181 protein-coding genes, 1 other RNA gene and 4 pseudogenes (1 of these 186 only partly in view) are annotated in these 196,740 nt (G+C 64.6%); 113 read left to right on the top strand and 73 right to left on the bottom strand.

What is annotated here, in order from left to right; all coding sequences use genetic code 11:
* Positions 1-21: 21 nt before the first annotated feature.
* The 5 genes from F3J44_RS04970 to F3J44_RS04950 all read left to right on the top strand — a co-directional run bounded on the left by F3J44_RS04970 (position 22) and on the right by F3J44_RS04950 (position 5,322).
* Entirely contained in the window at positions 22-1,386 is a 1,365-nt protein-coding gene (locus F3J44_RS04970) for an HlyD family type I secretion periplasmic adaptor subunit (protein WP_205299698.1), read from the top strand.
* A gap of 251 nt (positions 1,387-1,637) precedes the next feature.
* Positions 1,638-2,537, top strand: coding sequence for a TauD/TfdA family dioxygenase (locus tag F3J44_RS04965; RefSeq protein WP_167066633.1), 900 nt, complete (start codon positions 1,638-1,640; stop codon positions 2,535-2,537).
* A 17-nt stretch (positions 2,538-2,554) separates the two neighbouring features.
* Complete coding sequence (locus F3J44_RS04960) at positions 2,555-3,574, top strand: ABC transporter substrate-binding protein (protein ID WP_167066636.1); 1,020 nt, start codon at positions 2,555-2,557, stop codon at positions 3,572-3,574.
* 6 nt (positions 3,575-3,580) lie between these two features.
* Entirely contained in the window at positions 3,581-4,444 is an 864-nt protein-coding gene (locus F3J44_RS04955; protein ID WP_167270896.1) for an ABC transporter ATP-binding protein, read from the top strand.
* 14 nt (positions 4,445-4,458) lie between these two features.
* The gene (locus F3J44_RS04950; RefSeq protein WP_167066642.1) at positions 4,459-5,322 is read left to right on the top strand and encodes an ABC transporter permease; all 864 of its coding nucleotides are present in this window, start codon (positions 4,459-4,461) and stop codon (positions 5,320-5,322) included.
* Positions 5,323-5,476: 154 nt separating this feature from the next.
* Here the strand turns inward: F3J44_RS04950 and F3J44_RS04945 are convergent, their stop codons facing one another.
* The gene (locus F3J44_RS04945) at positions 5,477-6,034 is read right to left on the bottom strand and encodes a WYL domain-containing protein (protein ID WP_167270894.1); all 558 of its coding nucleotides are present in this window, start codon (positions 6,032-6,034) and stop codon (positions 5,477-5,479) included.
* Between the two features lie 206 nt (positions 6,035-6,240).
* Here F3J44_RS04945 and F3J44_RS04940 point away from each other — a divergent pair, with 206 nt between their 5' ends.
* The 9 genes from F3J44_RS04940 to F3J44_RS04900 all read left to right on the top strand — a co-directional run bounded on the left by F3J44_RS04940 (position 6,241) and on the right by F3J44_RS04900 (position 15,811).
* Complete coding sequence (locus F3J44_RS04940) at positions 6,241-7,035, top strand: tetratricopeptide repeat protein (protein ID WP_167270892.1); 795 nt, start codon at positions 6,241-6,243, stop codon at positions 7,033-7,035.
* A gap of 167 nt (positions 7,036-7,202) precedes the next feature.
* The gene (locus F3J44_RS04935; RefSeq protein WP_167270890.1) at positions 7,203-7,655 is read left to right on the top strand and encodes a MarR family winged helix-turn-helix transcriptional regulator; all 453 of its coding nucleotides are present in this window, start codon (positions 7,203-7,205) and stop codon (positions 7,653-7,655) included.
* Entirely contained in the window at positions 7,652-9,739 is a 2,088-nt protein-coding gene (locus tag F3J44_RS04930; protein WP_167066654.1) for an FUSC family protein, read from the top strand. The genes F3J44_RS04935 and F3J44_RS04930 overlap by 4 nt, the downstream gene beginning before the upstream one ends.
* On the top strand, positions 9,736-9,948 hold the full coding sequence (locus tag F3J44_RS04925) for a DUF1656 domain-containing protein (RefSeq protein WP_016392395.1): 213 nt from the start codon (positions 9,736-9,738) through the stop codon (positions 9,946-9,948). Before F3J44_RS04930 ends, F3J44_RS04925 begins: the two co-directional genes overlap by 4 nt.
* Complete coding sequence (locus F3J44_RS04920; RefSeq protein ID WP_167066657.1) at positions 9,945-10,820, top strand: HlyD family secretion protein; 876 nt, start codon at positions 9,945-9,947, stop codon at positions 10,818-10,820. The genes F3J44_RS04925 and F3J44_RS04920 overlap by 4 nt, the downstream gene beginning before the upstream one ends.
* A complete protein-coding gene (locus tag F3J44_RS04915; RefSeq protein ID WP_167270888.1) occupies positions 10,817-12,235 on the top strand; it encodes an efflux transporter outer membrane subunit in 1,419 nt (472 codons plus the stop codon). Before F3J44_RS04920 ends, F3J44_RS04915 begins: the two co-directional genes overlap by 4 nt.
* A 108-nt stretch (positions 12,236-12,343) precedes the next feature.
* Positions 12,344-13,201, top strand: coding sequence for an RHS repeat-associated core domain-containing protein (locus F3J44_RS30310; protein WP_167270886.1), 858 nt, complete (start codon positions 12,344-12,346; stop codon positions 13,199-13,201).
* A gap of 129 nt (positions 13,202-13,330) precedes the next feature.
* On the top strand, positions 13,331-15,238 hold the full coding sequence (locus tag F3J44_RS04905) for an FTR1 family protein (RefSeq protein WP_205299676.1): 1,908 nt from the start codon (positions 13,331-13,333) through the stop codon (positions 15,236-15,238).
* A 120-nt stretch (positions 15,239-15,358) separates the two neighbouring features.
* Complete coding sequence (locus F3J44_RS04900) at positions 15,359-15,811, top strand: YaiI/YqxD family protein (protein ID WP_103446197.1); 453 nt, start codon at positions 15,359-15,361, stop codon at positions 15,809-15,811.
* On the opposite strand, the gene elbB is transcribed toward F3J44_RS04900, so the two are convergent.
* Positions 15,812-16,477, bottom strand: a complete 666-nt coding sequence (gene elbB / locus F3J44_RS04895; RefSeq protein ID WP_167066669.1) for an isoprenoid biosynthesis glyoxalase ElbB — start codon at positions 16,475-16,477, stop codon at positions 15,812-15,814. It abuts the gene before it with no gap.
* 113 nt (positions 16,478-16,590) lie between these two features.
* Between elbB and F3J44_RS30205 the strand changes: the two are divergent.
* Positions 16,591-17,217, top strand: a pseudogene (locus F3J44_RS30205) (sterol desaturase family protein); the annotation flags it as partial.
* A 501-nt stretch (positions 17,218-17,718) separates the two neighbouring features.
* Here the strand turns inward: F3J44_RS30205 and F3J44_RS30200 are convergent.
* Positions 17,719-18,363, bottom strand: coding sequence for a DedA family protein (locus tag F3J44_RS30200; protein ID WP_205299675.1), 645 nt, complete (start codon positions 18,361-18,363; stop codon positions 17,719-17,721).
* A gap of 213 nt (positions 18,364-18,576) precedes the next feature.
* Here F3J44_RS30200 and ppk1 point away from each other — a divergent pair, with 213 nt between their 5' ends.
* Entirely contained in the window at positions 18,577-20,808 is a 2,232-nt protein-coding gene (ppk1, locus tag F3J44_RS04880) for a polyphosphate kinase 1 (protein WP_167066675.1), read from the top strand.
* Here ppk1 and ppx read toward each other — a convergent pair.
* A complete protein-coding gene (gene ppx, locus F3J44_RS04875) occupies positions 20,795-22,297 on the bottom strand; it encodes an exopolyphosphatase (protein ID WP_167066678.1) in 1,503 nt (500 codons plus the stop codon). The two genes, ppk1 and ppx, sit on opposite strands and share 14 nt — an antisense overlap.
* Positions 22,298-22,539: 242 nt before the next feature.
* Here ppx and trxA point away from each other — a divergent pair, with 242 nt between their 5' ends.
* From trxA to F3J44_RS04850, 5 genes are all read left to right on the top strand, one after another.
* Complete coding sequence (trxA, locus tag F3J44_RS04870; RefSeq protein ID WP_167066681.1) at positions 22,540-22,869, top strand: thioredoxin TrxA; 330 nt, start codon at positions 22,540-22,542, stop codon at positions 22,867-22,869.
* A 254-nt stretch (positions 22,870-23,123) separates the two neighbouring features.
* Positions 23,124-24,383 carry a transcription termination factor Rho gene (gene rho, locus F3J44_RS04865; RefSeq protein WP_003253661.1) on the top strand — a complete coding sequence of 420 codons (1,260 nt, stop codon included), beginning with the start codon at positions 23,124-23,126 and terminating at the stop codon, positions 24,381-24,383.
* Between the two features lie 203 nt (positions 24,384-24,586).
* Entirely contained in the window at positions 24,587-26,053 is a 1,467-nt protein-coding gene (ubiD, locus tag F3J44_RS04860) for a 4-hydroxy-3-polyprenylbenzoate decarboxylase (RefSeq protein ID WP_085676409.1), read from the top strand.
* The gene (locus tag F3J44_RS04855) at positions 26,053-27,021 is read left to right on the top strand and encodes a CDP-6-deoxy-delta-3,4-glucoseen reductase (RefSeq protein ID WP_167066684.1); all 969 of its coding nucleotides are present in this window, start codon (positions 26,053-26,055) and stop codon (positions 27,019-27,021) included. The genes ubiD and F3J44_RS04855 overlap by 1 nt, the downstream gene beginning before the upstream one ends.
* 246 nt (positions 27,022-27,267) lie before the next feature.
* Positions 27,268-27,906, top strand: a complete 639-nt coding sequence (locus tag F3J44_RS04850) for a gamma-glutamylcyclotransferase (RefSeq protein WP_167066687.1) — start codon at positions 27,268-27,270, stop codon at positions 27,904-27,906.
* A 162-nt stretch (positions 27,907-28,068) separates the two neighbouring features.
* Here the strand turns inward: F3J44_RS04850 and F3J44_RS04845 are convergent, their stop codons facing one another.
* Positions 28,069-29,046: an NADPH:quinone oxidoreductase family protein gene (locus F3J44_RS04845; protein WP_167270880.1), complete on the bottom strand. Its 978-nt coding sequence runs from the start codon at positions 29,044-29,046 to the stop codon at positions 28,069-28,071.
* Between the two features lie 169 nt (positions 29,047-29,215).
* Here F3J44_RS04845 and F3J44_RS04840 point away from each other — a divergent pair, with 169 nt between their 5' ends.
* A complete protein-coding gene (locus tag F3J44_RS04840) occupies positions 29,216-29,623 on the top strand; it encodes a flagellar basal body-associated protein FliL (RefSeq protein WP_167066693.1) in 408 nt (135 codons plus the stop codon).
* Between the two features lie 131 nt (positions 29,624-29,754).
* Entirely contained in the window at positions 29,755-30,195 is a 441-nt protein-coding gene (locus F3J44_RS30305) for a type II toxin-antitoxin system PemK/MazF family toxin (RefSeq protein WP_167066902.1), read from the top strand.
* 148 nt (positions 30,196-30,343) lie between these two features.
* Here the strand turns inward: F3J44_RS30305 and F3J44_RS04830 are convergent, their stop codons facing one another.
* The gene (locus tag F3J44_RS04830) at positions 30,344-30,796 is read right to left on the bottom strand and encodes an EVE domain-containing protein (RefSeq protein WP_167066696.1); all 453 of its coding nucleotides are present in this window, start codon (positions 30,794-30,796) and stop codon (positions 30,344-30,346) included.
* A 178-nt stretch (positions 30,797-30,974) separates the two neighbouring features.
* On the opposite strand from F3J44_RS04830, the gene F3J44_RS04825 reads away from it, so the two are divergent.
* Complete coding sequence (locus tag F3J44_RS04825; protein ID WP_167066699.1) at positions 30,975-31,124, top strand: hypothetical protein; 150 nt, start codon at positions 30,975-30,977, stop codon at positions 31,122-31,124.
* 20 nt (positions 31,125-31,144) lie between these two features.
* Here F3J44_RS04825 and F3J44_RS04820 read toward each other — a convergent pair whose 3' ends face one another.
* From F3J44_RS04820 to F3J44_RS04805, 4 genes are all read right to left on the bottom strand, one after another.
* Positions 31,145-31,753, bottom strand: a complete 609-nt coding sequence (locus tag F3J44_RS04820) for a 5-formyltetrahydrofolate cyclo-ligase (protein ID WP_167066702.1) — start codon at positions 31,751-31,753, stop codon at positions 31,145-31,147.
* A gap of 58 nt (positions 31,754-31,811) precedes the next feature.
* A non-coding RNA gene (ssrS, locus tag F3J44_RS04815) (6S RNA) lies at positions 31,812-31,991 on the bottom strand.
* Positions 31,992-32,008: 17 nt separating this feature from the next.
* Positions 32,009-32,329, bottom strand: a complete 321-nt coding sequence (locus F3J44_RS04810) for a cell division protein ZapA (protein WP_079230148.1) — start codon at positions 32,327-32,329, stop codon at positions 32,009-32,011.
* A complete protein-coding gene (locus F3J44_RS04805; RefSeq protein WP_031322377.1) occupies positions 32,326-32,508 on the bottom strand; it encodes a TIGR02449 family protein in 183 nt (60 codons plus the stop codon). The genes F3J44_RS04810 and F3J44_RS04805 overlap by 4 nt, the downstream gene beginning before the upstream one ends.
* Before the next feature lie 182 nt (positions 32,509-32,690).
* Here F3J44_RS04805 and F3J44_RS04800 point away from each other — a divergent pair, with 182 nt between their 5' ends.
* From F3J44_RS04800 to gcvP, 10 genes are all read left to right on the top strand, one after another.
* On the top strand, positions 32,691-33,245 hold the full coding sequence (locus F3J44_RS04800) for a YecA family protein (protein ID WP_167066704.1): 555 nt from the start codon (positions 32,691-32,693) through the stop codon (positions 33,243-33,245).
* Between the two features lie 22 nt (positions 33,246-33,267).
* A complete protein-coding gene (gene pepP / locus F3J44_RS04795) occupies positions 33,268-34,602 on the top strand; it encodes a Xaa-Pro aminopeptidase (protein WP_167066707.1) in 1,335 nt (444 codons plus the stop codon).
* Positions 34,599-35,798, top strand: a complete 1,200-nt coding sequence (gene ubiH, locus F3J44_RS04790) for a 2-octaprenyl-6-methoxyphenyl hydroxylase (protein ID WP_167270878.1) — start codon at positions 34,599-34,601, stop codon at positions 35,796-35,798. Before pepP ends, ubiH begins: the two co-directional genes overlap by 4 nt.
* The gene (locus F3J44_RS04785; RefSeq protein ID WP_167066713.1) at positions 35,795-36,277 is read left to right on the top strand and encodes a DUF4442 domain-containing protein; all 483 of its coding nucleotides are present in this window, start codon (positions 35,795-35,797) and stop codon (positions 36,275-36,277) included. Before ubiH ends, F3J44_RS04785 begins: the two co-directional genes overlap by 4 nt.
* 9 nt (positions 36,278-36,286) lie before the next feature.
* Positions 36,287-37,504, top strand: a complete 1,218-nt coding sequence (locus F3J44_RS04780; RefSeq protein WP_205299673.1) for a 2-octaprenyl-3-methyl-6-methoxy-1,4-benzoquinol hydroxylase — start codon at positions 36,287-36,289, stop codon at positions 37,502-37,504.
* A 216-nt stretch (positions 37,505-37,720) separates the two neighbouring features.
* Positions 37,721-38,722 carry an extracellular solute-binding protein gene (locus F3J44_RS04775; protein ID WP_167066719.1) on the top strand — a complete coding sequence of 334 codons (1,002 nt, stop codon included), beginning with the start codon at positions 37,721-37,723 and terminating at the stop codon, positions 38,720-38,722.
* A 115-nt stretch (positions 38,723-38,837) separates the two neighbouring features.
* Positions 38,838-40,460: an iron ABC transporter permease gene (locus F3J44_RS04770; RefSeq protein WP_167066722.1), complete on the top strand. Its 1,623-nt coding sequence runs from the start codon at positions 38,838-38,840 to the stop codon at positions 40,458-40,460.
* A gap of 123 nt (positions 40,461-40,583) precedes the next feature.
* A complete protein-coding gene (gene gcvT, locus F3J44_RS04765; protein WP_167270874.1) occupies positions 40,584-41,666 on the top strand; it encodes a glycine cleavage system aminomethyltransferase GcvT in 1,083 nt (360 codons plus the stop codon).
* A gap of 48 nt (positions 41,667-41,714) precedes the next feature.
* Positions 41,715-42,098 carry a glycine cleavage system protein GcvH gene (gene gcvH / locus F3J44_RS04760; protein ID WP_167066728.1) on the top strand — a complete coding sequence of 128 codons (384 nt, stop codon included), beginning with the start codon at positions 41,715-41,717 and terminating at the stop codon, positions 42,096-42,098.
* Between the two features lie 172 nt (positions 42,099-42,270).
* Positions 42,271-45,144 carry an aminomethyl-transferring glycine dehydrogenase gene (gene gcvP / locus F3J44_RS04755; RefSeq protein ID WP_167270872.1) on the top strand — a complete coding sequence of 958 codons (2,874 nt, stop codon included), beginning with the start codon at positions 42,271-42,273 and terminating at the stop codon, positions 45,142-45,144.
* Between the two features lie 59 nt (positions 45,145-45,203).
* Here gcvP and F3J44_RS04750 read toward each other — a convergent pair whose 3' ends face one another.
* From F3J44_RS04750 to F3J44_RS04740, 3 genes are all read right to left on the bottom strand, one after another.
* Positions 45,204-45,518, bottom strand: a complete 315-nt coding sequence (locus tag F3J44_RS04750) for a DUF2388 domain-containing protein (RefSeq protein ID WP_167270870.1) — start codon at positions 45,516-45,518, stop codon at positions 45,204-45,206.
* A 123-nt stretch (positions 45,519-45,641) separates the two neighbouring features.
* Positions 45,642-45,956, bottom strand: coding sequence for a DUF2388 domain-containing protein (locus F3J44_RS04745; RefSeq protein WP_167066737.1), 315 nt, complete (start codon positions 45,954-45,956; stop codon positions 45,642-45,644).
* A gap of 88 nt (positions 45,957-46,044) precedes the next feature.
* The gene (locus F3J44_RS04740) at positions 46,045-47,727 is read right to left on the bottom strand and encodes a GspE/PulE family protein (protein ID WP_167270868.1); all 1,683 of its coding nucleotides are present in this window, start codon (positions 47,725-47,727) and stop codon (positions 46,045-46,047) included.
* A 197-nt stretch (positions 47,728-47,924) separates the two neighbouring features.
* Here F3J44_RS04740 and F3J44_RS04735 point away from each other — a divergent pair, with 197 nt between their 5' ends.
* Positions 47,925-48,395, top strand: a complete 471-nt coding sequence (locus F3J44_RS04735; protein ID WP_167066743.1) for an Lrp/AsnC family transcriptional regulator — start codon at positions 47,925-47,927, stop codon at positions 48,393-48,395.
* Between the two features lie 83 nt (positions 48,396-48,478).
* Here the strand turns inward: F3J44_RS04735 and F3J44_RS04730 are convergent, their stop codons facing one another.
* Positions 48,479-49,846 carry an inorganic triphosphatase gene (locus tag F3J44_RS04730; RefSeq protein ID WP_167270866.1) on the bottom strand — a complete coding sequence of 456 codons (1,368 nt, stop codon included), beginning with the start codon at positions 49,844-49,846 and terminating at the stop codon, positions 48,479-48,481.
* 113 nt (positions 49,847-49,959) lie between these two features.
* On the opposite strand from F3J44_RS04730, the gene argE reads away from it, so the two are divergent.
* Together argE and argA are read left to right on the top strand one after the other, a co-directional pair.
* Positions 49,960-51,102 carry an acetylornithine deacetylase gene (gene argE, locus F3J44_RS04725; protein ID WP_167066749.1) on the top strand — a complete coding sequence of 381 codons (1,143 nt, stop codon included), beginning with the start codon at positions 49,960-49,962 and terminating at the stop codon, positions 51,100-51,102.
* 124 nt (positions 51,103-51,226) lie between these two features.
* Complete coding sequence (gene argA, locus F3J44_RS04720; protein ID WP_167066753.1) at positions 51,227-52,525, top strand: amino-acid N-acetyltransferase; 1,299 nt, start codon at positions 51,227-51,229, stop codon at positions 52,523-52,525.
* A 186-nt stretch (positions 52,526-52,711) separates the two neighbouring features.
* Here the strand turns inward: argA and F3J44_RS04715 are convergent, their stop codons facing one another.
* Entirely contained in the window at positions 52,712-53,980 is a 1,269-nt protein-coding gene (locus F3J44_RS04715; protein ID WP_370526431.1) for a glutamine synthetase family protein, read from the bottom strand.
* A gap of 682 nt (positions 53,981-54,662) precedes the next feature.
* Here F3J44_RS04715 and F3J44_RS04710 point away from each other — a divergent pair.
* The 26 genes and pseudogenes from F3J44_RS04710 to F3J44_RS04590 all read left to right on the top strand — a co-directional run bounded on the left by F3J44_RS04710 (position 54,663) and on the right by F3J44_RS04590 (position 80,814).
* A complete protein-coding gene (locus F3J44_RS04710; protein ID WP_167270864.1) occupies positions 54,663-56,021 on the top strand; it encodes a glutamine synthetase family protein in 1,359 nt (452 codons plus the stop codon).
* 46 nt (positions 56,022-56,067) lie between these two features.
* Positions 56,068-57,429: an aspartate aminotransferase family protein gene (locus F3J44_RS04705; RefSeq protein ID WP_167066762.1), complete on the top strand. Its 1,362-nt coding sequence runs from the start codon at positions 56,068-56,070 to the stop codon at positions 57,427-57,429.
* Positions 57,430-57,598: 169 nt separating this feature from the next.
* Positions 57,599-58,696, top strand: a complete 1,098-nt coding sequence (locus tag F3J44_RS04700) for a polyamine ABC transporter substrate-binding protein (protein WP_167066765.1) — start codon at positions 57,599-57,601, stop codon at positions 58,694-58,696.
* A 200-nt stretch (positions 58,697-58,896) separates the two neighbouring features.
* A complete protein-coding gene (locus tag F3J44_RS04695; RefSeq protein ID WP_205299696.1) occupies positions 58,897-59,964 on the top strand; it encodes a polyamine ABC transporter substrate-binding protein in 1,068 nt (355 codons plus the stop codon).
* Between the two features lie 71 nt (positions 59,965-60,035).
* Positions 60,036-61,178, top strand: a complete 1,143-nt coding sequence (gene potA / locus F3J44_RS04690) for a polyamine ABC transporter ATP-binding protein (RefSeq protein ID WP_167066771.1) — start codon at positions 60,036-60,038, stop codon at positions 61,176-61,178.
* A complete protein-coding gene (locus F3J44_RS04685) occupies positions 61,175-62,095 on the top strand; it encodes an ABC transporter permease subunit (protein WP_167066774.1) in 921 nt (306 codons plus the stop codon). Before potA ends, F3J44_RS04685 begins: the two co-directional genes overlap by 4 nt.
* Positions 62,092-62,836, top strand: a pseudogene (locus tag F3J44_RS04680) (ABC transporter permease subunit); the annotation flags it as partial. The gene F3J44_RS04685 and the pseudogene F3J44_RS04680, both read left to right, overlap by 4 nt.
* A 365-nt stretch (positions 62,837-63,201) precedes the next feature.
* The gene (locus F3J44_RS04675; protein ID WP_167270860.1) at positions 63,202-64,290 is read left to right on the top strand and encodes an efflux RND transporter periplasmic adaptor subunit; all 1,089 of its coding nucleotides are present in this window, start codon (positions 63,202-63,204) and stop codon (positions 64,288-64,290) included.
* A complete protein-coding gene (locus tag F3J44_RS04670; protein WP_167270858.1) occupies positions 64,287-65,354 on the top strand; it encodes an efflux RND transporter periplasmic adaptor subunit in 1,068 nt (355 codons plus the stop codon). Before F3J44_RS04675 ends, F3J44_RS04670 begins: the two co-directional genes overlap by 4 nt.
* A complete protein-coding gene (locus tag F3J44_RS04665) occupies positions 65,351-68,398 on the top strand; it encodes an efflux RND transporter permease subunit (RefSeq protein ID WP_167270856.1) in 3,048 nt (1,015 codons plus the stop codon). Before F3J44_RS04670 ends, F3J44_RS04665 begins: the two co-directional genes overlap by 4 nt.
* A gap of 259 nt (positions 68,399-68,657) precedes the next feature.
* Positions 68,658-68,840, top strand: coding sequence for a sulfur starvation response protein OscA (gene oscA, locus F3J44_RS04660; protein ID WP_003248957.1), 183 nt, complete (start codon positions 68,658-68,660; stop codon positions 68,838-68,840).
* A 56-nt stretch (positions 68,841-68,896) separates the two neighbouring features.
* Positions 68,897-69,898 carry a sulfate ABC transporter substrate-binding protein gene (locus F3J44_RS04655; protein WP_370526433.1) on the top strand — a complete coding sequence of 334 codons (1,002 nt, stop codon included), beginning with the start codon at positions 68,897-68,899 and terminating at the stop codon, positions 69,896-69,898.
* Between the two features lie 98 nt (positions 69,899-69,996).
* The gene (gene cysT, locus F3J44_RS04650) at positions 69,997-70,815 is read left to right on the top strand and encodes a sulfate ABC transporter permease subunit CysT (protein WP_167270854.1); all 819 of its coding nucleotides are present in this window, start codon (positions 69,997-69,999) and stop codon (positions 70,813-70,815) included.
* A gap of 10 nt (positions 70,816-70,825) precedes the next feature.
* Complete coding sequence (gene cysW, locus F3J44_RS04645; RefSeq protein ID WP_167270852.1) at positions 70,826-71,698, top strand: sulfate ABC transporter permease subunit CysW; 873 nt, start codon at positions 70,826-70,828, stop codon at positions 71,696-71,698.
* Positions 71,699-71,701: 3 nt separating this feature from the next.
* Positions 71,702-72,433 (top strand): annotated as a pseudogene (locus F3J44_RS04640) (sulfate/molybdate ABC transporter ATP-binding protein); the annotation flags it as partial.
* On the top strand, positions 72,434-72,691 hold the full coding sequence (locus tag F3J44_RS30300) for a TOBE-like domain-containing protein (RefSeq protein WP_370526701.1): 258 nt from the start codon (positions 72,434-72,436) through the stop codon (positions 72,689-72,691). It begins immediately after the preceding pseudogene.
* 334 nt (positions 72,692-73,025) lie between these two features.
* A complete protein-coding gene (locus F3J44_RS04635; RefSeq protein ID WP_167270848.1) occupies positions 73,026-73,820 on the top strand; it encodes an energy transducer TonB in 795 nt (264 codons plus the stop codon).
* 30 nt (positions 73,821-73,850) lie between these two features.
* The gene (locus F3J44_RS04630) at positions 73,851-74,570 is read left to right on the top strand and encodes a MotA/TolQ/ExbB proton channel family protein (RefSeq protein ID WP_167066806.1); all 720 of its coding nucleotides are present in this window, start codon (positions 73,851-73,853) and stop codon (positions 74,568-74,570) included.
* 1 nt (position 74,571) lies between these two features.
* Complete coding sequence (locus tag F3J44_RS04625; protein ID WP_167066809.1) at positions 74,572-74,973, top strand: biopolymer transporter ExbD; 402 nt, start codon at positions 74,572-74,574, stop codon at positions 74,971-74,973.
* A gap of 238 nt (positions 74,974-75,211) precedes the next feature.
* Entirely contained in the window at positions 75,212-75,793 is a 582-nt protein-coding gene (locus F3J44_RS04620) for an alpha/beta hydrolase (protein ID WP_167270846.1), read from the top strand.
* Positions 75,794-75,857: 64 nt separating this feature from the next.
* Positions 75,858-76,688 (top strand): sigma 54-interacting transcriptional regulator, encoded by an 831-nt coding sequence (locus F3J44_RS04615; protein ID WP_167066815.1) that lies wholly within the window; start codon positions 75,858-75,860, stop codon positions 76,686-76,688.
* Between the two features lie 176 nt (positions 76,689-76,864).
* Positions 76,865-77,650, top strand: a complete 786-nt coding sequence (locus tag F3J44_RS04610; RefSeq protein ID WP_167066817.1) for a MetQ/NlpA family ABC transporter substrate-binding protein — start codon at positions 76,865-76,867, stop codon at positions 77,648-77,650.
* A 219-nt stretch (positions 77,651-77,869) separates the two neighbouring features.
* Positions 77,870-78,535: an amino acid ABC transporter permease gene (locus F3J44_RS04605; protein WP_167066820.1), complete on the top strand. Its 666-nt coding sequence runs from the start codon at positions 77,870-77,872 to the stop codon at positions 78,533-78,535.
* A complete protein-coding gene (locus F3J44_RS04600) occupies positions 78,516-79,175 on the top strand; it encodes an amino acid ABC transporter permease (protein WP_167066823.1) in 660 nt (219 codons plus the stop codon). Before F3J44_RS04605 ends, F3J44_RS04600 begins: the two co-directional genes overlap by 20 nt.
* Complete coding sequence (locus F3J44_RS04595; protein ID WP_167066826.1) at positions 79,172-79,945, top strand: amino acid ABC transporter ATP-binding protein; 774 nt, start codon at positions 79,172-79,174, stop codon at positions 79,943-79,945. Before F3J44_RS04600 ends, F3J44_RS04595 begins: the two co-directional genes overlap by 4 nt.
* Complete coding sequence (locus F3J44_RS04590) at positions 79,942-80,814, top strand: transporter substrate-binding domain-containing protein (RefSeq protein WP_167066829.1); 873 nt, start codon at positions 79,942-79,944, stop codon at positions 80,812-80,814. Before F3J44_RS04595 ends, F3J44_RS04590 begins: the two co-directional genes overlap by 4 nt.
* Positions 80,815-80,921: 107 nt before the next feature.
* On the opposite strand, the gene F3J44_RS04585 is transcribed toward F3J44_RS04590, so the two are convergent.
* The 3 genes from F3J44_RS04585 to F3J44_RS04575 all read right to left on the bottom strand — a co-directional run bounded on the left by F3J44_RS04585 (position 80,922) and on the right by F3J44_RS04575 (position 84,888).
* A complete protein-coding gene (locus F3J44_RS04585) occupies positions 80,922-81,740 on the bottom strand; it encodes an alpha/beta fold hydrolase (protein ID WP_167066832.1) in 819 nt (272 codons plus the stop codon).
* Between the two features lie 90 nt (positions 81,741-81,830).
* The gene (locus F3J44_RS04580) at positions 81,831-84,194 is read right to left on the bottom strand and encodes a penicillin acylase family protein (protein ID WP_167270844.1); all 2,364 of its coding nucleotides are present in this window, start codon (positions 84,192-84,194) and stop codon (positions 81,831-81,833) included.
* 115 nt (positions 84,195-84,309) lie between these two features.
* Positions 84,310-84,888: a DUF6436 domain-containing protein gene (locus F3J44_RS04575; RefSeq protein WP_167270842.1), complete on the bottom strand. Its 579-nt coding sequence runs from the start codon at positions 84,886-84,888 to the stop codon at positions 84,310-84,312.
* A 104-nt stretch (positions 84,889-84,992) separates the two neighbouring features.
* Between F3J44_RS04575 and F3J44_RS04570 the strand changes: the two genes are divergently transcribed.
* Positions 84,993-85,919, top strand: coding sequence for an alpha/beta hydrolase (locus tag F3J44_RS04570; RefSeq protein WP_167270840.1), 927 nt, complete (start codon positions 84,993-84,995; stop codon positions 85,917-85,919).
* Here the strand turns inward: F3J44_RS04570 and F3J44_RS04565 are convergent, their stop codons facing one another.
* Positions 85,920-86,672, bottom strand: coding sequence for a DUF2059 domain-containing protein (locus F3J44_RS04565; RefSeq protein WP_167066844.1), 753 nt, complete (start codon positions 86,670-86,672; stop codon positions 85,920-85,922).
* Between the two features lie 122 nt (positions 86,673-86,794).
* Here F3J44_RS04565 and F3J44_RS04560 point away from each other — a divergent pair, with 122 nt between their 5' ends.
* Positions 86,795-87,418 (top strand): 2OG-Fe(II) oxygenase, encoded by a 624-nt coding sequence (locus tag F3J44_RS04560; protein WP_205299672.1) that lies wholly within the window; start codon positions 86,795-86,797, stop codon positions 87,416-87,418.
* Complete coding sequence (locus tag F3J44_RS04555; RefSeq protein WP_167270838.1) at positions 87,405-87,908, top strand: DUF523 domain-containing protein; 504 nt, start codon at positions 87,405-87,407, stop codon at positions 87,906-87,908. Before F3J44_RS04560 ends, F3J44_RS04555 begins: the two co-directional genes overlap by 14 nt.
* A 118-nt stretch (positions 87,909-88,026) precedes the next feature.
* On the opposite strand, the gene F3J44_RS04550 is transcribed toward F3J44_RS04555, so the two are convergent.
* The gene (locus F3J44_RS04550) at positions 88,027-88,515 is read right to left on the bottom strand and encodes a transporter substrate-binding domain-containing protein (RefSeq protein WP_167270836.1); all 489 of its coding nucleotides are present in this window, start codon (positions 88,513-88,515) and stop codon (positions 88,027-88,029) included.
* A 226-nt stretch (positions 88,516-88,741) separates the two neighbouring features.
* Between F3J44_RS04550 and F3J44_RS04545 the strand changes: the two genes are divergently transcribed.
* Positions 88,742-89,218 carry a DUF4399 domain-containing protein gene (locus tag F3J44_RS04545; RefSeq protein ID WP_167066853.1) on the top strand — a complete coding sequence of 159 codons (477 nt, stop codon included), beginning with the start codon at positions 88,742-88,744 and terminating at the stop codon, positions 89,216-89,218.
* A gap of 133 nt (positions 89,219-89,351) precedes the next feature.
* Here F3J44_RS04545 and serA read toward each other — a convergent pair whose 3' ends face one another.
* The gene (gene serA / locus F3J44_RS04540; RefSeq protein ID WP_167066856.1) at positions 89,352-90,581 is read right to left on the bottom strand and encodes a phosphoglycerate dehydrogenase; all 1,230 of its coding nucleotides are present in this window, start codon (positions 90,579-90,581) and stop codon (positions 89,352-89,354) included.
* A 172-nt stretch (positions 90,582-90,753) separates the two neighbouring features.
* Here serA and F3J44_RS04535 point away from each other — a divergent pair, with 172 nt between their 5' ends.
* The 4 genes from F3J44_RS04535 to F3J44_RS04520 all read left to right on the top strand — a co-directional run bounded on the left by F3J44_RS04535 (position 90,754) and on the right by F3J44_RS04520 (position 94,855).
* Positions 90,754-92,151, top strand: a complete 1,398-nt coding sequence (locus F3J44_RS04535; RefSeq protein WP_167270834.1) for an FAD-binding oxidoreductase — start codon at positions 90,754-90,756, stop codon at positions 92,149-92,151.
* Between the two features lie 25 nt (positions 92,152-92,176).
* Entirely contained in the window at positions 92,177-92,842 is a 666-nt protein-coding gene (locus F3J44_RS04530) for a fumarylacetoacetate hydrolase family protein (protein WP_167066862.1), read from the top strand.
* 121 nt (positions 92,843-92,963) lie between these two features.
* Positions 92,964-93,878: an SdiA-regulated domain-containing protein gene (locus F3J44_RS04525; RefSeq protein WP_167066865.1), complete on the top strand. Its 915-nt coding sequence runs from the start codon at positions 92,964-92,966 to the stop codon at positions 93,876-93,878.
* An 80-nt stretch (positions 93,879-93,958) separates the two neighbouring features.
* A complete protein-coding gene (locus F3J44_RS04520) occupies positions 93,959-94,855 on the top strand; it encodes an SdiA-regulated domain-containing protein (protein WP_167270832.1) in 897 nt (298 codons plus the stop codon).
* A gap of 87 nt (positions 94,856-94,942) precedes the next feature.
* Here F3J44_RS04520 and rpiA read toward each other — a convergent pair whose 3' ends face one another.
* Positions 94,943-95,617 carry a ribose-5-phosphate isomerase RpiA gene (rpiA, locus tag F3J44_RS04515; protein ID WP_167066871.1) on the bottom strand — a complete coding sequence of 225 codons (675 nt, stop codon included), beginning with the start codon at positions 95,615-95,617 and terminating at the stop codon, positions 94,943-94,945.
* A gap of 133 nt (positions 95,618-95,750) precedes the next feature.
* On the opposite strand from rpiA, the gene ilvA reads away from it, so the two are divergent.
* Together ilvA and F3J44_RS04505 are read left to right on the top strand one after the other, a co-directional pair.
* Entirely contained in the window at positions 95,751-97,265 is a 1,515-nt protein-coding gene (gene ilvA / locus F3J44_RS04510) for a threonine ammonia-lyase, biosynthetic (protein WP_167270830.1), read from the top strand.
* Between the two features lie 106 nt (positions 97,266-97,371).
* Positions 97,372-97,797: a DUF2269 domain-containing protein gene (locus F3J44_RS04505; RefSeq protein ID WP_167270828.1), complete on the top strand. Its 426-nt coding sequence runs from the start codon at positions 97,372-97,374 to the stop codon at positions 97,795-97,797.
* A 52-nt stretch (positions 97,798-97,849) separates the two neighbouring features.
* Here F3J44_RS04505 and F3J44_RS04500 read toward each other — a convergent pair whose 3' ends face one another.
* On the bottom strand, positions 97,850-98,506 hold the full coding sequence (locus tag F3J44_RS04500) for an HAD family phosphatase (RefSeq protein ID WP_167066880.1): 657 nt from the start codon (positions 98,504-98,506) through the stop codon (positions 97,850-97,852).
* Between the two features lie 140 nt (positions 98,507-98,646).
* Here F3J44_RS04500 and F3J44_RS04495 point away from each other — a divergent pair, with 140 nt between their 5' ends.
* Both F3J44_RS04495 and ptsP read left to right on the top strand, forming a co-directional pair.
* Positions 98,647-99,126: an RNA pyrophosphohydrolase gene (locus F3J44_RS04495; RefSeq protein ID WP_003249017.1), complete on the top strand. Its 480-nt coding sequence runs from the start codon at positions 98,647-98,649 to the stop codon at positions 99,124-99,126.
* Positions 99,127-99,148: 22 nt separating this feature from the next.
* Positions 99,149-101,428, top strand: a complete 2,280-nt coding sequence (gene ptsP / locus F3J44_RS04490) for a phosphoenolpyruvate--protein phosphotransferase (protein ID WP_167066883.1) — start codon at positions 99,149-99,151, stop codon at positions 101,426-101,428.
* Positions 101,429-101,608: 180 nt separating this feature from the next.
* Here ptsP and F3J44_RS04485 read toward each other — a convergent pair whose 3' ends face one another.
* Positions 101,609-102,355, bottom strand: a complete 747-nt coding sequence (locus tag F3J44_RS04485) for an NRDE family protein (RefSeq protein ID WP_167270826.1) — start codon at positions 102,353-102,355, stop codon at positions 101,609-101,611.
* Between the two features lie 129 nt (positions 102,356-102,484).
* Between F3J44_RS04485 and F3J44_RS04480 the strand changes: the two genes are divergently transcribed.
* Genes F3J44_RS04480 through F3J44_RS04470 form a run of 3 tightly spaced genes read left to right on the top strand, consistent with a single transcriptional unit; the run spans position 102,485 to position 105,113 of the window.
* Positions 102,485-103,267 carry a sulfite exporter TauE/SafE family protein gene (locus F3J44_RS04480; RefSeq protein ID WP_167066890.1) on the top strand — a complete coding sequence of 261 codons (783 nt, stop codon included), beginning with the start codon at positions 102,485-102,487 and terminating at the stop codon, positions 103,265-103,267.
* Between the two features lie 16 nt (positions 103,268-103,283).
* The gene (gene lgt / locus F3J44_RS04475; RefSeq protein WP_167066893.1) at positions 103,284-104,090 is read left to right on the top strand and encodes a prolipoprotein diacylglyceryl transferase; all 807 of its coding nucleotides are present in this window, start codon (positions 103,284-103,286) and stop codon (positions 104,088-104,090) included.
* 51 nt (positions 104,091-104,141) lie between these two features.
* Positions 104,142-105,113, top strand: a complete 972-nt coding sequence (locus tag F3J44_RS04470; RefSeq protein WP_167066896.1) for a thymidylate synthase — start codon at positions 104,142-104,144, stop codon at positions 105,111-105,113.
* A gap of 109 nt (positions 105,114-105,222) precedes the next feature.
* Here F3J44_RS04470 and cadR read toward each other — a convergent pair whose 3' ends face one another.
* A complete protein-coding gene (gene cadR, locus F3J44_RS04465; RefSeq protein ID WP_167064839.1) occupies positions 105,223-105,666 on the bottom strand; it encodes a cadmium resistance transcriptional regulator CadR in 444 nt (147 codons plus the stop codon).
* An 84-nt stretch (positions 105,667-105,750) separates the two neighbouring features.
* Between cadR and F3J44_RS04460 the strand changes: the two genes are divergently transcribed.
* The 6 genes from F3J44_RS04460 to F3J44_RS04435 all read left to right on the top strand — a co-directional run bounded on the left by F3J44_RS04460 (position 105,751) and on the right by F3J44_RS04435 (position 113,510).
* Positions 105,751-107,964: a heavy metal translocating P-type ATPase gene (locus tag F3J44_RS04460; protein WP_167270824.1), complete on the top strand. Its 2,214-nt coding sequence runs from the start codon at positions 105,751-105,753 to the stop codon at positions 107,962-107,964.
* Between the two features lie 9 nt (positions 107,965-107,973).
* Positions 107,974-108,837 (top strand): LysR family transcriptional regulator, encoded by an 864-nt coding sequence (locus F3J44_RS04455; RefSeq protein WP_167064833.1) that lies wholly within the window; start codon positions 107,974-107,976, stop codon positions 108,835-108,837.
* A 156-nt stretch (positions 108,838-108,993) separates the two neighbouring features.
* Positions 108,994-110,052, top strand: a complete 1,059-nt coding sequence (locus F3J44_RS04450; RefSeq protein ID WP_167064830.1) for a putative 2-aminoethylphosphonate ABC transporter ATP-binding protein — start codon at positions 108,994-108,996, stop codon at positions 110,050-110,052.
* Between the two features lie 13 nt (positions 110,053-110,065).
* On the top strand, positions 110,066-111,778 hold the full coding sequence (locus F3J44_RS04445) for a putative 2-aminoethylphosphonate ABC transporter permease subunit (RefSeq protein WP_205299671.1): 1,713 nt from the start codon (positions 110,066-110,068) through the stop codon (positions 111,776-111,778).
* Positions 111,779-111,808: 30 nt separating this feature from the next.
* Positions 111,809-112,834, top strand: a complete 1,026-nt coding sequence (locus F3J44_RS04440; protein WP_167270820.1) for a putative 2-aminoethylphosphonate ABC transporter substrate-binding protein — start codon at positions 111,809-111,811, stop codon at positions 112,832-112,834.
* 127 nt (positions 112,835-112,961) lie between these two features.
* Positions 112,962-113,510 (top strand): phosphonate degradation HD-domain oxygenase, encoded by a 549-nt coding sequence (locus F3J44_RS04435; protein ID WP_167270818.1) that lies wholly within the window; start codon positions 112,962-112,964, stop codon positions 113,508-113,510.
* Between the two features lie 80 nt (positions 113,511-113,590).
* Here F3J44_RS04435 and F3J44_RS04430 read toward each other — a convergent pair whose 3' ends face one another.
* Positions 113,591-114,955 carry a GTPase/DUF3482 domain-containing protein gene (locus tag F3J44_RS04430; protein WP_167064817.1) on the bottom strand — a complete coding sequence of 455 codons (1,365 nt, stop codon included), beginning with the start codon at positions 114,953-114,955 and terminating at the stop codon, positions 113,591-113,593.
* Positions 114,948-116,327, bottom strand: coding sequence for a DUF2868 domain-containing protein (locus F3J44_RS04425; RefSeq protein ID WP_205299670.1), 1,380 nt, complete (start codon positions 116,325-116,327; stop codon positions 114,948-114,950). Before F3J44_RS04425 ends, F3J44_RS04430 begins: the two co-directional genes overlap by 8 nt.
* A gap of 65 nt (positions 116,328-116,392) precedes the next feature.
* Here F3J44_RS04425 and F3J44_RS04420 point away from each other — a divergent pair, with 65 nt between their 5' ends.
* Positions 116,393-116,908, top strand: a complete 516-nt coding sequence (locus F3J44_RS04420) for a dihydrofolate reductase (protein ID WP_167270814.1) — start codon at positions 116,393-116,395, stop codon at positions 116,906-116,908.
* Between the two features lie 122 nt (positions 116,909-117,030).
* Here F3J44_RS04420 and F3J44_RS04415 read toward each other — a convergent pair whose 3' ends face one another.
* From F3J44_RS04415 to F3J44_RS04405, 3 genes are all read right to left on the bottom strand, one after another.
* Positions 117,031-118,422 (bottom strand): L-cystine transporter, encoded by a 1,392-nt coding sequence (locus tag F3J44_RS04415; RefSeq protein WP_167270812.1) that lies wholly within the window; start codon positions 118,420-118,422, stop codon positions 117,031-117,033.
* A gap of 308 nt (positions 118,423-118,730) precedes the next feature.
* Positions 118,731-120,572, bottom strand: a complete 1,842-nt coding sequence (ilvD, locus tag F3J44_RS04410) for a dihydroxy-acid dehydratase (protein WP_167064803.1) — start codon at positions 120,570-120,572, stop codon at positions 118,731-118,733.
* Between the two features lie 271 nt (positions 120,573-120,843).
* Entirely contained in the window at positions 120,844-122,040 is a 1,197-nt protein-coding gene (locus F3J44_RS04405) for a class I SAM-dependent rRNA methyltransferase (RefSeq protein WP_167270810.1), read from the bottom strand.
* A 172-nt stretch (positions 122,041-122,212) separates the two neighbouring features.
* Here F3J44_RS04405 and F3J44_RS04400 point away from each other — a divergent pair, with 172 nt between their 5' ends.
* Positions 122,213-123,085, top strand: a complete 873-nt coding sequence (locus F3J44_RS04400) for an HDOD domain-containing protein (protein ID WP_167064798.1) — start codon at positions 122,213-122,215, stop codon at positions 123,083-123,085.
* A gap of 3 nt (positions 123,086-123,088) precedes the next feature.
* Complete coding sequence (gene mutM, locus F3J44_RS04395; RefSeq protein WP_167270808.1) at positions 123,089-123,901, top strand: bifunctional DNA-formamidopyrimidine glycosylase/DNA-(apurinic or apyrimidinic site) lyase; 813 nt, start codon at positions 123,089-123,091, stop codon at positions 123,899-123,901.
* A 135-nt stretch (positions 123,902-124,036) separates the two neighbouring features.
* Here mutM and F3J44_RS04390 read toward each other — a convergent pair whose 3' ends face one another.
* The 5 genes from F3J44_RS04390 to F3J44_RS04370 form a co-directional block, all read right to left on the bottom strand.
* Positions 124,037-124,288 carry a YfhL family 4Fe-4S dicluster ferredoxin gene (locus tag F3J44_RS04390; RefSeq protein ID WP_008095804.1) on the bottom strand — a complete coding sequence of 84 codons (252 nt, stop codon included), beginning with the start codon at positions 124,286-124,288 and terminating at the stop codon, positions 124,037-124,039.
* 108 nt (positions 124,289-124,396) lie between these two features.
* Entirely contained in the window at positions 124,397-124,876 is a 480-nt protein-coding gene (gene coaD / locus F3J44_RS04385; protein ID WP_167064789.1) for a pantetheine-phosphate adenylyltransferase, read from the bottom strand.
* Between the two features lie 112 nt (positions 124,877-124,988).
* Positions 124,989-126,587, bottom strand: coding sequence for a GMC family oxidoreductase (locus F3J44_RS04380; protein WP_167270806.1), 1,599 nt, complete (start codon positions 126,585-126,587; stop codon positions 124,989-124,991).
* Positions 126,588-126,607: 20 nt separating this feature from the next.
* Positions 126,608-127,093, bottom strand: a complete 486-nt coding sequence (locus F3J44_RS04375) for a twin-arginine translocation pathway signal protein (protein ID WP_167270804.1) — start codon at positions 127,091-127,093, stop codon at positions 126,608-126,610.
* On the bottom strand, positions 127,093-128,523 hold the full coding sequence (locus tag F3J44_RS04370; RefSeq protein WP_167270803.1) for a coniferyl aldehyde dehydrogenase: 1,431 nt from the start codon (positions 128,521-128,523) through the stop codon (positions 127,093-127,095). Before F3J44_RS04370 ends, F3J44_RS04375 begins: the two co-directional genes overlap by 1 nt.
* Positions 128,524-128,686: 163 nt before the next feature.
* Between F3J44_RS04370 and F3J44_RS04365 the strand changes: the two genes are divergently transcribed.
* Both F3J44_RS04365 and F3J44_RS04360 read left to right on the top strand, forming a co-directional pair.
* Entirely contained in the window at positions 128,687-129,340 is a 654-nt protein-coding gene (locus tag F3J44_RS04365) for a TetR/AcrR family transcriptional regulator (RefSeq protein ID WP_205299669.1), read from the top strand.
* Between the two features lie 35 nt (positions 129,341-129,375).
* Positions 129,376-130,230: a sulfurtransferase gene (locus tag F3J44_RS04360; protein WP_167270799.1), complete on the top strand. Its 855-nt coding sequence runs from the start codon at positions 129,376-129,378 to the stop codon at positions 130,228-130,230.
* 157 nt (positions 130,231-130,387) lie between these two features.
* Here the strand turns inward: F3J44_RS04360 and F3J44_RS04355 are convergent, their stop codons facing one another.
* The 6 genes from F3J44_RS04355 to F3J44_RS04330 form a co-directional block, all read right to left on the bottom strand.
* Positions 130,388-131,413: a hydrolase gene (locus F3J44_RS04355; RefSeq protein WP_167270797.1), complete on the bottom strand. Its 1,026-nt coding sequence runs from the start codon at positions 131,411-131,413 to the stop codon at positions 130,388-130,390.
* Positions 131,414-131,473: 60 nt separating this feature from the next.
* Positions 131,474-132,856, bottom strand: a complete 1,383-nt coding sequence (locus tag F3J44_RS04350) for a pitrilysin family protein (protein ID WP_167270795.1) — start codon at positions 132,854-132,856, stop codon at positions 131,474-131,476.
* Positions 132,849-134,150: a pitrilysin family protein gene (locus F3J44_RS04345; protein WP_167270793.1), complete on the bottom strand. Its 1,302-nt coding sequence runs from the start codon at positions 134,148-134,150 to the stop codon at positions 132,849-132,851. Before F3J44_RS04345 ends, F3J44_RS04350 begins: the two co-directional genes overlap by 8 nt.
* 104 nt (positions 134,151-134,254) lie before the next feature.
* Complete coding sequence (rsmD, locus tag F3J44_RS04340) at positions 134,255-134,857, bottom strand: 16S rRNA (guanine(966)-N(2))-methyltransferase RsmD (protein WP_167064767.1); 603 nt, start codon at positions 134,855-134,857, stop codon at positions 134,255-134,257.
* Positions 134,857-136,338, bottom strand: coding sequence for a pitrilysin family protein (locus F3J44_RS04335; RefSeq protein ID WP_167270790.1), 1,482 nt, complete (start codon positions 136,336-136,338; stop codon positions 134,857-134,859). Before F3J44_RS04335 ends, rsmD begins: the two co-directional genes overlap by 1 nt.
* Complete coding sequence (locus F3J44_RS04330) at positions 136,331-137,686, bottom strand: pitrilysin family protein (protein WP_167064761.1); 1,356 nt, start codon at positions 137,684-137,686, stop codon at positions 136,331-136,333. The genes F3J44_RS04335 and F3J44_RS04330 overlap by 8 nt, the downstream gene beginning before the upstream one ends.
* Before the next feature lie 231 nt (positions 137,687-137,917).
* On the opposite strand from F3J44_RS04330, the gene ftsY reads away from it, so the two are divergent.
* From ftsY to rpoH, 4 genes are all read left to right on the top strand, one after another.
* Positions 137,918-139,507, top strand: coding sequence for a signal recognition particle-docking protein FtsY (gene ftsY / locus F3J44_RS04325; RefSeq protein ID WP_167270788.1), 1,590 nt, complete (start codon positions 137,918-137,920; stop codon positions 139,505-139,507).
* A 2-nt stretch (positions 139,508-139,509) separates the two neighbouring features.
* Positions 139,510-140,181, top strand: a complete 672-nt coding sequence (ftsE, locus tag F3J44_RS04320; RefSeq protein WP_167270786.1) for a cell division ATP-binding protein FtsE — start codon at positions 139,510-139,512, stop codon at positions 140,179-140,181.
* A complete protein-coding gene (ftsX, locus tag F3J44_RS04315) occupies positions 140,178-141,206 on the top strand; it encodes a permease-like cell division protein FtsX (protein WP_167064751.1) in 1,029 nt (342 codons plus the stop codon). Before ftsE ends, ftsX begins: the two co-directional genes overlap by 4 nt.
* Positions 141,207-141,317: 111 nt before the next feature.
* Positions 141,318-142,172 carry an RNA polymerase sigma factor RpoH gene (gene rpoH / locus F3J44_RS04310; RefSeq protein WP_167064748.1) on the top strand — a complete coding sequence of 285 codons (855 nt, stop codon included), beginning with the start codon at positions 141,318-141,320 and terminating at the stop codon, positions 142,170-142,172.
* 139 nt (positions 142,173-142,311) lie between these two features.
* On the opposite strand, the gene mtgA is transcribed toward rpoH, so the two are convergent.
* A complete protein-coding gene (mtgA, locus tag F3J44_RS04305) occupies positions 142,312-143,022 on the bottom strand; it encodes a monofunctional biosynthetic peptidoglycan transglycosylase (RefSeq protein ID WP_167064746.1) in 711 nt (236 codons plus the stop codon).
* Positions 143,023-143,086: 64 nt separating this feature from the next.
* Between mtgA and F3J44_RS04300 the strand changes: the two genes are divergently transcribed.
* From F3J44_RS04300 to trmB, 4 genes are all read left to right on the top strand, one after another.
* Positions 143,087-143,458 (top strand): DUF423 domain-containing protein, encoded by a 372-nt coding sequence (locus tag F3J44_RS04300; RefSeq protein ID WP_167270784.1) that lies wholly within the window; start codon positions 143,087-143,089, stop codon positions 143,456-143,458.
* Between the two features lie 103 nt (positions 143,459-143,561).
* The gene (thiS, locus tag F3J44_RS04295) at positions 143,562-143,762 is read left to right on the top strand and encodes a sulfur carrier protein ThiS (protein ID WP_167064739.1); all 201 of its coding nucleotides are present in this window, start codon (positions 143,562-143,564) and stop codon (positions 143,760-143,762) included.
* Between the two features lie 68 nt (positions 143,763-143,830).
* Positions 143,831-144,643, top strand: coding sequence for a thiazole synthase (locus tag F3J44_RS04290; protein ID WP_167064736.1), 813 nt, complete (start codon positions 143,831-143,833; stop codon positions 144,641-144,643).
* Positions 144,644-144,652: 9 nt separating this feature from the next.
* Positions 144,653-145,375, top strand: a complete 723-nt coding sequence (gene trmB / locus F3J44_RS04285; protein WP_167064731.1) for a tRNA (guanosine(46)-N7)-methyltransferase TrmB — start codon at positions 144,653-144,655, stop codon at positions 145,373-145,375.
* Positions 145,376-146,005: 630 nt separating this feature from the next.
* Here trmB and F3J44_RS04280 read toward each other — a convergent pair.
* From F3J44_RS04280 to F3J44_RS04240, 9 genes are all read right to left on the bottom strand, one after another.
* Positions 146,006-146,332, bottom strand: a complete 327-nt coding sequence (locus F3J44_RS04280; protein WP_027920975.1) for a DUF3392 family protein — start codon at positions 146,330-146,332, stop codon at positions 146,006-146,008.
* 9 nt (positions 146,333-146,341) lie between these two features.
* Positions 146,342-147,481: a radical SAM family heme chaperone HemW gene (gene hemW / locus F3J44_RS04275; protein WP_240158248.1), complete on the bottom strand. Its 1,140-nt coding sequence runs from the start codon at positions 147,479-147,481 to the stop codon at positions 146,342-146,344.
* 32 nt (positions 147,482-147,513) lie between these two features.
* Positions 147,514-148,107 (bottom strand): RdgB/HAM1 family non-canonical purine NTP pyrophosphatase, encoded by a 594-nt coding sequence (gene rdgB, locus F3J44_RS04270; protein WP_205299667.1) that lies wholly within the window; start codon positions 148,105-148,107, stop codon positions 147,514-147,516.
* Positions 148,107-148,541 (bottom strand): DUF4426 domain-containing protein, encoded by a 435-nt coding sequence (locus F3J44_RS04265; protein ID WP_167270782.1) that lies wholly within the window; start codon positions 148,539-148,541, stop codon positions 148,107-148,109. The genes rdgB and F3J44_RS04265 overlap by 1 nt, the downstream gene beginning before the upstream one ends.
* 22 nt (positions 148,542-148,563) lie before the next feature.
* Positions 148,564-149,184 carry a methionine biosynthesis protein MetW gene (metW, locus tag F3J44_RS04260; RefSeq protein WP_027920979.1) on the bottom strand — a complete coding sequence of 207 codons (621 nt, stop codon included), beginning with the start codon at positions 149,182-149,184 and terminating at the stop codon, positions 148,564-148,566.
* Between the two features lie 7 nt (positions 149,185-149,191).
* Positions 149,192-150,331, bottom strand: a complete 1,140-nt coding sequence (locus tag F3J44_RS04255; protein WP_167064707.1) for a homoserine O-acetyltransferase — start codon at positions 150,329-150,331, stop codon at positions 149,192-149,194.
* 87 nt (positions 150,332-150,418) lie between these two features.
* The gene (locus tag F3J44_RS04250; RefSeq protein WP_167064704.1) at positions 150,419-151,009 is read right to left on the bottom strand and encodes a YggT family protein; all 591 of its coding nucleotides are present in this window, start codon (positions 151,007-151,009) and stop codon (positions 150,419-150,421) included.
* A gap of 10 nt (positions 151,010-151,019) precedes the next feature.
* Positions 151,020-151,838 carry a pyrroline-5-carboxylate reductase gene (proC, locus tag F3J44_RS04245; RefSeq protein WP_167064701.1) on the bottom strand — a complete coding sequence of 273 codons (819 nt, stop codon included), beginning with the start codon at positions 151,836-151,838 and terminating at the stop codon, positions 151,020-151,022.
* A 38-nt stretch (positions 151,839-151,876) separates the two neighbouring features.
* On the bottom strand, positions 151,877-152,563 hold the full coding sequence (locus F3J44_RS04240) for a YggS family pyridoxal phosphate-dependent enzyme (protein WP_167270780.1): 687 nt from the start codon (positions 152,561-152,563) through the stop codon (positions 151,877-151,879).
* Between the two features lie 66 nt (positions 152,564-152,629).
* Between F3J44_RS04240 and F3J44_RS04235 the strand changes: the two genes are divergently transcribed.
* On the top strand, positions 152,630-153,628 hold the full coding sequence (locus F3J44_RS04235) for a type IV pilus twitching motility protein PilT (protein ID WP_167270778.1): 999 nt from the start codon (positions 152,630-152,632) through the stop codon (positions 153,626-153,628).
* An 86-nt stretch (positions 153,629-153,714) separates the two neighbouring features.
* Here the strand turns inward: F3J44_RS04235 and F3J44_RS04230 are convergent, their stop codons facing one another.
* Positions 153,715-154,344 (bottom strand): C40 family peptidase, encoded by a 630-nt coding sequence (locus tag F3J44_RS04230; RefSeq protein ID WP_167270776.1) that lies wholly within the window; start codon positions 154,342-154,344, stop codon positions 153,715-153,717.
* A gap of 168 nt (positions 154,345-154,512) precedes the next feature.
* Here F3J44_RS04230 and F3J44_RS04225 point away from each other — a divergent pair, with 168 nt between their 5' ends.
* Positions 154,513-154,932, top strand: a complete 420-nt coding sequence (locus tag F3J44_RS04225) for a TM2 domain-containing protein (protein WP_167270774.1) — start codon at positions 154,513-154,515, stop codon at positions 154,930-154,932.
* 119 nt (positions 154,933-155,051) lie between these two features.
* On the opposite strand, the gene F3J44_RS04220 is transcribed toward F3J44_RS04225, so the two are convergent.
* The 3 genes from F3J44_RS04220 to F3J44_RS04210 all read right to left on the bottom strand — a co-directional run bounded on the left by F3J44_RS04220 (position 155,052) and on the right by F3J44_RS04210 (position 159,878).
* Positions 155,052-155,756 carry an SPOR domain-containing protein gene (locus tag F3J44_RS04220; RefSeq protein ID WP_167064685.1) on the bottom strand — a complete coding sequence of 235 codons (705 nt, stop codon included), beginning with the start codon at positions 155,754-155,756 and terminating at the stop codon, positions 155,052-155,054.
* A gap of 1 nt (position 155,757) precedes the next feature.
* Positions 155,758-157,494 carry an arginine--tRNA ligase gene (argS, locus tag F3J44_RS04215; RefSeq protein ID WP_167064682.1) on the bottom strand — a complete coding sequence of 579 codons (1,737 nt, stop codon included), beginning with the start codon at positions 157,492-157,494 and terminating at the stop codon, positions 155,758-155,760.
* 164 nt (positions 157,495-157,658) lie between these two features.
* On the bottom strand, positions 157,659-159,878 hold the full coding sequence (locus F3J44_RS04210) for a primosomal protein N' (protein ID WP_167064679.1): 2,220 nt from the start codon (positions 159,876-159,878) through the stop codon (positions 157,659-157,661).
* Positions 159,879-160,045: 167 nt separating this feature from the next.
* On the opposite strand from F3J44_RS04210, the gene rpmE reads away from it, so the two are divergent.
* The 3 genes and pseudogenes from rpmE to F3J44_RS04195 all read left to right on the top strand — a co-directional run.
* Positions 160,046-160,261, top strand: coding sequence for a 50S ribosomal protein L31 (gene rpmE / locus F3J44_RS04205; protein WP_027920990.1), 216 nt, complete (start codon positions 160,046-160,048; stop codon positions 160,259-160,261).
* Positions 160,262-160,263: 2 nt separating this feature from the next.
* Positions 160,264-161,085 carry a thermonuclease family protein gene (locus tag F3J44_RS04200; protein WP_167270772.1) on the top strand — a complete coding sequence of 274 codons (822 nt, stop codon included), beginning with the start codon at positions 160,264-160,266 and terminating at the stop codon, positions 161,083-161,085.
* A 179-nt stretch (positions 161,086-161,264) separates the two neighbouring features.
* A pseudogene (locus F3J44_RS04195) lies at positions 161,265-162,482 on the top strand (malic enzyme-like NAD(P)-binding protein); the annotation flags it as partial.
* Between the two features lie 235 nt (positions 162,483-162,717).
* Here the strand turns inward: F3J44_RS04195 and F3J44_RS04190 are convergent.
* Positions 162,718-165,039, bottom strand: a complete 2,322-nt coding sequence (locus F3J44_RS04190; protein WP_205299666.1) for a penicillin-binding protein 1A — start codon at positions 165,037-165,039, stop codon at positions 162,718-162,720.
* Between the two features lie 308 nt (positions 165,040-165,347).
* Between F3J44_RS04190 and pilM the strand changes: the two genes are divergently transcribed.
* The 10 genes from pilM to hemE all read left to right on the top strand — a co-directional run bounded on the left by pilM (position 165,348) and on the right by hemE (position 179,908).
* Positions 165,348-166,208 carry a type IV pilus biogenesis protein PilM gene (gene pilM, locus F3J44_RS04185; RefSeq protein ID WP_167270770.1) on the top strand — a complete coding sequence of 287 codons (861 nt, stop codon included), beginning with the start codon at positions 165,348-165,350 and terminating at the stop codon, positions 166,206-166,208.
* Positions 166,208-166,744, top strand: coding sequence for a PilN domain-containing protein (locus F3J44_RS04180; protein ID WP_167270768.1), 537 nt, complete (start codon positions 166,208-166,210; stop codon positions 166,742-166,744). Before pilM ends, F3J44_RS04180 begins: the two co-directional genes overlap by 1 nt.
* Before the next feature lie 68 nt (positions 166,745-166,812).
* Positions 166,813-167,754 carry a pilus assembly protein PilP gene (locus F3J44_RS04175; RefSeq protein ID WP_205299665.1) on the top strand — a complete coding sequence of 314 codons (942 nt, stop codon included), beginning with the start codon at positions 166,813-166,815 and terminating at the stop codon, positions 167,752-167,754.
* Positions 167,675-168,946, top strand: a complete 1,272-nt coding sequence (locus tag F3J44_RS04170; RefSeq protein ID WP_205299664.1) for a type IV pilus secretin PilQ — start codon at positions 167,675-167,677, stop codon at positions 168,944-168,946. Before F3J44_RS04175 ends, F3J44_RS04170 begins: the two co-directional genes overlap by 80 nt.
* Positions 168,947-168,962: 16 nt before the next feature.
* A complete protein-coding gene (gene aroK / locus F3J44_RS04165) occupies positions 168,963-169,469 on the top strand; it encodes a shikimate kinase AroK (protein WP_370526393.1) in 507 nt (168 codons plus the stop codon).
* A 94-nt stretch (positions 169,470-169,563) separates the two neighbouring features.
* The gene (gene aroB / locus F3J44_RS04160; protein WP_167064659.1) at positions 169,564-170,661 is read left to right on the top strand and encodes a 3-dehydroquinate synthase; all 1,098 of its coding nucleotides are present in this window, start codon (positions 169,564-169,566) and stop codon (positions 170,659-170,661) included.
* Between the two features lie 15 nt (positions 170,662-170,676).
* Positions 170,677-172,296, top strand: coding sequence for an AAA family ATPase (locus F3J44_RS30195; RefSeq protein ID WP_167064656.1), 1,620 nt, complete (start codon positions 170,677-170,679; stop codon positions 172,294-172,296).
* Between the two features lie 376 nt (positions 172,297-172,672).
* Positions 172,673-177,118, top strand: a complete 4,446-nt coding sequence (gene gltB, locus F3J44_RS04150; RefSeq protein ID WP_167270764.1) for a glutamate synthase large subunit — start codon at positions 172,673-172,675, stop codon at positions 177,116-177,118.
* Between the two features lie 106 nt (positions 177,119-177,224).
* Entirely contained in the window at positions 177,225-178,643 is a 1,419-nt protein-coding gene (locus tag F3J44_RS04145; RefSeq protein ID WP_167270762.1) for an FAD-dependent oxidoreductase, read from the top strand.
* A gap of 194 nt (positions 178,644-178,837) precedes the next feature.
* Positions 178,838-179,908 carry a uroporphyrinogen decarboxylase gene (hemE, locus tag F3J44_RS04140; protein WP_167270760.1) on the top strand — a complete coding sequence of 357 codons (1,071 nt, stop codon included), beginning with the start codon at positions 178,838-178,840 and terminating at the stop codon, positions 179,906-179,908.
* Positions 179,909-179,945: 37 nt separating this feature from the next.
* Here the strand turns inward: hemE and F3J44_RS04135 are convergent, their stop codons facing one another.
* Complete coding sequence (locus F3J44_RS04135; protein WP_167270758.1) at positions 179,946-181,190, bottom strand: MFS transporter; 1,245 nt, start codon at positions 181,188-181,190, stop codon at positions 179,946-179,948.
* A gap of 107 nt (positions 181,191-181,297) precedes the next feature.
* Here F3J44_RS04135 and F3J44_RS04130 point away from each other — a divergent pair, with 107 nt between their 5' ends.
* A complete protein-coding gene (locus tag F3J44_RS04130) occupies positions 181,298-182,191 on the top strand; it encodes a LysR family transcriptional regulator (protein ID WP_167270756.1) in 894 nt (297 codons plus the stop codon).
* A 144-nt stretch (positions 182,192-182,335) separates the two neighbouring features.
* Here the strand turns inward: F3J44_RS04130 and F3J44_RS04125 are convergent, their stop codons facing one another.
* The 16 genes from F3J44_RS04125 to F3J44_RS04050 form a co-directional block, all read right to left on the bottom strand.
* Entirely contained in the window at positions 182,336-182,782 is a 447-nt protein-coding gene (locus F3J44_RS04125; protein ID WP_167064643.1) for an excinuclease, read from the bottom strand.
* A 51-nt stretch (positions 182,783-182,833) separates the two neighbouring features.
* Entirely contained in the window at positions 182,834-184,060 is a 1,227-nt protein-coding gene (locus F3J44_RS04120; protein ID WP_167270754.1) for a beta-ketoacyl-ACP synthase, read from the bottom strand.
* Complete coding sequence (gene fabG, locus F3J44_RS04115; protein WP_167270752.1) at positions 184,060-184,788, bottom strand: 3-oxoacyl-ACP reductase FabG; 729 nt, start codon at positions 184,786-184,788, stop codon at positions 184,060-184,062. The genes F3J44_RS04120 and fabG overlap by 1 nt, the downstream gene beginning before the upstream one ends.
* Positions 184,781-185,251, bottom strand: coding sequence for a hotdog family protein (locus tag F3J44_RS04110; protein ID WP_167064635.1), 471 nt, complete (start codon positions 185,249-185,251; stop codon positions 184,781-184,783). Before F3J44_RS04110 ends, fabG begins: the two co-directional genes overlap by 8 nt.
* Complete coding sequence (locus tag F3J44_RS04105; protein ID WP_167270750.1) at positions 185,248-186,441, bottom strand: beta-ketoacyl-[acyl-carrier-protein] synthase family protein; 1,194 nt, start codon at positions 186,439-186,441, stop codon at positions 185,248-185,250. Before F3J44_RS04105 ends, F3J44_RS04110 begins: the two co-directional genes overlap by 4 nt.
* Complete coding sequence (locus F3J44_RS04100; RefSeq protein ID WP_167270748.1) at positions 186,438-186,923, bottom strand: hypothetical protein; 486 nt, start codon at positions 186,921-186,923, stop codon at positions 186,438-186,440. Before F3J44_RS04100 ends, F3J44_RS04105 begins: the two co-directional genes overlap by 4 nt.
* Positions 186,920-187,651 (bottom strand): class I SAM-dependent methyltransferase, encoded by a 732-nt coding sequence (locus F3J44_RS04095; RefSeq protein WP_167270746.1) that lies wholly within the window; start codon positions 187,649-187,651, stop codon positions 186,920-186,922. The genes F3J44_RS04100 and F3J44_RS04095 overlap by 4 nt, the downstream gene beginning before the upstream one ends.
* Complete coding sequence (locus F3J44_RS04090; RefSeq protein WP_167270744.1) at positions 187,648-188,895, bottom strand: NAD(P)/FAD-dependent oxidoreductase; 1,248 nt, start codon at positions 188,893-188,895, stop codon at positions 187,648-187,650. Before F3J44_RS04090 ends, F3J44_RS04095 begins: the two co-directional genes overlap by 4 nt.
* Entirely contained in the window at positions 188,882-190,039 is a 1,158-nt protein-coding gene (locus F3J44_RS04085) for a sodium:proton antiporter (RefSeq protein ID WP_167270742.1), read from the bottom strand. The genes F3J44_RS04090 and F3J44_RS04085 overlap by 14 nt, the downstream gene beginning before the upstream one ends.
* A complete protein-coding gene (locus F3J44_RS04080; RefSeq protein ID WP_205299661.1) occupies positions 190,036-192,363 on the bottom strand; it encodes an MMPL family transporter in 2,328 nt (775 codons plus the stop codon). The genes F3J44_RS04085 and F3J44_RS04080 overlap by 4 nt, the downstream gene beginning before the upstream one ends.
* Positions 192,347-192,919 (bottom strand): outer membrane lipoprotein carrier protein LolA, encoded by a 573-nt coding sequence (locus F3J44_RS04075; protein ID WP_167270740.1) that lies wholly within the window; start codon positions 192,917-192,919, stop codon positions 192,347-192,349. The genes F3J44_RS04080 and F3J44_RS04075 overlap by 17 nt, the downstream gene beginning before the upstream one ends.
* A gap of 161 nt (positions 192,920-193,080) precedes the next feature.
* Positions 193,081-193,506, bottom strand: a complete 426-nt coding sequence (locus F3J44_RS04070; protein ID WP_167270738.1) for a thioesterase family protein — start codon at positions 193,504-193,506, stop codon at positions 193,081-193,083.
* Complete coding sequence (hutH, locus tag F3J44_RS04065) at positions 193,499-195,043, bottom strand: histidine ammonia-lyase (protein WP_167270736.1); 1,545 nt, start codon at positions 195,041-195,043, stop codon at positions 193,499-193,501. The genes F3J44_RS04070 and hutH overlap by 8 nt, the downstream gene beginning before the upstream one ends.
* Positions 195,024-195,962: a glycosyl transferase gene (locus F3J44_RS04060; protein WP_167064613.1), complete on the bottom strand. Its 939-nt coding sequence runs from the start codon at positions 195,960-195,962 to the stop codon at positions 195,024-195,026. Before F3J44_RS04060 ends, hutH begins: the two co-directional genes overlap by 20 nt.
* Positions 195,959-196,693, bottom strand: coding sequence for a glycosyltransferase family 2 protein (locus tag F3J44_RS04055; RefSeq protein ID WP_167270734.1), 735 nt, complete (start codon positions 196,691-196,693; stop codon positions 195,959-195,961). The genes F3J44_RS04060 and F3J44_RS04055 overlap by 4 nt, the downstream gene beginning before the upstream one ends.
* Positions 196,686-196,740: the final stretch of an AMP-binding protein gene (locus F3J44_RS04050; RefSeq protein WP_167270732.1), read on the bottom strand. Its footprint extends 1,625 nt past the window's final position; 55 of the gene's 1,680 nt are visible here — the last part of the coding sequence; its start codon lies beyond the right edge, outside the window; its stop codon occupies positions 196,686-196,688. The genes F3J44_RS04055 and F3J44_RS04050 overlap by 8 nt, the downstream gene beginning before the upstream one ends.

Genomic DNA, 196,740 nt, shown 5'->3' with positions numbered 1-196,740 from the left:
GGCAGATCAGTGTTGCATAAGCTGGATATCGGTCGGTTCAAGGACGGCCTTCGTCGCTATTTCAAAGGCTCCGAATCGCTCAACGGGCAGCCGCTGCCCGAGGTCAACAAGGCGCTGATCGAGGACGGCCCGCGTGTGGCTCGCCTGACTATCTGGGGCGTGATCGCGTTCTTCCTGTTCCTGATCCTCTGGGCCAGTTTCGCACCTATCGACGAAGTCACCCGTGGCGAGGGTAAGGCCATTCCGTCGTCCAAAGTGCAGAAAATCCAGAACCTTGAAGGCGGCATCGTCGCCGAGATCTACGCCAAGGAAGGGCAGGTAGTCGAAGTTGGCCAGCAACTGCTGCGCCTGGACGAAACCCGTTTTGCGTCGAACGTCGGTGAAACCGAGGCCGATCGCCTGGCCATGGCCCTGCGCGTGGAGCGCCTGAGCGCCGAAGTCGAAGACCGCCCGCTGAAAATCGACGAAGAACTGCGCAAGGCAGCCCCCAGCCAGGCCGCGGATGAGCAGTCGCTATACCAAAGCCGGCGTCAGCAATTGCAGGATGAAATCGGCGGGTTGCAGCAGCAGCTGGTGCAAAAGCAGCAGGAGCTGCGTGAGTTCACCTCCAAGCGCGCCCAGTATGCCAACAGCCTGCAATTGCTGCGTCAGGAAATCGGTATGTCCGAGCCGCTGGTAGCCCAGGGCGCGATCTCCCAGGTAGAGGTGCTGCGCCTGCGCCGTGCCGAAGTGGAAACCCGTGGCCAGATGGACTCCACGGCACTGGCCATCCCGCGTGCGGAGGCGGCCATCAAGGAAGTGCAGAGCAAGATCGAGGAAACCCGTGGCAAGTTCCGCAGCGAGGCCCTGACCAAGCTCAACGAAGCCCGCACCGAACTGAACAAAGCCACCGCCACCGGCAAGGCGCTGGACGACCGGGTCAGCCGTACCCTGGTGACCTCGCCGGTGCGTGGCATCGTCAAGCAGCTGTTGGTCAACACCATTGGCGGGGTGATCCAGCCCGGCAGCGACATCATCGAAATCGTGCCGTTGGACGACACCCTGGTGGTGGAGGCGAAGATCCTGCCCAAGGACATCGCCTTCCTCCACCCAGGGCAGGAAGCAACCATCAAGTTCAGCGCCTACGACTACACCATCTATGGTGGGCTGAAAGCCAAGCTGGAGCAGATCGGTGCCGACACCATCACCGATGAAGACAAGAAAACCACTTACTACCTGATCAAGCTGCGTACCGAGAAGAGCCACCTGGGGACCGACGCCAAGCCCCTGTTGATCATTCCGGGGATGGTCGCCACGGTAGACATCATGACAGGCAAGAAAACCATCATGAGCTACCTGCTCAAGCCGATCATGAAGGCCCGCGACGAGGCGCTGCGCGAGCGTTAAGCAGGTGCTTCGTGGCTGTGGCCTGGCGGCGCGAAAGTGCCGCAAGGCCGCCCCATGCTCGGGCACGGGCACCTTTCATATCCTTATTCTTTAAAGATATTTAAATTATTCTTCTTATGCATTTATAGTCACACCCACTGCGTACCCGTCGACCAATCGATGCGCCGCACGACTTGAACCCACACGGGAAATCCCCGTGCGTTTCTGATCGTTGCGCGCCATTGAAGTCGCGCACTGCGTGGGAGTGAACAATGCCAGCCGCCTCGAACGCCTTGTCGTCCATCGACAGCGCCCAGCCGCAAACTTTTGAAATCCGCCCGTTCTCCGGTGCCGTGGGCGCCGAGATCATCGGCCTGGACCTCGCCAAACCGGTCAACACCGAGGATTTCACCCGTATCCATCGCGCCCACCTCGACCACCACGTGCTGGTGTTCCGTGACCAGCGCATCAGCCCCCAGCAGCAGATCGACTTCAGCCGCCGTTTCGGCGAACTGCAGATCCACGTGCTCAAGCAGTTCCTGCTCGCCGGCCACCCCGAGATCCTGATCGTTTCCAACATTGTCGAGAACGGCCAGAACGTTGGCCTGGGCGATGCCGGCAAGTTCTGGCATTCGGACCTGTCGTACAAGGAACTGCCAAGCCTGGGTTCCATGCTGCATGCCCAGGAGCTGCCCAGCGAAGGCGGCGATACCCTGTTCGCCGACATGCACAAAGCCTGGGACGCCGTGCCCGAGGCCCTGCGCCGGGTGGTCGAAGGCCGCAGCGCCGCCCACTCCTACACGGCCCGTTACGCCGAGACCAAGTTCGAGGGCAACTGGCGCCCAACCCTTACCGCCGAGCAACTGGCCCAGGTGAAGGAAGTTATCCACCCGGTGGTGCGCACCCACCCGGAAAACGGCCGCAAGGCACTGTTCGTCAGCGAAGGCTTCACCACCCGCATCGTCGGCCTGCCCGAGGACGAAAGCCGAGACGTGCTGCAACAGCTGTATGCCCTGAGCGTGCTGGAGCAGAACATCTACCGCCACCAATGGCAGCCACACGACATGGTGTTCTGGGACAACCGTTCGTTGATTCACCTGGCCGCTGGCTGCCCCGCGCACCTGCGCCGAAAACTGTTCCGTACCACCATCCAGGGCGATGCCCCGTTCTGACGACTGAGGAATCCATCATGCGCAAATCCATCAGCCGCCTGGCGGCAAGTATCGGCCTGGGCGCCAGCCTGGTTGTCGGCAGCCTGGCGGCCCCCGCCGTGGCGCAAGCCGAAGGCAAGATTCGCATCGCCGAGCAGTTCGGCATCGTCTACCTGCTGCTCAACGTGGTGCGTGACCAGCAGCTGATCGAAAAACATGGCAAGGCAGAAGGCATCGACATCGAAGTCGACTGGGCCCAGCTGTCGGGCGGTGCGGCAATCAACGATGCGCTGCTGTCCGGCTCGGTGGACATCGCCGGTGCTGGCGTCGGCCCGCTGCTCACCGTGTGGGACAGAACCTACGGCCGGCAGAACGTCAAGGCCGTGGCTTCGCTGGGCAACTTCCCGTACTACCTGGTCAGCAGCAACCCCAATGTGAAGACCATCGCCGACATTTCCGACAAGGACCGCATCGCGGTACCGGCCGTGGGCGTTTCCGTGCAGTCGCGCTTCCTGCAATACGCCGCCGCGCAGCAGTGGGGCGACAAGGCGTACAACCGCCTCGACAAGTACACCCTGGCCGTGCCGCACCCGGACGCCACCGCGGCCTTGCTGGCCGGTGGCACCGAACTGAACGGGCACTTCTCCAACCCGCCGTTCCAGGACCAGGCGCTGGCCAACAAGGACGTGCACGTGGTGCTCAACAGCTACGACCTGCTCGGCCCCAACTCGCCGACCCTGCTGTTCGCCACCGAGAAATTCCGCAAGGACAACCCGAAAACCTACAAGGCCTTCATCGATGCCCTGGCCGAAGCGGCGGACTTTGCCCAGAAGGACAAAGCCGCAGCGGCAGATACCTACATCCGGGTGACCAAGGCCAAGATCGACCGCGAGGCGCTGATCAAGCTGATCGACAACCCGCAGTACGAGTTCACCGTCACGCCGAAGAACACCTACAAACTGGCCGACTTCCTGTACCGGGTAGGCGCCATCAAGCACAAGCCGGAATCGTGGAAGGACTACTTCTTCCAGGATGAACGCCCGCTGCAGGGGAGCTGACCGACCATGACCGCCCCATTGCCAGGCCACACGGCCAGCAACTTGAGCCGTGTCGCGACACCGCCCTTGCTCCAGGTGAACGACCTGAGCCTTGAATACCGCACCGCGCAGCGCGTGGTGCGGGCCACCCACCAGGTCAGCTTCGAAGTCGACCGCGCTGACCGTTTCGTGCTGCTGGGCCCCTCGGGCTGTGGCAAGTCCACCCTGCTCAAGGCCGTGGCTGGGTTCATCACTCCGCAGGAAGGGCAGATTCTGCTGCAGGGCGAACCGGTAAAGGGCCCAGGCCCCGACCGCATCGTGGTGTTCCAGGAATTTGACCAGCTGCCGCCGTGGAAAACGGTGAAAGAGAACGTGATGTTCCCGCTGCTGGTGTCTGGCCAGCTCAAGCGTGCCGAGGCCCAGGAGCGGGCCTTGCATTACCTTGAAAAGGTTGGCCTGGCGGCCTTTGCCGATGCCTATCCGCACACCCTTTCCGGTGGCATGAAGGCGCGGGTGGCGATTGCCCGGGCGCTGGCCACGCAACCGAAGATCCTGTTGATGGACGAGCCGTTCGCGGCGCTCGATGCGCTGACCCGGCGCAAGATGCAGGAAGAGCTGTTGCTGCTGTGGGAAGAGGTGCGCTTCACCTTGCTGTTCGTCACCCACTCCATCGAGGAGGCGCTGGTGGTGGGCAACCGTATCCTGTTGCTGTCGCCGCACCCAGGGCGGGTGAGGGCAGAGGTGCACAGCCACCAGTACGACCTCGGCAGCCTCGGCGCCGCGGACTTCCAGGCCAGCGCCCGGCGTATCCACCGGCTGCTGTTCGACGAGGCCGAACCCGCCGAGCCAAGCGTCGACCTGGGTTTCAACGACATCCGCATCGCCTACTGACAGGAGCTACAGCCATGACCCCTACACCTGTACGCCAGGAATACGAGGTGCAGCTGGAGCCCCTGCTCAGTGTGCCTCTTGAACGCAACCTGCCCCTGGCCCAGCGCCTGTGGCAGCACGGCTGGCTGCGCAAGGCGGTGATCCTGGTGGTGATCGCCGTGCTCTGGGAAGCCATCGCCCGTTACCAGGGCAACGACCTGCTGTTGCCAACCTTCCTGCAGACGGCGGCGGCGCTGTGGGACGGGTTGATCAGCGGTGAGTTGCCGGCCAAGGTTGGCGTATCGCTGGTGATCCTGCTCAAAGGCTACCTGCTGGGTATTGTGCTGGCCTTCGGCCTGACCAGCCTGGCGGTTTCGACCCAACTGGGGCGCGATCTGCTGGGCACGCTGACCTCGATGTTCAACCCGTTGCCGGCCATTGCCCTGCTGCCGCTGGCCCTGCTGTGGTTTGGCCTGGGCGACAACAGCCTGATCTTCGTGTTGGTGCATTCGGTGCTGTGGGCATTGGCGCTGAATACCTATGCCGGGTTTCTCGGGGTGTCGGAAACCCTGCGCATGGCCGGGCGCAACTATGGCCTGAAAGGGTTGCGGCTGGTGCTGCATATCCTGGTGCCGGCGGCACTACCATCGATTCTGTCGGGGCTGAAGATCGGCTGGGCGTTCGCCTGGCGCACGCTGATCGCTGCCGAGCTGGTGTTTGGCGCCAGCAGCGGCAAGGGCGGGTTGGGCTGGTACATCTTCCAGAACCGCAACGAGCTGTACACCGACAAGGTGTTTGCCGGGCTGGCCGTGGTGATCTTGATTGGTCTGCTGGTCGAGGGGCTGGTGTTCAATACCCTGGAGCGGCTGACCGTACGGCGCTGGGGCATGCAGCGGTAAGCCGCCGCTGACGGTGGGCCTGGTAGGAGCGAGCACAGCTCGCGATGGGCTGCGAAGCGGCCCCAACATCCTGTGCCGCGAGGCTGAAAACCTTGGGGCCGCTGCGCGCCCCATCGCGAGCTGTGCTCGCTCCTACCAGGCCAGCGTAAGCCCCCTATACTTGATATTGCGCCGCCGCATTGCTCAATGTCCGGGCAATCTCATCGCGCAAGCCAAGGGGCTGCTCGACCACCACCCCATCCCCCTGGCTGAGCACCCACCAGCGCAAGGCCCAGCCATCCTCCACCGTTGCCCGCAACCGGTGCCCCTGTTCCAGGGCCGTGAGCTGCATATCGGCGCTCAACGGTGTCTGGCGCAACTGCCGCGCCAGTGAATCACTGACCCACGCCTGCATTTCCATTCCCTCACCCGGCACCGGCTGCAGCGATTCGCCGCGCAAATAGCCCTGCAGGTCGAAATTCCCGCGCAACTCGCCCAGGGCATTGGCCGACCAGTGCCAGCCAAACGGAATGCTCTTGTCGTTGCGCTCCAGGGCAAAGATCAGCGACAGCTCGTTGAGGTCGCGCTCGACCGTGCGCTTGCTGACATTGAAGCCGACATCACGCAGGCGCCACACCAGCTCGGCACTGGTAACGCCCGGGGAGCGGCTGGGAAGCTGGCGCAGCAGCGCCCACTGACGGCTGAGGGTGGCGCGGGTCGTGGCGAACGGCAAAAGGTAACGTCCTTGTCTAGGCTTGCCGCATCAGCATGGCGGCTGGATCGGGTCATGGCAATTAGCCATAGGCCGTTCAGATCAAGTAATCCGCATTTGGTTGCCATGGGTTGAATCGTTCGCGACAGGTTTTGACGTGACGTCGCGCAGAATCACGCCTCATCACAGCCGCGGTCGGGCCTGTGGGTCGTTCAATGAGGATGAACATGTCTGCTGCCAGCAATATCCATTCGCTGCTCGCCCGCCTTCTGCCCGAGCAGGTCATTTGCCCACCGACACCTGCCGGCAGGCGGCAGCGGCTGTTCGCTGGGGTTGGCCTGCCCAGCCAGCGCACGCTGCTGGTCAACCGCCTGGACGAAGCCTCCGACCTGCAGGCGGTGTATGCCGACCTGCGCCAGCAGGCTCTGGCAGGCAGCGTGGCAGCGCTCAACGACCTGGGCTGGGTGTGGCTCAATGGCAAGTATTGGCGGGCCGATACCGTGCTGGCCGGGCACCTGTTGCGCATGGCCGCGCTGCAGGGCAGTGCGCCGGCCTGGTTCAACCTGGGGCAGCAGCATTATTTTGGCAAGGGCGTGGACACCTCCTACGTGCAGGCGGCGGAGTGCTACCGCCAGGCCTTCGAGCGCGGCATGCTGCATGCGGCGGCGGCGCTGGGCGACCTGTACGAGGAAGAGGTGTGCGATGCCGAGCTTCAATGGCAGGTGGACCTGGCCAAGGCCTACGACTGGTTCGTGCGGGGCGCGGAACGTGGCGAGGCGCGTTGCCGGTTCGAGGTGGGCTACCGGCTGTTGCACGGCCTGAGCGTGGAGGCCAACACCAAGGCGGGCCTGTACTGGCTTGAACTGGCTGCCGCGACTGGCGTGCTGCAGGCGGCCGAAGAGCTGACCGTGCATTTCAGCCAGCGCGACAGGGCACGCTACCACGACTGGCGGGACCGGGCGGTGGAGATGGGCAGCGCCCTGGCCTTGGCCATGAAGCTGGAAGACCAAGTCCAGCCCTGACACCCAAGCCTGTTACGCGCCCCTGTAGGAGCGGGCTCGCCCCGCGAAGCGGCCAGCAAAAGCAAACAAAATTTCATCAAACCACTCGGCCACCTGCAGTTGACGCAGGGGGTAGGCACAGGCGTATATTGATAGTTAGCAAACTATGAATATCCTTGGTTCCCCTCATGTCCATTGACTCCCTGCGCCTGCAAGTCAGCAGCGGCATGGTGGTTGCCGCCCGCCATTGGCGGCGCATCTGCCACAACGCCCTGACCGGCTACGGTATTTCCGAAGCCTGCGCCGCACCGCTGCTGATGATCGTGCGCCTGGGCGATGGCGTGCACCAGGTGGCCGTGGCCCAGGCCGCCGGCCTGGAAAGCCCGTCACTGGTGCGCCTGCTCGACCAGTTGTGCAAGGCTGGCCTGGTGTGCCGCAGCGAAGACCCACTGGACCGCCGCGCCAAGGCCCTGAGCTTGACCGTCGAAGGCCGTCGCCTGGCCGAAGCCATCGAAATCGAGCTGGTACGGGTGCGCCACGAGGTGCTGCAAGGCATCGCCGAGGCCGACCTGGAAGCCGCCGTGCGCGTGCTTCGGGCCTTCGAAGCCGCCGGCCTTGGCAATGCAGGCGGGGCGGCATGAACGGCTTCTTCAGCTCCGTGCCCCCGGCCCGTGACTGGTTCTACGGCGTGCGCACCTTCGGCGCGTCGATGATCGCCTTGTACATCGCCCTGTTGCTGCAACTGCCGCGCCCCTACTGGGCCATGGCCACGGTGTACATCGTTTCCAGCCCGTTCGTCGCCCCCACCAGCTCCAAGGCGCTGTACCGCGCGCTGGGCACTCTGCTGGGCGCTGCCGGGGCCATCTTCCTGGTGCCGCCGCTGGTGCAATCGCCGCTGCTGCTGAGCATCGCCATCGCGCTGTGGACCGGCACCTTGCTGTTCCTTTCGCTGAACCTGCGCACCGCCAACAACTACGTGCTGATGCTGGCCGGCTACACCCTGCCGATGATCGCCTTGGCCGTGGTCGACAACCCCACGGCGGTGTTCGATGTGGCCTCGTCCCGGGCCCAGGAAATCTGCCTGGGCATCGTCTGCGCGGCGGTGGTCGGGGCGATTTTCTGGCCGCGCCGGCTGGCCCCGGTGGTGGTGGGGGCCACGGGTAGCTGGTTCACCGAGGCGATCCGCTACAGCGACACCTACCTGGCCCGCGACGCCAGCACCGACAAGGTTGGCGGCATGCGCGGGGCGATGGTCGCCACCTTCAACTCGCTGGAGCTGATGATCGGCCAGCTCGGCCATGAAGGTGCAGGCCCGCATACCCTGAAGAACGCCCGCGAACTGCGTGGCCGCATGATCCACCTGTTGCCGGTGATCGATGCCCTGGACGACGCCCTGATCGCCTTGCAAGGCCGGGCCCCAGCCCAGTTCGCCCAACTGCAACCGGTGCTGGAGGCCGCCCGTGAATGGCTCAAGGGCACCGCCGACAGCGCCTCGGTGGCTCGCTGGGCGGCCCTGCACGAGCAGATCGACCGCTTGCAACCCGGCGCCGCGGCCCTCGACCAGCGCGCCGAGCTGCTGTTGTCCAACGCGCTCTACCGGCTGACCGAATGGGCCGACCTGTGGCAGGACTGCTGCGCCCTGCAGCATGCCCTGCGCACTGACGACGCCACGCCCTGGCGTGCGGTGTACCGCCACTGGCGCCTGGGCCGCCTGACCGCGTTCTTCGACCGCGGCCTGATGCTCTACTCGGTGGTATCCACCGTACTGGCGATCGTTGTTGCCTGCGGCCTGTGGATTGGCCTGGGCTGGAACGACGGCGCCAGTGCAGTGATTCTCGCCGCCGTGTCGTGCAGCTTCTTCGCGGCAATGGACGACCCGGCGCCGCAGATCTACCGGTTCTTCTTCTGGACCTTGATGTCGGTGATCTTCTCCAGCCTGTACCTGTTCTTGGTACTGCCCAACCTGCATGACTTCCCCATGCTGGTGCTGGCCTTTGCGGTGCCGTTCATCTGCGTCGGCACCCTGACCGTGCAGCCGCGCTTTTACCTGGGCACCTTGCTGACCATCGTCAACACCTCGACCTTCATCAGCATCCAGGGTGCCTACGACGCCGACTTCTTCGCCTTCCTCAACTCCAACCTGGCCGGCCCCGTGGGTCTGCTGTTCGCCTTCATCTGGACCTTGGTGATGCGCCCGTTCGGCGTAGAGCTTGCGGCCAAGCGCATGACCCGCTTCGCCTGGCGCGACATTGTCGAGATGACCGAGCCGGCGACCCTGGCCGAGCACCGCCAGGTGGGCGTGCAGATGCTCGACCGGCTGATGCAGCACCTGCCGCGGCTATCGCAAACCGGCCAGGACAGCGGTGTGGCGCTGCGCGACCTGCGCGTGGGGCTGAACCTGCTGGACCTGCTGGCCTACCTGCCGCGTGCCGGCCAGCAGGCCCGCGAACGCCTGGGCACGGTGATCGAGGAAGTGGGCGCCCACTACGCCGCCTGCCTGCGCGCCGGCGAGCGCCTGCACGCCCCGCCGGCGCTGCTGCGCAACATGGAGCGCGCACGCCTGGCGCTGAACCTGGATGAATTGTACGAACGCGGCGACGCCCGCACCCACCTGCTGCATGCCCTGAGCGGCCTGCGCCTGGCGCTGTTGCCGGGGGTGGAGGTGATGCTTGAGCCTGCCGAACAACCGCAACTGCCCCCTGGCCTCGACGGAGCGCCCCTGTGATCGGTGAACTGGATATCAGCGGGGTGTTCCTGCCCACGCTGCTGGTGATGATGTTTGGCACCTACCTGCTGTTCCTGGGGGTGCACGCGGTGCTGGTGCGCCTGCATTTCTACCGCCTGGTCTGGCACCGGGCGTTGTTCAACGTTGCCCTGTATGCCGTGCTGCTGGGCGCGGTCGACCACTTTTGCCGAAGCCTGATGCTGCCATGAAAAAACCTTTGCTGACCCTGGGCCGTGTGGTCCTGACCTTGCTGGTAGTGACCTTCGCCGCCGTGCTCGTGTGGCAGATGGTGGTGTACTACATGTTCGCCCCCTGGACCCGCGACGGCCATATTCGCGCCGATGTGATCCAGATCGCCCCGGATGTATCCGGGCTGATCCAGAAGGTCGAGGTGCGCGACAACCAGACCGTCAAGCGCGGCGATGTGCTGTTCACCATCGACCAGGACCGCTTCACCCTGGCCCTGCGCCAGGCCAAGGCCACCCTCGGCGAGCGCCAGGAAACCCTGGCCCAGGCCTCCCGCGAGGCGCAGCGTAACCGCAAGCTGGGCAACCTGGTGGCGGCCGAGCAGTTGGAAGAAAGCCAGTCCCGCGAGGCCCGTGCCCGTTCGGCGGTCAGCGAGGCCCAGGTGCAGGTCGATGCGGCCCAGCTGAACCTCGACCGCTCGGTGGTGCGTAGCCCAGTGGACGGTTACCTCAACGACCGCGCCCCCCGTGACCACGAATTCGTCACCGCCGGCCGCCCGGTGCTGTCGGTGGTCGACAGCGCCTCGTACCACGTCGATGGTTATTTCGAGGAAACCAAGCTTGGCGGCATTCATATCGGCGATGCCGTGGACATCCGCGTGATGGGCGACAACACCCGCCTGCGCGGCCACGTGCAGAGCTTTGCCGCCGGCATCGAAGACCGCGACCGCAGCAGCGGCGCCAACCTGCTGCCCAACGTCAACCCGGCGTTCAGCTGGGTGCGCCTGGCCCAGCGTATTCCGGTGCGCATCGCCTTCGACGAGGTGCCGGAAGATTTCCGCATGATCGCCGGGCGTACGGCGACGGTGTCGATCCTTGAGGGCCAGCGCCCATGAAACAGCTGATCCTGGCGGGGCTCTGCCTGTCCCTGGGGGCCTGCATGATGGTCGGCCCCGACTACGAAGTGCCGAAGGACGCGGCGGTGCAACGCAGCGACCTGAACGGTCCGCTGCGCCAGGACGCCGACAGCGTGGTATCGGCGCCGGTGCCCGAGGACTGGTGGCAGCTGTATCAGGATCAACGCCTCAACGAGCTGGTGCGCCAGGCGCTGAGCGCCAACACCGAGCTGCGTGTGGCCGCGGCCAACATCGCCAAGGCCCGTGCCCAGGTCGAGGTGGCCGAGTCCCAGGGCGGCTTCAACGGTGGCATCAAGGCCGGCGCCCAGCGCTTGCAAGAGTCGGGGCAGGCCTTCCTGCTGGCGGAGAAGGTGCCGGTGGCCAACGTGGGGGATGCCATCATCAGCGCCTCCTACCAGTTCGACCTGTGGGGCACGTTCAAGCGCGGCACCGAGGCTGCCAAGGCCAATGCCGATGCCGTGCAGGCCGCCGCCGACACGGCGCGCATCACCCTGGTGGCCGATGTGGTCAAGGCCTACACCCAGGTGTGCTCGGCCAACGAAGAGTTCCACATTGCCCGTGAATCGCTCGATTTGCAGGAGCAGAGCGTGAAGCTCAACCAGCGCCTGCGTGACGCTGGGCGCGGCGATGAAACCCAGGTGACCCGTTCGCAAACCCAGTTCAAGTCGCTGCGCGCCGAGCTGCCGCGCTTCAAGGCTGAGCGCGAAACCGGCCTTTACACCTTGGCAGCGCTGCTGGCCAAGCCTGTGGATAACCTGCCGGCGGGCACCGCCGATTGCGCCGAGCTGCCACACCTGAACCAGTTGGTGCCGGTCGGTGACGGCGCGGCCTTGCTCAAGCGCCGCCCCGACGTGCGCCAGGCCGAACGCCAGTTGGCAGCGGCCACTGCCGAGATCGGCGTGGCCACCGGCGCGCTGTACCCAGACATCAGCTTCGGTGCCCAGGTCGGCACCATCGGTTTCCTCAAGGACCTTGGCGACCCGTCGACCAACCGCTGGGGCTTTGGCCCACAGATCAGCTGGAGCATCCCGACCAACGGCACCCGTGCGCGCATTCGCATGGCCGAGGCCTCGACCCAGGCGGCCTTGGCGCATTTCGATGGGGTGGTGCTGAACGCCATCCGCGAAACCCAGACCCGCCTGGCCCAATACAGTGCCTTGCTGGACCGGCGTGATGCCCTGGCCGAGGCGGAGCAATCGGCCAAGGAAGCGGCGGATCAGACGCACCGGTATTACCAGGCCGGGCGCGCATCGTTCCTGGCGGATTTGCAGGCAACGCGGACCTATACCGATGTGCGGGCGCAGTTGGCGGCGGCCAATAGCCAGGTGGCGATGGGGCAGATTGGCGTGTTCCTGTCGTTGGGTGGAGGTTGGAAGGACGCAAGCAAGCGGTGAGTTTGCCGGTTCTGCCGAAGCAACTGGGCTGCGGACCATCATTTTTGCCAGTAGCAACAATCGTTCAGCTCATGCAGTCTGTGGACAAACCCCTACGCAGTCGCTGACATGGATATTTCACTTAAAGGCAACGTCGATGGAAGCCGTTTGCTGGCGGTTGAAAAGCATGGATCGGTTCTCAGTGTACTGGTTGCTTCGCAGCCTAATCCCTTGGCGTATTCGCCCTATGGGCACCGGCACCCCGCAAGTGGCTTGCTTAGCCTGTGCAGCTTCAATGCCGAGTACCAGGATCCGGTAACCGGCCATTATCTGCTTGGGACGGGATACCACCGGGCGTTCAATCCGGTATTGATGCGGTTCAACAGCCCAGACAGCTGGAGCCCGTTTGGTGATGGTGGAATCAATTGCTACGGCTATCTTGCTGGCAATCCCGTAAATGCTACAGACCCCTCAGGCCATGTAAAAGCTGTTCCGTTCACTGGGAAAGGCCGCCTGTTGGGTAAAAACACCTTATATTTTGAAACGTTAGAGGCGGGCAAGAAGTTCGGCAACCTTGACCTGCATGGCGATAACGAGCTTGCTCTTTTTGATGGTCGTGTCCTGGATGGAAAAGCGTTGAAAATTGCGTTGACACAGAAGAGCGTTGAGCTTTCGGATCTGGATTCATTCAGGATTATCTCGTGTCACTCTGCTGATGGCGATAATCCTTTGGCGCGGCAGTTCGCAGAGGCTTCCAAGCTCCCCACTATTGGGTTTCGGGGAAGAGTTTCCCCGACGGATGGCAGGTTCAAGAGGCCCAATCGGGGCTCAGATGTAGTGGATATATCGGATTACTCTATCGCTACTAAAAATCCTTATAAAAAGCATCATCCCGAATATCCGCATTTCGCTTATTCTCCGCAGATATTCGAACCTACCCCTCCTGTAAACCGCTTACCCCAAAAAAAGAAGGACGTCAGACGCTAATTATGGCGGGGCAAGCTCCTCGACGCCGCCCGTTTAAGTTGAGGTTTTCATGAAATCCACGCTTGCCTCTTGAGCGAAGCAAAGTGGAAGTGAACAATGTTCTCTTTCGCATTCCTTCCGAGAGTGGCCATGAAAACCCGTTTCCCTCTGCTCGCCTGGCTGCCGGCAATTCTGCTGGGCCCGGTGCTGGCGCTGTGCAGTGCCCTGGCGCAGGCCGAGGCGCCTGTCGAGGCCGCCAAGGCCCTGCACTTGCTCGACTACATTGGCGTCGACTACCCCGATACCGTGCAGGGCGGCAAGGTGACCGACGATGGCCAGTACCGCGAACAGCAAGCGCTCGGCGCGACGCTGGCCGACTTGGTCAAAGGCCTGCCGGCCAATGCTGAACAAGCCGGGCTGGCCCAAGGCGTGCAGGCACTGCGCCAGGCCATCGAGCAGCGCCAGGATGGCGCCGTGGTGGCCAGGCAGGCGCGCCAGCTGGGCGCGCGCCTGGCCGTGGCCTACGAGGTCAGCCAGGCTCCGGTGATTACCCCAGACCCGGCCCGCGGCGCCTCGCTTTACGCGCAGAACTGCGCCATCTGCCATGGCGATACCGGCGCCGGTGACGGCCCGGCGGGCGTAGGCTTGGAACCCGCGCCCAGCAACCTGCGCGAGGTCAAACGCCTCGACCAGTTGAGCCTGTTCGACCTCTACAACACCCTGGCCCTGGGCATCGATGGCACCGAGATGCCGTCGTTCGCCGACCAGTTGGACGAGCGCCAGCGTTGGGACGTGGCCGCCTACATCGCAAGCTTCAGCGCCAAGCCTGAGGCGGCCAAGGGCGACAAGACCTGGAACATCGCCGACCTGGCCCGCCAGACCCCGGCCGAAGTCGCCGCCAATGAAGGCGCCGGCGTGGTCGAGGCGTTCCGTGCCCAGCGCGCCCAGCCGCCGCAGGTCAAGCGTGGCCCGGCGCAGTTGCTCGACTACACCGCCAGCACCCTCGACAAGAGCCTGGCGGCCTACCGTGCAGGCGACCACGACCAGGCCTACGACCTGTCGGTGGCTGCCTACCTGGAAGGCTTCGAGCTGGTCGAAAGCTCGCTGGACAACATCGATGCCGAAGCGCGCAAAAGCACTGAAAAGTCCTTGATGGCCTACCGCCAGTCGCTGCAAGACGGCCTGCCGCTCGCCCAGGTTGAACAACGCCTGAGCGAAGCGAAAACCAAGCTCGACCAGGCCGCCAAACTGCTGGGCAGCGACGGCCTGAGCTGGTCGCTGAGTTACATTTCCGGCCTGCTGATTCTGCTGCGTGAAGGCCTTGAAGCCATTCTGGTGCTGGCAGCGATCCTGGCCTTCCTGCGCAACACCGGCCAGCAGTCGGCGGTGCGCAGCGTCAACATCGGTTGGGGCCTCGCGCTGGTTGCCGGCTTCGCCACCTGGGCCCTGGCGGCCTACGTGATCGACGTGGGCGGTGCCCAGCGCGAGCTGCTTGAAGGTTGCACGGCACTGTTTGCTGCGGTGATGGTGCTGTGGCTGGGCGTGTGGATGCACGACCGCCGGCATGCCGCCGCCTGGCAGGACTACATCAAGAGCAGCCTGGTGAGCGGCGGCGGGCGCTTCGGCTTTGCAATGCTGGCGTTCTTCTCGGTGTACCGTGAACTGTTCGAAGTGATCCTGTTCTACGAAACCCTGTGGCTGCAGGCGGGGCCTGCAGGCCATCAAGCCGTGCTGGCCGGTGGCGCGACGGCGCTGGTGCTGCTGGTGGGCCTGGCGTGGGTGATTCTGCGTGGGTCGGCGAAGCTGCCGCTGTCGCTGTTCTTCAGCATCAACGCCGGGCTGCTGTGTGCCTTGTCGGTGGTATTCGCCGGGCATGGCGTGAAAGCGCTGCAGGAGGCCGGCGTGCTGGGCACCCGGCCGGTGGCGTTCTTCGAGTTCGACTGGCTGGGGATTCACCCCGACCTGTATTCGCTGAGCGCGCAGGCGGTGGCGTTGTTGGCCATTGTGGTGTTGTATGGGCGTAGTCGCCTGGCCGAGAAGCGCCGGGCTGCCGTTTAGGTATTGATGCTGCTGGCCTCTTCGCGGGGCAAGCCCGCTCCTACAGGCATTTCGCCGTCTCAATGTAGGAGCGGGCTTGCCCCGCGAAAGGGCCGGTGCAGAAAAAAGAGATTGAGCTGAATGCGCATCTGGATCGACGCCGACGCCTGCCCCAAGGCAGCCAAGGACCTGATCGTCAAATTCGCCCTCAAGCGCCAGCTTGAAGTGGTGATGGTGGCCGGCCAGGCCGTGGCCAAACCGGCCTTCGCCATTGTTCGCCTGATCGTGGTGCCCAGCGGCATGGACGCCGCCGACGACTACCTGGTCGAACACGCCGTGCCCGGCGAACTGGTGATCTGCAGCGACGTGCCGCTGGCCGACCGGCTGATCAAGAAAGGCGTGGCCGCCCTCGACCCGCGCGGCCGCGAATTCGATGAACGCAACATGGGCGAGCGCCTGGCCGTGCGCAACCTGTTCACCGAGCTGCGCGAGCAAGGCCAGGTCGGAGGCGGGCAGGCGCCCTATGGCGAGCGCGAGAAGCAGGCGTTCGCCAATGCCCTGGACCGTATCCTCACCCGCCTGAGCAAGGGCTGATCATTCCCCTTCGTGGGTCAGTTCCAGCACCCGGTCTACCAGCTTGTAGATGCCACTGGCCGCTTCGCTGATCGACTTGGCCACCATGTAGGCTGGCGTGGTCACCAGCTTGCGCTGGCTGTCTTCGACGATGTCATGCACATCGCACTCCTGGTGCTTGCCGCCCATCTTTTCCACCGCTGCCGCCGTGCCGGCATCGTTGCCGATGGTGCAGAGCACGCCTGGGCCATAGATTTTCGCGGCCAGCGCCGGCGAAATGCAGATCAGCCCCACCGGCTTGCAGGCTTCGGCAAAGGCTTCGGCCAGCGCCAGCACATCCGGGTTCACACTGCACTCGCTGCCTTCCACGGCAAAGTTGGACAGGTTTTTCGCCGCGCCGAAACCGCCCGGTACGATCAACGCATCGAAATCCTCGGCCCGGGCTTCACGAATATCCTTCACCTCGCCCCGGGCAATGCGCGCCGATTCGGTCAGCACATTGCGCGACTCGGGCATTTCCTGGCCGGTCAGGTGGTCGATCACCTGCAGTTGCGCGATGTTCGGCGCAAAGCACTGCACCTGCGCGCCGCGCTGGTCCAGGCGCAGCAGGGTGATCACGCTTTCGTGGATTTCGGCCCCGTCGTACACACCGCAACCGGAAAGAATCACCGCTACTTTCTTGGTCATGCTCATCACTCCATTATCGAGGCGCTAAATGTCCTCTAGTTTGGCAGATGTGGCCATAGGGGTTGCGGCGGGCGCATCCTAATCTCTGTGGATAACCCTCGCGAGCGTTGCCCATGGACCTGATTCTGCTGGCGGTGCCGTTCTTCTTCGTGCTGATCGCGCTGGAGCTGATCGCTGACCGCGTGCGCGGCCAGCGCAACTTCACCCTGGCCGATTCGATCAACAGCCTCAGCACCGGGGCGCTGTCTACCAGCACGGGCCTGCTGACCAAAGGGGTAGGGCTGCTGACCTATAGCGTCGCCTGGGAGCACCTGGCGCTGCTGCGCCTGCCCCCGCATGCGCTGTGGGTGTGGCTGCTGGCGTTCGTGCTGTACGACCTGTGCTACTACTGGCTGCACCGCCTGGGCCATGAGCGCAACGTGCTGTGGGCGGCGCATTCGGTGCACCACCAGAGCGAGGAGTACAACCTCACCACCGCCCTGCGCCAGACCAGCAGTGGTTTCATCTTCTCGTGGGTGTTCTACCTGCCGCTGGCGCTGCTGGGCGTGCCGCCGCTGGTGTTCATCACCGTGGCGTCGCTGAACCTGCTGTACCAGTTCTGGGTGCACACCCGGCACATCCCCAAGCTGGGCTGGCTTGAGTGGCTGTTGATCACGCCGTCCAACCATCGCGTTCACCATGCGCAGAACCCTGTCTATTTGGATCGTAACTACGGCGGTGTGTTCATCTTCTGGGACCGCCTGTTTGGCACGTTCAAGGAAGAAGACCCGGCCGAGCCGGTGGTGTTTGGGGTGACCACGCCCCTGGCCAGCTGGAACCCGCTGTGGGCCAATGTGCAGTTCTACGCCCAGCTGTGGGACGACGCCCGCCGCACTCGCCGCTGGCAGGACAAGCTGCGCCTCTGGTTCATGCCCACCGGCTGGCGCCCGGCCGATGTCGCGGCAGGTTATCCACAGGCGAAGCAGAACCTGGCGCGGTTTCGCAAGTTCGAGGTGGCCCTGGGCCGGGCGTGGCAGGTGTATGTGGTGCTGCAGTTCAGCGTCTACATTGCGCTGGGCAGTTACCTGATGGATGTGGCGGGGCGCGCGCCGGCCGCCGCGCTGGTACTGGGCTGGGCGCTGATGGCGTTTGGCTTGTTCGTGCTCGGAGCGGCCTTGGAGAATCGGCGCTGGGCAGCGCGCCTGGAAGTGGCGCGCCTGCTGTTGTTGGCGCCGGCGCTGTACCTGGCCGGCAGCCTGGGCTTAGCGGTGGTCGTGCCCGTGTTCTGGCTGTTTCTCGGGGGCTACTGGCTGCTCAGCTTTGCTGGGCTGTTCGTCTGCTGCCGCGCGGCGCTCGGCGCGGATGGTACGAAAACGCCGGCGCAGCCACAGCAGCACGCCGAGCAGCAGCAGGCCGCCGAGCACCCATAGCTCGTATTTCTTGATGCTGCCCAGCATGCCTTCAAGGATGGCGCCGAAGTGGTAGGCCGCCAGGCCCAACGCCAGGGCCCATACCGCAGCGCCGATGCCGTTGAGCAGCAGGTAGCGCCGTGGCGGGTAGCCGGAAAGGCCGATGGCCACCGGCATCACGGTGCGCAGGCCATAGACGAAGCGGAAGCTCAGTACCCAGATGTCCGGGTGGCGGCGAATGTGTTCCAGTGCGCGGTCGCCCATGGCCTGCCAGCGCGGTTTGCGGGCGAGGATCTTGCGCCCGTGACGGCGGCCCATGAAGTACCACAGCTGGTCACCGGCATAGCTGCCGCAAAAGGCCACCAGGACCACCAGCTTGATGTCCATGTATTCGCGAAACGCGAGAAACCCTGCAAGTACCAGGATGGTCTCGCCTTCGAAGAAGGTGCCTAGAAAAAGGGCAAAGTAGCCGAAATCCTGCAGGAATTGTTGGAGCATTTTCTGAGGTGCTGGCGAAATGAACGCGCAGCCTACCCCTTCGCGCGGATTCGTGAAAGTGTCCAAATGTGTCTCGACGTGAACAATTCCTACACGGACAATACCGACAGCCTCAAGTCGCGGCTTGCGCGAAGCTGTAACACGCCCGTCATAATGGACGCTTATCTTGCCGCTCAATTGATCATAGGGCGTTAACGTCCTCAGGAACGTCAGATGAATAATGAAGTGCTAACCCCTGTCGCGATCAAGGATGCCCAGGCCATCCCCGAAGAGCTGGTGCAAACCCCGCCGGACCTGCCCGAGGTTCCGGAGCCGGTGGTCGAGGCTCCAGCCCCGGCCCCTGCGCCAACGCCCGCCGTCGCAGCGCCGAGCCTGGACGACAGCAGCCTGTACATTCATCGCGAGCTGTCGCAGCTGCAGTTCAACATCCGCGTGCTGGAACAGGCGCTGGACGAGTCCTACCCGCTGCTCGAACGCCTCAAGTTCCTGCTGATTTTCTCCAGCAACCTCGACGAGTTCTTCGAGATCCGCGTTGCCGGCCTGAAGAAGCAGATCAACTTCGCCCGCGAACTGGCCGGTGCCGATGGCCTGCAGCCCAGCCAGGCACTGGCGCGGATCAGCGAGCTGGTGCACATCGAGGTGGAGCGCCAGTACGCGATCCTCAACGACGTGCTGCTGCCTGAGCTTGAAAAGCACGCCATTCGCTTCATTCGCCGCCGTTACTGGACGCCCAAGCTCAAGGCCTGGGTGCGCCGTTACTTCCGCGACGAGATCGCGCCGATCATCACCCCGATCGGCCTCGACCCAACCCACCCGTTCCCGTTGCTGGTGAACAAGAGCCTGAACTTCATCGTCGAGCTCGAAGGTGTGGACGCCTTTGGCCGCGACTCGGGCCTGGCGATCATCCCGGCACCGCGCCTGCTGCCGCGGGTGATTCGTGTGCCGGAAGAGGTGGGCGGCGCAGGCGACAACTACGTGTTCCTGTCGTCGATGATCCATGCCCATGCCGATGACCTGTTCCAGGGCATGAAGGTCAAGGGCTGCTACCAGTTCCGCCTGACCCGAAACGCCGACCTGGCGCTGGACTCCGAAGAGGTCGACGACCTCGCCCGCGCCCTGCGCGGCGAGCTGTTCTCGCGCCGCTATGGTGACGCCGTGCGCCTGGAAGTGGCCGACACCTGCCCGAAACACCTGTCGGACTACCTGCTCAAGCAGTTCAGCCTGAGCGAGAGCGAGCTGTACCAGGTCAACGGCCCGGTCAACCTGACCCGCCTGTTCAGCATCACCGGCCTGGACAGCCACCCGGAGCTGCAGTACACGCCGTTCACCCCGGCTATCCCCAAGCTGCTGCAGAACGCCGACAACATCTTCAGCGTAATCGGCAAGCAGGACATCCTGCTGATGCACCCGTTCGAGTCCTTCACCCCGGTGATCGACCTGCTGCGCCAGGCCGCCAAGGACCCGCACGTGCTCGCCGTGCGCCAGACCCTGTACCGCTCCGGGGCCAACTCGGAAATCGTCGACGCCCTGGTGGACGCGGCGCGTAACGGCAAGGAAGTCACCGCGGTGATCGAGCTGCGGGCACGCTTCGACGAAGAGTCCAACCTGCAGATGGCCAGCCGCCTGCAGGCGGCCGGTGCGGTGGTGATCTACGGGGTGGTGGGCTTCAAGACCCACGCCAAGATGATGCTGATTCTGCGCCGCGAGCAGGGCGAGATCGTTCGCTATGCGCACCTGGGTACCGGCAACTACCACGCCGGCAACGCCCGCTTGTACACCGACTACAGCCTGCTGACCTCCGATGACGCCCTCACCGAGGACGTCGGCAAGCTGTTCAGCCAGCTGATCGGCATGGGCAAGACCCTGCGCATGAAGAAGCTGCTGCACGCGCCGTTCACCCTGAAGAAAGGCATGCTCGACATGATTGCCCGGGAAACCCAGTTCGCCCTGGACGGCAAGCCTGCGCACATCATCGCCAAGTTCAACTCGCTGACCGATGCCAAGGTCATCAAGGCGCTGTACAAGGCCAGCCAGTCAGGCGTGAAGATCGACCTGGTGGTGCGTGGCATGTGCTGCCTGCGCCCGGGTATCCCGGGGGTGTCGCACAACATCCAGGTGCGCTCGATCATCGGCCGCTTCCTGGAGCACACGCGGGTGTTCTACTTCCTCAACGGCGGCGAAGAGCAGATCTACCTGTCCAGCGCCGACTGGATGGAGCGCAACCTCGACAAGCGCGTGGAAACCTGCTTCCCGGTGGAAGGCAAGAAATTGCTGCTGCGGGTGAAGAAGGAGCTTGAGGGCTACCTGACCGACAACACCCACGCCTGGACCCTGCAGCCAGACGGCCGCTACGTGCGTAGCAGCCCGACCGGCAACCAGAACCCGCGCAGTGCCCAGGCGACCCTGCTGGAGCGCCTGAGCAACCCGGTCCTCAACGTACGCTGAGGACGAAGCCGACCCGGGCCAGCCACTCCGCCTCGTTGGCGAAGTCGGCCTGGGTCAGCTGGTTGTTTTCCAGCCAGCCATCAGGGAACACCACGTCAAGGCTGTCTTCACCGGCCTTGAGTTCCACCTTCGGCATCTGCTGGGTGCCACGGATGTGGTGGAACAGGATGGCAAAGCGCAGCAGCACGCACAGGCGAATCAGCTGCACGGCTTCGTCACCGAACTCGGCGAACTTGTCCTTGGGGATGTTGCGACGGTGGCCACGCACCAGCAGGGCCATCATCTGCTGCTCTTCCCGCGAGAACCCGGCAAGGTCGGAGTGCTCGATCAGGTAAGCGCCATGCTTGTGGTAGTGGTAATGGGCGATATCCAGGCCAATTTCGTGGATTTTCGCAGCCCAGCCCAGCAAATCGCGCCAATTTCCGTTTTGTAGCCCCCATGCCTCGGCCACTTGGTCGAAGGCATGCAGCGCCTTGCGCTCAACGCGCGCAGCCTGGCCCTGGTCGGCGTGGTAGCGCTCCATCAACGAATTGAGGGTGCGCTCGCGCACGTCTTCATGGTGGTGACGGCCAAGCAGGTCGAACAGCACGCCTTCACGCAGGGCGCCGTCGCAGTGGTCCATGCGCTGCAGCTCCAGGGCGTCGAAGATCGCCTCGAGAATCGCCAGGCCCGCGGGGAAGATGGTGCGCCGGTCGGGTTTGACGCCGTCGAAGTCGATCTTGTCGACCTCGCCAAGCTTGAAGATCTTGCGCTTGACCCAGGCCAGGCCCTCGGCGTTCACCTCGCCGTTGCCAAGGCCGCCGGCCTTGATCGCGGCACCAATGGCGCGGATGGTACCGGACGAGCCGATGGCCTCGTCCCAGGTCAGGCGGTGCAGGCCGTTCTCGATGCTCATCAGCTCCAGGCGCGCGGCGGTGTAGGCCTGGGCGTAGCGCGCCGGGGTGATCTTGCCGTCGCGGAAGTAGCGCTGGGTGAAGCTCACGCAGCCCATCTGCAGGCTTTCGCGCAGCAGCGGCTCGAAACGTTGGCCAATGATGAATTCGGTGCTGCCGCCGCCGATGTCGGCGACCAGGCGCTTGCCGGGGGTGTCGGCCAGGGTGTGCGACACCCCGAGGTAGATCAGGCGCGCTTCTTCACGGCCGGAAATGACCTCCACCGGGTGGCCGAGGATGGCCTCGGCGCGCTGGATGAATTCGTTGCGGTTGCGGGCTTCGCGCAGGGCGTTGGTGCCCACGATGCGCACCGAGCCTGCCGGCATGCCGTTGATCAGCTGGGCAAAGCGCTTGAGGCACTCCAGGCCCCGCTCCATGGCTTCTTCGCTGAGCTTGCGCTCTTCGTCGATGCCGGCGGCCAGTTGAACCTTTTCGCCCAGGCGCTCGAGAATACGGATCTCGGTATGGTGAGCCTTGGCCACGACCATGTGGAAACTGTTCGAGCCCAGGTCGATGGCGGCGATCAGGGACAGGTTCTTCGCGGAGGTATGCGGCATTCTGTGTGTTCTCGGTCGGTAACCCGGCAATCGTGCCACGATCCTTGGCTGACGCCAACGCGCACCACACCGGGCCTTGATGCAAGGCAATGTGCCATTCGATGCTATGACACTTGTGTGACAGTTTCGATTCGTGGCGTCTTGCACAACTATAGTTACACTCAATCGTCCGTGACTTCCTGTAGGGCCTGGGTGCGGCTATCATGGGCCACGTTTTTTTGCTTACGACCCTGGAGATATCCATGAGCAGCGATCTGATCAAACACGTCACCGACGCTACCTTCGAAGCCGAAGTCCTGAAGGCCGAAGGCGCAGTACTGGTGGACTACTGGGCTGAATGGTGCGGTCCATGCAAGATGATCGCTCCGGTTCTGGACGACATCGCCGCTGAATACGAAGGCAAGGTGACCATCGCCAAGCTGAACATCGACGAGAACCAGGAAACCCCGGCCAAGAACGGTGTGCGTGGCATCCCGACCCTGATGCTGTTCAAGAACGGCAACGTCGAAGCCACCAAGGTCGGCGCCCTGTCGAAGTCGCAGCTCAAGGCGTTCCTCGACGCCAGCCTGTGATGCGATGAGAAAAAACCCCGCGAAAGCGGGGTTTTTTTTGCCCATGGGGCACCATTTACCCGGTCAAAACCACTAGACGTTGAAAAAAGCAAGTGTTACATTCGGCCTCGCACTGACATTCTAGTGCCCTCTACATGCCGTCGCCGAAGCATCCCCAATTCGAATCAGTACGCGATCCTGTCGCCATCTAGCGGCGCGGCCTCATTAAGCCAATGCTTAATTCTCCCTTCTTACATGATTACGTCACTCCCCTTATGAACCTGACTGAACTCAAGCAAAAGCCGATTACCGATCTTTTGGAAATGGCCGAACAGATGGGCATCGAAAACATGGCCCGTTCGCGCAAACAGGACGTGATTTTCGCCCTGCTGAAGAAGCACGCGAAAAGCGGCGAAGAGATCTCGGGTGACGGCGTGCTGGAGATTCTCCAGGATGGTTTCGGTTTCCTGCGTTCGGCTGATGCGTCCTACCTGGCCGGCCCCGACGACATCTACGTCTCGCCTAGCCAGATCCGCCGTTTCAACCTGCGCACCGGCGACACCATCGTCGGCAAGATCCGCCCGCCGAAGGAAGGGGAGCGTTACTTCGCCCTGCTGAAGGTCGACACCATCAACTTCGACCGCCCGGAAAACGCGAAGAACAAGATCCTGTTCGAAAACCTGACGCCGCTGTTCCCGAACAAGCGCCTGAAGATGGAAGCCGGTAACGGCTCCACCGAAGACCTCACTGGCCGTGTCATCGACCTGTGCGCCCCCATCGGCAAAGGCCAGCGTGGCCTGATCGTCGCGCCGCCGAAAGCCGGTAAGACCATCATGCTGCAGAACATCGCGGCGAACATCACCCGTAACAACCCCGAGTGCCACCTGATCGTCCTGCTGATCGACGAGCGCCCGGAAGAAGTGACCGAAATGCAGCGCACCGTGCGCGGCGAAGTGGTTGCCTCGACCTTCGACGAGCCGCCAACCCGCCACGTGCAGGTTGCCGAAATGGTCATCGAGAAGGCCAAGCGCCTGGTTGAGCACAAGAAAGACGTGGTCATCCTGCTGGACTCCATCACCCGTCTGGCCCGTGCCTACAACACCGTGATCCCAAGCTCCGGCAAGGTGCTCACCGGTGGTGTCGACGCCCATGCCCTGGAGAAGCCAAAGCGCTTCTTCGGCGCTGCGCGTAACATCGAGGAAGGCGGTTCGCTGACCATCATCGCCACCGCGCTGGTAGAAACCGGCTCGAAGATGGACGAAGTGATCTACGAAGAGTTCAAGGGTACCGGCAACATGGAGCTGCCCCTGGACCGCCGCATCGCCGAGAAGCGTGTGTTCCCGGCCATTAACATCAACCGCTCCGGCACCCGCCGCGAAGAGCTGCTGACCGCCGACGACGAACTGCAGCGCATGTGGATTCTGCGCAAACTGTTGCACCCGATGGATGAGATCGCCGCCATCGAGTTCCTGGTCGACAAGCTCAAGCAGACCAAGACCAACGACGAGTTCTTCCTGTCGATGAAGCGCAAGTAAGCGTTTCAGGCTGGAATTGATTGGGGCTGCTTTGCAGCCCATCGCGAGCTTTGCTCGCTCCTACAGGGTTTCACCGCCCTCGTAGGAGCGAGCACCGCTCGCGATGGGTCGCGAAGCGGCCCCAACTCATTTTTGCCCCAACCAACGCCCGAACGGCGCTACACTCTGCACCCCGACCGATACGGCCAACACGAGGCTCATGCATGCAGTATCGCGATTTGCGCGACTTCATCCGTGGCCTGGAACAGCGCGGTGAACTCAAGCGCATCCAGGTTCCGATTTCCCCCGTCCTGGAAATGACCGAGGTCTGCGACCGCACCCTGCGCGCCAAGGGCCCGGCGTTGCTGTTCGAAAAGCCCACTGGCTTCGATATCCCGGTGCTGGGCAACCTGTTCGGTACGCCAGAGCGCGTGGCCATGGGCATGGGCGCCGAGTCGGTCGACGAGTTGCGCGAAATCGGCAAGCTGCTGGCGTTCCTCAAGGAGCCCGAGCCGCCGAAGGGCCTGAAGGACGCTTGGTCCAAGCTGCCGATCTTCAAGAAGGTCGTGTCGATGGCGCCAAAGGTGGTCAAGGACGCGGTGTGCCAGGAAGTGGTGATCGAGGGCGACGATGTCGACCTCGGCCAGTTGCCGATCCAGCATTGCTGGCCGGGCGATGTGGCGCCGCTGATCACCTGGGGCCTCACCGTTACCCGTGGCCCGAACAAGGACCGCCAGAACCTGGGTATCTACCGCCAGCAGGTCATCGGCCGCAACAAGGTAATCATGCGCTGGCTGAGCCACCGTGGCGGCGCGCTGGATTACCGCGAATGGTGTGAGAAGAACCCAGGCCAGCCGTTCCCGGTTGCCGTGGCCCTGGGCGCCGACCCGGCCACCATCCTCGGCGCCGTGACCCCGGTGCCCGACACCCTCTCCGAGTACGCCTTTGCCGGCCTGCTGCGGGGCAACCGCACCGAGCTGGTGAAGTGCCGTGGCAGCAACCTGCAGGTGCCGGCCACTGCCGAGATCATTCTCGAAGGGGTCATCCACCCGGGCGAAATGGCGCCGGAAGGCCCCTATGGCGACCACACCGGCTACTACAATGAAGTGGACAGCTTCCCGGTGTTCACCGTCGAACGCATCACCCACCGGCACAAGCCGATCTACCACAGCACCTACACCGGCCGGCCGCCGGATGAGCCGGCGATCCTCGGTGTGGCGCTGAACGAAGTGTTCGTGCCCATCCTGCAGAAGCAGTTCCCGGAAATCGTCGATTTCTACTTGCCGCCCGAAGGCTGCTCCTACCGCATGGCGGTGGTGACCATGAAGAAGCAGTACCCAGGCCACGCCAAGCGCGTGATGCTGGGTGTGTGGTCGTTCCTGCGACAGTTCATGTACACCAAGTTCGTTATCGTGACCGACGACGACATCAACGCCCGCGACTGGAACGATGTTATCTGGGCCATCACCACGCGCATGGACCCCAAGCGTGATACGGTGATGATCGACAACACGCCGATCGACTACCTGGACTTCGCGTCGCCGGTATCGGGGCTGGGGTCGAAGATGGGCCTGGATGCCACCCACAAGTGGCCGGGCGAGACTACACGCGAATGGGGCCGGGTCATCGTCAAGGACGAGGCCGTCACCCGCCGTATCGATGAGCTGTGGGATCAGTTGGGAATAGATTGATGCAGGTAACGTTGCAGCCGTCCGGGGCGGTGCTGGCGCTCGAACCCGGGGAACGGATCCTGGATGGAGCGCGGCGGCTGGGCTATGACTGCCCGAACAGCTGCCGCAATGGCAATTGCCATGTTTGCGCCGCGTTGCTGGTCGAAGGAAAGGTGCGCCAGAACGGCGAAGTCCGTGACCATGGCGAGTTGTTCACCTGCATTGCCGAACCGCTGGAGGACTGCGTGTTGCTCTGGGATGGTGTGCTCGCCCTGGGCGAGCTGCCAGTGCGCAAGCTGGCGTGCACGGTCAGTGAGTGCGTCGAGGTCGGTGGCGACGTCTGGCGCGTGCGCCTGCGCGCACCTGCCGGCAAGCCGCCGCGCTACCACGCCGGGCAGTACCTGATGATCGAGCGTGAAGGTGGCAAGCCAGCCGCCTTCTCGCTGGCCTCGGCTCCGCACAGCGGGCGTGACCTGGAGCTGCACGTGCTGGGCCGCGAAGCCAGCGCATTGCAGCTGCTGACGCAGTTGCAGCGCGAGCGTGTCGCGCGCATCGAGCTGCCGTTTGGCGATACCCACCTGGCAGAGCTGCCCGACGGGCCGCTGGTGCTGATTGCCGCGGGCACCGGCATGGGCCAGATGCACAGCCTGGTCGAGCACTGCCGCGCCCAGGGCTTCAAGCACCCGGTGCACCTGTACTGGGGCGTGCGCCGCCCGGAAGACTTCTACGCCATCGAGCACTGGGACGAGTGGCAGCGTTTGCCCAATCTGTTCCTGCACAAAGTGGTCAGTGACCTGTGTGATTGGGAAGGGCGCTGCGGGATGTTGCACGAGGCGGTGTGCGAGGACGTTCAGAACCTCAATGCCGTGCACGTGTATGCCAGCGGCTCGCCGAACATGGTGTACGCCACCCTCGACGCCTTGGTCGAGGCCGGTATGGACGCGCACCGCATGCGCGCCGATGTGTTCGCCTACGCCCCACGTGGTTAATAACCGAAGTTTGAAGTAGTGGGTATAAGGCGGTGATTGTTACCGCCTTGGCCATTAACTTTCTCTGCCCTCGAAACAGTACTTTCCAGTCGTCGGAACTGAGCATGAAACTCTGTTAATGGGACTTGAGCATTGCCACCTTTCTATCCTATGGTTACTGCAAGCGCCCATGACGCGGCGGCGCAGGCCGCGTCGCTGGTGGCTCCTGCTTTATGCGTAGTACACAGGGAATAATGGCGGCAGCTTATGTCGGCACTTGAAAGTTTGTCCTGGAAAGTTTCCTACCCTCCGACGCTCGACTTCGGTCAACAACTGACCCGTGAGCAACTGTTCACCTCCATGCAGTCGACCATGGCGCGTCATCAGGGCGGGCCGGTGTGGCTGTTTGCCTATGGTTCATTGATCTGGCGCCCGGAGTGCAACTCGGTGGAGCGCCAGCGTGCGCGGGTACATGGTTATCACCGGGGGTTGTACCTGTGGTCGCACGAGCACCGCGGCACGCCGGAAATCCCCGGCCTGGTGTTCGGGCTGGACCGCGGCGGTTCCTGCAGCGGCTTTGCCTATCGGCTGGAGGAGAGCAACCTCGATGATTCGCTGATGGCGCTGTGGCAACGGGAGATGCCCTATCCGGCGTACCGGCCGCATTGGCTCAGTTGCCGGTTGGGGGATGGCAGCAAGGTGCAGGCGCTCGGTTTCGTGCTGGAGCGGCATCTGCCGTGCTATGCGGGGAATTTGCCGGATACCTTGCTGAGCCAGATTCTGGCCAGTGCCAAGGGGCGTTATGGCACCACGCAGGATTACGTCGAACAGACTCTGAACGCGCTGCGCACCCACCAGATGCCCGATCGCAACCTGGAGGCACGCTTCAAGCGCTGCCGCGGCTAACCCCGTTGCCTCACACGGTCCCCCGTAGGAGCGAGCGCAGCTCGCGATGGGCTGCAGTGCAGCCCCGGCGATATCGGCTGTGAAGCTGAAAACCCTGGGCCGCTTCGCGCCCCATCGCGAGCTACGCTCGCTCCTACCAGGGGTGCCGCGGCTGGGCCTGGCCTACTTGGCCAGAACCACCAACTTACCCACAGCCTTGCGCTGGGCCAGCTGTTCAATCGCAGCCCCCGCCTCGGCCAGTGGATAAGTCTGCGACACCAGCGGCTTCAACTTGCCTTCGGCATGCCAGGCAAACAGCTGCTGGAAGTTCGCCGCATTGTCCTGCGGCTGGCGCTGGGCAAAGGCGCCCCAGAACACCCCTAGCACCGCAGCGCCCTTGAGCAGCACCAGGTTGGCCGCCATCTGCGGGATGTTGCCGCTGGCAAACCCCACCACCAGCAGCCGCCCTTGCCACGCCAGCCCGCGCACGGCCTGGTCGAACAGCTGGCCACCCACCGGGTCGTAGATCACATCCACGCCCTGGCCGCCGGTCAGGCGCTTGATCTCCTCCTTGAGGCTGGCCTGGCTGTAGTCGATCAACTCATCGGCGCCGGCAGCCTTGGCCACGGCAAGCTTTTCCGCGCTGCTGGCCGCGGCAATCACTTTTGCACCCATGGCCTTGCCGATTTCCACCGCCGCCAGGCCGACGCCGCCGGAAGCCCCCAGCACCAGCAGGGTTTCCCCTGGCTGCAACTGGCCGCGCTGCTTGAGTGCATGCATCGAGGTGCCGTAGGTCATGCCGAAGGCCGCAGCGGTGGCGAAATCCATGCTCTGGGGAATCGGCATCAGGTTGTAATGCGGCACCGCTACCTGCTCGGCGAACGCCCCCCAGCCAGTCAGGGCCATGACCCGGTCGCCCACCTTGAAGGCACCGGCGTGCTCGCCAACGGCGGCGATTACCCCGGCAGCCTCGCCGCCCGGCGAGAACGGTAGCGGCGGCTGGAATTGGTATTTGCCTTCGATGATCAGCGTATCGGGAAAATTGACCCCCGCCGCCTGCACATCGAGCAGCACCTCGTTCTTTTTCGGCACCGGGCTGGCCACGTCTTCAAGTACCAGGTCGCGGGCCGGGCCGAGGGTTTTGCACAACACAGCTTTCATTGGGGCTATTCCTTTGCGTGTGGTGGCCGATAAGTGTAGGAAGGCAGCCTGGCGGGTCAACGAGCATGGCTCACCCTGATGGGTGGGCATAAGTGCTGGCACAAGCCCGGGCTTGGGTTTGCGCCGCAGGCTGGGTAAGCTGGCGCCACTTGTACTGAGGAGCGAATTCGTGAAAGCGTGGATCTTGATGGTAATGGCCCTGATGCTGCCGGCGGCGGCCATGGCCGAAGAAGCCAAGGAAGGGGAGGCCAACAAGGTCGCCTATATCAGCCTCAGCCCACCCTTCGTCGGCAACTATGCCCTCGACGGCGGCCCGAAACTGCGCGTCTACAAGGCCGACGTGGCCCTGCGCGTGACCGGCGATGCCGCTGCTGCCGCGGTCAAGCACCAGGAACCGCTGATCCGCAACCAGCTGGTGGCACTGTTCGCCCAGCAGGGTGTGGACGACATGAGCAATGTCGATGCCAAGGAAAAACTGCGCCAGGAAGCGCTGAAACAGGTCCAGCAGGTGATGGAGTCGGAAGAGGGCAAGCCGATTGTCGAGGATCTGCTGTTCAATAACCTGATTGTGCAGTGATTTGGCAGTTCATTCGGCGTCTATGGCGTAGGAGAAATCTATCTTTCCTGTAGGTCTGCCTATTTTCGACTTGTGATGTCTCAGCCACGCTAGATTGCGGATGGTCTGTGGATATTCGAGAGAAGTTGGCAATGCCATTGAGGTTCCAGCCGAAGGAAGCGACTGTGCTGATGTGCGATTTCTCAGGCTTTCAGGTGCCTGAGATGGTCAAGGTGCGGCCAGTCGTTGTTCTGCGCAAACATAGCCACAATCAGCAACTGGTCACGATAGTACCGCTGAGTACGACGGAGCCTGAACGCTTGGCAAGGCACCATGTCGTACTGCCCAGCTACCTGCCCGGAGCGGCTTCGGCTTGTTGGGCCAAGTGCGACATGGTGTACACCGTCTCCCTCTGCCGATTGGACAGATGTCGTATCAAGACCCGCCGTGGGAGTGGCCGGGAGTATGTTGTCCTGACGATGCAGCCCGACCACTTCGCTGCGGTGCGTGCGGCAGTCGGCCTGGCGCTAGGGATCACACATTCGGCAACAGTACCGCCAGTTGTCAGGGGCGTTCAGGATGCACCATACTGAGTGCGTTCCCGAAAGGGGCTTGTGAGACTCTGCGGATCCTGGTCAATCCAGCAATTACAGAGCCGGGCAGGTAAAAGGCGATAACAAGCCATACCTGCCTGTGAGTAGGGCGCCGCAAGGCGCCCTTTGTCATTGTGGGTACCATGTATCAGCGCGCTAGCGCGATGATCGCCGCCCACTGTTCCTCGGTCACCGGCATCACCGACAGCCGCGTGCCTTTCTGCACCAGCGGCAACTCGGCCAGTGCACTCTGCTGCTTGAGCAAACCCAGCCCCAACACCTGGCGGAAGGTTTTCACATGGGCCACGTCCACGGCGCTCCAGGGGTTCTTCTCGGCATTGGCCTTGGCGTCGAAGTAATGGCTGTGCGGGTCCAGCGCGGTTGGGTCCGGGTAAGCCGCTGCGGTGATGCGGGCGATTCCGGCAATGCCTGGCTGCGGGCAGCTGGAGTGGTAGAAGAAGAACTCATCGCCTACGCTCATGGCCCGCAGGAAATTGCGCGCCTGGTAGTTGCGTACGCCGTCCCAGCGCGCCTCGCCCAGGCGGCCCAGGGCTTCGATCGAGAGCTCGTCGGGCTCGGATTTCATCAGCCAATAGGCCATGGATACTGCTCCTGAAAAGGTTTGAAATAACCTGTTGCACGAAACCGACAGCCGGTTGGCGTCAACGTTTGCGTGAAGGCTCAGGTTGTCGGAAAATGCGCCGATTTTAAAGCTAGACGCTCCGGCGGCACCCAGAAGGTCGCCGAGCCTGAACGTATGCCTAGGGGGGCATTCTTCGATGAATCAACGCAAACCGGATCTGCTGTGGATCCTGGTCTTCATCTTTGGTCTTGGTGTGGTGACCACCGGTTATGCCCAGGGTTTCTGGGAGCGCAAGCTCGACGACGCCTATCAGTCCCAGGTCGATGCCAGCCAGCCGAAACGCTGATTCCCCCTTCGCCAACCCATTCAGTTCGGCGCCAGGTACCAGCCCCGGTCGCTGACCGTGCCCTGTAGCGGCACATCCCAACTGGCCTGCGCCAGTCGCTCGACCTTCTGGCACTCATGCGCCAGCCCCAGCAACAGCGGCTTTTTCCACGTCTTGCGGCGTGCCTGGTAGGCCAGGCTGCGGTCGTAGAAGCCACCGCCCATGCCCAGCCGCCCGCCTGCTTCATCGAACCCCACCAATGGCAGCAGGATCAGGTCAAGTGCCCAGATCGGGCGCTGGCGCTTGCGGTCGGTAACTGGCTCTGGAATGCGGAAGCGGTTGCGCTTGAGTTTTTCACCCTGCTCGAACTGCTGGAACACCATGCGCGTGCGCGGCCAGGCATGCAGCACCGGCAGGTAGGTGCGCTTGCCCCGGCGCTGGGCCTCGCGCAGCAAAAGGCGCGGGTCTATTTCACCGTCGTTGGGCAGGTACAGGGCGATGTGCCGGGCGCGGCGAAACAGCGGGTTCTGCGCCAGTTGCCGGTACAGGCCGAGTGCGGCCTGGCGTTGCTGGGCCGGTGTCAGCGCGCGGCGAGCGTTGCGCAACAGGCGACGCAGCTGGGGACGGGTAAGCGGCGCACTTTCGGTCATGGCACGGGCGTTCCCAGCGGGTCGGATTACCCGCCAAGGCTGGCGGGCAAGAAGAATCAGGCTCCCCGATAAGACCGCTATCGGTGTAGCCCTTGAACCCGAAAGTTCAAGGTGGAGATTGCAGGGGGCGTTAAGGCTTTCCGTCGGGCGGACATGCACACCGGCCCCAGCGTGCAACCCCCGTGGTTGTGCGTATCGGCTCAGGGACATAACCGACTGGCGCATCCCCCAGGGAGTGGCGCCAGTATACCAATCTCAGCCGTTTTTGGTACCCGCATCGTCGGACAAAGCCTGATCGACCCGCTCCAGCAGGTCGCGCACCTGTTCACGGCTGGTGCCACTCACCGGCGCGTCGCTGCGGTCTTCCTGGCGATGGAGCATCTCGTGGGTGATGTTCAAGGCTGCCATCACGGCAATCCGGTCGGCACCGATCACCTTGCCGCTGCTGCGGATCTCGCGCATCTTGCCGTCCAGGTAACGCGCCGCGCTGACCAGGTTGTTGCGCTCCTCAGGCGGGCAGATGATCGAGTATTCCTTGTCGAGGATCTGCACGGTGACGCTATTGCTTGAACTCATGAGTCTTGCTCCAGGGCCTTCAGGCGTAAAATCATCGACTCGACCTTGCGCTTGGCGATTTCGTTCTTTTCGATGAGGTGGGCGCGCTCCTCGCGCCAGGATTTTTCCTGAGCTACTAGGAGTGCATTTTGCCGTTTTAGTTGCTCGATGCGCTCAATCAGCAACTCGAACCGGCTCATCAGCGCTTGCAGATCGTTCTCTTGCGTGGGTTGCACTCAGTTCGCTCCGTCGTTGATACACCCGGCGATGATGCCTCGCCCTGCGCGGTGGCGGCCAGTGCCGATGGTCTTGGCGCGCCTGCCGATGCTAGGATACAAGGTCTTCATTCTAGTCAAATGCGCCTCTTGGCGCCTAGCCGACCATGCCTAATACCCAATCGCCCTACACCGCTTTCGCCGCCTTGCTGTCGAGCAATGGCCACCCCGTTTCCCCTGCCGAACTGCACGGCCTGCTGATTGGCCGTAGCTGCGCCGGTGCCGGCTTCGATGCCGACGGCTGGCTGGCCGATGCCGCCGGCGTGCTGGAGAACGAACCGCAAGACACCGTGCGCGCCGCGCTGCTGGGCCTGCAGGAGATGGTCAAGGCCGAGCTCACCGGCGAAGACATCGCCATCGTCCTGCTGCTGCCGGGCGACGAAACCGCACTCACCGAACGCGCCACCGCGCTGGGCCAGTGGTGCCAGGGCTTCATCACCGGCTTCGGGCTGAACGCCGGTGGCAAGGACCTGTCCACCGATGCCAAGGAGGTGCTGCAGGACCTGGTCGCCATTTCCCAGGTTCAGGAAGCCCTCGAAGAATCCGAAGACGGCGAAAGCGACTACATGGAAGTCATGGAGTACCTGCGCGTCGCACCGCTGCTGCTGTACACGGAGCTGGCCGCGCCTGCCGCACCCGCGCCAAAACCTTCGCTGCACTGATCAACCGGGGGTAGTTCTGCCCATGAGCCACATACCCAAGGCCGAGTATGCCCGTCGGCGCAAGGCGCTGATGGCGCAGATGGTCCCCAACAGCATCGCCATCCTGCCCGCTGCCGCGGTTGCCATCCGCAACCGCGACGTCGAGCACGTGTACCGCCAGGACAGCGACTTCCAGTACCTCAGCGGCTTCCCCGAGCCTGAGGCGGTGATTGCGCTGATTCCCGGGCGCGAGCACGGCGAGTACGTGCTGTTCTGCCGTGAGCGCAACCCCGAACGCGAGCAGTGGGACGGCCTGCGTGCCGGCCAGGAAGGCGCGGTGCGCGAGTTTGGCGCCGACGATGCGTTTCCCATCACCGACATCGACGAAATCCTGCCGGGCCTGATCGAAGGCCGCGAGCGGGTGTACAGCGCCATGGGCAGCAACCCCGAATTCGACCGCCGGCTGATGGACTGGATCAACGTGATCCGCTCCAAGGCACGCCTCGGCGCCCAGCCGCCGAACGAATTCGTTGCGCTGGATCACCTGCTGCACGACATGCGCCTGTATAAATCAGCCGCGGAAGTGAAAGTGATGCGCACCGCCGCGGATATTTCCGCGCGCGCCCATGTGCGGGCCATGCAGGCCTGCCGCGCCGGGCTGCACGAATACAGCCTGGAAGCCGAGCTGGACTACGAGTTCCGCAAGGGCGGAGCGAAGATGCCGGCCTACGGTTCGATCGTCGCTGCCGGGCGCAACGGTTGCATCCTGCACTACCAGCAGAACGACGCCCCGCTCAAGGACGGTGACCTGGTACTGATCGACGCCGGCTGCGAAATCGACTGCTACGCCAGCGACATCACCCGCACCTTCCCGGTCAGCGGGCGGTTCTCGCCGGAGCAGAAGGCCATCTACGAGCTGGTGCTCGCGGCCCAGGCCGCAGCCTTTGCCGAGATTGCCCCAGGCAAGCACTGGAACCATGCCCACGAGGCGACGGTGCAGGTCATTACCGAAGGGTTGGTGGCACTGGGGCTGCTCAAGGGCGAGGTGCAGGCGCTGATCGACAGCGAGGCCTACCGCGCGTTCTACATGCACCGTGCCGGGCACTGGCTGGGCATGGATGTGCACGATGTGGGCGAATACAAAGTCGGTGGCGAGTGGCGGGTGCTGGAACCGGGCATGGCGCTGACCGTCGAGCCGGGCATCTACATTGCTGCCGACAACCAGGATGTGGCGAAGAAATGGCGCGGCATCGGCATCAGGATCGAGGACGACGTGGTGGTCACCAAACAAGGGTGTGAAATCCTGACTTCAGGGGTGCCGAGGACAGTGGCCGAGATCGAGGCGCTGATGCAGGCCGCCCGTAAGGACGCGGCATGAACCGGGTCAACCTGGCGATCATCGGCGGTGGGCTGGTGGGCGCAAGCCTGGCCCTGGCCCTGCAGGCCGGTGCCAAGGCACGTGGCTGGAAGATTCTGCTGATCGAGCCGTTCGCCCCGGGCGACAGCTTCCAGCCCAGCTACGATGCGCGCTCTTCGGCGCTGTCGTTCGGCACCCAGCAAATCTACCAGCACCTGGGCCTGTGGCAGGCGATCGGCACGCGCGCCGAGCCGATCCGCCAGATTCACGTGTCCGACCGTGGCCGCTTCGGCAGCACACGCCTGGATGCACGGGAAGAGGGGGTGCCGGCGCTGGGCTACGTGGTGGAGAACGCCTGGCTTGGCCAGTGCCTGTGGCAGGGCCTGGACCCTGAGGTGGTGAGCTGGCGTTGCCCGGCCGAAGTGAAGGCCATGCAGGCCGTCGAGGGCGGCTATCGCCTGATGCTGGACGACGACACCAGCCTGGAGTGCGACCTGGCGGTGCTGGCCGATGGCGGCCGTTCGGGCTTGCGCGAACAGCTGGGCATCCATGTGCGCCGCACGCCTTACGAGCAAAGCGCACTGATCGCCAACATCACCCCGGGCGAAGCCCACGGTGGGCAGGCCTTCGAGCGCTTCACCGAGCAAGGCCCGATGGCCTTGCTGCCGCTGCCGGAGAACCGCTGTGCGTTGGTCTGGACCCGCCAGGGCATGGGTGCCAAGCGCCTGGCCGAGATCGACGAGCGCAGTTTCCTGCGCGAGCTGCAGCAGGCCTTCGGCTATCGCCTGGGGGCCCTACGCCAGGTCGGTGCCCGGCACCTGTACCCGCTGGCGCTGGTCGAGGCCCAGGAGCAGGTGCGCCCGCACCTGGTGGTGCTGGGCAACGCCGCCCACAGCTTGCACCCGATTGCCGGGCAGGGCTTCAACTTGTCGCTGCGGGACGTGCAGGCGCTGGCCGATGCCTTGCTCGCCGGTGCCCAGCACCCGGGCGAGCTGGCCACGCTGCAGGCCTACCACCAGCGCCAGCGCCTCGACCAGGCCCTGACCATCGGCTTTTCCGACCAGGTGACCCGCCTGTTCGGCAGCCGCCAGCCGCTGCTGGTGGCCGGGCGCAACCTGGGGCTGCTTGGCCTCGACCTGCTGCCACCGGCGAAAAGCTGGTTCGCCCGCCAGGCCATGGGCCTGGGCACGCGCCCCGACCAGCGGGGCCAGGCATGAGCAACCCGCGCAGGCTGGCGCGCCGGGCGCGGATGTTGCGCTGGCTGCTGAACCTCTACCCACCGTACCTGGGCGCTGGCATCCGCATCCAGCACATCAGCCCGGACATGCGCAGCGTCAAGGTGTGCATGAAGCTGACCCGCTGGAACCGCAATTACGTCGGCACCCAGTTCGGTGGCAGCCTGTATTCGATGGTCGACCCGTTCTACATGCTGTTGCTGATCGAGCAGTTGGGCCGCGAGTACATCGTCTGGGACAAGGCCGCCAGCATCGACTTCATCGCCCCGGGCAAAGGCCCGGTGTATGCCGAATTCCACGTCGATGACGCTTTGCTTGAGGAAATCCGCCAGCAAACCGCCACCGGCAAGAAGTACCTGCCGCGTGTGCAGGTCGATATCCGCGACGAAGCTGGCGAGCTGGTGGCGCGGGTCGATAAAACCCTATACGTGCGGCTCAAGCCGCAAGCGAGGCAGGCGTAAGGCATGGAAATGCGCGCGGATGTTGTGATTGTCGGTGCCGGTATGGTCGGCAGCGCCCTGGCCCTGGCCTTGCGCCACAGTGGCCTGAACATGCTCCTGCTCGATGGCGGCCCGCTGTCGGTCAAACCGTTCGATGCCCAGGCGGCATTCGAGCCGCGGGTCAGTGCCCTGTCGGCGGCCAGCCAGCGCATTCTCGAACGCCTGGGCGCCTGGGATGGCATTGCCGGGCGCCGAGTGTCGCCGTATTCCCACATGCACGTCTGGGATGGCAGCGGCACCGGGCAGATCCACTTCTCGGCGGCCAGCGTGCATGCCCAGGTGCTCGGCCATATCGTCGAGAACCGGGTGGTGCAGGATGGCTTGCTTGAGCGCCTGCACGACAGCGACGTTGGCCTGCTGCCCAATGCCCGCCTGGAGCAGCTGCGCCGCTCCGGTGACGAATGGCTGCTGACCCTGGCCGACGGCCGTCGCCTGCGCACACCGCTGGTGGTGGCCGCCGACGGCGCCAATTCGGCCGTGCGCCGCCTGGCCGGCTGCCCGACCCGCGAATGGGACTACCTGCACCACGCCATTGTCACCAGTGTGCGCTGCAGCGCCGCGCACCAGGCCACCGCCTGGCAGCGCTTCACCGACGAGGGGCCGCTGGCGTTCCTGCCGTTGTCGCGCGATGGCCGGCAGGACTGGTGCTCGATCGTCTGGTCGACCACCCCGGAGCAGGCCGAGCAGGTCATGGCGCTGGACGACGACGCCTTCCTCAAGGCCCTGGAGCGCGCTTTCGAGGGCCGTTTGGGTGAGGTGCTGGAAGCCGACCCGCGTGTTTGCGTGCCGCTGCGCCAGCGCCATGCCAAGCGTTACGTGGACGAAGGCCTGGTGCTGATCGGCGATGCCGCGCACACCATCCACCCGCTGGCCGGCCAGGGCGTGAACCTGGGCTTTCTCGATGCCGCCGTGCTGGCCGAGGTGCTGCAGGGCGCCTGCGAGCGCGGTGAGCGGCTGGCCGACGTGAAGGTGCTGAGCCGTTATGAGCGCCGGCGCATGCCGCACAACCTGGCGCTGATGGCGGCGATGGAAGGCTTCGAGCGGCTGTTCCAGGCCAACCCGTTGCCGCTGCGCTGGTTGCGCAACAGCGGGTTGAAGCTGGTGGAGCAGATGCCGGAGGCCAAGGCGCTGTTCGTGCGCCAGGCGCTGGGCCTGACTGGCGACCTGCCGGAGCTGGCCAAACCCTGATAGTGCTGAATGGCGCCTTGTAGGAGCAGGCTTGCCCCGCGAACACCGGCACAGCCGGTGCCATGCACCGCGCCGTCTGCTTCGCGGGGCAAGCCCGCTCCTACAGGGGCGTTGTTGTTGCTGCCTTTGCAACATCCGGTAACTGCGCGGTAGATGAGCCAGAAAATGGGATTCACTACCATTTGCGCCTCTCACACGATCCGAGGAGCGCTTTCCATGTTGCCACGCAAGCCCCTACTGGCCGCCCTGGCCCTGACCTTGTTCGGCGGCACCGCCCAGGCGGCTGACGAGGTGGTGGTGTACTCCTCGCGCATCGACGAGCTGATCAAGCCGGTGTTCGACGCCTACACCGCCAAGACCGGGGTCAAGATCAAGTTCATCACCGACAAGGAAGCCCCGCTGATGCAGCGCATCAAGGCCGAGGGCGAGAACGGCGTGGCCGACCTGCTGCTCACCGTCGATGCCGGCAACCTCTGGCAGGCCGAACAAATGGGCATCCTGCAGCCGATCAAGTCGGCCGTCATCGACCAGAACATCCCGCCGCAGTACCGCGCCTCGTCCCATGACTGGACCGGCCTGAGCCTGCGCGCGCGCACCATCGTCTACTCCACCGAGCGGGTCAAGCCAGCGGAGCTGACCACCTACGAAGCCCTGGCCGACAAACACTGGGAAGGCCGCCTGTGCCTGCGCACGGCGAAAAAGGTCTACAACCAGTCGCTGACCGCCACATTGATCGAGAACCACGGCGAGGCCAAGGCCGAGCAAATCGTCAAAGGCTGGGTCAACAACCTGTCCACCGATGTGTTCTCCGACGACAACGCGGTGATCCAGGCCATCGAGGCCGGGCAGTGCGATGTTGGCGTGGTCAACACCTACTACTACGGCCGCCTGCATGCGCAGAACCCGAAGCTGCCGGTGAAACTGTTCTGGCCCAACCAGGGGGACCGTGGCGTGCACGTGAACCTCTCGGGCATCGGCCTGACCAAGCATGCACCGCACCCGGAGGCGGCGACGAAGCTGGTGGAATGGATGACCGGCGAGCAAGCGCAGAAGCTGTTCGCCGACATCAACCAGGAGTTCCCGGCCAACCCGAAGGTCAAGCCGTCCGAGGAAGTGGCGGCCTGGGGTAACTTCAAGGCCGACAGCATTCCGGTGGAAGTGGCCGGCAAGCGTCAGGCCGAGGCCATTCGCCTGATGGACCGGGCTGGCTGGAACTGAGTTAATCTGCTGCGGCCCTTTCGCGGGGCAAGCCCGTTCCTACACGCCCCTGTAGGCGCGGGCTTGCCCCGCGAACGACCGCGCAGCGGTCGCCATCGCAACCGAGATCCGAACCTTGCCCCACACCCCCCAACGCCGCTGGTACCTCCCGGTCAGCCTGACCGCCGCCCTGGTGCTCCTGCCCCTGAGCGTGCTGCTGCTGGCCTGGCAGTCGGTCGACCTGCAAATCTGGTCGCACCTGCTCGACACGCAAATGACCCGCCTGCTGGGCAATACCGCCACCCTGGTCGCCGGCGTGGGCCTGGGCGTGACCGTACTCGGCGTCAGCCTGGCCTGGCTCACCAGCCTCTGCGAATTCCCCGGCCGCCGTTGGCTCGACTGGGCACTGATGCTGCCCTTCGCCATTCCCGCCTACGTGCTGGCCTTCGTCTTCGTTGGCCTGCTGGATTTCGCAGGCCCCGTGCAAAGCGCCCTGCGCGAGGTGTTCGGCCCCATGCGCCTGCCACGGGTACGTTCCACCGGCGGGGTGATCGTCGTCCTGGTGCTGGTGTTCTACCCCTACGTCTACCTATTGGCGCGTAGCGCGTTCCTGGCCCAGGGCAAGGGGCTGATGGAAGCTGCACGGGTACTCGGCCTGTCACCGCTGCAGGCTTTCTGGCGGGTCGCCCTGCCCATGGCGCGCCCGGCCATCGGTGCCGGCATCGCCCTGGCGCTGATGGAAACCCTGGCTGATTTCGGCGCCGTGGCGGTGTTCAACTTCGACACCTTCACCACGGCCATCTACAAGACCTGGTATGGCTTCTTCAGCCTGTCCAGCGCTGCCCAGCTGGCCAGCTTGCTGTTGCTGGCGGTGATGCTGGTGCTCTACGGCGAGCGCCGGGCCCGCGGCGCCACCCGCAGTGGCAACGAACGCCCGCGTGGGCAGGCGCTGTACCACCTGCGCGGCTTCAAGGCGCTGCTGGCCAGCGGCTGGTGCCTGCTGGTGTTTGCCTGCGCCTTTGTCATCCCGCTGCTGCAACTGTTGGTGTGGTGCTGGCAGCGCGGCCGGCACGACCTGGACGAGCGCTACGTGGGGCTGGTGCTGCACACCCTGTACCTGGGCGGCATGGCCGCGCTGCTAACCGTGTGTGTGGCAATGTTGCTGGCGTTCGCCCGGCGCCAGGCGCCGACCGCCGGCATCCGCGCCGGGGTTGGCCTGGCCAACCTGGGGTACGCCCTGCCGGGCTCGGTGCTGGCGGTGTCGATCATGCTGGCGTTCAGCTACCTGGACAACCAACTGGTGATTCCGCTGTCCACCTGGCTTGGCGGTGCCGGCAAGCCTTTGCTGCTCGGCAGCGTCGCAGCCTTGTTGCTGGCCTACCTGGTGCGCTTCATCGCTGTCGCCTATGGCCCGCTGGAAAGTAGCCTGGCGCGCATCCGCCCGTCGTTGCCGGAGGCCTCGCGCAGTTTGGGCGTGGGCGGCACAGGTTTGTTTTTCAGGGTGTATCTGCCGCTGCTTGTTCCCGGTGCGCTCAGCGCGGCGCTGCTGGTGTTCGTCGACGTGCTCAAGGAAATGCCGGCGACCTTGCTGATGCGCCCGTTCGGCTGGGACACCCTTGCAGTACGGGTGTTCGAGATGACCAGCGAAGGCGAGTGGGCACGGGCCTCGCTGCCAGCGCTGACCCTGGTACTGGTCGGCCTGTTGCCGGTCATCGGCCTGATCCGCCGTTCGGCGCGCCGCCCGGGTCACAGTCACTGAGGATGCCAGCGTGCGCCCTTGCGGCTACAATGCGCGGCATTCGCGCGACGGGTCCTACAAGAAGAGCTGACGATCAAACGTCATCGACCGCCGCCGCTTCGCCACGCCCGGAAGGAGAAACCCATGGGACAGCGCACGCTTTTATACGACTTGCACCTGGCGCTTGGCGCCAAGACGGTCGATTTCGGTGGCTGGGACATGCCACTGCACTATGGCTCGCAGGTCGAGGAGCACCACCAGGTGCGTAGCGACTGCGGGGTGTTCGATGTTTCCCACATGACGGTCATCGACATCACCGGCAGCGGCGCCACGCCCTGGCTGCAACGCCTGCTGGCCAATGACGTGGCCCGCCTCGATGCCACCGGCAAGGCCCTGTACAGCCCGCTGCTCAACGATAACGGCGGGGTCATCGACGACCTGATCGCCTACCGTACCGACAGCGGTTACCGCCTGGTCACCAATGCCGCCACCCGGGCCAAGGTGCTCGACTGGCTGCGCCTGCAAAGCAATGGTTTCGAGGTGGCCATCCAGGCCCGCCCAGACCTGGCCATCCTTGCCATCCAGGGCCCCCACGCCCGGGAAAAGGTCGCTGCCCTGCTCAGCGCCGCGCGTGCGGCGTTGATTCGCGAATTACGCCCGTTCGAGGGCGTGGCCGAGGGCGACTGGTTCATCGCCCGCACCGGCTACACCGGTGAAGACGGGCTGGAAATCATCTTGCCGGGCGATCAGGCCGTGGCCTTCTTCAACGACCTGGTCGGCGCGGGTATCGCACCCAGCGGCCTGGGCGCACGCGACACCCTGCGCCTTGAGGCCGGCATGAACCTCTACGGCCAGGACATCGACGAACTTCACACCCCGCTGACCTCCAACCTGGGCTGGTGCATCGCCTGGGAACCGGCCGCGCGCAATTTCATCGGCCGCACCGCGCTGCTGGCCGAAATCGAGCACGGCGTGCAGGGCAAGCTGGTCGGCCTGGTGCTTGAGGAACGCGGTGTTCTGCGCGCCCATCAGGTCGTTCGTGTCGCTGGGATTGGCGAAGGGGAGATCACCAGTGGTAGTTTCTCGCCTACGCTGAGCAAGTCCATTGCCTTGGCGCGCCTGCCCATGGCCACCGGCGACCGCGCCGAGGTCGAGATTCGCGGCAAGTGGTACCCGGTGCGGGTGGTCAAGCCGACCTTCGTGCGCCACGGCAAGATTTTGATCTGAACATTAAACGGCGGGCCGAACCGCTGACCCAAACGAGGAATACTACACATGAGCCAAATCCCCGCCGATCTGCGTTTTGCCGAGAGCCATGAATGGGCGCGCCTGGAAGCCGACGGCACCGTGACCGTGGGTATCAGCGACCACGCCCAGCAAGCCCTGGGTGACGTGGTGTTCGTTGAACTGGCCGAAGTCGGCAAGGTATTCGCTGCTGGCGACGCTGCTGGCGTGGTCGAGTCGGTCAAGGCCGCTTCCGATATCTATGCCCCGGTCGGCGGTGAAGTGATCGCGGTCAACGAAGAGCTGGCTGACAGCCCTGAGCTGCTCAACGAAGAACCTTATGAGTCGTGGATCTTCAAGCTCAAGCCAAGCGACAAGGCCGAGCTGAACAAGCTGCTCGATGCCGCTGGCTACCAGGCCCTGATCGGCGAGTAAATCCGCGTCGCCTGGTTCGCGGGGCAAGCCCGCTCCTACAGGGTCACCTTGTAGGAGCGGGCTTGCCCCGCGAAGGGGCCAGGCCTGCATACGCAACAAACCCCGCACAATCGGCAATCCTTCCTAGACTTATAAGTCTCCATGAGACTAGGTCCAGGAAGAGAGCGTCGTCATGTCCCAATCGCCATCCCTGCATCACCTGCAAGATCTCAACCCGTTTCTGCACCGCCATCTGGGCCCTGATGCCGCGGAGCAGCAGGCCATGCTCGATGCCTTGGGCCTGAAGCAGCGCAGCGAGCTGATCGAGCAAACCGTGCCGCCGGCCATCCGCTTCAACCGCGCCCTCGACCTGCCCCCGGCCCTGGATGAGCAGGCCGCACTGGCCAAGCTTGCCGGGTATGCCGGGCAGAACCAGGTCTGGACCAGCCTGATCGGCATGGGCTACCACGGCACCGTCACGCCCACGGTGATCCTGCGCAACGTGCTGGAAAACCCCGGCTGGTACACCGCCTACACGCCTTACCAACCCGAGATCGCCCAAGGCCGGTTGGAGGCGCTGCTGAACTTCCAGCAGATGGTCATCGACCTCACCGCGCTGCCCTTGGCCAATGCCTCCTTGCTCGACGAAGCCACCGCCGCCGCCGAGGCCATGGCCCTGGCCAAGCGGGTGGCACGCAACAAGAGCAACGCCTTCTTCGCCGACCAACACTGCCACCCGCAAACCTTGTCGGTGCTCAAGACCCGCGCCGAAGGCTTTGGCTTCGAGTTGATCGTCGACGCTGTGGATAACCTGGCCAAGCACTCGGTTTTCGGTGCGTTGCTGCAATACCCGGACACCCACGGCGAAGTACGCGACCTGCGGCCGCTGATCGACCAGTTGCACAGCCAGCAAGCCCTGGCCTGCGTGGCTGCCGACCTGCTCAGCCTGGCGCTGCTGGCGCCGCCAGGTGAGCTGGGCGCGGACGTGACCCTGGGCTCGACCCAGCGCTTCGGCGTGCCCATGGGCTATGGCGGCCCGCATGCGGCCTACTTCGCCTGCCGCGACGACTACAAGCGCGCCATGCCCGGGCGCATCATCGGCGTGTCCCGCGATGCCCGCGGCAACACCGCCCTGCGCATGGCCCTGCAAACCCGTGAGCAACACATTCGCCGCGAAAAGGCCAACTCGAACATCTGCACGGCCCAGGTGCTGTTGGCCAACATGGCCGGTTTCTATGCGGTGTACCACGGCCCCGACGGCCTGCGGCGCATCGCCCAGCGTGTGCATCGGCTGACCTTCGTGCTGGCGGCTGGCCTTGAGGCCAAGGGCATCAAGCGCCTCAATGCGCATTTTTTCGACACCCTGACCCTGGACGTGGGCGGGGCCCAGGCGGCGATCATCGAAAGCGCTGAAGACGCGCGTATCAACCTGCGCATCCTCGGGCGTGGGCACCTGGGCGTGAGCCTGGACGAAACCTGCAACGAAGCCACTGTGCTGCGTTTGTTCGATATCTTCCTGGGCGTGGATCACGGCCTGGACATTGCCGCCCTCGACCAGCAAGCCATGCCTGAGGGCATCCCTGCCTCGCTGGTGCGGCGCACGCCGTTCCTCGAACACCCGGTGTTCAACCTGCACCACAGCGAAACCGAGATGCTGCGCTACCTCAAGCAGCTGGAAAACAAGGACCTGGCACTGAACCAGTCGATGATCCCGCTTGGCTCCTGCACCATGAAGCTCAATGCCACCAGCGAGATGATCCCCATTACCTGGCCCGGCTTCGCCCAGTTGCACCCGTTCGTCCCGGCAGCGCAGGCCACCGGCTACAAGGCGATGATCGACGAACTGGAGCGTTGGTTGTGCGCCATCACCGGCTTCGACGCGATCTGCATGCAACCCAACTCCGGCGCCCAGGGTGAGTATGCTGGGCTGATGGCCATTACCCGCTATCACCGCAGCCGTAACCAGCCCCAGCGCACCCTGTGCCTGATTCCGTCATCGGCCCATGGCACCAATCCGGCCTCGGCGCAGATGGCCGGCATGGAGGTGGTGATCGTGGAATGCGACGATCACGGTAACGTCGACCTGGCGGACCTCAAGGCCAAGGCCCAGGCTGCCGGGGACAAGTTGTCCTGCCTGATGGTCACCTACCCCTCGACCCATGGTGTCTACGAGGAGGGCATTCGCGAAATCTGCGAGGTGGTGCACCAGCAGGGGGGCCAGGTGTACATGGACGGCGCCAACCTCAACGCCCAGGTCGGCCTGGCACGGCCGGCAGACATGGGCGCCGATGTGTCGCACATGAACCTGCACAAGACCTTCTGCATCCCCCATGGCGGTGGTGGGCCGGGCATGGGGCCGATCGGCATTGGCGCGCACCTCAAACCCTTCGTCGCCAGCCACCCAGTGGTGCCGGTGCCAGGGCTGGAGCCGACCAACAGCGCCGTCAGCGCCGCGCCCTGGGGCAGTGCGAGTATTCTGCCGATCAGCTGGATGTACATTGCCATGATGGGCCCGCAACTGGCCGATGCCAGTGAGGTGGCGATCCTTTCGGCCAATTACCTGGCCAATCGACTGGGTGGCGCCTTCCCGGTGTTGTACCGCGGGCGCAACGGGCGCGTGGCGCATGAGTGCATTCTTGACCTGCGCCCGCTCAAGGCGCAGACCGGTATCACCGAGGAAGACGTTGCCAAGCGCCTGATGGACTACGGCTTCCATGCCCCGACCATGTCGTTCCCGGTGCCTGGCACCCTGATGGTCGAGCCGACCGAAAGCGAGTCGAAGGCTGAACTGGACCGCTTCGTCGAAGCGATGCTGGCGATCCGTGCCGAGATCGGTGAGGTGCAGCAGGGCAACTGGCCGGCAGAGGACAACCCGCTCAAGCATGCACCGCACACCCTGGCGGATGTGCTGGGGCCGTGGAACCGACCGTACAGTCTGGAACAGGCGGTGGCGCCCAGTGCCCACGTGCGCCAGCACAAGTATTGGCCGGCGGTGAACCGGGTCGACAATGTGTATGGGGACCGGAACCTGTTCTGTGCCTGTGTACCGGTGGCGGATTACCGGTAGGGCTTGAGTCTGTACGGGATGCTTCGCGGCGTCGAACCGCCGCGAAGCAGGCGACGCGGTTACTCGTCCAGCGCAATCGTGGCCAGGATGGCCTGCGCCAGCTCCATGTCCGAAGCTGCCATTCCTGGGTTTTCTGCCCGGATCTGCAGCAGCGCCGCTTCCAGGAACGGCCCGCGCAAAGCGCCGTCACTGGCCACGAAGCTGCCAGCGTCATCCTGGGCGGCCAGCACCAGCTTGCGGTCTGCGGAGGTGAGGTAGCTGGAGGAGAACAGGGTGCCGGTGGATACCAGCGAATGGGACGTACCCGGGCTTTTGGCCAGGGCCAGTTGCGGTTGGCAAAGGATCAGGAGCAGGGCGATGGGAAGGGCACGCATATCGGGGTTCCGTTGTGGAATGGGCGAAGCCCCGATGGTAGCGAGCCCTCCTCGGGTCGCAGACTTACACAGATCCTAGTTGCTGGTAGGAAACGTCCCTTTCAGAGCCCGCAGCTGCGTGCATCACTGCGCGACGGCATTCTTGGCCAGAATGGCATTGGCCAGCTCCATGTCCGAAGCCTGCAGCCCCGGGTTTTCTGCTCGCACCTGGTGCAGCGCCGCTTCCAGGAATGGCCCGCGAATCGTGCCGTCGCTGGCCACGAAGCTGCCCGCGTCGTCCTGCGCCGCGAGCACCAGTTTGTGGTCGCGCGAAGTGATGTAGCTGGACGCGGTGGTGGCGCCAGAGGTCATGACATTACGCCAGAAGGTATCGGCCATGGCGGAACCAAGGGGCAGCGAAAGCAGGGCTGCGGTTGCGATGGCGGTTTTGAGACGCATGGTGAAACACCTCGAAGGGTGAGTGTTGAAAGTGCCCGCTTTGATCGTCAAAAAGGGCGCTAAGTTCCTTGAATGCAAGGGCATTCCGTCAGGAACAGACCCTCAGCACTTCTTCGTTGCAGGTCAGTGCACGGGCCACTTTGGCCTCGCCGCAGGCGCGCAAACTCTGCAACCCCTCAGCCAGCGCCTGGCGTTGCAGGCTGGCGAGGTCGGCCCCCTTGCCGATGCGCGCGCGCAGGGCATCACTGGGCACCAGCAGCTCGAACAGGCCGGTGCGGCCATGAAAACCGGTGCCGCGGCAGGCCTGGCATGGTTGGCCGCCGAGCAGGCCGCCAGCCTGGCAAGCCTGGCACGACAGGCGTACCAGGCGTTGGGCCATGACGCCGGCCAGGGTGGCCCGGATCAGGTAGTCGGCGACCCCCAGTTCCTGCAGGCGGGTAATGGCGCCCACGCTGTCGTTGGTGTGCAGGGTCGACAGTACCAAGTGGCCGGTGAGCGCGGCCTGAACTGCCACCAGGGCGGTTTCGCGGTCGCGTATTTCGCCGATCATGATGATGTCCGGGTCTTGGCGCAGCAGGGCGCGCACGCCATTGGCAAAGCCCAGTTCCAGCGCTGGTTGCACCTGCAACTGGTTGAACGAAGGCTCCAGCCGCTCGATGGGGTCTTCGATGGTGCATAGGTTGACCTCGGCAGTGGCGAGCTGCTTGAGGCTGGCGTACAGCGTGCTGGTCTTGCCCGAACCGGTCGGCCCGGTGACCAGCAGGATGCCCTGGCGGCGCTGCAGCAGGGCCAGCCATTGCGCCAGTTGCTCACCTTCAAGGCCCAGTTGCTGGAAGCCTTCCTGCAGTTGCTGCGGGTCGAACAGCCTCAGCACCAGCTTTTCGCCGAAGGGCGTCGGTAGCGTCGACAGGCGCAGCTCCACTTCACTGCCGCTGGGCAGCCGGCTTTTCACCCGCCCGTCTTGCGGCCTGCGCTTCTCGGCAACATCCATGCGGCCCAAGTGCTTCAGGCGGCTGACAACGGCCAGGGCCACGCCCAGCGGAAAGGCGTAGACGCTGTGCAGCAGCCCATCGATGCGGTAGCGCAAGCGGCCCTGGCTACTGCGCGGCTCCAGGTGGATATCGCTGGCGCGCTGCTCGATGGCGTACTGCAGCAACCAGTCGACGATATGCACGATATGGGCATCGTCGGCGTTGGCTTCGGGGTGGCGCTGGCCTAGCTCTAGCAACTGCTCCAGCTCGCCCAGGCGGGTAGATTGCTGGTGCTGCGCGCCTTGTACCGAATGGGCCAGGTGCGACAGTGACTGGCCCAGTTGGCGGATTTGCACCGGGCTGGCCAGCACCCGCCGCACGGGTTTGCCCAGGCTGCGAGCCAGGTCCGCTTGCCAGTGCTGCTGGTAGGGCTGGGCGCTTGCCACGGTGATGGCGTTGGCGTCGTTGGCAATGACCAGAATGCCATGGCGCTGGGCGAAGGCGGGTGACACCAGGCCGTTGACCTGGGCCAGGTCGAGTTGCAGCGGGTCGATGCGCAGGTAGGGCTGGCCGACCTTCTGTGCCAGCCATTGGCAAAGGCTGTCCAGGTGCAGTTGCTGGCCGGGATGACGGCGGTCTTCCAGGCCCAGGGCGGCGATGGCTTCCAAGGGGTGATGGCTGGCGTAGCGGGCGGCCTGTTCGCGTACCTGGAGGGCATCGCTGGCGGCCAGGTGTTGGTCGGCTTGCAGGGCGTCGAGTAGGTGGGTGAGGTTGAGGGCGTTGTCTTCGGGGGTGTACATGGGGGGCTTCCGTGCCGGGTTGGGATACCTGGGGAAGGCTAGTTGGGTTGGGTGGGGGGTATCGGACGGGAATGGTTTCGGGGTTTTGCGGTGCTTTTGCGGGCCCTTTCGCGGGGCAAGCCCGCTCCTACAACGATTGCATGGTGGAAGGGGTACGATATTATTTATGCGTTTAGATGCTTATTTGGGAATCATTCATGCAAGGTGAACTGGACACTTACGACCGGCGCATTCTCGAACTGCTGCAGGAGGACGCATCGCTGTCCAGTGCGCAGATCGCCGAGCGGGTCGGCCTTTCGCAATCGCCGTGCTGGCGCCGGATTCAGCGGCTGAAAGAGGAAGGTGTGATCCGCGGGCAAGTGACACTGCTCGATCGCAAGAAAATCGGGCTGAACACGCAGATCTTCGCCGAGGTGAAACTCAACGCCCACGGGCGCTCGAACTTTACCGAGTTCACCGAGGCAATCCGCGGTTTTCCAGAGGTGCTGGAGTGCTACGTGCTGATGGGTGCGGTGGATTTTCTGCTGCGCATCGTCACCTCGGATATCGAGGCGTATGAGCGGTTCTTCTTTGAAAAACTGTCGAACGTGCCGGGAATTCAGGAAGTGAATTCGATTGTGGCGCTGTCTGAAATCAAGTCCACGACCAGCCTGCCACTGGCTAGGTGACCATCACAAGCATTGCTCGCGCCTACGGGGCCGCTGGGGCCTGGTAGGAGCGAGCGCAGCTCGCGATGGGCGAAGCGCTGGCATCACGCCTTGAGCAGGTGCTTCCAGCCGCGGCTCTGGTCGATGGCCCGGGCCTGCTCGATACGCGCTTCCAGCACTTCATCGCTGATCGGCAGTTCCGCCAGCTCGTGCAGTTTCTTCAGGTCGCCATACAGGCGGTCCATCTGCGGCGCTTCGAGCACCTGGCGGGCATGGTGCAGCCAGGCCAGCAACTGCTCGATACGCGGTAGTTGCTCAGCCAGGTCTTCTGGGCGCTGGGCGTACAGTGCCAGCTTCAGCGAGCGGCCTTCTTCACCCAGCAGGTGCGCCAGCCAGCTGGCCAGTTGCGCCTTGCCCTGGCGCTCGCCACGGCCCTTGCGTTCCACGGTCCAGGCCCGGCCCAGCAACCAACGCGAGGTCTCCAGGGAGAACTGGCCCCAGCGCACGTCTTCGAGTTCTTCGATGAACTGCTCAGGTGCGGCGCGGCGGATGTCTTCGTCGTCATTGCCGGCTTGCACCAGCGGGCGCCAGTCTTCCAGCAGCGCGTCGAGGCTGGCGCGCAGCTCGCGGGTGGTGGGGCGCGGCGCAGCCTGGCCCAGGCTGGCCACCAGGGCGCGCAGTTCGGCCAGGCACTGCACCCAGTCTTGCAACAAGCGCCAGTGGCCATTGTGGCGATACTGCTCGGCCAGGCGCTGGCTGCTGCCCAGCAGCTGCCAGGCCAGGGCGGCGAAGGCATCGTCCACGGCCATTTCGGCGTCCAGTTCCGCACCTGGCAGGCCCAGCTCGTAGCTGTCCGGCTCCAGCAGGCGGTAGCCGCGCTCGGCCTTGCTGATATCGCAGGGCATCAACGGCAGGCTGGCGGCCAGCTCGGCGGCCAGTTCCAGCAGCGCTTCAGGCGCACCTTCGCGCAGCTCCAGCTCCAGCTCGCAGATTGCTTCTTTCTGCTTGCCCGCGATCACGAAGCCTTGGTCCAGCGCGGCCTCGATCACCACCTTGCTCTTGCCGCGGCCCCAGGCGATTTCGGCGAACTCGCGGGTGAAGTCGGTGGTGAACAGCGGTTTGATGGTTTTCTTGTCCAGCCCGGCCAGTTGCTCGGGCCAGCAGGTGGCGTCGAGCTTCTTCAGGTCGAGCTTGACCTTGTCCAGGTTCCACTCGTATTCGTTGCGCTCGGACAGGCCCGCGACGCTCTGGCCACGGCACTTGAGGGTCTGGATGATGGCGTCGCCATCACGGCGCAGGCGCAGGGCAACGCGGGCGGCGGCCAGCTCGCGCTCGGGGGTGTCGAAATACTGGTTGAGCAGCTCGCGAGTCTGCCAGCCGGACTTGTTGCGCTTTTTCAGCAGGGGGTGCTCACGCAGGGCGGCCAGTGTTTCGCGGCTGGCGCGGAGCTTCAGTTCGGTTTCTTTGTGCATCGCAGGCTCGAAGGAGGGGCGTTTGCCGGGGAGTTTACAGGAGTCGGCCGGCAACGGTTTATTCCAGGCGGCGGATGGTCCTATGATGGGCAACGCTTCCGAGGAGTATGCGCATGCCGTTGCCAACGCTGAAAGACCAGTTTGCCGCCTTGATTGCCGCGCCCTCGGTCAGTTGCACCCAGCCTGCGCTGGACCAATCCAACCGCCAGGTCATCGACCTGCTGGCGGGCTGGTTGGGCGACCTGGGTTTCGACTGCGACATCCGCCAGGTCAGCCCTGGCAAGTTCAACCTGCTGGCCAGCCGTGGCACCGGCCCCGGCGGCCTGGTGCTGGCTGGCCACAGCGACACCGTGCCCTATGACGAACAGCTGTGGGCGAGCGACCCGCTCAAGCTGACCGAAGCCGATGGCCGCTGGGTGGGCCTTGGCAGCTGTGACATGAAAGGCTTCTTCGCGTTGATCATCGAGGCGGTGATTCCGCTGCTGGAGCACGATTTCAAGCAACCGCTGCTGATCCTCGCCACCTGCGACGAGGAAAGCTCGATGTCCGGCGCCCGCGCCCTGGCCGAAGCCGGCCAGCCGCTGGGCCGCGCTGCGGTGATCGGCGAGCCCACGGGCCTGCGGCCGATCCGCATGCACAAGGGTATCCTCATGGACCGCATCGACATCCTCGGGCGCAGCGGGCATTCCTCCGACCCAAGCCTGGGCCACAGCGCCATGGAGGCCATGCACGAGGTGATGGGCGAGTTGATGGGCCTGCGCCGGCAGTGGCAGGAAACCTTCCGCAACCCGCAGTTCACCGTGCCTACGCCGACCATGAACTTCGGCTGCATCCACGGCGGCGACAACCCTAACCGCATCTGCGGCCAATGTGCCCTGGAATTCGACCTGCGCCCGCTGCCGGGCATGGATGTGGAGCAACTGCGCGCCGCCATTCGCGCCAAGCTGCAGCCTGTGGCCGAGCGCCACGAGGTGCGTATCGACTACGCCCCGCTGTTCCCCGAGGTGCCGCCCTTCGAACAGGCCGCCGACGCCGAGCTGGTGCAGGTGGCCGAACGCCTGACCGGGCATCGGGCCGAGGCGGTGGCGTTCGGCACCGAAGCGCCTTATCTTCAGCAGCTGGGTTGCCAGACCATCGTGCTCGGCCCTGGCGACATTGCCTGCGCCCACCAGCCCGGCGAATACCTTGAAATGTCACGAATCGAGCCTACCGTGCGTCTATTGCGTGACCTGATCCGGCACTATTGCCTCAATTAAACGTCAATCGAGCTGATTCGTTCTTGCCTAGAGGAGACGCGCGTGACCGCAAGCCTGTTCCGACGATGATCCTGAACGCCGTGTGATTCACCGTTCTCCGTCCACTTTATCCACAGGCCCCGTCATGCCCGAATACGTCAACTGGCTACGCCATGCCTCCCCGTACATCAATGCCCATCGCGACTGCACCTTCGTGGTCATGCTGCCCGGCGATGGGGTTGACCACCCCAATTTCGGCAACATCGTCCACGACCTGGTGCTGCTGCACAGCCTGGGCGTGCGCCTGGTGCTGGTGCACGGCTCACGCCCGCAGATCGAAAGCCGCCTGTCGGCGCGTGGCCTGACCCCGCACTACCACCGCGGCCTGCGCATCACCGACGCCGCCACCCTGGACTGCGTGATCGACGCCGTTGGCGCCCTGCGCCTGGCCATCGAGGCGCGCCTGTCGATGGACATCGCCGCATCGCCCATGCAGGGCTCGCGCTTGCGCGTGGCTTGCGGCAACCTGGTTACCGCCCGGCCAATCGGCGTGCTCGAAGGGGTGGACTACCACCACACCGGTGAAGTGCGCCGTATCGATCGCAAGGGCATCAGCCGCCTGCTCGACGAGCGCTCCATCGTGCTGTTGTCGCCGCTGGGCTATTCGCCGACCGGTGAAATCTTCAACCTGGCCTGCGAAGACGTGGCCACCCGTGCCGCCATTGAGCTGGGGGCCGACAAGCTGCTGCTGTTCGGCGCCGAGCCTGGCTTGCTGGACGAGCACGGCAAGCTGGTGCGTGAGTTGCGCCCGCAACAGATCGGCCCGCACCTGGCGCGGCTGGGCAGCGACTACCAGGGGGAATTGCTGGACGCTGCCGCCGAGGCCTGCAAGGGCGGCGTGGCACGCAGCCATATCGTCAGCTACGCCGAAGATGGCGCATTGCTGACCGAGCTGTTCACCCGCGAGGGTGGCGGCACCCTGGTGTCCCAGGAGCAGTTCGAAGTGGTGCGCGAGGCGACCATCGACGATGTCGGCGGCTTGCTGGAGCTGATCAGCCCATTGGAAGAGCAGGGCATCCTGGTGCGCCGTTCCCGTGAGGTGCTGGAGCGTGAGATCGAGCAGTTCAGCGTGGTCGAGCGTGAGGGCATGATCATCGCCTGCGCGGCGCTGTACCCGATCGCCGACTCCCAGGCCGGCGAGCTGGCGTGTTTGGCGGTGAACCCGGAGTACCGCCATGGCGGGCGCGGGGACGAGCTGCTGGAGCGCATCGAGGGGCGGGCACGGGAATTGGGGCTCAATACCTTGTTCGTGCTTACCACGCGCACGGCGCACTGGTTCCGTGAACGCGGGTTTGCGCCTAGCGGCGTGGAACGGCTGCCGGCAGCGCGGGCTTCGCTGTACAACTACCAGCGCAATTCGAAGATTTTCGAAAAATCCCTGTAGGCCTGTAGCGCAGCCTGGTAGGAGCGAGCGTAGCTCGCGATGGGGCGCGCAGCGGCCCCAGGCCGTTAGCTTCGCGGCACACGGTGCCAGGGCTGCTGCGCAGCCCATCGCGAGCTGCGCTCGCTCCTACCAGGCCCACCATCAATGGGTGAAAACGCGACTCCCTGTTGGGGGCGGCGTTTTGGCTTACACGGTATGCAGATACCAGTTGTACTCAAGGTCGGAGATCGAGTGCTCGAACTCCTCCAGCTCGCTTTCCTTGCACGCGACGAAAATGTCGATGTACTTCGGATCGATGTACTTGTTCAGGATCTCGCTGTCGTCCAGCTCGCGCAGGGCATCGCGCAGGTTGTTCGGCAGGCTCTGCTCCAGCTGCTCGTACGAGTTGCCTTCGATCGGCTCACCCGGCTCGACCTTGTTGGTCAGGCCATGGTGCACGCCGGCCAGCACGGCAGCCATCATCAGGTACGGGTTGGCATCGGCACCGGCCACGCGGTGTTCGATGCGCACCGCGTCCGGCGAGCCGGTTGGCACGCGCAGGGCCACGGTACGGTTGTCCAGGCCCCAGCTCGGCGCGTTCGGCACGTAGAACTGCGCGCCGAAGCGGCGGTACGAGTTGACGTTCGGGCAGAGGAAGGCCATGGACGCGGGCAGGGTCTCGAGCACACCGCCGACAGCGTGACGTAGCGCGGCGTTCTGCTCGGGATCCTCGCTGGTGAAGATGTTGTTGCCATCTTTGTCCAGCACGGAGATGTGAACGTGCAGGCCGTTGCCTGCCTGGCCCGGGTAGGGCTTGGCCATGAACGTGGTGTCCATTTCATGGTCGTAGGCGATGTTCTTGATCAACCGCTTGAGCAGCACCGCGTAGTCGCAGGCCTTGAGCGGGTCGGCAACGTGGTGCAGGTTGACTTCGAACTGCGCCGGGGCGCTTTCCTTGACGATGGCGTCGGCCGGAATGCCTTGCTCCTTGGCACCTTCGAGGATGTCCTGGAGGCAGTCGGCGTATTCGTCGAGGTCGTCGATCAGGTATACCTGGGTCGACTGCGGGCGCTTGCCCGAGATCGGCGAGCGTGGCGGCTGCGGGCGGCCGTTCACGTTTTCCTGGTCGATCAGGTAGAACTCCAGCTCGAACGCGGCGCAGATGGTCAGGCCCATGTCGGTGAACTTGCTCACCACTTGGCGCAGCACTTCGCGCGGGTCGGCGAAGAACGGCTCGCCTTCGATCTCGTGCATGGTCATCAGCAGTTGCGCGGTGGGGCGCTTCTGCCAGGGTTCGTTGGAGAGGGTGCCAGGGATCGGGTAGCAGATGCGGTCAGCATCGCCGATGTCCAGGCCCAACCCTGTGCTTTCCACGGTGGAACCGTTGATGTCCAGGGCGAAGAGGGAGGCCGGCAGGTTGATGCCTTTCTCGTAAACCTTGTGGAGGCTGGTGCGCTCTATGCGTTTACCACGCACCACACCATTCATATCTGCAATCAGAAGGTCAACGTAGAGAACCTCAGGATGTTCCTTAAGGAACGCGTTCGCTTCGTTAAGCTGAACGGCACGCGGGGGTACCGACATGATGCAACACCTTTGTTGTTAAAAATATCAATCAAGGGGGGCTTGCAGGACCAGTCAATCGAAAAGACAAACTGATGTCAAGCCAACCCCATGATGCCCTGAAATGGCACATCGACGGCAGATTTGCTGCATATCGGGGCGAGCCATTATCCGCTATTTCCTTCGCCAAGGGCTATCTCCGAGGTGCCGTGTTTTATTTTTTACGGAGAGGTTGTGTAAAAAAATGAACAAGGCTAAGCTCGGACTCAACCCAGAACACAATAATACGAGGGTCACATGGTCCGCTTGTCGCGACCTGAACGCGCTGCCTGCGCAGTGCCGTCGGGTATCCCTGCCGTTCCCGCACGCATCCGTCAGCTGCTGGCCTGCATGGCCGCAATAATTGACGCTTGGTGCGCCCGGACCTCTCCTCGTCACACTTTATCGTTACTCTTCTTGTCTACCTGCCCTTTGAAATCGCTGCGGACACGCTCATTTCCAGTGTATCCACAGCGCGCCTGCGCGTGGGTTTTTGCTTTAGCAATCTACTCCATACAGAATCAGGGCGCGGACCACCTTACCTCCTGAGGTATTTATGAGTAACAACCTCGACCAGCTCACCGATTGGTTGAAAGAGCACAAGATCACCGAAGTCGAATGCCTGATCAGCGACCTGACCGGCATCACCCGCGGCAAGATCTCGCCAACCAACAAGTTCATCGCCGAAAAAGGCATGCGCCTGCCCGAGAGCGTGCTGCTGCAGACCGTCACCGGCGACTACGTTGACGACGACATCTATTACGACCTGCTCGACCCGGCCGACATCGACATGATCTGCCGCCCCGACCAGGACGCCGTGTTCCTCGTGCCCTGGGCCATCGAACCCACGGCCCAGGTGATCCACGACACCTACGACAAGAAGGGCAACCCGGTCGAACTGTCGCCGCGCAACGTCCTCAAGAAAGTGCTCAAGCTCTACTCCGACAAGGGCTGGCAGCCGATTGTCGCGCCGGAGATGGAGTTCTACCTGACCAAGCGCAGCGAAGACCCGGACTTCCCGCTGCAACCGCCGGTCGGCCGCTCCGGCCGCCCGGAAACCGGCCGCCAGTCGTTCTCCATCGAGGCCGCCAACGAATTCGACCCGCTGTTCGAGGACGTCTATGACTGGTGCGAACTGCAGCGCCTGGACCTCGACACGCTGATTCACGAAGACGGCACGGCGCAGATGGAGATCAACTTCCGTCACGGCGACGCGCTGCACCTGGCCGACCAGATCCTGGTGTTCAAGCGCACCATGCGCGAGGCCGCGCTCAAGCACAACGTGGCGGCCACCTTCATGGCCAAGCCGATGACCGGCGAGCCGGGCAGCGCCATGCACCTGCACCAGAGCGTGGTCGACGTGGCCACCGGCAAGAACATCTTCAGCAACCCAGACGGCAGCATGAGCCAGCTGTTCCTGCACCACATCGGTGGCCTGCAGAAGTTCATCCCCGAAGCGCTGCCGCTGTTCGCCCCCAACGTCAACTCGTTCCGCCGCTTCCTGCCCGACACCTCGGCGCCGGTCAACGTCGAGTGGGGCGAGGAAAACCGCACCGTCGGCCTGCGCGTGCCGGATGCCGGCCCACAGAACCGCCGCGTCGAGAACCGCCTGCCGGGCGCCGACGCCAACCCCTACCTGGCCATCGCCGCCAGCTTGCTGTGCGGCTACATCGGTATGGTCGAAGGCATCGAGGCCAGCGCGCCGGTTCAGGGCCGTGGCTACGAGCGGCGTAACCTGCGCCTGCCGCTGACCATCGAAGATGCCCTGGAACGCATGGAAAACAGCCGCGCGCTGGTGCAGTACCTGGGCAAGAAGTTCATCACCGGCTACGTCGCCACCAAACGCGCCGAGCATGAGAACTTCAAGCGCGTCATCAGCTCCTGGGAACGTGAGTTCCTGCTGTTCGCTGTCTGATCAACCCTGAGGCCGCCTGTGCGGCCGCCGGAAAATGGAGAGGCACATGAGCGTCAACAACCCGCAAACCCGTGAATGGCAAAACCTGAGCGGCGAGCACCACCTTGCACCCTTCTCTGACTACAAGCAGTTGAAGGAGAAGGGGCCGCGCATCATCACCAAGGCGCAGGGTGTGCATTTGTGGGACAGCGAGGGGCACAAGATCCTCGACGGCATGGCTGGCCTGTGGTGCGTGGCGGTCGGCTATGGCCGGGAAGAACTGGTGCAGGCGGCCGAGAAGCAGATGCGCGAGCTGCCGTACTACAACCTGTTCTTCCAGACCGCCCACCCGCCGGCGCTGGAACTGGCCAAGGCGATCACCGAGGTGGCGCCCGAAGGCATGACCCATGTGTTCTTCACCGGCTCCGGCTCCGAAGGCAACGACACCGTGCTGCGCATGGTTCGCCACTACTGGGCGTTGAAGGGCAAGCCGCACAAGCAGACCATCATCGGCCGCATCAACGGCTACCACGGCTCCACCGTTGCCGGTGCAAGCCTGGGTGGCATGAGCGGCATGCACGAACAGGGCGGCCTGCCGATCCCGGGCATCGTGCATATCCCGCAGCCGTACTGGTTCGGTGAAGGCGGCGACATGACCCCGGATGCTTTCGGCGTGTGGGCGGCCGAGCAGCTGGAGCAGAAAATTCTCGAAGTCGGCGAAGACAACGTCGCCGCCTTCATCGCCGAGCCCATCCAGGGCGCCGGCGGCGTGATCATTCCACCGCAAACCTACTGGCCGAAGGTCAAGGAAATCCTCGCCAAGTACGACATTCTGTTCGTTGCCGACGAAGTGATCTGCGGCTTCGGCCGTACCGGCGAGTGGTTCGGCTCCGACTACTACGGCCTCAAGCCCGACCTGATGACCATCGCCAAAGGCCTGACCTCCGGTTACATCCCCATGGGTGGTGTGATCGTGCGTGACAGCGTGGCCCAGGTACTCAGCGAAGGCGGCGACTTCAACCACGGTTTCACCTATTCCGGCCACCCGGTGGCGGCCGCGGTGGGCCTGGAAAACCTGCGCATCCTGCGTGACGAGCACATCGTCGAGAAGGCGCGCACGGAAGTGGCACCGTACTTGCAAAAACGTCTGCGTGAACTGCAGGACCACCCACTGGTGGGCGAGGTGCGCGGCCTGGGCCTGCTCGGCGCGATCGAACTGGTGAAGGACAAGGCAACCCGCAGCCGTTACGAAGGCAAGGGCGTGGGCATGGTGTGCCGCAACTTCTGCTTCGACAACGGCCTGATCATGCGCGCGGTAGGTGACACCATGATCATCGCCCCGCCGTTGGTCATCAGCCATGCCGAGGTGGATGAACTGGTGGAAAAAGCGCGCAAATGCCTCGATTTGACGCTCGAAGCGATCCGTTGACAGTTTGCTAGGCTAGCGATGTGACATTAAGTCGTTACAAGGCCCTGCTTTCCTTGAAACAGAGCCTTGTAACTTGCCAGACTAGCGGCTGTTTCAGTCGCCGCGCGCCCTGCGCCGTGGGTCCTGGCTGCTGAACAGATGGCTAAATAAAAATTCTGGAGCATGACGCATGAATAAAATGGGCAAGACGTTGCTGGCCGCCGCCCTGATGGGTGCCATGGCCACCGCTGTACAGGCTGAAGACAAGGTACTGAACGTCTACAACTGGTCGGACTACATCGCTCCGGACACCATCGCCAAGTTTGAAAAACAGACCGGCATCAAGGTCAAGTACGACGTCTTCGACAGCAACGAAACCCTGGAGGCCAAGCTGCTGGCCGGCAAGTCGGGCTACGACATCGTCGTGCCGTCGAACAACTTCCTGGCCAAGCAGATCAAGGCCGGCGTCTACGAGGAGCTGGACCGCTCCAAGCTGCCGAACTGGAAGAACCTCGACAAGGACCTGCTCAAGGCCGTTGGCGATGCCAGCGACAAGGACAACCAGCACGCCTTCCCATACATGTGGGGCTCGATCGGCATCGGCTACAACCCGGAGAAGGTCAAGGCCGCGCTGGGCGTGGACAAGATCGACTCGTGGGACGTGGTGTTCAAGCCTGAGAACATCGCCAAGCTCAAGAGCTGCGGCGTGAGCTTCCTGGATGCCCCGACCGAAATGCTCCCGGCCGCGCTGCACTACCTGGGCAAGCCGACCAACAGCACCACCAAGGAAGACCTGAAGGCCGCCGAGGACCTGTTCCTCAAGATCCGTCCTTCGATCACCTACTTCCACTCGTCCAAGTACATCGGCGACATGGCCAACGGCAACATCTGCGTAGCCGTCGGTTACTCGGGTGACCTGGAGCAGTCCAAGGCCCGCGCCCACGAAGCTGGCGACAAGGTCAAAGTGGACTACATCATTCCGAAAGAAGGTGCCGGCACCTTCTACGACATGGTCGCCATCCCCAAGGATGCCGAGCACAAGGACGCCGCCTACCAGTTCATGAACTTCCTGCTGCAGCCGGAAATCATGGCTGAAATCACCAATGCCGTGCGCTTCCCGAACGGCAACGAAGCCGCTACCCCGTTGGTCGACAAGGCCATCACCAGCGACCCGAGCATCTACCCACCGGCTGACGTGAAAAAACACCTGTACGCGATCGCTGCGCCAGACGCGGCCGCCCAGCGTGTAATCACCCGCAGCTGGACCAAGATCAAGTCGGGCAAGTAAGCCCGATGCGTGACCTCTGGGCCGGGGTTTTCCGGCCCAGGGCCAGTGAAAGGCAATTGATGATTGCGGCATCGAAGCTGCGCAGGTAAGTTGCGCGCCGGTTTTGTGTGCGCGGCAGCACTGTACCCCCAAAGCATGCCGTCACCGAGGCACTGATTGTGAGGACCACCCACTTGTCTATTTCTGTACTACGCAAGGCCATGTTGGCTGGAGCGGGCCTGACGCTGGCATGCAGCGTCCAAGCGGCGCCTACGGTGCATTTCTATAACTGGTCGGACTATATCGGCCCGAACACGCTCGCGGAGTTCGAGAAGGAAACGGGCATCAAGCCCGTGCAGGACGTGTTCGACTCCAACGAAACCCTGGAAGGCAAACTGCTGGCCGGCAACACCGGCTATGACGTGGTGGTGCCGTCCAACCATTTCCTCGGCAAGCAGATCAAGGCGGGCGCGTTCCAGAAGCTCGACAAGAGCCTGCTGCCCAATTATTCCAACCTTGACCCGGCACTGATGAAGCGCCTGGAAAAGAACGACCCGGGCAACCAGTACGCCGTGCCTTACCTGTGGGGCACCAATGGCATCGGCTACAACGTCGACAAGGTCAAGGCGACCCTGGGCGTGGACAAGATCGATTCCTGGGCAGTGCTGTTCGAACCCGAGAACATGAAGAAGCTCGCCAAGTGTGGCGTGGCCTTCCTCGACTCGGCGGACGAAATGCTCCCGGCGGTGCTCAACTACATGGGCCTGAACCCCAACAGCACCGACCCCAAGGACTACGCCAAGGCCGAGCAGAAGCTGCTGGCAGTGCGCCCCTACGTGACCTACTTCCACTCTTCCAAGTACATCACCGACCTGGCCAATGGCGACATCTGCGTCGCGGCCGGTTTCTCGGGTGATGTGTTCCAGGCCAAGGCCCGCGCCGAAGAGGCGAAGAAAGGCGTGAACCTGGCCTACGCCATTCCCAAGGAAGGCGGCAACCTCTGGTTCGACGTGCTGGCGATTCCCAAGGACGCCAAGAACGTCAAGGAGGCCCATGCCTTCATCAACTATTTGCTGAAACCTGAGGTTATCGCCCAGGTCAGTGATTACGTCGGTTATGCCAACCCGAACCCCAAGGCTGGCGACCTGATGGACCAGGCCGTGAGGACTGACGCCGCGGTTTACCCACCGCAGGAAGTGCTGGACAAGATGTTCGTGAACTCAGAGCTGCCCCCCAAGGTGCAGCGGCTGATGACCCGTAGCTGGACCAAGGTCAAGTCGGGCAAGTAATTATCCAGACCCGCCGCGGCACCTGCAGAACAGGCCGGGCGGGCACAAAAATCTTGTTGGGAGTTTCACTCATGGCAGTTGCCTCCGGTGCCTATAAAAAAGCCCTCGAGGGTGGCCAGCAACCCAAGCAGGTGCTGGTCAAGATCGACCGGGTCACGAAAAAATTCGACGAAACGGTAGCCGTGGACGATGTGTCCCTGGAAATCCGCAAGGGTGAGATCTTTGCCCTGCTGGGTGGCTCCGGCTCCGGCAAATCGACCTTGCTGCGGATGCTCGCCGGTTTCGAGCGCCCCACCGAGGGGCGGATTTTCCTCGATGGCGTCGACATCACCGACATGCCGCCCTACGAGCGGCCGATCAACATGATGTTCCAGTCCTACGCGCTGTTCCCGCACATGACCGTGGCGCAGAACATCGCTTTCGGCCTGCAGCAGGACAAGATGCCCAAGGCCGAGATCGACGCCCGCGTGGCCGAGATGCTCAAGCTGGTGCACATGACCCAGTATGCCAAGCGCAAGCCTCACCAGTTGTCCGGTGGCCAGCGCCAGCGGGTGGCCCTGGCCCGTTCCCTGGCCAAGCGCCCCAAGCTGCTGCTGCTCGACGAGCCGATGGGGGCCCTGGACAAGAAGCTGCGTTCGCAGATGCAGCTGGAGCTGGTGGAGATCATCGAGCGCGTTGGCGTGACCTGCGTGATGGTGACCCACGACCAGGAAGAGGCCATGACCATGGCCCAGCGTATCGCCATCATGCACCTGGGCTGGATCGCCCAGATCGGCTCGCCAGTGGACATCTACGAGACCCCCACCAGCCGCCTGGTGTGCGAATTCATCGGTAACGTCAACCTGTTCGAAGGTGACGTGGTCGACGACGCCGAAGGCCACGCGATCATTGCCAGCCCGGAGCTGGAGCGCAAGATCTACGTCGGCCACGGCATCACCACCTCGGTGGAAGACAAGCACATCACCTACGCCCTGCGCCCGGAAAAGCTGCTGGTCACCACCAGCCAGCCGGACTTCGAGCACAACTGGTCGCGCGGCAAGGTGCACGACATCGCCTACCTGGGCGGCCACTCGGTGTTCTACGTGGAGCTGCCGAGCGGCAAGATCGTCCAGTCGTTCGTCGCCAACGCCGAACGCCAGGGCGCACGCCCGACCTGGGGCGATGAAGTGTACGTGTGGTGGGAAGATGACAGCGGCGTGGTACTGCGGTCATGAAACCTCGCAAGCTCAAGCGAGCCATCCAGCGTTTGATTCCGGAGGGGCGGCATGTGGTGATCGGGATTCCGTTCATCTGGCTGTTCCTGTTCTTCATGCTGCCGTTCTTCATCGTGCTGAAGATCAGCTTCGCCGAAGCCGACGTGGCGATCCCGCCGTATACCGAGATCTACACCTACGTCGAAGACAAGATTCAGTTGGTGCTCAACCTGGCCAACTACGGCCTGCTGACCGAAGATGAGCTGTACATCTCGGCCTACCTGGGCTCGCTGAAGATGGCCTTCTTCAGCACCCTGCTGTGCCTGCTGATCGGCTACCCGATGGCCTACGCCATCGCCAACGCCAAGAAAGAGACGCAGACGGTTCTGCTGTTGCTGATCATGATGCCGACCTGGACCGCGATCCTGATCCGCGTCTATGCCTGGATGGGCATTCTCAGCAACAACGGGCTGCTCAACGGCTTCCTGATGTGGACCGGGCTGATCGACCAGCCGCTGCAGATCCTCAACACCAACCTGGCGGTGTACATCGGCGTGGTCTATTCGTACCTGCCGTTCATGATCCTGCCGCTGTTCGCCAACCTGGTGAAGCACGACCCAAGCCTGCTTGAGGCCGCATCGGACCTGGGTTCGAGCACCTTCAACAGCTTCTGGAAGATCACTGTGCCGCTGTCGAAGAACGGCATCATCGCCGGCTGCATGCTGGTGTTCATCCCGGTAGTGGGCGAGTTCGTGATTCCTGAACTGCTCGGCGGCCCGGAAACCCTGATGATCGGTAAAGTGCTGTGGCAGGAGTTCTTCAACAACCGTGACTGGCCGGTGGCATCGGCGCTGGCGGTGGTGATGCTGGCGATCCTGATCGTGCCGATCCTGCTGTTCAACCGCAGCCAGGCCAAAGAAATGGAGGGCAGGGCATGAAGCGCTTTGGTTTTTCCAGGCTGATGCTGGTGCTTGGCCTGCTGTTCATCTACCTGCCGATGCTGATCCTGGTGATCTACTCGTTCAACGCCTCGAAGCTGGTGACGGTGTGGGGTGGTTGGTCGGTGAAGTGGTACGTCGGCCTGCTGGACAACACCCAGCTGATGGGTTCGGTGATGCGCTCGCTGGAAATCGCTTGCTACACGGCGGTGGCGGCGGTGGCGCTGGGCACCCTGGCGGCCTTCGTGCTGACCCGGGTCACCCGCTTCAAGGGCCGCACGCTGTTCGGCGGCCTGGTTACCGCGCCGCTGGTGATGCCTGAGGTGATTACCGGCCTGTCGCTGCTGCTGCTGTTCGTGGCCATGGCGCAGATGATCGGCTGGCCGCAGGAGCGCGGCATCGTCACCATCTGGATCGCCCACACCACGTTCTGTGCGGCGTATGTGGCGGTGGTGGTATCGGCGCGCCTGCGCGAGCTGGACCTGTCGATCGAGGAAGCGGCGATGGACCTGGGTGCCAAGCCGTGGAAGGTGTTCTTCCTGATCACCATCCCGATGATCGCGCCATCGCTGGCGGCGGGCGGCATGATGTCGTTCGCCCTGTCGCTGGATGACCTGGTACTGGCCAGCTTCGTGTCGGGCCCGGGTTCGACCACCCTGCCGATGGAAGTGTTCTCGGCGGTGCGTCTGGGCGTGAAGCCCGAAATCAACGCCGTGGCCAGCCTGATCCTGCTGTCGGTGTCGTTGGTCACCTTCTGCGTGTGGTACTTCAGCCGCCAGGCCGAAGAACGCCGCCGCAAGGCGATCCAGCAGGCAATCGAGGAAGGCGCGGCCGCCAACGCCTCGCAGCCCCAGGTCAAGCGCCCGGCCCAAGTGCCAGCGTCCGCCTGATTCGCCAGCGCGGCGCATCGCGAGCTCCGCTCGCTCCTACAGGCATTGTGCAGGCCTGGTAGGAGCGAGCAAAGCTCGCGATGCGCCGCCAGGCGGCGCTCGATCCTCAATGACTAAAACCTCCCCTCCTGCCCCGCGTCAGTGATGTTTATCGAACCCTGATCTACGCTAACAGTCGCATTCCACGAATCATTTGCGCGCAAGCCAGGAGCCTGCATGTCGCTCTCGCGTCCGCTGTTGTTCGTTGGTCTGGGGCTGGCTGTCACGCTCGCGGGCTGTAGCAAGGAAGAAGCGCCCCAGTTGCTGCCGCGGGTTGGGGTGGCGCGGGTCGAATCCACGGACTTCGCCGCCAGGGTTACCCTCACCGGCGACGTGCAGGCGCGGGTGCAAACCGACCTGTCGTTTCGCGTGGGCGGCAAGATCATCTCGCGCAGTGTCGACGTGGGCGACCACGTCAAGGCCAACCAGGTACTGGCCCGGCTCGACCCCAAGGACCTGCAGAACAACGTCGACTCGGCCAAGGCCGAAGTGTTCGCCGCCCAGGCGCGCGTCACCCAGGCCAGCGCCGCCTTCGTCCGCCAGCAGAAGCTTTTGCCCAAGGGCTACACCAGCCAAAGCGAATACGACTCCGCCGAAGCCGCCCTGCGCAGCAACCAGAGCGCGCTCAAGGCCGCCCAGGCGCAGTTGGCCAACGCCAACGAACAACTGAGCTACACCGCGCTGGTGTCCGAGGCCGACGGGGTGATTACCCAGCGCCAGGCCGAAGTGGGCCAGGTGGTGCAGGCGACCATGCCGATCTTCACCCTGGCCCGCGACGGCGAGCGTGACGCGGTGTTCAACGTCTACGAGGCCTTGCTGGTGGCCCCGCCCAGCGACGCAGGCCTCACCGTGAGCCTGCTCGACGACCCCAAGGTCCAGGCCCAGGGCGTGGTGCGCGAAGTCACCCCTACCGTGTCGGCCCAGAGCGGTACGGTGCAGGTCAAGGTTGCCTTGAAGAATGTGCCAGCCGCCATGCGCCTGGGCGCGCCGGTGACCGCGACCGGCAATACCCAGGGCCGCCCAAGCGTCGAGTTGCCCTGGTCGGCGTTGACCAAGGCATTGAAGGAGCCCGCCGTGTGGGTGGTGGGCGAGGGCGACAAGGTGGAGCTGCGCAAGGTCGAGGTGGGCCGCTACCTCACCGGCAAGGTGGTGATCGCCCAAGGGCTCAAGGGCGGCGAAACCGTGGTGGTCACCGGGGGGCAGTTGCTTCACCCCGGCATGCAGGTGGAAAAGGTCGACGTCAAGGCGCAGGGAGCCGAGCCATGAAACGCATGCTGCTGATGCTCCCGATAAGCCTGCTGCTGGCCGCCTGCGGCAACCAGGAGCAGGCCGAAGAAGCACTGCGCCCGGTGCTGTGGGTGAAGGTCGAGCCCCAGGTGCAGGCGCAACTGGGCCGCTTCGCCGGCAGTATCCAGGCCCGCTACGAAAGCACCCTGGGCTTTCGCGTGGGTGGGCGCATTGCGCGGCGCTGGCTGGACGTTGGCGCCATGGTCAAGCCGGGCGACACCTTGGCCACGCTGGACCCCACCGACCAACAGAACCAACTGCGCGCCGCCGAAGGCGACCTGGCGCGGGTGCAGGCGCAGTGGATCAACGCCCAGGCCGATGCCCGGCGCCAGCAGCAGCTGTATGACCGCGGGGTGGGCGCCAAGGCCAGCCTGGATATCGCCCAGACCAACCTGAAAACCACCGGTGCGTCGCTGGAGCAGGCGCGTTCATCGCTCAGCCAGGCCCGTGACCAACTCGACTACAGCACCCTGCGCGCCGACCACGCCGCCGTGATCACGGCCTGGCAAGCCGAGGCCGGGCAAACCGTGACCGCCGGTCAGGCGGTGGTGACCCTGGCCCGGCCAGACGTGAAAGAGGCGGTGATCGACTTGCCGATCAACCTGGCCGAGCAGTTGAACCAGAACCTCACCTTCACCGTCGCTTCCCAGCTCGACCCGGCCATCAACACCACGGCCAGCCTGCGCGAGCTGGAGCCGCAAGCCGACGCCACCACGCGCACCCGCCGTGCCCGCCTGACCCTGGCCAGCACCCCTGTGGGCTTCCACCTGGGCACGGCCATCAGCGTGACCCTGAGCTCGGCCGTGACCCCGCGCAGCGAACTGCCCCTGAGCGCCTTGCTCGAACGTGACGGCAAAACCCAGGTGTGGGTGATCGACCCGCAACAGAAAACCGTGGCCACCCGTGACGTGGCCCTGATCAGCCGCACCGACCACAGCATCGTCCTGGCCTCGGGCGTGCAGCCCGGCGAGCGGGTAGTGACGGCGGGCGTCAACAGCCTCAAGCCTGGCCAGAAGGTCGCCTTCGACGAGGATGCGCAATGAAAGGAAGCTTCAACCTCTCCGAATGGGCGCTAAAGCACCAGTCCTTCGTCTGGTACCTGATGTTCGTTGGCCTGCTGATGGGGATTTTCTCGTACTTCAACCTGGGCCGTGAGGAAGACCCGTCGTTCACCATCAAGACCATGGTGATCCAGACCCGCTGGCCTGGCGCGACCCAGGACGAAACCCTGTACCAGGTCACCGACCGCATCGAGAAAAAGCTGGAGGAGCTGGACTCGCTCGACTACGTGAAAAGCTACACCCGCCCCGGCGAGTCCACGGTGTACGTATACCTGCGCGACACCACCAAGGCCAAGGACATCCCGCAAATCTGGTACCAGGTGCGCAAGAAGATCCAGGACATCCGCGGCCAGTTCCCCGACGGCATCCAGGGCCCGGGTTTCAACGACGAGTTCGGCGATGTCTACGGCTCGATCTACGCCTTCACCGCCGACGGCCTCACCCTGCGGCAGTTGCGCGACTATGTGGAGCAAGCCCGCGCCGAAGTGCGGGAAGTGCCCAATATCGGCAAGATCGAGATGATCGGCACCCAGGACGAGGTGCTTTACCTGAACTTCTCGACCCGCAAGCTGGCGGCCCTGGGCATCGACCAGCGCCAGGTCATGCAGGCGCTGCAGTCGCAGAATGCGGTGACCCCGGCAGGGGTGATCGAGGCCGGCCCCGAGCGCATCTCGGTGCGCACCACCGGCCAGTTCGCCTCGGAAAAGGACCTGCAGGGCGTCAACCTGCGCATCAACGACCGCTTCTTCCGCCTGGCGGATATCGCCGCGATCGAACGCGGCTACACCGACCCACCCTCGCCGATGTTCCGCTACAACGGCCAGGCCGCCATCGGCCTTGCGATCGGCATGAAGGCCGGGGGCAACATCCAGGTGTTCGGCGAAGCGCTCAAGGAAAAGATGAAGCGCGTGACCAACGACTTGCCCGTGGGCGTGGGCGTGCACACCGTGTCTGACCAGGCGGTGGTGGTGGAGAAGGCCGTGGGCGGCTTCACCAGCGCCTTGTTCGAGGCCGTGGTGATCGTGCTGGCGGTGAGTTTCGTCAGCCTCGGCGTGCGCGCCGGGCTGGTGGTGGCGTGTTCGATCCCGCTGGTGCTGGCCATGGTCTTCGTGTTCATGGAATACAGCGGCATCACCATGCAGCGGATTTCCCTGGGCGCGCTGATCATCGCCCTTGGCCTGTTGGTGGATGATGCAATGATCACCGTGGAGGTGATGGTCACACGCCTGGAAATGGGCGAGAGCAAGGAGCAGGCGGCTACCTTTGCCTACACCTCCACGGCCTTCCCGATGCTCACCGGCACCCTGGTCACGGTGGCGGGCTTCGTGCCGATCGGCCTCAATGCCAGCTCGGCGGGCGAATACACCTTCACCCTGTTCGCGGTGATTGCCGTGGCGTTGATGGTGTCGTGGGTGGTGGCGGTGTTCTTCGCCCCGGTGCTGGGCGTGCATATCCTCGACAGCAAGAAGATGAAGGCCCATGACGCCGAGCCTGGGCGCATTGGCTGTGGCTTCGAGCATGGCCTGCTGTGGTGCATGCGCCACCGCTGGCTGACGGTGGTGGGCACCGTGGTGCTGTTCGCCTTGTCGGTGTTCTGCATGCGCTTTGTGCAGAACCAGTTCTTCCCGTCGTCGGACCGCCCGGAAATCCTGGTGGACCTGAACCTGCCGCAGAACGCTTCCATCGAAGAAACGCGCAAGGTGGTGGACCGCTTCGAGGCCACCTTCAAGGGCGACCCCGACATCGTCAGCTGGAGTACCTACATCGGCCAGGGCGCGATCCGCTTCTACCTGCCCCTGGACCAGCAACTGCAGAACCCCTATTACGCTCAGTTCGTCATCGTCAGCAAAGGCCTGGAGGAGCGTGGTGGCTTGATCGCGCGGCTGCAGAAGCGCCTGCATGAGGACTTCGTCGGCATCGGCAGCAACGTTCAGTCACTGGAAATGGGCCCGCCAGTGGGCCGGCCGATCCAGTACCGGGTCAGTGGCAAGGACATCGACCAGGTGCGCAAGCACGCCATCGAACTGGCCACCTTGCTCGACCAGAACCGGCACATCGGCGAAATGATCTACGACTGGAACGAGCCAGGAAAGGTGCTGCGCATCGAGATCGCCCAGGACAAGGCGCGCCAGCTGGGCCTGTCGTCCGAGGACGTGGCCAACGTGATGAACAGCATCGTCACCGGCGTGCCGATCACCCAGGTCAACGACAGCATCTACCTGGTCGACGTGGTGGCCCGCGCCGAGGACAGCGAGCGTGGCTCGCCCGATACCCTGCAAAACTTGCAGATTCTCACGCCCAACGGCAGCTCGATTCCGCTGCTGTCGTTCGCCACCGTGCGCTACGAGCTGGAGCAGCCGCTGGTGTGGCGCCGTGACCGCAAACCGACCATCACCATCAAGGCCTCGGTCAATGGCGAAATACAGCCCACCGACCTGGTGGCGCAGCTGAAACCGAAAATCGACGAATTCGCCAGCAAGCTGCCGCTGGGCTATGAAGTGGCCACCGGGGGCACGGTGGAGGAGAGCGGCAAGGCCCAGGGCCCGATTGCGGCGGTGATTCCGCTGATGCTGTTCCTGATGGCGACCTTCCTGATGATCCAGCTGCACAGCGTGCAGAAGCTGTTCCTGGTGGTCAGCGTGGCGCCGCTGGGGCTGATTGGCGTGGTGCTGGCGCTGGTGCCCACGGGCACGCCGATGGGCTTTGTGGCGATTCTGGGCATTCTGGCGCTGGCGGGCATCATCATTCGCAACTCGGTGATCCTGGTGACCCAGATCGACGAATTCGAGGCCCAGGGCCTGTCGCCATGGGACGCGGTGGTGGAGGCCACCAACCACCGGCGCCGGCCGATTCTGTTGACTGCGGCGGCGGCGAGCCTGGGCATGATCCCGATTGCCCGCGAGGTGTTCTGGGGGCCCATGGCCTACGCGATGATCGGCGGGATCATCGTGGCGACCCTGCTGACATTGCTGTTCCTGCCGGCGCTGTATGTGGCCTGGTACAAGATCCGCGAGCCCCAACACTGAACCCTTGTAGGAGCGGGCTTGCCCCGCGAACACCGGCACAGCCGGTGCCAGGCAATGCAGAACTTGGCACCGGCTTTGCCGGTGTTCGCGGGGCAAGCCCGCTCCTACAAAGGCCGTGGGTCATTTCTGAAAAATGGTTATATAAACATTCTTAAACAGTATTTTTAAGAATATCTCCGCCTCACTACTATTGCCCTCAAGCCAGGCGCAAACCCCCTTCAAACCTCAGCCCGGCACCCTCACTCCAAGGAGAACGAGCATGAGTGCATCGCTGCGTAGCATCGACGGTCAGGACGAAGCCACCATTTTGCGTGAAATCCAGAGCGCCCTGCGCGACCTGCGTTTCGGTGCGGTGGAAATCACCGTGCACAACGCCCAGGTCGTACAGATCGAGCGCAAGGAGAAGTTCCGCCTGCAGCAGCCCGGCAACAAGCCCGGCTGATTCGCGCCTCACCCTTCAAAACTAGAAAAATGCCAATCGGGAGCTTCACCATGTCCATCCGCCGTTATGCGCTCGCCGCCCTGGCCAGTGCTGTTTTTGCCGGTTCCGCCATCGCCAAGGACTACGAACTGCTGAACGTGTCCTACGACCCGACCCGTGAGCTGTACCAGCAGTACAACGCCGAATTCATCAAGCACTGGCAACAGGCCCACCCGGGCGACAAGGTGAAGATCCAGCAATCCCACGGTGGCTCGGGCAAGCAGGGCCGTGCGGTGATCGACGGCCTGCGCGCCGACGTGGTGACCCTGGCCCTGGCCGGCGACATCGACGAAATCGCCAAGCTCGGCAAGACCTTGCCAGAAAACTGGCAGACCCGCCTGCCCGACGCCAGCACCCCGTACACCTCGACCATCGTGTTCCTGGTGCGCAAGGGCAACCCGAAAGGCATCAAGGACTGGGGCGACCTGGTCAAGAAAGACGTCTCGGTCATCACCCCCAACCCGAAAACCTCCGGTGGCGCCCGCTGGAACTTCCTCGCGGCCTGGGCCTATGGCCTGAAGACCGGCGGCAGCGAAGCCAAGGCCAAGGAATACGTGCAGGAGCTGTTCAAGCATGTACCCGTGCTGGACACCGGTGCCCGCGGCTCGACCATCACCTTCGTCAACAACGGCCAGGGCGACGTGCTGCTGGCCTGGGAAAACGAAGCCTTCCTGGCGCTGAAGGAAGACGGCGGCGCCGACAAGTTCGACATCGTCGTCCCATCGCTGTCGATCCTTGCCGAGCCGCCAGTGGCCGTGGTCGACAAGAATGCCGAGAAGAAGGGCAACACCGAAATCGCCACCGAGTACCTCAAGCACCTGTACAGCCCGGCCGGCCAGAAGATTGCCGCCGAGAACTTCTACCGCCCGCGTGACGAGAAAGTGGCGGCCGAATTCGGCAAGCAGTTCCCGAAATTGGACCTGGTGACCATCGACAAGGACTTCGGTGGCTGGAAAACTGCACAACCGAAGTTCTTCAATGATGGCGGTGTGTTCGACCAGATTTACCAGGCGCAGTAAGGCCAGGGAAAGCGGGGCCGCTGTGCGGCCCCAGGATTCAAACGCCTGCACCGGCCCGGGATTGATTCCGGGCTTCGTGCGTTCAACCAGGGATATTTATGTCACGTCGCATTTCCCCCGTCATACCCGGCTTCGGGCTGACGCTGGGCTACACCTTGGTGTACCTCAGCCTGATCGTGCTGATACCGCTGGCGGCCATGTTCGTCCATGCCTCGCAGCTGACCTTCGAGCAGTTCTGGAACATCATCAGTGCGCCACGGGTGATCGCCGCGCTCAAGCTGAGTTTCGGCACCGCCTTGTTCGCCGCCATCATCAACGGTGTAATCGGCACCCTGCTGGCCTGGGTGCTGGTGCGCTACACCTTCCCTGGGCGCAAGATCATCGATGCGATGATCGACCTGCCGTTCGCCCTGCCCACTGCCGTTGCCGGTATCGCCCTGACTGCCCTCTACGCGCCCTCGGGCTGGGTCGGCCAGTTCGCCACCGACCTGGGCTTCAAGATCGCCTACACGCCGCTGGGCATCATCCTGGCACTGACCTTCGTCACCCTGCCGTTCGTGGTGCGCACGGTGCAGCCGGTACTTGCCGACATCCCGCGTGAAGTGGAAGAGGCCGCCGCCTGCCTGGGGGCCAAGCCGTTGCAGGTGTTCCGCCACATCCTGGCACCGGCCCTGCTGCCTGCCTGGCTCACCGGATTCGCCCTGGCCTTCGCCAGGGGCGTGGGTGAGTACGGTTCGGTGATCTTCATCGCCGGCAACATGCCGATGAAAACCGAGATCCTGCCGCTGCTGATCATGGTCAAGCTCGACCAGTACGACTACACCGGCGCGACCGCCATCGGCGTGCTGATGCTGGTGGTTTCCTTCATCCTGCTGCTGCTGATCAACCTGCTGCAGCGCCGCATCGAAACCCCTTGAAGGAGGCCGCATGTCCAGTTCTACCCTGAGTGCAAGCGCCACCGCCAACGCCGCCCGGCGTGGCAGCGCCACTTCGCGGCGCATCCTGATCGGCCTTGGTTGGCTGGTGTTCGCGCTATTCCTGCTGCTGCCGCTGGTGATCGTGGTGTCCCAGGCACTGAAGAACGGCTTTGGCACCTTCTTCGAGGCGATTTTCGAACCCGACGCCCTGTCGGCATTGAAGCTGACCCTGCTCGCCGTGGTCATTTCGGTGCCACTGAACCTGGTGTTCGGCGTCAGCGCCGCCTGGTGCGTGAGCAAGTACAGCTTCCGTGGCAAGAGCATCCTGGTGACCCTGATCGACCTGCCGTTCTCGGTGTCGCCGGTCATCGCCGGCCTGGTCTACGTGCTGATGTTCGGCGCGCAAGGCTTTTTCGGCCCGTGGCTGCAGGACCACGACATCCAGATCGTGTTCGCACTGCCGGGCATCGTCCTGGCGACCATCTTCGTCACCGTGCCATTCGTTGCCCGTGAGCTGATCCCGCTGATGCAGGAGCAGGGCACGCAGGAAGAGGAGGCCGCACGCCTGCTCGGCGCCAATGGCTGGCAGATGTTCTGGCACGTGACCTTGCCGAACATCAAGTGGGGCCTGATCTACGGCGTGGTGCTGTGTACCGCGCGGGCCATGGGCGAATTCGGCGCGGTGTCGGTGGTGTCTGGCCATATTCGCGGCGTCACCAACACCTTGCCGCTGCACGTGGAGATCCTCTACAACGAGTACAACCACGTCGCGGCCTTCAGCGTGGCCAGCCTGTTGCTGATCCTGGCGCTCTTCATCCTGCTGCTCAAGCAGTGGAGCGAGAACCGTATTAACCGCCTGCGCCACAGCGCCGCGGAGGAATGATTCATGTCGATCGAAGTTCGTAACGTCAGCAAGCGCTTCAACAGCTTCCAGGCCTTGAACACCATCAACCTGGACATCAACAGCGGCGAGCTGGTGGCCCTGCTCGGCCCGTCCGGCTGTGGCAAGACTACCCTGCTGCTCATCATCGCCGGCCTGGAAACCCCGGACCAAGGCAACATCGTGTTCCACGGCGAGGATGTGTCGGGCCATGACGTGCGTGATCGCAACGTCGGCTTCGTGTTCCAGCACTATGCCCTGTTCCGCCACATGAGCGTGTTCGACAACGTCGCCTTCGGCCTGCGCATGAAGCCCAAGGGCGAGCGCCCAAGCGAGAGCAAGATCGCCGAGAAGGTGCATGAGCTGCTGAACATGGTGCAGCTCGACTGGTTGTCCGACCGCTACCCCGAACAGCTTTCCGGTGGCCAGCGCCAGCGTATCGCCCTGGCCCGCGCCCTGGCGGTGGAGCCCAAGGTGCTGCTGCTCGACGAGCCGTTCGGCGCGCTGGATGCCAAGGTGCGCAAGGAGCTGCGCCGTTGGCTGGCGCGGCTGCACGAGGACATCAACCTGACCTCGGTGTTCGTCACCCACGACCAGGAAGAAGCCATGGAAGTGGCCGACCGCATCGTGGTGATGAACAAGGGCGTGATCGAGCAGATCGGCTCGCCGGGTGAGGTGTACGAGCAGCCGGCCAACGATTTCGTCTACCACTTCCTCGGCGACTCCAACCGCCTGGCCGTGAGCGAAGGGCACCATGTGCTGTTCCGCCCGCACGAGGTGTCGCTGTCGCGGCATGAAACCGAAGGCCACCATGCTGCCGAAGTGCGCGATATCCGGCCCCTGGGCGCGACCACGCGGGTGACTTTGAAAGTGGAAGGCCAGAGCGAGCTGATCGAGGCCGAGGTGGTCAAGGACCACGACAGCCTGACCGGGTTGGCCCGGGGCGAGACGTTGTTCTTCCGGCCGAAAGTGTGGCAGAAGGTGGCGGATATCTGATTCGCCGCCAAGCATGAAAAGCCCGGGCCTGGTCCCGGGTTTTTTTTGCCCCATCCCCTAGTGCGCCACCCCGGTAGGAGCGAGCACAGCTCGCGATCGAGGGCGCAGCCCTCGTGACAATCCCATGCCTTGCACGAATATTTAATATGCCGCCAAGGCATCACGCTCAAGCCCTCTCCCTGAACCCCGCGAATCCCGAGGCCTAGAGCATCTCCCGCAAAACATATATTCCAAAAAACGCTAACTTTAATTTTAAACATTACTTCTAGAGATAAGCCCCTGGCCGCGATGATTCAGCCACACACCTGAATCAAGAACCCCAGGAGTTTGATCAATGGGAAATGTCCAGTCGGCCGTCAGGGCCTACGACCAGCCATGGCGCCCGGCCCCGGGTGACTTGGTCGAGCTTGGCCGGACGCTTCGCCTGCCACTGGGCCAGCTGCGCCTGCAACGCACCCCGGTCAGCGGCCTCAAGCGCCGCGATAAATTGGCCCTGGGCCTGCTGGTGCTGGCGCTGCATGGCGCCGCTGCGTACTGGATCAGCCAGGCGCCAACGCCCGAGCTGCCCGTGGTACCGCCACAGATTCCGCCCATGACCATCGAGTTCGCCGCGCCCGCGCCGCCGGTGGTCGAGCCGCCACCGCCAGCCCCGGCACCACCCGTGGTCGAGCCACCGCCGCCGGTGGTCGATGAGCTGGCGGCCAAGCCAAAACCCAAGCCCAAGCCAGTGCCAAAGCCTGTGGTCAAGCAGCCGCCCAAGCCGCAGCCCAAACCCGTTGAAGCGCCACCGCCTGCGCCTGCGCCAGTCGCTGCCCCGGCCCCACCCGCGCCACCTGCGCCAGCCCCGATTACCCCGGCTTCGGCCAACGCCGCGTACCTGAAGAACCCGGCGCCGGAGTACCCGCAACTGGCCCAGCGCCGCGGTTGGGAAGGCACCGTGCTGTTGCGTGTGGAAGTGCTGCCCAGCGGCAAGCCCGGGCAGATCCAGATCCAGAAAAGCAGTGGCCGTGATGCCCTCGACGCCGCCGCGCTGGCCGCGGTCAAGCGCTGGAGCTTCGTCCCCGCCAAGCAGGGCGACGTGGCCCTGGCCGGCTGGGTCAGCGTGCCGATCGATTTCAAGCTTCGCTAACTTTTTCGCAGAACACAGGAAGACACTCTCATGAGCCTGCTGGCATCCCCCCTCGAATCCGTTGAAAGCGCAGTCATCTGGCTGCTGGTCGGTTTTTCCGTTGCCACCTGGGGCTTGGCCCTGGTCAAGGTTGCCCAGTTCGTGCGGCTGAAGAACCAGGACAAACGCTTCCACCAGCAGTTCTGGGCCGCATCGAGCCTGGACTCGGCCGCCGAGCTCAGCCATGCACTGCCTGGCCCGGCCGCCCGCGTTGCGCAGTCCGGTTATGCCGCCATCGCCGTGGGCGACACCCAGGCCAACGACCTGAGTCACGCCATCAACCATCAGGACCGCCTGGAACGTGCCCTGCGCCAGCAGATCGTGCGTGAACGCCGCTCGCTGGAAACGGGCCTGGCGGTGGTCGCCAGTATCGGCAGCACCTCGCCCTTCATCGGCCTGTTCGGCACCGTGTGGGGCATCATGGAAGCGCTCAAGGGGATCAGCGCGGCCGGTTCCGCCAGCCTGGAAACCGTGGCGGGCCCAATTGGTGCGGCGCTGGTGGCCACTGGCGTGGGTATCGCCGTCGCGGTGCCGGCGGTGCTGGTCTACAACTACTTCCTGCGCCGCCTCAAGCTGACGGCAGCCGACCTCGACGACTTCGCCCACGACTTCTACAGCCTGGCGCAGAAGAGTGCCTTCCGCGTGCTGGTGCACCCTGCCGTGCAGAAGGCCCAGGCCGGTTTCACCCAGCCGGTGAAGGAGGCGTCCTGACATGGCCTTTTCGACCCAGGACAGCGACGAGGTCCTCAGTGAAATCAACGTCACCCCGCTGGTGGACGTCATGTTGGTGCTGCTGGTGGTGTTCATTGTCACCGCGCCGCTGCTGACCAACGCCATCCCGATCAACCTGCCCAAGACCGAGGCCGTGGCCCCGGTGGAGCAGAAAGACCCGCTGGTGGTAAGCATCGACGGCCAGGGCAAGCTGTTCATCAACAAGGACGAAATTCAACCCGACCTGCTGGAAACCAACCTCAAGGCGGCCAAGGACAAGGATGCCGAGGTACGGGTGCAGTTGCAGGCCGACGACGGTGTGAATTACGGCGAAGTGGCGCGGGCCATGGCCGCGATCGAACGTGCCGGAATCAGCAAGCTGGCGGTGATTACCGCGCGCTGATTGGCAAGACTCTCGCAAGTGCGTTAGGGCCATATCTCTTGACAGGGGTTGGCCTTTTTTTTTGCGACCGGGCGCCTGCGGCGCATCGCGAGCTGCGCTCGCTCCTACCAGGGCAGCGGGGGTGGCGGACACACAGATAAACATTTTTTGTTATTAATAAATAGCTTCTTATTCCTTTACGAATATAACCCTCTCCCTATACTGGTCTCCAAGCACGCAAACTACCGGAGGCGTTCCCATGCGCAATGAGTCGATTCGTTACCTGATTGTGCCGGGCTGGCAAGGATCGCCAGACAACCATTGGCAGAGCCACTGGCAGCGCACCTTGCCCAACAGCGCCCGGGTCGAGCAGCACGACTGGCTGACCCCGCAGCGCCGTGACTGGGTGCAGGCGCTGGAGCGGGCCATTGCCGCCGAGCGCACACCGGTGATCCTGATTGCCCACAGCCTGGGTTGCATCACGGTCGCCCACTGGGCAGCACAGGCCAGCCCAGCATTGCTGCGCCGCGTGCGCGGCGCCTTGCTGGTAGCCCCGGCCGACGTCGAACGCCCCACCTGCGCCCCGGCGCTGCGCAATTTCGCACCGATCCCGGCACAGCCCCTGCCGTTCCCAAGCCAGGTGGTCAGCTCTGACAACGACCCGGCGGTGAGCGTGCCGCGGGCGCTGTACCTGGCCCAGGCCTGGGGGGCGGAGCCAGGGCTGCTGAGCAATGCCGGGCACATCAACGTCAAGTCCGGGCACGAGCGTTGGGAACAAGGCTTCGCCTACCTGTACCGCCTGCAAAGCCGGGTTGAGCAGCGCGCCTTGCGCCGCGCCTGATCGGCCCCGACCGTTTACCGTTTGCCTGACGCCCGGCCCTGATGGCCTGGGGCGGGAGTGAGTCATGACTTTTCAAAACCCATTTGGCCAGCCGCTGCTGACCTTCCCTGAGCTGGACAAGAGCCCCCTGAGCATCCGCGCCAAGGCGCTGGTGTTCATCGACCCGCGTTCGCAGCAGCTGCGCCAGGCCCTGGAACGCCTGGCACCGCAACCGCTGCCGGTGTTGATCCGTGGCGAGACCGGCACCGGCAAGGAGTTGCTGGCGCGGCAGATCCACCGCGCCAGCGACCGCCCTGGCCTGTTCGTTTCGGTGAACTGCGCGGCCATCAGCCCGACCTATGCCGATGCCGAGCTGTTCGGCTACAGCGCTGGCAGCCAGGGTGGCACGGCCAGCAGCCGGGCGGGCTGGTTCGGCTCGGCCAATGGCGGCACCTTGTACCTGGACGAGATCGCCGACCTGCCGCTGGCCATCCAGGGCAAGCTGCTGGCGGCCCTGGAAAACCGCGAGGTGACCCGGGTTGGCGCCCAGCAGCCGCAGCCTGTGGATGTGCGCCTGGTCGCCGCCACCAGCATCGACCTGGCGCGGGTGGTCAAGGCTGGGCGTTTCAACGAGCGCCTTTACCAGTACCTGCGCGAGGGCGCGCTGGAGCTGCCGCCATTGCGCGAGCGGCCTGGCGATATCCTGCCGCTGGCCGAGTACTTCGTCGGCATCTACAGCGTGCGCCTGCAGCGCCCGGTGCCGCTGGTGAGCGAGGCCGCGCAGCAGGCGCTGGAAGCGCATGCCTGGCCGGGTAACACCCGGGAGCTGGAGAACGTCATCCACTTCGCCTTGTTGGTGAACGATGACCAGGAGCTGCAGCCGCAAGACCTCGATTTGCCCAACCCCTCGCGCTAGAGGGGCCTAATAAGCAAAGTGGGTGGTGGAAGTTTGTTTTTGGAATAAGCAGCTAATTAAAAGATATTGTTACGGAATAAAAAATCCCGGTATCGTCCGCTCCATGCCCGCCGATGAAACGGTTGGGCACCCGACTTCGCCATCTGCGATGGCCCAGAAACAGAACAAGGAACACCATGAAAAAGACCCTGCTGACCACTGCCCTGGCCGCTGCCCTGTCGTTCGCTGGCCTGGCGTCCGCCGCCGAGAAACTGGTGGTAGCCGCCACCCCGGTGCCACACGCCGAAATCCTCGAACTGATCAAGCCGACCCTGGCCAAGGAAGGCGTGGACCTGCAGATCAAGGTGTTCACCGACTACGTGCAGCCCAACGTGCAGGTTGACCAGAAGCGCCTGGATGCCAACTACTTCCAGACCCTGCCGTACCTGCAAAGCTTCAACGAAGGCAAGGGCACCCACCTGGAAACGGTGATCGGCGTACACGTCGAACCGTTCGGTGGCTACTCGAAGAAGGTCAAGAGCCTGAGCGAACTGAAGGACGGCGCCACCGTCGCCATCCCGAACGAAGGCAGCAACAGTGGCCGTGCGCTGATCCTGCTGCAGAAAGCCGGCCTGATCACCCTGAAAGACCCGAAAAACGCCCTGGCCACGCCGAAAGACATCGCCGAGAACCCGAAGAAGCTCAAGTTCCGCGAGCTGGAGTCGGCCATGCTGCCGCGCGTGCTGGACCAGGTCGACCTGGACATGATCAACACCAACTACGCCCTGGAAGCTGGCCTGAACCCAGCCAAGGATGCCCTGGTGATCGAGGGTGCCGACTCGCCTTACGTGAACTTCCTGGTGGCACGCCCGGACAACAAGAACAGCGAGGCCATCCAGAAGCTGGCCAAGGCGCTGACCAGCCCGGAGGTGAAGGCATTCATCGCCAAGAAATACCAGGGTGCGGTGCTGCCTGCGTTCTGATGGTTTGACTGTGTCGTGAAAACGCCGGCGCCTATGCGCCGGCGTTTTTGTTTGTGCAAGCGAGTGCGGGCTGGCTCTCTGTGTAGGAGCGGGCTTGCCCCGCGAAAAGGCCGCAACAGGCTGTCGCATATGTATATTCAATAAAGGTATTTATAAAAAGTTTTTTATACCTTTACAGTCTACTGATCGCGCCCCGTGCGCCCATCAGAACTGCCTTCCATGACCTTCGACACTGCCTTCATGCTCAGTACCTTGCCGGCCTTCCTGAAGGCTGTTGGGGTCACCCTGCAGGTTGGCCTGATCGCCATTGCCACCTCGCTGCTGGTGGCGCTGGTCAATGCCACGGTGCTGGTGTTTCGCACGCCTTACCTGTGGCGGCTGGTGAAGGGCTACGTAGAGCTGGCACGCAACACGCCGCTGTTGATCCAACTGTTCTTCGTCTATTTCGCCTTGCCCAGCCTGGGCGTGAAGATTTCCGGCTTCGCCGCGGCAATCATCACCCTGACCTTCATGGGCGGCGCCTACCTCACCGAGGTGCTGCGCGCCGGGGTCGAGGCGGTGCCGCGTGCGCAGCTCGAATCGGGGCGGGCCATCGGCCTGTCCGAGGGCCAGCTGCTGCGCCACGTGATCCTGCCCCAGGCCGGCATCCTCAGCCTGCCGGCGCTGTTCGCCAACTTCATCTTCCTGCTCAAGGAAACCACCGTGGTGTCGGCGGTGGCGGTGCCGGAAATTCTCTACACCACCAAGAACTACATCGCCTTGTACTACAAGACCTACGAAATGCTCGCCGTACTGACCCTGCTGTGCGTGCTGTTGTTCCTGCCGCTGTCGCTGCTGCTGCGCTACCTGGAAAGGAGGCTGCAGCATGGCCAGTTCGGCAACTGAGCTGCTTTGGGTATCGCTGCCGCTGCTGGCCAAGGGCGCAGCCCAGACCCTGGCGATATCGGCGCTGGGCATTCTCTTCGCCACCTTGGGCGGGGTGCTGTACGGCGTGCTGGCAACACTGGGCAAGCGCCTGTTGAACATTGCCTTGCAGGTTTACCTGGAGCTGTTTCGCGCCATTCCGGTGCTGGTGTGGCTGTACCTGGTGTTCTTCGGCTTGCCGATCTTCTTCGCCGTGAACATTCCCAGCTTCTGGTGCGCGGTGCTGGTGCTGGGGCTGTGGGGCGCCAGCGAAGTCGGTGAAGTGGTACGCGGCGCCTTGCAGTCGTTGCCACGCGGGCAGCGCGAAGCGGGGCTGTCGATCGGCTTGTCCGGCACCCAGCTTTACGGGCATGTGCTGCTGCCCCAGGCGCTCAAGCGCATGACGCCGCCCACCATCAACCTCTACACGCGGATCATCAAGACCAGCTCGCTGGCGGTGCTGATTGGCGTGGTCGATGTGATCAAGGTAGGCCAGCAGATCATCGAGCGCACCTACGAGTCGGTGTTGATCTACGCCGTATTGTTCCTGTTCTTCTTCCTTGTCTGCTATCCGCTGTCGGCCGCCTCGCGCGTGCTGGAAAGGCGCTGGGCCCACTCATGACCGCATTGATCGAATTCCAGGGTTTCAACAAGTTCTACGGCACCCACCGGGTGCTGGCCGATGTCGACCTCAAGGTCCAGGCCGGCGAAGTGGTGGTGATCCTTGGCCCCAGTGGCTGTGGCAAGAGCACCTTGCTGCGCTGCCTGAATGGCCTGGAAGCCGCCCACAGCGGCCAGCTGCGCCTGGAGGGCAACGACCTGCTGGGCGCTGGCACCGACTGGCGCCAGGTGCGCCAGCGGGTGGGCATGGTGTTCCAGAGCTACCACCTGTTCGGCCACATGAGCGTGCTCGACAACCTGTTGCTTGGCCCACTCAAGGTGCAAAAACGCGAACGCGCCGAAGCCCAGGCGCAGGCCGAGGCGCTACTGGCGCGGGTTGGCTTGCTGGACAAGCGCGATGCCTACCCACGCCAGCTGTCCGGCGGCCAGCAGCAGCGTATCGCCATCGTCCGGGCACTGTGCATGAACCCACAGGTGATGCTGTTCGACGAAGTCACCGCTGCGCTGGACCCGGAAATGGTCAAGGAAGTGCTGCAGGTGATCCAGGGCCTGGCCCGGGACGGCATGACCTTGCTCATCGTTACCCACGAAATGGCCTTCGCTCGCGCGGTGGCCGACCGCATCGTGTTCATGGAAGCCGGTAGGATCCTTGAACAGAGCGACCCCGAGAGCTTCTTCAGCCAACCGCGGACCGCACGCGCGCAGCAGTTCCTGGACAAATTCTCCTTTGTCGAAAGCCTGCCGAAGACCCAACAAAAGGAACTGTCATGAAAACTGCCCCGCTTACCAAATTGCTGGCGCCGCTGTTCGGCCTGGCCCTGCTGGCCGGCTGCAACAAGGCCGAGGAGCCGCCCAAGCCTGCGGCTGCCTCGCCGGCCACCAGCTACCTGGAAACCATCAAGGCCCGCGACAAGCTGATTGTCGGCGTGTTCACCGACAAACCGCCGTTCGGCTTCGTCGATGCCAGTGGCCGCTATGTGGGCTTCGACACCGATATTGCCCGGCGCCTGGCCAAGGACCTGCTGGGGGACGAAAACAAGGTGGAGTTCGTTGCCGTGGAGCCGGCCAGCCGCATCCCGTTCCTGCAGAGCGACAAGGTTGACCTGATTCTTGCCAACATGACCGTGACGCCTGAGCGCAAGGAAGCGGTGGACTTCACCAACCCCAACCTGCGTGTGGCGGTGCAGGCGATTGTCGCCGATGGCAGCCCGGTAAAAACACTCGACGACCTGGCGGGCAAGACCACCATCGTGACCACGGGTACCACGGCGGACATCTGGCTGACCAAGCACCACCCAGACTGGAAACTGCTCAAGTTCGAGAAGAACAGCGAATCGCTGCAGGCCCTGGCCAACGGGCGGGGCGATGCCTATGCCCAGGACAACCTGATTCTGTTCAGCTGGGCCAAGCAGAACCCGGGCTACCGCGTGCTACCGCAGTTGCTGGGCGACGAGGCGCCGATTGCACCGGCGGTGAAGAAGGGCAATACCGAGCTGCGTGACTGGGTGAATGCGGAGCTGGCCAAGCTGGGCGAGGAGAAGTTCTTGCTCAAGCTGTATGACCAGTATGTGCGCAAGGAGCTGAGCGACGACACCAAGCCGGAGAGCGTGATCGTCGAAGGGGGCAAGTGGCAGGGCTGATAACCGGGCGCCGCATAGGCGGCGCATCGCGAGCTGCGCTCGCTCCTACCACGGGTGTGAGCCCCCTGTAGGAGCGAGCAAAGCTCGCGATGCAGCCCAAGACCCACTCAAGCGTTACGCGGCAACCAGTTCAGCAAAAACGCATTCACCACATGCGGGTTCTCCAGGCTGGAAATATGCCCAGCGAATGGAATTTGCGCCGCCAGGCAGCCAATGATCCGTGCCATCTCGTTGGATTCTTCAGGCGGCCGCGGAATGTCCTGGTCGCCACAGATGACAATGGTCTTTTCACCCTTCAATTCACCCAGCCGCCCCAGCAGGTCGGGCCGCCCGAAGATCACCCGGCCCATCGGGTCCAGGCTCTGGCGGATCAGCTCGGCGCTGCTGGCCTTGAGCGAGGCTCGGAAACCTTCCCGCACCTCAGGCACGGTCTGCCCACCGGCATGGAAGAAGATCGGCACCACGATATCCAGCAACGGCTCCGGGAACACCCCGGCTGCGCTTGCAGCATCCAGCAAGCCGAAGTATTTCAGCCGGGTCACCTCAGGCTCGGCACCGAGGTAGGTGTCCATCAGTACCAGGCGGTCGACCCGCCCGGGGTGTTCGATGGCCAGTTGCGCACCCCACATGCCGCCGACCGACAGGCCCACCAGGTGGCATTGGGCAATGTCCAGGGCGTCCAGCAGCGCCAGGTGCTGGCGGGCCAGGGCACTCATGTCGGTGGTGCTGGCAGGCGGCGCGTCGGAGCCGCCGTGGCCCCACAGTTCGGGAACGATGACACGGAAATGCCGGGACAGCGCCTCGATCTGCGGCGCCCACATTTCCGCCGACCACAGGTAGCTGTGGCCGAGCAGCACCGGGAAGCCCTGGCCCTGGTCGACATAGCTCATGCGTGCGCCGTCGATTTCGATGAAGTGTTTTTGCATGGAGTAGGTCTCGGCAGGAGGTGCTGTAGGGTATTCGAAACTGCAGGGGACCGCTGTGCGGTCCATCGCAGGCAAGCCAGCGCCTACCCATTAAGGTGATGGCACCAGCCTGAGGGTGCTCTGCGCCGGAATCACCCCCATCTGCGCCCGCTGATACTTGCCTTGCACGTAGCCTTCTGCCTGGTCCGCATAATGCCGGTCGAACAGCACACCGCTTTGCCCGACCGGGTTGCTGCTCAGCGCCTGGCCGGCATCGGCGAAGTCGATCAGCCGCCGAGTCGAGGGACCATAGGTGACGGGCCAGGGCGCCGGCCCGATCTTCGCCGACAGGTTATTGGGCACTTCATGGGTGCCGGGGGCGGGGAACGGCCCGACATTGAACAGCAGGTTCAGCGGCTTCTTCGCCCCCAGCGGGTGGTTGTGGGTCAGGGTGTGGGCCTTGCCCCACTGCCAGCTGGCCGGGTCCTTGCCGAGGGTTTCGCGCAGGTGCGCGAGGGTTTTCTGCCAGGCGATGCGCACGATGGCCGTGCGGTCGGTGCGCTGGTTGCCACCGCGGGTGTCCCACCAGGGGGACTGGGCGTCGGCGGCCAGGCGCGGCATCGCGGCGTCGATGGCGCGGGTACTGATCAACACCGGGAACCAGGTATCGCCCAGCTCGTCATGCAGCGCGGCGTAGGCCAGCTCATAGAGAAACTGGTTGAACAGCGTGGCACTGGTGGAATCCAGCGGGTAGTCGCCACGCCAGGCGGCCAGCTGCTCGACCAGCTCCTTCTGCTCGTCACCCTCGGCGACGGCGCGCAGGGTCGCCAGCAGCGGCGCCAGGGTGCGCGGGCCATGGTCGCTGGCTGTGTCCAGTTGCAGGGCCTGGCTGTTCTGGGTGTCCCACTTCACCTGCGAGTCGGCCAGTTGGCGGTCGAGCTGGCGCCCGCGGTCGGGCAGGTTGTAGTAACCGGGAATGGGCATCACCGCCGGTGGCTGGTAGTTGGCCGAGACGATGTAGCCGCTGGCCGGGTTCTCCTGCTGTGGGTTGGCGCTGAACGGGTAGAAGCCGGGTTTGTCGGCCTGGCCGCTGGCGCCGTCGAGGATGAACGACGGGTTGACCCCGTCGGGGCGTATCGGCAGCTTCGCCGCCGCCCACCAGCCGATATCGCCGCGGGCGTTGGCCCAGACGAAATTCAGCCCCGGCGCCTGCACCTTGGCTGCGGCCTCGCGCATCTTGCCCAGGGTATCGGCGCGGTTGAGCTGGTAGAAGCCGTCGAGGATCGGGTTTTCGGTTTCCAGGAATGCCCACCACATGGCAATCGGCGTGGCGCCGGCCGTGGCACCCAGCACGTCGTTGACGATTGGCCCGTGGGGCGAGCGGCGCAGTTCGACGGTGACCGGCTGCTGGCCTTTGACGGCAATCGTTTCTTGCGTCTTTTCCAGCGCGTGCCACTGGCCATGGACCATGACTTGGTCGGCGTTGGCCGGGTTGGTCTGTTCCGCGATCAGGTCGACGTCATCGTTCTGGAACATGGTCAGGCTCCAGCCGAAATCGCGGTTGTGCCCGAGCATCGCGAACGGGTTCAGCGCCTGGAAGTAGCCATACAGGTTGAAGCCCGGTGCCGACAGCTCGGCTTCATACCACACCGCCGGCACGGAGAAGCTGATGTGCGGGTCGCCCGCCAGCAACGGTTTGCCGCTGCGGGTACGGCTGCCGGCAATGGCCCAGGCGTTGCTGCCCTCGAACTGGGGAATACCAGCCTCGGCAAGCCCCGCCTGGCTGGCGTGGGCCAAGGCTTCGAGGCTTTGCCAGTCGGCGGCGGCCAGTGGCGTGGCCAGTGCCCCGGCAGGCTGCCAGTCGAGGTCGAAGATGTTCAGGTATTGCGGGCCGAGTTGGTCGCGGATGTAGGTGAGCGCAGGTTCGGTGCGGAAGGCGGCGGCGAAGCTGTAGGCCAGGTAACCGGCGATGCTCAGGGTGTCTTCGGCGGTGAACGGCCGTGGGGTAATGCCGATCAGGTCGAATTCCATGGGCTTGGGATGGCTGGCCTGCCAGGCGTTGACGCCTTCCAGGTAAGCTTGCAGGGCTTGCCAGGCGGGTGCCTGGTGGTCTTGGCGCTGAGCCATCAGCGCGGCCTGTTCGCGAATGCGCAGGCTGCGGAACAAGGTGTCGGTGGGCAGCAACTTGTCGCCCAGCACCTCGGCCAGTTCGCCACGGGCCAGGCGGCGCATGATTTCCATCTGGAACAGGCGGTCCTGGGCGTGCACGTAGCCCAGGGCGCGGTACAGGTCCGCTTCGTTCTGCGCCTGCAGGTGCGGCACGCCACGGGCGTCGTAGCGCACGCTGACCGGCGCCTTGAGCCCGGCCACGGCCAGCTCGCCCTCGCGCTGCGGCAGCTTGCCGTGCACGTACCAGTAACCGGCGCCGGCGGCTGCGGCAATCACCACCGCCAACAGGGTCAGGCTGCGCTTCATCGGGTCTCCTTGTGCATTCGAGCGGACACGGTGGCCCGATCATCGACGGATTCGCGAACAGAGCATAGTCCCTGGGGCGGCAATGCCCTGTTCGCCGGTGAAAAACGGAAAAAGCTCACAGGCCCGTCTCTGCCCAAGGGCAGTAGCAGCCCACCGCCAGGGTGTTGGAAGCGGTCACCGCACGCCCTGCAAGCAGGGCCTTGATGATCGGCTCGATGAAACTGTTGCTGGCATTGCACACCGCGCCTTCGCTGTAGGGGCCGAAATAGGCGAGGTGGCCCTGGCGGTCCCAGATGGCCACGGCAGGGGAGGCGGGCAGCTGTTCGCTACCTGGCAGGCTGGCAATTGGCTGCAGGTTGCCCAGGTTGGCAGGCAACTGGCTGTGGCTGCCGGGCTTTTGCACGGCATGAAACGTGACGCCCTGGCCTGCGAACTGGGTAATGAGGTCACCCAGGTGCTGCTGGTTGCCAACGTTGCAGGGGCAGGCCGGGTCCCAGAAGTGCACCACGCGGATCGGGCCGGGGCCTGCGAGTTCGGCGGGCAGGCGCAGTTGGCTGCCGTCGAACAGCGTGGCCTGGTTGTCGAAGGGGCGCAGGTAGCGGGACTGGAAGGTGCTGTAGGCCTGCCAGAGCACGGCGGTGCAGAGCACCAGGGCCAGGCCTGCGCACAGGTATTTGATGAGGCGAATCTTCATGGCTGTTGCGCGTACCCAGGGATCTGTGTGGTGGGCAGCTTGCCACGATGGCACGAACAGCTGAATATCCCAGGTCAATACTCGCTTCGCTGTGGATGTACCCGATGCCCGCCGCCTTTGACCCCGATCTGCTGCGCGCCAGCCTTGCGCCATTGGCCCAGTGCCAGCCGTTGCCCGCGCAAGCACACGCCTACCAACACTTCTATGGCCTGAACCTGCCTGTGAACAGCTGGCTGGGCGGCTTCCAGGCGGCGGGGTTCGAGCTGGTCGGGCAGCTGTGGTTGCCGGAGCAGCCAGTGGCAACGCTGTTTCTGCTGCACGGCTACTACGACCACATGGGCCTCTATCGGCACGTGATCGCCTGGGCGCTGAAGCAGGGGTTTGCGGTTATCAGCTGCGACCTGCCGGGCCACGGCCTGTCCAGTGGCGAGCGCGCCAGCATCAGTGATTTCGCGGTGTACCAGCAGGTGTTGCAGGCGTTGTTCGAGCAGGCGCGCCAGCTGGACCTGCCGCGCCCGTGGCACCTGTGCGGGCAGAGTACCGGCGGCGCCATCGCCGTGGACCACCTGCTGCACCACGGCGCACAAAGCCCCATCGACGGCGAGGTCATTCTGCTGGCGCCGCTGGTGCGGCCGCAGTCCTGGCGTTGGTCGAAGCTCAGCTATCGGGTGCTGCGCCATTTCGTCAACGGTATCGAGCGGCGCTTCAGCGAGAACACCAACGACCCGACGTTCCTGCCCTTCCTGGAAACCGACCCGCTGCAGCCGCGGCGCCTGCCCACTGCCTGGGTCGGCGCGCTGATCGCCTGGGTCAGGCGGATCGAGGCTGCGCCGCACTGTGCGCGGCGGCCGTTGATCGTGCAGGGGGAGGCGGACGGCACGGTGGACTGGCCATACAACCTCGAAGTGCTCAAGGCCAAGTTCAGCGAGCCGCAGATCCTGATGCTGCCCGAGGCCCGTCATCACCTGGCCAACGAGCTACCGGACATCCGCCGGCGCTACTTCGATTTCATCGAGCAGCGCCTGGGTTGATTACTTGAGTTCGGCGCTGTTCTGGCCGACCGCAAGGCCTGCGCGCACGGCGGCCACGGCGGCCTGGTAGTAGGCCTTGCCGTCTGGCGACTCGGCGAAGGTGGCGAATTCTTCCAGCTCGTCATCGGACAAGTCGCGGTACACGTACAACAGGGTGTTGTTCAGGTCTTCGCCAATTTGCCCCATCAGCCGTTGGCGCTGGCCGTCGAGCAGGCCCTGGGCCTGGCTTGCGCCGAACAGGCCGGGGATCATCGAGCTCAGGCTGTCGGCCGCCACCCCGGCAATCGCCAGGCTGACTTCGGCGCCCGCTTCACGGGCCGGCAGGGCCTGGGCCAAATGGCCGATGACCAGCAGGCGGTTGTCGCTGGCCTGGATCTTCGGCAGGCCCTTGGCGTTCTTCGCCAACTGGTCCTTGCGCGTGGCCAGCAGCTCGGCAGCGACGATCTTGCGCCCCAGGGGCGACTGGAAGAAGGCCAGCGCCGGTGCCGGGTTGGGCAACGCGCTGCGCAGCTTGGCGACGGCGCGGTTGTCCATGGCCTGGGCCTGGAAGCGCTGGTTGCTGTTGTTGACCAGCGCCTGGTAAACCGCAGGCGGCAGGCTGTTACGGTAGCGCTGCTGGGCGGCGCTCACGGCATCGTTGAAATGGGCGCGCTGGTCGGGCCAGCCGGCGGCCTTGTACAGCTGATCGAGGGTGTCTGCCCAGACAGGCATGGTGCAGATCATCAGCAGAAGCAGGGAAAACAGACGGCGCATTCAGGACTCCTGTCGGCAGGTGGCTATTGTCCTTGGCTTGGCGCCATTTTGTCGAGCAATCCGCGGGCTTCTCAGCCAAGTGGCGCTGTGCGAGGGCATGGCTAATGGATATGATGCGCGCCATGCACATCTCCCCTGAAAACCCGATGCTTGCGGCCGTCGTTGACGATTTGGCCACCCATGGCTGGTCACAGCAGGCACTCTTTCTGCCTGCCGACCTGGTGCGCGCGTTGGCCGCCGAATGCCGGCGCCGGCATGCCGAAGGCGAACTCAACCCGGCCGGCGTAGGGCGGGGGGATTCCCAGGAGGTGCGCGAAACCATTCGCGGCGACCAGATCCAGTGGATCGACCCTGGCCAGGCCGAGGCCTGCGACCAGTACCTGGCGGCCATGGACCAACTGCGCCAGGCCATCAACCAGGGCCTGTTCCTGGGCCTTGAAGACTTCGAATGCCATTTCGCCCTGTACCCGCCGGGGGCATTCTACCGCCGTCACCTGGACCGCTTCCGCGATGACGACCGGCGCATGGTGTCGGCGGTGTTCTACCTCAATGAAGGCTGGCAGCCGCAGGACGGCGGCCAGTTGCGCATGTTCCTGGCCGATGACGTGGCGCACGACGTGCAGCCGGTGGCCGGTTGCCTGGCGGTGTTCCTCTCTGGCGAGGTGCCCCACGAAGTCTTGCCGGCCATGCGTGAACGCCTGTCGTTGACTGGCTGGTTCCGGCGCCGTGGCAATGACCCGTTCTGATTTGCCCAAGGTGCTGGTGAGCGCCTGCCTGCTGGGCCAGCCGGTGCGCTATGACGGCCGGGCCAGCGGGCACCCTGACCTGTTGCAGCAGTGGCAGGCCGAGGGGCGCGTGGTGCCCTTGTGCCCTGAGGTGGCAGGTGGCTTGCCGACGCCACGGCCGCCGGCGGAGATTCCCGGTGGGCAAGGGGGGCAGGTGCTGCAGGGTGAAGCCCAGGTGCTGACGGTGGCTGGCGAGGATGTAAGCGCGGCCTTTCTGGCCGGTGCCCGGCAGGCCTTGGCGCTGGTGCGGCGGCACGGTATACGGGTGGCGGTGTTGAAAGCCGGCAGCCCGTCGTGTGGCAACCGGTTGACCTACGATGGCACGTTCAGCGGGGTGAAGGTGCCGGGGGAGGGCGTGACCACGGCCTTGTTGCGGCGCGAAGGGGTGCTGGTGTTCAGCGAGCTGGAGCTTGAAGAGGCCCGGGTGGCGTTGGCTGGGCTTTTGGGGTAGGCCTGTAACGGCCCTTTCGCGGGGCAAGCCCGCTCCTACAAAGGCCCACACATGCCCTAATGCGGACCCTGTAGGAGCGGGCTCGCCCCGCGAAGAGGCCCGCACAGGCTAAAAAAACCTACTGCCCAGCCGCAGTTTCCTGCACGCCGGTGAACCACTTCTGCTCAAGCTCAGCCGTTCGCCCGCTGTCTTTCAAGCGCTGCAGGGCATTGTTCACGGCGCTCTCGAACGCCGGGTTGTCCTTCTGGAACGGAATCACCAGCTTCTTCTCGCCAAAGGCCTGGCTCACGTCGAACGGCCCGTCACCCTTGGGCGCCGTGTTCGACGGGGTGAGGGTAATGTCGTACTTGCCGCTTTCCACGCCAGGCAGCACCTCGGCCGCGGTGGTTTCGACGAATTCGGCGCGCAAGTCCAGCTCCCGCGCCAGTTCCTGGCCAAAGTCGATCTCGAAACCCGTCAGGTGGTCGTTTTCCTTGAACGCATAGGGTGAATTGTCGGCCTGCACAGCGATGCGCAGTTCGCCCCGGTCGGCGATTTCGTCTATCAGCTCGGCCTGAGCCAATGGCGTGATCAGTACTGTCAGCAGTACGCCTATGGTCGAACGCATGAATGCCCCTTTTTTTACTTCAGCAGATGAGTCACTTTCGCCGCAACTTTCTTCCTCGTCGCGGTCGAGCGCAGCCTATGACCTTGAAGGCCCGGCTAGGTTTAACCCTAACTGAATTATTTATGTCGGGGGGCCACAATTACTTCTGGCGTGGTTTTCAACTATGGTGAAGCAGCGCCGCCGTTCGTTTCACGGCTGCGTTTTCAATGAATGACAGGAGAAGTGAATGAACAGCCTATTTTCGCGTGCTGCCGTTGCCGGTCTGCTGATGGGGGCCTCGGTGTTCGCCAGCGCTGCGGATGCGCTGAAGAGCCAGGAGCCGCCCAAGGATGCCAAGGTCTTCATCGTTTCCCCCGCCGACGGCGCCACGGTCGACAAGACCTTCACCGTCAAGTTCGGCATCGAGGGCATGGCGCTCAAGCCTGCGGGTGACCAAACCCCGCACACGGGCCACCACCACCTGCTGGTGGATGTGGACAAAGCACCGGTGGCCGACATGCCACTGCCTACCAGCCTGATGCCCGAAGCCGGCACCGCGCTGCCTGCCGGGCCGCAAGTGCTGCACTTTGGCAAGGCGCAAACCGAGACCAGCATCACCCTGACCCCGGGTAAGCACACCCTGCAGTTGGTGCTGGGTGACCAGTACCACGTGCCGTTCAAGCCGTCCGTCGAGTCGAAGAAGATCACCGTTACCGTCAAGTAACGCAACCCGAGCCCCTACGCCACACCCCGGTAGGAGCGAGCAAAGCTCGCGATGCGCCGCAAGCGGCGCGCAATCTACCCGGCAAAAAAAAGGGAGGCCACCTGGGCCTCCCTTTCTCATGCAGCCATCACGCTCAGAACAGTACGCGCGAGCGGATGGTGCCCTTGACCTGTTGCAGCTTCTCTTGCGCCAGGTCCGAGTACTCGGCGTCGACGTCGATCACCACGTAACCGACTTTCTCGTTGGTCTGCAGGAACTGACCGGAGATGTTGATGCCGTTTTCGGCGAAGACCTTGTTGATCTCGCTGAGCACGCCCGGGATGTTTTCGTGGATGTGCAGCAGGCGGTGCTTGCCCGGGTGCGCCGGCAGGGCCACTTCCGGGAAGTTGACCGACGATACGGAAGTACCGTTGTCGCTGTACTTGACCAGCTTCTCGGCCACTTCCAGGCCGATGTTGGCCTGGGCTTCGGCGGTGGAACCACCGATGTGCGGGGTCAGGATCACGTTGTCCAGGCCACGCAGCGGGCTTTCGAACTCTTCGTCGTTGGAGCGCGGCTCTACCGGGAACACGTCGATGGCGGCGCCGATCAGGTGCTTGTCCTTGATCGCGGCGGCCAGGTGGTCCAGCTCGACCACGGTGCCACGGGCGGCGTTGATCAGGATCGAGCCCTTCTTCATGGCACGGATTTCCTTCTCGCCGATCATCCACTGGGTGGACGGCAGCTCAGGCACGTGCAGCGAAACGATGTCGGCCAGGCCCAGCAGTTCGTTCAGGCTGGTGACCTGCACGGCGTTGCCCAGTGGCAGCTTGGTCAGCGGGTCGAAGAAGTACACCTGCATGCCCAGGTTTTCCGCCAGGACCGACAGTTGGGTACCGATCGAGCCGTAGCCGACGATGCCCAGCTTCTTGCCACGGATCTCGAACGAGTTGGCCGCGCTCTTGATCCAACCACCACGGTGGCAGGAGGCGTTTTTCTCAGGGATGCCGCGCAGCAGCAGGATGGCCTCGGCCAGCACCAGCTCGGCCACCGAACGGGTGTTGGAGTACGGGGCGTTGAATACGGCGATGCCACGCTCGCGGGCCGCAGCCAGGTCGACCTGGTTGGTGCCGATGCAGAAGCAGCCGACGGCGACCAGTTTCTTGGCGCAGTCGAAGATTTCTTCGGTCAGTTGGGTGCGCGAGCGAATACCGATGAAGTGGGCATCGGCGATCTTTTCCTTCAGCTCGGCTTCAGGCAAGGAACCCGTGAGGTATTCGATGTTGGTGTAGCCGGCAGCCTTGAGGGTATCGACTGCGTTCTGGTGCACACCTTCAAGAAGAAGGAACCGGATCTTGCTCTTGTCGAGAGAAGTCTTGCTCATCTGCGTAAACCTGTATCCCGGAGAAAAAAATGGCGAGGGGTGATGCCAGGCGCCAGGGCAGCCTTAGCATGAACAGCGGGAGGGCTATGCTAGCATACGCGACACAATCTGAGCTTATCCCGACAGGTGAAGAGTGCTCAGGGTGACTATGAATAAGTCGAGAGTTCCAGCGATGACCCACCCCGCGGTAATTGATGAGCTGATGACCCTTGTCGACCCTGGCAAGGTCCTGACCGACCCGGCTTCGCTGGAGGCCTACGGCAAGGACTGGACCAAGCATTATCCACCCGCGCCCACGGCTATCGTGCTGCCCAAGACCATCGAACAGGTGCAGGCCATCGTCCACTGGGCCAACCGGCACAAGGTGGCGCTGGTGCCGTCGGGTGGCCGCACTGGGCTCTCTGCGGGCGCCGTGGCAGCCAACGGCGAGGTGGTGGTGGCCTTCGACCACATGAACCGGATTCTCGACTTCAATGGGTTCGACCGTACCGTGGTTTGCCAGCCAGGGGTCATCACCCGCCAGCTGCAGGCCTTTGCCGAAGAGCAGGGCCTGTATTACCCGGTGGATTTCGCCTCCAGCGGCTCCAGCCAGATTGGCGGCAACATCGGCACCAATGCCGGCGGCATCAAGGTGATTCGCTACGGCATGACCCGCAACTGGGTGGCCGGCCTGAAGGTGGTCACCGGCAAGGGCGAGTTGCTGGAGCTGAACAAGGGCCTGATCAAGAACGCCACCGGCTATGACCTGCGCCAGTTGTTCATCGGCGCCGAGGGCACCCTGGGCTTCGTGGTCGAGGCCACCATGCGCCTGGACCGCGCCCCGCGCAATCTCACTGCCATGGTGTTGGGCACGCCGGACTTCGACTCGATCATGCCGGTGCTGCACGCCTTCCAGGGCAAGCTCGACCTCACGGCATTCGAATTCTTTTCCGACAAGGGCCTGGCCAAGATCATGGCCCGTGGCGATGTCCCGGCGCCGTTCGATACCGCTTGCCCGTTCTATGCCCTGCTGGAGTTCGAAGCCAGCACCGAGGCGTTGGCCGAGCAGGCCCTGGCTACCTTCGAGCAGTGCGTGGAACAGGGCTGGGTGCTGGACGGGGTGATGAGCCAGAGCGAAACCCAGCTGAAGAACCTGTGGAAGCTGCGCGAATACTTGTCTGAAACCATTTCCCACTGGACCCCTTACAAGAACGACATTTCCGTCACGGTTTCCAAAGTGCCGGCGTTCCTGCGCGACATCGATGCCATTGTCAGCGAGCACTACCCTGACTACGAGGTGGTCTGGTACGGCCATATCGGTGATGGCAACCTGCACCTGAACATCCTCAAGCCCGAACACATGAGCAAGGATGCGTTCTTCGCCTCGTGCGCCAAGGTCAATAAATGGGTGTTCGAGATCGTCGAGCACTACAACGGCTCGATCTCCGCCGAGCACGGCGTGGGCATGACCAAGCGTGACTACCTGGGCTACAGCCGCTCGCCGGATGAAATTGCCTGCATGAAGGCGATCAAGGCCGTATTCGACCCTAACGGCATCATGAATCCGGGTAAGATCTTCGCTCCTGAATAAAAAGCAGTATCCAGAGGAGTCGGCCATGAGTTACCAGCACCAGTACGTAGACGGCACCCGCATCCACTTCCCGCTGGGCAAGGTGGTATGCATCGGCCGCAACTATGCCGAGCATGCCAAGGAACTGGACAACCCCATTCCCAGCGAGCCGCTGCTGTTCATCAAGCCGGGCAGTTGCGTGGTGCCGCTGGAAGGTGGCTTCAAGATCCCGACCGACCGTGGTTCGGTGCATTACGAGGCCGAGATCGCCGTGCTGCTGGGCAAGCCGCTGTCGGCCAATGCGTCCGAGGAAGAAGTGCTCGATGCCATCTCCGGCTACGCCCCGGCGCTGGACCTGACCCTGCGTGACGTGCAGGCCAAACTCAAGGAAAAAGGCCTGCCGTGGGAGCTGTGCAAGAGCTTCGACGGCGCCTGCGTGCTACCGCCGTTCGTGTCTGCAGCTTCCTTCGAGGACGTGACCGACATTCCGGTGCGCCTGACCATCAATGGTGAAGTGCGCCAGGATGGCAACAGCAAGATGATGCTCAACCCGATCGTGCCGATCATCCAGCACATGGCGGCGCAGTTCTCGCTGCAGGCCGGTGATGTGATCCTCACCGGCACCCCGGCCGGGGTTGGGCCGTTCAATGTCGGTGATGAGCTGGTGCTGGAATTGCCGGGCGTGTGCAGGTTCGAGAGCCGGGTGCTCTGAGCAGAAACTGCGTCGCCTGTTTCGCGGGCAAGCCCGCGAAGCAGGCGCCGCGGTTTACCGTTTTTTCACACCCCATCCGGATAATGCGCGGATCTTTGCCCCGCTCCCCCAGGACCCTTCGATGCCATCGACCGCCGTCTCCAACAAGCGCCGCTTCTATCTGCGCAGGCCTTTCGTGCTGGCCGTTGTCGCCATCATCGGCTATGGCGTGGCCGCCGCCATGCACTGGGATGACCGCGGCCTGCTGTGGGTCAAGGAGCGCTTCGAAAGCAGCGCCGAACGCAGCGAAAGCGTATGGCTGCCGGACTATCAAGCCGACATCGACGCCAAGGTGCTGCCGGGCATGGAGGAGGACGAAGCCTCCGACATCGCCTACAGCCCAAGCACCCGCACGCTGTTCGCGGTGATGGGCAAGCACCCGTTCCTGGTGGAACTGAGCCTCGACGGTGACGTGCTGCGCAAGATTCCGCTGGTGGGCTGGAGCAACCCCGAAGGCGTTGCCGTGCTGGAAGACGGTTACCTGGCGATCACCGACGAGCGCCTGCACGACCTGACCCTGGTCAAGGTCGATGCCCGGACCACTTCGCTGAACCACGCCGATTTCCTGAGCTACGACCTGGGCGAGTCGGTGAAAAGCAACAAAGGCTTCGAAGGCGTAGCCTGGGACCCAATGCGCCAGCGCCTGGTAATCGGCGAGGAGCGCCCGCCAAAACTCTATACCTGGCGCACCGACGGGCGTAGCCCGCTCAACGGCAGCAAGCAATTGCTGGAAAACGACGAGCTGGACCTGCGCAACCTGTCCGCCCTGAGCGTGGACCCGCGCACCGGCCACTTGCTGGCGCTGTCGGCCGATTCCAACATGCTGCTGGAGCTCGACGAGCAAGGCCAGCAGGCCAGCTTCATGACCTTGCTGGGCGGCTTCAATGGCCTCAAGCACACCATCCCACGGGCTGAAGGGGTGAGCATGGACGAGCACGGCAACCTGTACATGGTCAGCGAGCCTAACCTGTTCTATCGCTTCAAGAAAAAACCCTGAAGATGAAGGCTTTTCCGGCATTAAGCCAGGCTTCAGCCAGGCATGGTTAGCTTCGCCACCCTTGTGTCGAGTTTGCGTCCATGCGCCGTTTCCTGCTGTTTCTGGTATTGCCTGCCCTGATCGTGCTGGGCGTTCTTGGTGGGCAAGAGTTCCGCCTGTTCGAGCGCGGTTGGTTCAACCTCAAGGCCTGGTGGCAGCCGGCCGAGCAGGGCATTGGCCTGGACCGCTACCGGGTGGCGGTTGAGGCACTGCCAGTGCAGGGGCTGGACGACGACCTGTCGGCGCTGACCTACGACCCCGACCGCAAGACCCTGTTCACCGTGACCAACGCCCGCGCTGAGCTGATCGAGCTGTCACTGGACGGGCGCATCCTGCGCCGGGTGCCGCTGACCGGCTTTGGCGACCCGGAAGCGGTGGAGTACGTGGGCCCCAACAGTTACGTGATTACCGACGAGCGCGAGCAGCGGCTGATTCGTGTGCGCCTGGAAGACGACACGGCGTTCCTCGATGCCGGCGATGCCGAGCAACTGACCCTGGGCATCGGCCGCAATGGCAACAAGGGCTTCGAGGGCCTGGCCTATGATTCGGCGGGCAAGCGCCTATTCGTGGCCAAGGAGCGCGACCCGATGCTGATCTACGAGGTGCGCGGCTTCCCCCACGACAACCCTGGGCAACCCTATGCCGTGCACGTGCTGCAGGACCGCAAGCGCGATGCTCGGCTGTTCGTGCGCGACCTGTCGAGCCTGCAGTTCGATGAGCGTACCGGGCACTTGCTGGCGTTGTCGGATGAGTCGCGGCTGGTGGTGGAGCTGGATGTGGAGGGCAAGCCGCTGAGCACTTTGTCGCTGCGCAAGGGGTATCAGGGGTTGAAGGCAACGGTGCCGCAGGCGGAGGGGATTGCGATGGATGAAGCAGGGACGCTTTATCTGGTCAGTGAGCCGAATCTGTTCTATGTGTTCAAGCGGGCTTTGGATTGAGTGTTGCAGGCCCATTCGCGGGGCAAGCCCGCTCCTACAGGCGACCGGTGTCTACCTTGTAGGAGCAGGCTTGCCCCGCGAAGCAGGTTACTGCGCTTTCAGCGTTTTCACGCCTTCCGAAGTCCCCAGCAACAGCAGGTCCGCCGGCCGCGCGGCGAACAGGCCGTTGGTCACCACGCCAACGATGGCGTTGATCTGCGCTTCCAGCTCCACCGGGTTGGTGATCTGCAGGTTGTGCACGTCAAGGATCACGTTGCCGTTGTCGGTGACCACGCCCTCGCGGTACACCGGGTCGCCGCCCAGCTTGACCAACTGGCGCGCCACGTGGCTGCGGGCCATCGGGATGACTTCGACCGGCAGCGGGAAGGCGCCCAGCACCGGCACCAGCTTGCTGCCGTCGGCGATGCAGATGAAGGTCTTGGCCACGGCCGCGACGATCTTCTCGCGGGTCAGGGCCGCGCCGCCGCCCTTGATCAGGTTCAGGTGCGCGTCGCTCTCGTCGGCGCCGTCCACATAGAACTCCAGCTCGCTGACGCTGTTCAGCTCGTAGACCGGGATGCCATGGCCCTTCAGACGCTGGGCAGTGGCCTCGGAGCTGGCGACCGCGCCGTCGAAGGCGGTTTTGTGCTGGGCCAGGGCGTCAATGAAGAAGTTGGCGGTCGAACCGGTGCCGACGCCGACGACGCTCTTTTCATCCAGCTTGGGCAGAATGAAGTCGACAGCGGCCTGGGCGACGGCCTGTTTGAGTTGGTCCTGGGTCATGCGGGCTCCGAAAAGGGGCAGGGCGGTTTCAAAGTCGCCTAGTATAACGGCTCGCACGGCTTTGCTGTGGTCGCCCGACGTAGCGCTGGGGTAGACTCCCAGCCCTTGTCCCGCGGCCAGTGATGCTTTCCCGATGCTCGAACAGTACGTCAAGAAGATCCTCACCTCGCGCGTCTACGACGTTGCGGTCGAAACCCCGCTGCACAGCGCCGGGCAGCTGAGCAAGCGCCTGGGCAACCAGGTTCTGCTCAAGCGCGAGGACCTGCAGCCGGTGTTCTCGTTCAAGATCCGCGGGGCGTACAACAAACTGGCGCAGCTCACCCCGGAAGAACTGGCCCGTGGCGTGGTCACCGCCTCGGCCGGCAACCACGCCCAGGGCCTGGCCCTAGCAGCGCGTGAAATGGGCATCAAGGCCACTATCGTAATGCCCAAGACCACCCCGGAGATCAAGATCGAGGGTGTGCGTTCGCGTGGCGGCAAGGTGGTGCTGCATGGCGACTCGTTCCCCGAGGCGCTGGCCTATTCGCTGAAACTGGTCGATGAAAAGGGCTTCGTCTATATCCACCCCTATGACGACCCGCACACCATTGCCGGCCAGGGCACCGTGGCCATGGAAATTCTCCGTCAGCACCCGGGCCAGCTGGATGCGATCTTCGTTCCGGTGGGCGGTGGCGGCCTGATTGCCGGGATTGCCGCCTACGTGAAGTACCTGCGCCCGGAAATCAAGGTGATCGGCGTCGAGCCGGATGATTCCAACTGCCTGCAGGCAGCCATGGCCGCAGGCGAGCGCGTGGTGCTGCCGCAGGTGGGGCTGTTCGCCGATGGCGTGGCGGTGGCGCAGATCGGCCAGCATACCTTCGACATCTGCCGCCACCACGTGGATGAAGTAATCACCGTCAGCACCGATGAAATCTGTGCGGCGATCAAGGATATCTACGACGATACCCGCTCGATCACCGAACCTGCCGGTGCCTTGGGTGTTGCTGGCATCAAGAAGTACGTCGAGCTCAAGGGCGTGACCGGGCAAACCCTGGTGGCCATCGACTCTGGCGCCAACGTCAACTTCGACCGCCTGCGCCATGTGGCCGAGCGCGCCGAGCTTGGCGAAAAGCGCGAGGCGATCATCGCGGTGACCATCCCCGAGCGCCCAGGCAGCTTCAAGGCCTTCTGCGAAGCCATCGGCAAGCGTCAGATCACCGAGTTCAACTACCGCAAGCACACTTCGGACGAGGCGCACATCTTCGTTGGCGTGCAGACCCACCCGGAAAACGACCCTCGGGCAGCGCTGGTGCAGCAGTTGAGCGAGCAGGGCTTCCCGGTGACCGACCTGACCGACAACGAACTGGCCAAGCTGCACATCCGCCACATGGTCGGCGGCCACTCGGCGGGGGCCAGCGACGAGATGGTGCTGCGCTTCGAATTCCCCGAGCGGCCGGGTGCGCTGTTCAACTTCCTCAACAAGCTGGGCGGGCGCTGGAACATCTCGATGTTCCACTACCGCAACCACGGCGCGGCCGACGGGCGCGTGGTGGCCGGGCTGCAGGTGCCCGAAGACGAACGCCACCTGGTGCCGGCGGCGCTGGCGAAGATCGGCTACCCGTACTGGGACGAAACCGAAAACCCGGCGTACAAGCTGTTCCTGGGCTGAGAAGCTAAGCTTGGGCTGATGGCCCTGCAGGAAATGCAACCCCCTGTAGGAGCGGGCTCGCCCCGCGAAGAAGCCAACGCCCAATGGCCTGCTGAAGGACGGGATCATGGAACACCTGACCACCCTCAAAACCCTGCACATCCTGGCCACGGCGCTGCTCCTGCTGGGCGCCCTGGGCCTGGCGACCTGGACGGTTCGGGCCCGCCGCCGGGGCGATGCCGAGGCCTACGCCAAGCTGCTGCGCAAGCCGCTGGTGTTCGTCTGGCTGGTGATGGGGGTGTGCCTGGTGAGCATGCCGTTCACCGGCTGGTGGCTGGTGCACCTGGTGGGCTGGCCGCTGGGGCAGACCTGGGTGCTGGCCTCAAGCGTCATTTATACGTTTGGCGCGTTTGCCGTGTGGTGGCTGCTGGTGCGGCTGAACCGGCTGCGCAAGGCCGAGCTTGTGGGGTTGCGGTTTACCCTGGCGCTGGCGCTGTTCAGCGGGGTGTGCTTTGTGTCCATTGCCGGGCTGATGGGGGCCAAGCCGGTCTGAAGGTTCGGTTGTGCCCATGCCGGCCCTTTCACGGGGCCGGCTCAGGAATACCTCACTCGCGCAACGAAACCACCGGCCAGCCACGCCGCTCGGCCTCGGCGCGCAACGTGGCATCGGGGTCCACCGCCACTGCGTGGCTCACCCGCTCCAGCAACGGCAAGTCATTCATCGAATCGCTGTAGAAATAGCTGTCTTCCAGGTTGAACCCGTTCTCCAGCATCCAGCGCGCCAGCCGCGTCACCTTGCCTTCACGGAAACAGGGTATATCGGTACTGCGCCCGGTATAGCGCCCTTCGTGCATCTCGCATTCGGTGGCCAGCAGCACCCGCACGCCGAGGCGCCGGGCAATCGGCGCGGTGACGAAGCGGTTGGTGGCGGTGATGATCACCAGCTGGTCGCCGGCATCACGGTGTTGCTGCAGCAGGGCCAGGGCCTTGGGCAGGATGATCGGCTCGATGCAGTCGCGCATGAAGTCGCGGTGCCATTCGTCGAGCTGGGCCGGCTCGGTGGCCGCCAGGATCTCCATGGAAAAGGCCAGGTAGGCCTGCAGGTCCAGGGTGCCGTTGAGGTAGTCCTGGTAGAAGGCATCGTTGCGGCGCTTGTACGCAACCGGGTCAAGGATGCCCCGCTCGCACAAGTAGTCACCCCAGGCGTGGTCGCTGTCGCCACCGAGGAGGGTATTGTCCAGGTCGAATAAAGCCAGGCGCATTGCGGTCACTCGCATCAGCCACAGGGAGGCCCGCAGAATACGGAGTTTTCACCTCGCTGCACATAAGCTTGGCGGGCGCGTTGCTGCGCTCGCAAGCTTTGTGGAACAATGCGGTGACATGCGTTTGCGAGGTTGCTGCCGTGATCGACCCGGATGGTTTTCGCCCCAATGTCGGCATCATTCTGACGAATGATGCCGGGCAGGTGCTATGGGCTCGACGGATCAACCAGGATGCCTGGCAATTTCCGCAGGGTGGCATCAACCCTGACGAGACGCCGGAAGACGCCCTGTACCGCGAGCTGAACGAAGAAGTTGGCCTTGAACGCGACGATGTGGAAATTCTTGCCTGCACCCGCGGCTGGTTGCGTTATCGTTTACCCCAGCGGCTGGTCCGCACCCACAGCCAACCGCTGTGCATCGGCCAGAAGCAAAAATGGTTTCTCCTGCGCCTGGTGAGCAATGAGCAGCGGGTGCGTATGGACCTGACCGGCAAGCCCGAGTTCGACGGCTGGCGCTGGGTCAGCTATTGGTATCCGCTGGGCCAGGTGGTGACCTTCAAGCGTGAAGTGTACCGCCGCGCCCTGAAAGAGCTTGCACCGCGTCTGCTGACGCGCGACTGACCACGGAGTTCGACCCCGAGCCATGCTCAATACGCTGCGCAAGATCGTCCAGGAAGTGAACTCCGCCAAAGATCTCAAAACGGCGTTGGGGATCATTGTCTTGCGCGTCAAGGAGGCCATGGGCAGCCAGGTCTGCTCGGTGTACCTGCTCGACCCGGAAACCAACCGCTTCGTGCTGATGGCCACCGAGGGCCTGAACAAGCGCTCCATCGGCAAGGTCAGCATGGCCCCGAACGAGGGCCTGGTTGGCCTGGTGGGCACCCGGGAAGAGCCGCTGAACCTGGAAAACGCCGCCGATCACCCGCGTTACCGTTACTTCGCCGAAACCGGCGAAGAAAAATTTGCCTCCTTCCTCGGTGCGCCGATCATCCACCACCGCCGCGTGGTGGGGGTGCTGGTGATCCAGCAGAAGGAACGGCGCCAGTTCGACGAGGGCGAGGAAGCCTTCCTGGTCACCATGAGCGCCCAGCTCGCCGGGGTTATCGCCCACGCCGAGGCCACCGGTTCCATCCGCGGCCTGGGCCGGCAGGGCAAGGGCATTCAGGAGGCGCGCTTCGTTGGCGTGCCGGGCTCGCCGGGGGCTGCGGTGGGGCGTGCGGTGGTGATGCTGCCGCCGGCCGACCTCGAAGTGGTGCCAGACAAGGCCGTCGATGACATCGACGCCGAGCTCAAATTGTTCAACAACGCCCTCGAAGGCGTGCGCGAAGACATGCGCAAGCTGTCGGCCAAACTGGCCACCCAGCTGCGCCCGGAAGAGCGTGCGCTGTTCGACGTGTACCTGATGATGCTCGAAGACGCGGCACTGGGCGGTGAGGTGATCGAGGTCATCAAGACCGGCCAGTGGGCCCAGGGCGCCCTGCGCCAGGTGGTTGGCGAGCACGTCAACCGCTTCGAGCTGATGGACGACGATTACCTGCGTGAACGCGCCTCGGACGTGAAGGACCTTGGCCGGCGCCTGCTGGCCTACCTGCAGGAGGCCCGTTCGCAGTCGCTGGTGTATGCCGACAACACCATCCTGGTCAGCGAGGAGCTGACCCCCGCCATGCTCGGCGAGGTGCCCGAGGGCAAACTGGTTGGCCTGGTGTCGGTACTGGGCTCGGGCAACTCCCACGTGGCCATCCTGGCCCGCGCCATGGGCATCCCGACGGTGATGGGCCTGGTCGACTTGCCATACTCCAAGGTCGACGGCATCGAAATGATCGTCGACGGCTACAAGGGCGAGGTGTTCACCAACCCCAGCGAGGTGTTGCGCAAGCAATACAGCGACGTGGTGGAGGAGGAGCGCCAGCTGGCCCAGGGCCTGGACGCCTTGCGCGAACTGCCGTGCGTCACCCCTGACGGCCATCGCATGCCGCTGTGGGTCAACACTGGCCTGCTTGCCGATGTGGCCCGCGCCCAGCAACGCGGCGCCGAAGGGGTGGGCCTGTACCGCACCGAAGTGCCCTTCATGATCAACCAGCGCTTCCCCAGCGAAAAAGAGCAGCTGGCCATCTACCGCGAGCAGTTGGCGGCGTTCCACCCGCTGCCGGTGACCATGCGTACCCTCGACATTGGCGGTGACAAGGCCCTGTCGTACTTCCCGATCAAGGAAGAAAACCCGTTCCTGGGCTGGCGCGGCATTCGCGTTACCCTTGACCACCCGGAAATCTTCCTGGTGCAGACCCGCGCCATGCTCAAGGCCAGCGAGGGCCTGAACAACCTGCGCATCCTGCTGCCGATGATTTCCAGCATCCACGAACTGGAAGAAGCGCTGCACTTGATTCACCGCGCCTGGGGCGAGGTGCGCGATGAAGGCACCGACGTGCCGATGCCGCCGGTAGGGGTGATGGTGGAAATTCCCGCGGCGGTGTACCAGACCAAGGAACTGGCGCGGCAGGTGGACTTCCTGTCGGTGGGTTCCAACGACCTGACCCAGTACCTGCTGGCGGTGGACCGCAACAACCCACGGGTCGCCGACCTCTACGACTACTTGCACCCGGCGGTGCTGCAGGCCCTGCACACCGTGGTGCGCGATGCCCACGGCGAAGGCAAGCCGGTGAGCATTTGCGGTGAGATGGCCGGTGATCCGGCAGCGGCGATCTTGTTGATGGCCATGGGCTTCGACAGCCTGTCGATGAACGCCACCAACCTGCCGAAGGTGAAGTGGATGCTGCGCCAGGTGAACATGAGCAAGGCCCAGGAGTTGCTGGCCGAGGCGCTGAGCCATGACAACCCGCAGGTTATCCACAGCTCGCTGCAGTTGGCCCTGAAGAACCTTGGGCTGGCGCGGATGATTGGGCCCGGGGCCAACAAGACCCTATAGCCTGTGCCGGCCCTTTCGCGGGGCAAGCCCGCTCTCATAAAAACATAACTATCTGATTTAACGGATAATTATGTAGGAGCGGGCTTGCCCCGCGAAGCAGGCGACGCGGTGCGTGGCACCGGCTTCGCCGGTGTTCGCGGGGCAAGCCCGCTCCTACAGGGGATCGCGGCGCGGCTGATATCACAGCTCCAGGCTAACCTCCCCCAAATGCCCGCCAAAAGGCCCAAAACTGCGCTCGATCAGCCGCCTTCTCCCCCGATCATCCACAATCAGCACCGTACTCGCCCGCGTCCCATAATTCTGGCTGGCAATAAACACGCTAGACAGCAACTTCTCGGTCGCCAACCCCACCCCCGTCTCCGGTAGCTCGCCGTCCGCCGCCTGCTCGCCATCGGCCAGCAGCGCCAGCAAACGCTGTGGCTCCGGTGTCTCAAGCAGCGCTTGCAGCCCTGCACGCGCCTTCACCAGCTTCGGCCACGGCGTATCCAGCCCGGCATTGGATAGCCCATACACCCCCGCTTCCAACAAGCGCGGCGCCACCTCGCGGGCATTCAGGTAGCCCAGTTGGCGCCCGTCACCCACCAGCAGGTTAAACCCCGAATACTGCCCGCTGCGGCCCGCTACCTCGCCGAGGTAGGCTTCAACCCCCAGCTCACCTTGCAGAAAACCCGCCACCAACTCACCCCGCGAACGCGGCCCCAGCACTTGCTTGGGGTCGCGGATATTGGTCAGCGCGGCAAACCGCCCCTGGGGGCCTACGCCCAGCCAGGTGCCGCCAGCCTCCAGGTCGCGCCCGGCATATACCCCAGGCGCATCCTCCCAGGCCGCCAGGGCCTGGGTTGGGCGGGCATGGAACTCGTCGCGGTTGGCCGCGACGATCAGCGGCAGGGCATGCCCCGGCCGCCAGGCGAAAACGATCAGGCACATAGGTCTGGCCCCTGTGTTTTTTGCCACTGTACCCACAGCGGCTGGGCCGATCCATCCTGTCACGAAGTTCACTAGAGCCCCGAGCCCGGCTTCCGTTACCATGCCGGATTGTTTTCACGGGGAAGCCGAATGGAATTCGTGCTCTATCTGCTGTTGGGCGCCTGTGCCGGTGTGCTGGCCGGGCTGTTCGGCGTGGGCGGCGGCATCATCATCGTGCCGGTGCTGGTGTTCAGCTTCACCCTGCAGGGCTTCGACGCCTCGGTGCTGACCCACCTGGCGGTCGGCACCTCGTTGGCCACCATCGTCTTCACCTCGATCAACGCCGTGCTCGAACACCACCGCAAGGGTGCCGTGCAATGGCCGATCTTCGCCTGGATGACTCTGGGCATCCTGTTGGGCGCCGGTATCGGCGCCAAGACCGCCTCGTTGATCCAAGGCCCGCAGTTGCAGAAGATCATCGGCGTGTTCGCCTTGGTGATCGCCGTGCAAATGGCCCTGGACCTCAAGCCCAAGGCCAGCCGTGGCATTCCCGGCAAGCCCGCGCTGATTGGCGCGGGCGGGGTGATCGGCTGGGCCTCGGCCATCTTTGGCATCGGTGGCGGCTCGCTGACCGTGCCGTTCTTGACCTGGCGCAGCCTGCCGATGCAGAAGGCGGTGGCCACCTCGTCGGCCTGCGGCCTGCCGATCGCCCTGGCCAGCGCCCTGAGCTTCATGCTGCTGGGCTGGCACGATGAACACCTGCCGCCGCACAGCCTGGGCTTCGTGTACCTGCCGGCGCTGGTCGGTATTGCCGTGACCAGCATGTTCTTCGCCCGCTTCGGCGCGCGCCTGGCGCACACGCTGTCGCCTCGCCTGTTGAAACGCCTGTTCGCAGCGCTGCTGTTCTGCGTTGGCCTCAGCTTCCTGATTTGAACCGAGAGGAAACCCCATGCTGCCTTACCCGCAGATAGACCCCGTGGCCGTGGCCATCGGGCCACTGAAAATCCACTGGTACGGCCTGATGTACCTGGTCGGCATCGGTGGCGCCTGGCTGCTGGCCTCGCGTCGTCTCAACCGTTTCGACCCCACCTGGTCGCGCGAAAAGCTCTCCGACCTGGTGTTCTGGTTGTCGATGGGGGTTATCGTGGGCGGGCGCCTGGGCTACGTGCTGTTCTACGACCTGCACGCCTACCTGGCCAACCCCACGCTGATCTTCGAGGTGTGGAAGGGCGGCATGTCGTTCCACGGTGGTTTCATTGGCGTGATGCTGGCGGCGCTGTGGTTCGGCAAGCGCAACAACAAGACCTTCTTCGAGCTGATGGACTTCGTTGCGCCACTGGTGCCGATTGGCCTGGGCGCCGGGCGTATCGGCAACTTCATCAACGCCGAACTGTGGGGCAAGCCCACCGACGTGCCGTGGGCGATGATCTTCCCGCCCTTCAGCGACCCGGCCCAGCTGCCGCGCCACCCGTCGCAGCTGTACCAGTTCGCCCTGGAGGGCGTGGCGCTGTTCGTCATCCTCTGGCTGTTCTCGCGCAAGCCACGGCCAACCATGGCGGTGTCCGGCATGTTTACCCTGTTCTACGGCATCTTCCGCTTCATCGTCGAATTCGTGCGCGTGCCGGATGCCCAGCTGGGCTACATTGCCTGGGGCTGGCTGACCATGGGTCAGATTCTCTGCGTACCGATGATCCTGGCTGGCCTTGGCCTGATCTGGTGGGCTTATAATCGCAAACCCACGGCGAAACCCGCCTGATTATTCCCACGGCAGGGGTGATCCCCCTGCCGTTTTTGTTACAGGTAAGCCATGAAACAGTATCTGGACCTGGTCCGCGACGTCATCGAGAACGGCACGCTGCAGGAAAACCGCACCGGCATCCGCACCATCAGCCTGCCGGGCGCCATGCTGCGTTTCGACCTGCAGAAGGGCTTTCCGGCCATCACCACGCGCAAGCTGGCGTTCAAGTCGGCCATCGGCGAGATGGTCGGTTTCCTGCGTGGCGTGAAGAACGCCGGTGAATTCCGCGAACTGGGCTGCAAGGTCTGGGACCAGAACGCCAACGAGAACGCCCAATGGCTGGCCAACCCGTTCCGCCAGGGGCATGATGACCTTGGCGAAATCTATGGCGTGCAATGGCGCCAGTGGCCGGGCTACAAGCGCATTCCCCTGAGCAACCCGGCCGCCATCGAAATGGCCGAAAAGGCCGGCTTCCGCCGTATTGCCCAGGACGAAGAGGATGGCGTGGCGTTCGTCGTGCTGTACAAGGCCATCGACCAGGTGCGCCAGTGCCTGGACACCATCGCCAACGACCCGGGCAGCCGGCGCATCCTGTTCCACGGCTGGAACTGCGCCCAGCTCGATGAAATGGCCCTGCCGCCTTGCCACTTGCTGTACCAGTTCCACCCGAATGTCGAGACGCGGGAGATTTCCCTGACCCTGTACATTCGCTCCAACGACCTGGGCCTGGGCACGCCGTTCAACCTCACCGAAGGCGCGGCGCTGCTGTCGCTGTTCGGCCGACTGACCGGCTACACCCCGCGCTGGTTCACCTACTTCATTGGCGATGCCCATGTGTATGAGAACCACCTGGACATGCTCAACGAGCAGCTCAAGCGCGAGCCACTGGAAGCACCGAAGCTGGTAATCAGCGACCGCGTGCCGGAGTTCGCCAAAACCGGCAAGTATGAGCCGCAGTGGCTGGAGCAGATCGAGCCGAGCGACTTCAGCCTGGAAGGGTATGAGCACCACGCGCCAATGACCGCGCCGATGGCGGTGTAGGTTGAATGTTGTCCTGTAGGAGCGGGCTTGACCCGCGAAGCAAGCACCGCGGTGGATGGCACCGGCTTCGCCGGTGTTCGCGGGGCAAGCCCGCTCCTACAGGGGCGGTTCAATGCCCATGACTGCGCCCCACATGTGAATGCTCGGTATCCGGCACCGATACCGCCCCATTCACCTCCAATTGCTGCAAAATCGCACACTCACTCCCCTGGGCATTGCAGCGCTGACGTAGCTCCACCAGCTGCGCCTGCAACGCCATCAAGCCATCGATCCTCGCCTGCACATGCTCGATATGCTCATCGATCAGCGCATTGACGCTGCCGCATGAGCCATCGGGGCTGTCGCGCAGGCGCAGCAGGCTGCGGATCTCGTCCAGGGTCATGTCCAGGGTGCGGCAGTTGCGGATGAAGGTCAGCCGCTCCACATGGGCCTGGGTGTATTGGCGATAGTTGCCCTCGGTGCGCGCCGGTTCAGGCAGCAGTTGTTCACGCTCGTAGTAGCGAATGGTTTCCACGGCGCAATCGGTGGCTTTTGCCAGTTCTCCGATCTTCATGGGCGAAATCTCCAGCAAGTGGCTTGACCCTATAGTGGCTACAGGGTGTTCACTTGGCAACAGGCTCAATTTAAGGATGACCCCATGAACCAGCCTGTCAGCCACCCCCACAAGCACGACCACCACGCCCACAGCTGCTGTGGCGCCGCCGCTGCGCCTGCCAAGGTGCAACTGAGCGAGAAGGCCAGCAGCCACGCCCAGCTCAGCCGGTTTCGCATCGACGCCATGGACTGCCCCACCGAACAAACCCTGATCCAGGACAAGCTGGGCAAGCTGGCAGGTATCGAGCAGCTGGAGTTCAACCTGATCAACCGCATCCTTGGCGTGCGCCATACCCTGGCCGGCACCGCCGAGATCGAGCGGGCCATCGACAGCCTGGGCATGAAGGCCGAGCCGCTGGCCGCCGAGGATGACGGGGCTGCCCGCGCAGTGCAGCCGCACAAGGCCCGCTGGTGGCCGCTGGCCTTGGCCGGTGTTGCCGCAATTGGCGCCGAAGTGGCGCACTTCAGCGGGCGGGCGCCCGAGTGGCTGGTGGCGGTGTTGGCCCTGGCGGCGATCCTCGGCTGTGGCCTGGGCACCTACAAGAAGGGCTGGATCGCCCTGAAAAACCGCAACCTCAACATCAACGCGCTGATGAGCATCGCCGTGACCGGCGCCGTGCTGATCGGCCAATGGCCGGAAGCAGCCATGGTGATGGTGCTGTTCACCCTGGCCGAACTGATCGAGGCCCGTTCGCTGGACCGCGCACGCAATGCCATTGGCGGGCTGATGCAGCTGGCACCGGACATGGCCACGGTGCAGCAGGCCGATGGCCAGTGGCGCGAAGTGGGCGTGCGTGAAGTGGCCATCGGTGCCCTGGTGCGGGTGCGCCCAGGCGAGCGCATCGGCCTGGACGGCGAGGTGGTCAGTGGGCAATCCAGCGTCGATCAGGCAGCGATCACCGGCGAAAGCCTGCCCGTGGAGAAAGCCACTGGCGACAAAGTGTTCGCCGGCACCATCAACCAGGCCGGTGCCTTGGAGTACCGCGTGAGCGCAGCGGCGGGGCAGTCGACCCTGGCGCGCATCATCAAGGCCGTGGAAGAGGCCCAGGGCGCACGGGCGCCGACCCAGCGTTTCGTCGACCAGTTCTCGCGCATCTACACCCCGGCCGTGTTTGCCCTGGCCCTGGTGGTGGCGATCATCCCGCCGCTGTTCATGGCAGGTGGCTGGTTCGACTGGGTATACCGCGCGCTGGTGCTGCTGGTGGTTGCCTGCCCCTGCGCCCTGGTGATTTCCACCCCGGTGACCATCGTCAGCGGCCTGGCTGCAGCGGCGCGCAAGGGTATCCTGATCAAGGGTGGCGTGTACCTGGAAGGTGGCCGCAAGCTGGACTTCCTGGCCTTGGACAAGACCGGCACCCTCACCCACGGCAAACCCGTGCAAACCGACGCGAAAGTGCTCGACCCGCTGTTCGAGCAGCGCGCCCAGGCCTTGGCGGCAAGCCTGGCCAACCGTTCCGACCACCCGGTGTCGGGCGCCATTGCCCAGTTCGCCAAGGCGAGCGGCCTGCCGCTCAGCGAAGTCAGCGATTTCGCTGCACTGGCTGGCCGTGGTGTGCGGGGCGATATCGACGGTGAAACCTACCACCTGGGCAATCACCGCCTGGTCGAAGAGCTGGGCCTGTGCTCGCCGGCGTTGGAAGCACAGCTCGATACCCTGGAGCGCCAGGGCAAGACCGTGGTGCTGCTGCTCGACCGCTCCGGCCCGCTGGCGCTGTTCGCCGTGGCCGACACGCTGAAGGACAGCAGCCGCCAGGCCATCGCCGAACTGCACGCGCTGGGTATCAAGACCGTCATGCTCACCGGCGACAACCCGCACACCGCACAGGCTATCGCCGCCCAGGTGGGCATCGACCGCGCCGAGGGCAACCTGCTGCCGGCCGACAAGCTGCGCAGCATCGAGCAGCTGTACGCCCAAGGGCATCGGGTGGGGATGGTGGGCGACGGCATCAACGATGCGCCGGCCCTGGCCCGCGCCGAGATCGGCTTTGCCATGGCCGCAGCCGGCACCGACACCGCCATCGAGACTGCCGACGTGGCCTTGATGGATGACGACTTGCGCAAAATCCCGGCGTTCGTCAGGCTGTCGCGCCAAAGTGCGGCCATCCTTGTGCAGAACATCGTTCTGGCGCTGGGTATCAAGGCCGTGTTCCTGGCGATCACCTTTGCCGGCATGGCCACCCTGTGGATGGCGGTGTTCGCCGACATGGGCGTTAGCCTGCTGGTGGTGTTCAATGGCCTGCGCCTGCTGCGCAAATGAGGTATTTCCATGCTCAGTGCCGAGCTCAAAGCCTTCTACATGGTGGCCCGCCTGGGCAGCATCACCCTGGCGGCGAAGAAGCTCGGGCTCAGCCAGCCCACCGTCACCACGCAGATTCGCAACCTGGAAAGCCAGTACGCAGTGGAGCTGTTCTACCGTGGCGGCCGGCGCCTGGTGCTGAGCGAGGAGGGCGTGCGCCTGTTGCCGATGGTCAAGGCGCTGCTGCAGCAAGAGGCCGACATCGAGTTCGAACTGCGCAACAGCGGCCAGGCCCAGGGCAGCCTGCGCATCGCTGCCACCGCGCCGTACTACATCCTCGACCTGGTGAAAATCTTCCGCGAACGCCTGCCTCAGGTGGAGGTGGCGGTGGAGATCGGCAACTCGCAGCAGGTGCTGGAAATGCTCGAAGATTACCGGGTGGACATCGCCGCGTCGTCGCAGTTGGTGGAGGATGCACGGCTGGTGCGGCGGGTGCTTGGCAGCGACCCACTGGTGGTGGCTGTGCACCGTAATCACCCCTTGGCCCACCGCCAGCAGGTGGCCATCGACGTGGTGGCGGGGCATTGCCTGCTGATGCGCGAGAAAGGGTCGACCACCCGCAAGCTCACCGAGCAGATGATGCAGGATGCCGGGGTGAAGGCCGGCGCATTGCTGGAGATCGGTAGCCGTGAGTCGATCCGCGAGGCGGTGCTGCGCAATATCGGCATCAGCGTGATTGCCCGCCACGAGGTGCCGCACAATCCCGAGCTGCGGGTGCTGGCGCTGGAGCAGGCGCCAGTGATGCATGAGTACCTGTATTGCCTGAAAGAGCGGCGCCAGGCCCGCTTGCCAGCGGCCTTCCTGGGTGTGGCCCAGGAAGTCATAGGGGTATGACACTTCCCTGGTAGGCGCGACCTACCGGGGAATGCGTGCACCCGGCGGGCCACTACAAAATCTGCCTATACCACTATCGCCGGCTTTTGCCCAAACGCCACAGAACCTTCGCACAGCCTTCCTAGCATGGCCTCACTTGTTCGATGAGGCCTTGCCATGAACCACGCCACCCCGGGCGCACAGATGAAAGTGCGCGGTATCCACAAGCGTTTCGGTGCCTTCACGGCGCTCAACGACGTGTCCCTGGACATCGCCGCCGGCGAGCTGGTCTGCCTGCTCGGCCCGTCCGGCTGCGGCAAGACCACCCTGCTGCGCTGCATCGCCGGCCTCGAACGCCAGGACCGCGGGGCGCTGTACATCGGCGAACGCGACATCTCCGAATTGCCGCCCCAGGCCCGTGACTACGGCATCCTGTTCCAATCCTACGCGCTGTTCCCCAACCTCACCGTCGAGGCCAACATCGCCTACGGCCTGACCGGCAGCAGCCGCGACGAAAGCCGCCAGCGCGTGGCCGACATGCTCGAACTGGTGGGCCTGGCCGGCAGCGAGAAGAAATACCCCGGCCAGCTCTCCGGCGGCCAGCAGCAACGGGTGGCCCTGGCCCGTGCGCTGGCCCCGGCGCCTTCGCTGCTGCTACTGGACGAACCGATGTCGGCACTCGACGCCCGCGTGCGCGAGCACCTGTGCACCGAGTTGCGCCAGCTGCAGCGCCAGCTTGGCATCACCACCTTGATGGTCACCCACAACCAGGACGAGGCCATGCTCATGGCCGACCGCATCGCGGTAATGAACAACGGCCAGGTCGAGCAGTACGCGACCCCGCAGGAAATCTACGACCAGCCGGCCACGCCATTCGTTGCCGAATTCGTCGGCCAGGGCAACTGGCTGCCGTTCCAGCGCAACGGCGACAGCCACGCCCAAGTGGGGGGCATGAACATGCGCCTGGCCGCCAATGCAGGCCCGGCCAACAGTGGCCGGCTGTTCTGCCGCCCGGAGGCGATCACCGTCAACCCGGTGGTGCATGAGGAAAACCTGTTCCCGGCCAAGGTCCGCGAAATCACCTTTCTCGGCAACCGCTGCCGCATGAGCTTCGAGCTCAAGGCCCTGCCGGGCCACGCACTGCTCGCTGAACTTGCGCCCGAAGCCATGCCGCGCCTGGGCTCGCAGGATATCTGGGTGGCCCTGCCGCCGCAGAGCCTGCAGGTGTTTGCCTGAGATGGCCGCGCCAATGTCCCTGCCACTGCCCCAAGCCAGGCACGCGCGACGCAGCGACGTCGCCTTGGGTGATCGCCTGTTCGTCGTCGGTGGCAAGAGCCTGTTGCTGGCCCTTCTGATGCTGGCGGTGGTGATGCCGCTGCTGGCGATTTTCTGGAAAGGCTTCAGTGGTGAAGCCGGCCAGGGGGGCGGTGTGCTGGCCGCCCGGGAACTGTTCGCCAGCGACAACTTCCGCTGGTTGCTGGGCAACAGCCTGGCGGTGGCCTTCAGCGTGGCGGCGATCGTGGTGCCGCTGGCCTACCTGTTTGCCTACGCCTTGCAACGCACCCTGATTCCGGCCAAAGGCCTGTGGCGGGGCATCTCGCTGCTACCGCTGCTGGCGCCGTCGATGCTGCCGGCCATCGCCCTGGTGTACCTGTTCGGCAACCAAGGCCTGCTGCGCAGCCTGATCCACGACAACATCTACGGCTTCTGGGGCATTGTGCTGGGTGAAGCCATCTACACCTTCCCCCATGCGCTGATGATCCTGCTGTCGGCCCTGTCGCTGGCCGATGCACGGCTGTTCGATGCCGCATCGAGCATGGGCGCAGGCCCTTGGCGCGCGTTCTGCAGCATCACCTGGCCGGCCACGCGCCAGGCGGTGTTCGCTGCGTTCTGCCTGGTGTTCACCCTGACCATCACCGACTTCGGCGTGCCCGTGGTGGTGGGCGGCGACTACCAGGTGCTGGCGCTGGAAGCCTACAAGGCGGTGGTCGGCCAGCAGCAGTTCGGCCGTGGCGCACTGATCGGCATGGTGTTGCTGGTGCCGGCATTGCTCAGCTTCGGCGTCGATGCCTGGCTGCGCCGGCGCCAGGGCGAGGCCATGAGTGGCCGTGCGCAAGTGTTCGAGCCCAAACCGTCGCGGGCCCGCGATGCCTGCTTCCTGGCCATCGTGCTGCTGGTGTGCGCGGCCTTGCTGGCGGTGATCGGCATGGCGGTGTACTCATCCTTGGTGACCTTCTGGCCCTACAACCTGACCCTGTCGTTCAAGCACTACCTGTTCGACGACACCGCCGGTGGCGGCTGGCTGGCCTACCGCAACAGCGTCACCATGGCCCTGTGTACCGCCTTGATCGGCAGCCTCGTGATTTTCACCGGTGCCTACCTGATGGAGAAAACCCAGGGTCAGCGCCTGCTTAACCAAGCCTTGCGCTTGCTCAGCTTCATCCCCATGGCGGTGCCAGGCTTGGTGCTGGGCCTGGGCTACGTGTTCTTCTTCAACCTGGGCGACAACCCGCTGCACGTGTTCTACGGCAGCATGGCGCTGCTGGTGCTGTGCACCATCGCCCACTACCTGACCACCGCGCAGATGACCGCCGCCACCGCCCTGCGCCAGCTCGACGGCGAGTTCGAGGCCGCCGCGCTGTCGCTCAAGGCGCCGCTGTACAAGCATTTCGTGCGGGTGACCGTGCCGATCTGCCTGCCGGCGCTACTGGACATCATCCGCTACCTGTTCGTGTCCGCGATGACCACCGTGTCGGCGGCGATCTTCCTCTACAGCCCCGACACCATCCTTGCCGCCGTCGCCGTGCTGAACATGGACGATGCCGGCAACGTCGGCGGCGCTGCCGCCATGTCGACCCTGATCCTGTTGACCAGCGCGGCGGCTTCCCTGCTGCTGGCTGGCGCTTCCCGCGGCCTGCTGCGCCGCTCCCAGGCCTGGCGCCAGCGCGCGCCCAGCCATTGACCGACTGCCCACACTGATAGGAACCGCATCATGTTCAAGCCCCTTGCACTTGCCGCTGCCGTATCCGCCGTCTTCAGCCTGCAGGCGTCGGCCGCCGCTACCCAGCTGACCGTCTACACCGCCCTGGAAGCCGAACAGCTCAAGAGCTACAAGCAGGCCTTCGAGAAGGCCAACCCGGACATCGAGATCAAGTGGGTGCGTGATTCCACCGGCATTATCACCGCCAAGCTGCTGGCCGAGAAAGACCGCCCGCAGGCCGACGCGGTGTGGGGCCTGGCCGCTTCCAGCCTGGCCATCCTCGACCAGAACGGCATGCTCGAAGCCTACGCGCCGAAAGACCTGGGCAAGATCTCCGCCAACTACCGTGACGCCGCCAGCCCGCCTGCCTGGGTGGGCATGGACGTGTGGGCCGCGACCATCTGCTTCAACACCGTCGAAGCCGAGAAGCAGGGTTTGAGCAAGCCCGTGAGCTGGCAGGACCTGACCAAGCCGGAGTACAAGGGCAAGATCGTCATGCCCAACCCGGCTTCTTCGGGCACCGGCTTCCTTGACGTGAGCGCCTGGTTGCAGACCTATGGCGAGCCGCAGGGCTGGGCCTACATGGATGCGCTGCACCAGAACATCGGCCAGTACGTTCACTCCGGTTCCAAACCGTGCAAGCTGGCGGCGGCGGGTGAGTTCCCGATCGGTATTTCCTTCGAGTACCCGGCGGTGCAGCTCAAGCGCCAGGGTGCGCCGCTGGATATCGTGCTGCCGAAGGAAGGCCTGGGCTGGGAGATCGAGGCCACTGCAGTGATAAAGGGCTCGCCCAAGGCCGATGCGGCCAAGCGCCTGGCTGACTTCTCGGCAAGCCCGGCGGCCATGGAGTTGTACAAGGATAACTTCGCCGTGCTGGCCGCACCGGGCATTGCCAAGCCACAGACCGAGCTGCCGGCGGACTATGAGCAGCGCCTGATCAAGAACGACTTTGCCTGGGCTTCGAAGAACCGCGACCAGATCCTGACGGAATGGCGCAAGCGCTATGACGGCAAGTCGGAGAAAGTTGCCCAGCAGTAGAATTGCATTGGGCAGGTTTGGCCCCTTCGCGGGGCAAGCCCGCTCCTACAACCGTGCGCCGTCGCTTGTAGGAGCGGGCTTGCCCCGCGAAGGGGCCGCCACGCTCTAAAGCCAGGACAAGATTCCGATGCCCACCCCAACGCAAATCATCGACACCACCTTCGCCCTGTATGAGCGCCACGGCAGTGACGACTACATCGGCGAAGCCATCACCCAGCTCGAACACATGTCCCAGGCTGCGCAGTTGGCCATGGCCGAGGGTTACGACGACGAAGTGGTGCTGGCGGCTTTCTTCCACGACATTGGCCACCTGTGCGGTGGTGACGCCAGCATGGGCGGTTATGGTGTGGCCAGCCACGAGCGCATCGGTGCCGAGTACCTGCGCCGTTGTGGCTTCGGCGAGCGCATGGCGCGGCTGGTGCAGTACCACGTGGAAGCCAAGCGCTACCTGACCTTGCGCCAGCCGGGGTACTACGACCGGCTGAGCGAGGCCAGCCGGCGGACCCTGGGGTACCAGGGCGGGGTGATGAGCGAGGCCGAAGCGGATGCATTCGAAGGGGATCCGCTGTTTGCGGTGAGCCTGCGGATGCGTGAGTGGGATGAGATGGCCAAGGAGGTAGGGGTGCCGTTGGTGGATTTGGGGGTGCTGAGGAAGAAGGCTTTGGGCCTGCTTTGAGGTTGCCTGTGCCGGCCCTTTCGCGGGGTAGGGGATCTGTAGGAGCGGGCTTGCCCCGCGAAAGGGCCGAACCTGCTGAATCAAATCTGCAACACCAACGCCTCAAGCTGTTCCTGCCGCTCGGCCTGATTCACCTTCGCCCCAGGGTTGAGCGTCGACCACTGCGGGTGCGCCCGGGCCTTGCCCAAGGCCTCGGGCAGCTTGCCCTCGCGCCACGCTTTTTCATCCACCGCCGCCAGCCGAATGCTGTCCTGCGCCGCATGCCCGCGCGCCTCCAGCGCCACCATCAACTGCTGCTGACGCAACGCCAGTAGCCGCAGCACCGTGTCATCCACGGTCAGCTCGCGCTGGCCTTTGAGCTTGCCCATCAAGCGCGCCCCATAGTTGCGCGCGGTTTGCAGCGCACCACCGGCAATCGCGCCTGCCAACGCGGCCGCGCCCAGCGTGAGCCCACCCACCAGCAAATCGACCCCGGCACCGGCGGCGGCACCCGCGGCCACGCCGCTCCCCAGCCGCACGCCGAGCAATTTCAGCGTTTCAGGGTTGAACAGGTCATCCCCCCAGCGCCCGTCCAGCAGCGGCAGGTCCCCGGCATTGGCATCCTCGCGGCGAAAACCGTACAGCTTGAGCAGCGCTTCCACACAGCGTTGCTCACGCTGGCGCACGTCCTGGCGCAAGGCCTCGATGGCCTTGGCTTCGGCGGCCGGCTCGGCTTCGACACTGCGCCGGCAGGCGGCGCAGTCCAGCAGCAGTTCGGCGATCAGCCGCTTGCCGCTGTGCCGGCGGGCCAGGCGTTGGGCCTGCTGGTCGTCGATCAGCCGCTGCAAGGCCGGGCGGGCGTCCTCCAGCAACAGGGCCAAGGTCTCGTACAGCCGGCGTTCGCCATCTTCCGGCGGCGCCACGCTGTCGAACCGCACCAGCGCGTGAAGCCCAAGCCGGGCAAGGGCTTCACGCCATTGCGGCTCGCGGTGCTGGCTGCTGGCGACGAAATTGAGCACCGGCAGCAGTGGTTTGCCGCAACTGGCCAGCACTTGCAGTTCGTCGCGGTACTTGGCCAGCACCGGTTCGCGGGCATCGATCACGTACAAGCCGGCGTTGCTGGCCAGCAGCTGGCGCAACACTTTGGCTTCCTGCTCGAAGCGCTGGCGCGCTTCGCTGCCCTGCAGAAAGCGTTCGAGCCGGGCGGGGCCGTCCAGCCGTTCGCCGGGGCGCTCCAGGCGTTCGAGGTAGTCGAGCAGGGCGATGGCATCTTCCAGGCCGGGGGTGTCATACAGCTCCAGCAGCGGCTCGCCGTCCACCGACAAGCGCGCACCTTCGACATGGCGGGTGGTGCTGGGGCGGTGGGACACCTCACCGAAGCCGACGTCCCGGGTGAGCGTGCGCAGCAGCGAGGTTTTGCCAACGTTGGTATGGCCGACCACGGCCAGTTTCAGTGGCTCAGTCATGGCCATGCTCCAGCCAGGTCAGGGGTGAGGTGCTGGCATGGGGCAGGCCGAGGCGGTCGAGGGCGTCGTGCCAGTCGCCCAGGCGATGGCTGTCCAGGGCCTCGCCCGGGGCCGCCTGCAGCAACCAGACACGGGTGGCCCCGGCATTGCGTGCAAGCTCGGCCAGCAACGCCAGGCTACCGCGGTCGGGCGAGCGCCGTGGGTCGCAGGCAATTGCCAGGCGTGCCGGGGGGAAGCGGCTGAGCTGTTCAAGCAGCCGGTTGCGTGACTCGCGGCTGTCGAGCACGCCGGCGTCTGTCACCGTTGCTGGCAGGGCTGGCGGCCATGGGCGTTGATCGTCCAGTTCCAGGCCTACCAGTAAGGCGCCGCTGCTGCCGCTTTCCAGCTGGCCTGCCTGGTACTGCGGCAGGGCGTCGGGGGCCGCATCCTGTACGCCGATGCGCTCGCTGCGGGGCATCAGCGCATCACGCAACGGGGCAAACCCGGGCAGGCTGAGGTCCAGCGCCAGGTGGGCGCGCCCCTGGCGCCAGCGCCACAGGCATAGCCCGGCCAGCAGCAGGCGAGGCAGCAGGCCGTATATCAGCACCACACCGAGCAGCCAACTGGCCCAGGCCTGGCGGGCAATGTCGAGGGCGGGAAGGGTGTCGCCGCTGGCGCGGATCATGGCCTCGTCCGGCACGGCGAAACCGAGCAGCGAAGGCAGCGCGCCAAGCGCCTGGGTCAGGTGGATGAACGGGTCGGCGGCCAGCAGGGTGGTTTCCCAGACGAACCCGTAGCGCCGGGTGGCGAGCAGCGTGAGCAGCATCGCCAGGGCCGCCAGCATCGCCAGCAGCCACAGGCCATGCACCAGCGCGCCGAGCAGCCAGCGGGTGAGGCGCTGGCGCTGCAGCAGCACCAGCAGCGCCGGGGCCAGGTGCGCGGCCTTGGCATCACGGGCGAAGCGTTCGCTGAGCCACAGCCACAGCCGGCCCAGGCTGGCGCCGTGTTCGCCGCTCAGGGTGAAGCCCACGGCCCAGCCCAGCAGCATCAGCAGGTTCAGCCCCAGCAGGCTGCCCAGGGCCCAGAACACATTGACCGGGCGCTGGCCGTCGCCGAGGGCCGCCAACCCAAGGCCGGCGCCGCTGAACACGGCGACCAGCATCAAGGCCAGCAGGGCCAGGCGGGCGCCTTGCTTCCAGTGGCGCAGGGCGCCGGTGATGCCATCGCGCTCGGCCAGGAACAGCGCGCGGGTTTCAATGCGTGTAGCCAGGTCGCCGCCCTGCTGGCGGGCGTGGCGGTTGGCCTCCTGGTCGTCCAGCAGGCCTGCATGTTCCTCGCGCAGGCGTACCGCTTCGGTGAGCCAGCGCTTGTCCAGGGGGGTGGGTGCAGTCACAAGGTCTTCCATTGCACGGTTCAGGGCCAAGCATAACCCACACGCCCGGTGCTATCCTCGCTGGCATGAATACATCACTTCCCCTCAGCCTGATCGCGGCTCACGCCGAGAACCGCGTAATCGGCATCGACAACACCATGCCCTGGCACCTGCCGGGGGACTTCAAGTATTTCAAGGCCACCACCCTGGGCAAGCCGATCATCATGGGGCGCAAGACCTGGGACTCGCTGGGCCGGCCATTGCCTGGGCGGTTGAACATCGTGGTCAGCCGGCAGGCCGGGCTGGAACTGGCCGGGGCCGAGGTGTTCACCTCGCTCGAAGCGGCGCTTGCCCGGGCCGAGCAATGGGCGCGGGAGCAGGGCGTTGGTGAGCTGATGCTGATTGGCGGGGCGCAGCTTTATGGGCAGGCGCTGGAAAAGGGGCTGGTGAGCCGGATGTACCTGACCCGGGTGGAGCTGGCGCCAGAGGGGGATGCGTGGTTCCCCGAGTTCGATGAGGGCCAGTGGCAGCGGGTGTCGAGTGAGGCGCAGGCTGAGGAAGGCAAGCCGGCTTATCACTTTGAGGTTTGGGATAGGGTTTGAGATCGAAGGGGCTGCTTTGCAGCCCATCGCGACCTTTGGTCGCTCCTACGACGGCTAAGCGGTTCATTCCCAGGTAGGAGCGACCAGAGGTCGCGATGGGCCGCAAAGCGGCCCCATTTCTATCAGGTATGGCTCAGCTCGGCATGCTCATCGCCGGCTAGCACATCCTTGTCAGTCTCTTTCAACAACTGGCTGGTCACCACACCGGCGGTCATCGAGCCATTCACGTTCAACGCCGTGCGACCCATGTCGATCAACGGCTCCACCGAAATCAGCAACGCCACCAGTTCGACCGGCAAGCCCATGGCCGGCAGCACGATCAGTGCAGCGAACGTCGCACCACCGCCCACCCCGGCAACCCCTGCCGAACTCAAGGTGACGATGGCCACCAGGGTCGCGATCCACAGTGGGTCGAAGGTGTCGATGCCCACCGCTGGCGCCACCATCACCGCCAGCATGGCTGGGTAGAGCCCGGCGCAGCCGTTCTGGCCGATGGTGGTGCCGAACGAGGCACTGAAGCTGGCAATCGACTGCGGCACGCCCAGGCGGCGGGTTTGCGCTTCGATGTTCAGCGGAATGCTGGCCGCGCTGGAGCGGCTGGTGAAGGCAAAGGTCAGCACCGGCCACACCTTGCGCAGGAAGCGCAGCGGGCTGACGCCCGTCGTGGCGAGGATGATGCCGTGAACCACGAACATCAACGCCAGGCCCAGGTACGACACCACCACGAAGCTGCCCAGCTTGAGGATGTCTTCCAGGTTCGAGCTGGCCACCACCTTGGTCATCAGCGCCAGCACGCCATACGGGGTGAGCTTCATCACCACGCGCACCAGGCGCATCACCCAGGCCTGCAGGGTGTCGATGGCCGACAGGGCGCGCTGGCCCTTCTCGGCATCGTCCTTCATCAATTGCAGGGCGGCCAGGCCAACGAACACGGCGAAGATCACCACGCTGATGATCGAGGTGGGCTTGGCCCGTGCCAGGTCACCTACTGGGTTGCTGGGGATGAACGACAGCAGCAACTGCGGGATATTGAGGTCGGCGACCTTGCCCGCGTAGTCGCTGTGGATAACCTGCATGCGCGCGTTTTCCTGGGCACCGGCCACCAGGCCCTCGGCGCTCAGGCCAAACAGGTTGGTGAGCACGATGCCGATCAGCGCCGCGATGGCGGTGGTCAGCAGCAGGGTGCCGATGCTCAGCACGCTGATGCGGCCCAGCGACGAGGCGTTGTGCAGGCGTGCCACGGCGCTGAGGATCGAGGCGAAGATCAGCGGCATCACGATCATCTGCAACAGGCCGACGTAGCCGTTGCCGACCAGGTCGAGCCAGCCGATGGTGGCCTTGAGCACCGGGTGGCCGGCGCCGTAGATCGTGTGCAGCGCCAGGCCGAACAGCACGCCCATGGCCAGGCCAAGCAACACCTTCTTGGCCAGGCTCCAGTCGGTGCGGCCAGTTTGTGCCAGGCCTAGCAACAGGGCCAGGAACGCCAGCAGGTTGAGGGACAGCGGCAGGTTCATTGAAGCTCCAGGAAAAAGCAGAAGAGGCATCGCCTCTGGTGAGCGATTGCGAACAGAAATGCTAACAGCCCGAAAAGAAACGAATTTATACCTAAAAGTAATTTGCTTAGTTTTAAATGGAATATGTGGCCACAGGAGGCCCGGTAGGAGCGAGCGCAGCTCGCGATGCGGCGGTAAATTTCACCGCGGTTGGATAAGCGCCGCGTTGCGGCGCATCGCGAGCTGCGCTCGCTCCTACCAGATTTAGGGAGGGCGGGCATAAAAAAACCGGCGCCATGGCGCCGGTTCTTTTTTACGCGGTCAGAGCCTTACAGCCCTTCAAGCATTGCCTTGTTACGCACAGCACCCTTGTCGGCACTGGTTGCCAGCAGGGCATAGGCCTTCAGCGCGGTGGTCACCTTGCGTGGGCGGACTTCGGCCGGCTTCCAGCCTTTCTTGTCCTGCTCCACGCGGCGCTCGGCCAGCTCTTCATCGCTGACCAGCAGGTTGATCGACCGGTTCGGGATGTCGATCAGTACCTTGTCGCCGTCGCGCACCAGGCCGATGGCGCCGCCAGCAGCGGCTTCCGGCGAGGCGTGGCCGATCGACAGGCCCGAGGTGCCACCTGAGAAGCGGCCGTCGGTGAGCAGGGCGCACGCCTTGCCCAGGCCCTTGGATTTCAGGTAGGAGGTCGGGTACAGCATTTCCTGCATGCCCGGGCCACCTTTCGGGCCTTCGTAACGGATGATCACGATGTCGCCGGCCTTCACTTCGTCGGCGAGGATGCCGCGCACGGCGCTGTCCTGGCTTTCGAAGATCTTCGCGGTGCCTTCGAACACATGGATCGACTCGTCGACGCCGGCGGTCTTCACCACGCAGCCGTCCAGGGCGATGTTGCCGTACAGCACGGCCAGGCCGCCCTCTTGCGAGTAGGCGTGTTCGAAGCTGCGGATGCAGCCGTTCTCACGGTCGTCGTCGAGGGTTTCCCAGCGGGTCGACTGGCTGAACGCGGTTTGCGTCGGGATGCCGGCCGGGCCTGCCTTGAAGAAGGTGTGCACGGCTTCGTCATCGGTCTGGGTAATGTCCCACTTGGCGATGGCTTCTTCCATGCTGCGGCTGTGCACGGTGGGCAGGTCGGTGTGCAGCAGGCCGCCGCGGGCCAGCGAGCCGAGAATGCTGAAGATGCCGCCGGCGCGGTGCACGTCTTCCATGTGGTACTTCTGGATGTTCGGCGCCACCTTGCACAGCTGCGGCACCTTGCGCGACAGGCGGTCGATGTCGCGCAGGTCGAACGCCACCTCGCCTTCCTGGGCCGCGGCCAGCAGGTGCAGGATGGTGTTGGTCGAACCGCCCATGGCGATGTCCAGCATCATGGCGTTTTCGAACGCCTTGAAGTTGGCGATGCTGCGCGGCAGAACGGACTCGTCGTTGTCCTGGTAGTAGCGCTTGCACAGCTCGACGATGGTGCGCCCGGCAGTGAGGAACAGCTGCTCGCGGTCGGCGTGGGTGGCCAGGGTCGAACCGTTGCCCGGCAGGGCCAGGCCCAGGGCTTCGGTCAGGCAGTTCATCGAGTTGGCGGTGAACATGCCGGAGCACGAACCACAGGTCGGGCAGGCGCTGCGCTCGTACTCGGCGACTTTCTCGTCGCTGGCGGTGGAGTCGGCGGCGATCACCATGGCGTCGACCAGGTCCAGGCCATGGCTGGCCAGCTTGGTCTTGCCAGCTTCCATCGGGCCGCCGGACACGAAGATCACCGGGATGTTCAGGCGCAGGGCGGCCATCAGCATGCCGGGGGTGATCTTGTCGCAGTTGGAAATGCACACGATGGCGTCGGCGCAGTGGGCGTTGACCATGTACTCCACGGCGTCGGCGATGATCTCGCGGCTTGGCAGCGAGTACAGCATGCCGTCGTGGCCCATGGCGATGCCGTCATCGACCGCGATGGTGTTGAATTCCTTGGCCACGCCACCGGCACGTTCGATCTCGCGGGCGACCAGCTGGCCCAGGTCCTTCAGGTGCACGTGGCCTGGGACGAACTGGGTGAACGAGTTGGCGATGGCGATGATCGGTTTCTTGAAGTCTTCGTCCTTCATCCCGGTGGCGCGCCACAGGGCACGGGCGCCGGCCATGTTGCGGCCTTGGGTGGACGTCTTGGAACGATAATCAGGCATGAAACACTCCTGGCGGCTTAATCAGGTCACAGAATGGGGAGTGAGCTTCTCTTGTCCTTTGCGCCGCAGGCCGGTTGCCACTGGCACGGATGGGGCCGAAGACGTCGCGGGATCGCCGCGTGCTTGGCCAGAGCTCATAAACCCGCCGGGGATGACTGGCGATGAATAGGCCGATTCTACACCGCTGGCGCGGCGAAGGAATGCGCATGTGGATGGCTGGCGGGGAGATTGCGGCAGGAAAGGGCCGCTGGGCGGCCCTTTTTGGCAGGGATCAGCTGTTTGGCAGCAAGCGGCAGGTGATGCTCTTGATGTAGCGCGTCTCGGCGATTGCCGGGTGCACCGGGTGGTCCGGGCCCTGGCCGCCGCGTTCGAGCAGCTGCAGGTTGCGGTCCAGGTGGCGGGCGCTGGTCAGCAGGATGTTGTGCAGGTCGTCCTCGGGCAGGTGCATCGAGCACGAGGCGCTGACCAGGATGCCGTCCTTGCTCAGCATGCGCATGGCCTGTTCGTTGAGGCGGCGGTAGGCCGCTTCGCCGTTTTTCAGGTCTTTCTTGCGCTTGATGAAGGCGGGTGGGTCGGCAATGATCACGTCGAAGCGCTCTTCGGCAGCCTTCAGTTCACGCAGGGCCTCGAACACATCGCCTTCGATGCAGGTGACGTTCTCGCTGATGCCGTTCAGCGCGGCGTTGCGCTCGACGCCGTCCAGGGCGAAGCCCGAGGCGTCCACGCAGAACACTTCGCTGGCACCGAACGCACCGGCCTGCACGCCCCAGCCACCGATGTAGCTGAACAGGTCGAGCACGCGCTTGCCCTTGACGTAGGGCGCCAGGCGGGCGCGGTTCATGCGGTGGTCGTAGAACCAGCCGGTCTTCTGGCCTTCGCGTACCGGTGCTTCGAACTTGACGCCGTTCTCTTCCAGGGCGACCCAGTCCGGCACTTCGCCGTAAACGGTTTCGACATAGCGCGCCAGGCCTTCGGCATCACGGGCGGCGGAATCGTTCTTGAACAGGATGCCGCTGGGCTTGAGCACCTGCACCAGGGCGGCGATCACCTCATCCTTGTGCGCTTCCATGGTGGCCGAGGCCAGCTGAACCACGAGGATGTCGAAGAAGCGGTCGACCACCAGGCCCGGGAGCAGGTCGGAATCGCCGTACACCAGGCGGTAGCAGGGCTTGTCGAACAGGCGCTCGCGCAGCGACAAGGCGACGTTCAGGCGGTGCACCAGCAGCGATTTGTCCAGCGCCAGCTTGATGTCGCGCGACAGCAGGCGGGCGCAGATCAGGTTGTTCGGGCTCAGTGCAACGATGCCCAGGGGCTTGCCATTGGCCGCCTCTAGAATGGCCTGTTGGCCGGCCTGGAAGCCTTGCAGCGGGGTCGCGCTAACGTCGACTTCGTTGCTGTAGACCCACAGGTGGCCGGCGCGCAGGCGGCGGTCGGCATTGGCTTTGAGGCGAAGGCTGAGCAGGGACATGACGTCGCTCCGGGAAAAAGAGCGGGATTATAACGTGTATGGCCGGGTATCGGAGCGAGGGCCGACAAATCGAGCGCCGACCGGGCCGGCACACATCCCGTAGGAGCGAGCACAGCTCGCGATGCATCTGAATAGAGGGTTAAAATCGCTGGTCCTTCACGAGTATGTACGCATGTCCCAAGAACTCAGCGCCGAACAGATCCAGCAAGCCTTGCAAGGCATCACCATTCCGCCGCAACCGCAGATCATGGTCGACCTGCAGTTCGAGCAGTACATGCCTGACCCGGACCTGGAAACCATCGCCAAGCTGATTTCCCAGGACCCAGGCCTGGCCGGGGCCTTGCTCAAGCTCGTCAATTCACCGCATTTCGGCCTGTCCAACAAGATCGGCTCGATCCAGCGCGCGGTGAACCTGTTGGGCAGCCGCTCGATCATCAACCTGATCAACGCCCAATCGATCAAGGGCGAGATGAGCGACGAAACCATTGTCACCCTCAACCGCTTCTGGGACACCGCCCAGGATGTGGCGATGACCTGCCTTACCCTGGCCAAGCGCACTGGCATCCAGGCTGCCGACGAGGCCTATACCCTGGGCCTGTTCCACGATTGTGGCGTGCCGCTGATGCTCAAGCGCTTCCCCAACTACATGGACGTGCTGGAAGATGCCTACGCCAAGGCCAGCGAAGCGTGCCGGGTGGTCGACACCGAGAACCGCGTGTTCAACACCAACCATTCGGTGGTCGGCTACTTCACCGCCAAGTCCTGGCGCCTGCCCGAGCACATCAGCGCGGCCATCGCCAACCACCACAATGCCCTGGCGATTTTCCGCGAGGAGTCGCCGCGCAACACCCAGAGCCAATTGAAGAACCTGCTGGCCGTGCTGAAGATGGCCGAGCACATCTGCGCCTCCTACCGCGTGCTGGGTAACCAGGGCGCCGACCACGAATGGGAGGCTGTCGGCCCGCTGGTGCTGGACTACATCGGCCTGAGCGAGTACGACTTCGAAACCCTCAAACAGAATATTCGCGAGCTGGGCGGGCACTGATACATGCCAGAACTACCTGAAGTGGAAACCACCCGGCGCGGGATTGCGCCGCACCTGGAAGGCCAGCGGGTCAGCCGCGTGGTGGTGCGTGACCGGCGCCTGCGCTGGCCGATTCCCGAAGACCTCGACGTGCGCCTGTCCGGGCAAACTATCGTCAGCGTCGAGCGCCGGGCCAAGTACCTGCTGATCAATGCCGAGGTCGGCACCTTAATTAGCCACCTGGGCATGTCGGGCAACCTGCGCCTGGTGGAACGGGGGTTGCCGGCGGCCAAGCATGAGCATGTGGATATCGAGCTGGAGTCGGGGCTGATGCTGCGCTACACCGACCCACGCCGCTTCGGCGCCATGCTCTGGAGCCTTGAGCCGCTGCAGCATGAGTTGCTGCTGCGCCTGGGGCCGGAGCCGCTGACCGACCTGTTCGATGGCGAGCGGCTGTTCCAGCTGTCGCGCGGGCGCTCGATGGCGGTCAAGCCGTTCATCATGGACAACGCGGTGGTGGTGGGGGTGGGCAACATCTACGCCACCGAGGCGCTGTTCGCCGCCGGGATCGACCCGCGGCGCGAGGCCGGCGGTATTTCCCGGGCGCGCTACCTGAGGCTGGCAGTCGAGATCAAGCGGGTGCTGGCGGCGGCGATCGAGCAGGGCGGCACCACCCTGCGCGACTTCATCGGTGGCGACGGGCAGCCGGGGTACTTCCAGCAGGAATTGTTCGTGTACGGGCGCGGCGGGCAGCCTTGCAAGCTGTGCGGCACGACGTTGCGCGAGGTGAAGCTGGGGCAGCGGGCGAGCGTGTTCTGCCCGCGCTGCCAGCGCTGAGGTGTGGGGCCGCTGTGCGGCCCATTCGCGGGGCAAGCCCGCTCCTACAGGTGTCGAGTGTTACCCGGGGATTGCATCGATCCTGTGGGAGCGGGCTTGCCCGCGAACAAGGGCGAAGCCCTTGCCAGGCGGTGCTCAGGCCTTGCCGGTAATCCGGCGGTACTTGGCCATCAGCTCGTCTTCGGTTTCCGGGTGCGCCTCATCCAGCGGGATGCAGTCGACCGGGCAGACCTGCTGGCACTGCGGCTCGTCGTAATGACCCACGCACTGGGTGCACAGGTTCGGGTCGATCACGTAGATCTCTTCGCCTTGGGAGATGGCCTCGTTCGGGCACTCGGGTTCGCAGACGTCGCAGTTGATGCAATCGTCGGTGATGATCAGGGACATGGGGACTCCGGCCGGGGCGCTTCGCCCGGGCATGTTCAACGCAATGGGCACAATTGTGCCGCATTCGCGCCCGCAGTGCACGCGGGCGCGATCATCCAGCGCTTTTACTTACTTCTTGAAGCGTTCGGTCAGCGCCTCGGCCACCGCTGGGTGAACGAACTTGCTGATATCTCCGCCCAACGCGGCGATTTCCCGCACCAACGTGGAAGAAATGAACGAGTAACGCTCAGAAGGCGTGAGGAACAGGCTCTCCACGTCGGGTGCAAGCTGGCGGTTCATGTTCGCCAGCTGGAACTCGTACTCGAAGTCCGACACCGCGCGCAGGCCGCGCAGGAACACGTTGGCGCCCTGTTCCTTGGCAAAGTGCGCCAGCAACGAGGAGAAGCCGAGGACTTCGACGTTGGGCAGGTGCTTGGTAACCTCCCGAGCCAGCTCCACCCGTTGTTCCAGCGGGAACAGGGGGTTTTTCTTCGGGCTGGCCGCCACCGCGATGATCACATGGTCGAACAGGCGCGAAGCGCGCTCGACCAGGTCGCCATGGCCTTTGGTAATGGGGTCGAAAGTACCCGGGTACAACACTCGGTTCATCGCGTCATCCTGGCTGGAGTGCGTTGGGGAGTCCGATGGTAGCGCAGCGGCGGCGCCCCGGCCAAGTCATGCGGCCAGCTGATGGCACTATAGACAGGCGGCCAGTTCGTTGTCATGCACTGCGTGCCAGGCGGCCGATCAGCGCCTCGGTCAGCCGGGCGCTGATGGCGTACACCGACAATTGCGGGTTGGCGCCGATACTGGTGGGGAACAGCGAGCCATCATGCACCGACAGGTTGGCCAGCTGGTGGTGCCGGCCCAAGCTGTCGCACACCGCCTGCTGCGGGCGTTCGCCCATGGCGCAGCCGCCCATCACATGGGCACTGCCCAGGCGGGTGCGAAACGGTTCCAGCTGTAGGGCATCGATCATTTGCTGCGCTTGGGCCAGGTTGCTGGCCGGGCGCGCATCAGCGTGCACGGGCGTGACCTGGGTGGCGCCGGCGGCGAACTGGATCTGCGCCATGCTGTGGTAGGCCCGGCGCAGGCCATCGCGCAGGTAGTCGGTGACCGGGTAATCCAGCACCGGCGAGCCATCGCCGCGCAACTCCACATTGCCGCCCTGGCTTTGCGGGTGAAAGCCGTCGCGCAGCAGCGCCAACATCACGTGGGTGTGGGGAAGCTCGGCCATGCGCCTGGCGTTTTCTGCGCCGTGGCTGCCGAGCAGGGTGCTGGCCAGGGCCGGGTGCAGGGGCGGTACTTCCAGTTTGTAGCCCACAGGCCCGTCGCTGCCGCCCTGCCACTGGAAGTGGTCGCTGTAGATCGATTGCGGGGCGCCGTAGTACGGGTCGATGCGTTCACTGAAGCGCGCCGCGCTGAAGTTCACCAAGTGCAGGAACGTGCGCTTGCCCAGGCGGCCGTGCGGGTCGGGGGCTTTGGAGCGCAGCAGCAGGGCCGGGCTGTTGATGCCGCCACCGGCAACGATGTAGTGGCGTGCCTGCACCGTGATGCGCCGGCCCGTGGGGTGGATGCCTTGGGCGTCGAGGGCCTGGCAGTGCAGCTGGCGCACGCGCTCGCCGTCATGTTCCAAGCGCTCGGCACGGGCCAGGTACAGCAGCTCGCCACCGTGGTCGAGGGTGGCGGGAATGCGCGTTACCAGCATCGATTGCTTGGCATTGACCGGGCAGCCCATGCCGCAATAGCCCAGGTTCCAGCAGCCTCGCACGTTGCGCGGGATCACCGCCCAGCGGTAGCCCAGCTGTTCGCAGCCGCGGCGCAGCACCTCGTTGTTGGCGTTTGGCGGCAGCGCCCAGGGGCTGATGCCCAGTTCCTGCTCCACCCGCTCGAACCAGGGGCGCAGGTCGGCTTCGCCCAGGCCCTGCACGGCGTGGGCCGAGGCCCAGTGTTCCAGGGTTGGCGGCGGCGTGCGGAAGCTCGACGTCCAGTTGACCAGCGTGGTGCCCCCTACGGCGCGGCCCTGAAGGATGGTGATGGCGCCGTCCTTGCTCATCCGGCCCAGGCCTTCCTGGTACAGGCTGGCGTAGGCCTCGTGCTCCAGCAGGTGGAAGTCGCTGCTGGTTTTCAGCGGCCCCTCCTCGATCAACAGCACCTTGAAACCGGCAGCACTGAGCATCTGCGCGCTGGTGGCACCGCCAGCGCCGCTGCCAATCACGGCGATGTCGGCCTGCAGGGCCAGGTCGTGTTCCAGGCGTGAGCCATCATGGGTGAGCCAGCCGCGTTCGAGGCCTTGGCGAAACGGGTCGGAAACAGGCATGGGCGATGCTCTTGTTGTTTTCAGATGTTCGGCGGGCCGGGGTAGCCGCAGGCAGCCCAGGCTTGCGGGCATTCGTACCAGGCCATCAACAACAGCTGCAGGAGCGAGGCGTGGCCCATGCGCAGCAGGTTCAGCGAACTGTCCTGCCAGCGCTGGAGAAAAGCCGTGACCTGATCGGCGCTGGCCTGTTCCCAGGCGCCCCAGACGCCCGTCAGCGGGCCGCGGGTGAGCGGCAGGCTCAGCACATCGAACAGTTGCCGGGTGAGCTTGAGCATTTCCGGCGACAGTGCCGCCAGGGTGTGGTCGAGGCTTCGCAGTACCACGGCTGCTGTGGCCGAGGTGCCGGCCAGCACCACCGGGATCAAGGCCTTCAGCACGGGCAGGTCATCATCGCGCAGCACCCGGTAGCCGTCAGCGGGCGATTGCGCCGAGCAGCCTACCAGGCTCACGGAGCCAAGGAACACGCTGGCGCCCAGGCTCAGGCGCAGCAGGTCGCGGCGCTGCATCAGCGGATGAACAACCGGTAGACCAGGCGCTGCAAGGCCTTGCCATAGGGTGGGTAGATCAGCCGGGCGACGTTCAGGCGCTGCTTGGTCAGTACGGCCTTGGCCTTGCTGAACGTCAGGAAGCCCTCGTGGCCATGGTAATGCCCCATGCCGGAGGGGCCGATGCCACCGAACGGCAGGTCGTCCTGGGCCACGTGCAGCAGTGTGTCGTTCAGGCATACCCCGCCGGAGTGGCTGTATTGCAGCACGTGGGCCTGCTCGCCCCGGTCGTAGCCGAAGTAGTAAAGCGCCAGGGGGCGTGGGCGCTGGTTGATGTAGGCCAAGGCCTCATCGAGGCGGTCGTAGGGAACCAGCGGCAGCAACGGGCCGAAGATTTCGTCTTGCATCACCTGCATGCCGTCATTCACCCGGGTCAGCAGGTGCGGTGGCAGGCGCCGGCCCTGACGGTTTTCGTCGGGGTACAGGTCGACGACTTCGGCGCCCTTGGCGCGGGCATCGTCCAGCAGCTGTTGCAGGCGCTGCAACTGCCGGGGGTTGATGATGGCGCTGTAGTCGGGGTTGTTGGCGACCTGCGGGTACAGCTTGTGCACGGCGTTGCGGTAGGCGTCGGCGAAAGCCTGCAGGCGTTCGCGTGGCACCAGCACGTAGTCGGGCGCGACGCAGGTCTGGCCGGCATTGAGGGTTTTGCCGAAGGCGATGCGCTCGGCGGCGGTGTCCAGCGGCACGCTGGCGGAAACGATCGCCGGCGACTTGCCGCCCAGCTCCAGGGTTACCGGGGTCAGGTTGCCGGCGGCAGCCTGCATCACTTGGCGGCCGATGTGGGTGGCACCGGTGAACAGCAGGTGGTCGAAGGGCAGGTGGGCGAATGCCTGGCCCACTTCGACTTCGCCCAGCACCACGCTGACCAAGTCTTCGGGGAACACCCGCTGCAGCAGGGCTTTGAGTGCCAGCGCGCTGGCTGGGGTGGACTCGCTGAGTTTGAGCATCACCCGGTTACCGGCGGCCAGGGCCCCGGTCAGTGGGCCGATGGCGAGAAACAGCGGGTAGTTCCACGGCACGATGATGCCCACCACGCCCAGCGGTTGGTAGATCACCCGCGCGCTGGCCGGCTGGAACGCCAGGCCCACGCGGCGCCTGGATGGGCGCATCCAGCGCTGCAGGTGGCGCTCGGCATGGCGGATGCCCTGTATCGAAGGCAGCAACTCGGCCAGCAGGGTTTCATCGGCGCTGCGGCCACCGAAGTCGGCATCGATCGCCTCGATCAACGCCTGTTGGCCGGCCAACAGTGCCTGGCGCAGGCTTTTCAGCCACTGCAGGCGCTGCGCGGCCGGGGGCATCGGGTGGCTGGAAAAGGCTTGGCGCTGGGCGGCGAAGGTGGCCGCCAGGTCGGTATGGACGTGCACGGTAGGCAAGGCGAGAGGCGAAGTCACGGCGGCGTCCCGGATGGGCTGAGAATTTATAGAGCCTATACTCTAACCGGCACCATCGTGCGACTTTTTTCACCTGGCCAAGCGGTGCATTGCGGGCGGGTTACACCGTAAGATGGCGGTTAACCGAAAGCCTGCAGACTGGGAGCTGAGCATGGCCCCGCGCATGAAAACCCGAGAGCGCATCGTGCAGAGCAGCCTGGAGCTGTTCAACCAGCAGGGCGAACGCAGCGTCAGTACCAACCACATTGCCGCGCACATGGAAATCTCGCCTGGCAACCTGTATTACCACTTCCCCAACAAGCAGGCGATCATCGCCGTGCTGTTCAGCCAGTACGAAGAATTGGTGGACAGCTTCCTGCGCCCGCCACAGGGCCGTGCAGCCACGGTCGAAGACAAGCGCTTCTACCTCAAGGCGCTGCTGGCGGCGATGTGGAACTACCGCTTCTTGCACCGGGACCTTGAGCACCTGCTGGACAGCGATGCCGAACTGGCGGCGCGCTACCGGCGTTTTTCCGAGCGTTGCCTGCGCCAGGGCCAAGCGATTTACCGGGGCTTCGTCGAGGCGGGAATCCTAGCCATGGAAGCGGCGCAGATCGAATCGCTGACCATCAACGCCTGGATTGTGCTGACCTCTTGGGTGCGTTTTCTCAGCACCACGCGCGAGCATTCTGCGCACCTGGGTGAAGAAGCCTTCAAGCGCGGCGTTTATCAGGTGCTGGTGCTGGAGCTTGGCTTCGTCACCGGCCATGCCCGCACGGCTGTGGACACCCTGTGCCAGGAATTCCACGTACCGTTCAATCAGGCCCTGGAACACTAGCCCAGGGCCTTCGTGCCATCGATCAGGAGATTGTCATGCCCCTTGCGCAATTGATCACCCCGCAACAGCTGGCCGAGCGCCTGGACTCGCCGAAGCTGGTGATCCTGGATTGTCGTTTTGCCCTGGAGGATGTGGATTACGGCCAACGCAGCTATGCCGAGGGGCATATCGCCGGCGCGCACTTCGCTGACCTTGAGCGGGACCTGAGCGGGCCGGTGCACAAGGGCCGCACTGGCCGCCACCCATTGCCGGAGCCGGCGCGGCTGGTCGAGCGCCTGCACGAGTGGGGGCTGGACGATGACAGCGAGGTGGTGCTGTACGACGATGGCCCGGGGGCCTTTGCCGCGCGGGCCTGGTGGTTGCTCGTCTGGCTGGGCAAGCGCAGCGGTGTGGCCATTCTCGATGGTGGCCTGAAGGCTTGGCATGCGGCGCACCTGCCGTTGAGCCTCGATGCACCGGCCAGGCGCGAAGGGACGTTCAAGGGCGAGGCGGATGCCAAGCTACTGATTGATGCCGAGCACCTGGCCAAGCGCCTGGGTAGCCCTGACCTGACTTTGATCGACGCCCGCGCACTGCCGCGGTTTCGCGGTGAAGTGGAACCCATCGACCCGGTGGCCGGGCATATTCCAGGCGCCCAGTGCGCGGCGTTCAACGAGAACATCGGTGCCGACGGGCGGTTTCTGCCAGCGCAGCAGCTCAAGCAGCGCTTTGCTGAAAAGCTCGCTGGCCGCTCAGCAGAGCAGTTGGTGGCCTATTGCGGGTCGGGCGTAACGGCCTGCCACAACCTGTTCGCCCTGGCGCTGGCGGGTTATCCGCTGGGCCGGTTGTATGCGGGGTCGTGGAGCGAGTGGATCAATGATCCCAAGCACGGTGTGGCCACTGACGAATAAGCAAAGCAGCCATTTTGCGGGCTGCGCTGTCGCCCTGCGAACACCCCTGTAGGAGCGAGCGCAGCTCGCGATGGGCTGCAAAGCAGCCCTGGCATCATGTGCGGTGAAGCTGAGGGCCTGGGGCCGCTGCGCGCCCCATCGCGAGCTACGCTCGCTCCTACCAGGTCGGCGTACCCCCAGTGTCATCGCGGCGGTGCTGGGCCGCCAGCCACTGGGGAATCCGCCGCTCCAGGTAATAGCCCGGGTTGCGCAAGCTACCCTCGACAAACCCCACATGCCCGCCACGCTCATGCAACTCGAACTGCGTATTGGCCGCCAGTTCATTGGCCAAGGGCAGGCTGTGGCCGAACACGAACGGGTCATCGCTGGCTTGGATGATCAATGTCGGCGTGCGGTTTTCACCCAGGTAGTACCGGCTTGAGGCGCGCCGATAATAATCGTGCGCATCGCTGAAACCGTTGAGTGGCGCGGTGACCCTGCCGTCGAAGTCCCAGAAGGTTTTCATCCGGCCCAGCGGCCCCAGCCGGTCGAGGGCGGCCAGACCCTCGTGGTGCCCGCGGTCGCGAAAGTGCTGTTGCTTGAGCTGCAGGTAGGCCAGCATCTCGCGCATGAAGTGCGCCTGGTACACCTTGGAAAAGCCCTGGCCGATGCGGTCGGCGCACTGGTCCAGGCGAAACGGTACGGAAACCGCCACGGCAGCCTCCAGCTGGCTGGCTGAACCGCTCTCCCCCAGGTACTTGAGCAATACGTTGCCGCCCAGCGAATAGCCAACCGCGTACAGCGGCGCCAGGGGCCGCTGGGCACGCAGGTGGGCGACCACCTCGGCCAGGTCTTCGCTGGCGCCTGAATGGTAGCTGCGCGGCAGCAGGTTCGGTTCCCCCGAGCAACCCCGCCAGTTCACCGCCACACTGGCCCAGCCGCGGGCCTGCAGCGATTGCTGCAAGCCTTTGACATAGGGCGAGTGGGAAGAGCCGGTCAGCCCGTGCAGCACCAGCACCAGTGGTGCATCGGGCTGGTGCGGGCCGTGCCAGTCCAGGTCGAGGAAGTCGCCGTCGGCCAGCCACAGCCGTTCGCGCGTGCGCTCGATGGCAGGCAGCTTGCGCCACAGCGGCCCCCACAAGGTCTGCAGGTGGGGGTTGGACAGGCCAATGGCCGGGCGAAAGCTGGTGGTGGGGTTGGGCATGCTGGGCGGCTCGTGATGTGCCTGCCTAGAGTGCCATGAAACGGCGCCGCTGTACCTGCGCTATTGGTCGGTAGCCGGTGGAACGGGCAGGGGTTGCTGGTCGACGCTTGGGCCGACGCTGACCAGAGCCTGGCGCGACATGTCCAGGCCGCGCTGCATGGCTTCGCGGAGCATGGCTGGGGTCAGTTGGGCAATGCGTGCCATGTAGGTGTTCAGGTGGTCGCCGGGCTGTCGCTGGTAGGTGATTTCGGTAATCAATGCCGCCAACGTGTGGTTGCGGGCGACGCTGCGCAGCAGCGACCCGGCCAGCTGTTGCCGAGCCAAACGCAACTCGGCATCGGTGGGTCCTTGGTCGATGAAGTGCTGCAGCGTTGCCAGCACCACCGCGTGGGAGGCCGCCACATGCTCCGGGGCGATGTCCCAGGCGATGCTGAACAGCCCGCCAGCCTGCAGGGGCGAGAGGCGGGTACGGATGTCATAGGTCAGCCCACGGCGCTGGCGCAGTTCGCGCATCAGGCGCGAATCGATGCCTGCCCCGAGTACCTCACTGGCCAATGCCAGGGCCAGGTAGTCCGGGTGGTTGGCTGGCACGCTCATCGGCAGTGCCAGGGTCACGCTGGTACTGACGCCTGGGTGTTCGACATGCAGGGTCGCCGCGTTGCCTTGCGGTACCGTGGGCAGTTCTGCGGCGGCCCAGCCTTGCGGGAGTGCCTGGCTGATTTGTTGGGTGATTGCCTGGGCCTGCTCGCGTGTCAGGTCGCCCACCAGGGTGATCTCCAGGTTGCTGGCGCAGTAGGCACGGCGGTGAAACTGCTGCAGGTCGGCCGCGGTGGTGGCCTCGATGCCCGCTGCGGAGCTGCCCAAGGGCGTGCCGTAGGGGTGCCCGCCGAACAGCTGCCGAAATACCTCCAGGCGAACCCGCGATGCAGGCCGCCGTTCGCGTGAAGCGGCTTGCTGGCGCAGTTGACCCTTTACCTTCTCCAGGGCTTCGGGCAGGAAAGCCGGCCGAGCGACCAGGTCGGTGAACAACGCAACTGCCGGCTCCAGCAGCGCCTGGCTGCTGACGCTGCGCAGGCTCAGGGTTGCATGCTCAAGGCGTATTTCCTTGCTCACCACCACGCCCAGGCGTTCGATGTGGGCTGCTTGTTGCGCGGCGTCGTGCTGTTGGCTGCCTTCATCCAGCATGTACAGCGTCAACGCTGCCAGGCCTGGCAGTGCGGTGTCCTGGCAGGTTCCCGCCCTGAAGCGCAGCACCAGGTCGACGATGGGCAGCCCGTGCGCCTCGACGAAGTTGACTCCGGCCCCTGCGGGTGTGGTCCAGGTTTGCACGTGGGTGTTGAGGGTTTCGAAGCGCTCAAGGTCGACGCCTTGGGCGCTCACCAGGCCAGTGGGCAGCGTGTCGGCGGTGTGAGGGCTGAATTGGCGCAGTGGCGACTCATTCATGGCTGCTCTCCGGGTTGTGCATGAGGGTGAGGGTGGCGCGCGATGCACTGAGGTAGGCCTGCGCGACTTCGCCAATGTGTTCGGCGGTGACCGCTTCGATGGCTTGCCGTTCGTCATCCAGGGTTAGCGGGTCCAGGCCGCAGGCTGCCTGCAGGCCGATGACCCGGGCTTGTTCGGCAATGTCATCCCGGGCGAACAGTTGCCGGGTGAGGAGCCGCGCCTTGGCGCGTTGAAGGTCCTCTTCGCCGGTGGGTTGCTGGCGGAACGTTTCGATTGCGGCCATGACCTGCTCGGCGGTGTGCTGGGGCGTGACCTGGGGGTTGCAGAAGGCAAACAGGGTCAACAGGCTGTCGCCGCGTCGGTAGGGTTCATAGCGTGCATTCAGGCTTTGCAGCACCGGGTTGGCGATCACCAACTGGCGCTGCAGGGTCGAGGCATGCCCCAACCCCAGCAGGTCGGGTAGCAGGCGCATGGCATAGGCGTGCTGGCGGGAGGGGGCGGTAGGTTGGCTGGGCAGGTTGAAACTGATGATTGCCCCGGTGTGCAGGCCTTTGATGCCGACGGTGTGCGAGCGACGGGCAAGCTCATGGGGTTGCTGGGGCGCAGGAGCGTCCGGCAGGCGCCGGGAGGGAATGGCCGCGAAATGGCGCGCCACCCGTTCCTGCAGTGGCCGCAGGCCGATGTCACCGGCCACGCAGAGCGTGGCATTGTTCGGGTGATACCAGGTTTGGTACCAGGTTCGCGCTGCAGCCGGCGTTATCTGGGCGAGGTCGGCCTGGTGGCCGATCACGGGCGTGGCGTAGCGGCTGCTTCCATGGGCCAGCGCCTGGTGCTGTTCCAAGGCCAGGGCCAAGGGGTTGCTGTCTACGTTATTCCGGCGTTCGGCCATGACCACCGCCAGTTCGCGGGTGAAGGGCGCATCGCCGAGGGTCGCGGTCGCCATGCTATCGGCCATGGCCTCAAGGGCAATTTCCACGTGCCTTGAAGGCAAGGTCAACGGGAAGACCGTGGCGTCCTCCTGGGTGAAGGCATTCGGGTCGCCGCCCAGGCGGGCCATCAGCGCCGCGTATTCGCCGCTGGGCAGTTTGCTGCTGCCTTCGAACAACAGGTGTTCCAGGGCGTGTGACAGGCCGGTGTGGCCATCGGGCTCATGGCTGGAACCCACGTGGTACCACAGCTGTACGCTGACCAGTGGCGCGCGATGGTCTTCGCGCAGGTAGACGCGCAGGCCATTGGCAAGGCTGAACGCCTGTATTGGGGCTTCTGCCCCGGACGGGGCGGGGTGGTCGGTCATGATTGAAGTGCTCCTGTAAGAACCAAGGAGCAGCTTCAAGCATGGGGCATTTCACGGGCGGTAATTAAGTAACTTGAGTAACTTGATTGCCTGGGCCCAGGGCATCAGCCGCGCTGCCAGAGCGCATAGTGCACCTGGCCCGTCTTTTTCTCCCGGTGCAGGCGCCAGTTGCCAGGCATTGCCAGGGTCGAAGGGGCCGCCTCGCTTTCGGTGTAGACCCAGGCCTGCTCACCCAGCCACTGGTTCTGTTCCAGCAGGTTGCAGGTTTCGCCCAGCAGGTTCTGGTGAAACGGCGGGTCGAGGAACACCACGTCGAACTGCTGCTTGGCCGGGTTCTGCAGGTAGCGCAGGGCGTCGGTCTGCAGGATCTGCCCGCGCGGGCAGCGCAGGATTTCGAGGTTGTTCTTCAGGTTGGCGATGGCGGCCGGGTTGCTGTCCAGCGCCACGGCATCCTCGGCGCCGCGGGACAGCGCTTCGAGCACCAGGGCGCCGCTGCCGGTGAAGGCGTCCAGCACCCGGGCGCCTTCGATGTAGGGCGCCAGCCAGTTGAACACGGTTTCGCGCACGCGGTCAGGCGTTGGCCGCAGGCCATCGCCTTCGGGCACCGCCAGGCGGCGGCTGCGCCACTCGCCGGCGATGATGCGCAGGTGACCCTGGCCCTTGCTTTGGCCCTGTTGCGGGCGGGCGGGAGGGGTGGATCTAGGCATTAGTGCTCCGGTACGCCGAGCGGTTGCTCGGCGGGTTTGTCAGTGGGGGCCGGCAGCGGCTTTTGCGCAACCTTGGGGCCGACGGTGACGATCACCAGTTTGTCGGCGGACAGGTGCTTGTTCATCGCTGCCTTGACCTGCTCGACGGTCAGCGCCTGGGACTGCTGCATGAAGTCCTCAAGCCAGGTCAGCGGCAGATTATAGAAGCCAATGGCGCCCAGTTGTCCGACGATGCTGCTGTTACTGGCATTGGACAGCGGGAAGCTGCCCGCCAGTTCGCGCTTGGCGTCGTCCAGCTCTTGCTGGGTTGGGCCGTTCTTGAGGTAGTCGGCGAGGATGTCCTGCACCAGCTTGAGCGTGCCTTCGCTGAGCTCGGCGCGGGTCTGCAGGTTGATCATGAACGGGCCGCGCACCTGCATCGGGCTGAACACCGAGTACACGCCGTAGGTCAGGCCGCGTTTTTCACGGACTTCGCTCATCAGCCGGGTGCCAAAGGCGCCGCCGCCGAGAATCTGGTTGCCCAGCGACAGGGCCGGCCAGTCCGGGTCCTGGCGGTCGATGCCAAGCTCGGCGAGCATCAGGTGGGTTTGCTTGCTCGGGAAGTCGATGTGGGTGGCGCCTGCCTTGGGTTCGGCTGGCTCGGCCGGTTTGGCCAGCGCCGGGCCCTTGGGCAGGGCGGCGGAAACCTGGCTGGCCACCGCTTCGGCTTCTTCGCGGCTGAGGTCACCGACCAGCGCGATTACCGCGTTGCCCGCGGCGTAGGCCTTGGCGTGGAAGGCGCGCAACTGCTCCAGGGTGATGCCCGGGATGCTCTGGGCGCTGCCGTCGGCAGGGTGGGCATAGGGGTGGTCGCCATACAGCTTGCCGAACAGGGCCTTGCCGGCGATTTTACCCGGGTTCTGCTTCTCGTATTCGAAACCGGCCAACAGCTGGTTCTTGATGCGCTTGAGGGCGTCTTCCGGGAACGTTGGCTTGCCGGCCACCTCGGCGAACAGCTTGAGCGCTGGCTCGCGCTTGTCCTGGGTGCTGAGGCTGCGCAGCGAGGCGACGGCCATGTCGCGGTAGGAGCCGTTGCCGAAGTCGGCGCCCAGGCCTTCGAAGCCTTGGGCGATGGCAGTCACGTCCTTGCCGGCCACGCCCTCGTTGAGCATGGCGTTGGTCAGCGCGGCCAGGCCAGGGGTATTGCCGTCCTGGCTGCTGCCGGCAGCGAAGGTGACGCGCAGGTCGAACATCGGCAGTTCGCGGGCTTCGACGAACAGTACCCGGGCGCCTTCGGCGGTGGTCCAGTGCTGGATGTTCAGCTGGCGCCGGCTCGGTGCCTTGCTGTCCAGTTCGGCCAGCGACTGCAGGGTGTTGGCCGGGCGTGCGGCGCTGGCCTGGGCCTCGGAGTGGGCCGGGCGCGCCAGCACGGCGGCCACGGCCACCACCAGGGCGATGATACCGGTGCCGATCAGGGTGTAGCGGGGGGCGCGATCACTCATGAGCAGACTCCTCGGGCAGTACGTGGGCAACGCTCAGGCGTTCGCGGGTGAAATAGGTGCGCGCGGCGTTCTGGATGTCCTCGGGGGTGACTTGCTTGAGTTCGTCCAGCTCGCTGTCGATCAGCTTCCACGACAGCCCAACGGTTTCCAGCTGGCCAATGGTGGTGGCCTGGCTGCTGATGGAGTCGCGGTCATAGACCAGCCCGGCGATGACCTGGGCGCGCACGCGCTCCAGCTCTTCGGCGCTGGGCGGGGTGGTCTTGAGTTCATCGAGCAGCTGCCACACGCCTTTCTCGACATCGGCCAGGGTTTTCTGCTTCTGCACGTTCGGCGTGGCCGAAACCAGGAACAGGCTGTCGCCGCGGGTGAAGGCGTTGTAGCTGGACGAAGCGCCGGCCACCAGCTCCTGGCCGCGCTCCAGGCGGGCCGGCATGCGCGCGCTGTAGCCACCGTCGAGCAGGGCCGAGATCAGGCGCAGGGCGTGCACGGTGCGGGGGGACTTGGCGGTGGCCAGGCTCGGCACGTTGAAGCCGTAGATCAGGCTGGGCAGCTGGGTGCGCACATGCACGGTCAGCAGGCGCTCGCCGGGCTCGGCCAGTTCCAGCGGCAGCTTGGCCGGTGGCACGGCGCGCTTGGGAATGCTGGCGAAATACTTCTGTGCCAGGCCCTTCACCTCGTCGACGGTGACATCGCCGACCACCACCAGGGTGGCGTTGTTCGGCGCATACCAGGACTCGTACCAGTGGCGCAGTTCCTCGACCTTCATGCGTTCGAGGTCGGCCATCCAGCCGATGGTCGGGGTGTGGTAGCCGCTGGCCGGGTAGGCCATGGCACGGAACAGCTCGAAGGCCTTGGCGCTGGGTTGGTCGTCGGTGCGCAGGCGGCGCTCTTCCTTGATGACTTCGATTTCGCGGGTGAACTCGTCGGCCGGCAGGCGCAGGCTGGCCAGGCGGTCGGCTTCGAGCTCCAGGGCCACCGGCAGGCGGTCGCGGGCCAGCACCTGGTAATAGGCGGTGTAGTCGTCACTGGTAAAGGCGTTTTCCTCGGCGCCGAGGTCGCGCAGGATGCGCGAGGCCTCGCCGGGGCCGACCTTGGCACTGCCCTTGAACATCATGTGTTCCAGGGCGTGGGACAGGCCGGTCTGGCCCGGGGTCTCGTAGCTGGAGCCGACCTTGTACCAGATCTGCGACACCACCACCGGCGCGCGGTGGTCCTCGCGCACGACGACCTTCAGGCCGTTGTCGAGGATGAATTCGTGGGTAGGTTGCACATCGGCGGCCTGGGCTGCCAGCGGCAGGCAGAGCGTGCTGAGCAACAGGCCAGCGGCGCGGCGGGCTAGAGCATTCATACAGTGGTTAACCTGTTTGGCGGCCTGCTCGGTTTAGCGTCGGCGGGCCAGGAGGTGCTAGGATACTGATCCGGTTGCCTGGCGACCATGCCTGTCGCCGTTCTGGCCTGCAGGCCAATAAGTCAAAACATTGCGCATGAACCAGCCGGATTCAAAATAGTCTGTTCTGCGTTTAGAGAATTTCCGATGGGCCAGTGCTGGCCCGTCGCTACCCTGAGATAGCCGTCTTCCATGTTTGGTTCCAACGACGACAAGAAAGCGCCGGCCGAGGCTGGTGAGAAAAAAGGCCTGTTCAGCTGGTTTCGCAAGAAGCCGCAGCAACCTGTGGGAGCGGACTCGCCCGCGCCGGAAACCCACGCCGTCGAGCAACCTGCAGCCGCTGCGGTCGAGGATTCTCCCGCCCAGGTGACCCCGGCTGGCGAACCTGTACCGGTACAGGCGCCCGTGGCCCCCGCGCAGGTTGAGCCGCCGCAGGCCGCCGAACCCACCCAGGCTCCGGTCGCCGAGGTGCCTGCCCCCGTACCGGTCGCGCCGCAACCGCCGCAGGCCCCTGCGCCTGAACCGGTAGCGCCACGGCCGGTAGCCCCGCAACCCGTGGTTTCGCAGGCTTCGGCGCCTGTCGTTGCCGCGCCGTTGCCGGCCGCGCCTGTGCAGGCTGCCCCGGTCGTCGAGCACGCAGCGCCGGTCAGCAACCTGGTGTTGCCGGTCGCCGAAGAGCCCGTGGCCCTGGTGCCTGACCTGGAACCCAAGGCACCGCCGGCCATCCCTGAACGCCCGGCCCCAGAGACTGTGGCCGTAGCCCCGGCCGTGGTTGCAGCACCTGCCGAGCCAGTGCCAGAAGCCGCCCCTGAAGCAGCCCCTGTGGTAGCTGCCGCCGTGGCCGCCGAGCCGTCCAAGCCCGGCTTCTTCGCCCGCCTCAAGCAAGGCTTGTCGAAGACCAGCGCCAGCATCGGCGAAGGCATGGCCAGCCTGTTCCTGGGCAAGAAGGTCATCGACGACGACCTGCTCGATGAAATCGAAACCCGCCTGCTGACCGCCGACGTCGGCGTCGAGGCCACCTCGGCCATCGTTCAGAACCTCACCCAGAAGGTCGCCCGCAAGCAACTGGCCGATGCCGACGCACTCTACAAGTCGCTGCAGGAAGAACTGGCCGCGTTGCTGCGCCCGGTCGAGCAGCCGCTGAAGGTCGAGGCACAGAACAAGCCTTACGTCATTCTCGTGGTCGGCGTTAACGGCGCAGGCAAGACCACCACCATCGGCAAGTTGGCCAAGAAGCTGCAGCTCGAAGGCAAGAAAGTCATGCTGGCTGCCGGCGACACCTTCCGTGCCGCCGCCGTCGAGCAGTTGCAGGTGTGGGGCGAGCGTAACCAGATTCCGGTGATCGCCCAGCACACCGGCGCCGACTCCGCATCGGTCATCTTCGACGCCGTGCAGGCCGCCAAGGCCCGTGGCGTGGATGTGCTGATCGCCGACACCGCCGGCCGCCTGCACACCAAGGACAACCTGATGGAGGAGCTGAAGAAGGTTCGCCGGGTCATCGGCAAGCTCGACGCCGAAGCGCCGCACGAGGTGCTGTTGGTGCTCGACGCCGGTACTGGGCAGAACGCCATCAGCCAGGCCAAGTACTTCAACCAGAGCGTCGAACTGACCGGCCTGGCCCTGACCAAGCTCGACGGCACTGCCAAGGGCGGGGTGATCTTCGCCCTGGCCAAGCAATTCAAGCTGCCGATCCGCTTCATCGGGGTGGGTGAGGGCATCGACGACCTGCGTACCTTCGAAGCCGAGCCGTTCGTCAAGGCTCTGTTCGCCGAGCGAGACTGACCATGATCCGATTCGAACAGGTTGCCAAGCGCTACCCCAATGGCCATGTCGGCTTGCATGAGCTGAGTTTCCGGGCGCGCCGGGGCGAATTCCTGTTCGTCACCGGGCACTCGGGCGCTGGCAAGAGCACCTTGCTGCGCCTGCTGCTGGCCATGGAACGCCCGACCAGCGGCAAGCTGATGCTGGCCGGGCAAGACCTGGGCCAGATCAGCAATGCACAAATTCCGTTCCTGCGCCGGCAGATCGGCGTGGTGTTCCAGAACCACCAGTTGCTGTTCGACCGCACCGTGTTCAACAACATCGCCTTGCCGTTGCAGATTCTCGGGTTGTCCAAGGCCGAGATCGCCAAGCGTGTGGATTCGGCGCTGGAGCGGGTGTCGCTGGTCGACAAGGGCGACTTGTTCCCCGCCGACCTGTCCACCGGCCAGCAGCAGCGGGTGGGCATTGCCCGCGCCATCGTCCACAAGCCAGCCCTGCTGCTGGCCGACGAGCCCACCGGTAACCTCGACCCGCGCCTGGCCGCGGAGATCATGGGCGTGTTCGAAGACATCAACCGCCTGGGCACCACGGTTCTGATCGCCAGCCACGACCTGGCACTGATTGCGCGCATGCGCCACCGCATGCTGACCTTGCAGCGCGGCCGTCTGATCGGCGATGGGGAGGCCGGGCAATGAGCACCACACGTACACCAAAGGTTTCCGAGCGCGTGGCGCCGAAGGCTGCCGAGCCAAAGCCGGAGAAACGCAAGCGGGGCGATCACGACGATGATGGCCCGGATTTCCGTACCCTGTTCAATGCCTGGCTGGAAAGCCACCGCGCAAGCCTGGCCGACAGCCTGCGGCGCCTGGGTAAGCAGCCGATTGGCAGCTTCTTCACCTGCCTGGTGATGGCGGTGGCCCTGAGCATGCCCATGGGCCTGTCGCTGCTGCTGAAGAACGTTGAGAAGCTGGGCGGTTCGTGGCAGCGCGCAGCGCAGATTTCGCTGTACCTCAAGCTCGATGCCGGTAGCCGCCAGGGCGAAGCGCTGCGCGACGATATCCGGCATATGCCGGGTGTGGCCGATGCCCAGTACGTAAGCTCGGCGCAGGCCCTGGAAGAGTTCCAGCAGCAATCCGGGCTGGGCGAGGCCTTGCGCGAACTGCCCGACAACCCGCTGCCGGGTGTGGTGGTGGTGACGCCGACCGAAGTGGATAAACCGGCCCTGGAGGCCTTGCGCCAGCGCCTGGCAGAACTGCCACAGGTGGAAAACGCACAACTGGACCTGGTGTGGGTCGAGCGCCTGGCGGCGATCCTCAAGCTGGGTGACCGATTCGTCTTCGGCCTGGCCGTGATGCTTATTTCTGCATTGCTGTTAGTAATTGGTAACACAATTCGTCTACATATCGAGAACCGCCGCATCGAGATCGAAGTGATCAAGCTGGTGGGCGGTACCGACAGCTACGTGCGCCGGCCTTTCCTGTACATGGGGGCCTTGTATGGCCTGGGTGCGGGCGTACTGGCCTGGGCCATCCTGGCATTTGGCCTGAGTTGGCTGAACGAGGCCGTGGTAGGGCTCTCGGGGCTGTATGGCAGTGACTTCGCCTTGGGTGGGGTGCCGGGCTCCGATGGTCTGTCGCTCTTGATCGGAGCGGTGTTGTTGGGGTATATCGGTGCATGGATCGCCGTCGCCCGCCACCTCAACGAGCTGGCGCCGCGATAGTTTTTTCGTGCCAGCATTGACATCTTCTTCACTTTGGAACTTGTACCGTCGTTCCGGGTCAATGTTGGCAGCGCCCACAAGGCGCGAGTTTAGTAAGTCGGAGGTTCTTGAATGACCACATCGTTGCAACCTGCCTATGCCCTGGTACCCGGTGCGAACCTGGAAGCCTACGTGCACACGGTCAACAGCATCCCGCTGTTGTCTGTCGAGCAGGAGCGTGATCTGGCCGAGCGTCTCTACTACGAGCAGGATCTCGAGGCCGCTCGGCAAATGGTGATGGCCCACCTGCGTTTCGTCGTACACATCGCCCGTAGCTATGCAGGCTATGGGTTGGCCCAGGCCGACCTGATCCAGGAAGGCAACGTCGGCCTGATGAAGGCCGTGAAGCGCTTCAACCCGGAAATGGGCGTGCGCCTGGTGTCCTTCGCCGTGCACTGGATCAAGGCTGAAATCCACGAATTCATCCTGCGCAACTGGCGTATCGTCAAGGTCGCGACCACCAAGGCCCAGCGCAAGCTGTTCTTCAACCTGCGCAGCCAGAAGAAGCGCCTGGCCTGGTTGAACAACGACGAAGTGCACCGCGTGGCGGAAAGCCTTGGCGTGGAGCCGCGTGAAGTACGCGAGATGGAAAGCCGCCTCAGCGGCCAGGACATGGCCTTCGACCCGGCCGCCGAGGCCGATGACGACAGCGCCTTCCAGTCGCCAGCGCATTACCTGGAAGACCACCGCTATGACCCTGCGGTGCAGCTGGAAGATGCCGATTGGAGCGACAACTCCACCAACAACCTGCACGTGGCCTTGCAGGGGTTGGACGAGCGTAGCCGTGACATTCTCTACCAGCGCTGGTTGGCTGAAGAGAAGGCCACGCTGCATGAGTTGGCGGACAAGTACAGCGTTTCGGCTGAGCGGATTCGCCAGCTGGAGAAAAATGCGATGAACAAGGTCAAGGCGCTGATCACGGTGTGATCAAGCCTGGCTGCAATGAAAAGCCGCAGGTCCGATGAGGGCCTGCGGCTTTTTTATGCCATTTCATTAGAGGGGGGCGTACGCTGAACTGGTAGGAGCGAGCAACGCTCGCGATGGGCTGCACAGCAGCCCCAACACCTCACAGCCTGCGCGAACTGTCCAGCTGCATCAGGTAGCTCGGCCCGCCCAGCTGGCTCATCTGCCGGCGAATCCACCCGGCCCGGCTTGCCACGTAGGCACTTGGCCGGCTCGCGCTCCACTTGATCGGGCTAGGCAGTACCGCAGCCAGTTGCGCAGCCTGCTGGCGGCTCAGTTTGCTGGCGTCGATGCCGAAGTGATAACGCGCCGCTGCCTGGGCGCCGAACACGCCCTTGCCCCATTCCGCACTGTTCAGGTAGACCTCGAGAATACGCTCCTTCGGCCACAGCAGCTCCATCAGCGCCGTGAACCAGGCCTCCAGCCCCTTGCGCAACCAACTGCGGCCCGACCACAGGAACAGGTTCTTGGCCACTTGCTGGGTCAGGGTGCTGGCGCCGCGAATGCTGCCGCCACGCTCGTTGTAGGCCAGCGCCGCCTGAATCGCGGGGATGTCGAAGCCCCAGTGGCTGGCGAACTTCTGGTCCTCGCCGGCGATCACCGCCACCTTGAGCTCATCGGAAATGTTGTCCCAGGGCTCCCAGTCGCGCTGCAGGTCGATCGGCTCGCCGCTGAGCCACGACTGCACCTTGCGCTCGGCCATCAGGGCGGTGCCGGGCGGCGGCACCCAGCGCAGCACCAGCACCAGCACGAAGCTGCCGGCAGCGAACCAGAACAGGGCGCGGGCAAGGCGGCGGATAAGGGATGACAGCATGGCGATGGCTTGGCCGGACCGTTGGAACGGGCCATTATACAGACCCGATACGAGGAGTCGTCCCATGCTTCGCAGCTTCCTGATGCTCGCCGCCTTTTTCGGCTTTACCGGTGTCGCCCTGGGTGCCTTCGCCGCACACGGGCTGAAAAACCGCCTCACCGCCGACTACCTGGCCATCTTCCACACCGGCGTCACCTACCAGCTGGTGCATGCCCTGGCGATCTTCGGCGTGGCCCTGCTTTCGGCGCATCTGCCGGGCCGGCTGGTCGGCTGGGCCGGTGGTCTGTTCGCCCTGGGCATCGTGCTGTTCTCCGGTAGCCTGTACCTGCTGACCCTCAGCGGCCTGGGGAAATTGGGCATCATCACCCCGATTGGCGGCCTGTGTTTCCTCGCCGGATGGCTGTGCCTGGGCCTGGCAGCCTGGCGCCTGGGCTGACCAAGCGGTCCACAATCGCGACTAATGGTGCGCGCCGCCCTTGGGTTAAGCCGTTGATCGGCGCTAGAATGCGGGCCCCCAAAGCACAACGGTGGCCGTGCGCATGCGCATTCAACTGAACGGTGAACCTTACGAATTGCCCGCCGGCGAGAGCGTCGCGGCGCTGCTGGCCCGCCTGGAACTGACCGGGCGCCGGGTGGCGGTGGAACTCAACCTGGATATCGTGCCGCGTAGCCAGCACGCCAGCACGCTGCTGAACGACGGCGACCAGGTCGAGGTGGTCCACGCCATCGGCGGTGGTTGAGCCCTTTTCGGCGCCTCACCTGCCCGCGCTTCACCCGATAGCCCCGTAACCTTTCCAGAGGAACATCGATGAGCAACGTTCGCAGCGACAAGCCTTTCATCCTGGCCGGGCGCACTTTCCAGTCGCGCCTGCTGGTTGGCACCGGCAAATACCGTGACATGGAAGAAACCCGCCTGGCGACCGAAGCCTCGGGTGCCGAGATCGTCACCGTGGCCGTGCGCCGGACCAACCTTGGCCAGAATGCAGGCGAGCCGAACCTGCTCGATGTGCTGTCGCCCGACAAGTACACCATCCTGCCAAACACCGCAGGCTGCTATGACGCTGTCGAGGCGGTGCGCACCTGCCGCCTGGCCCGTGAACTGCTCGATGGCCACAAGTCCCACGAGTCGCGGACCCTGGTGAAGCTGGAAGTGCTGGCCGACCAGAAAACCCTGTTCCCCAACGTGATCGAAACCCTCAAGGCCGCCGAAGTGCTGGTCAAGGACGGTTTCGACGTGATGGTGTACACCAGCGACGACCCGATCATCGCCCGCCAGCTGGCCGAGGCCGGCTGCATCGCGGTGATGCCACTGGCTGGCCTGATCGGCACTGGCCTGGGCATCTGCAACCCGTACAACCTGCAGATCATCCTGGAAGAATCCAAGGTGCCGGTGCTGGTCGATGCCGGTGTGGGCACCGCCTCTGACGCCACCATCGCCATGGAAATGGGCTGCGAGGCCGTGCTGATGAACTCGGCCATTGCCCACGCCCAGCAGCCGGTGGTCATGGCCGAGGCCATGAAGCACGCCATTCTGGCGGGTCGCATGGCCTACCTCGCCGGCCGCATGCCGAAAAAACTCTACGCCAGCGCCTCTTCGCCGCTGGATGGTCTGATCAAGTAAGAGCCCCTGATGACTGACTCGCAAGATACGCCGATCTCCGCCGACGGCGACCAGCGCCCCCACCGCCGCATCAAGAGTTTCGTGATGCGCGCCGGGCGCATGACCGAAGGCCAGCAACGCGGCCTCGACCAGGGCGGCCCGCTGTTCATCCTGCCGCTGGCCGACAGCCCGGTGGACTACGACCAGGTGTTCGGCCGCTCGGCGCCACGCACCCTGGAGATCGGCTTCGGCATGGGCCATTCCTTGCTGGAAATGGCCGCGGCCGCACCGGAGCAGGACTTCATCGGTGTCGAAGTGCACCGTCCGGGTGTTGGTGCGCTGCTCAACGGCGTGCTGACCCAGGGCCTGAAGAACCTGCGGGTGTATGACTGCGATGCGATTGAAGTGCTCAACCGCTGCGTGGCCGACAACAGCCTCGACCGCCTGATGCTGTTCTTCCCCGACCCATGGCACAAGGCGCGCCACCACAAGCGCCGCATCGTCCAGCTGGAGTTCGCCGAGCTGGTACGCCGCAAGCTCAAGCCCGGTGGCGTGTTCCACATGGCCACCGACTGGGAGCCCTATGCCGAGTACATGCTGGAAGTGATGAGCGCCGCCCCGGGCTATCGTAACCGCGCTGAAGACGGCACCTATGTACCGCGCCCGGAAGAGCGCCCGATCACCAAGTTCGAACGCCGCGGCGAGCGGCTGGGGCATGGGGTGTGGGATCTGAAGTTCGAGAAGGTGGATTGATTGGCAATTTGAGCCTTTCGATGTGCTGAGCCTGTAGAAATGCAGGCAAAAAAAACCGCTCTGAAAAGAGCGGTTTTTTTGTGTGAGCGCTAGGACTGAGTATCCTTCGCTCTGGGACTTCACCGAAAACCCCCACACAGTCAGTGGATCATAGGCATCCCGAGTGAGTGGGTCAATGATCAGAAATATCCGGCATCATGTGTGTCGGAGCGGTTAACAGCTTCTATCGAGCATCCCAAGTATCATCGCGATGCTCCTGTGAGGATGAGTTCGGTGATGGGCCGGGTAGGAGAAGAATTCTGCTTTCCGGCCCCTTCGACACGGCCTGAGAACCGTGCCGGTGAGTCTCTTTCGAAGGGCCATTGACCTGGCCACTTCACCGATATCTCCCACACAGATTTCGAAGGCATCGAAGCGCCGGTTAGATGCTGGAAGATTGGCCCGCCAACACGGAGGCCAAGGCATATGAAGCGTTTGCTTGATGCGCTGAGCCGTGTCTGGAAGCTCATTCGGATCTTGACTGTGCTCAAGGCCGCGCGAGATTTCATGCGCGATCACTTCGACGATGCCCAATAAGGGCTAGTTAGGTGGTAGGGCTGCCCCGGTTCGCTGGGGCAGCTTTTAGCCGCTTCACCCCCGGCGATCAGCCACCACGCCGATCAGCACCAGCACCACCAATAACACCGGCGCCAGCGCGTAGTTGTTGAACTGCCCCAACCCTTTCACCACCCAGGGCGTGGCATAGATCAGCGCCGCACCACTGCCGATCATCACCAGCGCAGCCATCACCGGCACCCGCAGCGCGCCCGCCAGGGCACCCAGGCGCTGGTCGACCCAGCCCTTGATATCGGTGCCGAACAACACCAGCAGGCAGCCTACCAGGGCCAGGGAAATCTCCGACAGGTTGCTGCGGCTCCAGCGGGAAACCGTGGCGAGCAGATCAAGTACCAGATCCATGGGTCATCCTTAGGTCAAGAAATACTGCAGCAGGTCATTGAGGAACAGTTGGCCGCGTGGCGTGGCCACCAATCGATCCGGTTCGACCTGCAAAAGGCCCTTTTGTTCGGCGGCGCGGCGGGCCTCGGCCAGCTGCGCCAGGGGCAGCCCGGTGCGTTGGGCGAACAGCTCGGCCTCGACGCCATCGGTCAGGCGCAGGGCATTCATCAAGAACTCGAAAGGCAGCTCGTCGGCCGGCAGCAGCTTCTCGCCGGCCTTGAACGGCTTGGCCAGGTTCAGGTAGTCCTTGGGCAGGCGGGTTTTCCAGGTACGCAGGATGCGGCCATCGGCGAAGGTCAGCTTGCCGTGGGCACCCGCGCCAATGCCGATGAAATCACCAAAGCGCCAGTAGTTGAGGTTGTGCCGGGCTGCGCGCTCGGGTTGGGCGTAGGCCGACACTTCGTATTGCCTGAAGCCGTGGGCGGCCATCAGCGCCTGGCCGGCTTCCTGGATGTCCCAGAGGATGTCGTCCTCCGGCAGCTCCGGCGGCTGGTTCCAGAACACCGTGTTTGGCTCCACCGTCAGCTGGTACCACGACAGGTGCGTCGGCCCCAGGTCGATGGCCTGGCGCAGGTCGCCCAGGGCATCGTCCAGCGATTGCTCGGGCAGGCCGTGCATCAGGTCCATGTTGAAGTTGTCGAAGCCCGCTGCTCGCGCCATGCCAGCGGCACGAATGGCTTCATCGCCGTTGTGGATGCGCCCCAGCGCCTCCAGCTTGGCTGGCTGGAAGCTTTGCACGCCGATCGACAGGCGGTTGATGCCGGTTTGCCGGTAGGCCTTGAACTTGTCCTGCTCGAACGTGCCCGGGTTGGCCTCAAGGGTGATCTCGATGTCCGGGGCGAAGGGAATGCGTTGTTCCACGCCGCGCAGCAGGCGGCCCAGGGCGTTGGCACTGAACAGGCTCGGTGTGCCACCACCGAAGAAAATCGACGACAGCGGGCGGCCCTGCACGGCGGCCTGTTCCAGGTCGAGGTCGGTCAACAGGGCGTCGACATAGGCCTCTTCCGGCAGCTCAGGCCCGGCGGCATGGGAATTGAAGTCGCAGTACGGGCATTTGCGCACGCACCACGGTATGTGGATATACAGCGCCAGTGGCGGCAGGCTGGACAAGGCCGCCGCACCCGCTTGGGACAGCGTTGCGATCATGCCAGGCCCAGACGTTGACGCAGCAGGGCCATGGCGCGGGCGCGGTGGCTGAGCTGATTTTTATCCACAGGGGCGAGGTCGGCGCTGGAGCAGTTGCGCTCCGGCACCCAGAACAGCGGGTCGTAGCCAAAGCCATGTTCGCCGCTGGCCTCGCGCAGGATGCGCCCGTGCCACAGGCCTTCGCACAGGATCGGCAGCGGGTCGTCGGCGTGGCGTACCAGGGCCAGCACGCAGACGAACTGGGCGCCGCGCTGGTCTTCAGGCACGTCCTTCAGGGCGTCGAGCAGCTTGGCGTTGTTCGCTGCATCGCCCTTGCCGTCGGCGTAGCGCGCCGAATAGATGCCCGGCGCACCGCCGAGGAAGTCCACGGCAAGGCCCGAGTCGTCGGCCAGCGCCGGCAGGCCGGAGATGCGTGCGGCATTGCGCGCCTTGAGAATGGCGTTTTCGACGAACGACAGGCCGGTTTCTTCAGGCTCCACCTGGCTGAACTCACCGATCGAGCGCAGTTGCACCGACTGGCCGAGCATGGCCTGCAGTTCCTTGAGTTTGCCAGCGTTGTGGCTGGCCAATACGAGTTGCTGGAAATTCATCATTCGCCTGGGAAAACGTCCTGGTTGAAACTGAGTGAGTGGCTGATGCCACCGGTTTCGATGTTGAGGTCGAAGGTCAGGGTATCGGCCTGCTCGATCTTGAACTGGGCGATGTAGTACACCGCGCCCTGGTCGGTTATCTGCTTGAACGACAGCGGGCTGGCGCGCCCGGTCAGGTCCTTCACGGTGCCGCTGACCACCGCCATGGCCGGCTTGTTGGCCTTGATCACGGCGATGTTGAGCACGCCCTGGTTCTTGCTGCGGGTGAGCCCGGTGGCGGCGGCGATGTCTGGCTGCAACAGGCTGGAGGTGAAGGCGCTGTAGTGCACCGTCACGTCGCCGAACACTTCCTTGCGCTCGGGGCGGGCGGCATCGGCCGCCAGCACTGGCAGGGCCAGGCATAGGCTGAACAGGAACAGGGCTAGGCGACGCATGTGGCGGATCCTCCGGTGGGCGTCAGACCGCCAGCTGGTGCTCCTGCAGGCCGGGGCTGCTGACACGATAAATGCCGATTTCCCCTAGAAGATTAGGCCAAAGCCGCCCACCCCACCCGTTGCGGTGCAAGTGGTCCACGGCCAGGCGGTCGAGCACCTTGGCGCGGCGCTCATGGCACAGCTCTTCGAAGTCGGCGAAGGTGCAGAAGTGAATGTTCGGCGTGTTGTACCAGGTGTAGGGCATGAAGTCCGACACCGGCATGCGGCCCTTGGTGGCCAGGTACCAGCGGCAGCGCCAGTGGCCGAAGTTGGGGAAGGTGATGATGCACTGGCGGCCCACGCGCAGCATCTCGTCGAGGATGCGGTCAGGGTACTCCACGGCCTGCAAGGCCTGGGTCATGATCACCACATCGAAACTGTTGCTGGCGAAGTTGCCCAGGCCTTTGTCCAGGTCCTGCTCGATCACGTTGACGCCCTTGGCCACGCAGGCGGCGATGTTGTCGGCGTCGATTTCCAGGCCATAGCCGGTGACTTGCTTGCGGTCGCGCAGCGAAGCCAGCAGCTCGCCATTGCCGCAGCCAAGGTCCAGGACCCGGCTACCGGCGGGAATCCACTCGTGGATGATTTCCAGATCGGCTCTCATGCTGTCCTCAGATGGCGATGCGGTTCATGTAGTTCGCGAAACCCTGCATGTAGCGAGGCGTGGGGATCAGGAAGGCATCGTGCCCATAGGGCGAGTCGATTTCCAGGTAGCAGACGTTCTTGCGCGCGGCCATCAGGGCATCGACGATCTCCCGCGAGCGGGCCGGCGAGAAGCGCCAGTCGGTGGTGAACGACATGATGCAGTAATCCGCCTTGACGTGGGCCAGGGTGGCGGCCAGGTCGCCGCCATTGGCCGCGGCCGGGTCGAAGTAGTCCAGGGCCTTGGTCATCAGCAGGTAGGTGTTGGCGTCGAAACGGCCAGAGAATTCCTCGCCTTGGTAACGCAGGTAGCTCTCGACCTGGAATTCGACGCTGTGGAAGTCGTAGTTGAGCTTGTCGCTCTTGAGTTCACGGCCGAATTTCTCACCCATCGAGTCGTCGGACAGGTAGGTGATGTGGCCGACCATGCGCGCCAGCATCAAGCCGCGCTTGGGAATCACGCCCTGGTCCTGGAACGAGCCGCCGTGGAATTCGGGGTCGGTGAGGATGGCCTGGCGCGCCACTTCGTTGAAGGCGATGTTCTGCGCCGACAGCTTCGGCGCCGAGGCGATGTCCACGCAGTGGCGCACGCGCTCGGGGTAGGTCATGGTCCATTGCAGCGCCTGCATGCCACCCAGGCTGCCGCCGACGATGGCGGCCCATTGCGCGATGCCCAGGCGGTCGGCCAGGCGCGCCTGGCTGTGCACCCAGTCTTCCACGGTCAGTACCGGGAAATCGGCGCCATAGGGCTTGCCGGTGGCCGGGTTGATGCTGCTGGGCCCGGTGCTGCCATTGCAGCCGCCGAGGTTGTTCAGGCTGACCACGAAGAAGCGGTTGGTGTCGATCGGCTTGCCAGGGCCGATGCAGCTGTCCCACCAGCCCGGCTTGCGGTCGGTGGCGGCATGGTAGCCAGCGGCATGGTGGTGGCCGGACAGGGCATGGCAGATCAGCACGGCATTGCTCGCGCTGGCATTGAGGGTGCCATAGGTCTCGTAGACCAGCTCATAGCTGTTCAGCGAGCGGCCGCAGGCCAGGGCCAGCGGTTCATCGAACCGGGCGGTTTGCGGTGTAACCAGACCGACGGAATCTTCGGGAAGGACAGTGGACATCGACCCTGCTCACGCTTGACGGAGGCGTAAGTCTAAAGAGCACTACCCCCAGCGGCAAGCAAAGGCTTGCCGCTGGGGGTGCGGGGGTCAGATCATCCGCCACAGTTCCTGTGGCATGCCAGCGTAGGCGGCCAGCGGTGGCATGACGAACGACTGGATCACCTGGATCGCGAGGAAGGCGAAAATCGGCGAGATGTCCATGCCGCCCAGGTTGGGCACGATGCGGCGAAACGGCGCCAGCACCGGTTCGCTGATTTGCCAGGCCAGCTCAGCCGCTGGGTTGTGGCTGTTCGGCGCAACCCACGAGACGATCACCATGACGATCATCGCGACCCAGAAAATCTTCAGGAACAGCGAGGTGACGCCGATGATCGCCCACATCAACAGGTGCAGGACGTCGCCGAAGGTGCCATAGGTGACCATCAGCACGAAGCCCATCAGCAGTGCCTGGATGACGATCGACAGCAGCAGCGACGAGGTGTCCAGGCCGCCGATGCTGGGAATGACACGGCGAATCGGCTTGAGCAGCGGCTGGGTGGCGCGCACCGCGAACTGGCTCAGCGGGTTATAGAAGTTGGCCTTCACCAGCTGCAGCACGAAACGCAGCAGGACGATCACCAGGTACAGGCTGACCAGGGTTTGCACCACGAAGATCGCGGCGCCGGACAATGCATTCATCAACAGCTCCTTATTTGCCCAATTGTTCGGCAAGCTCTGCAGAACGCTTCGCTGCAGCTTCCAGGGCCTGCGCGACGATGGCCTCGAAGCCGTTGCCCTGGAACGACTTGATCGCAGCTTCCGTGGTGCCGGCCGGCGAGGTCACGCGGCGGCGCAGCTCGGCGGCGTCGACGTCGCTGGCCACGGCCATGTGCGCGGCGCCCAGGGCGGTTTGCAGGGTCAGCTGGGTTGCCGTTTCGCGTGGCAGGCCGAGTTTTTCGCCGGCAGCGGTCATGGCTTCGATCAGCAGGAAGAAGTAGGCCGGGCCGCTGCCGGAAACGGCGGTAACGGCGTCCAGTTGCTGCTCCTGCTCCAGCCACAGGGCGGTGCCCACGGCCGACAGCAGTTGCTCGGCCTGCTGGCGTTGTTCGCCGGACACCTCTGCCGTGGCGTACAGGCCGCTGACGCCCTGGCGCAGCAGCGCCGGGGTGTTGGGCATGCAGCGCACCACTGGGCGGGCGCCGAGCCAGGCCTGCAGGCTGGCGCAGGTGATGCCGGCGGCGATGGAGACGATCAGCTGGCCCGGTTCAAGGTTGGGCTTGAGGGCTTCGCACACCGCTTTCATCACTTGCGGCTTGACCGCCAGCACGATCACGTCGGCACCGGCGATGGCCTGGGCGTTGTCTGCGAACGCCTCGATGCCGTGCTCGGCCTGGACGCGGGTGCGGGTCTCGGCGCCGGGATCGCTGGCGCGGATCTGCGCCGCATCCAGGCCCTGGGCACGCAGGCCGCCGATCAGGCTGGCGGCCATGTTGCCGGCGCCGATAAAGGCAATACGTGTCTTGCTCATGTCAGGTCCTTGAGGGAAAGAGTGAGTAAAGCATGGAATCAGACGGGGCCGTAGTTGCGCGCACCGAACAGGGCGGTGCCAATGCGTACCCAGGTCGCACCCTGTGCAATGGCAGCTTCCAGGTCGTGGCTCATGCCCATGGACAAGGTGTCCAGGCCAAGGCCCAGGCTTTCCTGAAGCTGGCGCAGGGTGGCGAAGGCGGCTTCCTGCTCGGCGCGCTCGTCGGTGGGTTCGGGAATCGCCATCAGCCCGCGCAGGCGCAGGTTGGGCAGCGCGGCCACGGCCTTGGCCAGTGCTGGCAGGTCGGCCGGCGCACAGCCGGACTTGCTGTCCTCGCCACTGACATTCACCTGCAGGCAGATGTTCAGCGGTGCCAGGCCGGCAGGGCGCTGCTCGGACAGGCGTTGGGCGATTTTCAGGCGGTCCACCGAGTGTACCCAGTCGAAATGTTCGGCAATGGCTTTGGTCTTGTTCGACTGAATGGGGCCGATGAAGTGCCAGATCAAGGGCAGGTCGCGAAGTTCATCTTGCTTGGCCAGGGCTTCCTGCAGGTAGTTCTCGCCCACGTCGCGCACGCCGGCAGCATGGATTTCGCGGATGGCGCTGGCCGGTTTGGTCTTGCTCACCGCCAGCAACTGAATGCTCGCCGGGGCGCGGCCGGCAGCCTGGGCGGCCGCGCCAATGCGGGCGGCGAGGGCGGAAAGGTTGTCTGCTATGGTGGACATGGATCGGTGCCGTCGGCTCTGGAGGTCTTCGGCATTCTACCTGCTTGATGGCTATTGGGGAGTCTCATGGACGTGACCGACCTGTTGGCCCGGGCTGGGGAGGCAGGGGCGAGCGACCTGCACCTGGCTGCGGGCGAAGTACCGATGCTGCGTGTGGACGGCGAATTGCGGCGCATGGCGCAGCCGAGTATCACCTCGGCTGCATTGAACGACAGCCTGGCGCCGTTACTGGACGAAGGCCAATGCCGCCAATGGCTGCAAGGCGACGAACTGGACCTGGCGCTGGACCTGCCTGCGCTTGGGCGCTTTCGTCTGAACCTGTTTCGCCAGTTGCGTGGCCTGGGCGCAACCTTCCGCCTGATCCCTCATCGCGTGCCCAGCATCGATGACCTCGACCTTGAAGAAGTGTTTCGAGCTGTTGCGCAGTATGCCGATGGCCTGGTGCTGGTGGGAGGCCCGACCGGTAGTGGTAAAACCAGTACCCTTGCGGCTCTGGTCGACCGCCTCAACCGTGAGCGGGCGCTGCATATCATCACCCTGGAAGATCCCGTCGAAGTTATCCACAGCAGCCAGAGCAGCCTGGTCAACCAGCGGGAAGTGGGCCGGCATTGCCGCGATTTTGCCCAGGGGTTGCGCAGCGCCCTGCGCCAGGACCCGGACGTGATCCTGATTGGCGAGCTGCGCGACCTGGAAACCATCCGCCTGGCGCTGCGTGCGGCGGAAACCGGGCACCTGGTGCTGGCCACGGTGCATACGCGCTCGGCGGCCAGCAGCATCGACCGGCTGGTTGAAGTGTTCGCGGCAGAAGAAAAACCCTTGGTGCGGGCCATGCTGGCAGAGTCGTTGCGGCTGGTGGTGGCGCAGGTGTTGGTCAGGCGTGTTGGGGGTGGGCGAGTGGCGGCGCGAGAGGTGCTGGTAGCGACACCGGCGGTGCGCAACCTGGTGCGTGAGGGGCGGATGGCGCAGCTCTGTTCGGTCATGCAGGCCGGGGCGGCGGAGGGGATGCGGACGATGGAGGGGGCGATGCGCAGGTTGAGGGAGAGAGGGGTGATCGGCGATTTGTAGCGCCTGTTCCGGCCCTTTCGCGGGGCAAGCCCGCTCCTACAGGCCGTGTAGGAGCGGGCTTGCCCCGCGAAGAAGCCAACGCCGATCTAGCGCTTGGCCAGGCTCAGCTGCTGCTGGCCTTTGGGCAATACCCGCTTGGCCACTACATAATGCTGCTGCCAATAAGGCTTGCTCAGGTTGTCGATGCTCACCCGCTTGCCAGTACGTGGCGCATGGATGAAGCGGTCGTTCCCCAGGTAGATGGCCACATGGTTGACCCGGCGGCTCTTGATGTTGAAGAAGATCAGGTCACCTGGTTTGAGGTCACCCTTGGCGACTTTCACCCCGTGGCCCTGGGCCATGGCATTGGAGGTACGCGGCAAGTCGACGTCTGCCACGTCGTTGAACGCATACTTCACCAGCCCGCTGCAGTCGAACCCTTTCTTCGGGTTGCTGCCGCCCCAAACATAAGGGGTACCGAGCACATTCACCGCACGGCTGAGCACATCGCTGCTCTGCTTGGGCGACATGGCGGCCACGGCTGGCAGGTTGTGGGCCTTGGCCGAGCTGCCATGGCGGGTGTGCAGGGCGGTTTGCTTGACGGGGGCGTGCTTGACCGAGGCGTTGCTGGTGTAGCCGGTAAAGCCATTGGGAAGACGTTGCTCACGATTGGTGGCGTGGGCGGCCAGGGGCAATAATAGGCAGAGGGTCAGCCATGTCTTGAATAAAGGCGGCATAGATGAAGCTCTTATGAATGTTTATGTGTGTTGGGCGCGCAACTTTATAACAGCTTTTTGCTCCTTTTCAGGGCCGTTGGTCGATTGTCATGCAGCCGTACGTCGGCCTGGGGCTGAAAAGTCACATTTTTTTTTAGAAAATTTTCGGATAACCCACGAGGGCTATGAATGAACAGTTATCAACAGGGTGAGCCGTACCATGACACCCACAGCAAGGTGATTGGCTACCTGCTGTGGATTTTCGGCTTCACCGGATCGCACCGGTTCTATTACGGCAAGCCGGTTACCGGGACCATCTGGTTCTTCACCTTTGGCCTGCTCGGCATTGGCTGGCTGATCGACCTGTTCCTGATTCCGTCGATGGACCGTGAGGCGGACTTACGTTTTCAGTCCGGGCGCATCGACTACAACATCGCCTGGATTTTGCTGACCTTTCTTGGGGTTTTCGGCTTGCACCGGTTGTACCAGGGCAAGTGGGTCACGGCGATTATCTACTTCTTTACCGGGGGGCTGTTCCTGGTGGGGGTGTTGTATGACTTCTGGACGTTGAATAGCCAGGTGTCTGAGGGGAACAGCCTTAGGCGGTAGGGGGCGCAAAGGTGCGCCGCGGTGCGGCGCTTCGCGAGCTTTGCTCGCTCCTACGGGGGGCGGGGGTGGCCTGACGGGTAGGTGCTTGCGATACGCCGCGCAAGCGGCGTATCGCTGGATCACTGGCGAGTCTGTCGCTGTTGCAGCAACAGGTTGCTGAAGCCGGCCCCGGCGAGCTGCTTCTGCGCCACGGTGAGCTGTTCACGGTTGCTGAACGGCCCAACCAGCACACGGTACCAAGTCTCTTCCTTGACCGTGCCCGACTCCACCTTCACCGCTTGCCCCAGCAGGATGATCTGCGCGCGCACCTTGTCGGCATCGGCTTCCTTGCGGAACGAACCGGCCTGCAGGAAGAACTGCGTGGTCGCCGCTGGCTTGATCACAGGCGGCGCCGGTGGTGGCGTTTGCCCCAGCAGTGCAGCCTGGGCGCGGGCGGTGTCGATTTTCGCGGCTTCGGCGGGCGTTACCGGCGTCACCGGTTGCGCCGGCACCGGCGGAGTCTTCTCTGGCACGGCCTCGGGCGGCACGATCACTTCCGACTCCGGCAGCAGGGTATAGAAGTCGTACTTCGGCTTCACCGGCTGCTGCGGGGTTGCCGCCGTGGTGGTCGACTTGCTGGCCTCTGCCACCTTTTCCGGCTTCTGCTGCTCGGGCTTGGTGCGCTTGATATCACCGCCACCGGGTTCGAGCTTCATCAGGAAGACGATGAAGGCACCGACCGTCAGGCCGACCGCCAGCCATACCCAGCCGGGAATCGGCTGCTTGGCCGGTGCCGTCTGGCGGCTGGCGCCGCGCTTGGGAGCGGGTTTCTTCTTGGCAGCCAACTTACATGCGCTCCAGGGTTTCCAGGCCGAGCAGTTCCAGACCTTGCTTGAGGGTGCGGCCGGTCAGGGCGGCCAGGCGCAGGCGGCTCTGCTGCTGCTCTGGCGTCTCGGCAGCGAGGATCGGGCAGTTCTCGTAGAAGCTTGAGAACAGGCCGGCCAGGTCGTACAGGTAGCTGCACAGCACGTGCGGCGTGCCCTTGTCGGCCACGCTGTTGAGGATTTCGCCAAACTGGGCCAGGCGTGCGGCCAGGTCCTGCTCATGGGCAGCCTGCAGCACGATGTTGCCGTCAACTTCGTCGAAGCCCTTGCCCAGCTTGCGGAACACGCCGGCCACGCGGGTGTAGGCGTACAGCAGGTAAGGCGCGGTGTTGCCTTCGAAATTGAGCATCAGCTCGAAGTTGAAGCTGTAGTCGCTGGTGCGGTGCTTGGACAGGTCGGCATATTTCACCGCACCGATGCCCACCACCTCACCGATCTTGCGCAGCTCGTCCTCGGCCAGGCTCGGGTTCTTTTCCTTGACCAGCGCGTAGGCGCGCTCCTTGGCCTCGGTGAGCAGGTCGATCAGTTTCACGGTGCCGCCGTCACGGGTCTTGAACGGGCGGCCGTCGGCGCCGTTCATGGTGCCGAAGCCCATGTGCTCCATCTGCATCGGGTGGCCGACGAAGCCTGCGCGGCGGGCCACTTCGAACACCTGGTTGAAGTGCAGCGCCTGGCGCTGGTCGACGAAGTACAGGGCGCGGTCAGCCTTGAGCACGTTGCTGCGGTAGCGCACGGCGGCCAGGTCAGTGGTGGCGTACAGGTAGCCGCCGTCGGCCTTCTGCACGATTACCGGCAGTGGCTCGCCTTCGCTGTTCTTGAACTCCTCCAGGAACACGCACTGGGCACCTTGGTCCTCGACCAGCAGGCCTTTGGCCTTGAGGTCGGCGACCACGTTGGCGAGGTCGGCGTTGTAGGCGCTTTCGCCCATCACGTCGGCCATGGTCAGCTTGACGTTGAGCAGTTCGTAGGTCTTCTGGCAGTGCGACAGCGAGATGTCCTTGAAGCGCGTCCACAGCGCCATGCACTCCGGGTCGCCGGCCTGCAGCTTGACCACCAGGCCACGGGCGCGGGTGGCGAATTCCTCGGACTCGTCGAAGCGCTTCTTGGCGGCGCGGTAGAAGTTTTCCAGGTCCGACAGCTCGTCGCTGGTGATCGGGTTTTCTTCCAGGTAGGCCAGCAGCATGCCGAACTGGGTGCCCCAGTCGCCCACGTGGTTCTGGCGGATCACATCGTCACCGAGGAATTCCAGCACCCGCGCCACGCTGTCACCGATGATGGTCGAGCGCAGGTGGCCGACGTGCATTTCCTTGGCCAGGTTCGGCGCCGACATGTCGATCACCACCTTCTGCGCGGGGCCTGCCTTGCGCGCACCCAGGTGGGCGTCGGCCAGGGCGGCGTCCAGGCGGTTGGCCAGGGCGTCGGTGTTCTGGAAGAAGTTCAAAAAGCCCGGGCCTGCGATCTCGACCTTGCTGATGTCGGCGCTGGCCGGCAGCGCGGCGATCAGTTTGTCGGCCAGGTCACGCGGCTTCATGCCGGCTGGCTTGGCCAGCATCATGGCGATGTTGCTGGCGAAATCGCCGTGGGTCTTGTCCCGGGCGTTTTCCACCTGAATCGCCGGCGACAGCCCGTCAGGCAGCACACCGTCGGTGACGAGTTGGGTGAGGGCTTGCTGGATCAGCTGGCGAATGGTGTCTTTCATGGGGATCTCTTTTCGACCGCAAGCGCGGTGGAGCGCCTGGATGCGCAGGTGGAAAAACGGGGCATTATCCGTGGCTGGGAGCGGGTTGCCAACCTTTCGCGGCGCAAGGCCGCTCCTACAAAGCCATCCGGAGCCCTGTAGGAGCGGCCTTGCGCCGCGAAAGGTCAGTACAGGTCGACCGGGTCGACATCCAGCGACCAACGCACCTGGCGCCCACTCGGCAGTTGCTCCAACACTAGCAACCAGGCGCTGATCAGTCGATGCAAAGGCGCCCGGGTATTGGCCTGAATCAACAATTGCGCCCGGAAGCGCCCGGCGCGGCGCTCCATGGGCGCCGGCACCGGCCCCAGCAACTCGATGCCCGGCAGCCGCTGTTCGGCCACCAGGCGCTCGGCGGCAGCGCAGGCTTCATCGAGGAAGCCTTCGGCCTGCCCGGGCTTGTGCGCCTCGGCGCGCAGCAGGGCCAGGTGCGAATACGGTGGCAGGCCGGCATTGCGGCGCTCGTCCAGGGCCTGCTCGGCGAAGGCGAAGTAACCCTGTTCGGTCAGTTGTACCAACAGCGGGTGGTCGGCCAGGTGGGTCTGGATGATGACCTTGCCAGGCTCCTCGGCCCGCCCTGCGCGCCCGGCCACCTGCACGATCAGCTGGGCCATGCGCTCGCTGGCGCGGAAGTCCCCGGAGAACAGGCCGCCGTCGGCATCGAGGATTGCCACCAAGGTCACCCGGGGGAAGTGATGCCCCTTGGCCAGCATCTGGGTGCCGACGAGGATGCTCGGCTGGCCACGCTGGATGGTGCTGAACAGCTGCTGCATGGCGTCCTTGCGCGCCGTGCTGTCGCGGTCCACGCGCAGGATCGGGTAGTCCGGGAACAGCACCTTCAGGCGCTCCTCGGCGCGCTCGGTGCCGGCACCTACCGGACGCAGGTCGACGTGGTTGCATTGCGGGCACTGGTGCGGCAGCCGCTCGTCATAGCCGCAGTGGTGGCAGCGCAGCACGCCGGAGCGCTGGTGCACGGTCATTCGCGCATCGCAGCGCGGGCATTCCGACAGCCAGCCGCAGTCGTGGCACAGCAGGGTCGGGGCGAAACCGCGGCGGTTGAGGAACACCAGCACCTGTTGGCCGGCTTCCAGGGTCTGGCGGATGGCTTGTTGCAGCGGGCCGCTGATGCCGCTGTCCAGTGGCAGGCTCTTCACGTCCAGGCGCAGCATGCGCGGTGGGCGGGCGCCACCGGCGCGCTGGTTCATGCGCAGCAGGCGGTAGCGGCCGGTCAGGGCGTTGTGCAGGGTTTCCAGTGACGGCGTGGCCGAACCCAGCAGGATTGGCACGTTTTCCTGGTGGGCACGCACCAAGGCCAGGTCGCGGGCGTGGTAGCGCAAGCCTTCCTGCTGCTTATAGGAGCCGTCATGCTCCTCGTCGATGATGATCAGGCCGGGGTTCTTCATCGGTGTGAACAGCGCCGAGCGCGTGCCGATGATGATGTCGGCCTCGCCGTCGCGAGCGGCCAGCCAGGCATCGAGGCGCTCGCGGTCGTTGACCGCCGAGTGCAGCAAGGCGATACGCGCATTGAAGCGCTGCTCGAAGCGCGCCAGGGTCTGTGGGCCGAGGTTGATCTCGGGAATCAGCACCAGCGCCTGCTTGCCGGCTTCCAGGGTTTCACGGATCAGTTGCAGGTACACCTCGGTCTTGCCGCTGCCGGTAACCCCGGCCAGCAGGAACGCGGCAAACCCGCCAAAGCCCTCGCGCACGGTATCGAACGCCTCGCGCTGCTCATCGTTGAGCGGCAGTTCCGGCTGCGCCAGCCAGTGTTCGTGGCGCTGGGCCGGCAACTGGCGGCGTACTTCCAGCGTGACCAGCTCCTTGGCCAGCAGCAGGTCGAGGCTGTCCTTGTTCAGGTTGAGCTTGCTCAGCAGGCTGTGGGCCACGCCATGGGGGTGCTGGGCCAGGGTCTTGAGGGCATCGCGCTGGCGCGGGGCGCGGGCGATGCGCGGGTCTTCCAGGCGTGCGCCGGGGGCCACGTGCCAGAATCGCTCCTGGCGCATCTCGGCTGGCTCGCCCTGGCGCAGCAGGGTTGGCAAAGCCCAGCTCAAGGTGTCGCCAAGGCTGTGCTGGTAATACTGGGCGGTCCACAGGCACAGCTTGAACAGCGGCGCCGGCACCGGCGAAACCGGGTCGAGCAGGGCGCTGGCCGGCTTGAGTTTGTCGGCCGGCACCTCGCTGTGCTCGCATACTTCCACCAGCACCCCGATCATCTCGCGGCGGCCAAACGGCACCCGGATGCGCATGCCCGGCGTCAGCGTCTGGCGCGCCATGCTCGCTGGCGCCCGGTAGTCGAACAGGCGACGCAAGGGGGAAGGCAGGGCAAGGCGCAGGATGACGTCGGGCACGCGGAAAGTCTCGGAGGGCGTTTCAATGACTGGCGAGCCTAGCAGACGACGGTCGGTGCAAGCGACAACTTGCGTTGGCGCGGTGCTCTGGTATTATTCGCCGCCTAATTACGTGCGGTATTCAACAATTGGTGTTGGGTGGCGGCACGCAGCTCGAGGAAGTGACCATGAAAGAAGGTATCCACCCGAACTACGAAGTAGTTGCAGTCACCTGCAGCTGCGGTAACAAGTTCGAAACGCGTTCGACCCTGGGCAACACCCTGGCGATCGACGTTTGCAACCTGTGCCACCCGTTCTACACCGGTAAGCAGAAAGTCCTGGACACCGGTGGTCGCGTACAGAAGTTCGCCGACCGCTTCGGCATGTTCGGTACCAAGAAGTAATCATGCGCACTGCGAGCCCTTCGGGTTTCGCATTGCTGCTGAAGAAGGCGCCCCTTGTGGGCGCTTTTTTTATGGGCGTTTTCTGGCAGTTTCCCGCCTGGGCGTTCTGCCCGCTACCGGGCAAGACGCAGCAGGTGGTGGTGCGCCAGGTCACCGATGGCGACACGCTGCGCCTGGCCGACGGGCGGCGCGTGCGCATGATCGGCATCAATGCCCCGGAGATCGGCCGCAGGGGCCGCCCCAGCGAGCCCTTCGCCGAGGCCGCGAAGCAGCGGCTGCAGGCCTTGGTAGATGCCAACGGCGGGCGGCTCGGGCTGCTGCCGGGGGCCGAGGGCAAGGACAGGTATGGCCGCACCCTGGCACACCTGTACGGCCGTAATGGCGACAATCTCGAAGCGCAGCTGCTCAGCGAAGGGCTCGGCTACCGCGTGGCGGTGGCGCCCAACGTGCGCCTTGTCACCTGCCAGCAAGCGGCCGAGCGAACGGCACGCAACGCCCGGCTGGGCCTATGGCGTACTGCACCGGTGCGCCGGCCGGCGCAGGTCAGGCAGCCGGGGTTCGCCGTGCTCAGCGGCCGAATCGGCAGCATCGAGCGCAATCGCGGCGGTATCTGGCTGGCGCTGGACAGCAATGTCGTGCTGCATGTCCCCACTCGTCTGTTACGCACCTTGCCTGCCGGCTTCTTGGATAATCTCAAGGGGCGCCAGGTCGAAGCGCGCGGCTGGCTGCGGGACCGTTCCCGCAACGGCACACTGAAGCCTGGGCAAAGACGCTGGGTGTTGCCATTGACCGATCCAAGCATGTTGGAGCGTGTTTCAGGCTGAAAAGATGTAGACATTTCGCTATCAGATTGTACACACTGTGAGTCGAATGCCCCCGTGTGCGATAGCTTAAAGTCGTAGGCCAAAGGCCTTGACACAAGTGACTGACCAGTCTTGTGGCTCCCCGGCTCTTTGCGTATCCTCGGCGGTCCGTCAGAACAGTAAATAGCGGAATGCCCACCATGTCAGACCTGAAAACCGCCGCTCTCGAATACCACGCTCAACCTCGTCCGGGGAAACTGAGCGTCGAGCTCTCCAAGCCCACCGCCACCGCCCGTGACCTCGCCCTGGCCTACAGCCCAGGCGTTGCAGAACCTGTGCGTGAAATTGGCCGTGATCCTGAGCTGGCCTACAAATACACCGGCAAGGGCAACCTGGTCGCGGTAATCTCCGATGGCACCGCCATCCTCGGTCTGGGTGACCTCGGCCCATTGGCTTCCAAGCCGGTCATGGAAGGCAAGGGCGTTCTGTTCAAGCGTTTCGCCGGTATCGATGTATTCGACATCGAAGTCGACTCGGAAAGCCCACAGGCGTTCATCGACACCGTCAAGCGCATCTCGATCACCTTCGGTGGCATCAACCTGGAAGACATCAAGGCACCAGAGTGCTTTGAAATCGAACGCACCCTGATCGAGCAGTGCGACATTCCAGTGTTCCACGATGACCAGCATGGCACCGCGATCGTTACCGCGGCCGGCATGATCAACGCCCTGGAAATCGCCGGCAAGAAACTCGAAGACGCCAAGATCGTCTGCCTGGGTGCCGGTGCTGCCGCCATCTCCTGCATGAAGCTGCTGGTGAGCATGGGTGCCAAGGTCGAGAACATCTTCATGATCGACCGCAGCGGCGTGATCCACGCTGGTCGCGACGACCTGAACCAGTACAAGGCCCAGTTCGCCCACGCTACCGACAAGCGCACCCTGGCCGATGCCCTGGACGGCGCAGACGTGTTCGTTGGCTTGTCCGGCCCGAACCTGCTGAGCCCGGAAGGCCTGAAGTCGATGGCTGCCAACCCGATCGTGTTCGCCTGCTCGAACCCGGACCCGGAAATTTCCCCGGAGCTGGCCCACGCCACCCGCAGCGACGTGATCATGGCCACCGGTCGTTCCGACTACCCGAACCAGGTCAACAACGTACTGGGCTTCCCGTTCATCTTCCGTGGTGCCCTGGACGTTCGCGCCAAGCGCATCAACGAAGAGATGAAGATCGCCGCCGCCATCGCCCTGAAGGACCTGGCCAAGCTGCCGGTACCGAAGGAAGTGTGCGAAGCCTATGGCGTGGAAGGCCTGGAGTTCGGCCGTGAGTACATCATTCCGAAGCCGCTGGACGCTCGCCTGATCACCGTCGTTTCCGACGCCGTGGCCAAGGCTGCCATCGAATCCGGCGTGGCTACCCTGCCGTATCCGAAGCACTACCCGCTGAACAGCGTGGATGAAGTGTTCAACGGCTGATTACGGCCGTAACACCAAAAAGCCCCGGCTCGTGAGAGCCGGGGCTTTTTTTTGCCCTGTGGATCGGGCGCCGCTTTGCGACGCATCGCGAGCTTTGCTCGCTCCTACAGAGGGCGCGGTGCAAGGACGAATGAGCCTGCGCAGAGCCGGTAGGAGCGAGCGTAGCTCGCGATGCGATCCACGGTCAGAACAGGTCCATCGGCGCCGCCTCATCGGCCGGCAGCGGGCTGCCCGGTGCCGTGCCGTTGCCCAGCTCATCCACCGACGGCGGCGAATCCTCGGCCTTGAACAGCTCGAAGTAGGCGTTCGGCGTGCTCGGCGAAGCCGCACGGCCACTGACCGGGTCAACCCGCAGGCTGAGGATGCCTTCCGGCTCGGCCGGTGCGTGGCTTGGCTTGTCCTTGAGCGCCGCACCCATGAACTTCATCCAGATCGGCAGCGCCGCGGTGCCACCGTATTCACGGCGGCCAAGGCTTTCCGGCTGGTCGAAGCCGACCCACACGGTGGTCACATAATCGGCGTTGTAGCCAGAGAACCAGGCATCCTTGGAGTCGTTGGTGGTACCGGTCTTGCCCGCCAGGTCATCACGGCCCAGGGCCAGCGCGCGGCGGCCGGTGCCGCGCTTGATCACGTCCTGCAGCATGCTGGTGAGGATGTAGGTGGTGCGGCCGTCGATGATCTGCTCGGCAACGGCTGGCGTTTGCGGCGGTGGGGCAATCTGGCCCAGGGCCGACGGGGCCTCACCCGGCAGTGCAGCGGTGCTGATCGGCTGCTCGGGGGCGGCAAGGCCAGCATGGTCTTCGGCACCCATTGGCACGTGGGCCGGGTTGGCGGTGAACAGGGTTTCGCCGTTGCGGCTCTCGATACGGTCGATCAGGTACGGGTTGACCTTGTAACCGCCGTTGGCAAAGGTGCTCCAGCCGGTGGCGATTTCCATTGGCGTCAACGTCGCAGTGCCCAGGGCCAGGGACAGGTTGCGCGGCAGGTCCTGCTTGTTGAAGCCGAACTTGGTGATGTAGTCGATGGTGCGGTCCACGCCCATGGCCTGCAGCAGGCGGATCGACACCAGGTTACGCGACTTGTACAAGGCCTCGCGCATGCGAATCGGGCCGAGGAAGGTGTTGGTGTCGTTCTTCGGGCGCCATTCCTTGTCCAGGTACTGGTCGACGAACACGATCGGCGCATCGTTGACCAGGCTGGCGGCAGTGTAGCCGCTGTCCAGTGCCGCGCTGTAGATGAACGGCTTGAAGCTCGAACCCGGCTGGCGTTTGGCCTGCATGGCACGGTTGTAGTTGCTCTGCTCGAACGAGAAACCGCCGACCAGGGCGCGGATGGCGCCGTTGTAAGGGTCGAGGGTTACCAGTGCGCTCTGTGCCCCCGGCACCTGGCTGAACTTGAGCTTGCCATCGTCCAGGCGTTGCAGGCGCACCAGGTCGCCGACCTGCGCAACGTCGGCAGGCGCAGCCGGTGCGCGGCCCTGGGCGTTGGTGTTGATGAAGGGGCGCGCCCATTTCATGCTGTCCCAGGCAACCACTTCCTCTTTGCCGCCACGGGTCAGTACCTTGATGTCGGTTTTATCCACCTGGGTGACGATGGCCGGTTCCAGGGCGCCCAGGTTGCGCTGCTTGGCCAGTTCCTGCAGCCAGGCGGCCTGGGTCTTGCCCGGGAAGCGCGCTTCAGGGCCACGGTAGCCGTGGCGCTCGTCGTATTCGGTAAGGCCGTTGAGGATGGCCTTGTTGGCCATGTCCTGCATGTCGCTTGGCACCGTGGTGGTGACGCGGAAGCCCTCGGTGTAGGCATCGCTGCCGTAGCGGCCAACCATTTCGGCGCGGGCCATCTCGGCGATGTACGGGGCATTCACCTCAGGCGTCGGCACGTGGTAGCTGGCGTTGAGCGGCTCGGCCAGGGCGGTCTGGTAGCTCGCTTGGTCGATCTTGCCGAGCTTGTACATGCGGCCCAGGATCCAGTCACGGCGCTCCTTGGCGCGCACCGGGTTGGCCAGCGGGTTGAAGCGCGAGGGCGCCTTGGGCAGGCCGGCGATCATCGCCATCTGGGCCAGGCTCACGTCGCGGATCGACTTGCCGTAGTACACCTGCGCGGCGGCGTCGATGCCGTAGGCGCGGTTGCCCAGGTAGATCTTGTTCACGTACAGCTCAAGGATCTCGTCCTTGGTCAGCTCACGCTCGATCTGCAGGGCCAGGAGAATTTCGTTGGTCTTGCGCGAGAAGCTGCGCTCGCTGGTGAGGAAGAAGTTCTTCGCCACCTGCATGGTGATGGTGCTGCCGCCGGTCTGGATGTGGCCGGTTTTCACCAGCTGGGTGGCGGCGCGCATCAGGCTGCTCGGGTCCACACCATAGTGATTGAGGAAATTGTCGTCCTCGGCAGACAGAAGCGCCTGAATGAACTGTGGGGGAATTTCCGCGAAACGGATGGGCGAGCGGCGCATTTCGCCAAACTCGGCAATCAGCTTGCCGTCGCTGCTGTACACCCTCAGGGGGATTTGCAACTGAACGCTTCTGAGCGAATCGACCGACGGCAGGTTGGGGCTAAGATACAGAAACGCACCGCTCACACCGAGTACGAGCGCGCAGATGACTGCGACGAAAGACCACCAGAAGAACTTCAGCAGGCGTATCAAGGCTTTTCGGTGTCCAGAGTGAGGGGTGGGTTGCGCACGGGGCCGGCGGACGAAAAAACGCCGGGCATTATAAGCATTTTTCGCCGTGCCGGGTGACCGGCCAGGTAGCCAGCAGTACCGTCTGGCCGCCAGGGCCCGGCACAAGGGCGGTTCATGGTTGTAACAAGGAAGTCGCGATGCTTGGACGTTTTGGCAAGGATGCCGGTTCACTGCTGGGGGTGGAAATCGCCGCAGATTCTGTAAGGGTGGCGCAGCTGCGTCGGCGCGCAGGGCGCCTTGAGCGGGTTGCCTGGGCGTTCCAGGGGTTTGAACCCTTCGCCCCGGGTAATGCTCGGCACGATGATGACCGGGTGGCTGGCGCGCTGCGCAGTGCCTACCGGCAATGTGGCAGCCGGCAACGGCGGGCGGCGGTTGCACTGCCGGCGTCCCAGGTGATTTGCAAGGTGTTGCAGCTGCCCGCTGGCCAGGCCGACAGTGAACGCGAGACGCAGTTGCTGGCGGACGCCGACCAACTGTTTCCTTTCCCTCTTGAAGAACTGCAACTGGATTTTCAGGTGCTGGGCGCTTCGCAACTACAGCCCGGCTACCTGGACGTCATGGTCGCGGCCTGCCGGCAGAGCCTGTTGCAGCCGCTGGAGGCGCTGTTTGCCCAGGCCGGGCTGGAACTGGTCGTGGTCGAGGTCGACAGCATTGCCCTGCAGCGCCTGATGCCGCCCCAGGCGGGCGGCAGGGCGGCGTTGCTGCGCATCGAGCCCGGCAGCCTGATCGTGCATGGTTGGCAGCAGGGCAGCCTGCCTCGGCAGTGTGAGCTGCAGGCCGGCGTGGCGCCGCAGCGGTCGGGTGATGTCTTTGCTGATGGCGTGGCCCCCACTGAGGTATTTGTCACCGGTGCGCCGGCGCTCGGGCAGGGCGGGCTTGCCCGCTTGGGCGAAGCGCTGGGGCTGTCCTGCACACCCTTGCCGCTGTTGGCAGCGCTCGATTGCAGCGACAGCCGCATGGCCCTGGCCAGCGCCCTGGCGCTGGGGGGAATGCACTGATGCTGCGCCTTAATCTCTTGCCCTGGCGTGAACGGCAACGCCAGGCCGCCTTGCGGCGCTTGCGCCTGTCTGTGGTCGGCAGCCTGGTTGTGGCGTTGTGTGGCACGTTGTTGCTGGACCAACTGGCGCGCCAGCGGTTTGAGCGCCAGTGGGGCCAGAACAATGCCTGGCAAGCCGAAATCGACGCACTGGATGCCAGGGCGGCATTGCTTGAGCCGATCAGGAAGGCGCAACAGGCCGTCAACCTGGAGGCCCAGGCGTTGACGCAATTACGCGCAGGCCAGGGCCACCTGATGGCGTTTTTTACCGAACTTGAGCGCACGTTGCCAGAAGGTATCCAGTTGTCGAGCCTCAAGCTGAACGGTAACCACCTGCAGATTTCCGGCGTGGCTGCCAGCGGCGCCCTGGTGGCGCAACTGATGCGGGACCTGGAGCGCGCCAGCGTGATGCGCGCGCTGGAGCTCAAGTACCTCAAGAGCCAGCCTGGGGGCGATACGTTCCTGTTGGTCGCCAACCTTTCGCCATCCTGGTCGTGAAGCCCGTGCAAGGGTGGGGGTGGAGGGCATTCATCGAACGTTCGGCCTGGGCTCGCAGGGCATTGCCGGTGGTCGCAGGGCTTGCACTGCTTGCCCTTGGCTGCCTGGTTCGCCTGCCCCATTGGTGGGGGCTTCAGGGGCATGAACAGGTAAGGCAGGCCGGCCTGCAACAGGCGCAGCAGGCCAAGGCCGCCAGCCTGGCAGCGGTAGCGCAGGAGCAGGTGGCGCTTGAGGCGGCTCGGCTTCAGGTACAAGAGGCCCGTTGGCGTCTTGCCGCCGGCGCCGGCATGAGTGACTTGCTGGAGCAGTTGGCATCCTCCGGGCTTGCCTATGGCCTGCACTTCGAGCAGGTGGATGCGCAGGCCCCGGTAGCACGCGAAGGCTACGAGCTGACGCCACTGACGGTTCAGGTGGTGGGACGTTACCCGGCCCTGCGCATGTGGCTGGATGACTGGCTGGGCCAGGCTCGGCTATTGCAGGCCGAAGATTTGCACCTGTTGGCGGCTAAGGGCGAGCCTGGGCTGCTGCGTCTGCAACTGCGGGTCAATGCCTACCAGGCTGATACCGTGCTACCCGCCCCGACGTCCTTGGCGGATGTGCCCGCGCGAGGTGAAATCCTGCCCCCTGCACTCGACCCCTTCGCTGCGTGGGCGGCGCGCCTGTCGCCGTCCGGGCTCGCCGGCGTGCCGCTTTCGCAGCTGGAAATGGTCGGCAGCCTGCAGCGCGGGCTTGAGCGTGAAGCGCTGCTGAGTGCCAAGGGCCGCGTGTACCGAGTGCGTGCCGGTGACCGGGTAGGGCGCGATGGCGGCGTTGTCGAGCAAGTAGGCGAGCGGCAGCTGGATGTGCGCGAACGGTTGTTCGTGGGCGGCGTCTGGCGCGAGCGAACGGTGATGCTGACGCTCAGGAAGAGCGCATTCAGGGAGGCCTCGGATGGCAATGATGCGGCTGTTGATCGGCTTGGCGGCGTTGATGCTGCAGGCATGGGTGCAGGCGGCCCCTTATCGGGGTGAGCCCATCACCTTGAACTTTCAGGAGATAGAAGTGCGCTCGGCGCTGCAGGTATTGGCTGACTACGCCGGCATTAACCTGGTGGCCAGTGATGCGGTGCAGGGCCACGTTACCTTGCGCTTGCAGGATGTGCCCTGGGACCAGGCGCTGGAGTTGGTGCTGCGCAGCAAAGGGCTGGCCCGGCGCGAAGAAGGCAATGTGCTGCTGGTGGCGCCGGCGGCGGAGATGGCCGAGCAGTCCCGCGACGCCCGCATTGGCCAGGCCCTCGACGCCCAGCTGGAGCCGCTGCAGCGTGAACTGCTGCCCATTCACCATGCCCAGGCTTCGGAACTGGCCGAGCTGCTGCTGGCGACCCTGGCCGATGACGGCCCGCTCAGTGGCCGGGGCAGCTTGGGCGTGGACGCCCGCACCAATACGCTGGTGGCGCACTTGCCGGCGGGGCGCCTGGGCGAGCTGCGCGAACTGGTGGCGCAGTTGGATGTGCCGGTACGCCAGGTTGCGATCGAGGCGCGCATCGTCGAGGCCAATGTCGATTATGAAAAGGTGCTGGGTGTGCGTTGGGGCAGGGGCCTGTATGCCGAGGGCGCCCAGTTGGGCAAGGACGTATTCGTCGACCTGGGGGTGGAGCGTGCCACCTCCGGGGTCGGCCTGGGCCTTTTGCGCGGGGACATACTGCTGGACCTGGAGCTCAGCGCCATGGAAAAAAGCGGCAATGGCGAGATCATCTCCCAGCCCAAGGTGGTGACCGCCGATAAGGAAACGGCGCGGATTCTCAAGGGCACCGAGGTGCCCTACCAGGAAACCAGCAAGAGCGGCGCCACCTCGGTGGCGTTTCGCGAGGCGTCACTGTCGCTGGAGGTCACCCCGCAGATCACCCCCGATGGCAAGGTGATCATGGCGGTGCGCGTGACCAAGGACGAGCCTGACTTCGTCAACGCCATCAATGACGTGCCGCCGATTCGCAAGAACGAGGTCACCGCGAGGGTGCGCGTGGCCGACGGCGAAACCATCGTCATTGGCGGCGTTTACTCGACCACGCAAAACAAAGTGGTCGACAAGGTGCCATTTTTCGGCGATCTGCCGTATGTTGGGCGGCTGTTTCGACGCGATGCATTACAAGAGAAAAAATCCGAGCTGCTGGTCTTCCTGACTCCGCGTATCATGAGTGACCAGGCGATTGCTGTGAGTCGTTGATTCTGTGCGAAATTTGATACTTGTAGGGCCCATGGGTGCTGGAAAGAGCACCATCGGACGCCTGTTGGCCAAAGAGCTGCGCCTGCTGTTCAAGGATTCCGACAAGGAAATCGAACTGCGAACCGGCGCCAACATCCCGTGGATCTTCGACCGTGAAGGCGAACCGGGCTTTCGTGACCGTGAGCAGGCGATGATCGCCGAGCTCTGCGCGCTCGATGGCGTGGTCGTGGCAACCGGCGGCGGCGCGGTGATGCGTCCGGAAAACCGCCAGGCGCTGCACCAGGGCGGCCGGGTGATTTACCTGCACGCCTCGGTGGAGCAGCAGGTGGGGCGCACCGCGCGCGACCGCAACCGGCCGCTGCTGCGCACCGCCAACCCCGAGGCCACCCTGCGTGCCTTGCTGGAGGCGCGCGACCCGCTCTACCGCGAGATCGCCGACCTGGTGGTAGAAACCGACGAACGGCCGCCGCGCATGGTGGTGCTCGACATTCTCGAGCGCCTGCAGCAGTTGCCGCCCCGCTAACCCGGGACTATTCTCGGCCAGCGCCGAGGCGAGGTTAAACGTTATCGCGCGGGTCGCACAGCCGGCGCCGCGCCCAAGCACATTGTGGGGATACATGCAGACACTAAAGGTCGACCTCGGCGAGCGCAGCTACCCGATCTACATTGGCGAAGGCCTGCTGGACCAGGCCGAACTGCTGGCGCCGCACATCCGCGGGCGGCAGGTTGCCATCGTTTCCAACGAAACCGTCGCGCCCCTGTATCTCGAACGCCTGAGCAAGACCCTCGGTGCCTACTCGGTGGTGCCGGTGATCCTGCCGGACGGCGAAGCCCACAAGAATTGGCAAACCCTGCAGCTGATCTTCGACGGCCTGCTGACCGCCCGCCACGACCGCCGTACCACGGTGGTTGCCCTGGGCGGCGGGGTTATCGGCGACATGGCCGGCTTTGCCGCCGCCTGCTACCAGCGTGGCGTGGACTTCATCCAGGTGCCGACCACCCTGCTGTCCCAGGTCGATTCCTCGGTGGGCGGTAAAACCGGCATCAACCACCCGCTGGGCAAGAACATGGTCGGTGCCTTCTACCAGCCCAACGCAGTGTTGATCGACACCACCAGCCTCAAGACCCTGCCCGGGCGCGAGCTGTCGGCGGGCCTGGCCGAAGTAATCAAGTACGGCCTGATCTGTGACAAGCCTTTCCTCGCCTGGCTCGAAGACAATATGCAAGCCCTGCGCGCCCTGGAGCCCGCGGCCCTGACCGAAGCCATCCGCCGTTCGTGCGCGGCCAAGGCTGCCGTGGTCGGCGCCGATGAGCGCGAGTCCGGCGTGCGTGCCACGCTGAACCTGGGGCACACCTTCGGCCATGCCATCGAAACCCACATGGGCTACGGCGTGTGGCTGCACGGTGAAGCCGTTGCCGCTGGCACGGTGATGGCGTTGGAGATGTCCATGCGCCTGGGCTGGATCGACCAGGCCGAGCGTGATCGAGCAATCCGTCTGCTGCAGGATGCAGGCTTGCCGGTGGTGCCACCACAGGAAATGACCCCGGCGCATTTCATGGAGCATATGGCGGTCGACAAAAAGGTGCTCGACGGGCGTCTGCGCCTGGTGCTGCTGCGCCAGCTGGGCGAAGCCGTGATCACCGACGACTATCCGAAAGAGATTCTACAGGCCACGCTGTCGGCGGATTACCGCGCGATCGTGGCCCAGCTTTGAGGTTGTGACAGCGTAATGACCAGTTTGCATGCCGATGAGGCGTTCCTCGAACATTACCAGTTGAGCCACGATCCGTTCGCACCCCGTGTGCCCGGTTTCAAATTCTTCCCCGCCCAGCGCAAGCCGGTACTCGGCCAACTGCACCACCTGGCCCGCTACAGCCAGCTGATGCTGGTGGTGACTGGCCCGGTAGGCAGCGGCAAGACCCTGCTGCGCCAGGCCCTGGTGGCCAGTACCAACAAGCAGTCGGTGCTGAGCGTGGTGGTTTCCGCCCGCGGTGCCAGCGATGCGGCCAGCGTGCTTGGCCAGGTGGCGCAATCGCTGGAAGTGAGCCAGCCTGAAGTGCAGGCGATCCTGTCGAAGGTGGTGCAACTGGCACTCACCGGCCAGGAAGTCTATTTGCTGGTGGATGATGCGGAACAACTCGACGAGTCGGCACTCCAAGCGTTGCTGGAACTGGCGGCAGGCCTCCCGGAAGGGCGCCCGCACGTGTTCCTGTTTGGTGAGCCGTCGCTGATCGCCGGGTTGGACGAGATCAATGTCGAGGAAGAACGCTTCCACGTCATCGAACTCGCCCCGTACAGCGAGGAAGAAACCCGCGAGTACCTGGAGCAGCGCCTGGAAGGCGCCGGCCGGGGCATCGAGGTGTTCACCCGCGAGCAGCTTGTCGACATCCACGAAAATTCCGACGGATGGCCTGGCAACATCAACCAGGTCGCCCGCGATACTTTGATCGAAGCCATGATCGCCAGCCGTTCCACGGTGAAGCGACCTGCCATGGGGTTCAAAATGCCTAAAAAACACGTGCTCGCGCTGTCTGCTGTGGTCGTGGTTGCCGTAGGTGCCGCGGTGCTGATGCCCAAGAAAGGCGACAAGGCGCCCGCCGAGGCCCCGGTGGCCCAGGCCCAGTTACCGTTGGGCGATGGCAAGCCAGGTGCCGCCCAGTCGAACAATGGCAACCCCGCCATCGAGTTCTCCGGCCAGTCCCAGCCCATGCCGCTGCCGCTGGTAGGCCAATCGCAGCCGGTGATGCGCGAGCCGCTGGCCCAGGCCGCCGGCATGGGTGATGGCGACGAGGCTGGGCCGGCCGGTAACACGGCCCTGCAGCCTTCCGTTCCGCCGACCGTGACCACCACGGCGCCGCCCCAGGGCGTGCCAGCTGGCCCTGCGCCGAGCATGGCGCAGGCCACCGCCCCTGCGCAGCCGGTTGCACCTGCGCCAAAACCTGTCGCGACCCACCCGGCCAAGCCGGTTGCGCCTGCCAAGCCAGTAGCGGCGCCCACCCAGGTCGCCACGGCCAAGCCCGCTGCCAAGCCTGCGGAAAAACCGGCTGCAGCGGCCACCGCCGGTGGCGGCTGGTATGCCGGCCAGAAGCCGGGCAACTATGTGGTGCAAATTCTCGGCACCAGCTCCGAAGCCTCGGCCCAGGCCTTCGTCAAGGCCCAGGGTGGCGACTATCGCTACTTCAAGAAAAACCTGCAGGGCAAGCCACTGTACGTGGTGACCTACGGCAGCTTTGCCAACCGCGACGCAGCGGTTGCGGCAATCAAGAACTTGCCAGCGAAGGTCCAGGCTGGTAAACCTTGGCCACGTACCGTCGCCAGCGTCCAACAAGAGCTGGCCTCGGCCCGCTGATACCTGCCGGGCGGCACCACCCCGCCGCCCAGTTGCTGAGCGATTACTGACTTTCGTCTAGCCTGCTGCGCCCCAAGCGCGGCAGGCTTTTCTGTCCCAGACTGTTGGCCACAAGCCCCCTGTTGCAGTCATGGCTGAAACGCTTCAGACTCAAGCCAAGCCGCTACCACGGCGCATGGCGCAAAAACATTCAAAAATGCGACATAAATTTTCAATGGTGAGACATGAAAATTTGTGGGTAGCCCTGTCGCTGTGCAACAATGGTTTTCCATGACCACCGCAAAAAAGCTGGCATTTGATCGGCGTGGATGGTAAGTGGTTGTACATAAAAGAGATTTACCTCCGGTTGAGAGGTGAACCTGGTGAGAAAGTGTCTATGAAAACAGGTCTGTACCATCCCGAAGAATTCAAGGACAACTGTGGTTTTGGCCTGATCGCCCATATGACGGGCGAGCCGAGCCACCACCTTCTGCAAACCGCCATGCAGGCGCTGACTTGCATGACCCACCGCGGCGGTATCAACGCCGACGGCAAGACCGGTGACGGTTGCGGCCTGCTCATGCAGAAGCCCGATCAATTCCTGCGGGCCGTGGCCCAGGAACACTTCGCCGTCGAGCTGCCCAAGCAGTACGCCGTCGGCATGGTGTTCTTCAACCAGGACCCGGTCAAAGCCGAAGCTGCCCGCGCCAACATGGACCGCGAAATCGTCGCTGCCGGCCTGAAGCTGGTTGGCTGGCGCAAGGTCCCGATCGACACCAGCGTGCTCGGCCGCCTGGCCCTGGAGCGCCTGCCGCAGATCGAACAGGTGTTCATCGGCGGTGAAGGCCTGAGCGATCAGGAATTCGCCATCAAGCTGTTCAGTGCCCGTCGCCGCTCGTCCGTGGCCAATGCCCACGACAGCGACCACTACATCTGCAGCTTCTCGCACAAGACCATCATCTACAAAGGCCTGATGATGCCGCGCGATCTCGCGGCGTTCTACCCAGACCTGGGTGATGAGCGCCTGCAAACCGCGATCTGCGTGTTCCACCAGCGCTTCTCCACCAACACCCTGCCGAAATGGCCGCTGGCGCAGCCGTTCCGCTTCCTCGCCCACAACGGCGAGATCAACACCATCACCGGCAACCGCAACTGGGCCATGGCCCGTCGCACCAAGTTCGCCAACGACCTGATCCCCGACCTCGAAGAGCTCGGCCCACTGGTCAACCGCGTCGGTTCCGACTCCTCCAGCATGGACAACATGCTGGAACTGATGGTCACCGGCGGCATCGACCTGTTCCGTGGCGTGCGCATGCTGGTACCGCCAGCCTGGCAGAACGTCGAAACCATGGACGCCGACCTGCGCGCCTTCTACGAATACAACTCCATGCACATGGAGCCGTGGGATGGCCCGGCCGGTATCGTCATGACCGAAGGTCGCCACGCGGTGTGCCTGCTCGACCGCAACGGCCTGCGCCCGGCGCGCTGGGTAACCACCACCAATGGCTACATCACCATCGCCTCGGAAATCGGCGTATGGGGCTACCAGCCTGAGGAAGTGCTGGCCAAGGGCCGCGTCGGCCCAGGCCAGATCCTGGCCGTGGACACCGAAACCGGCCAGATCCTCGACACCGATGCCATCGACAACCGCTTGAAGTCGCGCCACCCGTACAAGCGCTGGCTGCGTCAGCACGCCACCCGCATCCAGGCCACCCTGACCGACGACCAGGGCGCAGCCAGCTACGACGCCGACCAGCTCAAGCAATTCATGAAGATGTTCCAGGTCACCTTCGAGGAGCGTGACCAGGTGCTGCGCCCACTCGGTGAGCAAGGCCAGGAAGCGGTAGGCTCGATGGGCGACGACACGCCGATGGCCGTGCTGTCCCAGCGCGTGCGCTCGCCGTATGACTTCTTCCGCCAGCAGTTCGCCCAGGTGACCAACCCACCGATCGACCCGCTGCGCGAAGCGATCGTGATGTCCCTGGAAATCTGCCTGGGCGCCGAGCGCAATATCTTCCAGGAGTCCCCGGAGCACGCCTCGCGGGTGATTCTCAGCTCGCCAGTGATCTCGCCGGCCAAGTGGCGTTCGCTGATGAGCCTGGAGCGCGACGGTTTCGACCGCCAGCTGATCGACCTGAACTACGACGAGAGCGTTGGCCTGGAAGCGGCCATCCGCAACATCGCCGACCAGGCCGAAGAAGCGGTGCGCGGCGGCAAGACCCAGCTGGTGCTGAGCGACCGCTACATCGCCCCGGGCAAACTGCCGGTGCATGCTTCGCTGGCCGTTGGCGCGGTGCACCACCGCCTGACCGAACAGGGCCTGCGCTGCGACAGCAACATCCTGGTGGAAACCGCCACCGCCCGTGACCCGCACCACTTCGCCGTGCTGCTGGGCTTTGGCGCCTCGGCCGTGTACCCGTACCTGGCCTATGAAGTGCTGGCCGACCTGATCCGCACCGGCGAAGTGCTGGGCGATTTGGACGAAGTCTTCAAGTATTACCGCAAAGGCATTTCCAAAGGCCTGCTGAAGATCCTGTCGAAGATGGGCATCTCCACCATCGCCTCGTACCGTGGCGCCCAGCTGTTCGAAGCCATCGGCCTGTCCGAGGAAGTGGTTGGCCTGAGCTTCAAGGGCGTGTCCAGCCGCATCAAGGGCGCGCGTTTCGTCGACCTCGAAAGCGACCAGAAGCTGCTGGCAGCCGAAGCCTGGAGCGCGCGCAAGCCGATCCAGCAAGGTGGCCTGCTGAAGTTCGTCCACGGCGGCGAGTACCACGCCTACAACCCGGACGTGGTCAACACCCTGCAGGCCGCCGTGCAGCAGGGCGACTACGCCAAGTTCAAGGAATACACCACGCTGGTCGACCAGCGCCCGGTGTCGATGATCCGCGACCTGCTGAAGGTGAAAGTGGCCGACCAGGCCCTGCCGTTGGATCAGGTCGAGCCGCTGGAGGCCATCCTCAAGCGCTTCGACTCCGCCGGTATCTCGCTGGGCGCACTGTCGCCGGAAGCCCACGAAGCCCTGGCCGAGGCGATGAACCGCCTGGGTGCGCGCTCCAACTCCGGTGAGGGCGGTGAAGACCCGTCGCGCTACGGCACGATCCGCAGCTCGAAAATCAAGCAGGTGGCCACCGGCCGCTTTGGCGTCACCCCGGAATACCTGGTCAACGCCGAAGTGCTGCAGATCAAGGTAGCCCAGGGCGCCAAGCCCGGTGAGGGCGGCCAGCTGCCAGGCGGCAAGGTCAACGGCCTGATCGCCAAGCTGCGCTATGCAGTGCCGGGCGTGACCCTGATCTCGCCGCCACCGCACCACGACATCTATTCCATCGAAGACCTGGCCCAGCTGATCTACGACCTCAAGCAGGTCAACCCGCAGGCCCTGGTGTCGGTGAAACTGGTGGCCGAAGCCGGCGTTGGCACCATCGCCGCTGGCGTGGCCAAGGCCTACGCCGACCTGATCACCATTTCCGGCTACGACGGTGGCACCGGCGCTTCGCCGCTGACCTCCATCAAGTACGCCGGCGCCCCGTGGGAACTGGGCCTGGCTGAAACCCACCAGACCCTGCGCGGCAACGACCTGCGCGGCAAGGTGCGGGTACAGACCGACGGTGGCCTGAAAACCGGCCTGGACGTTATCAAGGCCGCGATCCTCGGCGCCGAGAGCTTCGGCTTCGGCACCGCGCCGATGATCGCCCTGGGCTGCAAGTACCTGCGCATCTGCCACCTGAACAACTGCGCCACCGGCGTGGCCACCCAGAACGACAAGCTGCGCAAGGACCACTACATCGGCACCGTCGACATGGTGATCAACTTCTTCACCTTCGTTGCCGAGGAAACCCGTGAGTGGCTGGCCAAGCTGGGCGTGCGCAGCCTCGGCGAGCTGATCGGCCGTACCGACCTGCTCGACGTGCTGCCAGGCGACACCGAGCGCCAGCAGTACCTGGACCTGACCCCGCTGCTGGGCAGCTCGCACATTCCGGCCGACAAGCCGCAGTTCTGCGAAGTCGACAAGAACCCGCCGTTCGACAAGGGCGAGCTGGCCGAGAAGATGGTCGAGATGGCCCTGCCGGCGATCCGCGACCAGGCCGGTGGCGAGTTCAGCCTCGACATCTGCAACTGCGACCGTTCCATCGGTGCCCGTATCTCTGGCGAAATCGCCAAGCTGTACGGCAACCAGGGCATGGCCAGCAAGCCGGTCACCTTCCGCTTCAAGGGTACTGCGGGCCAGAGCTTCGGCGTGTGGAACGCCGGCGGCCTGAACCTGCACCTGGAAGGCGACGCCAACGACTACGTCGGCAAGGGCATGACGGGCGGCAAGCTGACCATCGTGCCACCGGCCGGTAGCCCGTTTGCTACCCAGCACAGCGCCATCGTCGGCAACACCTGCCTGTACGGCGCCACCGGCGGCAAGCTGTTCGCCGCCGGCACCGCGGGCGAGCGCTTCGCTGTGCGTAACTCCGGCGCCCACGCTGTTGTCGAGGGCACTGGCGATCACTGCTGTGAATACATGACCGGCGGCTTTGTCTGCGTTCTGGGCAAGACCGGTTACAACTTCGGTTCTGGCATGACTGGCGGCTTCGCCTACGTGCTCGACATGGACAATACCTTCGTCGACAAGCTCAACCACGAGCTGGTGGAAATCCAGCGTATCAGTGGTGAAGCGATGGAGGCCTACCGCAGCCACCTGGCGCGTGTCCTGGGCGAGTACGTGGAAGAAACCGGCAGCGAGTGGGGGCGTGAGCTCTTCGAGAACCTGGACGACTACGTGCGGCGCTTCTGGTTGGTCAAGCCCAAGGCGGCCAACCTGAAGCAACTGTTGTCCAGCACCCGTGCCAACCCGCAGTAAGAACAGCTGCAAGTGACGGCCCCGTGCGCGGGGCCCGTCGTGCTCAAGTGATCGTCTTGCAGCTTGCGGCCTGAGGCCGGCAACTGCGGTAAAGAGGTTTTGAAAAATGGCTGAACGTCTGAACAACGACTTCCAGTTCATCGAAGTGGGCCGCAAGGACCCGAAGAAAAAACTGCTGCGCCAGCGCAAGAAGGAGTTCGTGGAAATCTACGAACCGTTCAAGCCTGCGCAGTCGGTGGAACAGGCGCACCGTTGCCTGGGCTGCGGTAACCCGTACTGCGAATGGAAGTGCCCAGTGCACAACTTCATCCCCAACTGGTTGAAGCTGGTGTCCGAAGGCAACATCCTGGCTGCGGCGGAACTGTCGCACCAGACCAACACCCTGCCGGAAGTGTGCGGCCGCGTGTGCCCGCAAGACCGCCTGTGCGAGGGTGCCTGCACCCTGAACGACGGCTTCGGTGCGGTCACCATCGGTTCGGTGGAGAAGTACATCACCGACACCGCCTTCGCCATGGGCTGGCGCCCGGACATGTCCAAGGTCAAGCCGACCGGCAAGCGCGTTGCCATCATCGGTGCCGGCCCGGCGGGCCTGGGCTGCGCCGACGTGCTGGTGCGCGGCGGGGTAACCCCGGTGGTGTTCGACAAGAACCCGGAAATCGGCGGCCTGCTGACCTTCGGCATCCCTGAGTTCAAGCTGGAAAAGACCGTGCTGAGCAACCGCCGCGAAGTCTTCACCGGCATGGGCATCGAGTTCCGCCTGAACACCGAGGTGGGCAAGGACATCACCATGGAACAGCTGCTCGCCGAGTACGACGCGGTGTTCATGGGCATGGGCACCTACACCTACATGAAGGGTGGCTTCCCGGGCGAGGACCTGCCGGGGGTACACGACGCGCTGGACTTCCTGATCGCCAACGTCAACCGCAACCTGGGCTTTGAAAAGTCGCCGGAAGACTTCGTCGACATGCAGGGCAAGAAGGTCGTGGTGCTGGGCGGTGGTGACACCGCGATGGACTGCAACCGTACCTCGATCCGCCAGGGCGCCAAGTCGGTGACCTGTGCCTACCGCCGCGACGAAGCCAACATGCCGGGTTCGCGCAAAGAGGTGAAGAACGCCAAGGAAGAGGGCGTGAAGTTCCTCTACAACCGCCAGCCGATCGCCATCGTGGGCGAAGACAAGGTCGAAGGCGTCAAGGTGGTCGAGACCCGTCTCGGCGAGCCGGATGCCCGTGGCCGTCGCAGCCCTGAGCCGATCCCGGGTTCCGAGGAGATCCTGCCGGCCGACGCCGTGGTGATCGCCTTCGGCTTCCGCCCAAGCCCGGCGCCGTGGTTCGAGCAGCATGGCATCCAGATGGACAGCCAGGGCCGCGTGGTGGCACCGGAGAAAGGCAAGTTCAAGCACCAGACCAGCAACCCGAAGATCTTCGCCGGCGGCGATATGGTGCGCGGTTCGGACCTGGTGGTGACGGCCATCTTCGAAGGCCGCAACGCTGCCGAAGGCATCCTGGACTACCTCGAAGTCTGATCCAGCGCATTCGCGGGGCAAGCCCGCTCCTACAAGGTTCACGCCGAACCTGTAGGAGCGGGCTTGCCCCGCGAAGCTTTTTGTATACAAAATCGTTTGATCTGTGGCACCCAATAGACAAAACGCATGGCCTTGACCGTGCCTTTTGCGCTGGCGTCTGAGAAAATGCCCGCACTATTTTTCCGGATGCCGACATGACTGCCCTGAAGAACGATCGTTTCCTGCGTGCGCTGCTCAAGCAACCCGTGGACGTCACCCCTGTCTGGATGATGCGCCAGGCCGGCCGCTACCTGCCGGAATACCGCGCCAGCCGCGCCAAGGCCGGCGATTTCATGAGCCTGTGCATGAACCCGCAGTTCGCCTGCGAGGTCACCCTGCAGCCGCTGGACCGTTACCCGCTGGATGCGGCGATCCTGTTCTCGGACATCCTCACCATCCCCGACGCCATGGGCCTGGGCCTGTACTTCGAAACCGGCGAAGGCCCGCGTTTCAAGAAAGTCATCAGCACCCCGGCCGACATCGAGGCGCTGCCCATCCCCGACCCGCAGAAAGACCTGGGCTACGTAATGGATGCGGTCAGCACCATCCGCCGTGAGCTCAATGGCCGTGTGCCGCTGATCGGTTTCTCCGGCAGCCCGTGGACCTTGGCCACCTACATGGTCGAAGGCGGTTCGTCGAAGGATTTCCGCAAGACCAAGGCCATGGCCTACGACAACCCACAAGCCCTGCACCTGCTGCTGGACAAGCTGGCGCAGTCGGTCACCAGCTACCTCAACGGGCAGATCCTCGCGGGCGCCCAGGCCGTGCAGATCTTCGACACCTGGGGCGGCAACCTGTCGGCGGCTGCCTACCAGGAGTTCTCCCTGGCCTACATGCGCAAGATCGTCAGCGGCCTGATTCGCGAGCATGAAGGGCGCAAGGTGCCGGTGATCCTGTTCACCAAGAACGGCGGCCTGTGGCTGGAAAGCATTGCCGAGGCCGGCGCCGACGCACTGGGCCTGGACTGGACCTGCGAAATCGGCGACGCCCGCCGCCGCGTGGGTGACAAGGTGGCCCTGCAGGGCAACATGGACCCGACCGTGCTGTACGCCAAGCCCGAGGCCATCCGCCAGGAAGTGGCGCGCATTCTGGCCAGCTACGGCCACGGCACTGGCCATGTGTTCAACCTGGGCCACGGGATCACCCCGGAAGTCGACCCAGAGCATGCTGGCGTGTTCATCAACGCCGTGCACGAGCTGTCGGCGCAGTATCACATCGGTAGCTGATTCAAGGGCCCTTTCGCGGGCTTGCCCCGCGAAGGCCTCACACCGCTTTCGGTGCCAGCTTGCTCAGGTGCAGCGCCACCAACAGTGCCACCGCCAGCAAGCTGCCGATGAACAGCCCGATCCCGTTCCAGCCCCACTGGTGCCAGAACACCCCGCCCGCCGTACCGGCCACGCTGGACCCCGCGTAATAGCAGAACAGGTACAACGACGACGCCTGCCCCTTGGCCTTCAGCGCCCGCCGCCCGATCCAGCTACTGGCCACCGAGTGCGCGCCGAAGAAGCCGAAGGTGAACACCAGCATGCCGACGACCACCAGCGCCAACGGGGTGGCCAGGGTCATCAGCATACCGCCTGCCATCACCACGATGCTGGCCCAGAACACCTTGCGCCGGCCCAGCCTGTCGGCCAGTGCGCCCACCTGCGCCGAGCTGTAGATGCCCGACAGGTACACCACCGACAGCAAGCCGACCAGCGCCTGGTTCATGTGGTAGGGCTCTGCCAGCAGGCGGTAGCCGATGTAGTTGAACAGGGTGACGAAGGCGCCCATCAGCAGGAAGGCTTCGAGGAACAGCCACGGCAAGCCGGCGTCCTTGAAGTGCATGACGAAACCATCGAGCAGGCTGCGCGGGTTCAGCAGCTGCGGGCGGAAATTGCGCGATTCAGGCAGCACCTTCCAGAACACCAGCGCCGCCACCAAGGCCAGGCCGCCGATGGTCAGCATTGCCGTGTGCCAGCTGACGAAGTCGATCAGTACCCCGGTGATCAAGCGCCCGCTCATGCCGCCGATGGCGTTGCCGCCGATGTACAGGCCCATGGCCAGGCCGATGTGCTGCGGGTGGATTTCCTCGCTGAGGTAAGTCATCGCCACCGCCGCCAGGCCGCTCAGCGACAGGCCCACCAGGGCGCGGGTGACCAGTACCAGTTCCCAGCTGGGCATTACGGCGCTGGCCAGGGTCGACAGGGCGGCGCACACCAGGGCAAAGACCATCACCGGTTTGCGGCCGATGCGGTCGGAAATAGGGCCGGTAATCAACAGGCCGAACGCCAGCATCGCCGTCGACACCGACAGCACCAGGCTGCTCTGGGCCGCGTTGATGGAAAAATCCTTGGACAGCAACGGCATCATCGGCTGCACGCAGTACAGCAGGGCGAAGGTGGCGAAGCCGCCGCTGAACAACGCCAGCACGGTCTTGAGGAAGGCGGGAGTGCCTTTTTCGATCCACATATCGCTTGAGGGGGCAGGTTCGGGCTCGGCGGGAAGGGGGGCTACAGCAGTTTTCACGGGGGTGACCTCGGTTGCAATGAAAAAAGCATATAGCTGGCTAATGATTAGATCCAATATATTGTTCGACCTATTTAAGACGTTTTGCGACTCGTTTGGAGCCGATCATGGAACTGCGTCACCTGCGTTATTTCATCGCGGTCGCCGAAGAACTGCACTTTGGCCGCGCGGCCCAGCAACTGGGTATTTCCCAGCCTCCCCTGAGCCAGCAGATCCAGGCGTTGGAACAGGAACTGGGTGCCCGGCTGTTCGAGCGTACCAACCGTCGGGTCGAGCTGAGCGAGGCTGGCCGGCTGTTTCTCGAAGAAGCGCGCCAGGTGCTGGCCCAGGTGGAAAAAGCCGCCGATGTCGCGCGCCGGGCGCAGTTGGGCGAACTGGGCGAGATGAAGATTGGCTTCACGTCCTCGGCGCCGTTCACCTCGAAGATTCCCAAGGCGATCCACGCCTTTCGCCAGCGCTTTCCGGCGGTGCACCTGAACCTCAAGGAGATGAGCAGCCGCGACGTTGCCGAGGGGGTGTTCGATGAGTCCATCGAAGTGGGGCTGATGCGGCCCATGCCGTTGCCCGAAGGCCTGGTGGCCACCGAGCTGTTTCGCGAGCCCCTGGTGGCGGTGATCAATGCCTCGCACCCGCTGGCCGAAGGCAGCGAAGGCGGCGTGCACATGGCGGCGCTGGCCCATGAGCCGTTCGTGTTCTTCCCGCGCAGTTACGGCAGTGGCCTGCATGCGCAGTTGCTGAGCCTGGCGCGGCAGGCAGGGTTCAGCCCACATTTTGCCCAGGAGGCTGGCGAGGCCATGACCATCATCGGCCTGGTGTCGGCGGGGTTGGGCGTGTCGGTGCTGCCGGCTTCGTTCAAGCGTATGCAGATCGAAGGGGTGGTGTACCGCACGCTACTGGATGAACAGGCCACCTCAGCGGTGTGGCTGGTGCAGCGTGAGCGCGGCGGCTCGGCAATGGCCCGAGCGTTCGCCGAGCTTGTGACCGGCCAGGTTCAGGGCTGAGCCCATCACTCCCTGTAGGAGCGAGCGCAGCTCGCGATCACCGGCAACGCCGGTGCCAGGCACCTCGCCACATGGCACCGGCCGTGCCGGTGATCGCGAGCTGCGCTCGCTCCTACACGGGGATCTGTCCAAGCGGCAGGACGATCAGTCCACGCGCGCCAGGTCGCCCTTGATCGCAACGCCTGCGATCACCGCACCCGCATGGCATTCGTAGGTCGCGGCATCCTTGCGCTCGTTCTTCTTGTAGTAGCTGGCGATATTGGTCACGGCGTTGGCACTGACCTTCTTCGCCGCGTCCTGCATCGTCAGCAAGGCCGATTGCAGGGCCCATTCGCAGGCCACTTCGTCACTTTTGTTGAAGGCATTGGTCTTCTTGTTGGTCACCGCGTTAGGGCTGATTACCTTGACCTTGCCGCGCGGCTGCACGCCGGCCAGGTAGAACTTCACCGAACCGTCGAGCTTCTTCTCGGCCAGCATCTGCTGCACCACCTTGTCGAACGGCAGGTACAGCGCAGTGTCACGGGCCTGGCTGATGCCAGGCAGGGCGGCCAGCAGCAGGGCGGTGGCGGCGGTAAGGGTCTTCAGGCGCATGGGGTTCTTCCTTGGTCAGTTGTAAGGGGTGGCGTTGCCAGTCGGGGGTATTCACGGCCAGCGGCGGAAGATCAACGAGGTGTTGACCCCGCCGAAGGCGAAGTTGTTGTTCATCACATGCTGGTGGCTCATGGCGCGGAATTCGCCGCGCAGGTAGTCCAGCTCGCCGCAGCGTGGGTCCACCTGGTCGAGGTTGAGCGTGTGCACGTAGCGGTCGCTGTTCATCATCTCGATGCTGAACCACGACTCCAGCGCGCCACAGGCGCCCAGGGTGTGGCCGAGGAAACTCTTCTGCGAACTGATTGGCATGCGTGGGCCGAACAGGCTGCTGGTGGCCAGGGTTTCGGCGATGTCGCCCTGCTCGGTGGCGGTGCCATGGCCGTTGACGTAGCCGATGGCCTCGGGCGCAAGGCCTGCATCTTCCAAGGCCAGCTCCATGGCCCGGCGCATGGTCACCTGCTCGGGGCGGGTGGTGTGCTGGCCGTCGGCATTGCTGCCGAAACCGACGATTTCGGCGTGGATCCTGGCGCCGCGCGCCAGGGCATGCTCCAGCTCCTCAAGCACCAGCATGCCGCCGCCCTCGCCGATCACCAGGCCGTCGCGGCCACTGTCGTAGGGGCGTGGGCTCAGCTGCGGGGTGTCGTTCTTCAGGCTGGTGGCGTACAGCGCGTCGAACACCATCGCCTCGGTGGGGCACAGCTCCTCGGCGCCACCGGCGAGCATCATCGGCAGGCGCCCGTACTTGATTGCCTCGTAGGCATAGCCGATACCCTGGCTGCCGCTGGTACAGGCGCTGGAGGTGGGAATCAGGCGCCCGGTCAGGCCGAAGAAGATGCTGATGTTGGCGGCGGTGGTATGCGGCATCATGCGCACGTAGGAATTGGCATTCAGGCCATCGGCCACCGAGTTCAGCAGCATGTTACCGAACGCCTTGATCTCGTCGGTGCTGCCCGTGGACGAGCCGCAGGCCACGCCCATGCGCCCGTCGCGGATGCTTGGGTCATCGAGCAGGCCGGCGTCGGCCAGGGCGCGCTCGGCGGCCGCCACGGCCAGGCGCGACACCCGGCCCATGCTGCGCAGCTGCTTGCGAGTCCAGTGGGCGGGCACCTGGAAGTCATCGATGGGCCCGGCAAGGCGCGTGTTGAGCTCCTCGAAACGGTCCCATTCATCCATGCGGCGGATGCCGCTGCGGTGGTTGGCGAAATGCCCGGCGATGGTTGCCCAGTCGCTGCCCAGGGCGGTGATGCCGGCCATGCCGGTAACGACGACGCGGCGCATCAGCACAGCCCTCCGTTCACCGCCAGCACCTGGCGAGTGATGTAGCCGGCTTCGGGCGACATCAGGAAGTTCACCGCACCGGCCACTTCTTCAGGTGTGCCCATACGCCCGGCGGGAATCATTTTCATCAGTTCCTCCACGGGCACGTGCTCGTCGAGCATGGCCGTGTCGATCAGCCCCGGGGCCACGCAGTTGACGGTGATACGGCGCTTGCCCAGCTCGATGGCCAGGGCCTTGGCGGCGCCGATCAGGCCAGCCTTGGAAGCGCTGTAGTTGACCTGGCCGCGGTTGCCGATCAGCCCCGACACCGAGGTGATGCAGACGATGCGCCCCGGTGCGCGGCGGCGGATCATCGGCATGGTCAGCGGCTGCAGCACGTTGTAGAAACCGTCGAGGTTGGTGCGCAGCACCTGGTCCCAGTCCTCGTCGGTGAGCGCCGGGAAGGCGCCATCGCGGGTCAGCCCGGCGTTGCACACCACGCCGTAGTAAGCGCCGAACTGCTCCACGTCTGCTTCCAGGGTGGCCCGGCAGGCGCTGCGGTCGCTGATGTCGAACTGCAGCACCCGCGCCTGCTGGCCCAGCGCCCGCACGTCGTCGGCCACGGCATCGGCCTCGGCCCGGCCGCTGCGGCAGTGCAGCACCAGGTCGTAGCCGGCACGGGCCAGGCGCAGGGCGATGGCGCGGCCGATACCCCGGCTCGAACCGGTGACCAGGATGGTATCAGTCATGGGGGGACTCCTCTGGGCCCGCTTCGGCCAGGTAGCTGGCGGCTTGCGGCGGGCGGTAGACATTCAGGCGGGCGCTGGCATGGATGCCGGGGCCGCGCAGGTGGCATTCGAACACGCCCATGCCGTTGTCGTCTTCAAGCGAGCGCAGGGCGTGGATGTGCAGCTCGGCACCGGCCGGGAAATGCTCGACATCGCACTCGAACTTGCGCGAACCGAGGAGAAAACCCAGCTCGACCGGCTGGCCGTTGCGCCGCGCCCGACAGCCGGCATAGGCCGCCACGCTCTGCGCCATCAGTTCGATGCCGAGCCAGGCCGGCAGGCTGCCATCGGCGCGGTTGAACAGGCCACCGGGGCGCACGGTGGTGCGGGTGTGGATCTGCTCGTCGTCGCAGCTGTCGACCTGGTCGATGAGGATCATGTCGCCGGCGTGGGGCAGCAGCTCGGCCAATGGCCAGGGAATCATGGGGTGTCTCCGAGAATCAGGCTGACATTGTTGCCGCCGAAGGCGAACGAATTGCTCATCAAGCGGCGTGGGCGCTGCACGCCCAGGCGCTGGCTGCCGTCGACCAGGGCCAGGGCCGGCAGTGCCGGGTCCGGCTGGCTGTCCCACACGTGCGGTGGCAGCAGCCCCAGCGGGTTGTGCTCGCTCAGGCTCAGCCAGCAGAACGCCGCTTCCAGCGCGCCAGCGGCGCCCAGGGTATGGCCGGTCATCGGCTTGCTCGACGAGCAGGGCAGCGTGGCGCCGAACAGCGTATGCACGGCCAGGCTTTCCATGGCGTCGTTGTGCGCGGTAGCGGTGCCGTGCAGGTTCAGGTAATCGATCTGCGCTGGCGCAAGGCCGGCATTGTCCAGCGCTTTGCCCATGCACTGCAAGGCGCCGGCGCCGGTGGGGTCGGGCGCGGAGATGTGGTGGGCGTCGGAACTGGCGCCTGCGCCCAACAGGGCGATGCTGGCGCCGCCGGTGTTGGCCTTGCGGGTCATCAGGAACAGCGCAGCGGCTTCACCGATGTTGATGCCGTCGCGGTTGACCGAGAACGGGTTGCAGCGCTGGTCGCTGATCGCTTCCAGGGCGCCGAAGCCGTTGAGGGTCAGGCCGCACAGGCTGTCTACGCCGCCGCACAGCACCGCATCGCACAGGCCCATGGCGAGCAGGCGTTTGGCGCTGAGCAGGGCGCGGCCGCTGGAGGTGCAGGCGGTGGAAATCACATAGGCCGGGCCGCTCAGTTGCAGCCAGTCGGCGAGGAAGTTGGCCGGTGCGCTCAGTTCCTGCTGGGCGTAGCGGTAGCCGTTGGGGAACTGCCCGTGTTGCAGGTACTCGGCAATGCCCTCGCTGGCTTCCGCGATGCCCGAGGTGCTGGTGCCGAGGATCACCGCAATGCGGTGGGCGCCATACTCGGCGATGGCCTGGCGGATCGCCGGTTCGATCTGCAGGGCGGCGGCGTACAGCAGCTGGTTGTTGCGGCTGTGCTGCTCCGGCAGCGGCACGGCGGGCAGCGCACCACTGACCGCACCCACCGGCGGTTGGCGCTCGGGGATCCAGCCTGGGGCAGGCTGCATGGCGCTGCAGTCGCCGGCAAACAGCCGGGCGGCTACCTGGGCCTGGCCCTGACCCAGGGCGCAGACCAGGCCCAGGGCATTGAGGTAGGCGGTCATGGCGTGTTCTCACGGGGCAGTGGGTCGATGACATAGCGCAAGCCCTGGCCGAGGTCCAGGTCGAAGGCGTCGGCGGCCCGATAGCTGACCTGCCAACGCTCGCCCAGCCAGCGCCGTTCATTCTGTTGGCGCGCCTGTGGATAAAGCTGCGACAGCTGCTCGGGCGGGGTCAGGGCGAACAGCATGGCGGCAAACAGCTCGCGCGCGGCCGGGTTCGGCGGCAGCAGGCCGTCGGCCTGCCATTGCTGGCCGTCGAGCAACTGCCTGGCCTGGGGAATGCCCAGCAGGTCGAGCAACGACCAGCGCAGGTGGCCGTGCTCGCCCTGAACCACCAGCAGCCAGTCCTGGCGCTGCCCGGCCTGTTCACGTTCGACATGCAGTTGCTGCGGCAGTTGCAGCACCGGCAACTGCGCAGGCAACGGCGGGCGTGCCGCGCAGGCGCCGAGCAGCAGGCACAGGGCAATTGCCAGCAGAGGTTTCATGGCTGCTCCAGGGGCTTGCGCGCCACCACGTTGACCAGGGTCTCTTCGCGCTGGCCGAACGGTGGCGGCTGGCGCAGGCCCAGGCGCTCAAGCAGGCCGAAGTCCTTGGCCCGGCTCCACCACAGGTAGGGGTACGAGACATTCTGCGCGGTGAAGGCGAAGCCTTGCTCGCGCAGCATCTGCAGGTAGCCCTCGGCGCTTTTCTGCACGTGCATGGGGTGGCGGAAGAACCAGCGGATGACCCAGGTGTCGATGTAGGCCTCGGTGGATTCGGCGAACAGCAGGTAACCGCCGGGCTTGAGCACCCGATAGAACTCGGCCAGGGCTTTCTCCTGCTCCACCAGGTGGTGGAAGGTCTGGTGGCAGAACAGGATATCCACGCTGGCATCGGGGTACTGCAGCTGGGCGCAATCGCTGCCGCGCAGTTCCACGTCCAGGCCCAGGCGCCGGGCTTCGGCGGCGCTCAGTTCAAGGCTGTGCGGGTCGGCATCGGTGCCCAGCAGCCTGGAAGGCGCGAACACCTGCTGCAGGTGCTTGAACGACTTGCCCTGGCCGCAGCCGGCGTCGAGCAGCACTGGCGCCTGCGGCAGCCCTGCGTCGAACAGGCGGCGCAGGTCGTTGATCGCCACGCGCAGCACATGGTGCTGCCACACGTGGCTGGCGAGGAAGCGAAAGCCGATGCGGGTTTCCTCGACGTAGGTGTCGCTGAGGTACGGGCGCTGGTTCATGCTGGCTCCCTCGCGCACAGTTCGGCCAGGGTGCGCAGGCGCCGCTTGGGTTCGGCGACGAACGGGTTGCGTGCATCCCAGGCGTAGCCGGCAAGGATCGAGCTGATCATTGCGCGGATCTCGGGCGAGCTGCCGGGGTGGTAGATCACATCCTGGAAGCCGCCGTCGTACCAGCCCTCCACGTACACGCGGAAGGTGTCGACGCCGCGCTTGAGCGGTTCGGCGAACTCGCCCTGCCAGTCCACGGCCTCGCCCTGCAGTTGGCGGTGCAGCAGGCCGGCGGCCATGCTTGCCGAGCGCATGGCGATGGTGACGCCCGAGGAGAACACCGGGTCGAGGAATTCGGCGGCATTGCCCAGCAAGGCGTAGCCCTTGCCGTGCAGTGCCTTGACGTTGGCCGCATAGCCACCGATGGTGCGTGCCGGGGTGTCCCACACGGCATTGGCCAGAACCTTGGCCAGGCTTGGGGTTTGCGCCACGAAGTGCTTGAGGCAGGCATCCAGGTCGGCTGGCGCGGCGGCGAAGCGCTCGGCAGCGGCGACCACGCCCAACGAGGTGCGGCCATCGCTGAACGGAATGGTCCAGAACCAGATGTCGCGGTGCTCGGGGTGGGTGGTGATGAGGATCTTGTCGCGGTCGAAGCCTGGGTGGTCGATGCGGTCTTCGATGTGGGTGAACACCGCCTGGCGCACCGGAAAGTTCGACGGCGCCTCCAGGTCGAGCAGGCGCGGCAGCACGCGGCCATAGCCGCTGGCGTCGAGCACGAACTGCGCCTGCACGCGGTACTCGCTGCCGTCGGGGCGGCGGACCTGCACCTGTGGCCGATCACCGCCCATGTCGGCGCTGACGATCTCGTGTTCGTAGCGGATCTCGACACCCTGGGCCTCGGCCTGGTCGGCCAGCAGCTTGTCGAAGCGGGCACGCTGCACCTGGAAGGTGCTGGGCTTGCCCTGGGTGAAGGTTTCGCCGAAGTCGAAGTCGGTGTATTCCTCGCCCCAGGCGAACGCCGCGCCGTTCTTGTACTGGAAGCCCGCCTGCTGCACGGCGTCGAGCATGCCGGCCTCTTCCACGAAGTCCAGGCAGTGGCCCAGCAGGCTTTCGCCGATGGAAAAGCGCGGGAAGCGTTGGCGCTCGATCACCAGTACGTCGTGGCCCTGGCGCTTGAGCAGCGCCGCGGCAATGGCGCCGGACGGCCCGGCACCGATCACCAGCACCTGGCGTTGTTGCAGTTCAGTGTTTGGCATGCGGGCTCCTTGCCATGGAAACGGAATTCAGGGGAAGACGGTGCAGCCCGGCCAACGCTGGCATCAGCGTGGCGACCAGGCTCATCAGCATCAGCGCGAAGTACAGCGCTGGGGTGATCAACTGCTGCGACAGCAGCAGGTTGAGAAAAACGATTTCGCTCAGGCCGCGAATGTTCAGCAGCAGGCTTTCACGCCATTTGCTGGCGCCAGGGAACGGCGGCGCGGCCCAGCTCAGGCCAAGCCAGTTGCCCAACAGCTTGCTGGCGATTGGCAAGGCCAGCAGCGCTGCCAGCTGCCAGGCGTCGAAGCCGCTCAGGGCATGGTGCACGTCGATTTGCACCACGCCGTAGGTGAGGATCAGCGGCACCGCCACGGCCTGTTGCAGGCGGCGGTTCCAGGCCTCGGGCAGCGGCAGGCGCACCGGCACCTTCAGCCACGCCAGGCAGCCCAGGTAAGCCATGCCGAAGATCAGCGCATTGAGCTTGTAGTGCTCGGCGCCGAACAGCAGTAGCAGGAACAGTGCGCCGTAGGCTTTCGGCGCCCGCAGCCCGAGGGCATGCAAGGGTAGCGGCAGCAGTGCGGCCAGCAGCGGCAGGGCCAGGCTGCCTGGCTGCAAGCTGCCCTGGCCCAGGCCCAGCAGCAGCCAGCAGGCCAGGTCGATGAGAATGGCCGCCTGCAGCAGGCGCCGGCCGGCAGCGGCGGGGTAGTCGATGGCGCGCAGGTACAGGTACAGCACCGGGATGGCGGTGATGGCGAACACCAGGCCCAGGGCCAGCGCGGTCACCCCGCCCAAGTCGAGCATCCACAGCGCGCAGGCCAGGCCGCAGGCGAACGGCAGCAGAAAGCTCGGAATCGCCAGTTTCAGCGCCTGGCGGTCGGGCCGCAGTTCAACCACGTCGGTGAGGATATGCCCCAGCAACAGGGCGAAGCTGCAGCCGTACAAGGTTTTGACCCAGCCGGGGGCAACCAGGGCGGCGCCGTCGAGCTGCCAGTGCGGCTCCACCCACAGCAGCATCAACGGTGGCAGTACCAAGGTGGCCAGCAGCAACTGGCTGACGATGGGGATCAGCCCCAGGCGTTTGCCCAGCACGCAGGCCAGGGCGAACAGGCTCAGGGCCAGGCCCCAGAACAACAAGGGAGTCATGGGTGGCTTTGCGCTCCATCGCGGGGGGCGGCCCAGGGGGCCAGGAGGAAACTGAATGCCAGGCCAAGGCTGACGGCCAGGCCAAAGTTGCTCACCGCCGGGGTGCTCGACAGCGCCAGCAGGCCGAACGACAGCCAGGTGGTGAGCGCCGCCAGCAGGGTGCCCAGCAGGCTCACGGCGGCGCCGCCGATGCGTTCGTGCATGAGGATGGCGTAGTCGACGCTGATGGCCGTCACCAGCAGCAGGCCGAACAGGCTGAACAAGGTCAGCGGCTGGCCTAGCCAGCCAAGGCTGGCCAGGCTGCACAGCGCTGCCAGCAAGGGCAGGGCGACGATGCGCAGGGCGCCACGCAGGCCGAACGGCAATACCAGCAGGAGCAGAATCAGTGCGCAGGACAGCAGCTTGAGCTCCGCTGCGCTCACCTGGGTGGCGGCGAACAGCTGGTTCAGCTCGCCCAGGCGGTCGACCAGTTGCACGCCGTCCAGGCCGTCGCTCTGCAGGCGCAGCAAGGCGGTGTCGTTCAGGCCCTGCAAGCTGACGATGGCCGCCACGCCAGCGCCATCCTGGCCCAGCCACAAGGGCCGCCAGGCCTCGCCCAATGGCCCCGCCAGCACCTGTTCGATGGACTGGTCCGGCAACTGGCGCAGGTGTTCGGCCTCGGCGGCCAGCGCGGCTTCGGGCACGCCCAAGGCCAGCAATGGCTGCCAGTGCGCGGGGAGGCTGGCCAGGGCCTGGCGCAGCTGGGCTTGCTCGGCGGGGCTGGCGACCAGCTGGCCGAGGCTCATGAAGCCTTTGAGCTTGCCCAGTTCGACCAGCTCGTCGAGCTTGCCAGCCAATGCCTGCAGGCGTTGCAGCAGTTGTTGTTGATCGGCGCCGCGCACCAGGTAGAACTGGCTGGTGGGCTGGTAGCCGGTGATGCGGGCTACGGCCTGGGCCTCTTCCATCAGTTGCGGCGGGGTGCCGACCCATTGGCGGATGTCGTTGCGGGTTTGCAGGTGCCACAGGCCTGCCGCGCAGAACAGCAGCACCAGTGCCAGCAGGGCGCCGCTGGGTACCTTGCGCAGCAACCGCTCGCGCCAGGCCGTGAGGGTTTCGGCGATGCGCAGCGGCCATTGCGCCGGTTGCAGCTCGACGTTGGCCAGCAGCGCCGGCAGCAGGCACACCGCGCTCAGGTAGGCGCCGACCAGGCCGGCCGCCGAGAACGCGGCAATCTGGGTCAATGCGGGGAACGGGGTGAAGGCCAGGGCCAGGTAACCGATGCAACTGGTGGCCAGGCTCAGGCTCATGCCCGGCAGGGTCAGGCGGACTGCTGCCCAGCTGCGCCATGGTTTCAGGCTCCAGCCCTTGGACAGGTAATGCAGGGGGTAGTCGACCGCTACGCCAATCAGGCTCGAACCGAGCACCAGGGTCATCACATGCATCTGGCCAAACAGCGCCACGCACGCCACCGAGCCGAACAGCATACCCACCAGTACCGGAACGAAGGCCAGCAGCGCGCGCCAATGGCGCAAGGCCAATAGCAACAGCAGCAGGATGCCCAGGGTGGCGCCGCCCCCGACCCAGGTGATTTCCCGGCTGGCCTGTTGCTGGCCAGCGGCGGCGTGCAGCAGGCCGCTGGCGGCCAGCAGGTGGGCGCCGGCCTGGGCCGCCTGGACGCGGCCCTTGGCCAACAGCTCGGCCACCTGCAGCGGCAGCTGCATGTCGAAGGCGTTGCCCAGGGTGCGCGCGCGCAGCAGCACCCAGTATTGGCCATCGGCCTGGGCGATGAGCGCGCCGCTGGCGGTGTCCAGTTCGACATTGGCCGGTTTTGGCTGGCTGTTCTGGATGCGCCCGGTCAGGCCCAGCCAGTCGTCCTGGCTGGGCACCAGGCTAAAGCCTGCAAAGGGGTCGAACAGGCTTTGCACGCGCTGCTCGATGAAGGCGTCGGGGTGGTCCAGCAGTTGCTGCCGGTCTGTGCCTGCGAGCATCGCCAGGCGGCCTTGCAGCAGTTGCTCGCGCACCGCCTGCAGGTCGGCCTGCACGCTCCACTGAACCTTCTCGAACAGGCCGCTGGCCTGCCATTGCCCGGCCAGTGACTCTGCCAGGGCCAGCGCCTGCTGGCGCTCGGCATGGCCAACCAGTACCAGCAGTTCACGGTTGAGCGGTTCCTGCATACGCTGTTCGGCGCGCTTTACCAGCGGGTCCTGGGTGGCGCCGGGCACCAGGGTCATCAGGTCGGCAGACAGCGGTGCACCGCGGTGCCACTGCCAGCCGGCCACCGCCAGCATGGCCAGCAGCAGGCAGACGAACAGGCGCGGCAGCAGGCGTTCAGTTGGCAAAATCACTGCGCTCCGCGTCGCTCAGGGCGGCGGCGCCGCTGCTTTCGGGCATGCGCAGCACGGTGCTGTCGCCCTGGGTTTCGCTCAGCTCGATGCGTTCGACGTAGCGCCCGCCGCTGATGTCGATGCGGGTGAACACTTGCTTGAGCAGCAGCGAACGGGGCGTCAGGCGCAGCTGCCAGTGCTCGGCGGCGCCGCTCAGGCTCAGTTCGAAGTCGCGCTGCAGGCCACTGCTGTCGCCTTGCAGCACGGCGAAGAACAGGCGGTTCTGTTCGGCCCCGGCACTGCGGCTGGGCAGGGCTTGCCAGCCGCTGGGGTCGCGGCGGGCAATGCCTTGGGCGTCGATGCGGTAGTCCTGGCGCAGCGGTGTTTGCAGCAGCCACAGCAGGCCGTGGTCGCGGGCCAGCACGAAGCGGCCCTTGCTCAGCAGCGGCTGGGGCAGGGCGCGCAGGTGTTTTTCCTGGATGAACGGGCCTTTGACCACGGCCGGAGCGCTCAGCTGCTGTTGCAGGTCGTCGAGGCTGAAGGCGAAGGTCAGTGGGCTGCAAAGCAACGCCGCCAAAGCAGCCGCGACCTTGTGGGAGCGGCCTTGCGTCGCGAAAGGGGCGCGCAGCGGCCCCCGATTCTCAGCTTCGCAGCGAACTATGCCGGGGCCGCTTTGCGGCCCTTTCGCGACACAAGGCCGCTCCCACAAAAGCACAGCGCGTACACGCTTGAACAGGTTCATGCCAACACCTGCTGCACGGCATCGAGCATCACCTGTGGCGAGGCCAGTTGCATCTCGCCGCTTGCAATGTGCACGGCCACCTGCACGCTGCTGGCGCGGGTCATGCGCTCGCCGGTTTCGGCATCGCTGATCAGGTAGTGGATCTTCAGGCGGTTTTCCCATTCCACCAGGCTGGCGCGCACCGTCAGGCGCTGGCCGAAGGTGGCGCCACGGATATAGCGCAGCTGCAGGTCGATCACCGGCCACGCATAGCCGCTGGCCTGCATCTGCAGGTAGTTGTGCGCCAGGCGGTCGAGCAGGGCGCAGCGTGCCACCTCCAGGTACTTCACGTAATGGCCGTGCCAGACGATGTGCATGCTGTCGACGTCGAAAAAGGGCACGACGATTTCGCTGTCGACATGGAACACCCCAGGGTTACGCATGCAGCCTCCAGTGGCGTTGGCCGATGCGCTGCAGGCACAGGCGCAGGTCGCTTTCCAGGGCGCGGTCCTCGATTACCGGGGCGAAATCCTGCAGCAGGGCTTCATGCATGCTCGCCAGTGCTGGCGGCAGGGCCCGCACATCGCCTTCGCGGCCGCGCAGCCAGACGCCCTGGTTGGCCGCCAGCAAGGAGGCGGCGGCCACCTGCTCGGTCAGCTCCAGCACGCGCAGGGCATCGCGGGCGGCGATGGTACCCATGCTGACCTTGTCCTGGTTATGGCATTCGGTGGAGCGCGAGAACACGCTGGCCGGCATGGTCTGCTTCAGGGCTTCGGCGGTCCAGGCGCTGGCGCCGATCTGCACGGCCTTGAAACCATGGTTGATCATCGCCCGGTCGGCGCTGGCACCGGACAGGTTGCTCGGCAGGCCGTGGTTGTAACGCACGTCCACCAGCAGCGCCAGCTGGCGGTCGAGCAGGTCGGCAACGTTGGCCACCAGGGTTTTCAGGCTGTCCATGGCAAAGGCGATATGCCCACCGTAGAAATGCCCGCCATGCAGCACGCGCTCGGCATCGCCGTCGATGATCGGGTTGTCGTTGGCGCTGTTGAGCTCGGTTTCGATAAAACCACGCAGCCAGCCGAGGCTATCGGCCAGTACCCCCAGCACATGCGGCGCGCAGCGCAGCGAGTAGCGGTCCTGCAGGCGGTGCAGCGGTGGCAGCGGCGCATCGATGGCCAGGTCCTGGCGCAGCCAGGCCGCGACCTGGGTTTGGCCAGGGTGCGGCTTGGCGGCGAACAGGCGTTCGTCGAAGTGCTCGGGGTTGCCCTGCAGGCCAATCACGTTCAGCGCGGTGATGCGCGTGGCCAGTTGCAGCAGGTAGTCGGCGCGGGCGTAGGCCAGGCAAGCCAGGCCGGTCATCACCGCGGTGCCGTTCATCAGCGCCAGGGCTTCCTTGGGGCGCAGCACCAGCGGCTGCCAGCCCAGTTCGCGGTGCACCTCGGCGCTGCTGCGGCGCACGCCCTGGTACATCACCTCACGCTCGCCGGACAGGGTTGCAGCGACGTAGGACAGCGGCGTCAGGTCGCCACTGGCGCCCACCGAGCCTTCCTCGGGGATCAACGGCAGGATGTCGTGGGCGAGGAAATCGCGCAGGCGCTCCAGCAGCTCCAGGCGCACGCCGGATACACCATGGCTCAGCGAGCGCAGGCGCGCAGCCAGCACGGCGCGGGTAGCGGGGGCGTCGAGCAGCTTGCCCAGGCCGCAGCCGTGGAAGGTGTAGAGGTGCTGCGGCAGCGCTTCTACATGCTCCAGCGGCACGGCCACCACGCAGGAGTCGCCGTAGCCGGTGGTCACGCCGTAGATCACCCCTTCCTTGTCGAGCAGGGTGTCGAGAAAGCGTGCGCCGCGGGCGATGCGCTCGCGGTAGGCCGCATCGCCCTGCAGCTGCACCGGGGCGCGGCGTTCGGCCAGGGCCAGGACATCTTCGATTGCCAGCGGCGATTCGCCGAAGGTGACAGGCTCATGCGGATGCATCGTCATCGGTCTTCCAGAAAGGGTAGAAATTGAACCACTGCAACGGTGCCTGGGTGCAGTAATGGCCCAGGCGTTCGGCGTAGCGCGTGGCCCACTCGGCGATTACCTGATCGCGCTGGCCGCGCCGCCATTGCAGGCGTTCGGCAAAGGGTTCGAGGGTGACGCGGTAGCGGCCCTGGTGCTTGAGGCAGAACAGCAGGTTGAGCGGGCATTCGAGCATGCCGGCCAGTAGCCACGGGCCTTGCGGGAAGGCTGCGCGGTGGCCGAGGAAATCCACCTCGACGGTGCGTGCGCCGTGCAGCGGCACGCGGTCACCGGCAATCGCCAGCCATTCGCCGCGCTCCAGGCGCTCGGACAGCTGCAGCATCACCGCCGGGTCCAGCTCGCTGACCTGAATCAGCCGCAGGTTGGTGGCCCCGGCCTCGCCCAGCAGGCGGTTGAAGCGCTCGGCGTGGCGGGTGTGCACCAGCACGTTCATGGTCACCTGCTCGCCGATTTCGGCCAGGGCGCGGCAAACCTCCAGGTTGCCCAGGTGCGCACCGACCAGCATCTGGCCACGGGCGCCGCGCAACTGCTGGCGCAGGTTGGCGGGGTCGTGGATTTCGATGTCTTCGATGCGCAGCTTGCCGTTCCACACGTCGAGCTTGTCCAGCAGTGCCTCGGCAAACGCCATGAACTGGCGAAACACCTGCCACTGGCTGGCGGCGGGGGTTTGCCCGGCGTTCCACAGGCGCAGGCGCTGCTGGTACTGCCAGGCACTGCGCCGGGCGCGGCGGCCGAACAGGAAGAAGTAGGCGACGATGATGTGGATCAGCGGGCTGAGCACCCGGCGGCCGAGCAGGCGCACCAGGCCCGCGGTCAGCTTCATCAGCCAGAAGCTGCCCCGTTCCTGGTGCTCGGCCCAGTGCTGCGGCTGGCCCTTCATGCCCGCCACCGGCGCCAGAGAATCAGCGGTGCGCGCAGCAGCATGCCGAAGAACAGCTTGGCGTGCATCTTCGAGATCAGCGCGTTGTCGTGGAACAGGCGAAAGTGCGACAGGCCATCTTGCGGGTAGTGCACGCGGGTGGGCAGCCAGCGCATCGGCTGGTTGCGCCAGGCCAGGCGCACGAGGATTTCCGGGTCGAAGTCCATGCGCTTGCCCAGCTGCACGCTGTCGATCATCGCCAGGGTGGCAGGCAGCGGATACACCCGGAAACCGCACATGGAATCGGGAATCTGCAGCGACAGGCTGTTGATCCATACCCACACGTGGGTGAGGTAGCGGGCGTAGAGGCGGCCCTTGGGCACGCTGGCGTCGTACTGTGGATAACCGCACACCAGCGCCTGTGGATAAGCCTGCGACTGGGCCAGGAAATGGCTGACGTCGGCCAGGTCGTGCTGGCCGTCGGCATCCACCTGCAAGGCGTGGCTGAAGCCCAGCCGGGCGGCCTCGCGCAGGCCGGCCATGACCGCGCCGCCCTTGCCCTGGTTGGCTGCCAGGGTCACCAGGTAGACGTTGGGCTGTTCGGCCAGTTGCCCCAGCACGCGGGCGCAGGGCGCATGGCTGGCGTCGTCGACCAGCACGCAGGGCAGGCCAGCGCGCAGCAGGTCGGCCACCACCGCCGGCAGCGCCTGCTCGTGGTTGTACACCGGGATCACCGCACAGGGCTTATGCACAGGCGGCCTCCAGCAGGATACGGCCGCTGGAGCAGGGCAGCCCGGCG

This window comes from Pantoea sp. Tr-811 (assembly GCF_011752535.1).
Taxonomy (GTDB): domain Bacteria; phylum Pseudomonadota; class Gammaproteobacteria; order Pseudomonadales; family Pseudomonadaceae; genus Aquipseudomonas.
The sequence above is the reverse complement of the archived record's forward strand: the minus strand, read 5'-3'. Positions and strand labels throughout refer to the sequence as shown.

What these genes read in the sequence shown, in the direction of transcription:
- ftsE (WP_167270786.1), top strand. Translation starts at nt 139,510, where the DNA reads ATGATCCGATTCGAACAGGTTGCCAAGCGCTACCCCAATGGCCATGTC.
- F3J44_RS04940 (WP_167270892.1), top strand. Translation starts at nt 6,241, where the DNA reads ATGTCTGCTGCCAGCAATATCCATTCGCTGCTCGCCCGCCTTCTGCCC.
- F3J44_RS04265 (WP_167270782.1), bottom strand. Translation starts at nt 148,541, where the DNA reads ATGCGTCGCCTAGCCCTGTTCCTGTTCAGCCTATGCCTGGCCCTGCCA.
- mtgA (WP_167064746.1), bottom strand. Translation starts at nt 143,022, where the DNA reads ATGCTGTCATCCCTTATCCGCCGCCTTGCCCGCGCCCTGTTCTGGTTC.
- F3J44_RS04730 (WP_167270866.1), bottom strand. Translation starts at nt 49,846, where the DNA reads ATGCACAAAGAAACCGAACTGAAGCTCCGCGCCAGCCGCGAAACACTG.
- rho (WP_003253661.1), top strand. Translation starts at nt 23,124, where the DNA reads ATGAACCTGACTGAACTCAAGCAAAAGCCGATTACCGATCTTTTGGAA.
- F3J44_RS04525 (WP_167066865.1), top strand. Translation starts at nt 92,964, where the DNA reads ATGCCATCGACCGCCGTCTCCAACAAGCGCCGCTTCTATCTGCGCAGG.
- F3J44_RS04430 (WP_167064817.1), bottom strand. Translation starts at nt 114,955, where the DNA reads ATGACTGAGCCACTGAAACTGGCCGTGGTCGGCCATACCAACGTTGGC.
- F3J44_RS04830 (WP_167066696.1), bottom strand. Translation starts at nt 30,796, where the DNA reads ATGGCCTATTGGCTGATGAAATCCGAGCCCGACGAGCTCTCGATCGAA.
- F3J44_RS04280 (WP_027920975.1), bottom strand. Translation starts at nt 146,332, where the DNA reads ATGGATCTGGTACTTGATCTGCTCGCCACGGTTTCCCGCTGGAGCCGC.
- rsmD (WP_167064767.1), bottom strand. Translation starts at nt 134,857, where the DNA reads ATGCCTAGATCCACCCCTCCCGCCCGCCCGCAACAGGGCCAAAGCAAG.
- F3J44_RS04390 (WP_008095804.1), bottom strand. Translation starts at nt 124,288, where the DNA reads ATGTCCCTGATCATCACCGACGATTGCATCAACTGCGACGTCTGCGAA.
- F3J44_RS04630 (WP_167066806.1), top strand. Translation starts at nt 73,851, where the DNA reads ATGAGCCTGCTGGCATCCCCCCTCGAATCCGTTGAAAGCGCAGTCATC.
- F3J44_RS04565 (WP_167066844.1), bottom strand. Translation starts at nt 86,672, where the DNA reads ATGCGCCGTCTGTTTTCCCTGCTTCTGCTGATGATCTGCACCATGCCT.
- serA (WP_167066856.1), bottom strand. Translation starts at nt 90,581, where the DNA reads ATGAGCAAGACTTCTCTCGACAAGAGCAAGATCCGGTTCCTTCTTCTT.
- F3J44_RS04405 (WP_167270810.1), bottom strand. Translation starts at nt 122,040, where the DNA reads ATGTCCCTGCTCAGCCTTCGCCTCAAAGCCAATGCCGACCGCCGCCTG.
- F3J44_RS04575 (WP_167270842.1), bottom strand. Translation starts at nt 84,888, where the DNA reads ATGAAGATTCGCCTCATCAAATACCTGTGCGCAGGCCTGGCCCTGGTG.
- F3J44_RS04615 (WP_167066815.1), top strand. Translation starts at nt 75,858, where the DNA reads ATGACTTTTCAAAACCCATTTGGCCAGCCGCTGCTGACCTTCCCTGAG.
- F3J44_RS04225 (WP_167270774.1), top strand. Translation starts at nt 154,513, where the DNA reads ATGAACAGTTATCAACAGGGTGAGCCGTACCATGACACCCACAGCAAG.
- F3J44_RS04570 (WP_167270840.1), top strand. Translation starts at nt 84,993, where the DNA reads ATGCCCGCCGCCTTTGACCCCGATCTGCTGCGCGCCAGCCTTGCGCCA.
- F3J44_RS04250 (WP_167064704.1), bottom strand. Translation starts at nt 151,009, where the DNA reads ATGAATGCATTGTCCGGCGCCGCGATCTTCGTGGTGCAAACCCTGGTC.
- F3J44_RS04300 (WP_167270784.1), top strand. Translation starts at nt 143,087, where the DNA reads ATGCTTCGCAGCTTCCTGATGCTCGCCGCCTTTTTCGGCTTTACCGGT.
- F3J44_RS04810 (WP_079230148.1), bottom strand. Translation starts at nt 32,329, where the DNA reads ATGAGTTCAAGCAATAGCGTCACCGTGCAGATCCTCGACAAGGAATAC.
- F3J44_RS04670 (WP_167270858.1), top strand. Translation starts at nt 64,287, where the DNA reads ATGAAACGCATGCTGCTGATGCTCCCGATAAGCCTGCTGCTGGCCGCC.
- F3J44_RS04445 (WP_205299671.1), top strand. Translation starts at nt 110,066, where the DNA reads ATGTCCCTGCCACTGCCCCAAGCCAGGCACGCGCGACGCAGCGACGTC.
- F3J44_RS04235 (WP_167270778.1), top strand. Translation starts at nt 152,630, where the DNA reads ATGGACGTGACCGACCTGTTGGCCCGGGCTGGGGAGGCAGGGGCGAGC.
- F3J44_RS04775 (WP_167066719.1), top strand. Translation starts at nt 37,721, where the DNA reads ATGTTGCCACGCAAGCCCCTACTGGCCGCCCTGGCCCTGACCTTGTTC.
- F3J44_RS04440 (WP_167270820.1), top strand. Translation starts at nt 111,809, where the DNA reads ATGTTCAAGCCCCTTGCACTTGCCGCTGCCGTATCCGCCGTCTTCAGC.
- rpoH (WP_167064748.1), top strand. Translation starts at nt 141,318, where the DNA reads ATGACCACATCGTTGCAACCTGCCTATGCCCTGGTACCCGGTGCGAAC.
- F3J44_RS04560 (WP_205299672.1), top strand. Translation starts at nt 86,795, where the DNA reads ATGCACATCTCCCCTGAAAACCCGATGCTTGCGGCCGTCGTTGACGAT.
- argS (WP_167064682.1), bottom strand. Translation starts at nt 157,494, where the DNA reads ATGAAAGACACCATTCGCCAGCTGATCCAGCAAGCCCTCACCCAACTC.
- rdgB (WP_205299667.1), bottom strand. Translation starts at nt 148,107, where the DNA reads ATGAATTTCCAGCAACTCGTATTGGCCAGCCACAACGCTGGCAAACTC.
- cysW (WP_167270852.1), top strand. Translation starts at nt 70,826, where the DNA reads ATGTCCAGTTCTACCCTGAGTGCAAGCGCCACCGCCAACGCCGCCCGG.
- F3J44_RS04505 (WP_167270828.1), top strand. Translation starts at nt 97,372, where the DNA reads ATGGAACACCTGACCACCCTCAAAACCCTGCACATCCTGGCCACGGCG.
- F3J44_RS04130 (WP_167270756.1), top strand. Translation starts at nt 181,298, where the DNA reads ATGGAACTGCGTCACCTGCGTTATTTCATCGCGGTCGCCGAAGAACTG.
- potA (WP_167066771.1), top strand. Translation starts at nt 60,036, where the DNA reads ATGGCAGTTGCCTCCGGTGCCTATAAAAAAGCCCTCGAGGGTGGCCAG.
- ppx (WP_167066678.1), bottom strand. Translation starts at nt 22,297, where the DNA reads ATGCCGCATACCTCCGCGAAGAACCTGTCCCTGATCGCCGCCATCGAC.
- F3J44_RS04500 (WP_167066880.1), bottom strand. Translation starts at nt 98,506, where the DNA reads ATGCGCCTGGCTTTATTCGACCTGGACAATACCCTCCTCGGTGGCGAC.
- F3J44_RS04355 (WP_167270797.1), bottom strand. Translation starts at nt 131,413, where the DNA reads ATGCCCAACCCCACCACCAGCTTTCGCCCGGCCATTGGCCTGTCCAAC.
- argE (WP_167066749.1), top strand. Translation starts at nt 49,960, where the DNA reads ATGCCGTTGCCAACGCTGAAAGACCAGTTTGCCGCCTTGATTGCCGCG.
- rpmE (WP_027920990.1), top strand. Translation starts at nt 160,046, where the DNA reads ATGAAAGAAGGTATCCACCCGAACTACGAAGTAGTTGCAGTCACCTGC.
- F3J44_RS04090 (WP_167270744.1), bottom strand. Translation starts at nt 188,895, where the DNA reads ATGCCAAACACTGAACTGCAACAACGCCAGGTGCTGGTGATCGGTGCC.
- F3J44_RS04400 (WP_167064798.1), top strand. Translation starts at nt 122,213, where the DNA reads ATGTCCCAAGAACTCAGCGCCGAACAGATCCAGCAAGCCTTGCAAGGC.
- F3J44_RS04095 (WP_167270746.1), bottom strand. Translation starts at nt 187,651, where the DNA reads ATGAACCAGCGCCCGTACCTCAGCGACACCTACGTCGAGGAAACCCGC.
- ilvA (WP_167270830.1), top strand. Translation starts at nt 95,751, where the DNA reads ATGCTCGAACAGTACGTCAAGAAGATCCTCACCTCGCGCGTCTACGAC.
- hutH (WP_167270736.1), bottom strand. Translation starts at nt 195,043, where the DNA reads ATGACGATGCATCCGCATGAGCCTGTCACCTTCGGCGAATCGCCGCTG.
- F3J44_RS04915 (WP_167270888.1), top strand. Translation starts at nt 10,817, where the DNA reads ATGAAACAGCTGATCCTGGCGGGGCTCTGCCTGTCCCTGGGGGCCTGC.
- F3J44_RS04585 (WP_167066832.1), bottom strand. Translation starts at nt 81,740, where the DNA reads ATGCAAAAACACTTCATCGAAATCGACGGCGCACGCATGAGCTATGTC.
- F3J44_RS04605 (WP_167066820.1), top strand. Translation starts at nt 77,870, where the DNA reads ATGACCTTCGACACTGCCTTCATGCTCAGTACCTTGCCGGCCTTCCTG.
- F3J44_RS04600 (WP_167066823.1), top strand. Translation starts at nt 78,516, where the DNA reads ATGGCCAGTTCGGCAACTGAGCTGCTTTGGGTATCGCTGCCGCTGCTG.
- F3J44_RS04100 (WP_167270748.1), bottom strand. Translation starts at nt 186,923, where the DNA reads ATGAAACCTCTGCTGGCAATTGCCCTGTGCCTGCTGCTCGGCGCCTGC.
- F3J44_RS04480 (WP_167066890.1), top strand. Translation starts at nt 102,485, where the DNA reads ATGGAATTCGTGCTCTATCTGCTGTTGGGCGCCTGTGCCGGTGTGCTG.
- F3J44_RS04485 (WP_167270826.1), bottom strand. Translation starts at nt 102,355, where the DNA reads ATGTGCCTGATCGTTTTCGCCTGGCGGCCGGGGCATGCCCTGCCGCTG.
- ppk1 (WP_167066675.1), top strand. Translation starts at nt 18,577, where the DNA reads ATGAATAATGAAGTGCTAACCCCTGTCGCGATCAAGGATGCCCAGGCC.
- F3J44_RS30305 (WP_167066902.1), top strand. Translation starts at nt 29,755, where the DNA reads ATGCCATTGAGGTTCCAGCCGAAGGAAGCGACTGTGCTGATGTGCGAT.
- F3J44_RS04535 (WP_167270834.1), top strand. Translation starts at nt 90,754, where the DNA reads ATGACCCACCCCGCGGTAATTGATGAGCTGATGACCCTTGTCGACCCT.
- F3J44_RS04955 (WP_167270896.1), top strand. Translation starts at nt 3,581, where the DNA reads ATGACCGCCCCATTGCCAGGCCACACGGCCAGCAACTTGAGCCGTGTC.
- F3J44_RS04145 (WP_167270762.1), top strand. Translation starts at nt 177,225, where the DNA reads ATGGCTGAACGTCTGAACAACGACTTCCAGTTCATCGAAGTGGGCCGC.
- F3J44_RS04675 (WP_167270860.1), top strand. Translation starts at nt 63,202, where the DNA reads ATGTCGCTCTCGCGTCCGCTGTTGTTCGTTGGTCTGGGGCTGGCTGTC.
- ilvD (WP_167064803.1), bottom strand. Translation starts at nt 120,572, where the DNA reads ATGCCTGATTATCGTTCCAAGACGTCCACCCAAGGCCGCAACATGGCC.
- coaD (WP_167064789.1), bottom strand. Translation starts at nt 124,876, where the DNA reads ATGAACCGAGTGTTGTACCCGGGTACTTTCGACCCCATTACCAAAGGC.
- F3J44_RS04070 (WP_167270738.1), bottom strand. Translation starts at nt 193,506, where the DNA reads ATGCGTAACCCTGGGGTGTTCCATGTCGACAGCGAAATCGTCGTGCCC.
- F3J44_RS04780 (WP_205299673.1), top strand. Translation starts at nt 36,287, where the DNA reads ATGCGCGCGGATGTTGTGATTGTCGGTGCCGGTATGGTCGGCAGCGCC.
- F3J44_RS04700 (WP_167066765.1), top strand. Translation starts at nt 57,599, where the DNA reads ATGAATAAAATGGGCAAGACGTTGCTGGCCGCCGCCCTGATGGGTGCC.
- F3J44_RS04290 (WP_167064736.1), top strand. Translation starts at nt 143,831, where the DNA reads ATGAGCAACGTTCGCAGCGACAAGCCTTTCATCCTGGCCGGGCGCACT.
- F3J44_RS04380 (WP_167270806.1), bottom strand. Translation starts at nt 126,587, where the DNA reads ATGCCTGTTTCCGACCCGTTTCGCCAAGGCCTCGAACGCGGCTGGCTC.
- F3J44_RS30310 (WP_167270886.1), top strand. Translation starts at nt 12,344, where the DNA reads ATGGATATTTCACTTAAAGGCAACGTCGATGGAAGCCGTTTGCTGGCG.
- F3J44_RS04845 (WP_167270880.1), bottom strand. Translation starts at nt 29,046, where the DNA reads ATGAAAGCTGTGTTGTGCAAAACCCTCGGCCCGGCCCGCGACCTGGTA.
- F3J44_RS04520 (WP_167270832.1), top strand. Translation starts at nt 93,959, where the DNA reads ATGCGCCGTTTCCTGCTGTTTCTGGTATTGCCTGCCCTGATCGTGCTG.
- cysT (WP_167270854.1), top strand. Translation starts at nt 69,997, where the DNA reads ATGTCACGTCGCATTTCCCCCGTCATACCCGGCTTCGGGCTGACGCTG.
- F3J44_RS04180 (WP_167270768.1), top strand. Translation starts at nt 166,208, where the DNA reads ATGCTGCGCCTTAATCTCTTGCCCTGGCGTGAACGGCAACGCCAGGCC.
- ptsP (WP_167066883.1), top strand. Translation starts at nt 99,149, where the DNA reads ATGCTCAATACGCTGCGCAAGATCGTCCAGGAAGTGAACTCCGCCAAA.
- F3J44_RS04855 (WP_167066684.1), top strand. Translation starts at nt 26,053, where the DNA reads ATGCAGGTAACGTTGCAGCCGTCCGGGGCGGTGCTGGCGCTCGAACCC.
- gcvT (WP_167270874.1), top strand. Translation starts at nt 40,584, where the DNA reads ATGGGACAGCGCACGCTTTTATACGACTTGCACCTGGCGCTTGGCGCC.
- F3J44_RS04635 (WP_167270848.1), top strand. Translation starts at nt 73,026, where the DNA reads ATGGGAAATGTCCAGTCGGCCGTCAGGGCCTACGACCAGCCATGGCGC.
- F3J44_RS04740 (WP_167270868.1), bottom strand. Translation starts at nt 47,727, where the DNA reads ATGTACACCCCCGAAGACAACGCCCTCAACCTCACCCACCTACTCGAC.
- gcvH (WP_167066728.1), top strand. Translation starts at nt 41,715, where the DNA reads ATGAGCCAAATCCCCGCCGATCTGCGTTTTGCCGAGAGCCATGAATGG.
- gcvP (WP_167270872.1), top strand. Translation starts at nt 42,271, where the DNA reads ATGTCCCAATCGCCATCCCTGCATCACCTGCAAGATCTCAACCCGTTT.
- F3J44_RS04230 (WP_167270776.1), bottom strand. Translation starts at nt 154,344, where the DNA reads ATGCCGCCTTTATTCAAGACATGGCTGACCCTCTGCCTATTATTGCCC.
- hemE (WP_167270760.1), top strand. Translation starts at nt 178,838, where the DNA reads ATGACTGCCCTGAAGAACGATCGTTTCCTGCGTGCGCTGCTCAAGCAA.
- lgt (WP_167066893.1), top strand. Translation starts at nt 103,284, where the DNA reads ATGCTGCCTTACCCGCAGATAGACCCCGTGGCCGTGGCCATCGGGCCA.
- F3J44_RS04805 (WP_031322377.1), bottom strand. Translation starts at nt 32,508, where the DNA reads ATGAGCCGGTTCGAGTTGCTGATTGAGCGCATCGAGCAACTAAAACGG.
- metW (WP_027920979.1), bottom strand. Translation starts at nt 149,184, where the DNA reads ATGAGAGCCGATCTGGAAATCATCCACGAGTGGATTCCCGCCGGTAGC.
- F3J44_RS04745 (WP_167066737.1), bottom strand. Translation starts at nt 45,956, where the DNA reads ATGCGTCTCAAAACCGCCATCGCAACCGCAGCCCTGCTTTCGCTGCCC.
- F3J44_RS30195 (WP_167064656.1), top strand. Translation starts at nt 170,677, where the DNA reads ATGACCAGTTTGCATGCCGATGAGGCGTTCCTCGAACATTACCAGTTG.
- F3J44_RS04125 (WP_167064643.1), bottom strand. Translation starts at nt 182,782, where the DNA reads ATGCGCCTGAAGACCCTTACCGCCGCCACCGCCCTGCTGCTGGCCGCC.
- F3J44_RS04920 (WP_167066657.1), top strand. Translation starts at nt 9,945, where the DNA reads ATGAAAAAACCTTTGCTGACCCTGGGCCGTGTGGTCCTGACCTTGCTG.
- ftsX (WP_167064751.1), top strand. Translation starts at nt 140,178, where the DNA reads ATGAGCACCACACGTACACCAAAGGTTTCCGAGCGCGTGGCGCCGAAG.
- F3J44_RS04825 (WP_167066699.1), top strand. Translation starts at nt 30,975, where the DNA reads ATGAATCAACGCAAACCGGATCTGCTGTGGATCCTGGTCTTCATCTTT.
- F3J44_RS04365 (WP_205299669.1), top strand. Translation starts at nt 128,687, where the DNA reads ATGAAAACCCGAGAGCGCATCGTGCAGAGCAGCCTGGAGCTGTTCAAC.
- F3J44_RS04105 (WP_167270750.1), bottom strand. Translation starts at nt 186,441, where the DNA reads ATGACCGCCTACCTCAATGCCCTGGGCCTGGTCTGCGCCCTGGGTCAG.
- argA (WP_167066753.1), top strand. Translation starts at nt 51,227, where the DNA reads ATGCCCGAATACGTCAACTGGCTACGCCATGCCTCCCCGTACATCAAT.
- thiS (WP_167064739.1), top strand. Translation starts at nt 143,562, where the DNA reads ATGCGCATTCAACTGAACGGTGAACCTTACGAATTGCCCGCCGGCGAG.
- F3J44_RS04375 (WP_167270804.1), bottom strand. Translation starts at nt 127,093, where the DNA reads ATGCAGCGCCGCGACCTGCTGCGCCTGAGCCTGGGCGCCAGCGTGTTC.
- F3J44_RS04470 (WP_167066896.1), top strand. Translation starts at nt 104,142, where the DNA reads ATGAAACAGTATCTGGACCTGGTCCGCGACGTCATCGAGAACGGCACG.
- F3J44_RS04415 (WP_167270812.1), bottom strand. Translation starts at nt 118,422, where the DNA reads ATGAACCTGCCGCTGTCCCTCAACCTGCTGGCGTTCCTGGCCCTGTTG.
- F3J44_RS04460 (WP_167270824.1), top strand. Translation starts at nt 105,751, where the DNA reads ATGAACCAGCCTGTCAGCCACCCCCACAAGCACGACCACCACGCCCAC.
- F3J44_RS04110 (WP_167064635.1), bottom strand. Translation starts at nt 185,251, where the DNA reads ATGATTCCCTGGCCATTGGCCGAGCTGCTGCCCCACGCCGGCGACATG.
- F3J44_RS04550 (WP_167270836.1), bottom strand. Translation starts at nt 88,515, where the DNA reads ATGCGTTCGACCATAGGCGTACTGCTGACAGTACTGATCACGCCATTG.
- pilM (WP_167270770.1), top strand. Translation starts at nt 165,348, where the DNA reads ATGCTTGGACGTTTTGGCAAGGATGCCGGTTCACTGCTGGGGGTGGAA.
- fabG (WP_167270752.1), bottom strand. Translation starts at nt 184,788, where the DNA reads ATGACTGATACCATCCTGGTCACCGGTTCGAGCCGGGGTATCGGCCGC.
- F3J44_RS04335 (WP_167270790.1), bottom strand. Translation starts at nt 136,338, where the DNA reads ATGAGTGATCGCGCCCCCCGCTACACCCTGATCGGCACCGGTATCATC.
- F3J44_RS04685 (WP_167066774.1), top strand. Translation starts at nt 61,175, where the DNA reads ATGAAACCTCGCAAGCTCAAGCGAGCCATCCAGCGTTTGATTCCGGAG.
- F3J44_RS04735 (WP_167066743.1), top strand. Translation starts at nt 47,925, where the DNA reads ATGCAAGGTGAACTGGACACTTACGACCGGCGCATTCTCGAACTGCTG.
- F3J44_RS04960 (WP_167066636.1), top strand. Translation starts at nt 2,555, where the DNA reads ATGCGCAAATCCATCAGCCGCCTGGCGGCAAGTATCGGCCTGGGCGCC.
- F3J44_RS04705 (WP_167066762.1), top strand. Translation starts at nt 56,068, where the DNA reads ATGAGCGTCAACAACCCGCAAACCCGTGAATGGCAAAACCTGAGCGGC.
- F3J44_RS04330 (WP_167064761.1), bottom strand. Translation starts at nt 137,686, where the DNA reads ATGAATGCTCTAGCCCGCCGCGCCGCTGGCCTGTTGCTCAGCACGCTC.
- F3J44_RS04555 (WP_167270838.1), top strand. Translation starts at nt 87,405, where the DNA reads ATGACCCGTTCTGATTTGCCCAAGGTGCTGGTGAGCGCCTGCCTGCTG.
- F3J44_RS04120 (WP_167270754.1), bottom strand. Translation starts at nt 184,060, where the DNA reads ATGCGCCGCGTCGTCGTTACCGGCATGGCCGGCATCACCGCCCTGGGC.
- trmB (WP_167064731.1), top strand. Translation starts at nt 144,653, where the DNA reads ATGACTGACTCGCAAGATACGCCGATCTCCGCCGACGGCGACCAGCGC.
- trxA (WP_167066681.1), top strand. Translation starts at nt 22,540, where the DNA reads ATGAGCAGCGATCTGATCAAACACGTCACCGACGCTACCTTCGAAGCC.
- F3J44_RS04785 (WP_167066713.1), top strand. Translation starts at nt 35,795, where the DNA reads ATGAGCAACCCGCGCAGGCTGGCGCGCCGGGCGCGGATGTTGCGCTGG.
- F3J44_RS04060 (WP_167064613.1), bottom strand. Translation starts at nt 195,962, where the DNA reads ATGAAGGGCCAGCCGCAGCACTGGGCCGAGCACCAGGAACGGGGCAGC.
- F3J44_RS04240 (WP_167270780.1), bottom strand. Translation starts at nt 152,563, where the DNA reads ATGTCCACCATAGCAGACAACCTTTCCGCCCTCGCCGCCCGCATTGGC.
- F3J44_RS04590 (WP_167066829.1), top strand. Translation starts at nt 79,942, where the DNA reads ATGAAAACTGCCCCGCTTACCAAATTGCTGGCGCCGCTGTTCGGCCTG.
- F3J44_RS04360 (WP_167270799.1), top strand. Translation starts at nt 129,376, where the DNA reads ATGCCCCTTGCGCAATTGATCACCCCGCAACAGCTGGCCGAGCGCCTG.
- elbB (WP_167066669.1), bottom strand. Translation starts at nt 16,477, where the DNA reads ATGACCAAGAAAGTAGCGGTGATTCTTTCCGGTTGCGGTGTGTACGAC.
- F3J44_RS04905 (WP_205299676.1), top strand. Translation starts at nt 13,331, where the DNA reads ATGAAAACCCGTTTCCCTCTGCTCGCCTGGCTGCCGGCAATTCTGCTG.
- F3J44_RS30200 (WP_205299675.1), bottom strand. Translation starts at nt 18,363, where the DNA reads ATGCTCCAACAATTCCTGCAGGATTTCGGCTACTTTGCCCTTTTTCTA.
- ubiD (WP_085676409.1), top strand. Translation starts at nt 24,587, where the DNA reads ATGCAGTATCGCGATTTGCGCGACTTCATCCGTGGCCTGGAACAGCGC.
- F3J44_RS04545 (WP_167066853.1), top strand. Translation starts at nt 88,742, where the DNA reads ATGAACAGCCTATTTTCGCGTGCTGCCGTTGCCGGTCTGCTGATGGGG.
- F3J44_RS04610 (WP_167066817.1), top strand. Translation starts at nt 76,865, where the DNA reads ATGAAAAAGACCCTGCTGACCACTGCCCTGGCCGCTGCCCTGTCGTTC.
- F3J44_RS04965 (WP_167066633.1), top strand. Translation starts at nt 1,638, where the DNA reads ATGCCAGCCGCCTCGAACGCCTTGTCGTCCATCGACAGCGCCCAGCCG.
- pepP (WP_167066707.1), top strand. Translation starts at nt 33,268, where the DNA reads ATGAGCCACATACCCAAGGCCGAGTATGCCCGTCGGCGCAAGGCGCTG.
- F3J44_RS04435 (WP_167270818.1), top strand. Translation starts at nt 112,962, where the DNA reads ATGCCCACCCCAACGCAAATCATCGACACCACCTTCGCCCTGTATGAG.
- oscA (WP_003248957.1), top strand. Translation starts at nt 68,658, where the DNA reads ATGAGTGCATCGCTGCGTAGCATCGACGGTCAGGACGAAGCCACCATT.
- F3J44_RS04625 (WP_167066809.1), top strand. Translation starts at nt 74,572, where the DNA reads ATGGCCTTTTCGACCCAGGACAGCGACGAGGTCCTCAGTGAAATCAAC.
- F3J44_RS04200 (WP_167270772.1), top strand. Translation starts at nt 160,264, where the DNA reads ATGCGCACTGCGAGCCCTTCGGGTTTCGCATTGCTGCTGAAGAAGGCG.
- F3J44_RS04750 (WP_167270870.1), bottom strand. Translation starts at nt 45,518, where the DNA reads ATGCGTGCCCTTCCCATCGCCCTGCTCCTGATCCTTTGCCAACCGCAA.
- F3J44_RS04580 (WP_167270844.1), bottom strand. Translation starts at nt 84,194, where the DNA reads ATGAAGCGCAGCCTGACCCTGTTGGCGGTGGTGATTGCCGCAGCCGCC.
- F3J44_RS04930 (WP_167066654.1), top strand. Translation starts at nt 7,652, where the DNA reads ATGAACGGCTTCTTCAGCTCCGTGCCCCCGGCCCGTGACTGGTTCTAC.
- F3J44_RS04665 (WP_167270856.1), top strand. Translation starts at nt 65,351, where the DNA reads ATGAAAGGAAGCTTCAACCTCTCCGAATGGGCGCTAAAGCACCAGTCC.
- F3J44_RS04710 (WP_167270864.1), top strand. Translation starts at nt 54,663, where the DNA reads ATGAGTAACAACCTCGACCAGCTCACCGATTGGTTGAAAGAGCACAAG.
- F3J44_RS04450 (WP_167064830.1), top strand. Translation starts at nt 108,994, where the DNA reads ATGAACCACGCCACCCCGGGCGCACAGATGAAAGTGCGCGGTATCCAC.
- rpiA (WP_167066871.1), bottom strand. Translation starts at nt 95,617, where the DNA reads ATGACCCAGGACCAACTCAAACAGGCCGTCGCCCAGGCCGCTGTCGAC.
- F3J44_RS04350 (WP_167270795.1), bottom strand. Translation starts at nt 132,856, where the DNA reads ATGAATGAGTCGCCACTGCGCCAATTCAGCCCTCACACCGCCGACACG.
- F3J44_RS04850 (WP_167066687.1), top strand. Translation starts at nt 27,268, where the DNA reads ATGTCGGCACTTGAAAGTTTGTCCTGGAAAGTTTCCTACCCTCCGACG.
- gltB (WP_167270764.1), top strand. Translation starts at nt 172,673, where the DNA reads ATGAAAACAGGTCTGTACCATCCCGAAGAATTCAAGGACAACTGTGGT.
- F3J44_RS04935 (WP_167270890.1), top strand. Translation starts at nt 7,203, where the DNA reads ATGTCCATTGACTCCCTGCGCCTGCAAGTCAGCAGCGGCATGGTGGTT.
- F3J44_RS04085 (WP_167270742.1), bottom strand. Translation starts at nt 190,039, where the DNA reads ATGACTCCCTTGTTGTTCTGGGGCCTGGCCCTGAGCCTGTTCGCCCTG.
- F3J44_RS04950 (WP_167066642.1), top strand. Translation starts at nt 4,459, where the DNA reads ATGACCCCTACACCTGTACGCCAGGAATACGAGGTGCAGCTGGAGCCC.
- F3J44_RS04595 (WP_167066826.1), top strand. Translation starts at nt 79,172, where the DNA reads ATGACCGCATTGATCGAATTCCAGGGTTTCAACAAGTTCTACGGCACC.
- cadR (WP_167064839.1), bottom strand. Translation starts at nt 105,666, where the DNA reads ATGAAGATCGGAGAACTGGCAAAAGCCACCGATTGCGCCGTGGAAACC.
- F3J44_RS04420 (WP_167270814.1), top strand. Translation starts at nt 116,393, where the DNA reads ATGAATACATCACTTCCCCTCAGCCTGATCGCGGCTCACGCCGAGAAC.
- F3J44_RS04345 (WP_167270793.1), bottom strand. Translation starts at nt 134,150, where the DNA reads ATGACCGACCACCCCGCCCCGTCCGGGGCAGAAGCCCCAATACAGGCG.
- ftsY (WP_167270788.1), top strand. Translation starts at nt 137,918, where the DNA reads ATGTTTGGTTCCAACGACGACAAGAAAGCGCCGGCCGAGGCTGGTGAG.
- F3J44_RS04695 (WP_205299696.1), top strand. Translation starts at nt 58,897, where the DNA reads ATGTTGGCTGGAGCGGGCCTGACGCTGGCATGCAGCGTCCAAGCGGCG.
- F3J44_RS04900 (WP_103446197.1), top strand. Translation starts at nt 15,359, where the DNA reads ATGCGCATCTGGATCGACGCCGACGCCTGCCCCAAGGCAGCCAAGGAC.
- F3J44_RS04620 (WP_167270846.1), top strand. Translation starts at nt 75,212, where the DNA reads ATGCGCAATGAGTCGATTCGTTACCTGATTGTGCCGGGCTGGCAAGGA.
- proC (WP_167064701.1), bottom strand. Translation starts at nt 151,838, where the DNA reads ATGAGCAAGACACGTATTGCCTTTATCGGCGCCGGCAACATGGCCGCC.
- ubiH (WP_167270878.1), top strand. Translation starts at nt 34,599, where the DNA reads ATGAACCGGGTCAACCTGGCGATCATCGGCGGTGGGCTGGTGGGCGCA.
- F3J44_RS04255 (WP_167064707.1), bottom strand. Translation starts at nt 150,331, where the DNA reads ATGTCCACTGTCCTTCCCGAAGATTCCGTCGGTCTGGTTACACCGCAA.
- F3J44_RS04800 (WP_167066704.1), top strand. Translation starts at nt 32,691, where the DNA reads ATGCCTAATACCCAATCGCCCTACACCGCTTTCGCCGCCTTGCTGTCG.
- F3J44_RS04820 (WP_167066702.1), bottom strand. Translation starts at nt 31,753, where the DNA reads ATGACCGAAAGTGCGCCGCTTACCCGTCCCCAGCTGCGTCGCCTGTTG.
- aroB (WP_167064659.1), top strand. Translation starts at nt 169,564, where the DNA reads ATGCAGACACTAAAGGTCGACCTCGGCGAGCGCAGCTACCCGATCTAC.
- mutM (WP_167270808.1), top strand. Translation starts at nt 123,089, where the DNA reads ATGCCAGAACTACCTGAAGTGGAAACCACCCGGCGCGGGATTGCGCCG.
- F3J44_RS04170 (WP_205299664.1), top strand. Translation starts at nt 167,675, where the DNA reads ATGGCAATGATGCGGCTGTTGATCGGCTTGGCGGCGTTGATGCTGCAG.
- F3J44_RS04455 (WP_167064833.1), top strand. Translation starts at nt 107,974, where the DNA reads ATGCTCAGTGCCGAGCTCAAAGCCTTCTACATGGTGGCCCGCCTGGGC.
- F3J44_RS04530 (WP_167066862.1), top strand. Translation starts at nt 92,177, where the DNA reads ATGAGTTACCAGCACCAGTACGTAGACGGCACCCGCATCCACTTCCCG.